The following is a 230,686-nucleotide window of genomic DNA, read 5'->3' as shown; positions in this document are numbered from 1 at the left end:
ACGCACATCGCAACCCGCAAAGTTGTCCAGTGCTTGATGTGCTCGAAGAAGGCATCTATGCAACCAAGCTTGCGGCAGACTCAGACATCCGAACCGATTTTCCACGTTATCGCATTTGGAAAGATGGCGAAATGGTCGATGAAGTGACTGATGCAAGCGAGATTTATAACGCTCATCCTACTTTGGTCACGTTCTTAATTGGTTGTAGTTTTTCGTTTGAAACGGCTTTGCAAGAAGCGGGTATTGAAGTTCGCCATATTCATGATGACACCAATGTACCGATGTATCTGAGCAATATTCAGTGCCAGCCAGCAGGCCGTATTTCAGGAAACATGGTGGTTTCAATGCGACCAATCCCATCTCATCAAATTAGTGAAGCTGTAAAAATTACCGCGCGTATGCCAAGTGTCCATGGTGCGCCTGTACATATTGGGCACCCTGAAAACTTAGGGATTCAGGATGTAAATAAACCTGACTTTGGTGATACTTCTCGCATTGAAGCGGGTGAAATTCCAGTGTTTTGGGCTTGTGGTGTAACACCGCAAGCGGCAGTCATGAACTCGAAAATTCCTTTTGCCATTAGCCATGCACCGGGCTACATGTTTATTACTGACATTCCTGACCGCGCTTGGATTGGCTAATTGGACTAAAGAAGAATTAAAAGGATAAGCAAATGCGTTTTTTATCGGTAAACACCGATTGTTTTCTGATTGAGCTTGCGAGCTTAGAGGAAACTTTGGCGTTATACAATAAATTGCAAAATACGCAATTGAATGGAATTAAAGATTTAGTCCCCGCTGCAAAAACAATTTTGGTTTTTTTTAACGAGATCGAAACCAATTTTAAAACGCTGGTTGCTTCAATTCAGAGCCTCAAGATTGATTCAGCGTTTGAGCGTAGCGGACAAGAAGTGATTGTGCCGATTCGTTACGATGGCGAAGACCTTGCTCAGGTTGCAGAGTTACAAGGATTATCTGTTGCCGATGTGATTAGAAAACATCACGAAAGCGTGTGGAATGTCGCTTTTATTGGTTTTGCGCCGGGCTTCGCTTATATGAGCAGTCCCGATCAGCCTTTTAGCGATATTCCACGTTTAACGGTTCCGCGTAAAAAAATACCCTCAGGCTCTTTGGGTTTGGCTGGAAAATACTCTGGTATTTACCCAAAAGACAGTCCGGGTGGTTGGCAGCTTATTGGCACAACATCGGAAAAAATGTGGGATTTAGAGCGTAAAAACCCTGCACTGTTGTTACCGGGCATGACCGTACATTTTGAAGATGTTACGCATCGCCCAACGACCGTAAATGTACCGCAGCAGATTACTCGTACGGTTGAGCCTAAACAATCTACGCCACTGTTTACGGTGACGGCACCGAGTTTACAGATGCTCATTCAAGACGAAGGACGCTTAAACCAGACCAATATTGGCGTTGGTGTTGCAGGTGCAATGGATTTGTCGGCCATGCACAGTGCTAACCGTGTTGTTGGTAACCCAATCGAAATACCCGTAATTGAAGTTTTAAATGGCGGCCTAAAAGCCAAAATGCAGCATGCGGGCGTTATTGCGGTTGCAGGTGCCATTTCAACCATTCGTGTGAAATTTGCTGATGGTCAAACCTCAGATTTTGCAAGCTATCAACCAATTGATTTGGATGAAGGCGATGAATTTCAAATTCAGCCACCGACAGCAGGGCTTCGAAATTATTTAGCAGTTCGAGGTGGTATAGACGTTGAACCAGTTCTGAATAGTGCCTCATTTGACAGCTTGGCAGTGTTGGGGCCAGAGCCTTTAAAGCTTGGAGATACGATTTATCTAGGACAGGTGAAGGCAGTCAACATTAGTGTAAATGAAGTAGGCAAGTTCGATTTGCCAAAAGCTGGCGAAGTGGTTGAGCTAGATATTGTGATGGGACCACGCACAGATTGGTTCGAACTAGACAGTATTGAACTGCTGTGTCAGCAAGAGTGGCTTGTGACCAATGAAAGCAACCGCGTTGGGTTAAGACTTTCAGGTGAGCAGCCTTTAACTCGCAAAATTACCCATGAACTGGAAAGTGAAGGCACATGCATTGGTGCTTTACAGATTCCACCGAGCGGTCAGCCAGTTTTGTTTATGAATGATCACCCTTTAACGGGCGGATATCCGGTCATTGGCGCTGTTGCTAAACACCATTGGGATTTTGTGGCGCAGATACCAGCAGGTTGCCGCATCAAATTTAAAAAAATTGCCGAATTTACAGATTTTGAGAATGAATGATGAATACAGAAAAATTATTGATTGCTAACCGTGGTGAAATTGCCGTTCGTATTATTCATGCTTGCCGTGATATGGGAATTTCATCAGTCGCGTTATATGCAGATGATGACATTGGCAGCATGCATGTCGAACTTGCAGACGAAGCATGGGGCTTGGCTGGTGCTACCGCAAGCGAAACCTATTTAAATATTCCTGCCATTATCGAAGTTGCCAAAAAATCGAAAGCGACCATGGTACATCCGGGGTATGGCTTTTTATCTGAACGTGCCGAATTTGCCCAAGCCGTGATTGATGCAGGCTTAAAATGGGTAGGGCCATCACCAAGTGCGATTGAAAAACTGGGCGATAAAATCGAAGCGCGTAAAATTGCCGCTTCGGTAGGTGCGCCATTGGTTCAGGGTACTCAAGACCCACTCAACAATGCAGATGAAGCTTTAGAGTTTGCCAAACAATTTGGTTTGCCGATTGCCATTAAAGCTGCGTTTGGTGGTGGTGGCCGTGGCTTAAAAGTCGCTTGGAAACTCGAAGAAGTGAAAGAACTTTATGAGTCGGCAGTACGAGAGGCAAAAGCTGCCTTTGGCCGTGGTGAATGTTTTGTCGAGCAATATTTAGATAAACCGCGTCATGTAGAAGCACAAGTGATTGCCGACCAACATGGCAACATTGTGGTACTAGGCACACGTGATTGCTCGTTGCAACGCCGCAACCAAAAATTAGTCGAAGAAGCACCAGCGCCATTTATTAACGACGAGATTTACCAGCAAATTTTAACCTCGGCAAAAGACATTTGTCAGGCAGCAAATTATGTGGGTGCAGGTACAGTTGAATACTTACTAAGCCGCGATGGCAAGCTTTCATTTTTAGAAGTAAATACGCGTTTGCAAGTTGAGCACCCAGTGACCGAAGAAACCTCAAAAGTCGATTTGGTGGTTGAGCAAATTCGTGTTGCGCAAGGCCAAGCACTTTCCATTAAAGAAACACCAAAAGCCCAAGGCCATGCGATTGAGTTTCGTATTAATGCCGAAGATCCAGCTCGCGGATTTATTCCGGCGTTTGGTGTACTGAGTTTATTTGAAGCGCCATTTGGTAACGGTGTGCGAGTCGACACAGGCGTTCGCACTGGTTCATTAGTATCAAGTCATTTTGACTCACTCATGGCAAAACTGATTGTGACTGGTCCAACTCGTGAAGTTGCAATTGCTCGTGCTAAACGTGCTTTAAAGCAATTTAAAATTGAAGGTGTAGCTTCGGTTTTAGACTTTCATCGTGCGGTACTCAATGAACCTGACTTTACCGATGAGTTTAATGTACACACCCGTTGGATCGAAAATGACTTTAAACAAGAGTTAAAGCCAACCAAACGTGGTATTCCAAACCATCAACAACCGATGTTGCTCAGCTACATTGAAATTGATGGCAAGTTACACCGCTTAGGTTTACCAGCGGGCATGTTTGCACAAGGCCCTGCAACCGCAGTTCAAGCACAAACAGCCGAGCCAGAAGTGAGTGCAGAGCATTTACTTGCCCCAATTAATGGGGTGATTAGCGCTTGGAAAGTTGAAAATGGTGAGCAAGTGACAGAAGGGCAAGTGGTTGCCATTATGGAAGCCATGAAAATGGAAGTGCAGGTACTTGCACATCGCAGCGGCGTTATTCAGATTGAGGCAGAGAAGGGCGCGACCTGCCATGCAGAAACCATTATTGGTAGTATTAATTAAGATTTGAACATGTGATTTGACCTGATTGGGCTTTGGTTCAATCAGCTCATTTTATTTGGATTATCTAAGCGCTGTATCCATAACTATCAAACTGATTGATATTATATTCATACTACTAAAATTATTATAACTAAGAGTATGTCAGTTGATTGAATACCAGTATAAGCACTTTATTTTATGTTTGAGAATTTATGCTAAAATTCATTCAATATATTTCTCATCACAACCAATTTAATATTTATTATGTTTTTTATTTTAAGAAAAAAACTTCAAAAAATCGGCATTATTTTCGTAGCAATCAACTTATTAGCTTGTAGCCATCAACTAGATTTTAAAGATATTTCGCGTTTAGCAGAAAGAGGTGATGCAGGAGCTCAAGCAAAACTTGGTGAATTATATGTAGAGGGAGAAGTTGTTCCTCAAGATTATAAAAAGGCCTTTGAATGGTATAGCAAAGCTGCTAATCAAGGAAATGCAGAAGCACAGAATAATTTAGGAGCAATGTATGCTCTTGGACAAGGGGTAGAGCAAAATTATAAAAAAGCATTTGACTGGTATAGTAAAGCTGCTGAACAAGGGGAAGTAAAAGCACAGAGTAATTTAGGTGCATATTATGCAAATGGTGATGGTGGAGTTAAAAACTATAAGAAAGCCTTTGAGTGGTTTAGCAAAGCTGCTGCACAAGATAATGCCGAAGCTAAATACTCTTTGGGCATACTTTATGAAGAAGGCTATGGAATAACCCAAGATTATAAAAAAGCATTTGATTGGTATAGCAAAGCTGCTGCACAAAATTATGCCGATGCGCAAAATAATCTTGCAGCACTTTATGCACAAGGTAAGGGTGTAGAGCTAAGTGATAAAAAAGCCTTTGAGTTGTATTGCAAAGCTGCTGAGCAAGGAAATGAAAAAGCACAAAATAACTTGGGGGCGGTATATGCTTTTGGGAAAGGTGTAAATCAAGATTATAAAAAAGCGTTTGAATGGTATAGCAAAGCTGCTCAACAGGAAAATGACGAAGCACAATTTACTGTAGGGATGATGTACTATAAAGGTGAAGGCGTACAACAAAATAATGAATTAGCCGAAAAGTGGCTAAGAAAAGCAGCAGAAAATGGCAATAAAGATGCTTTATCACTATTTGAAGAATAGTTATTTAAAATTTAATAGATGCTAATGCGTAAATTAAAAACCATTTTATTTTGATAAAAATAGGCTGCATTTTTGTAGGTCATATTTTGTTGGAATATTGGTAGGTCTTTTATTGCTTATGTTAGGTAGTTAAAATAAGTTTTAAGTAATTGATAAACTATTCTATCTGTATCTGGTGATTGAAATGAAAATAATAAAAAAAATATTAAAAATACTTAAATGGCTTATTGTCCTATTTCTAATTTTTGTTATCTTGCTCGGTGTAATCGAGTTTATCGCAAATAAATTCTTTGATAATGCTGCCAAGAAGGATGCATGTGCTGACTCTGGAGGTGCATGGGATTATCAAAAAGATACCTGCCAATTTGGTCCTAGTGACCCTCGAATTAAAAAATAATTAGGAATATAAATGGAAAAGCAATTTGCCGATGAGAAAATGCAGAAATACTTGCGATTAATGCGTTTACGTAGAAACTTTGTACTCTCAGTATTATTAATTCCATCAGTTGTTATTGTTGTATTGATGCTAGCAAGAGTAGATGAAAAGTACTTATCTATTTATTTTCCGATAACCATGATTCCTATCATATTATTTTTGATGTTTAAGCTGCTAGCTAACGATATATGTCCTTGGTGTAAACATGATTTTTTTATAAATGATCTAGGTTCTTTTAGTAATGGGCTAAGTTTAATCTTCAGAAAACAATGCTCTCATTGCGGGCAGCCAAACAAATTATCAAAAAATGAAGATGTACATGATTCTTAAAACTATAGAATTATATCTTTACTGTAAATTGCGGGTTGTATCGCCGTAAAAAGTTGATGGATTAGTGCGGGGGTTATAACAAAAGGCCTGATTGGATTTTTCTTCAATTAGGTGATCTTTAATTTTTTATAAATGGTATGATTTTACAAAAACTTTTCTAAAATCATACCATGGACTGCAATTACGCCATTTTAATTGAACGTATTCTATTCCCATATTGTGAGTAAGATCCACTATATTCTGTATATCTGCTTCTGAACAGCTCGCCCCGAAAACGATACCTTTTAGAGAATGTTCATATGGAAATAAGAGTTGCTCATTTTTATATCCTTGAAGAATTAACCTATACTCATTTTCATTTTTCCAATCTTCTAATTTTTCAAAAAAAAGCCTATTTTTATAAGTTTCCGCATGGGCCAAAGCATAGTCTTCTAAACCCAATTTTTCTAAATAATCAACATTAACAATATAAGCAGAATCCCTTTCCCCAATAAAACGATCTATATATTTTACATCTTGCGCAAAATATGTATAACTATTAAACGTTGCAATGAATGATTTTTCTAAAAGTTTTTTCTCAAAGATTAAACATATTCCCGTATGGTTTGCTGCATATTGTGCCCACATCCTTGAATGGCCATATCCTCTTTTAGTTATATCTTGAATATGATCACCTGTTAATTCCTTATCTTTGGTGAAACAAAGCATATAAGTCGAAGACTTAATAATAAAATCTACCTTTGATGAAGTGTCAAACAGATCATATTTATCTAAATCAGCATTTTCATTGGTACCTAATTCAAAAAGCCAATTTTTTGATTCCTTTGGATCATTTGTGTTAAGCATACTTCCTAGTTGTAAGTTTTTGTTTTTTAAAATGTAATCTATCGCTGTGGATGCTTTAGTATAATGGTATAAATATATGTCAGATTCATCTTCAAAAATTAACATTAAATTCCCTCAATATCTAAAATTTCTATGTCTAAAGTGTTCTAGTTAGATAAAACTATTTTATGAAGAACTTCTATAAAATAGTTTTATATATCATATTAAGAAAAGAATAAATAATCATGTTTATTATTTGCAATATTTCATAATCCAAACCGTAATAGCTTTTTATTACCCAACCGCTCGAACTTAATACAAACTATATTTTCTGCGCTTGACGACAACAAAAGCGAATACTATCCTTTGCGGGCTGGCCTACATTGCTAGCGGGTTTTAGCAGACCCTATTTAACAAAGACGATATTCGAAACCTAGTTTTGTGTATCGTGATCTCGTTCGCCCCCTTTTTCTCTACGGTAGGGCGGAAGGGGGACACCTTCGGGTGTGCTGGTTTCTTTGTTGCCAGTCTGCTAACCCTCTTTCGTCCTGCCACCATCATTTAGCAGTGATCGGTAGGATTTCTTTTGTTAACAAAGGAGTCCGCTATGCGTACTAATTCTTCTCAATTTTTGGCCTTTGCCAAACTCTCTCTATTCATACCGCTTGAACAGTCTTTAAAACGGTTTAACCGACTCTAGGTTTTTACGGCCTTAGATCGTTACGACTAAAAAATCATAGCAACAATAAATCCGAGATAGTTTAGGGCACAGTTTTGTGCTGCTTATTCATGCCTGTTTTTTAACACTCATTTTAAGAGTGACGGCATTTCTATCTCTTTTAGATACAACAAAAAATTATTTTAAGCGGTATACATGAAAAATTTAGAATCTTCATTTAGAGCGCTGCGCGTGCTTCACGCAGCAAAAGATTTATTTAATCAGGATGGCTTTCATAAGGTCGGTGTTGACCGAATTATTGCGGAAGCCAAAATTCCCAAAGCTACTTTCTATAATGACTTTCACTCAAAAGAACGGCTGATCGAGATGTGTCTGACTTTTCAAAAAGATGCGCTCAAAGTAAAAGTATTTTCCATTCTTAATTCATACAAAGAGCAAATGGTGCTTGATAAACTCAAGCAGATTTACCTTTTACATGCCGACTTAAATGGCTTTTATCATTTACCCTTTAAAGCAATTTTTGAAATTGAAAAGCTCTACCCAAAAGCCTATAGCGTGATGATTGAATATAGAACTTGGCTAATCAACGAAATTTATAAACTACTTTTAACTATCAAAACTACGGCTTCAATGAAAGACGCCCACATGTTCTTGTTTGTGATTGATGGGGCAATGGTTCAGCTTTTAAGTAAAAACAGTGTAGATGAGCGAGACAAGTTATTAGATTATTTTTTAATAATGCTCTCTTAGCTCTAAATCCACACACATTCTAAAAGTAAAAAGCCCGTCATTGGGCTTTTTATTTATTCGAGCTCTAGTTGATCGTCATCTTTTGTGACTTTGATTTTCATCTTTTTATATTTACGTTTATTTGGATCTAAAGCAGAGTTTGTTACTTCATCAGCAAATTTTGGATTCTGCATGAGTTTGGCATAGGCTCTGTAACCTATACGAATTCTGGTAGGTGGACAATCTGTTCTTTTGGAATAATATTCAATAAGCAAATTTAATTCCTTCAACAAACTCTGATGTTCCATTGTATTGCTTATTTTCTATTAATTAGTAAGTTATTTTCAGCATACTAAATTTTAGAAAATTTCTAAAGATATGGTTGATATACATCATTTTTAATAAATGTTAATTGAATTACATTTATTTTATTAAGAGTGAATTAATTTGCATTTTATTTGGTATTTCTGATTTCTTTTTAATCAAACAGTCATAACCAAGGTGTAAATTAATGTTAGAAAAAGAAAATAGATAGAAGATTGCCACGAACAATAACTATTTAAGCAATTTTCTCACACTGTGGTATTAAGCTGACTTTAACGCGTCAGCTTTTGTTTTTGTGGACAAATAAAAAGCCCTAGATCGGGCCTTTTACTTTTTAAGTTAGCGATTAAAACTTAAGTTTTTTAAGTCCGCGGCTTACGCCATTTTCTAAAGCTGCTTTAATGATAGGGCCAATAAAAGGCACTCGACCTTTAAAGCTAATGGTGTAATCCAATCGAGTACGGTTGTTTCCCAAATCAATAAACTTCATTACACCACGGTGACCTTTAATTGGGCTAATGCCGCTGGTAATGGCATATTCGATGAGTTCATTTTCTTTGTAGATTAAATTAGTTTCAACAAATGAAGGTGTAAATGGAATAGACATTTTACGAGCAGAGCCAACACCATTACGAGCGTCTTTTCCGTTACTAATACGAGTGACTTTAGCAGGAGCGAAAAGTTTGCTTAGGTTTTCATGCTCACTCAAGGTTGCAAAGACTTTGTCTACAGGTGCATCAAATTCTTGTACGATGTTGATTTTTTGAGTTTTTAACATCTTATTCCCTCTAAAAATAATTTTGACATGGGTGATTGTCAGAATTTGGATATTAGCACGCTTTGGGCAATGGGGGAATTCTAATCCGTCGGAGTTTTGAGTCTTTAGCAATCAGAGCCTGAATTTATCAATTGACCTAAATACTAAAACATCTGTTTTAACCTAACATGGTAATTAAAATTTAAACGCCTAATATCTATGCTTGGGATAAGAACGAGTACAACAAAAATGAATGCTGTTCAGCCAACAAAGCCCGCAGGTGTTATGCGGTATTTAATACGTAAACTGAGTGTAATAGGCCTCGTAGTCTGTGTCACAAGTGCATCTGCCGCTAAAGAAATAAAATCAGGAGATTCGGCAATGGGTTATCAAAATCAAGCTGCTTGGCAACAAATTGAACAATTTCTTCCTCAAGAATTTCATATTCCTAAAGACCAGTTACCAAAAGAAGAATGGTGGGCTTGGAATGGTAATAACGTCCATTTAGATACTTATAGAAATCCAAATGCAAAAATTAAAGTGATTTTATTTCATGGTGTAGGTACGAATGGTCGACAAATGTCGATGATTTTAGGTAAACCATTGGCTGATCGGGGATATGAAACAATTGCAGTCGATATGCCGGGCTATGGTGTCACTCAAGTTAGCAAAGGCAAGGTTATTAGCTATAACGATTGGGTGCAGGCTGGTAGTGATTTAATTGATATTGAAATAGCAAAAGATAGTCGTCCAATTGTGCTTTATGGTTTAAGCGCAGGTGGAATGCTGACGTATCACGTTGCGGCAAAGAATAAAAAAGTGAAAGCAATTGTAGGAATGACCTTTCTTGACACAAGTAGTCAGAAGGTTACAGACACTGTAGCAAGTAACTTATTTATGAGTCGAGTAGGGACACCAATTGCGCATTTGACTGCAAAAACACCTCTGGCCTCAATGCGGATTCCAATGAGCTGGGCAAGTAAAATGAGTACCTTGGTGAATAATAAAGATGCTTTAAAGGCTTTTATGAAAGATAAAACCTCGGCTGGTAACTCGGTTTCACTCACATTTTTAGACTCATATATACATTACAAACCTGAAGTGACGCCTGAAGAGTTTGATGTGTGCCCAGTCTTATTAACTCAACCGGAAAAAGACCGTTGGACCCCACTTGATTTAAGTACACCATTTCTTAGCCGTATTCAGAAGGTACCTGTAAAAACCGTAATATTGGAAAATGCAGGGCATTACCCATTAGAGCAACCGGGTTTATCTCAAATGGTTGATGCTATTGATAGCTTTTACAGTACTACGGTGAAATAACGAGTAATTGTGACTCGTTTTAATTCTGCTCGTTACGGTTTTTTATTTCGTAATTTTTTTGAGGAAAGGTTGAATCACAGACCAGTTGGTTGAAATCCAGCAAATAAATGAACCAGCCGTAACCATGGCTGTTCCTTGCCAAAAGCTTAAGGACAATTGAGTTTGTAAAACAAACATCGCCAAAATAGATGAAATAATAGGAGTGAAATAAGAGGCAACCACAAGCATGGTAATGTTTCCATGAATGATGCCAATGTTCCATGCCGCATAGCCAAAGCCAATTGCAGCAGATGCAACTAAAAGGGTGATTACTGTTGGAATATCCATTGAAGGAATGGCGAATTGCCCAGAGACAAGTAGCTTGAGCCATAGTGTGAGTGCAACACAAACAAAGAAAATAGAGATCGGGTTTTGCCCATTACTCATTTTTTTGGTGAGTACACAGTAAAAAGCCCAAATAATGGCACCTACAAATGCCAAAATATAGCTCAGTGGGTTGCTATGAAAATTATCAACAATGCTACTTAGACTAAAATCACCGTTTCCAGTTTGAATAAAAATAATGCCGGAAATTGAAATAAGTAAGCCGAGAATAATAAGAAAATTAAACTTTAATTCCTTAAAAATAACAAAAGCCAAAACCGTTAAACTCGGCCACAGATAGTTAACAATGCTGACTTCAATTGCTTGTTGAGGGCTTTGAGAGTAAGCAATCGCAAATGAAAAACACAGCTCGTAAGCAACGAACAGGACTGTACCCAATATTAAATATTTTTTAGAAATCTGCTTAAAGTCTGGAACTTTGAAAATGGCAAGCAACAGTAGCGCACTTAAAGAATAAATAAGCGTAACACCTAGCTCAGGTCCAATGGCGGCACTGACTTGTTTCATTAAGCCCACCATAGATGCCCACATGAGAATGGCGCTTAGACCAATCAATGTTGCTAGATTTTTTGACATAAAATTCAGTAAATAACGGTTAAAAAATGGTAAAAGATTGAGTTGTACTAATGAAAGGAATAAATTTTCAAGATAGGGAATATAGGACAAATTATATAAAATATAAACAATTAAATTTATTGATTGGTTGAATCTGCTATGTTTGTTTAAGCATAAAATTGGGTAAAGAAATTTCGAATAAAATAACATTGTGACGAGGAAAATATGGAAGTTATTAAAACGGTTGGTGTGGTAGGTGCAGGTGTAATTGGAGCAAGTTGGACCGCCTTATTTTTATATAAAGGATTTAAAGTTAAGGTTTATGACCCATATCCTATAGATGAAGCGATTTTTAAAAAAAGAATATATGCAAATTTAAATGATTTATTGGCTTTGGATGGAAACTCTGAGCATAGCCATTCTCTACAAGATGTATTACTTAATCTGGAAATTTCTAATCACTTAAAAGATGCAGTTTCAGAAGCTGATTTTATTCAAGAAAATGCCCCTGAACGTCTGGATTTAAAACAACAGTTATATCAAGAAATCACCTCATATTGCCCTCAACACACCATTATTGCTTCAAGTTCGTCGGGCTTAAAAGTGTCTGATTTTCAAAAAGAGGCCCAACATCCTGAACGTATTTTACTAGGCCATCCTTTTAATCCGCCTCATCTTTTACCTTTGGTCGAGATCGTTGGTGGTAATTTGACGTCTCCACAAGTTTTGAAACAAGCTTCTGAGTTCTATAAGCAATTAGGTAAGAACCCAATCGTTTTAAATAAAGAAATCAAAGGGCATGTGGCAAACCGCTTGCAGGCTGCGCTATGGCGAGAAGCCTTTTCACTGGTTGAACAAGGCGTGTGCTCTGCCGAAGATGTCGATGTGGCGATTACCAGTGGGCCGGGTTTAAGATGGGCGCTATTTGGCCCCTATATTAATATGCAGCTTGCAAACCAAAAGGGCTTTAAAGAGGCGATCCATCATTTAGGCCCACCAATGACAGAATGGTGGAATGATATGCACGCATTTCAACATTCAGACGAGACAACCGAGCTATTGGAAGCAGAAACCAACCAGCTGTTAACACAATATGAAGATATCGATTTATACCAAACCAGAGATAAAGGATTGGTGGATATTTTAAAGCTCAGACAGCAACTCAAGTTAGATTAAGCCTAATCTTTACGACAGAGCCAATCATTTTATTGCTGAGATGATTGGCTTTTTGTTAGATCAATAAGAAAAACATTCCTAATTAAAATTGCTGTGCATTCATTAATTATTACTCAAATCTCTATAGAGGCAATTACTGCGGCATTGATGCTTTGAAATGCACAATTTTTAGTGCAGCTTTTTACTTTGTATTTTAAATCGCACTCAAATTGCCCAAGTTTAGTATTACTTTTAACCAAAAACGTAATACTAAGCTGGCATGTCCTTTGCATAGTCATAAACAATCAAAAGTGATCTAGGGTTCCGATACTTACAGTATGACTGGACCGAGAGTTCACGGTTCCTAGCGAACTACACGGAGGGATAAAAGCCCGGGAGGAAGTCTAAAACTATCCGACAGGAGTAGCTATGAACACTGCAAATTATCATAACAATCAGGCGATTTGGACCGAACTTTTACCCGGAGGACATCACTGGTCGGGTCGTATTCAAAAGGGAACTATTCTTAGGTTTAAATCACTTGGCGCGCAAGCAAACGTTTCTTTGTTTTGTGTAAATGCTGCCGATGTGCTTGAACGTTTTAACATGCCCGACAGTTTAAAAGGGCAACATACTGCCTATTTAAAAGCTTCAAATGTGCTCTATTCAGACCTTGGCCGTGTCATGGCTTCAATTGTTCATGATGATCATGGTTGGAACGATGCACTCTGTGGCCCAAGCCGACCCGAACAGATTGAAAAGCAATTCGGTACTTGTACATTTCAAGATGCCCGCAATGATATGTACCAAAATGGCTTAGACAGCTTACTCATTGAAATGTGCAAATACGGACTTGCAAGCCAAGATCTGAATGCCGCCGTTAATCTATTTTCTAAAGTTGCGGCAGATGAAAGCGGCGCTTTGTCATATGTTAGTTCTGACAACACCGATCAAACCATTGAGCTGCGTTTTGAAATGGACTGCCTGCTATTTTTATCTGCTGCACCGCATGGTTTAGACACCAGCTCAAGCTATCAACCTGCCGATATTCAACTCAGTTTATTTAAAGCCAATTCCTTAACAGATAGCGATATTTGTCGTGATGCATGTTCGCAAAATCAGCGTGCGTTTCAAAACACAGCCCGCTACTACGCACTTAGCAATATTTAAATCAGGAGAAGCATCATGACAGTTTTACAATCATTTGAAAAAGCAGTTTTAAATGAAGTTTGTCCTGCGGGTGAAGCGTGGATGTGTGAGGTTAAAAAGGGCCAATATTTTCGAATTATTGATCTTGAGGGAAACCAAGCGGTCGATACTTTGTTTATGAGTGCCGAAAACCCAACTGAGCGTTATAGCGCAATGGATACTTTGGCGATCAACCAACACATTTATTTAGAAAAGGGCACTAAGCTCTACAGTAACTTTGGCCGTCCAATTGCGGTTATTCATGATGATAACTGTGGTCGCCATGACACGATTGGTGGTGCCTGTTCATGTGAAAGTAATACAGTTCGCTATGCACATGAAACGTACCCAATGCATAGTTGCCGTAATAATTTTATGTATGCCTTGGCAAAACACCCAATTGCAAAAAAGCATGGCTTAAATGTCCGTCATATTGGTCCAAACATTAACTTTTTTATGAATGTGCCTGTTACGCCAGACGGTCAGCTTAAATTTGATGATGGAATTTCAGGACCGGGTAAATATGTCGAAGTTCGGGCAGAAATCGATTTGATTGTTTTAATTTCCAATTGTCCGCAGCTGAACAACCCATGTAATGCCTATAACCCAACCAAAATTCAACTGGTTGTCCGTGAAGCGGAAGGGGTGTAAGCATGTTTAAAAAAGTTCTGATTGCCAACCGTGGTGCAATTGCCTGTCGCGTAATTCGTACCCTTAAAAAACTCGGTATTGCTTCAGTTGCGGTTTACTCTGAAGCCGACCGTGATTCGTTACATGTTACTTTAGCCGATGAAGCCTTTTTAATTGGCGCTGCACCTGCCCATCAAAGCTATTTAAATATTGAAAAAATCCTTGAGGTTGCAAAACAGTCGGGGGCAGAAGCCATTCATCCCGGTTATGGTTTTTTGTCTGAAAATGCTGAGTTTTGTGATCTGTGTGAAAGCCAAGGCATTGCGTTTATTGGGCCAACTTCAAGCCAAATGCTCGATTTTGGTTTAAAACATACTGCACGTGAGCTGGCTATTAAAAGCAAAGTGCCTTTACTTCCGGGCAGTTCACTACTTGCCGATGAAGCGGAAGCTTTGACCGAAGCGGCCCGTATTGGTTATCCAGTCATGCTGAAAAGTACCGCGGGTGGCGGTGGTATTGGCATGCGTTTGGTCTGGAATGAAACAGAATTAAAAGATGCCTATCAAACTGTGTCTTATTTAGCGCAGGTCAATTTTAAAGATGCGGGTTTGTACTTAGAGAAATTTGTACAACATGCACGCCACATCGAAGTGCAAATTTTTGGTGATGGGAAAGGGCAAGTTTTAGCCTTGGGTGAGCGTGATTGTTCGGTGCAACGCCGTAATCAGAAGGTGATTGAAGAAACACCTGCACCACACTTAAATGAACAGCAACGTGACTACCTGCAAAAAGTTGCGATTCAACTCATGCAGTCGGTGAACTATCGCTCGGCAGGCACAGTTGAGTTTGTAATGGACACTGAAACCCAAGAGTTTTATTTCTTAGAGGTCAACACGCGTTTGCAAGTCGAGCACGGCGTGACCGAACAGGTCTTTGGTGTCGACTTGGTCGAGTGGATGGTTACTTTGGCAAGCGGTGACTGGTCAGCACCGACTGAAAAGTTAGAGCCAACAGGACACTCCATTCAAGTTCGTCTTTATGCCGAAGACCCAATTAAACAGTTCCAACCCAGTGCGGGCTTACTCACGCATGTTAAATTTGACCCACAAGCACGAGTCGAAACATGGGTAGAAACAGGTTCAACGGTGTCGTCTTTTTATGACCCGATGATTGCCAAAATTATTGTGACTGCTGCAACCCGAGAGCAAGCCATACAGGCAATGAGTGCTAGTCTTGCCAACACGCAAGTGGCTGGCATCGAAACCAATCTGGAATATTTACAAAACATTATTGCTTGCGATGTGTTTGCGTTAGGTACTCAAACCACCCGATTTTTAAATACATTTGAATGGAAAACTCAAAAAATTGAGGTGTTGCAGTCTGGTATTCAAACTGCCATTCAAGACGTAACAGGGCGACTAGGTTATTGGGATGTCGGGGTGCCGCCATCAGGTGCTATCGATCCACTCAGTTTAACGGTGGCAAACCATCTTCTAGCCAATGAACCAAATACGGCAGGGCTTGAATGCACCTTACAAGGGCCGACCTTAAAGTTTCACTGCGACAGCCAAATTGTGATTACGGGCGGTGATATGCCTTCAAAACTTGATGGTGAAGTTGTGCCGATGTGGCAAACCATCAATGTAAAAAAAGGCCAGATTTTAAAATGTGGCCTCATTCGTTCAGGTTGCCGCAGCTATATTGGCATTAAAGGTGGTTTCGATGTTCCTGACTATTTAGGGTCACAGGCGACTTTTACTTTGGGGCAATTTGGTGGGCACGCAGGCCGTAATTTATTAATTGGCGATATGCTACCGATTACTGAATATTCTGTTCAATCGACCACTGCATTGGCTCAAGCGCAAATTCCTAGCTTTACCCAAAACTGGGAAATTGCAGTGATGTATGGGCCACATGGCTCGCCAGATTTTTTCACCAAACAAGATATTGATACCTTCTTTGCCAACGAGTTTGAAATTCACTATAACTCAAGCCGTACAGGCATTCGTTTAATTGGCCCAAAACCTGAGTGGGCACGTGAAGACGGCGGTGAGGCAGGCTTACATCCATCCAATATTCACGACAATGCTTATGCCATTGGGGCAATTGATTTTACGGGAGATATGCCAATTATTTTGGGTCCGGATGGTCCGAGCTTAGGCGGCTTTGTATGTCCCGCGGTAGTCATTCATTCCGAACTTTGGAAAATCGGGCAACTTAAAGCAGGCGATAAAGTCAAATTTGTGCCTGTGAGTTATGCGCAAGCGAAAGCACTTGATCAACAATATCATCAAAGCTTAATCTCGACTAATATAACTCACATTGATTTTAATCCAGCCATTCAAGCAGAACCCGATACTCTAAAAGATGCAGTTTTAGCAACTTTAGAGGGTGAAGCCGACTTACCAAGTGTGACCTATCGACCAGCTGGAAATAGCTATTTGTTGGTGGAATATGGCGAGTTGGTACTCGATCTGAATTTACGCTTCCGTATTCATGCACTCATGCAATGGGTCAAAGATCAAAACATTCAGGGCATTATTGACCTAACACCGGGCATTCGTTCACTACAAATTCATTTTGATTCAATCCAGCTCGATCAACTTGAGCTTTTACAGAAACTTCAACAAGCAGAAGCCGAGTTACCCGACATTCAAAATATGCAGGTTTCTTCACGGACTGTCTATTTGCCTTTAGCTTGGGAAGATTCGCAGACTCAACTTGCAACTGAGCGCTATACGCAAATTGTTCGGCCAGATGCACCGTGGTGCCCAGATAACGTCGACTTTATTCGCCGTATTAATGGTTTAGCTTCCAAGCAAGCAGTTAAAGATGTGGTCTATAGCGCAAACTATTTAGTGATGGGTTTAGGCGATGTGTATTTGGGCGCGCCAGTTGCGACACCACTCGACCCACGCCAACGGTTAGTCACTACAAAATATAACCCTGCGCGAACTTGGACACCTGAAAATGCCGTGGGTATCGGTGGTGCCTATATGTGTGTGTATGGTATGGAAGGGCCGGGTGGCTACCAGTTTGTTGGCCGTACTACCCAAATGTGGAGCCGTTACCGTAAAAATGCCGACTTCGAAGATGGCAAACCGTGGCTACTGCGTTTTTTTGACCAAGTTAAGTTTTATGAAGTTTCTGAGACTGAACTTCTGCAAATGCGTGAAGACTTTAAGGCAGGCCGTCTGCAACTTCGCATTGAAGATGGCGTGCTCAATTTAAAAGAGTACAACGAGTTTTTAAAAACACATCAAGACAGCATTCAAGCCTTTAAAGATACGCAACAAGCCAATTTTGAGGCTGAACGACGCCGTTGGCACGAAGCGGGTTTGCAAGAATATATCTCTGAAAGCCTAGATGCTGTTGATGAAGGTGAAACCGTAGTTATTCCTGAAGGGGGCTGTGCAGTTGAGTCGCATATGCCGGGATCAATCTGGAAAATTGAATGTGCATCGGGAGATATTGTTGAAGAAGGTGAAACCCTTGCGGTGATTGAGGCAATGAAAATTGAAATTCCAATTATTGCACCCGAACGCATGAAGGTAGAAACCATTACCATTGAAAAAGGGCAAACCGTAAAAACGGGGCAAGTGCTATTTACCTTGGCACCTGTCGCTTAAACCAAAAGAGAGCATCTATATCGATGCTCTCTTTAAACCTTATGCTTCGGTCAAATGCTTTAATACTTTATGACCATGTTCAACCGCTTCTAATTTAATTTTCGACTCTGGATTGCCTGATAAAGGTGATACGTCATAAAGCAAGTAAGTGGCGCTTAACTGCATTTGCGTATATTGAATTGAATATTGAACCGCTTTTAAAAAGCTATCGGCTAAGTTTTCTCGGTCGTTCACCATATCGGCTTCTTTTTGCCCGACCGTCATACTAATAATGACTTTTTTGTCTTTTAATTTGTCGCCTTGAGAACCATACGCAAACTGATAAGTAAAAACTTCATCAAACCATAATTTCAAAATTGCCGGCATATTAAACCAGAACATTGGATATTGCAGAATGATCGTGTCGTGACGTAACAAGGCTTCTTGTTCAGCACTGACATCAATTTGATAGTCCGGATAGAGCTGGAAAATATCTCGTACTTCGAGGTCAGGATAGGTTTTAACAAGCTCCTCTACAATTGCTTTATTTGCAATTGATTGAGCGTAGTAGGGATGAGCCAAAATAAGTAAAGCCATGAGAGTGCCTTTAAACTATAAAAATAATAGCCACTATAATTTTTATAGTATTGGCGTACAATAACTATCAAAGTTGATAGGTAGCGTTTAAAAATGGCAAATACTGAAAATACATGTGAAGTCACGGTAAATGGAAAAACTTATCCATGTCATATCAGTATGGCTATGGACTTGGTTGGTGGAAAATGGAAATGCGTGATTTTGTATTATTTAAAAGATAAGCCGAAACGCTTTAATGAAATCAAGCAACTCATTCCTACAATTACTGAAATGACATTAAGTCTTCAACTCAAGCAATTAGAACAGAGTGGCTTAATATCTCGAACTGTTTATGGTGAAAAAGCACCGATCAAAGTTGTCTATGAAATGACAGAGTTTGGAAAGACGTTTAGGCCTGTTTTAGATTCGTTATATGTATGGGCGCATAGTTTGATTAATCTATCTGAAGAGTCAAAATCAAAGCTCAACTTATTGTGATTTACTTAATATCAAAGTTTTTTTATTACTCACACAAATTAGCCCCATCCCTGTGCATGGGGCTTTTTTTGCCCAAAAATCACTCATAAATACCCGCCCAATCCATCAAAACCACGTTTAAAAACTGGCACATTTTCTGCATCTCTTATCAGTAATACAAAAACTGAATTTGGTAATACCAAGCTAGAGGTGCGATATGAACGATGTAAAACCCGTGGCTCAACCAAAGCAAACTTTAAAAGCCTTTTTAGTCGAATTGCTCAGCGTACGTGCAGGCGTATATATCAAACAAAACAATTATCCGACTAAAACAAAAGGATAAGACTGTGGCAAAACAAAAGTTAGCTCGAATCAGTATTACCGTGCCTGAAACGACACTTAACGCACTCGACCAAAAAATTGTCGAGCAGAACTATGAAAGTCGCTCGCAAGCCATTGTTGACATGATTAATAAACACCTAATTGCAGAGCAGGCGCAGGCCAATGAAGTCATGGTAGGCACGTTGACGCTACTTTATGACGCTAGCCAAATGACCCTACGGAATCAGTTGGTTGATTTACAACAACAGTTTTTAGCCCAAGTGATTAGTTCACTTCATATTCAACTTGACCAACAAAAGATATTGCAAGTCATGTTAATGCAGGGCGCGAGTTCTGAGCTCAGACAAATTAGCCAGCAATTTATTGTGCTTAAAGGGGTGATCAAAGGGCATTTAGAACTGATGGATGCCGTCATGCCGCCTATACAGCAAAATGACTAAATGAGGAGTAGCGTGTTGAAAAATTTATGGACCATCCAAGACTGGAAAACAGCATATCAAAACGGGCAAATCCATCTTAAAGATTTGATTACCTATGTTGCAGAAATTAAAAATGATGACCATGCGTGGATTGAAGTTGCTTCGAATAACCAGATTCAGGCACAAATTGATGTTTTAAAAGACCAGAATATTGCTGACCTACCTCTATACGGTGTGCCATTTGCAGTTAAAGATAATATTGATGTCGCTGGCTTTCACACCACTGCTGCCTGTAAAGAGGTTCAATATTTAGCTAAGCAAGATGCCACTGTAGTTGCCAAGTTGAAAAAAGCAGGGGCGATTGTGGTGGGCAAAACCAACTTAGATCAGTTTGCGACTGGACTGGTTGGCGTTCGTTCTCCCTACGGTGCAGTAAAAAATAGTTTTAAGCCCGAATATATTAGCGGCGGTTCAAGCTCAGGTTCATCGGTAGTAGTTGCTAACGGTATTGTGCCTTTTAGTTTGGGTACCGACACGGCAGGGTCAGGCCGTGTACCTGCGGGCCATAATAATATTGTTGGCCTGAAGCCCACGAAGGGCTGGTTTTCTACTACAGGTTTAATTCCTGCATGTCGGACCATTGATGTCATTTCTATTTTTGCACTGCATATTGATGACGCTTGGACAGTTGCCAGTTTAATGCAGGGCTATGATGAAACAGATGAATATTCACGAATACATCCAGCCAATGTACCAACTCAGTTTTCTAAACGAAAAATTGCCATTCCTGCTCAGCTTGAATTTTATGGTGATCTTGAATCTGAAAAAGCCTTTTTAGTTGCAATTGAGCGCGTAAAAAAACTGGGCTATGAAGTTGAGAGTATAGATTTCAGCGTGTTTAATGAGCTTGCTGCTGCACTTTATAATGATGCATGGGTAGCGGAAAGAACAGTCGCCGTTGAACGCATGACAACACGTGACAAAGCCCATCCAGTTATTGCCCAGATTATTTCTCAGGCAGATAAATTCAAGGCAACTGATGCACTACAAGCGGAGTATAACCGCGCGGTACTAGCGCGAAAAATTAATTTGGCATTACAGCCTTTTGATGCCTTGATGGTCCCAACAGCACCAACCATTTACACCATTGCAGAAGTTGAAGCCGATCCGTTAACTAAAAATGCGCACATGGGGGCCTATACCAACTTTGTTAATTTTGCAGATCTTTCTGCTTCAGCCTTACCAAATGTACTGCGTGAAGACGGCCTACCAAGTGGGGTAACTTTTATTGCACCAGCTTGGCACGATCAGGCACTCGCCAATTTTGCACAACTCTGGCAAACCGAAACACCGCTGAGTTTAGGTAAATCAACTCAACATTATCAAAAAGGTATAGACATCCAATCGAATCATTCAGTGCAGCTTGCTGTCGTCGGAGCTCACTTAACAGGTATGCCACTTAATTTTCAGCTCACTCGTCGCAATGCCACTTTGCTCAAGAAAACCCAGACTGCAGATACTTATAAGCTCTTTGCTTTAAAAAATACCACGCCACCAAAACCGGGGCTGCAATGTGATGCGACAGGTACTTCTATTGAAGTTGAAGTTTGGGATGTTCCATTAGCAAATTTTGGGGCCATTGTGGCTGAAGTGCCTGCACCGCTTGGTATTGGCAACCTCAAATTAAAAGATGGAACATGGGTCAAAGGCTTTATTTGTGAAGCTTATGCCATTCAAGATGCAACCGATATTAGCCATTTTGGAGGCTGGCGAACCTATATACAGTCACTCAATCAAACCGCTCAAAGTGTTGTTAGTAAAAATGTTGGGGAAGTTTCTATATGATTAAAAAAGCGTTTTTATCCGTATCTATTTTATCGGCAGTTGTATTGGGGGGGTGTGACAATACGGCTAAAGTGCCCGAGGCCAAACAAGACTCTCAGGCGGCTACAAATACAAAACCAATTACCATTGGCTATAGTGATTGGCCGGGCTGGGTAGCTTGGCAAGTGGCTATTGAAAAAGGCTGGTTTAAAGAAGCAGGGCTAAATGTAGAATTTAAATGGTTTGATTATTCGGCTTCGCTTTCAGCTTTTTCGGCAAATCAGCTTGATGGCGTTTTGGTCACCAATGGCGATAACTTGGTAACCGCTTCGGGTGGTACTCAAGGCATGATGATCATGGCAACAGATTATTCTGCGGGTAATGATGTCATTATTGCTAAAGAGGATATTAATACCATTCAAGACTTAAAAGGAAAATCAATCGGCGTTGAAAAAGGCTTGGTTGACCATCTTTTACTAGCAACAGCTTTAACTGACCATAACATTAAAGCGAATGAGGTGAAGCTGGTAAATTCAGCGACGAACCAATTACCTCAAGTGTTCAATAGCCCAGATATTTCTGCGATTGCTGTTTGGCAACCTGTTGCGGGTCAGGCATTAAAAGCAGTGGCAGGTTCTAAAATTATCTATACCTCTAAGGATAAGCCGGGTTTAATTTATGACACCCTGACTGTCAATATGAGCCATTTAACTGCTCATCAAGAAGAATGGAAAAAAATCATTCAGGTGTGGGACAAAACGGTTAAATATATTAATGATCCTGCAACCCATGCCGATGCGGTTAAAATCATGGCCAATCGTTCAGGGGTTGACCCGAAACAATATGAGTTGATGGTCAGCGGGACGCATCTATTAGATATCAATGCTAATAAAAAAGTATTTGTTAAATCTGAAGGCTTTGACTCAATTTATGGCTCTACTTATCACGTCAATAAATTCAACGTTGAAAATGGTATTTATAAAACCGAACAAAATGTAGATGGGCTGATTTACCCAACACTGGTAGAACAACTCAAATAAACCAAATCAATTAAAAAGCCCAAGTTCAACTTGGGCTTTTTAATGTCTTTCTTATTTTTCCGTACTGACCTGAGTCATACGCGGTATTTTTGGTAAATCTTGTAAAGCTGGGTCAAGTTCATCTTCGTCAGCGTGAACTAAATAATCAACCCGTGAACGGAGCTGTTTAAACTCAGGTGTACTCATTAAGTCCAGTGAGCGTGGACGAGGTAAATTAACTTCAATAATTTCCTTAATTTCACCGGGATTGGCTTTGAGTGCCACAATTCGGTCTGCCAGTAAAATGGCTTCATCCATGTCATGGGTCACAAAAATAATGGTGATATCAATGTTTTGCCATAAATCCATTAAATGCTTTTGCATTTTTTGACGTGTGTGCGGGTCGAGCGCACCAAAAGGTTCATCCATCAGTAAAATTTTAGGTTGATTAACCAGTGCTCTAGCAATCGCAACGCGTTGTTTCATGCCACCAGAAAGTTGATGTGGATACTGATTCTCATATTTTTCTAAACCAATAATATTGATCCATTCACGGGCTTGCGCCTCTGCTGTCATTTGACTAGCGCCGCGCATTTGCGGACCAAACATCACGTTTTCTTTTACAGTTTTCCATGGGAACAGGGTATAACCCTGAAACACCATGCCGCGTTCAGGACATGGGCCTGTAATGCATTCGTCGTCTACTAAAATTTCTCCGCTATGGTATGGGTCTAAACCCGCAATGACACGGCTCAGTGTCGATTTACCGCAGCCAGAAGGACCAATCACACAAATAAATTCTCTTTTGTGAATTTTCAAATTGAGTTTATTTAAAACCGTACGTTCAGTTTGACCATGTTTAAAGACTTGGCTGAGCTGTTTAGCTTCTAAAATAACAGGGCGTTCATAAATCTTTTGAAAGTATTCATGCGCGTTAAATGTTGAATCATTCATTACTTTGCTCCTACTTTCCAAGAGAACATCCGCTCACCTAACTTCATTAATACCCAATCACACACCAGACCAATCACCCCAATAATCAGAATGGCTGCATATACATTGTCAAAATTTTGATAGCGCGCCTGTTGAGTAATAAACCACGTAATACCCGAGGTTGTACCAATCAACTCTGAAACAATTAAATAGGTCCAAGCCCAGCCCAATAGCACACGTAAGTCACGGTAAATATCAGGTAAGGCAGCAGGAATCACTACATGGAATAAACTTTTGAGCTTATTGGTGCCAAGGGTATAGCCAGCTTCAATTAAGCTTCGATCTACCATTCGGGTGGTATTGCCAATAATGAGAATTTGCTGAAAGAGGGTACCAATCACAATAATTGCGATTTTAGGCGCATCATTAATTCCTAAAATTGCCACTGCAAGTGCACCAAACGCTGGTGCAGGCAAGTAACGGAAAAACTCGACAAAAGGCTCTGTTAACAATGATATGCGCTTAGAAAAACCACACAAAATACCCAGTGGAATCCCGATAAGTGAAGAGATAAAAAAGGCTGAAAATACCAGTTTGATACTGTGCCATAAACTCTGATGAAACCAAGGCGAGTCGGGTTGTTCTGGTGGGGTAGTAAATGCAGTGACTAAAGCCTGAGCGACTGCATGAGGAGCGGGTAAATAAATCGGATTGACTAAAATACCTTGTGGTGGTGCAGAATCTCGATTGACTGCATTTTGTGCTTCGAGATAGAACACATTTTTATCAATGCGACTTCCTACTTGTAAGTAAGAAACACTTCCCGAACTCGTGATTTGTACTTGAGGATGCCAAACAAAAGGTAAGTAACTGATTGCGCACCAAAGACATATTGGAATAACGAAAGAACAAATACTGAGAATCAGCTTGTTCTTTCGCGTAAATTCCTTTGCAACATAACCCATATCGAGAGCTCCCCATTTTGATCAGTATTACGATTTTCATAAAACGTAATATTGTTAAGCAAAATAAGTGCCATCTTTAAGGTGAGTGATATGACTTAGTTTTTAGTTTTGGAGTGGAACTAAAGTTTCATGCAAATAAGTCCAATAACATTTTCCGCCTTCTACTTTAATGCAGGCTGTAGAAGTCCGTACTGTCTCGGTTTCACTCGTTTGCTGATGTTCCTGATATTGCACCCAACAATAATTTTCAAATTCGTATAAAGCTGTGCTTTTAAGAATATTGATTTTTAAAGAAGGCTTTTTTCCAACATTTTGGCTAAATAAACTATTCACTTCGGCGAAACTAATACTGTGTCCTTGAACCGTGACCATCTTAAAATTCTGATCAAAACTATCTAAAAGCGGTTTAAGACGCTGTTCTGCATTTTGGCCTGTAAATACATTTTCGATCAAAATGTGTAGGTCAATCACGCTTTGAATGGCTTGATCCATTTGGTTAGACATAGTTTTTCTCCTTTAAAATGGGAATGAGTGAAAGTAAGCAGAGGAATGCTGCAATTAAAAAAGTATGTTGATAGCGAAGCAGATCACTTGAGCCAGACATAAGGTTATATATTGAAATGAGAACAACAGTACCGACACTAAATGAAACTTGTCGATTAATATTCCAGAGCACACTTCCTTGTAATAAATCCTGGCCTGAAAAATCAATCAGTGAGCTAATTTGGGCAGTATTGGCGCTTAAGCCGCCTCCCATACCCATCACTAAATAGGCGAATACTAAAAAGCTGATGGGGCTAGTGTTTGAAATAAAAAATAAGAAAAAGATTCCAAGGCTATGAAGGGTAATGCCAATAATAAGTAAATATTTCTTTCCTAACCGTTGATAGAGTAGGCCACCGCTGATCATTGCCACCAGTGCACCTGCTGCATAGAGCAACATAAATAAACCAGTTTGTTTTGCATTAAAGCCGAAATTAAGCTGTAAATTAAAAATATTGAGTAAATTAACGCCTGTAAAAATACCCGGAACGGCGTAATAGACAATAAATGCATTGCGTAAATTTTTATTTTTTAATAACTGAAGATTAAGAACAGGATGGGAAATTTTTTTCGCATGTCGAATATAAAAAATAAGCATTCCGACTGAAATTAGAAAACTCATTATAGCGAATAAGGCGTTATGGTAATCACTATAAAATGAAAAGGAGAGTAATAAACATAACAGGCTGATATTAAAAATAACCAAGCCTTTTATGTCTGGTTTCTCACTCGATACATTCTCTGTTTTTTTAATCCATAACCATGCCAGAACTGCTGCCAGCAATGAAAAAGGAAGGTTAGATAAGAATACCCATCGCCAACTCAATGAATCAATAATCACACCACCAAGGGCAGGTGAAAATGCGGGTGCAATTAAGGCAATTGCCATAATCATTGTAGAAATGCGTTGGCGTTCTTGATTGGGAAATAAGGCATATACGAGTGCTTGGCCTACGGGAATTAATAAACCTCCAGCGATACCTTGAATAAAACGCCAAAAAATTAAGCTATAAATCGATTCACTAAAGCCAATAAAGCAAATGCTTATAGAAAATAACAGCATTGAATAACATAATAACTTTTGGTTTCCTAACTTGGTGGCTAACCATAAACTCATGGGCATGATTAAAATCAAGCCGAGAATATACGCATTTGTTACCCATGCGACTATGGATTGGCTAACTGAAAATGATGATGCAATATTAGGTAAAGCAATTGCTGACATAAAAATGTTAATGCAATCAATAAAGAACCCAAGTAAAAACACCGTTGCTATTTTATATCGATAAGACATACCTACCTCCGTGCAGGCAGGGTAAGATTCGGCTCTTTTATTGTCGATGCAGCCAAAGTAAAATCATTGTTTAATAATTTCAAACAATCGGCTGAATTGTGCAAAAAAATCTCAAGCAAATTACTAGTTTTTTACAAGTTGTCGATTCTGGATCTTTTACTAAGGCTGCTGAAATTTTGGGACTGAGCCGATCAATGGTCAGTATTGATATAAAACAATTAGAAAAGCAGTTAAATACAAGCCTCTTAATTCGAAACACCCGTAATATTGCATTAACTGAAATAGGTCAGCATTTTTATCAAGATTTTAAACAAATCCAACTTCAGATTGATGAGGCTTTTGAGCGAAGCCAACATTTAGGCACAAGCATTACAGGCACTTTACGTTTTTCATCAACCAATGAATTTGGTCAACGTTTTATTCTGCCTTTAATTCCTGAGTTTTGTCGGCTTTATCCACATTTACGCATACAGTATTCGTTTAATTCATCTCTCGATGATTTTGTCACTGAAAAATTAGACCTTGTTATACGGCTAGGAAATTTAAAGAATTCATCTCTAAAAACTCGAAAAATCGGAGAATATCCAATTTACATTGTTGCTACTCCGCAATTTATACAAAACCATCCTGTAGAAAATATATCTGATTTGGCAGATGTTCCGTGGATTGGTCACACCTTATTAAATTGGCAAGATTCGCAATATATTTTGCAAAATAGTTTAGGGGAGCAATATTCATTACCTTTTATTCGAAGTCAGTATGAGTCAAATTCGGTAACAGCAATTCATCAAATGGCTCTTTCATCATTAGGTATTGCGATTTGTCCTGCATGGTTAGTTGATGAAGATATTCAACAAAACCGCTTAATTCGGTTATTTCCTGATTTCTCATTACCGTTACAAAATATTCAATTACTTTACCCTAGTACTTCTTTACCGGCCAAAACTCGGGCATTTATAGATTTTTTGGTGGCCCGTCTTTCTTTTAGATAAACTAAAAAATATGTAAGTTATGAACGATAAGCTATTTTATATAAATAGACAATTCTGTCTGTTTTTTATAAAATAGCGCTGATTATGACTCAGTTTTATAATAATGATGTCCAATAAAATATTTCAAATTTTAGATAGTTTAGGTTTGGTTGCACAGAATCGTGTACTTCATGTGCAATTTTCCAACCCATTATTAAACAATCAAGTCTTCTTGCAACGCATTGAAGGCGAACATACGCTCAATCAGGGCAGCGTTGCTGAGCTACTGTGTCTATCGACGAACGCACATATTGCATTAAAACAATTTATTGGCTGTCAGGTTGCTATTGATCAAGTCACTGACATGGGCCAGTTCTTTAGAACCACAGGCATTATTACCGAAGCGAGCCAAGGGCAAAGCGACGGCTCACTTACTATTTATAACCTGACCTTAAAAGACCCAACTGCACTCTGGCATAAACGTCGCAACAGCCGTGTGTTTATGAATAAAAGCGTACGGGATATTAGCGAAATTCTGTTTAAAGAATGGCAGGGTAAAAGTCCGCTATTTGCTTCAAGCTTAACGCTCGATACTGCAGGCTTAACTAAAGACTACGATGTGCGTCCATTTGTGATGCAGTCAAACGAAAGCGATTATGACTTTTTAACTCGTCTGTGGCGTAGTGAAGGCATTAACTGGTTAGTCGATGAGTCGCAGCTTTTGGTCGCTGACCCGAATGCTGCCATCCAGCCACAAGTATTACGTTTAATTGACGATAACCAAAATTATCAGGCCCTTGAACGCCGTAGCCTCCGCTACCAGCGTAGTAGTGCTACAGAACAGTTCGATACCATTACCCAAGTTAAAGCTGAGCGCCGCTTACAACCAACTTCGGTTCATGTGCAACGCTGGCAAGCCGATGCCCTACAACAAGAAGAAGGTAGCGGTAGCGTACAGGGCACGCAAAAGCACAGCGAACACTATGACAATGCCAGCCTGAATCTTGAAGATGCATGGCAGGTCAGCCCCGCTTGGATGCAAGACTTAAACGGTGAAGACCAAGCTACAGCATCAGGTAATAGTCAGATTGAACAGCTTAACCAGCACATCAATGCTTACCATCACCTGAGTTCTAAACAATTTACCGTTTCAGGTAACGTCCGTGATGCACAGGTGGGTTACTGGTTTGAACTGAATGACCACCCTGAACTTGAACGACACGACAGTGCTGATAAAGAGTTCTTAATCTTAAGCAAGCACTACTACAACCAGAATAACTTACCGAAAGAATTACAACAGCAACTTGAGCACCTATTACCAAAAGACAAGCTTAAAGCTGCCCAACTCGACACGCAAAACCCTGAGCAGCGCCACTTTGCTGAACTCAATGTCGTTCGACGTAACATAAAAGCTGTGCCTGAGTATAGCCCGCTAGAACACCGACCAGCTGCTTACCCGCAGCGCGCTAGAGTGGTGGGATTAGAGGGTGAAAGCATTCATGTCGACCAGTGGGGACGCATTAAGGTTCGTTTCCTGTTTACCCGAACTGATGACCATAACCATGACGGTGGTGCCGGAAGTAACAATAATGACACCGATTCGGCTTGGGTAGATGTACTCACCCCGTGGGCAGGTGCAGGTTATGGTGCCCGTTTCTTGCCACGCGTGGGCGAGATCGTGGTGATCGACTTTTTTGACGGCAACATTGACCGACCTTTTGTGGTGGGGCGTATTCACGAAGCTGAACGTCACCCAACCCAATTCGACCAAAAAGGCCAGTTACCTGACACTAAAAAACTGAGCGGCATCCGCTCAGAAGAAGTCGATGGTAAAGGCTTTAACCAACTACGTTTTGATGACACTACAGGACAAATCAGTGCCCAGCTACAAAGCAGCCATGCAGCTAGTCAGCTTAACCTCGGTAACTTAAGTCATCCAAAAGATAAAGCCGAAAGTGACGGTCGTGGAGAAGGCTTTGAGCTGAGAACTGACCAGTGGGGTGCGGTAAGAGCTGGAAGTGGTTTACTCATCAGCACCCACAAACAAGACCAAGCTCAAGGCGTACATCTTGATGCAAATGAGGCCAAACAACAAATCGAAGGCGGCCTCAACAATGCCAAGGCACTCAGTGAAGTTGCCAAAAATCAACAAACTGATCCATTAGAAGTTCTTGAGAACTTAAAAACCTTCATAGAGCAAATTGAAGAAAAAGATCAAGACAAAGCTGCTGCTTTTAAACAAGCCTTGATGATATTAACTGCACCTAACAGTATTGCTCTAGCCAGTAATGAAGACATTCACCTCAGCGCAGATGCTCAGTTAAGCCAAACTGCTGGAGACAGCATTAGCCTGTCTACACAAAAGAACCTGATTGCGCATGCCCAAAATAAAATCAGCCTTTTCGCAGCGCAAGAAGGGGCAAGGCTGTACGCAGGCAAAGGCAAAGTTGAGATACAAGCACAAGGCGATGGAGCAGATTTAATTGCCCGTAAAGCTGTTCAGATTATTTCAACAGAAGACAAAATTGAAATTAGTGCTTCTAAAGAAATCGTTATCACGGCGGGTGGATCTCAACTCAAGATTAATGGCTCGGGAATTTTCCCTGTCACTGGTGGTAAGTTTGAGGTGAAAGCTGGACAGCATTTGTTTATGGGGGGAGGAAGTGCGAATTTTAGTTCTTCACTACCACCTCCGCCTAAACGTGGGCAGGGTGTGCTCGAGCTTTTACATGACTATTCACATGGTGAGTTTGTTAAAGGTGGAAGTTATACAGTTGTCGACAACTTAGGAAAAGAAGTCACTGGCAAGTTGGATGATAAAGGATTCGCAAGAGTTTCCGGCTTAGCGACAGGTGCAGTGAAAGTCTTCTTTGAGCCAGACCACCGTGATCCTTGGGATACAGCAAGTGATTTTAAACGCCCAGTTGAGTGGCCAAATAAGAATGATGTGGATAATGAGCAATCAGATTCATTAATTGCGCAAATGAGTAAAACAGCCCAGTCCAAACTTGGTGAATTATCTAAACAATTAACCAATCCTGCGAATATTATGAAAAATATTCAAACTGCACAAAGCATAAAATCTGAAGGGGCAAAGGCTTTAATGCCAATGTTAAAAACAGAGGCGAAGGGATTAGTGACTGATCAAGTGAAAAGCTTTTTACCCATTTCAGAAGTAGGCCAAAAAATAGGGAACAATATTGATCTTGCATCAATTCAAAAAATAAATGACTTCAGCAAATTAAGTTCTGTTGATAGCGGTAGTTTGGTTACTAACGCGCTTCCTCAATATTTGCAAAGCCCTTTTAAAAAGAATTCGTAGAGAAATTAAATGTCTGGAAAAACAGAAGTTGTTAAGCCGTTATCAGAAGTTGCTATTAAAGATGTTAGCCATTCAAAACAAAAAATAGATAATTGGTTAAAAAGTCATACGCATCAAATTGTGACATTAGACTTGGTCGCAAGTGTAATGGGGACAATTCCAATTATTGGAAACGTGATGGCTGCCATCGATGTGGTTTCCGACATTTGCTATATCTATGATAAAGGTTTTCAAAATGCCGATATTATGGATTGGACCACAATGGGTATCGACCTTATTGGGGTTGCGCCTATTCCGGGAACAACAGCAATCCGTACTTCTGCTCGTCCAGCCCTGTTTCTAGTTCGTCAAGAAGTTAAACGTGTGGGTAAAGCTGCTTTAGGTGAAGCAGTTATTGTGGTGATCTCTAACCATTTAAACGATCAGGTTGCAGGGGACATAGAAAAATTCTGCAAAACTGGGTTAAACAAACTAAATTCAATTTTAGCCACTTGTGGTGGAACTGTCCAAAATGCAACGACACAAATTAATGGCGGAATTGTTCGAGTTGTAACAAAAGGCCAAGTATTTACAAATGCAGGCTCAAATACAAACCGCGCTCAACAGCAAGCTGCCGGTGTTATTAAAGGAATAAAAAGTGGCGACTTAACGCGAGCTGGAAAAAATTTAGTTTACATGACCGAAAACTGGGGGAAGGCTCTTATTAAAACAGGAGCAAACTCCAATGCTAAAGTTGTTACTGCTTTAGTTCCAGCACATTTAAAGCAGCCGATATTAAATGTAGGCGCAACGATTAATAAAATTGGTATCACTGCCAATACTAAAATTAAAGGCTTGGGAAATGCAGCGCAGCCGCAAACAATTGGGTGGCTATTTGATGTATTGAGAATGAGTGCTTCTAAATTCAGGAAAAAGAAACCAGCTCAAGTTAAGCCAACTCAAACTACACAAGTCAAACATGATAAGAAAAATAATAAATTAGAAAAGGCGAATACAGAACATACTGCGACTCATAATGCGAATGCATGTAAAAACTGTAAAGGTGGTGCGACTAAACGATCGATTACCTTTGCCATGGGTACTGAGTTTTTAAACCATACCGATGCACAAATTCACCCGTTACTAATAGAGCAATTTTCGAGAACGTACGTATCGAACTTATATCAGTATGATCAATCGATTTTCGGAGCGCGGTGGATTACACCTTTTACAACCAAGATTGCTCGTTGTTCTAGTTACAACATTAATGAACCTAAAGAACCGATTGAGCAAGAGGGCTGGGAATATATTGGTAGCGATGGCCGTCCTGTTTGTTTACCAGAGCTAAAAGTTGGGCAGAGTTACTATGATGAAGTGGAAACTTTTACTTATACAGTTGTCTCACCTGAAATTAGAGCAGTTTCATATGGTGTTTCAGAAACTCGCTTCTATCAAAAATATAAAAATGAGTTTCGTTTAGTCTCCATAGAACGTCAACATGGATTTAGTATTGGACTACGTTATGACTATGAATTAGAAAATGGTGATAGCTATCTATCCGACATTATATTTAAACAGCAACAACAAACTTTGGCGCATGTAGCATTACAAATTAATGATGTGCAAAAAGTTGTTGCAGCTTGGTTGGTTGAAGATGGTCAACTTCTGAGACAACTATCAGCATATCAATATAACGAGCAAGGCGATTTAATTAAGGCAACCAATGAGTTTGCTGCTTCTTATGATTATCAATACCAAGCTCACTTATTGACTCGTTATACTGATCTTACTCAAAGAGGAATGAACTTAAAGTGGGATGGGGTTTTACCTAGCTCAAAAGCGATTGAAGAATGGGCCGATGACTATAGTTCCGCTACTAAATTAGAATGGGATGAAAACGTTCGAGTAACTTCAGTCATGGATATCGATGGTAACGTGACTGAATACTATTATGGTATTACGGGTTATACCTATCGAATTATTTATCCAGATAATTTGCAAGAATGGTTCTTTAGAGACCAAGCAAAAAATATAACATCGCATATTGCCACAGATGGAACAGAAACATCATATACCTATGACGAACGTGGCAATGTTTTAAGTATGGTTCAGGCCGATGGCTCAACCTTCTATTATGAATACGACGAAAAAGATAATCTGACCGGTTTTGTTGATGCTGAACAGGGGCGTTGGTTTAAAGAGTACGATGTTTCGGGAAATATAATTAAAGAGATTGATCCGCTGAAGCGTGAAACAGTCTATGCCTATAATGCAATGGGTTTGGTAACTTCCATTAAAGATGCGAAAGGCGGTAAGAAGACACTTAAATATGATGATCAAGGCAACTTGGTTACGTATACGGATTGTTCGGGTAAAGAAACTCACTGGCACTATGATGATCGCGGGCGCGTCAAATTTATTGAAAATGCTTTAAAGCAAAAAGTTGAATATTTCTATACGGAATTAATTGCTGAACCAAGACAGCCTATAGCAAAAGGGTTACCGCTGAATGCTTTTGGACAGCTCGAAAAAATTAAACATGCTGATGGGGCTGAAGAGCATTTTATTCATGACGAAGAAGGTCGTTTATTAGTTCATATTGACCCTAAAGGGCAACAGACTCGTTATGAATATGATGCAGCTGGTTTAATTACTAAGCGTATTGACCCATTAAATCAAACTTTAAAATATCAATGGGACCGTTTAAGTCGCTTAAAACGTTTAATTAATGAAAATGGCGCAAGTTATGAGTTTGTCTATGATGCTGCGGGGCGATTAGTAAAAGAAATTGATTTTGATGGCAAAGAAACTGCTTATACGTACGATGAATATAATGGTCGTTTAACTAGTAGCATTGAGGTCGCTTCTGCCTATGGTCAAGATTTCAAAGATCGTGCTGCGCCTAAAGACCGTATTCAGCAATTTATTTTTGACAGCATGGGACGTTTAGAACAACGTACAGTAGGATATGGCTATCAAGGGCAAGAGCTTGAAGAAAAACAAACAGAAGAATTTTCTTATGATGGCTTAGGTAATCTAGTTCAGGCTAAAAATGCTGAAACTAACTTACAGTGGATTTATGATGCCGCAGGCAATTTAATAAAAGAGCATCATCAAGACGTTGTGACACAGAAAACTGCTGTGTGGAAACATGTCTATGATGAATTAAATAATCGAACCAAAACCATCCGACCAGATGGACAGAAAATAGATTGGCTCACTTATGGAAGTGGACATGTCTATGGTATGGCTTTAAATGGGGAAGATGTCGTTAGTTTTGAGCGTGATGATTTACATAGAGAGACATTACGACACTATGCAAATGGTCTTAGCCAGCAACAACGTTATGATGAAGTCGGACGTTTAACTCAGCAGTTAATGTTGAATGGGCATGACAAAGGTTACCAGGCCCAAACTCAAAATAATGCCATCCAGCATACCAATCAATTGATTGAACGCTTATATCATTACGATAAAACAGGTGAGTTAACGCTCATTAAGGATACTCGTCGTGGAGCCATTCACTATAAATATGATCCTGTTGGGCGTTTATTAGAGGCAACTAGTAAACTTGGGAAAGAGACTTTTAATTTTGACCCAGCAAGTAATATTTTAGATCGATATAACACTACCAAAGAGCAATCCTCACAGCATACTGCCACTGAAAAAGGTCTTGGCTATAACCGCTTAGTTAATAATGTCGTGCAGGAATATCTTGACCAACAATATCAATATGATGCTTTTGGACAACTGATTCGACAAAAGTCATCACAAGGTGATTTAAATCTTGAGTGGGATGTGTTGGGACGTCTTGTTCGTAGTCGAAACAATCAATACACGGCAGAATATCGCTACGATGCTTTAGGCCGACGTATTCAAAAAAGAAGTAAGCATCACCATACAGGGCAAGAGCAGAACATTATTTATGGTTGGGATGGTGATACTTTAGCTTATGAATCTAGCGCTGATATAACTAAACACTATTTCTACGAAAAAGATAGTTTTGTGCCTTTGTTGCAAGCGGCTTATCGTCACTCAATTGAGCTACATCACACGCAAGATTGGACGGAAAAATCGTATAGCATTTATAAAGACCCATTGTGGAATACAGTAAAACAAAGCCAAGGTTTTGATGATGTATGGTTCTATCACTGCGATCATTTAGGCACACCACAAGAAATGAGTAACCAAACAGGTGCCATCGTCTGGAAAGCTCAATATAAAGCTTGGGGTGAGTGTAAGGTAGAACAAGCTAAGTTGGATTTCTTTGAAAATTCAGAAATTATTAGCAATAACATCCGTTTCCAAGGTCAGTATTTTGATGGTGAAACAGGGCTTCATTACAACCGTTATCGTTATTATTCGCCGTATGTAGGGCGGTTTATTAGTAAAGACCCGATTGGTTTGTTGGGGGGATCTAATATTTATGCTTATGCACCGAATCCCGTCGTTTGGGTTGATCCTTTGGGATTAGAACGAATAAAATCACCTAAGACAATTCGATATAGCCAAAATGGCTATAGCCCATGTTTTGGAGATGGAGGTAATGTGAATGGTCTGGCCCATAGATTGGCAGCAGATCCCTCTTATGCTGCCAAAGTCGAACCGATTAGATTGGTGAGGTTTAAAGATCTTCCACAGAATGTCCAAGCAAAGTTATTGGAACAAGGTGCCAAAAGCAATATGGTATATTCACTCGACAATAGACGGTTAGCCGCTGCAAAACAGTCAAAAACTGGCGTAAATACACGATGGGCTACTCCTGAAGAAATACAGCAAGAAGCCACTTTACGTCGATTCTCTACAAATGATGCAGGAAAAACTATATGTCACAATTAAATTTTTTACCAATTCACACAAAGTTTGGGATTCTTTCATCTCGCACTGATTTTTGGTTAAATGGGTTTAAATTTAACCCACAGGGCAATAATTTGGAAGTTGATTTAACATTTAGTCAAATTAAGAAAGATGAAAAGGGTAAAAGTTTTAAAACGTCTGAGTTGTTATCAGTTGTTTTTACAAATGTTAATAATTTTAAAATGTTTCAATATGATGATTTTGAGCATATTTATTCTCATAAATCCAATTCAAATTTAGACTATACAAATTATGACCAGAATGGCTTGAATCTCTATCTTTTATGGACATATGATCACTGCTTTGAAATATATGCAAAAGGTTATTCTTTTTTACCAACAATAAATGACAGGAGCGTAAGTTAATTAGAAATAGGTTATATAGATTATTATTTAAATATATGAATTTATTGGAAATAATTGAAAATAGTGATGATTCAAAGTTATTGGATTTGAGTTGTGATCAAGATGAAATTACGTTGACTATAGCTCATGATTATCTTGATAAAATTATTCGTATCACTTTTCCTTTTCAAAACTTTTTTAGTAGTTTTTCGAGTAAAAGTGATGGTATATGCTTTTTATCTATTGAAAATATAAAAGACACACTAAATGTAAAAAATGGAGTTTATATTCCTTCTATAGATTTTGGTGATTTTATGTATGACGTGAGAGAAGGTAATAGCAGTGGATATGGTTTGAGAGAAAGTAAATTTAAAATTTTTTTTAAAGTTATAGGAAGTTTTAAAGTAGTCATTCCCGTTGAAAATTTTGAAAAAATCAAAATTGAATTTTTAAGTAATTAATAGATAAAGTTTTAAAAGTATTAGTCTGGCTAATGCTTTTAGAACTTAAATAATTCTTAGGTGTATTTTAATATATAGTTGAAATATTCATAACTTTTTTAACTAACTTGTAGGTTTTGTGAGCTTTTATACAATTTATCCATCTGAGTATATTGATAGAGATTTTTCTTTTGATTTGAAAGGAAAGCAAGAAATTATCGTTGATTATTTTAAATTTGATTTAAGTGATAATTTTTTAAAAAATCCTAGAATAAATTTAGATTATGATAATATTTTTTCTGATCAATTAAATGAGATATTAGAGACTGATTTTTATTATTCATCTTCTGGAATTTTACTATTTTCAAAAAGATTTTTTAATGAAATGAAAGAAATTCTTGAAGATGAGAGTGATTTCTATAATTGCTATATGAAGAGTGAAGAGGTAGATATTTATGCTATGTATATTAAGAGAAAAAACAATTTATTAGATGAAGATGACTTCATAAAAAAAGATCTTGTAACAGATGACTTTTTTATTGCTAGAGATACGGATAAACCTTATATCTATGTAGTAAGTCAAAAATTTGTGGATACTATTAATAAATTTAAATTAAAAATGAATTTCTTAGAATACTAAAATATTAACAACTTTTAAAAGTGAACTAATAGCGTAAGTTGTTAATTCACTTTTTTATATTTATCACGAATAGCATTCTCATTCATTCGTGTATTCATATGGTTAAGTTTTTCTTTACAAAATAGACAGATGTTTCTGTATTTTATAAAATAATGCCAATCCTGACAAAATTTTCATAAAAAGATGTTATCTCATATACATAGAATTCTAGAAGATTTGGGTATCAGCTCGCAAAAACGCGTGCTTCACGTTCAGTTTTCTAATCCATCGTTGAATACTCAAGTCTTTTTACAAAGTATTGAAGGGCAGCATCAGCTAAATGAAGGACTGACCGCCGATTTATTTTGTCTTTCTACCAATGCGCATATTTCATTAAAACAATTTATTGGTTGTCAGGTTGCAGTCGATCAAGTAACTGATCAGGGGCAGCTATTTAGAACTACAGGAATTATTACAGAAGCCAGTCAGGGGCAGAGTGATGGTTCATTAACATTGTATAAATTGAAACTACAAGACCCGACCGCGCTATGGCATAAACGCCGAAATAGCCGTGTATTTATGAATAAAAGTGTACGGGACATTACTGAAATTCTATTTACTGAGTGGCAGAACAAAAGCCCGTTGTTTACGTCTAGCTTAACTTTGGATTTAAAAAACCTAAGCCAAGACTACGATGTTAGACCTTTTGTCATGCAAAGTAACGAAACGGATTATGAGTTTTTAACCCGACTTTGGCGTAGTGAAGGTATTAACTGGTTAATTGATGAAGCTCAGTTGTTTGCCACTAATAGCTCGGATGAGATTCAATCACAAAAGTTACGTTTAATTGATAATAATGAATCATATTTAGCATTAGACCGAAGAAATATCCGTTATCACCGTAGTAGCGCTGTTGAACAACAAGACAGTATGACAAGCCTTGTGCCAACTCGAAGCTTGCAATCTACAGCCGTGCATGTACAACGCTGGCAGGCTGATGCCTTAAGTCAAGAAGAAGGCATGGGCAGTGTTCAGTCAAAGCATAGTCATAGTGCTAATCAGGATAATGCGAGTTTAAGTCTAGAACATGCATGGCATGTCAGTCCTGCTTGGATGCAAGACTTAAATGGGGAAGACCAAGCCACCGCATCGGGTCACCAGCAGCTAGAAAAACTCAATCAAAATCTATCTGATTATTATGCGTCTCAATCGAAATATTTCCGTGCACAAACTACGGTACGTGATACGCAAGTTGGCTATTGGCTTGAATTGAATGAACATCCAGAAATAGATATACATAGTGGCTCAGACAAAGAATTTCTGATTATTGGTAAAAGCTTCTATTTACAAAATAATTTGCCTAAAGATTTACAACAGCAAATCAGCCAACTTTTTAGTCAAAGCCAATGGCAAAACAATCATTCAGGGCTAAACGACCAGACTGAGCGTCAAGGTAATGAACTCATTTTGTCCCGTAGAAATATTAAAACTGTTCCTGAATATCATCCGTTAGAACACCGACCTGCGGCTTATCCACAGCGCGCTAGAGTGGTAGGCTTGGAAGGCGAAAGCATCCATGTTGACCAGTGGGGGCGCATTAAAGTCCGTTTCTTATTTACCCGTGGTGACGACCATAACCATGATGGCGGAGCAGGAAGCAACAATAATGACACTGACTCGGCTTGGGTGGATGTACTAACCCCATGGGCTGGCGTTGGTTACGGTGCACGCTTCTTACCACGTGTGGGTGAGATCGTGGTGATCGACTTCTTTGACGGCAATATTGACCGTCCATTTGTGGTGGGCCGTATTCACGAAGCCGAACGGCATCCAACGAAATTCGATCAGAAAGGTCAGCTACCCGATACCAAGAAACTCAGTGGTATCCGTTCCGAAGAGGTCGATGGTAAAGGTTTTAACCAGCTACGTTTTGATGACACCACAGGGCAAATCAGTACCCAGCTGCAAAGCAGCCATGTCGCAAGTCAACTAAACTTGGGTAACTTAAGCCATCCAAAAGACAGCGCGACAAGCGATGGTCGTGGTGAAGGCTTTGAGCTAAGAACAGATCAGTGGGGTGCGGTAAGAGCAGGCAGTGGTTTACTCATCAGTACCTATAAACAGGACCAGGCTCAAGGCGTACATCTTGATGCAAATGAGGCCAAACAACAAATCGAAGGTGGCTTCAATAATGCCAAAGCACTCAGTGAAGTTGCTAAAAATCAGCAAACTGATCCACTAGATGTGCTTGAAAATATTCAGTCCTTTATTGAAGTTCTCCAACAAGAAGACTCTAAAAAGGCTGCTGAGTTTCAATCAGCGGTAATGGTGTTGGCATCTCCAAAAAGTATTGCTGTAAGTAGTAATGAGGATATACACCTCAGTGCAAATGGTCAGCTCACTCAAAGTGCTGGAGATAGCATTAATATCAGTACACAAAAGAATATAGTGAGCCATGCGAGTCAAAAAATTAGTCTATTTGCAGCCCAAGAAGGAGCTCGACTTTTTGCTGGTCAAGGCAAAGTAGAAATTCAGGCCCAAGGTGATGGCTTAGATGTCATTGCTCGAAAAGGTGTGCAAATTACTTCAACTGAAGATACGGTTTATATTACTAGCCCAACTGAAATTAATCTGACCGCAAATGGATCTCAAGTTAAGTTGAATGGTTCAGGCATTTTCCCTGTTACAGGCGGTAAGCTTGAGGTGAAAGCTGGTCAGCATTTGTTTATGGGGGGAGAACAAGTTACTCCTCCTAAAAAGCAGGAAAATAAACCTTATTATTTGACTTTTGAAATTACTGATTTAGATGGAAAGCCAGCGAAAAATGTAGAGTATATTGCTTTTAGAATGGATGGTAGCCGGCAAAAGGGGCGAACTAATGCCCAAGGTTTAACTCAAAGATTTGAAACTGATGGCTCAGAACAAATTTCTATTCATATTAGTGATGAAAATGCTTCTAAATATAAACTAGCGGCAAAAGGTTAGAGATATAATGAATCCTTATACTACTTTTGAATATACAATAGTTTTCTATAATCAAAGAAATAAAGAATTACCAAATGTAAAATACAGCATAATCTTTTTCTGTGAAGATGGGACGAAAGAGACTTATAAGGGTGCTACAAACCCAAAAGGACAAACAAAACCAATTTCATTAAATCAAAATGGAAAATTGCATATTTTTGTTGAGGGGCATGAAACTATTTTCAGCCCTAAGAAGACTATAAAGCCTATTTTGGCTGAAGGAAGCAATATAGTTGAAGTAAATGCCATAAGCCTTAATCAAAATGCTTTTTTCTTAACAAAAGCTCAGTATGAACTCAAGCAGAGAAAAGCAAATAAAGATTTGGAAGAGCTAAGAAAAAATGCTAAATCAGTTAAACAAAAAAACTTTTTTAACTTGTCAAAAATACAACCAACTTTTCCTTTGGATTTAGCAGAAGAATTAAATGAAAGAATTAATATGTCTTATGAGGAATATAAAAAAAAGAATACTCATGTCGTAAAAAAAACAAAATATCTTAAGTTTAAAAACTATGCTTTATATAGATTTATTGATAGTGCAGGAAATGGGATTCCAATTGTAGATTATCAAATTTTTGCTCAAGATCAGAGTAAACCCTTAGTTAATTTGAAGCCTGGCCCACCTGATAGAAAAGGGTATACTCAATTAGCTTATACGTATTTGAATAGTAGAGTTACATATACTTTAGGAACCACAAAAAAAAATAGTGAATGGTATGAGCCAATAACTTGTGTAGATAAACAAGTTATTTATCAAATTATTTTTCCTACTTCAACAGCGGTAACTCAGCCTGATATTAATCATAAGGAAAATATGGGTGCAAGACAAAAACCACCTATTGTGATTAACCCTTGCACGAATGAAGTGCTTGTTTTACCGCCCGCAGTCTATGCTGAATTTGATAAAAAAACCAAGATATTATCTGATGCAGTGAAGGAAGTTCATAAATCTAATAAGGATCTAACACAAGCAATCCAAAGTCGTGATTTAGAAGAAATTAAAGAATTGGAAAAGCGTTTAAATATAAATCAGGAAAAAGCAATTGAAAAGATTAATGGTGAATTTAAGCAAAGAGCTGATTTAAGAGAAGTCTGGGTAGTTGAGAGCACGGGTAAAACAAACGAACAAGCATCTAAATATAATTTAAAACGACGTTATTTAAAAGTTACTGAATATGAGGAGTTAAAAGCAAAGCGTAGGAACCCTCAGACAAGTGTAGATGTAACCGCGAATCAATATACAGTACAACAACCTGCACAAATCCGTAGTAGTTTCGAAAAACTTTCGCAGCAACTTTTGACAGCAAAAGGGAGTGTTGGAAGTGATGAGAAAGCTGTTTATAACCTAATAGGAGGTTTGGGTGGGGAAATTGCAGAAGAATACAAAAATAGTAGAGATATTACAGTTACCCAAGAAGCACAATGGATGCGCATGGTCGCAGGGGCAAGTGGTGAAGGTTCAATAAGTGCTGCGCCGAAAGGTGTAAGTATTAAGGCTTCTGGAGATATGTCGACTAAATGGACATTATTTGAAGGAGTGAAAGAGTGGCGTAAATTTTATCCTTGTGAAACAGGCTGGAAACTTGAATATGATAACTATGATTTAGGAACAATCCGTTTTTTAATTGGGGCTGAGATATCTGGTTTTTCAGGAGCAAATTTAGGGATCGCTGGTAATCTATCCGTTGATATTTCTTATCAAGGCACAACTCAGGTCATAAAGGCTGCGGTAAGACCAACAGAAAGATCAATGAGTCAGATGGTAGATCGTAATAAAAAGCCTATGTTTCAACCTGCGCAAGGAAGTTTGAAAATAATTGGTGATAATCAGGAAAATGCACAGAATCAGGGAAATATTGGTATTAATGCATTTGCTGGAGCTCAAATACAAGGTTTACTTAAAGGGGCTATAGAGTGGTTTAAGCCTAAAGGTGATGGTAGTGGTGAGGGTGAGTTTGTGGCAATCGCTTCAGCTGCAGCTGGGGGGGGAGTTAGTATGGGAGCAGGTGCGCAAGGCCAATTTCAAATTGGTTATGACCCACGGTCAGGTAATTTTAAAATATTGGTAGCAGCTCATTTATGTTGGGGCGTGGGAGCAAAAGGGGTTGCTTCATTTGTTGTAGGAACAGAGCATTTTTTAAGTTATCTTGGTTTTGTTAAGTCACAAGTTGCTCATGCCGGCTTTAAAACACTTCTATATATAAATGAAACGGCTTTTTTGTTAGCTTCTCGCATCCTTGCATTGTGTATTGGAGATAATCATGCCTTAACAAAAAGTGTAAAAGAATTATCTCTAATTTATAACCAATGGATTAATAGAATTGATATTGATCAAGGTCGTTTAAATACTGCTAAAAATCTTAACTCGAGTGCTGGAAAAAAAGAATTACTTTATGCCACTCCTGAAACTAAAGGAATTCTCCTGTACGCAGTATCACATTGGACTGATCTAACCACTCCTATTTTTGATCTTAATATTGCTTTCATGGATATGAAAGTTGAGTTTTTTCCAACGCGAAAAACAGCAGTGATTAATATCTTAAAGACATGTATTTCTACTGAAGAATGGGAGAATACGATTCAACATATCCATCCACAAGGTAAAAAACTTACAGAAAGTCAGTTAGGTAAGGTAGAGGGAGATATTATTCGCTTTCTTAATTATGGGAGTGATGAAAAGTATGCAGAAGATGTAATACGGTGTTTAAATTCTGGTATCGAATATCAAGGTACCCAAATTAATGCATGGCTTCAGGATTATTTAAAATATCGTAAAGGAGCAAAAAAAATAGCAGGTTCTTTGAATTATATGTTGGTAAAAAATCAGGATGATAGTCGATTTAAACAACTAGAAATACAGCAAGGTGTATGGGAAGATGCAGAGGATATAACACTAATAGCAAGTAATTTAGATGTTTTATCACCTTTTGATCAAGATAATACGGATAAGTATGAAACATATAATGTATAATTGTATTATATGTTTCATAATAAATAAGTTTAATTAACTGCGCATCTGACAGAATTATTTTGATTTAAGTCAAGATGATGTTTTTTGGTTAATTCATCTTGAGCAGTTTTAGGGTCTTCTACAGGATGAATAGCATGTCTGCTGAAAGTGAAGCCTCCAAACATTTGTAGAGTCTCTCCCTCAGAAGGAATTGAACTACGTACAACTTTGAGAGTACCTTTTGTAGGACCTTGAGGGTTTTTTTCAGGAGATTTACTGTAATACTGTGGATCATACCAGTCTAGCATCCACTCATAATTATCAGTAATCATGTCATGAAGACCTAAAGAAGTTGCAGGAAACTTTAATAACTCAGGAATATTTCTAAACGCATTTAATTTATTTTGTTGATTTTGACGTTGTTCGAAACTCCAAACATTTCTACCGATATCAATTTTACCATTGTCTGTAGGATAAAGAATATATTGTCCGCGATTTCGTGCAGCATATTCCCATTGAGCCTCAGTGGGTAAATCCATTTTTAAATTAAGTTGTTTCCCTAACCATTGGCAATAATTTCGGGCTTGCTGCCAATTTACTCCTATTGCTGAATTAGGAATTCGATCTTGAATTGATAACTCATCAAATTTCTCAACTTTTTCCTGCCCAGTAACTTCAGTATATACATCAAAATCGGCATAAGTTGCTTTTGTTGCGCTTAATGCATAATTGTCTAAAGTAACTTTGTGTAAAGGCTTACTATCTGCGTCACTATCGTAGGGTAATTTGTCTGGGCTTTTTTGCTCACCAAAATCCCCCATCATAAAAGTACCACCTTTAATCTCTACAAGATTCTTTTTCGTTTTATCAAGTAGTTGTTGCAGCTTCTTTTGTTGCTCTGATGAGAGATTTTGTTTAGTCGTAAATGTTTGTGGTTGCTCTGTATTATTTGTTGATTTTGCACAGGCAGTTAACGTAATGCTCGAAAGTAGAATGATGGCTAAATTTTGTTTAATCATCTTATTTAAAAATCATGTAGTTGAGTGGTGATGTGATTATTTTAGTGAGAGACATAAGAGATATAAATAGAGGGTTTGTTATTTAGGCATAGAAATAATATAACTTCTTTAAAGAGTAATCATTTCAAGACGTGTCTGTAATAAATTTTTCTTATTTTCCCTATTTTACTATTTTCAGACAACTTTAGATAAAAGCAATGAGGAGTGATTCAGAAGAGGTTACTCTAATGATGAGTAACCTGAATATTTTGGCGCCTTTTGATGAAGATAAGGAAATAGTGGATAAGCAAATATATAAAGTTTAATTATATATTTGCTTGATCAAATTGCTAATAATTAACCGCACATCGAACAGAATTAAATCGATTTAAGTCTATGTTATATTTTTTAATATCAGGATCATTTGATAATTTGGGATCTTCTACAGGATGGATGGCATGGCGACTAAAGGTAAATCCACCAAACATTTGTAAATTCTGTCCATCAGATGGTTCTGCACTTCGTACAACTTTAAGAGCTCCTTTTGCAGGCCCTTTCGGGTTTTTTTCAGGAGATTTACTATAATACTGTGGGTCATACCAATCAAGCATCCACTCATAATTATCGGTAATCATGTCATATAGTCCTAAAGGGGTAGCTGGAAATTGTTGCAATTCTGGTATTTTCTCATCAGCTTTATATTTTGTTATTAGTTCTTGTCTTTGTTTGAAACTCCAAACATTTCTACCAATATCAATTTTACCGTTGTTTGTAGGGTAAAGAATGTATTGTCCACGATTTCTTGCTGCATATTCCCATTGTGCTTCAGTAGGTAAATCCATTTTTAAATTAAGTTGTTTTCCTAGCCATTGGCAATAATTTTGGGCTTGTTGCCAATTGATACCAGCTGCCGCAGTGGGAACCCGCTCACTTATTGAGAACTTATCAAACTTTCCAATTTTTTGCTGTCCAGTAACATCGGTATATATATCGAAATCAGCATACGTCGCTTTTGTTGCACTTAATGCATAAGTATCTAAAGTGACTTTGTGTAAAGGTTTGCTATGTGCATCACTATCATATGGTAATTTATCTGGGCTTTTTTGCTCACCAAAATCCCCCATCATAAAAGTACCACCTTTAATCTCTACAAGATTCTTTTTTGTTTTATCGAGTAGTTGTTGCAACTTCTTTTGTTGTTCTGATGAGAGATTTTGGTTGGTCGTTGGGGTTTTTATTTGCTGTGTATTATTTGTTGATTTAGCACACGCGCTTAAAGCAAGGCTTGAAAATAAAACAACAGCTATATTCTGTTTCATCATTTTGTTGGAAATCATTAGGTTGAATATTGATAAAACTATTTTAGTAAGAGATGTAAAAGATATAAATAGCGGTTTTGTTATTCAAATCAGTGAATAATCATTATGGTTTATAAAAAATTAAAAAGAACTAAGATATTTTATAATTGAAGTATAGATTGAACACCTTTTTGATAGTCAAAAGGGGAATTTATAATTCTTTACCTTATGTTTACAAAAACAAACTTAATTTTTTTCTTCTAGATTTTTGATGAAAATATATTGAAAAAGCATGCTAGGGGTGGGAGTGGTACTTTTTAACCTTTATCATGGAAACTAAATTTATTTAAAAAAGTATAATAGATAGACAGATTAGTCTTGACAAGTTTTATGGTTTTTTGTAGTGAACTTTTTTACTATAAGTTTTGATGGTTTGTTCGTAACCAAATAGAAGCACCTTGTAGTTAATATAAACTTAAATATTGTTAAGCAAATGTTTCAAAAAAACTAAATGAATGATATTTAAATAAATTTTTCATTCAGTTTTTATTTTTATTTATTTTATGAAAATCAACACCTTATTTTTAATTACAAAAAATAACAATATTATATTTTTATAAGAATAACTTTATTAAGCTATATTTTATAACCATCTTAACTATTTACGTTTAGTTTAAGTTGATATGATTTTTATATAAAATATGTTCGTTTATATGATAAACTGCGCATAAATTTTTTGAATATAAGGTTTATAGTCTGATTTTTTAATGTTTTCTCAATATTAACTTTTCAGTAAAGCCTTGAATAAATAAGAAAACAGAGGAATGAAAGTTGTGTTGAAACGAAGTATTTTGATACTTTTTCTGACTGGAAACATTATCGGTCTATCAGGTGCTCAAGCAGCAGAACTAGAGCCTGTAAAACTTAAAAAAAGTTGTATTAAAAAGAATCCGTTAGCAGAAGGCCAAAATGATCCTGAGCTATTGAATATTTTTAAGCAAGTTTGTGATAGTGATAATACGACTCAAAAAAATGATTTATTAGCTAAAGCAGCCATGCGTTTTTATCAAACCAATCAACCAGTTAAGGCTTTGAATTTGGCTAGTCAACTGCAAAGTCAAAATATACGCGGTTCATTAATAACAGATGTTTTATTTTTATCTGGTGTAAGCATTGCAAATAACTCATTGCAGCAAATGCGAAGTCAGGAAATGCGTTATTTAAGCAATGATGTAACGTACCCACCCGCTAAACAGTTAATTGAAAATATTCATACTTCAATGCCTGCGCCTGATACTTCAAATGTTAAGGCTGCAACAGAAGGTGGTTCAGTTGATAACGAACGAAGAAGTTATAAAAAACAAACTGTAACACGTAACAGAGTTACTACTTCCAGAACAGCAACTAAACGAGTAGCAACTCCAGCAAAAGCAACTGCGGTTAAACAAAAAACTGCCCCTGTAGCCAATGTTAATAAATCAAAAAGTTCGCCTTTTGACCCTTTAATTAAATAATCAGGAATAGAATCTTATGGCTAAGAGAGAAAGCGTACAAAAGAAGCTTCAGCGAATTCGACCTCCACGTGTTCAGCTTACATATGATGTTGAAATTGGTGATGCAAAAGAAGCGAAGGAACTACCATTTGTTGTTGGTGTGATGGGTGATTTTTCGGCAGCATCTGAGCTTGAACGTACAAAATTAAAAGATAAAAAATTCATCAATGTCGACTTAGATAATATTGATGAAGTTATGGAGTCATTGTCTCCAAGAGCAGCTTTTCAGGTAGATAATACGCTGACTGAAGAGGGCGGGAGAATTGCAGTTGATTTAACATTTAAGTCAATGGAAGATTTTCGCCCAGAAAATGTTGTTCAACAAGTTGATCCATTAAAGAAACTGGTTGAAGCACGTGAGCGTTTAACTGATTTGAGAAATAAGATTTCGAACAGTGAGCGTTTAGAAGACTTACTTGATGAAGTGCTTAAGAGTACTGATCAGATCCGTAAATTAAGTGCGGAGGCTGATCATGAATAATACTCAATCCGCAGCAATGTCACTTGTTGAAAATGAACAAGTTAATCTTTTAGACTCGATTGTTGAAGAAAGCCGTATTGCCCGAAATGAAGAAGAACATTCGCGTGCGAAAAGCTTAATCGGCGAACTTGCCAAAGAAGTAATGGCAGGAACAATTACAGTCTCTGAAAATATGACTTTATCAATTGATAAGCGTATTGCCGAAATTGATGCACTGATTTCAAATCAATTAAGTCAGATCATGCACAATGAGCAATTCCAAAAGATTGAGTCAACTTGGCGTGGTCTTTACTACTTCTGTCAAGAAACACCATCTAATCCGCTCATTAAAATTCGTATGTTAAATACGACTAAAAAAGAGTTGGTAAAAGATTTTCAAGGTGCTACAGACTTTGATCAAAGCACTTTATTCAAAAAAATCTATGAAGAAGAGTATGGGTCTTTTGGTGGTGCGCCATATTCAGCACTCATTGGCGATTTTGAGTTTGACCGTACGCCTTCTGATATGTATTTGCTTGAGCAAATCTCTCATGTAGCAGCAGCAGCTCACGCACCATTTGTTTCAGCTGCGAGCCCAAGCATTTTGGGTCTTGAGTCATTTACAGATATTGATCGCCCTAGAGATGTTTCAAAAATCTTCGAAACGGCTGAATATGTTCAATGGCGTTCATTCCGTGACAGTGAAGACTCTCGTTATGTCGCATTAACATTGCCGCATGTGCTTGGTCGTCTTCCTTACCATCCAAAAGAAGGAACAGCTACAGAAGGGTTTAACTTTGCTGAAGATGTTTCAGGTGCAAACCACAACGAATATTTGTGGATGAATGCTGCTTATGCTTTTGGTACGCGTTTAACAAATGCATTTGATATGCATGGTTGGTGTGCTGCAATTCGTGGTGTTGAGGGTGGTGGTTTAGTAGAAGGCTTGCCAGTTCATACGTTTAAAACACAAGATGGCGAAGTGGTATTCAAGTGCCCTACAGAAATTGCGATTACTGACCGCCGCGAAAAAGAACTAAGCGATTTGGGCTTTATTCCTTTAGTACATTGTAAAAATACCGATTACGCTGCTTTCTTTGGCGCGCAATCAACTCAAAAACCTAAAAAATATGACAATGATACGGCAAATGCAAACTCTGCTTTATCAAGTCAAATTCAGTACATCATGGCCGTTTCACGTATTGCTCATTATTTAAAAGCAATGATGCGAGATAAAGTGGGTAGTTTTGCTTCTGCTGGAAATGTTGAAGCATTTTTAAATGAGTGGTTGTCACAGTATGTATTGCTTGACGACGGTGCTTCCCAAGAAGCGAAAGCTCAATACCCTCTACGTGAAGCGTCTGTAAAAGTTGTAGAAGATCCTGCTCAACCAGGTCACTACAAATCTGTGGTTTTCTTACGACCACATTTCCAGCTGGATGAGTTGTCAGTTTCTTTACGACTTGTTACTGAGTTACCTCAGTCCTCAAATTAATAAAGGTCAGCGAAAGAATAACTTTAAATTAAAAATAGGAAAGTTCTAAATGAAAGATATATACGTTGAGTTTCGCGGTAAGTATAAAGTTGATGGCGAGTCTCGTGATTCTGAGCACAAAGGCTGGTTAGAAGTTAACTCTTGGTCTCACAACATTCGTCAACCTAAATCTGCTACTTCAAGTAGTGTTGGTGGTCATACTGCTGAACGTGTTGAACATTCAGATATGCTTTTTATTAAAGACCTAGATGCAACTAGCCCGAAATTATGGGAAGCATGTTCAGCTGGTTATACATTTGATGAAGTACAAATTGATTTTTATCGTGCGAATGGCGACAAACGCATCAAGTACTTACAAATTAAATTGAAGCATGTTCTTGTTTCTAGTGTAACTCCAACAGTTAACGAAGAAGGTGTTCCAACTGAAGCGTTTGGTTTGAAATACGCAGCTGTTGAGTGGACATATAACCAACAAGATATTAACGGTACTGCTAAAGGTGCTGTTACTAAGAAATGGTCACTTTCTAATAATACTGCTTCTTACGCAGCATAATTATTTAAGTGAATATTTGGTGGAGGTTGACATAAAGTTAGCCTCTGCTGTCTTTAAGCATGCTTGTTGTGAACTCGAATGAATTTAGATCGGCTTTATCCATACGGATTTCGTTCAACTCTGTTTGATCGTTTAATTCCTGAAAGTGAAGATTATGCAAAAGGTCTTTCTATTCAGCAATTAAGAGAATCGGTAGCGAAAGATTTAGAAGACTTGCTAAATAGTCGGGTCGCTAAATTGGACCACGTGGTCGATGATTATCCGCTAGTTAAAAAATCTATACTTCAGTTCGGGATTATTGATTTTGTGGGGCTTTCTACAGCCAATCCGCTAGATCGAGACAAGATTTGCCAATCAATTGAACAATCAATTGCAGCTCATGAGCCCAGATTAAGACAAATAAGGGTAGAAATGTTGTTGGATGGGCATAATATGGGGGCTTTGTGTTTAAGTATTCAAGCATATCTAAATATTCATCCACTGTATGAACCTGTCGTTTTTGATGCATTGCTAAAACCGACAACGCAACAATATGTAATTTCGGCGAGAACCTAAGCGTAGTGGGTGTGTTGTGATAGAAGAGCTTTTACCGTTTTACGAAAAACAACTACAAGAATTTGGTCAGCAATCTCGAGAATTTGCCCAAAAATATCCGAAAATTGCTCAGCGGTTATCGTTAAATCAAGAGCAGATTGATGATCCGCATATTGAGCGTCTCATACAGGCGTTTTCATTAATTGCTGCTCGCATTGATAAAAAACTTGCTGATAGTTATGAAGTATTTACACGTTCTTTATTTGAGGTGATGTTTCCTCAATACTTACGTCACTTTCCTGCTTGTTCGGTGGTAAGTTTCGAAGATATAAATAAAATCAAACAGCTCACAGAAGCACATATTGTTCCTGCACACACAGTCTTGAAGTCTCGCAGTTTTAAAGGTGTTCAGTGTGAGTTTAATACCACGCAAGAAATCAAATTACTCCCGATAAGTTTGCAAGCGCTAGAGTTTAAAAGTACACCTAGTGCACATATGCATTTAAGTCAAAATGCGACTTTAAGTTTTAAGTTTGAAATTTTTAATCATGCTCATTTATGTTTAGTAAATGAAAAACTTCCTATTTATTTAGATGCAATTTCTAATTTTCCGCTTCAAGTACTGGACAGTATTTTTAAGAAGGGAACAACTTTTGCCATCAGAATAGGGCAGAAAGTTGTAGCGCTGGATAAAAATCCATTTGAGCTAACTGGTTTTTTAGAACAAGAAAGTTTATTACCACTCGATCAGCATACTCATCATGCGTATCGTTTGCTCATGGAGTATTTCTGTTTTCCTGAAAAATTCAATTATCTTAAGCTAGATTTAGACTTTTTAAAGAATCTATCTCTAGAAGAGAGTGATTTTGAACTGCTTATCCATTTTAAATTAAATTTAAATGATCAAGCCGTAGTTCGAAATTATTCTGAATTAAATGTCGCTAATTTTAAATTGTTTACTACACCAGTCATTAATTTATTTGAAAAATATGCTGAACCTCAAAAAATCGTACACAAGCAATTAGAATATCCATTAATTACAGATGCACATCATCCTGAGTTTTATCAAGTCTATTCAATTACTGAAATGAATATGGTGCGTGAAAAAACCAGTCACGAAGAAAGCTATGTTCCGGTGCTGCCTTTTTTTGCGATGAGCCACTACCATGCGGACAAGGCCCGCTTTTTCTATTCAGTAAACTATCAAAAGTTACAGCCCAATTTCGTCGAAATGGGATATTCAATTATTTCTAAAAATTTAAATCCTTCTTCAACACGTTCAGATTTTATTAGTACAAAATTATTATGTTCAAATCGTGACTTACCACATGAAGCATTAGGGCAGTCTAATAATATATTGAACTTAAATGATAGTAGTCTGGCCAGACGTGCCATTGTTTTAAAAAGACCGACTAAACCTTATCAATTTGGACAAAGCCAGAGTGAGCAGTGGCGAGTCATTTCACACCTTTCATTAAATAGTTTGGCTTTAATGAAAGGTGATGCCGTATCTCATATTAAAGAGTTACTTGCTTTATATAACTTACCGTTATCAAAAGAAAATTATCTAATTATTGAATCAATTAAACATCTTGAATTTTCACTTACTCACAAACTGGTAGATGGTAAACCATTCCCAATGTTTGTAAGGGGCGTGAAGGCCGAGTTGCAAATTGATTCATCTGTATTCAGAGGGCATAGCCTATACATTTTTAGCCAATTGTTAAGTCGTGTTTTTAATTTAAAGGTTCAAATTAATAGTTTTGTTGATTTGGTTGTTAAGGATTATTCATCTCAGCAGGAGTTATACCAATGCAGTCAGAACGTTGGTGGCAAGACTCTTCTATAACAGCTGAGCTGTTTAACAAGCCAAAGTCTTTTGAATTTATTCAAGCAACACGTCTATTAAGGCACGATTCAAGTCGTGCGGTTGGTTCATCTTGGAGTGATCATTTCAAGTTTGAGACATCCTTTAATTTAAATTTCCCTGCTACTGAAATTGAAAATTTAGAATTATCGGATGAAAGGGTTTATATCACGAATTTAATCGTTGGTCTTACTGGCATACAAGGTGCTTTACCTTATACATATACGAATAAGATTAAACAGGCCCCACGTCAGCAAAGAGCTGAAACTAAAGAGTTTCTGAGCTTATTTAACCATAAGCTTACTGCTCAATATGTAGAGTCCAGCATTACATATAATTTACCGATTCGATATGAGACTGAGTATAAAAACGATTATTTAGATATTCTGCATGCGTTGAATGGCTATGTGCGCTCCCAACATCAGCAAACAGAGCTTGATGACTATTTTGCAGAGTTTTCTGGATTAATGCAGGGCCAGAATAATACAGTTCATGCATTAAAAACGATGCTGTCCTGTATTTTTAAGCATGAAATTACGATTAAAGAGTTTATACAAGAATCTTTTAAGTTAGCGAGTGATCAATTAACGACTTTAGGTGGAAGTCAGCCGAGCTTACTTGGTATTAATACGTTTTGTGGGGAAACCATTCAGCAAATTGATGGAAAAATTGAAATTCAGATCGGGCCACTAAAGCGTCAGCAATATTTAAATTTCCTCCCAAATCAAGAGTTGAGTTTAAAATTAAAAAAAATTGTAGAAACTTGGTGTAGTCCAACTTTATCGATAGATCTTCGACTCGTATTGGATGAGTCAGAAATACAACCTATTTGTCTAACTAAGAATAACCAGAATGGTTTAGGGCAGGGTTCTTTTCTCATATCACGACAACCAAAAGTACATAGTCATGAAACTTGCTATAGCCTTATTGGAGAGAGAATATGATTAAAAAAATATTACTCTCATTTATTGCTATTTTTTCAGTGGTTAGTGGAATTATTATTTTCTACTGGCGTGACGTTCAATATAACCCTGATAAAGGTGACTTTTTCCTTTATTTCTTATTATTGCCAGCAATTATTACATTGGTGATCTTATCGCCTTGGTTAATTTATAGTGCCTATAAAACTTACAAAGATAAAAAAGAACAATCTATAAATCAAAATAAAGATGATGCTAATCAAAAACAAACCACTGTAATTGACGCACCACTCGAACAGTTAGATTTTAATATTTACTCTGCTTTTGCAGTACATGCATTAGGTGAGAATGAATCAATTATTGAGCAGCTACAAAACTTCAAAAGCCCAGAGTTAGATGATCAACTGTTAAATTCTTACGGGTTGCCTCTATTATCTTATCGTATTAAAGACTTGGATGAAGACAATCATGAGGAGAGTGATTACTCATCTCCACGACAAGTTCGTATGATGTCATTAATAAAACAGCAACTAGAACAAAATATAGAAAATTTATATCTTCTTGCAGAGCATTTAAAACGTTCGACTTTATTTTATGAGTCGCAACAATCTCGTGAATATCATATGCATCCGGCATGGGTTGATCCCGAGTCTGAATATGATGATGTTGAAATGCCTGTAGTCGAAGTTTACCGTTTAAATCGTTTAAATTTACATATCCTTCTTTCGGAGGATTTACTACATATCTGGAATGATGATCAAAGTAATGAATTAATTTTAGAGTTCTTTGCTGAGATTGGTATTGCTCCGCAAAAGGTTCATATTGAATATCATTTTTTTGGAGAGCAATTAGCTTATCAAGAGTTGATACACCTATTAAAAGGTATTCATAAAAGAGAGCATGAGATGTTCTTTTTAGTCGTCGCCGATTCAGAAGTTGATCAAGATCTAGTCGATGAAAAATCTTGGATGATTAAAGATTATATTCCTGCTGAATTTGCAGCAAGTTGTTTACTCGCAGATCCTTTAGTAAAAATTCAAGAATTAGAGCCTACTAAAGCACTGAAAGTGGTTGTGGGCCAACAAGATACAGCGAAGCTTTTTAATAATTTTGAATTTAATGATTTACCTCAGCATGAGGGTGAGGAACCTTATGTTCTGATATTGTCAGATCAGACGGATATAAAAGTTTCGAAGAAATTGCAGCAACACTTTCTTAAAACACCTGTAGAACCGCATCACTATATTTATGTGAAATCTTCATTAGGGCATACCCAACATTTAGCTGATATTTATGGCTTTATGCTGAGTATGCATTTTCCTGAACATATCATTCCTTTCGTCTTTGGTGAAAATACGGTGTCAGCACATACGTTTGTGCAGCATGTCACCGAAAATTCAGAAGATGATGTGATGGTGTTGAATAACTAATTTAAACTTTGGACTTAGAACGAGAATAGAATGCATACAATTTTAGGCTACTTGTGGCAGTACATCACGAATCCTAAAGCAATTATCGCCTTGTCATTGTTCGTGGCATTGATGTCTTCATATACTTCAATTCCCCGTCATATATTCTGGGCTTTAGCGACTGCCTATGCTTTGGGTCTTATTGTTTATGGTATCTATTGGCTTATTCAACGAAGAAAACATGCGGCTCAAGGTGAAGAGTTAGCTGAAGCGATTGAAAAAGATAATCAAGCTGAGTACGGGAAAAATAAAGATAAAGAAGAGCTTCAGCTTGTTAATCAACAAATGAAAGAATCAATTCAACTGATTCGTAAATCTAAGTTGGGTGATAAAAAAGGGAATGCTGCACTCTATGAGCTTCCTTGGTATATGGTTATTGGTAACCCCGCTGCAGGTAAAAGTTCAGCTATTTATAACTCTGGTTTAAAGTTTCCTTTTGAAGAAACGCATCAAAAAATGGTATCAGCTGGGTTAAGCGGTACTCGAAATTGTGACTGGTTTTTCTCTACAGAAGGTATTTTACTTGATACAGCTGGTCGTTATTCTGTTTATAGCGAAGATCATTCTGAGTGGCTAGGTTTCTTAAATATTTTAAAAAAGAACCGTTCTAAAGCTCCGGTCAATGGTTTAATTCTGATTGTTAGTATTGCTGAGCTGATTAGTCAAAGTCCTGAAAACTCTTTAAAGCTTGCTAAAAATCTACGTGCTCGTATTCAAGATTTAACTGAGCGTTTAGAAGTCGTTGTTCCTGTCTATTTAGTCTTTTCGAAGATGGATTTGATTGCGGGTTTTACAGAATTTTTTGAGTTTTATGAAGCTCAGGAATATAACCAAGCTTGGGGCGCGACTCTTCCTTATGAACAGAGTTCTTCGCACAATGCCGTAGATTTGTTCGAGAAACATTACAATATTCTTTACGATGGTTTAAAAGGGGTAAGTTCGACTCATTTAAGTCGCCGCCATTCGCAGAATATCTCTCCAAGTGTAATGACTTTCCCATTAGAATTTAAAACATTAAAACCAGCTTTAAAGAGCTTTATTGCGACACTTTTTGAAGATAATCCATATCAATTTCAACCTGTTTTCCGTGGGTTCTACTTCACTAGTGCTTTGCAGGAAGGTGTCATTGAAAGTCCAATGACTGAGCAAATTGCACAAGAATTCCAGCTTACTCAAATTGCTCAAAGTGATTTAAAAGATCATTCAAAAATTACGCCTAACCACGGTTATTTCTTAAATGGTCTATTTTCAGATGTTATTTTAAAAGATAAAGATCTTGTTAAGCAGCATGTAAATGCTGGCAGAAAACGTCAGCGTTACATTGCATTTATTGGCGCTTTAGCAGGTGTTTCAATTATTCTTGGTGTCTGGGTTTGGTCATATCGCAATAACCAGCAATTGATTGGTGAAGTTCAAGCAGATTTAAATAAGGTTGTTCAATTAGAAAAATCTTCAGGCCAGCAATTATCAACCCAGTTAGAAGCTTTACTTATTCTTCAAAGACGTCTACAGCAGTTAGATGAGTTTGATGAAAATAGACCACTTAAGTTTAGTTTTGGTTTATATCAGGGCAACGAACTTCGTGAAAAACTAAAAGCGGAATATTTAAAAGGCGTTAAGCAAATTGTCTTAACACCGACACAGCAAAATATTGCTCAATATTTGCAACGCGTAAAAAATAATGAAGCAACATTAAAAGCCAATCATACGAATGTTGAGATTAAACAAACCGTTCAGTCTCAACAATATTTGGAACCTTCAGACACAAATCCTCAAGATGCTTACAATGCATTAAAAGCATATTTAATGATGAGTAATCCACAATACATGGATGCAAGTCATTTAAGCGATCAGGTTACGCGTTTCTGGCGTTCTTGGTTAGATGCAAATAAGGGCCAAATGCCACGTGCAGATATGATTCAGGAAGCTGAACAGATCTTGTCATATGCAATGACTTTGGCAAATGACAAACAATTCCCAATTTTAGATGCAGATTCGCAAATTGTTGATCAAACACGTCAAGTGTTGCTTTCAGTTGTAAGAGGAATGCCTGCGCGTGATCGGGTTTATAACGAAATAAAAATGCGTGCTGCGGTACGTTTCCCTGCGCTGACTGTCAGTCAAATTGTGGGTGAGGCAAATAAAAATGTTGTATTGGGTAGTTATGCATTGCCTGGTGTATTTACCCAAAAAGCATGGAATGACTATGTAGAAAAGGCGATTGAAGAAGCGGCAGATAAGCCAACAGATAGTAAAGATTGGGTGCTAAATAGCCGTCAATCTGATGATTTAACTTTCTCAGGCAGCCCTGAACAAATTAGAAAGCAACTGACGGCACTCTATAAGCAAGAATATATTGCGGAATGGAGAAAATTCCTAAGTGGTATTCATTATGCTAAAGCTGGCCAATTTGCTCAGCAAGTAAAAAATATTGATGTTTTAGGTGAGCCGCAGAACTCTCCAATTCGTACTTTAATTGAAAGAGTGGCAATCGAAACAAACTGGGATAATCCAGTTGTGCAAGCAGAGCTCGCGGCTCCACAAAAAGGATTTGTTGCGTGGTTTAAACGTAAAGTTTTAAATCATGATGATAAGGTTGCCAATCAAGTGGCAACTAATGCTCAGGGTGCTATTTCTCAAGAATATCAAATGTTCTATCAGTTGGTTCGCAAACGCGATGATCAACAAGGTAAATCATTGCTTGATGAATATATGACAAATTTAGCTCTAGTTCGTAGCAAGTTTAACGAGCTTAAGAATGCAGGTGAAGTTGGGCCTAATGCGATGACATTAGTCAAGCAAACCCTTAATGAGCAAACTTCTGTATTTAACCAGACGCAAAAAATTGTAGATGAAAAAATGGCGGTTGGTTTCAATGAAATTGATCAGCGATTACTACAAAAATTGGTAGTTAGTCCACTTACGCAGGCTTTTGAAAGTTTAATTACACCGACACAAGACGAAATTAATAAATTGTGGGTAATGCAAGCTTATCAACCATTTACAGCAAATCTTGCTAAGAAATATCCATTTAACTCATCAGCTTCTTTGCAGGCGACAAGTAGTGAAATTGGTCAAATCTTGGGTGAGAACGGTAGTATTTCACGTTTTGTAAAAGAAAGTCTTGATCCATTTGTGATCCGTCGTGGTTATACGTTAACGTCTAAAACATGGAAAGATTTAGGAATTAGTTTAAATCCTCAATTCGTCATGAATTTCCAAAGATACGTTACTCCAGCGAATGGTATGGCAACAGGTGAGTTGAATGCTCAAGCTCCAGCAGCACCAGCAACCAACCAATCGAACTTCCAGTTCTACCCAATTCCAAATCCACAATTGCTTTCATATACCGTTGATATTGATGGTCAGCGTATGACTTATGAAAATGGTGTGCAGCAGTGGGTTAACTTTATTTGGCCAAATCAAGGCAGTATTCCAGGTGCTCGTATTACTGCAGTAGATTTACAAGGTCAAACGCACACGATTTTTGATGAGCCAGGTGAATATGGTATTAACCGTTTAATTGATAGTGCTCAACGTAAAGAACAAAATGGTGGATTTGAAATGCTTTGGCGTAGTAAGACAGACCCATCAATATTTGTAAAAATGAATTTCCGTCTAATCAGCAGTAATTCAGGCAGCATTGGTTCAAGCCGTGGTTATGCAGGTATGCAACTGGTTGATAAAGTCACTGCCGATAAAGCAGCTCGAGTGGTGTCTGCTCAGCAGGCGCCAGCTCAAGTGGCTCCAGTAAAAACAGAAAATCCTGTTGCAGCACTCGCTCAGCCTTCTGCGGGAGTTAAACCATGACATGGAAAATAACCTCTATGCGAAAGGAGGAGCAATAATGCAAACATTAAAAACAACTCCTTTGTATTACGGCAAAAGTCCTGCACGAGGCGACTTTTTAAAAACAAAAGGTCAGAATGCTCTAATACAGTTGCTTGATCAGTGGATTACTGAAGCATTGGAATATGCGATGCAATCGGGCAGCTTTAAAGAAGCTTATAGCACCTTGCCTTCACTGGATTTCTTCATTGCCAACCCGAAAGAAAATATGTTTTTGGTTGCGAACTTACTCGCAAGTGAAGATAGTTCAGGTCGATCTTTTCCAATGGTGCTGAGCCATTTATTAGAAATTGATTTGCCGTATGATAATTTGTTATATGCACCATATAGCTATAAACATGTGCTTGTTGATTTATTTCAAAACAATCGCGCTTTAAAAGGCATTAAAGATTCAGATTTGTTACTTGGAAAATTAGGTCACTTACAAAATCAAATTCAGGTTTTAACTGAACGAGAATGTGTAGGCTTTTATGAAAATCATACGATGCACTCATTTGCTCAGTTAATGAAGTTAAGTATTTATGAATTAGCGCAAAGTATGATTGGGCTGGGATTATTACTACAGCCAATTTTACAAAATGGAACTAGTCGGTTAAATAAAGTCCTGATTTTGCCTATTAATAATCCTGCTTATAGTTATGAAATAGCTGCTTTTTGGGTCAGTATTATTTGTCGCTTTTTAAAGGAGCATAATACTGAGGTACTCATCGGCTTGTTACATCGAGAGCAGCCCGTATTATTCTTTGGTTTTCAGGGTGCTGATATTTTAGCCCTTAGCGATATTTTTACTCAGAATATGGATAGTAAACACTGGGTTTCTTTAATAGAAGCTCAGTGGATTGATACTTATTTGGAGCAGAATGCTGGTTTAGCTACGCTAGAACAATCATTATGCCAACGCCAATTAAGTTTAAATCAAGGCTTAAAACTATTTAGACAGACTTTTTTGGGTGAATAATAATGAATCAACAATATCAAACTAAACTTTCACAGCTCATAAAAGGCTGTCTTATCTATGCCGTAGCTAATTATGCTTTGGCTCAGCCCATTGTTGTAGAAGGTGTAGTTCCTAATGAAGCCAGTAAGCAGGCTATCTTATTAAAAATGCAGTCTGTTTATGGCGCAGATCAGGTTGTAGATAAAATACAAGTTAGACCCGTAGCTGCTCCAAATGGATGGAGTGATTCTGTTACACGAGTCATTACGCCGGATCTTAAAAAAGTCTCACAAGGGAAATTAAGCGTAAATGGTACTCGGTTTGAGTTGAGTGGAAAAATGCTGAATCCAGCAGATATTCAACCTACCATTCAGTCATTTCAAGGGTTAGTTCAGCCTCCTTATCAACTGTATTCACAGTTATCAGTCAATCAAGCTGAACAGAAAATTATTGATGATGCACTTAAAAATCGAATTATTGAGTTTGAATCTGGCAGTGCAGTGTTAACTGATGCCGGTCAAAAAATTCTAGATGAGATGGCTGTTGCTTTAAATAAAGTAGGCGGTAAAAAAGTCAAAATCGTAGGACATACAGATAGTTCTGGCGATGCGACTAAAAACTTAAAACTTAGCCAAGATCGAGCATTGGCAGTGAAAAATTATTTGATTAGTAAGAGTATTCCGGCAGACCATTTATCTGCGGAAGGTTTAGGTTCTTCTAAACCAGTCGCAGATAATACTTCTCCAGAAGGAAGAAAGAAAAACCGTCGAATTGAGTTTACTGTTCTATAAATATAAGGAGAAGAACATGGCTAGCCCTTACATTACAATTGGATGCCCAACAACTGGTGGAGGGCAAGTCATTTCTGGTAATAGTACGTTTTTAATTGATGGAATTGCAATTGCGTGTGTAGGAGACAAGGCAACTTGTCCGTTACACAAAACGGTTTCTACGATTGTATCGGGTGATCCGAATATGCTTGTTATGGGAAAATCTGGAGCGCGCGTAAATGATTCATTATCATGCGGTTGTAAATTATTACCAAAACAGAGTTTGGTTAATCAAGGATAAAGGTAGAGATATTTTTATATAGATATAAATATCTACTAGAACATATTAACGCTTGAAATGATGAGTAGTTTGTCTGATAAAGCTGAATTTTGTTAATATACAGACATTATGATTTTAAGCATTAAATTATTTAAAAATATTGAGAGTAATGATGAGTAATTTAAAAATTTTAATTACAAAACTTTCTACAGTTGCGCGTACTGCTTTAGAAAAATCGGCTAATGCTTGTGTTATTCAACAAAATTACGAAATTGAAATTGAACATTTATTTTTAGAGCTACTTAATCAATCTTTAGAGAATGATTTAAAAATTTTATTAAAGAAATATAAAATTTCACCTGAAGCTTTAGCTGATGATTTAAAAGAGACAATATCTCAATTACCGAAAGGTAATAATCGAACTCCTATTTTTGCTAAATCAATCGTTCGTTTGTTCGAACAAGCTTGGTTATTGGCTTCGGCTGAGCAAAATCCAGTCATGCGTAGTGGTCATTTATTAGTTGCATTATTAACTGCACCTGATTTATATCAAATTGCCACTCGAGCTTCGAGTTTATTTGATCTTTTACCAATTGATTCAATGAAACATAAGTTTCTTGAAATTTGTGAGAAGAGTGTTGAACAACAAGATGAAACAAAAACACTTTCGGGTGAAGCTGAGCCAACAGAAGCCACTGTAGCAAATACCAAAGTCGCTAAAACTCCTGCGCTTGATCAATATACGATTAATCTAACTGAAAAAGCTAAACAAGGCGGTATAGACCCAGTTATTGGTCGTGAATATGAAATTCGATTAATGCTCGATATTTTAATGCGTAGACGCCAAAATAACCCGATCTTAACTGGAGAACCAGGGGTTGGTAAAACAGCGGTGGTCGAAGGTTTAGCCTTAAAGATTGCTCAAGGTTTAGTGCCTAACGCCCTAAAAAATGTCCATTTACATGTGCTGGATATGGGGCTGTTACAGGCTGGCGCAAGTGTTAAAGGCGAGTTTGAAAATCGTTTAAAACAAGTGATTCAAGAAGTTCAAGCTTCTGCTCATCCTATTATTTTATTTATTGATGAAGCGCATACCTTAATTGGTGCAGGTGGGCAAGCAGGGCAAAATGATGCTGCGAATCTTTTAAAACCGGCACTTGCACGTGGTGAGTTGCGCACGATTGCTGCAACAACATGGGCTGAATACAAACAATATTTTGAAAAAGATGCTGCATTGAGTCGACGTTTTCAGGTGGTAAAAGTAGAAGAGCCAACTGAAGATGTTGCGGTAGATATGTTACGGGCAATGATTCCTGTTATGCAGCAGCACTTTAATCTACAAATTGATGATGAGGCGATTGTTACGGCGGTTCATTCTTCACATCGATATATTAGTGGTCGTCAACTTCCGGATAAAGCAGTGAGTGTGCTTGATACAGCAGCAGCACGTGTGGCTTTGACTCAAAATGCACAACCGGTAAAGCTTGACCAGTTAAAGGCTCAAGAGCATAACTTAAAGCTTGAACAGCAAATTTTAGAAAATGAGCATCGTCAGATTCCAATTCATCATGAACGATTGGAAATTTTAAAAGTCAATTTAGAATCTTTGCAAAAAGAGATTCATGAAACCCAAGAGCAGTGGCAAAAAGAATTAGAACTTGTTCATAAAATTCAGGAATTAGAAACACAGAATCATTCTAATGAATCTGAAGCTTATGACCAGATCAATCTACTGCGTAAAGATCTTGCTGATATTCAAGGCCAGCAACCATTAGTATTTGAAAGAGTAAATTCTCAAATCATTAATGAAATTATTTCTGATTGGACCGGTATTCCTGTTGGAAAAATGGTTAATGATGAAATTAAACAAATATTAACGCTTGAAGATAAATTGGGCGAACGTGTAATGGGGCAAGATTATGCACTTACACAATTAGTTCAGGGCATTAAAACTTCAAAAGCAAGACTTGAAGATCCGAATAAGCCACAAGGTGTATTTCTTTTGGTTGGGCCAAGTGGTGTAGGTAAAACTGAAACTGCACTAACTTTGGCAAATGAATTATATGGTGGTGAGCAGCATTTAATCACCATTAATATGTCGGAATACCAAGAGGCACACACTGTATCTTCACTTAAAGGTGCACCTCCTGGATATGTGGGATATGGTCAAGGCGGTGTTTTAACAGAAGCTGTTCGCCGTAACCCTTACAGTGTTGTGTTGCTTGATGAAATTGAAAAAGCACATAGTGATGTTCAGGAACTGTTCTATCAAGTATTCGATAAAGGTACGTTAGAAGATGGTGAAGGGCGAGTAATTGACTTTAAAAACACCACTATTTTGTTGACTTCAAATGCTGGCTCAAGCGCGATTATGCAAGCGTGCTTAAATACGCCTGTAGAAGAATGGCCTACAGCTGAAGAGTTGATTGACCATTTAAAACCAAGTTTATACAAGCAATTCAAGCCTGCATTTTTAGGTCGCATGAGAGTGGTGCCATATTTCCCATTGCATGATGATTTACTCGTACGAATCATTAAACATAAGCTAGGCAAGATCACAGCAAGAATTGAGAAACAATATGGTACACAAGTCCAATATTCTGATGATTTGGTAGAGTTGCTCTTAAGCCGCTGTACAGAAGTCGATAGTGGTGCACGTAATGTCGATAATATTTTAAATTCTACGGTGTTACCTGCATTAGCCACAGAAATTTTGGTGGCTTTGGCAGAGCAAAAATTGCCAAAAATTATCATGATTGATGCTAAAGATGACGAAATTCAATATTTACTAGATCCAGTTGCAAAAGCTGCTAAAAAAAGGACGAGTAAAAAGTTGAAGTCAGAAGTTTAAAATTGAATAGAGCTAAAATTAGATGAATATTGATATTTCTGAACTACTTGAACCCATTAGTGATAGTTTGCCTTGTGGTGACGACTTTTCGTTTTCTAATGAATTTCATGAAATAAAAAAAGCGAAGACACAAGATGATCTATTGCTAGATCAAGGTGATTGGGTTGCTGAGCGTAAACAAGCCGATTGGGACTTTGTATCAAATAAAACGAGCGTTTTGCTAAAAGAGAATACAAAAGATATTCGTCTATTAACTTGGCTCTTAGAAGCTTGGACTCATCTTTATGGTTTTGATGGTATGGCTAAAGGTTTAACTTTAAGTCATACCATGTTGAATCAATACTGGCAGGAAATTCACCCTGTTATTGAAGATGATGATTTAGATCAGCGCATTGGTTTATTACAGGGTTTAATTAATCAACTTCCGATGTTGTTAAAGAAAGTTTCTTTAACCAATACAGCTCCTTATTATAATTTGCTTGATTACGATAATTTTCTTTATCACGAAAATGTTCGCCGTAAACAAACTGAAGATTACGATAGTCAGTCGGGACCATCGGAGTTAGAACAATTCGATCAAGCTATTTTTAATACGTCTAAAACTTTTCAATATTCTAATTATCAAGATTTTAGTTCAGTCTTAACTGAATGGGATGTTTTAAAGCAAACCCTTGATCATTTAATGGGACTAGATTCGCCGAGTTTTGGTGCAATTGATTCAGCATTTGAAACCATTCACAGCACATTACGCAAGATTTATAAAGCAGAAGCTTTTGGTACTGGGCTTGCGCCAACCCAAGAGCAGGCGACAGTCATCACGAGCTCATCTATGGAAAATCAAGTGCCTGTACAAGTTGTTTCAGATCAGCTTGCTTTTCAGCCTCAAGCTCAAACACACTTGGCGAATCGTGAGCAAGCAATGAAAGTGCTGCAAGAAATCGCGGATTACTTTCAAGCAAATGAGCCTCATAGCCCTGTGAGTTATATGCTTCAAAAAACCATTAAATGGAGTCAAATGCCGTTACATGAATGGCTAGCACAAGTCATTAAAGATGAGCATCCATTGCAAATGGTTCAGGAAATGTTAGGTGTGCAGCCTAAAAATGAATACGAATAAATATTGGTAAAGACATATGTTTAAAGCTGAAAAAGTCCTGTGGGGCGAAGGTTTATTTTTAAGACCTCAACATTTCCAAATTCAAGATACCTACCATGAACAACGGTTGAATCATACGGTTCGAGCGGTTGTACCTTTTTCATATGGTATTCAGAAATTAAATTTCGATGAGGCTCAATTGAGCACACATATTCTTGCTCTTGAGTCTGTAGAGATGATCTGGCAAGACGGAGAAATTTATCAGGCACCGGCATATGATCTATTACCTGAACCAATTTTATTAGATGATCTTAATTTACGTGGTGAGATGCTAATCTATTTAGCATTGCCGCTTTTACAAGCAAATAAGCAAAATCTAATTGATCAAAACCAAGCGCAAAAGGGCAGATATCAATCTCACCTTGTTGAAACACATGATCTATTCACTAATGCAACCGAAGCAGATATTAGTTTGTTACGCCGTCGTGCTGTTTTTAAACTATTAGATGTACATAGTAATCCTGACCATAATTTAGATGGTTTCTTATATCTGCCTATTGGAAAAATTAAGCGTCAAAGCTCAGGTGCTTTCGAAATTGATCGAAAGTTTATTCCACCAATTTTGCATGTGGATGCATCTGAAACACTCATTTCAAATTTAAAAAGAACACTGAACGTTATTAAGGCAAAAATTAAGACGATTCAAACGAATAACAGAGAAAATGAACAGAAGTTAATTGAATTCCGTTCAGGTGATATTGTTTCGTTCTGGTTAGTGAATGCATTAAATACAGCTCATGCTGGTCTTAATCATTTTGTGCAATATCCACAAATTCATCCAGAGCGTTTGTTCTTTGAATTATTGCGTTTAGCAGGTTCATTATTAACTTTCTCGACGGCCTATGATGTCGATCAATTACCTGCCTATAAACACCATAATTTACAAGAAAGTTTTTCGCAGTTAGATACGATTTTACGTGATTTACTTGATACGATTATTTCGAGTCGTTACATCAGCATTGCACTTAAAGAAATTCGTCCTTCATATTGGGTGGGAAGTCTTGAGACCGATAAGATTACTCGAGACACTCGACTTTATATTGCAGTATCAAGTAGCGCAATGCAGACACATGAGTTGATCCAGATCGTACCTTTACGATTCAAGATTGGTAGCACTTTAGATGTCGAGCAACGTGTGGTTGCTGCATTGCCTGCAATTCCATTGCATCACTTAATTCAAGTTCCAACTGCTATCCCTGTGCGCTCTGGTGTGAGCTATTTTGAAATTGAACCACATCACGAGCTATACCAACGCATGTTAGATTCAGAGACGATTTGTATTTATGTTCCGGCTGGTTTCCAAGATATCAGTATTGAACTGATTGCGGTCATGAACGCTTAACGATAAAGGAGAGAAAAATGTCACAATCCACAGGTGCTCCTTCTTTATTTGATGATGGGCAAATTGGAACAGGCGGGAGCAATAATAGCCAGTCTCAAGCAAAACTACAGGCAATCAATCTTATTGATTTATTGCATGATGGGTTTTATTTGGTTTTTTTGATTCGAAATCAGTATGTGCCGGCAGATGCACAGCGGTTTCGTGAAAAAATCTTAAATTTACTTAATCAATTTGAGCAACAAGCCAAAAAGTTGCAATTTTCAGCTGATGATATTCATGATGCTAAATATGCATTTTGTGCTTTGATTGATGAAACTATCGTAACGCAACAAGACGCGAGTTATTTTAATTTGCAAAATGCTTGGTTAATTAGTCCATTGCAATTGAGCTTGTTTGGTTCTCAATTAGCTGGTTATCGCTTCTTTGAAATATTGGAGCAATTACGTAGCCGTGGAAAAGAACGTCTAGCTGCTTTAGAAGTATTTCATTACTGCCTGTTATTAGGTTTTCAGGGCAAGTACCGAATTGAGTCAACAGAAAGTCTCAACCATTTAGTATCACGAGTGGGTGATGAAATTGACTATTTGAAGGGGAAAAAGCTCGCATTTTCGCCGTTCTCGGCAATTCCTGATCAGATCCGAAATATTATTCATCGTGAAGTACCGTTCTTCTGGATTTTGATCTTTTTATTGATTTTTGCATTACTTACCTTTGCAGGACTAAGATTTATGTTGAACAATCAAAATGATAAAGCATTATCTAATTATCAAAATGTGATTTCTGCTCCTCAAGAGCAAGCACATATTACAATTTATTTACCTTGATGATGGTACGAAATGGCTCAGGAAAAACCAACTTCTATTCGAGTTTTACAGTCGAATAAAAAAAAGCCGAAATCACCAATACTTTATATTGTCATTGGTGTTATTGCCGGGGTGTTTGTAAGCATCTCGCTATTCCTGTTCTTGTCTCAACCGCATTCGTCAGAATCAGCAGCAATTGAGAGTAAATCAACAGAAGAACAGACTTTAAATCAAGAAACGGTTCACTCTTCTGATGAACAAAATCAGGTTGCTGTAAGTCAAGACAATGAAACAGATTCAATGAGCCGTGATGGCTTTGAACAACCTAAAGATAATGAATTAAGTAGTATCTTTAAACCTGTTCCGCATAAGCCTGCTACTGTCAATCAACAGCGAGTTTCTCCATTTGACGAACAGCTCACTGGTGAAAAGAAAGTTCAGGTTTTGCCTCAACTACAAACAGGTACGGTATCTAAAGTGACCCAACCGAAAGTTCAGCCTGCTCAACAAAAAACAGTGAGTAAACCGCAACAAGTAGCGCAGACTAAACCCGTTGTTGAGAATAAAGCTCCAGCCGAACCAGAAGCTGAGGTTGAACCACCTAAGGCATCGGTAGATATTAAAATTACACGAAGTCCATTTGCCGTGAATTAATGAACTGATGATGATTTTTCTCATTTTCTTTTGCTTTACATGCTTGGCAATTGGTTTAGCGTTTTTAATGTCTTATGAGCTAAGGAGTAGAAGCAAAGATTTTGTTTTGTCATTACTGCCGCAAGGTCGTAAACAGCTTAATCAAGTTAGACAATTTGCTCAAACAATGAATCAGGCAGCTGCGCCTGAAAAGCTACAATCCCATTGGCATTTACAACAGTGGTGGATTGTCATTGCAGGCTTTTTCTTGTTTGCCAGTATTTTAGTATTTGCTTTTACTCGGCCTATTAGCTCAACTCGAATTGAAGCTGAATATCTCAAAAAAACAGATCCTCAAATTTATGCACTTTTGAATGGTGAAATCCTATCGCCACCACCAGAAGTGGATGAAAGCTTAATTGAAGCTGCGATTGTAGAGGCCACCCAATTAGAGCAACAATATTCCTCTCAAAATAGTGGCGCTATTAATTCTTCACCTATTGATAATGCGAGTTTCGATGGGCGAGCTATTTTAGATACCAGTCTAGTGGATCGTAAATGGAACAAAATGAACCCACGCTATAAGCAGCGTTTACTTATGGTTTTTAAAATCATGAAAGAACAATATGGCTATGAGTTGGTTTTATTAGAGGGATATCGTAGTCCTACTCGTCAGAATATGCTGGCAGGTAATCCGAATACGACCAGAGCAAAAGGGTATCAGAGTTACCATCAATTTGGTTTGGCGGCAGATGTAGCCTTTAAACGAAATGGAAAAGTGGTTATTTCTGAAAGAGACCCGTGGGCTATGCAAGGTTATCGTTTATATGGACAAGTTGCTGAATCGGTTGGTCTCACGTGGGGCGGACGTTGGAAATCTATCCAAGATTATGGACATACTGAATTCCGTATGCCGGGCTTAAGAAAGACACAGGAAATGGCAGAAAAACTGATTGCTGAAAGTTTGAATGATGTAAGTTAAACACTTATTGATGATTGAAAACGTTCTTGTAGAACTGTTGTCATCTTGTCTACAAGCTGCGAAATGATCCCAGCTTTTTCCCATGTATAAATTGAAACGACCATAGGGGGGACAGTCCCTAATGAATCATATCGACGTACTTGACGTCCACGGGTTGTCGCCACAGGCAATAAAGATAATCCTAAGCCAGTTTCAACACTGACTAACACGCTTTCTAGACTACTACCCGTAAAGGCAATATACCAACGACGCCGTTCACGCTCTAACGTTGCGAACATCTCATCTCGATAAAGTCCGCCTTGAGGAAAGGTCACTAAACTCATCGGATCAGACCATGTAGTTGTTGAATTCTGACTTTCAAACCATGCCATTTCTTCTGGGAATGTAGCGTGGTGATCAGCACTGGCCGCAGGTTCTTTGACAATAATAATATCGAATTCACCATTCCGATAACGTTCTGTTAAGTTGCGACTCAAGCCAGAGGTTACGTCTAAACGAATGGAACGATGCTCTTTGGCAAATATACCAAAAACTTCAGCCATTGCGGGACTCATCATATCTTCTGGTAAACCAATGCGGATAGGAATGCTTCCTGCTGGATCTTTAAGTAGCGCTTCAGCTTCCTGTTGAAGGGTCAAAATTCTTTGCGCATAACCAATGAGATATTCTCCAGACACCGTCAATTTAAAAGGCCGTGTTGTTCGATCTATAAGCGCATGACCGACAGATTCCTCAAGACGAGCTAACTGCTGACTAATTGTTGATTGAGTCAGGTGTAATTGATCGGCAGCTGCTGTAAAACTGCCAGTTTGAAAAATAGTGACGAAAGCACGTAAAAGGCGAGGATCAAACATTATTAGGTACTGCCACGCTTAAAAGTTGATGAAATAAGTATTCATAATCTTAATAGTATCGATTAAATAATTTAATTTCCAAATACTTTTGGTGAAGCTTATTCTAATTGCAAAATGTTTTGCCATAATTTTTTATTGGGAGGCCACCATGCGTAAGTCACTGTTATGGATGAATCTGATCGTCGCGCTGGGGACTTTGGGTTTTACAAATATGACAAATGCAATGGGTGAGTATCCTTTACATCTAGCAGCTATAAATAATGACACTCAATCTATTAAGCAGATTTTATCTCAAAAAGCTTTAATTGATGAGCGAGATGAAACTGGTTCAACTGCTTTGATGGTCGCAACAAGAGCAAATAATGTACATGCTGCTCATGTGCTGATAGAGGCTGGCGCTGATGTAAATGCAAAAGATAATATTCAAGACAGTCCATATTTATATGCTGGTGCACAGGGATATTTAAAAATTCTAAGAATGACCCTCATGCATGGTGCCGATTTAAAAAGTATTAACCGTTACGGTGGGACTGCACTCATTCCAGCAGCGGAACGAGGCCATGTTGAAACAGTTCGTACATTAATTGCCGCTGGTGTAGATGTTAATCATATCAATAATTTGGGGTGGACGGCATTGCTTGAGGCCATCATTTTGGGAAATGGAGAACCCAAATATCAACACATTGTAGAGCTTTTATTAAAAGCAGGTGCTGATCCGAACTTGGCAGATAAAGACAGGATTACACCTACACCCTTACAACATGCGCGTTCACGAGGATACCGAGAAATTGAAAAAAGACTTCTGGCAGCTGATGCAAAATAGAAAGTGAGAGTATGTGATGGAAAAAGGTGAACAGTTTTTACGTAAAGCGATTGAGCTTGCCTATAACAATATTGAAAAAGGTGGCAGACCATTTGGCGCTGTGATTGTAAAGAATGGAGAAATTATTGCTTCAGGCGTAAATCAGATTCTGACAACGAATGATCCAACAGCACATGCTGAATTACTGGCGATTCGTGCAGCCAGTCAAGTTTTAGGATCTGCCAACCTAGAAGGCTGTTCTGTGTATGCAAGTGGACATCCATGCCCAATGTGTATGGCTGCAATGCGTTTAGCCGGTATAAAGTCGGTTAGCTATGCTTATTCTAATCAAGACGGGACATCATTTGGTCTGTCTACAGCTGAAATATATATTGAGCTTGCGAAACCGTTTGCTGAGCAATCAATGAAAATCCAATATATACCGATCAGAGTTGAAAACCGCACTGATCTTTATGCGTATTGGAAGAATTATCAAGCCAATCATTCAGGCTCAGAATAATGAAGCAGTCTGGCGTTTTTTTGACCCGTCCCATCCTCATTGTGACAGTGGCTTTGGTTGGCCTTAATTTAAGACCTTTTATAACAAGTATTGGGCCATTGATTGCCAATATTCGAACAGCCACTGGCTTAAGCTTACAAGGGGTAGCACTACTCACTTTACTACCGATGATGTTTATGGGAATCGTTGCATTTGTTGGGCCAATATTGCAAAACTTTATCGGCGAACGAAGCGCTATTCTTGGTGCATTGCTGACCATTTGTGCGGGATGTGCTTTCCGATTTTTCTTTCCTACTGCCGAAGGATTAATTCTTAGTGCCATAGTAATTGGATTTGGAGTCGCGATGATACAAGCGGCATTTCCCGGCATGATTAAACGAGAATTTAGCCAACATATTGGTCCGATGATGGGTCTTTACTCAGCCATGCTTATGGGAGGCGGAGCATTAGGTGCATGGTTAGCGCCTGTAGTTTCAAATATAACGGGTTTATGGTCTGTTGGACTTGCTTTTTTTGCAATTCCAGCTTTATTTGCATTTATATTAGCGCTGGCTTTTTTACCTACAAAAGTTAGCTTATCCATTCATCGTGTGCCTGTAAGAAAGTTGTTAAATCAACCTCGAACATGGTTATTAATGATGTGCTTCGGACTTGTAAATGGTGGCTACTCATCAGTCGTAGCTTGGTTAGCGCCTTCTTTTCAAGATCAGGGCTGGAGCGCAGCACAAAGTGGAAAATTACTTGCTTTTCTGGCCTTGAGCCAAGCAGCTTCAGCGCTCATTTTGCCTATTTTAGCTAGGAAATATAAAGACCGACGTCCATGGCTATGGTTTACGTTAGCGATGCAAATGATCGGCTTTTCAGGAATTGCTTTTATGCCTGAGTTTGCCTCTATTCTTTGGGTAATTTGTTTAGGCGTTGGCTTGGGAGGATGCTTTGCATTAATGCTTATAGTCGCATTGGACTATTTTGATGAACCAATTCATGCAGGTGCTTTATCTGCACTGATGCAAGGTGGTGGTTTTTTACTGGCTGCAATCCCGCCATGGATTATTGCAATTTTGCATGATCTTACGGGAGCTTACAAAGCAGGATGGCTTTTTCATTTAGCCAGTGTGATATTGGTTGTTATTTTAGTGATTAGATTGGCACCTAAAAGTTATTTTAAGGCGAGTTTGTAAAATGTTGAGTTGGCCGAGATTCTTTTATAAAGAATTACTGATGCTAAATCACAAGTAAATTATAAAATAGTGATAGGATAAAACTGAAATTTTTCCGCTTCTAAATGAATACAACAATATTTGATTTCTATGACTTCATCTTTAAAACGTTTGGCTCTATTTAATCAAGGCTTAGGAAAGATTAGCCCGTTTGCAAAAGGTGTGGATGGGACTTTACAGGTTATTGAGCATTTGGGTTATGTGCAGATTGATACCATATCAGTCGTTGAGCGAGCTCATCACCATATATTGTGGAGTCGAGTGCCTGATTATGATTTAAGTCATTTAAATAATTTGGTTCGAGAGCGTCAGATTTTTGAATATTGGTATCATGCGGCGTCTTATCTTCCTATGAAAGACTACCGTTATGCACTGCCTGCCATGATGTCGGTCAGGCAAGGGGAAAGCCGTTATTTCAATAGAGGTGATCAACATCTCATGAATGAGATCTTAGCCCGCGTTCGTGCAGAAGGTAGAATTCGACTACGCGATATTGATAAGAATAATAAAAAGAGTTTGGGAAATTGGTGGAATACAGGTCCAGGTCGCCGTGCTTTTGAGCAGTTATATATGCAGGGGGATCTGATGATCTGTGAGCGTAATGGAATGGAAAAATTCTATGATTTGACCGAACGCTGCTTACCTGAAAATATTGATTTAAGTATGCCTACGCTTCATGAATATGCGCAGTATTTATTTAATACTACGCTTCGAGCACATGGTGCATTTACATGGAAGCAATTGGTTCATTTAAAGGGAAAAGACTTAAAAGAAACGATGAGTGTCGTGCTGAAGGAGCAGATCGACGCAGGTGTAGTATCAGCAATTAAACTTGACGATGGGCAAACTCTATATGTCGATGTAACTGCAATAGAACAAAACGTGAATACTGATTTTGGATTAAAAATACTTTCGCCTTTTGATAACTCGCTGATTCATCGTGACCGCTTAACCTCTTTATTTGAATTTGATTATCGGATCGAATGCTATGTGCCAGCGGCCAAACGGGTATTTGGTTATTTTTGCTTACCTATTCTTTATCAAGATGAGCTAGTGGGCCGCATAGATTGCAAAGCACATCGGACAGTAAAAGAGTTAGAAGTTATTAGTCTACATCTAGAAAAAACAATCAAGGATAAAGAGCTTTTCTTTTTTGAATTAGAGCAAGAGATCAAGCGCTTTGCAGAGTTTAATCAATGCACCATCATTAATGACAAAGTCATCAAGCTCATTCGCTAAGGTGTAAGCAGGGAGCTATGTTGGTCTTAAATAAAGTTTATTTAAGATAAAACACCAAAAGAATTACTACAGCTTTTGGTGTTTTCAATTGATTTACATTAAAGGCATACGATATTCAATTATTCCTGGTTTTTGTGCAATCCAGTCATAAAGTTTTTGAGCTGTGTGATTGATTTCTTGAGTGTGCCAATATAAACGGTCACAGTTATGCTCAATTGCCTGCTTTTGTACATATTCAATGAGTTGCTTACCAATGTGTTGGCCACGGACTTCAGGTGAAACAAACAGGTCTTCTAAATAACAATAATTATTCTCTGCCCATGTTGAACGATGAATAACATAATGCACAATTCCTAAAACTTGCTCGCCTTGTTTGGCAACAGCACAATAAACGGGTTCATTTTCATCGAAAAAGCGCTCCCAAGTCACTTTAGTAACATGAAGGGGTAAATTTACCTGATAGAAATTTTGATAAGCAAGCCAATATTTTTCCCATTGCGAATAGTCCTGCTGCTGAATAGGGACAATCTGAATATCTTGATTTTGCATAATAATTACACTCTGTTTTAAAGTTCTAGAAAGTCGAAAACAAGAGTGTAGTTTTGATAGTGGTATTTTTATAAGATACACTTTTGATATTTTCTACAGTACCAGTTTGTTATGGCAACTTCGATTTCTGCATCTTTTCCACATTTGATTTTGCCAAAGGGCCAGATTAAAGATGGACTATATTCTGCTTTGCGTGATGCTATTTTAGATGGAAGACTTAGTGCTGGAACAAAATTACCCTCAAGTCGTGCTTTAGCAGAGATGATGTCGATTTCACGAAACTCTGTGTTAGCTGCTCTTGAACGGTTACTTGATGAGGGCTATTTATTTACTAAGCCAAGTTCAGGTACCTACGTTGCCGAAGTGATTCCAGATCAATTAATTGGTATTCAGCAAGACCTAAATTCATGTGTTGAAAAAAAGCCCCAATCCTTAAATATTAATCCGAATTTTGAAGGTTTATTAACTTCATGGCGAGAACAGTCATGGTCAAGTCAAAAGAAAAAAATGTTCCATGTGGGAGTGGGCTGTATTGATTTATTTCCTCATCAGCTTTGGGGGAAATTATTAACAAAAGCTTGGCGACAATCTTATTATCAACTGGGTCAATTTCACGACTCGCGGGGCTATTTACCATTGCGTCAGGCAATCTGTGAGTATGTCCGTTCCACCCGAGGTCTGAACTGCAATGAACAGCAAATCATTATTGTAAATGGGACGCAGCAGGCAATTCATTTAGCTGGCTACGCTTTACTTCAAGTAAATGATGAGGTGTGCCTAGATGAACCAGGCTACGACGCAGCTTTTAATATTTTTAGAAGTTTTGGTGCGAAAGTAAATTTGATCGAGAGTGATGAAGAGGGAATGCGAATCTCTGACATTACAGATCATTATTCAAAAAGCAAACTTGTTTATACCGCACCCTCACATCAGTTTCCTGTAGGTGGAACTTTAAGTTTAGCTCGCCGTTTTGCGTTACTCGATTGGGCATGCCAACAAGGGAAATGGATTTTTGAAGATGATTATAATAGTGAGTTTCGCTATGGCACACACCCCATTCAAGCTTTACAAGGCTTAGATCAGCAGCAAAGAGTTATTTACTCTGGCACTTTTACCAAAATGATGTTTCCTGAGTTTCGGTTAGGATTCATGGTTGTACCTGAAGCATTGATCGAAACGTTTAGTGCGGCCAAATATTATACGGATGTTCGAAGTTCTTATTTAGAGCAGGTGGCTTTGTCTCTATTTATACAAAAAGGCCTCTATGCTCGGCACGTGCGTAAAGTTAGAAAAGCATGCCATGAGCGTCAACAAGCATTGATTAAAGCTATTGATGAGCATCTTTCCGATGTGCTCGATGTTCAACCAACCGATTCAGGTATTCATGCAGTGTGCTGGTTAAAAGGTGCGTGGACAGAGCAAGAATTTATTGATCAGTGCTCAGCTCTAAACTTAGCTGTTCAGCCGTTATCAAGATATTGTCAGATGCCAAACAAGAAGGCCGCTGTACTTATTGGCTATGCAGCCCACACACCTAATGAAATTATTGAAAACATTCAAAAAATTGCACAATATTTAAAAGCTAAATAATAGCCTAAGTTATGCTATTTACATAAATTTAATCATTATTCAAATACTTGAATGCAAATTTTTATGACGATCAATTGGTTATATGAAAATAGGAATGCTATTAAAATTTTTAAAAATTAATTTTAATTAATATTATTTTAAGCTAGCACAATTAATCTAACTACATCAAAGCTTATTTAGTACACCTTTTAGCCACATTCTCCAGATGTGGCTCTTTTTTTATAAAAAATAAATATAGCTAAGAACAAATTAATTAATTTTTTAAGAGAAGTAAAAATTAATCTTCTTCCATGGCATTACTGTAAAACTTAACACCTAGTTTAATACGATCACGCCCATTACCCATACGCCAGCGGTTAGTATCTCGTAAAGAATATACACAGCCACAATATTCTTGCTGATAAAATTCTTCTCGTTTACTGATTTCAATCATACGGCTTGAGCCACCATTTTTACGCCAGTTATAGTCCCAGTACTGAATTTCAGGATAGTGAGCAGCAGCGCGAATTCCGCAGTCATTGATTTGCGCCATATTTTTCCAACGAGAAATTCCTAACGAACTACTGATGAGACTAAAGCCGTGTTCATGTGCGTAAAGGGCAGTTCGTTCAAATCTCATATCAAAACACATGGTACAACGAATGCCACGTTCAGGTTCATCTTCCATCCCTTTTGCTCGGGCAAACCAGTTGTCAGTGTCATAGTCTGCATCGATAAATGGAATATTATGCTTTTCTGCAAAACGAATATTTTCTTCTTTGCGGATTAAATATTCTTTTACTGGATGAATATTAGGATTATAAAAAAATATTGAAAATTTAATTTCTGAGTCGATTAATGCTTCCATAACTTCTCCTGAACAAGGAGCACAACAAGAGTGAAGTAATAGTTGATCGTGTCCAGAAGGGAGTTCTAATTTTAAACGTTGAGTTGACATAATAAAAAAATTAAATTGTAATGCCATTAATTATATATTTATTATTTGTATAATGTGAAATGAATTATTTTCAATTTTACTGTGAAATTAATTTAATATTTTAAAAAAATCTATTGTTATATTTAAGGTTAAATTGAATGTAAATAATTAAATAAATGTCATGTTATATATTGAGGCTAGATTTATAATTAAATTTAAAGTTATTGCTAAATATACTATATAATTAAATAAATTATGGATGGGTTTTATATATTTAAAAATAATAAACCTTAAATATTTTTGATAAGTGATTGATGTATCTGAATATAATTTGAATTTTTTATTGTGATATGTGTCACAAATAAACCTTATTTTTTCAATTAAAATATTTTTTTAGATTTATATCTTTAATAAATCTATACTATAAAATTCAGTGTGTTTTTTTAATTTAAGCGTGTGATAATTTGAGATATGGAAGATTGGCAATGTAAGTATTGTAATGGTTACATTATGGTTAATCATTCAAAGATCGGTGTAGGAGAAAAAGTTTACTTTTTGGTATATAAATTTGACGCAAAGAATGAAAGGAAAAAATTATATAAAAAGGGAGTTGTGGTTGCCCGTTACGATAATATATTACACATTGAGTCACGTAAAAAAACTTATAAGATCGAGCAGATAAAAGTCTATCCATTAGGTGCACCCATGCCTTTCGTTTACAACATGTTTTGGATTTGTGGATGTTCGTTTACTCTACAAAACTAATGTCTTAAATTTAAATGACAGCAAGTTATTTTATAGATTGAATTAATTATCAGATCCATTTTGTCATCAGCTTTTACAGATAAGACCTATACCTTGGGGGGTAGCTCATAGTGTATAAGAAAATCTATGTTATTTATTTGACAAAATAAAAGCGCTCTCTTATAAACCTCAAGTAAAGTTAAGGTCAATCATGATGAGTGAAAATAAAAAAGCTGACTCTAGTCGAGTTTTGACTGTGGGTGAAGTTGCAAAAAGGAGTGGAGTTCCTGTTTCGACCCTACATTTTTATGAAGCGAAAGGGCTTATAAAAAGTATAAGAACAAATGGTAATCAACGTCGGTATCCCTTAATTATTTTAAGATATATTGCGATTATTAAAGTCGCTCAAAGAGTGGGTATTCCTTTAAATGAAATTAAAGAGGCTTTAAGTCAGTATCCTGTAGGTAGTAAATTAACAGCCAAGCAATGGAAGGATCTATCGAGTCATTGGCGAGGAAATCTGGATGATCGAATTCAAAAATTAACTCGCTTAAGAGATGAAATGGACTGGTGCATTGGCTGCGGCTGTTTATCATTAGAGCAATGTCCATTAAGAAATCCTGAAGATATTTTAGGACAAGAAGGATCGGGGCCACGAATTTTAGAAAGACCTGAATAGAATATTTCAAAAATTGCTTTTAATTGGGAATATCTTAATTTCCAATAAATTAAATTTATTTTGTTAGAACATTCAAGTGAGTTTTTTATTGTAAAGAAGTGACATGGAATATGAAATTTTTTGATATCTTTAGTTTTTTTAGTAAGAAGCAAAAAATTATGAAAAAAATTCTCTTTCTTGGCTTGGCACTTGTTTCATTAACGGCTTGCTCGTCTGTACAACATAAAGATCCGACTCCACCAAAAATTGGTTCACCAAATCCAGCTAGCCAATATTGTGTTGAACAAGGTGGAAAATTAGAAATTAGAAATGAAGCAAATGGTCAGGTCGGCTATTGTCATTTACCAAATGGCCAAGTTGTAGAAGAATGGAAATTATTCCGTGACAATCAAGCGAACTGTGTAGCAGAAGAAGCTCAAAAATTAGTGGGGCAATCTGGCCTTACTGATGATCAAATTAAACAAAAGACTCAATCAGAAATTGTGCGTAAAGTTGCTCCGGGTCAACCGATGACTATGGATTATCGTACTAACCGAGTTACAGTCACCATTGATCCAGCTTCTAAAAAAATTACGAATGCAACATGTGGCTAACTTTTTAATTAAAAGCTAATAGACCGAATTTTGAAATAAAAAAGCCTGCTGAAATGCGGGCTTTTTTACGACTTTAATTTTGGGAATAGTGAATGACTGGATATTCTTTTTGTTGAGGTAGTTGTTGTAAAGCCTTGTTAATGTTGATTAGAAAAATATCAACTTTATCTTGGCTTGAATTGTTGGTGTTGTATGAAGCTCTTTCTTGATAGTTAATTCCGCATCCAATAATTTTCATATTTGCTGGGTTAAAACTCCAGTCATTTTTATTTTTGATAGAGATATCTAAATCACTATCACATTCTTTCCAGAGTTTTAAAAATTGATTGGAATATACGGCAGGAACTTCTTGGGCTCGGTAGGCGGTAAATCCCTGCATTTCCGAATTAGCAAATTGAAGCAGATGATTGGTGGGCATTCCTCCCCAAAGAATAGCAGTATCTTTTGGTAGTTTTATCGAGGTTATATTTTCTTCTTTAAGTGGAGCAGTTTGTTCATTTTTCTGTTTTGACTTTTGAGATTTATAAACCAGTTTTGTTCCAACTGGAACAGTTACACCTTTGGCTTGAGTTATTTGGGTCGTATAGAAATAAGGCGAATCATCACGGTTACAACCTGTTGGGTTATAACAACCAATACAGCCACTCAAGAATAAAACCGGAAAACTTAGAATACTTAATTTTAAAATTCGACTCATTTTTCTTCTCTTTCATTATTTCTATAAATTTAATATATCAGGCTTTAAATCAATAATAAAAAAAGCCTCTAGCGGACTAGAGGCTGAAAAACATCAGATGCGGTAACAGGTGAATTATGCATCTGAGTTAAGTAGGTTGTATCAAACCATGTAAAACACTTTACCAGCAAAAATGAATAAAAATAGAGAGGTGCGACTAATGGCTAATATTTGTGGTTTTTTATTTATACAAATTGGCGTGCTTATTTAAAGACTATTTCTAGAATATCTATTAGGGGATAAAAGCTCCACAATTTATATTTTTGATTAAACCGATCGATGTTGATTGTTCAAACGTTGTCTTTTTGCGCTGCTAACCAATAGTTATTCGTGATTTGTACTCGGCTTAATGATAATTTTAGAGTTATCCGAAAGGACACAATAATGACGAACATACGAATAATAATGAATTGAAGGTAGGATCCCTGTGTTTATAAGTGTATTTGATCTTTTTAAAATTGGTGTAGGCCCATCTAGCTCCCATACGGTTGGGCCAATGCGAGCAGCTTGTAGTTTTGTGGATGATTTAGTTAAGCAAAATGATCTACAAACGACGTTTCGAGTTCAGATTAAGTTATACGGTTCGCTTGCAGCAACTGGTGTTGGTCATGCGACAGATAAAGCTATTCTTTTAGGATTAATGGGTTTTGATCCTGAACATATCGATACTCAAGTAAGTACAAGTTTGATTGAAGATGTTCTTGAAAATAAAACGATCCAGCTCGATAAGCAAAAGAGTATTTCTTTTAACTATAAGGGTGATTTGCTTTTTTTAGATGAATCTTTGCCTCATCACCCAAATGCAATGGAACTGATTGCTTATAACGAGGCGGAAGAAATTTTATATGCTGAAACGTATTACTCGATTGGTGGTGGTTTTATTGTTACTCAAAAGCAATTAACACAAACCCAGTCTGAGACTGGTGAAATTAAGGTTCCATATCCATTTCATAGTGCAGCAGAACTTTTAAAATTGTGTAAAACGCATCATTTATCGATAAGTGAGTTAATGCTTGAAAACGAGAAAAGCTGGCGCAGTGAAAGTGAGATTCGCGCCAAGATTATGGATATATGGAAAGTGATGCAGCAGTGCATTCATAATGGATTAATTAATGAAGGAATATTACCGGGTGGATTAAACGTAAAACGTCGGGCCAAAAAAATTCACGATAAATTATTGAATAAGAAAAATTCAAACCTGATTGTAACGACTTTTCATGCCATGGAATGGGTCAATTTATTTGCATTAGCCGTAAATGAAGAAAATGCTGCTGGTGGTCGAGTGGTGACAGCTCCCACAAATGGTGCGGCAGGAATTATTCCGGCAGTTTTATATTATTATGTGACTTTTTCTAAAGACTTTTCAGAAGACAAAGTGGTTCGTTTTTTTCTAAGTGCGGCGGCAGTTGGGATTTTATGTAAACTCAATGCGTCTATTTCTGGTGCAGAAGTGGGATGTCAGGGCGAAGTCGGCTCGGCGTGTGCGATGGCTTCGGCAGGTTTAGCCGAGATTTTAGGTGCTTCACCTGAACAAGTAGAGCATGCAGCTGAAATCGGGCTTGAACATAACTTAGGTTTAACGTGTGACCCGATTGGTGGTTTGGTTCAGGTTCCTTGCATTGAACGAAATGCAATTGCAGCAGTAAAAGCCATTAATGCAGCACAAATGGCACTTCATGATGAGGGCGAGCATTTTGTGACGCTCGATAAAGTTATCCAGACCATGAAGGAAACTGGCAGAGATATGTCTGAGAAATATAAAGAGACTTCAAAAGGTGGCCTCGCTGTTAATGCAATTGAGTGCTAAAAAAGTGAGATGGGGACGAGGTGACCCCATCTCATTTTAAACATTAAGCAGGGCGAGCCTGAATTAAACTTGCGCAGCGATGTTTAAATTCAATGCAAGAAGTTCAGCTTTTAACATTAGAAATAGAAGACCGCCTTAGCTATAAGGACTTTAGTTCTTCAAACTATCAGATTAAACAAGATAGTGTTTAATGGCTATTTTCACGAATCTTAATAATCTATAAGGGGTAAGTTGGATCTTGTTTGTTTTTTAGATTTTAATGTGGTGGTTTTTTAGTTAATTTAATTAGTCTTTTGGAATTTAAAATTTTTAATAGTTTTTTTATATTAATTTTTTTTAATTGTTTTAGTTTTATGGGTATATAATTTAAAAAAGAATAAAGATAAGGGGGCATAATGAGTATTTTATAATAAATATATGGAGTACATAGAAATGAATAAAAGTTTTGTGATAATTACGATTACTTGTTTATCAACACTGACTACAGCAAAAGACATGACCTGTGGTAATTCGTCTGGTTCTGGGCAACCTTGGAGTGTCGGTAGTGCTGTTCTATTCAAGTCAAGCGTATTGAATATCGATGCTGATGGTGCACCCAATTCTTATTTTGTAGATGGAAAAGGGCTATCTTATACATGTGATGGTGTAGTTGCTCTAGAGAATGGAAAAAGAATTACACCAAAATCAAATCCAAATAATTGGCAAGAAAAATGTAACGCTGCGTGGGCACGTGCGCAGAAAACCAATGATTATAGCCAAGTAGCTATATTTGGTTTTATGACTGATAAAAAAAATAAACCATTAATTCAAAAAGATGGTGATCCATTTCCTAAAAAAGCCTATATAAGCCAAACGTCGGTAACGATTCCTAATACACCAAAAGAAACTCAACGACGTTTTGTTGACGCTACAAAAATTCCTTATGTTGTACTTAATTCACAATTCGTTAAGAAATACAGTATAAAACCAGGAACAGTAGCTTTAGTTTATCGTGCGAAAACAAATAAATATGCATTCGGTGTATTTGGAGATGGAGGTGGATTAGGTGAAGCATCAATTAAGTTACATGAGGATTTAGGAAGTAACCCCATTAAAATACGCAATGACGTTAGTCGAGCTAAATCTCGTATTGATGACCCAGTGCTGACAGTTGTCTTTCCTCAGACTGTAGTGCCACCAATAGCTGAAACTCAGACTTGGTACAACAACATTCAACAAAAAGGTGCTGTTGTATTAAAAGAGTTTGGCGGTATTAATCAGCTTAAAAAGTGTTCTCAATAATTACAATTCTTTATTTAAGAGTTTGTAATAATTGACGTTATATAAGGATATTTCTTATGTATCAATTAAATACTTTAAATAGGAAATTATTTGGTGAGCTATTTTGCATTATCGCGATCGCTGCGACATCAGGCTGTACATCTTTTTGGGAACTTAAATATGGGCCTAATAAGCCATCTATAAGCTTTGTGTCATTAAATCCAGTGGAAAGCCAAAAGCAACCAGATAAAATTTACGCTTGGACAACTGACAGTAATGCTGCATATGTATTTAAAAATCCAGCAAATGGACTAGGAGTGCCATCCGCTTGTATTGTTAACGCAGATGTAGCGAAATCTCGTAGTGTAGAAAATGCTTTAACAGCCAAGCTTGGTGAACTGACAGGAAAGTTGAGTGGAGCGGAACTTACTCAAACATTAAAAACTATTGAAAGCCTTACCAAACTTAGTGGTCGTGATAATGTGAATACCTCTTTCTTGAATGTTGCTTTATTTCATATCTGCATGGAAGCAGGAGCAGGACATTTAGACCAAGGCGCTGTCAAAGAGTTAATGAGTGAAGCCATCAAGGCTGCTACTTCGCTAAATAGCCATAATCAAACAACACAACCATAATTATTTTAGAGTGGGCCATTAAAATCTAGTGGCCTATTTTTAATATGGCTCTATAAAATAGAGTCGAACCTTTAGTGTTGGATAAATTGCTATAAGATGTTAAATGTGATTCATGACTAATTAATAGCCATTGATCAGATTTATATATTAGTAAGCAGTATTTTTAATTTTAAAAATTCAAGAAATTTAAAATCACTCTAGATGGTTTTTTTGAAAAAAACTATTCTTTATATTAACGGAAAAGATAATTCATTTCGAATAATAGACGTTTAGCTTTATATAAATATTTTATAACCCCCACTTAACAATAACTCCTCCATTATTTAGCCTTACTTTTTTAATGATTTAATTTAAATCAAATGGCAGTTTGCGTGCTTGACTGCAATAAATGTGAAGCTTATCCTTTGCCTGCTGGCCACATTGCCAGTCGGTCGTCGCGGACCGATTTTTTCGACCACATCAGGATTATTTCTTCTGAGGAATAGTCTTATGTGAAAACTCCTCGTCTCCTCCCGTAGCGGTAGGACGGGAGAGGGACACCTTTGGGTGTGCTGGAGTCGAAACCAGTCCGCGAACCCTTTCTCGTTCTGCCACCATAATTTTAATGTCGGCAGAACTCCCAATAAAAAGGAGTTGGCTTTGCACATCCATTATTTCTTGGCTCTCGATGCCAAAAGCTATAACGACACAGCTTAAAAAATAAAGCAGCTTGATTGCCTTAAGGTTTTCAGGCTTTAAGTCTTTTTACTTAAAACTTAGCAATAACAAACTTGAGATGTGCCACGCACAGTCTTTACGGCTTTGCTATGCCTTTTTTTCTCCCAAAAAAGTATCTCATTTAGAAACAACAAGAATTTATAACGGTAAAACTATGCCAAATTTAGTGCTTTCCTCCCGTGCTATACAAGTCGTTAATACGTCTATTTATTTGTTTCACCATTACGGATTTCATACCGTTGGGGTCGATAAAATTCTGAAAGAGTGCAGAATTCCAAAAGGGACTTTTTATAACTACTTTCACTCTAAAGAGCGGTTTATTGAAATCTGCTTGATCGTGCAAAAAGAGCGCTTAAAAGAAAAAGTGGTTTCAATTGCTGAGTACGACCAAGGCACAAGCGTGAAGGACAAACTTAAAAAACTTTATTTCTTACATACCGATGTAGAGGGGCTTTACTACTTACTATTTAAAGCCATTTTTGAAACGAAACTGACCTATCCAAACGCTTATCAAGTTGCAATTAAATATAGAACATGGCTGCTTAATGAAATCTATAGTCAGCTTAGAGCACTTAAAACCGATGCGACTTTTCAAGATGCAAAGCTATTTTTATATATGATTGAAGGCGCAATTATTCAGCTTTTAAGTTCAGATGGGGCAATCGATCGGGAAAAGGTACTGGATTGTTTTTTGCGTAGTTTAGGTAGTTGATGTAATTTGAGGCCTCAGAATGCGCTAGACAGTCGATAAAATTAAAAGCCAATTTGTCACCATATCTACGGATGTGGTTTTTTTATGTTTTTAACACATTTACTTTATTACTTAATCAGACAAATGCCGGGCTGATAACAAAAAATATTAGACCGGTCGTCTATGAGTCTATATAGTGAGGCCTCACTTTGTTGACCTTCTAGTTTAAAAGAGAAAATTAATGTCTATTATTCTTCATCATTTAAATGCTTCACGCTCATTTCGCATTCTGTGGTTACTTGAAGAAATTAATCAACCTTATGAATTAAAAAGTTATTTTCGAGATAAAACTACAAATCTTGCACCTCAAGAATTAAAAAACATTCATCCTTTAGGAAAATCACCTGTGATAGAGCTCGATGGAAAAGTAATTGCTGAATCTGGTGCTATTGTAGAAATTTTGATTGAAAAGTTTGCTCCTCAACTTATGCCCGCGAAAGATTCAGACAGTTATCTTGATTATTTACAATGGATTCATTTTTCAGAAAGTTCGGCTATGGTTCCATATTTATTAAATATTTTTAATTCGATTGAGCTAAAAAGTGGCACTCAATTAAAGTTCTTGGATCAATATGCGCATGCTGAGTTTGATAAAGTATTCTCATATTTAGATCAACAATTAGTAGGCAAAAAATTCTTAGTAGACAATTGCTTAACGGGTGCAGATTTTATGATTGGTTTCGTAGTCTATGGACTAATTAATTCTTTAAATATTCGATCAAAATATCTTAATATTGAACAATATGTAAAAAGTCTAGAAAACTTAGAAAGCTGGAAAAAAGCCATGTCTATTGAACAAAATCTTCCTCGTCGAATCAATGCCTAAAATTGCTGTAAGTAATTTTTTCAATATTGTTTAGCTGCTCAATTGGCTCGTATTCGTTCTTTCATTAGTTCTGGCAGACTAGCGAGTTAAAGAATTCGCCATTTAAAATTATGAGTTGAAACTCTTGTACCTCTAATTGATGACAAGAGTTTCTATGTCTATTTAAATCACATTTCTGAGTTCATTTGCCGTGTTCCGCAGCAATGGCAAAATTTGCTGAACTAAATAATCTTCTTGTACACGGTTGGTTTGAGACATGCAGTTAAGCGCTGCCACCGCTTGACCTTGTGCATTAAAAACAGGCACTGCAATCGCAATCACACCAAGCTCATGTTCTTCTTTAGAAAGACAATAATCCGATAACGAAATGCCCTTAAGCACTTCAAAAAACTTTGACTCATCTACAATGGTAAAAGGGGTTAAGCGTTTTAAGCCATAGGTTTTTACCCATGTGTGCTGAGCTTCTTCAGACAATGCTGCAAGTAACACTTTACCTGTGGAAGTTGCATGGGCAGGGAGTCGATTTCCTAAATGCATGCCATAAGGGCTCACACGTAAATTATCTTGCTGCGGTAAATAACTACGGGCAATCGGCACAACTTCGTTATCGTCCAGCACCACAATCGAAAAAGTAAGAGATGTCTGCGCACACAAAAGATTTAAAAATGATTGAGCAACTTTGGGTAGGTGAGCAGAGCTTAAATAAGAACTTGAAAAGCGCAGCACACGATGAGTGAGCCAAAAGTAATGTTCATCTGTTTCTAAATAGCCTAAGTATTTTAAAGTTTTTAGATAACGTCTTGCCGCCGTGCGACTAATGCCAGTTCGCTCGGCCACTTGAGTCACATTGAGCCGTTGCCGATCTGTTCCAAAAGCTTCCAGTAAAGCTAAGCCTTTTGCTAACCCTGCAATGTAGTCTTCTTGACGAATTTTCTCATGCGAGTTCGGGTGTTCTAAAAAAGCATCGAGAGAAGGCATCCTTTCATTCCTGTTATTTGGGGTGTTTCTGTCCGCTATTCGGACAAACTAAATGATAAACGGTTATTTTCGTCTTGGATACATAGTGCACAAAACTTAAAGCCAGTACTTTAAAAGTCAGGATGAAACAAGGATGAAGTTATGGATATTTTAAAGACACAGGTTGCAATTATTGGTTCTGGACCAGCAGGGTTATTGCTTGGGCAACTTCTATATAAAGCTGGGATCGACCATATTATTGTTGAGCAACGTAGTGCTGAATATGTGGCTTCAAGGATCCGTGCAGGAATTTTAGAGCAAGTTTCGGTCGACTTACTTAAACAAGCAGGCGTTGACCAAAATTTAAAAGACAAAGGATTACCGCATTCAGGCATTGAAATCTTAACCAATGGTGTAAAACATCGGGTTGATTTGGCGGCACTAACAGGTGGAAAACAAGTGACCGTATATGGTCAAACCGAAGTGACTAAAGACCTGATGACTGCGCGTGAAGCAGAGAAACTGACTTCATTTTATGAAGCTCAAAATGTACAGGTTAAAGATTTCTACACTGCACCAAAAGTTGAGTTTGAGTACCAAGGTAAAGCTTTTCAAATTGAGTGTGACTTTATAGCAGGTTGTGATGGCTATCATGGTGTCTGTCGTGCCAGCGTACCCGAAGATAAAATTAAGACTTTTGAAAAAGTTTATCCGTTTGGCTGGTTAGGGGTGTTGGCAGATGTTCCACCTGTAGCCGATGAATTGATTTACGTACAGTCAGAACGTGGATTTGCTTTATGCAGTATGCGTTCTGAAACGCGTAGCCGTTATTATTTACAAGTCCCTTTAACCGATCATGTAGAAGACTGGTCGGATGAAAAGTTCTGGGATGAGTTAAAAAACCGCCTAGACCCTGAAAGCCGTGAAAAGCTAGTGACTGGGGCTTCTATTGAAAAAAGTATTGCGCCGTTACGTAGCTTTGTGACTGAGCCAATGCGTTTCGGAAAACTATTTTTAGCAGGTGATGCTGCACATATTGTTCCACCGACAGGAGCAAAAGGCCTAAATCTCGCGGCTTCCGATATTGCTTATTTATCAAGTGCGCTTGTTGAATATTATGTTGAGGGTTCTGAACAGGGTATTGATGAATACTCAGAGAAATGCCTACAACGTGTATGGAAAGCAGAGCGTTTTTCTTGGTGGATGACTCATTTATTACATCGCTTTGAAACTGAAAGTGAGTTTGATCATAAGATTAAACAAGCCGAACTAAGTTATGTACTTGGGTCGATTGCAGGTAGAACGACATTGGCTGAAAACTATGTCGGTTTACCGTATGAGATTAAGCAAATTGATAGTTTTAAGCATGCAAGTTGATTTTCTAGATAATGAAAGAACCTTCTTTTTAAGCTTAGCTCCCTTGGGAACTAAGCTTACCTAAAAAATTAAAATGAAGAGTAGATAAACTCTACATGTTTGGAAATAAGGAGCAACCTTGCGGAGTAGATTCCTTATTTCCTTCTAACGGTTTAAAACACATGTTTAGACCGTTAGAACCATCACCATATAGGCACATAACCTATGTGATAGATCTCTTTACGACTTTTGTGGGTCATATAATTTTTCTTTAATGAATAGAGCGGGGATCACACCACAAATCAGGTAGGCAGCTCCCATTACGACAAAACCTAAACCAATAGAACCACCAGACGCTAAGAAGCCAATTGTGGCAGGTGCAAGGGCTGCTCCAAGACGACCAACATTATAAGCGCCGCCAATTGCTGTACCGCGGATGGCTGTCGCAAAACTTTCAGTCATATAGGTTGCATTTACGCCGTAAGGAATACCGTATAGGAAACCGAAGGTAACGAGTAAATATAAAATATTGCTTGGAGAGTTATAAAAAACAATTAGAGGTAGGAAAATAGCAGTACCAATGGCACCAAAGGCATAGGTAAAACGACGACCTAGTTTGTCTGCCATCATGCCGGCAAGGACTTTACCTAAAATCATGGCGGTATAAGTACCGACCATATAGGCAGTCATTTCTTTAAACTTCATACCTAACTCACTTTCTAGGTAAGAAGGCATCCAGTTGTTTACCCCATAATAACCAAACTGTAAGAAACCTGCGGTTAATGCCCAAAGGATAAACATATTACGGTTCTGTTTATCTTGGAAAATAAGTTTAAATGCCGATGTTTTCGGAGTGTTTTGCGTTGTAACAGGTTGTTGAAGTCGTGACTTTTGCCATGCTTCTGGTTCAGGTACAAGAATATGCATGAGAACAGCAATAATGACCGGAATAATCGCAACATAAAATAGCATGCGCCAGCCATGATCTGGAATAATCCAACCTGCAAGTAATGTTGCAACAATATATCCAACTGTCCAACCCGCTTGTAAAGTTCCGAGTACTGTTGTGCGGTAACGTGTCGGGACATATTCAGCCATCAAGGTATTACACGCAATGTAGAGCGAGCCAAGTCCAAGTGAGGCAAAAAATCTTAAAATACCGAATTGAAGAAAGCTCTGAGTAAAACCTAAGCCACAGGTGAGGAGTGAGAAAATTAAAATAGAAATAACAACAATGCGGACGCGACCAAATTTATCGCATGCCCAACCGCCAAAAATTCCACCAACAGCCATACCTGCTAAAGTAAAACTGCCGAGCATGCCTGCTTGTACTGAACTTAATCCAAAATCTGCCTTAATACTATTTAAGCTATAAGACAGCAGCATCAAATCTGCACCATCAACCAATAGTGCCAGAAAGGCAAAAATAAATGCGATTTTCCACGTATGTGGTTGTATGCGTGAAAGACCTTCTTTGTAATTTGTAGCCATAATCCATTACCTACATTTGATTGAAAGCACTTCAAGTCGTTTGAAAGTGCTTAAAATTGATTAAGACGCAGCGCGAATCATGTTTCGGGCAATAATCATTTGTTGAATTTGGGTAGTTCCTTCATAGAGGCGGAACAAGCGAACATCTCGATAAAAACGTTCAATCGCATATTCACTGATGTAACCTGCACCGCCATGGATCTGTACGCAGCGATCTGCAACTCGACCACACATTTCGGTTGCAAACATTTTTGCGCATGAGGCCTCGGTACTTACGTTTTGTCCTGCATCACGTAGGCGTGCAGCGTCTAACACCATGCATTTGGCTGCATAAATCTCAGCTTTTGAATCGGCAAGCATGGCTTGAATGAGTTGGAATTCGGCAATGGGTTGCCCAAATTGCTTACGTTCGATGGCATACTTTAAAGAATCGTCTAGCATTCTTGTCGCGGCGCCAACACTCAATGCAGCGATATGCAAGCGGCCCCTGTCTAAAACTTTCATGGCAGTCTTAAAGCCAACGCCTTCAACTCCACCAATGAGTGCTGAAGCAGGAATACGACAATTTTCAAAAATCACATCACAAGTGTGAGCGCCTTTTTGCCCCATTTTTTTATCGCGTTTGCCAAGAGAAATACCCGGTGTTTGACTGTCGACAATAAAAGCAGAAATACCACCAGCACCCTTAATATCAGAGCTTGTGCGTGCCATGACTGTAAATACGCCAGCATGAGGAGCATTGGTAATAAAGCGTTTGGTGCCATTTAAAATATAAAAGTCGCCGTCTTTTACTGCACTCGTCTTTAAAGATGCAGCATCAGAACCCGCATCTGGTTCAGTTAAGCAAAAAGAACTGATTACTTCACCGCGAGCTAAACGTGGCAAGAAAAATGATTTTTGCGTTTCTGTACCGTCAATAATGAGACCACTTGAACCAATGCCATTATTGGTACCAATAAGCGAACGAAAAGCAGGAGAGGTCCGTCCTAATTCAAAAGCAACATAGACTTCTTCTTCCATTGTAAGTCCAAGGCCTTCGTACTCTTCAGGAATGGTTAAACCAAATAAGCCCAGCGCTTTCATTTGCTCAACGATATCTTGAGGAATTTCATCCGTTTCAGCGACTTCATTCTCATGAGGAATTAATACACCTTCAACAAATTGTCGAATCATATCAACAAGTTGATTTAAGGTTTCCTGATCTCGAATCATAGTCTCATCCTTTTACTACATGCTAAGAACATCAATGTGATGTTCGTAAAATCATCAATATTTGAAGCGATAGTAATCAAAGGATGGATGCAAAACAATATATTTTGAAAATTAATTTCGCAATGCGATATATTGTTATTGATTTATAATAAGCTAATTTATTGATTTATTTAAGCTATATTTTCTTATAAAAAATCATCATTTTTAGTGGAAAATTAAAGTTTGATTTTTAAAATGAGGTGTGTATATTAAAAATATATATCGCTATGCGAAATTTTAAGTGGATAAGTTTTCCTATAGGAAATGAGTCACCAGATAGAGTGGGATGAAGATGGGTGCTTTAAATGGAATTCGGGTGCTTGACTTAAGTCGGGTATTGGCTGGGCCTTGGTGTGGACAGACGCTGGCCGATTTAGGTGCAGAGGTCATCAAAATTGAAAGACCCAAAGTAGGTGACGATACCCGTTCTTGGGGACCACCTTGGATGAAAGATGACTCTGGACTTGATACTCAAGAAGCGGCTTATTATCAGTCTACAAACCGCAATAAACTATCAGTTGCCATCGATATTGCCAGCCCTGATGGTCAAGAATTGATTAAAGCTTTAATTCAAGACACAGATGTGGTGATTGAGAACTATAAAGCGGGTTCTTTGAAAAAATATGGCCTAGATTATGAGTCTTTATCTACAATTAACCCGAAATTGGTTTATTGCTCGATTACAGGTTTTGGTCAAAATGGCCCGAGAGCTGAAGAACCCGGTTATGACTTTATTATTCAGGGAATGGGCGGACTGATGTCGGTCACGGGTGAGCGCGATGATTTACCGGGTGGTGGTCCTCAAAAAGTAGGAGTGGCTTTTTCTGATTTAGCGACTGGACTTTATTCTACAATTGCCATACAAGCTGCTTTACTTAACCGTCATGTAACAGGTTTAGGTCAATACATTGATATGGCCTTACTTGATGTCCAAATTGCGACCATGGCAAATCAGGGAATGAATTATCTTTCATCGGGTAATATCCCTAAGCGTTATGGCAATGCGCACGCCAATATTGTGCCTTATCAAGTGTTCAAAGCTTCTGACCGTGATTTCATTATTGCATGTGGAAATGACACTCAGTTTATTCAGCTCTGTAGAAGTATTGGTTTACCCGATTTACCCAATGATGCGCGTTTTGCCCGAAATGCAGACCGAATTAAACACCGTGATGAAATTATCGAAATTTTATCAAACCATTTCTTAACTAAAACAGCAGATGAATGGGTAGATGCGATTTATGCTGCTAAAGTTCCGGTAGGTGTAATCAATAACTTGGAACAAGCTTTTCAAGAGCCACAAGTGATTGCCCGAGAAATGTTGGTCGAGATGAATCACCCGCAACGTGAAAAACTGAAGGTCATTGGTTCACCAATCAAACTTTCAAGAACACCTGTTGAGTACAAAACAGCTCCTCCTTTATTGGGTGAACATACGCAAGTGGTTTTAGGTCGAATCGTTTCTCTGGAAAAATTAGATGAGCTTAAGAAAAAAGGCGTGATTGCATAAGCTGGCCTGAAAGCGAAGGGTTAAAATTAGAAAATAAAATATTTAGCCTTTCGCTTGAATGGTTTAAATCAAGTTATATTTTAGATGCAGACTAGGACGTTTGCTTTTTTGCTATTTATAGAAAAAATAGATTATAATTTTCGCAGTGCGAAACAAAATGTGGATTGGTATAGATATGAATGATGCAGTAGATGCAGAGCAAACAGAAAAATTATTAGCGCCTTTAAGACATGAATTATTACATCCGATTCAAGACATGCAGGATGAAAATGATCGTCAATTTATTACTGCATTAGCCCGTGGTTTAGAGCTATTACGCTGTTTTACCCCAAAACATCAGCATTTAGGAAACCAAGAACTCGCACAAATGACGGGTTTACCTAAGCCAACCATTACTCGTCTAACGCACACTTTGTCTCGTTTGGGTTATATCAAACAAGTCCCCAATTCGAGCAAATTTCAACTTTCAGTTGGGGTTCTTGCCTTTGGTTACTCGATGCTTTCTAACGTATCGATTCGTTCTATTGCTCATCCATATATGAAAAATCTGGCAGACTATGCTGGCGCTGCGGTTGCAATGGCAACACGTGATCGACTCAATATGATTTATCTTGACGTAGTACAAGGTAAAGGCAATATGACCATGCGCCGTCAGGTCGGAACCTATTTACCGATTCATTTAAGTTCGATGGGACGTGCGTGTTTGGCAGCAATGCCTGAAGATGAAAGAGAGTTTTTGCTTGATGCCATTCGTGCCAAGCACAAAGAAGACTGGATCAAGATTAATCGTGATTTAGACAAAGCTTTTAAAGACTACCAAGATTTTGGATATTGTTTTTCAATTGGCGAATGGCATAAAGATGTAAACTCAGTTGCAGTTCCACTGATTCATGAACAACATGGTTTACTGGTGTTCAACTGTGGCGGTCCAAGCTTTATTATGAACCGAGAAAAACTTGAAGAAGATATTGCACCACGTCTCTTACATATGGTGAATAACATTCGTACTGAGATTAGTTGATTGTACTGAATTAAGAAATTAAAAAAGGCCAGCAAAGATATTGATTGCTGGCCCTTTTCATAAGTTGTATTTCAAATGACGTGCTTATGAAAATTCGGTTTTCTTTTTTCTTTGAAGGCGCTTAGGGCTTCTTTAAACTCGGAACCCTGTAAACAATGCGAGAAAATAGTCGACTCATGATCAATACGATTTAATAGATCATCGATTGGCATATCTCTTAGCAACTTTTTACTCAGTTGTAATGCTTGGCTTGGTTTGTGAGCTAATTTGATTGCCATATCTTGAACAAATTGATCAAGCTCGTTTGCTTCAAATATTTCATTCACTAAACCATAATTTTTTGCTTGGCCTGCCGAGAATTTTTCACCGAGTAAAATAATTTCAGAAGCCCGAGCGAAACCTAATAATCTTGGCAAGATGTAACTTGAACCCGCTTCAGGTACTAGCCCTAAATTCACAAATGGGAATTGGAAAATAGAGTTTTGACTTGCATACACGAGGTCACAATGTAAAAGCATTGTGCTGCCAATACCAATAGCCACACCATTTACTTTAGCAATAATTGGTTTTGGAAAAGTTGCCAAGCTTTTTAAGAAAACAATCGAAGAGGGTGGTTCGGTACTGGTTGTATTACGCGTTTCGAATGCATTTACATCATTGCCACTGGTAAATGCAGAGCCTTCGCCTGTGAGTATAACAACATGAACTTCTTCATTGATTGCTGCCTCATCTAATGCCTGACTGAGTGCAGAATACATTTCATAATTAATCGCATTCTTTTTGGTGGGATTGCTCATTGTTAGTGTGAGTATATTTTTATCTAAATGTTGCTTAATCACACCTACTGTCAATTTATTTTGACTCTTACCATCCTGCTGCATCATTCATTCCTTTTATTTAACTATTTGAAAAATATTTGCTTTATTGTTGATTCAAACCAAATATTCTTAGACAGATTTGAAGTTAAAACTTTAATTTAATAAGATGATCCTATCGAAAATAAATTCCGTTATCAATTAATTTGTTTTATATTGTGGTATGTAATTTTGTATTGTGAAATTTTAAACTTTGTAAGTTTAAAATATTTACAGGATTTATTGGTAATAAAGTACCTAGACATGCTAAGGAAATCAGAAGCTAGGTAGATAAAAAGTGAGTGGAAATAAGATGAAGACCAAAATTACAGAATTATTTGAAATCGAGCACCCGATTATTCAAGGTGGTATGCATTATGTCGGTTTTGCGGAGCTTGCCGCTGCGGTTTCAAATGCAGGTGGATTAGGCATTATTACTGGCCTGACGCAAAGAACGCCTGAAAATTTAGCAAAAGAAATTGCGCGCTGTCGAGAAATGACTGATAAACCTTTTGGCGTAAATTTAACTTTCTTGCCGACAGTAAATACACCTGATTATCCGGGTTTTGTAGAAGCAATTATTAAGGGCGGAGTAAAGGTTGTAGAAACAGCGGGTCGTAATCCGGAACAGGTCATGCCTTATTTAAAGGCTGCTGGCATTAAAGTTATTCATAAATGTACCTCTGTTCGACATAGCCTAAAAGCCCAGCAAATTGGATGTGATGCAGTTTCTGTAGATGGTTTTGAGTGTGGTGGGCACCCTGGTGAAGATGATGTACCGAATATGATTCTATTGCCTTTAGCAGCCGATGCCTTAGAAATTCCATTTGTTGCTTCAGGCGGGATGGCGGATGGACGCTCACTCGCGGCAGCTTTAGCCATGGGGGCAGATGGAATTAATATGGGAACACGTTTTATTGCAACTCAGGAAGCTCCTGTACATGCAAATGTGAAACAGGCAATTCTGAATGCAACTGAAAGAGATACCCGTTTAATTATGCGAGCTTTACGCAACACCGAGCGCGTGCTGAATAATGTGGCCGTCGAAAAAATTGTAGCGAAAGAAAAAGCGCTTGGCGACAACATTAAATTTGAAGATATTATTGAAGAGGTTGCAGGGGTTTATCCTAAAGTCATGATAGATGGCGATGTAAATGCTGGAGCATGGTCATGTGGGCTAGTTGCAAGTTTAATTCATGATATTCCGACCTGTGATGAATTGGTCAGCCGTATTGTCAAAGATGCAGAAGATATTATTCGTGGACGTTTATTAGGGCTTTTATAAAATTTAACTTTAGCTCATAACGTTTATTACGAAATTATTGAAAGTTATTCGTTTAAGATCAGCACAAGCTTACTAGTTGTGCTGATCTTTTGCATCAGCGATACAATAATAAAGACACAAGACGGCAAAAATTAAGCCTAAGATACAGACACCCGTCCAACCAAAATGTTTCCAAGCATAGCTTCCAGCTGTGGTGCCTAAAGCGCCGCCAGCAAAATAACCCGTCATATAAATCGCATTAAAACGCGAACGTAATTCTTGATTAAGCTTAAATACAATACTTTGATTGGTGACATGAACTGCGGAAAGTGAAGCGTATAGAATGAGTAAGGCAATAATATAAAAAATGAAATGGTAGGGTAAAAGTGAAAAAAGAATCCAGCTTAGAATAAGCCCTACGCCGCAATAAATTGAAATTTTGTGGATATACCCTTGGTCAATAAATTTGCCTGAAAAATTGGCAACGAAAGTTCCTAAAACGCCAACAAAACCGAAAAGACCAATCGTAAAGTCACTAAAAAAATAGGGAGCGGGCGCCAAAAGTAATGACATGGTGGTAAAGGTTAAGCTCACGCAAGCAAATGTAAAACCACCAATATAAGTTCTGGTTCTTAAACGTCGATTTTGGATAAAAATTTGTGGAAGTGAGCGGATGGTTTTTGCATAGTTTTCAGACTTGGTGGGTGGGAACAATCCAATACTACGGTGCAAAATAATGGCGATAACCAATAATAAAAAGCCACTGACCAGATAAATTACATTCCATGCAAAAAGCGTAGACATTAACCCTGATAGGGAGCGAGCGAGTAAAACTCCCATCATGAGACCACTCAGTAAAAAACCAACAACACGACCACTTTGTTGAATGGGAACCAGACTTGCAGCAAGGGGTAATAGAAGCTGGGCTGAACTGGAAAATAGACCAGTAATGATTGTACCTAATAAGAGCAGATAAATATTGTGTGAAAAACCACTAATAATTAATCCACTTGCAGCCAGTAACATAAAGATGAAGAGCAGTTTGCGCTTTTCTAAAATGTCGCCTAATGGCATTAAAAAGAGTAAGCCACAAGCATAGGTAATCTGGGCTAAAGTAGGCACCCATGCCGTGGTGGTTTCGGTTAAATTTAAGCTTAAACTAATCGAATGAATGAGTGGTTGGCTAAAATAATTTCCGCCAGTACAGATGCCTGCTGCAATAGCCATTAAAATAATGGTTGGGGTATAGAGTGCGTTTTTCATCATGCCTATTGTCATAATGAAAGAGGAACTTTAATCATCACAACCATTACTTTTCTAAGTACGGTTGTTAGTGCGTTTCATTCAAAGCATCTTGAATATTGTGCACCATATGGATTAAACGTGGTCCAATTTCACCTTCAAGTTTTTCCGGATTTAAATGGAAACTTGGCGCACCACAGTTAAAGACATAAAGACCGTGTTTAGAGCTGACTAATGGTACAGCGACCGAGTTCACTTCTTTATGCCATTCACCTAAAGACAAACAATATCCGTAATCTTGATAATCTCGGAAAGCTCGTTCTAAAGAGCGTTTGATGGCAGGCCAGTTTTCAGCGTTCTTTTGTTTAAGCGCATCAAGTAAAAAATTACGTTCACGTTCAGGAGTCGCCGCTAAGCATGCTCTTCCCATTGAACTACTATGAAGTGGCAAAGTTGAGCCAATTGGACGGCGCATATTTAATGCAGTTTCAATTTGTACCACATCGATATACACCATATTGAGTCGGTCACGTGTTGCCATTGCCACAGGCGCTTGCACATGTTGACTCATCTCTTCCATATATTGATGAGCAATAGTACGGATAGAAATATTCGACAATGCTGCATATCCTAAAGATAAAACACCAATGTCTAGGGTATATTTGGTCGAGTTAGGCAATTGTTTTAAATAACCTAATGACACAAGGGTATTGGTAATACGTGCAATAGTCGGTTTTGGTAAACCTGTCATTTTTGCCAGTTCTTGATTTCCAAGCACCTGATTATTTGCAGAAAAGCAGCGTAAAAGTTCTAAGCCACGCGCTAAGGAAGCGATAAATTGAGGGTTATTTTCCCGATGAATATGTGAAATAGGATCTAGGCGTATCTCATCAAAATTTATTGGTTGTTCAGTTTTTGAATTCTGAGACATTCGATCCTCAAATATAATAAAGCAAAGTTTTGCTATTATATTTCGCTCTGCAAAATAAATCCATTCATCACTGCGCTGTTGTGATGAATGGATATCTGGTTTGGTAATTATGAAACGTTTTCAATCACCATAGCGAGGCCTTGACCCACACCAATACATAGGCTTACGACAGCATATTTCTTTTTACGACGAATGAGTTCGCGTGCCACAGTTAAGGCAAGACGGGCACCAGAAGCACCAAGTGGATGACCAATAGCAATTGCACCGCCATTTGGATTTACGCGCGGATCATTAAAATCAACATTTAAGCCTTTTAAGCAAGACAACACTTGTGAGGCAAAAGCTTCATTAATTTCAATAATATCCATGTCATCTAAAGTCAGCCCTGCACGTGCAACTGCTTTTTTAATAGCTTCGATAGGGCCAGCCCCCATAATACGGGGTTCAATACCCGCTGCTGCTGCTGAAAATATTTTTGCCATAGGCTTTAAGCCATATTTTTGACCTGCGGCTTCTGAACCAATCAGGAGTGCCGCAGCGCCGTCATTAATACCTGAAGCGTTCCCAGCAGTCACTACACCACCTTCAAACAATGGTTTTAATTTCGTAAGTGCTTCAACAGTCGAGCTTGGGCGAGGGTGTTCATCTTCAGAAACCAGTTTTGGAGGTAGTTTTTTGCCTTGGAAAACCTCAATTGGGGTGATTTCACCCGCAAAGAAACCTTCTTCTTTGGCTTTTTGATATTTGGCTTGTGACTGAGCCGCAAATAAATCGGCTTGCTCTCGTGTAATACCAAAGTCGGCAGCAACATTATCGCCCGTTTCAGGCATTGAATGACCGCCGTACTGAGCAATAATTTTTTTATTTGGAAAACGAGAACCAATCGTAGTGTCATAGATTTTCGCATCACGGCTATAAGCGCTTTCAGCTTTACCCATCACAAAAGGTGCGCGAGACATACTTTCTACGCCACCTGCAATATATAACTCGCCTTCACCACAAGTAATAGCACGCGCAGAGTCAATCACAGCACCTAAACCACTGGCACATAAACGGTTTACAGTTTGGCCCGGTACAGTGACAGGTAAACCTGCAAGTAAAAGCGCGTTTCTCGCAACATTACGGCTATCTTCACCTGCTTGGTTGGTATCACCTAAAATTACATCTTCAATATCAGCACCCGGAACACCAGTTTTTTCAAGTAACTTTTGAATAACCGTTGCAGCTAAATCATCTGGACGAATTGAGGCAAGTTCACCTGCATGGCGACCAATTGGGCTACGTAAACCATCATAAATATAAGCATTTAACATTGAGAAGTTCCTTTTCAAGACTCATGAGTAAAAGTGAGAGATAAATTAAGCGCGACGCGACGTTGTAACCATGGGCTAGGGCGATAGCGCGGGTCATGGGTAAGTGCTGTTATACGGTTGAGAATGAGTAAGATTTTTTGACGACCGACGTGATCACCCCACTCAATTGGGCCAAATGGATAGCCTAGACCAAGACGTACTGCCGCATTAATATCATCTACTGTTGCAATATTTTGCTGGGCAATATCGCAGCCTAAATTAATGACCATGGCTAGAACACGCTGAGCAACGAACCCGATACTTTCAGCAATCATGCTGAGCGTATTTCCATCTAAATTGAAAATAGAGTGAGCTGCCTGACGGTAGTCAGCTTTGGTAACAAGTGAAGGCATTAATGTGCGATGTTTTGCAATGCCATATAACATGTCTATAGCAACTGCTTGCTCGGGATTAACACCTAGGCGTATAGCTGCTTGAGTTGTGTCTTCGCCGTAACAAGCGAGTAAACATAAACTATCTGATTGCGGTGCAGAGCCAGTATCTAAGGCAATATTTTGCTGAGTTAAATAATCTTCAAGCTGCTTTTTATCTTCAGAGAAATCTGCTGCTACCCAAACTTTTGGATATTGCGCTAAACGGTCTACAAACTTGGCAGGTTGTTCACCTGTTTTTGAACCAGTTTCATAATTATAAAAACCTTGATTAACCTTGCGTCCGAGTTGTTTTGCCTCCAACATTTGTTTGGTTAAAGGGTTAGGTTTGTAACGGGCTTCTTCATAATATTGATGGTAAATCGATTCCATGACAGGATGAGAGACGTCAAGCCCTGTTAAATCCATTAGCTCGAAGGGCCCCATTCTAAAACCAACGCCGTCACGTAGAATTCGGTCAATTTCACTAATGTCGCAGACATTTTCATTTAAAATTTTTAAAGCTTCAGTTCCGTAAGCTCGTCCAGCATGATTAATAATAAATCCTGGTGTGTCCTTAGCAACTACAGGGCGGTGGCCGAATGCACGAGACAAGCTATTTAAAGTGTCGATAATAAGTGGATCGGTTTTTAAGCCCCGAATGACCTCAACAACTTTCATGAGTGGAACAGGGTTAAAGAAATGGTAGCCCACCACGCGTTCAGGTTTTTTACAGTTTGCAGCAATTGCTGTGATAGAAAGAGAAGATGTGTTGGAAGCTAGGATGGTATTTTCAGAAACAACCTCTTCAAGTTGTTGCATCAAACTTTGTTTGATATCCAGACGTTCAACAATGGCTTCAATAATCAAGTCGCAATCTTTTAAATCTTCAATTTGTTGTGCAACAATTAAATGACTATTTGCCGATGCTGCTTGTTCAGCCGTAATTTTATTTTTGTCGACTAACTTTTGAAATGTAGCAGCAAGTTGTTCTTTTGCTTGTTCTGCTGCACCTACTTTAGCATCATATAAATAAGTGGTATGTCCTGATTGTGCAGCAATTTGAGCAATACCACTGCCCATAATACCTACACCAATCACAGCCATGCTTTTAATATCATAAGTCATGTCGATCATCCTGATTATTGATCTGTATTTGAAATTAAGCGGATAAATAAAGGTTGGTGATTTAGCTTAAGCATTGTTTATCACCATCAATTGGTAAGATCTGGCCTGAAATAGAACGCCCACTCTCTGAGGCTAAAAATAGGCATAAATCTGCGATATGTTTCGGATTTACAAAATATTTGAGTGACTGATTTTTAAGTGCATTTTGTGTGACTTGTTCAAGTGAGTTATGGGCTACATCGGCGCGGGCCTGTAAAACGCGCTGCACACGCTCACCATCAACAGCACCCGGAAGAATAGCGTTAACTCGAATATTATCTGCACCGAGTTCCATAGAAAGCGTTTTGGTAAAACCAATGAGACCCCATTTTGAGGTGGAATACGCCAAACGATATGGATAGCCTAAGCGACCTGCAATTGATGACATATTAATAATGACACCGGCGCCTGATTGCTTTAACAAGGGAATCGCTAATTGAGTAATTAAAAAAGTGCTATTCAGATTCAAATTAATAACCGTATTCCAGTCATCAAAACTTAGTTCATCTGCTGCAACGGTTGGGCCTGAAATGCCTGTGTTGTTCACTAAAACATCAATATAGCCAAGTTTTTTGATCGCTTCGGCAAACATCAGCTTAATTTGCTCAGGCTCTGCTAAATCACATGCATATATATGCAGCTTTGGAAAATCTTTCTGAAACTGTTCTAGACTTTGAGCATTGATATCACAAATGAAAACTTCATCATCATTGTTTAAAAATGCCTCAGCGATGTATCGTCCAATCCCTGAACCACCTGCACTAATAAATACTTTTTTAGCCATTTCCATTCCTTTGTTCTTATTGATTTAAATTATTTGCCTTGATAAGACGGTTTGCGTTTTTCAATAAAAGCTTGCACACCTTCATTTTTATCTTCGGTAGAGAACAGCAGTTGGAAGGCTTTTCGCTCTAGGGTTAAGCCAGCATTTAATGGAACATCTTCACTCATGAGTGCAACTTCTTTAATTTGCTGCAAGGCGATAGGTGGCATTTTTGCTAGGCTTTGCGCCATTTGAATAGCGGTGGGAATGGTTTGGTCGTCTTCTGTCACTTGTGAAACAAGCCCAATGATATAAGCTTCTTCAGCCTTCACCATGGCACCTGTCATAATCATACGCATAGCATGAAATTTACCGACGGCACGAAATAAACGTTGTGTGCCACCAGCACCTGGCATTAAACCAACTTTAATTTCTGGTTGTCCAAAAACTGCACTTTTACCGGCAATAATAATGTCGGCATGCATCGCCAATTCACAACCACCACCTAACGCATAGCCATTTACAGCCGCAATCACTGGTTTAGGACACTGGGCAATTGCATTCCAATAACGTTCAGTGTGACGTAATAGCATTTCTGTTGAAGTTGCTGTTGCCATTTCTTTTAAATCTGCACCTGCAGCAAAAACTTCATCTCCGCCAGTGAGTACAACGGCATTGATCTCATCGTTAAAACTTAATTCGGAAAAAATTTGAGCTAATTGCTTACGAACTTCACCGTTTAAGGCATTTTTAACTTCTGGGCGGTTAATTTTTACAATCGCTATTTTTTGAATGGTGTAATCAACTTTTACGAAATTATTCCCTATTTCTTTGCTCATTTTCGCATTCCTTGTTTCGCATATCAAAACTATATTCCTTTTATGATGCTTATTTTGGAATTTATTTCAAGTATTATTTAATCTAATAGAGCAATTGTGATCCCTTAAAGAACCTAAGTGATTGATATTGTGTATTGGTATGTTTTTAAATTTCGTTAAACGAAATTAATTTTCAAAAAAGCTTGAAATTTGTGTTTTCGTTCTCGTACTATGAAACAAATCCGCAGTAAACAAGATTTAAAACATGGTAGCCAGACAAGCTGGAATTGGCTGATGGGTACGATGAAAATACATAAGAAGGGAGATCACAGATGATCCGTGATGAAGGGATGTTGGAACAATTACTTTCAACAATTCGAGATTTTGTAAAAAATGAATTGATCCCTCGTGAAAACGAAGTGGTAGAGAAAGATAAAATTCCGGATGACATTGTGCAGCAAATGCGTGAGCTTGGTTTGTTCGGACTCACAATTCCAGAAGAATATGGTGGCTTAGGCATCACCATGGAAGAAGAGGTAAGAGTCGCATTTGAACTTGGGCAAACCTCACCAGCTTTCCGTTCTTTAATTGGTACCAATAATGGAATTGGCTCAAGCGCGATTTTGATTGATGGCACAGAAGAGCAAAAGCAAAAATATTTACCACGTTATGCAAGTGGCGAAATTATAGGTTCATTTTGTTTAACTGAACCTGAGTCAGGGTCGGATGCAGCCTCTTTAAAAACCAGTGCAGTAAAAGATGGTGATTTTTACGTTCTAAATGGTACTAAGCGTTTTATTACCAATGCACCGCATGCTGCAACTTTTACGGTAATGGCACGAACTAATCCTGAAATTAAAGGGTCGGGCGGTATTTCAGCTTTTTTAGTAGAAGCGAACACACCGGGCATTACTTTGGGAAAAATTGACCAAAAAATGGGGCAAAAAGGATCGCACACGTGTGATGTTATTTTTGAAAATTGCCGTGTACCTGCATCTGCACTTATTGGCGGTGTAGAAGGTGTTGGTTTTAAAACTGCCATGAAAGTTCTAGATAAAGGGCGTTTGCACATTGGTGCATATAGCGTGGGTGTTTCTGAGCGCATGTTAAATGACGCACTTCACTATGCAATTGAGCGCAAACAGTTCGGTCAACCTATTGCGAACTTCCAGCTTATTCAAGCCATGCTCGCCGACTCAAAAGCCGAGATTTACGCTGCTAAATGTATGGTTCTAGATGCAGCTCGCCGCCGTGACAATGGCGAAAACATTAGCACCGAAGCGTCTTGCGCAAAAATGTTTGCGACCGAAATGTGTGGTCGAGTGGCAGATCGCTGCGTACAAATTCACGGTGGGGCAGGTTATATCAGCGAATATGCCATTGAACGTTTTTATCGTGATGTGCGTTTGTTCCGTTTATATGAAGGAACCACGCAAGTTCAACAAATTATTATTGCCAAAAACATGATTAGGGAAGCTACAGCCTAATAAAAAATTAAATGCCATGAGGCATCGGATGCCTCATGTTCCTTCTGAGGATATGGACATGACAACAGAAACAATTACGCAGAATACGGCTAGCAGTGAAGCTATCCAGACACCAAAAAAGATTTGGATTACAGCATTTATATTCGCTTTTTTAACATTGTTATGTGATGGGGCCGATTTAGGTTTTTTGGCATTGAGCCTTACTAGTCTTAAAGCAGAGTTTCATTTAACGGGTGTGCAGGCAGGTACTTTAGGAAGTTTAACACTTTTAGGTTCAGCAATTGGTGGCCTGATTGGTGGTTGGGCATGTGACCGTTTTGGACGGGTTCGCATTATTGTGTTTTTTATTGCTTATTCTTCAGTTTTAACATGTGCGCTTGGTTTTACTGATTCTTATATGCAGTTTGCCATTGTACGTGTCTTTGGTTCGATGGGGCTGGGTGCATTATATATTGCCTGTAATATTTTAATGTCAGAAATGGTTCCGACTAAACATCGTACCACGGTATTGGCAACCTTGATGACGGGTTATACCTTAGGATCATTACTTGCGACCTTGTTAGCAGGTCATATTATTCCTGAACACGGCTGGCGTTTCCTGTACTGGATTGCAATTACCCCTGTGGTGTTGTCGATTTTGATGCACTTTTGTGTACCTGAACCTGAATCATGGAAAAAAGCTCGTCAATTAAAAGCTGTAGAAGTGGCTCAAAGTTCTCATCCTAAAAAACGTCAGAATCCTTATCTTGAAATTTTAAAAGATAAAAAACATGGCACCATGTTTGTTCTTTGGATTATTAGTACAGGCGCTTTACAGTTTGGTTATTACGGCGTAAGTAACTGGTTACCAGCTTATTTAGAGTCCGATCTTGGCATCAAGTTTAAAGAAATGGCGATGTATATGGTCGGTACTTTCCTGATTATGATGTTTGCCAAAGTGATTGCAGGGATTGTTGCGGATAAATTGGGTCGCCGTGCTGTGTTTGCATTTGGAACCATTGGTACAGCCTTATTTATTCCTGTCATTGTCTATTTAAATACACCCACTAATATTTTATGGATGATGCTGTTCTTCGGTTTCTTGTATGGCATTCCATACGCCATTAATGCCACCTATATGACTGAAAGCTTCCCGACTTCGATTCGTGGTTCTGCGGTTGGTGGTGCCTATAATATTGGCAAGGTTCTGTCGATTTTCTCTCCACTTACAATTGGTTATTTATCGCAAAGTGGTTCTATTGGTTTAGGGCTATTGGTGATGGCAGCTGCTTATTTTATCTGCGGTGTGATTCCATTGTTATTCATTAAAGACCGATTATTTAACCCGCAAAAGGCAGAGTGACAGATCAATCTGTCACCTTAAATTAAGGATGAAAAGGGACAAGTGAGATGATAAATAAAATCACCAGTGACATTGAACCAATCTTAAAAGCTATTCCTGATGGAGCAACCATCATGACAGGCGGGTTTGGTGTTACGGGGCAACCTGCTGAATTAATTGAAGCCTTAATTGATTTAGGAAAAAAAGAACTCACCATTGTAAATAACAATGCAGCTTCGGGTGATCGTGGTTTAACAAATCTGATTATTGCTGGTTGTGTTAAAAAAATGATTTGTTCATTTCCGAAATCTGCTGGATCAACTGTTTTTCAAGACTTATATCGTGCGGGAAAAATCGAGCTAGAGCTGGTTCCACAAGGGAATTTGGCATGCCGTATTCAAGCAGCAGGTGCAGGATTAGGAGCTGTTTTTACTCCAACTGGCTATGGCACCAAAGTTGCCGAGGGTAAAGAAACGCGAACTATTAATGGCAAAAATTATGTACTTGAATATCCACTTGAAGCTGATTTTGCTCTGATTTATGCAGATAAGGCGGACCGTTGGGGTAATTTAACTTATCGCAAAGCGGCCCGTAATTTTGGCCCCATTATGGCAAAAGCCGCAAAAAATACGATTGTTCAAGTTAATGACACCGTAGAGCTAGGAACACTTGACCCAGAGTGCATTATTACACCGGGAATTTTTGTTCAGCACGTTGTAAAAGTAGGAGATATCTAATGTCAGTTCAAAAACGTTCTCGTGAAGATATTGCCAAACTCATTGCTAATGACATTCCAGAAGGTTCGTACGTCAATTTAGGTATTGGCCTGCCTACTAACGTTGCCAAATTTTTGCCAAAAGACAAAGAAATCTTTTTACATTCGGAAAATGGTGTTTTGGCTTTTGGTCCACCGCCACAACCAGGCGAAGAAGACCAAGATTTAGTCAATGCTGGAAAAGAACTTGTCACTTTATTAGATGGTGGGTGCTTTATGCATCACGGTGACTCGTTTGACATTATGCGTGGTGGCCATTTAGATATTTGCGTGATTGGTGCATTTCAAGTTGCTGTAAATGGAGACTTGGCAAACTGGCATACCGGTAAAGCAGATGATGTACCGGCAGTTGGTGGTGCCATGGATTTGGCAGTTGGCGCTAAAACGATTTATGTCTATATGGAACATGTCACCAAAAAAGGTGAGTCCAAAATTGTAAAGGAACTTACATATCCAATGACTGGTGAGCAGTGTGTAAACCGTATTTATACCGATTTATGCATTATTGAACTCAAAGACCGAAAAGCCTATGTCAAGGAAATGGTGGAAGGCTTAACTTTCAATGAATTACAGGCAGTCACAGACTGTGAGTTGATAGATGCACGTGTAGCCTAATTTATACACATGGAAAAAAGCTTCTTTAAGGATTAAAAGATGAAAAAATTAATTTTAGCTGCTGCTTGCGCTGCGGCTTCAGGGACTATTTTTGCAAATTCTTCAGATACAACAGAACAGCGAATTAATTTGCTAGAAACTGAGCTACAAAAGTTAAAAGCAGAACTCGCAGCTCAAAAACAAACTCAAAATAATTTACAGGTCAAACAGGTAAAAATTGAAGAGAACATCGAAAAAAATAAACCAATTGAACCTGCTAAACCCATTGCTCCGTCATGGGTGACGTGGACTGATAATGTTAAGGTTTATGGTATTGCCCGTATTGATGCGGCGGTCGATTTTAAATCTTCACCTGATTCGGGGGGAAGAACAACCAGCAGTTTGTACCGAACACCTTTTGAGAGTGATAAACGTTCTAATCATGCCCGTTCTGATGCCATGATTAATGCAAGCAGGCTAGGTGTTTATTTTAATAGCCCAAATAAAGCAGTGACGGGAAATATTGAAGCCGATTTCTTTGATAGCTCTAACATGGGAACAGGGGACGGTAAATTCCGTATTCGCCATGCATTTTTCACTTATAAAGATTGGACCTTTGGTCAAACATGGTCACTCATGTCCAACATGGAAACACGTACAGAAGCCGTCGATTACACGCAATTTGTTGGAACCTCTTATACACGGACACCTCAAATTCGCTATGACTGGAAAATTGATGTCAATAATGATTTAAAAGTGGCTCTAGAATATACAGGTTCCAGAGTCTCGGCTTTTCCATCATTAACGGGACGCTATAGCTTTAAACAAGGGCCTTTAACTGCACTTGCTCAAGGTTTTATTAACGAGAAGTCAGCAGATGTAGCCACCGCAACAGTGAAGAAAGTAAGTTGGGGCGCAGGCGGCGGGTTAAAATACCAATTAACGCCACAGCAATCGGTACAGGCTAATTATCAATATATTGTTGGTGATCAAAAATTTATGCCGTATACCACGCAAAGCGGCTTGGCAAATTCAACAAGTTTAAATGCAGCGGGTGATTTCTCTTTAAATGAAGACAAAACAGATTTAGTTATGAATAAACTCAATAGCGTAAATATTGGTTATTCATATAAATTTAATGAACAATGGCGTGCAAACTTATCGGCTTCAGTGTTTGATTATGATGACGACACGGCTTATGCAAAACTTAATCCCGATGCCAATAAGCGTTTAACCGACTATGCTGCTAACGTCTTTTATTCACCTATTGAACAAATGGATATCGGCATGGAATACCATCAAGGTAAACGTGAAGTCTTTGATGGCAGAACAGCCGATGTGTCACGCGTAAACTTTGTGTCGATGTATAAATTTTAAAATAGGGCGTAATTAAAAATGGAAAAAATAGTTCGACCCGATGCAGAGAATATTTTGTCAAAAAGCTTTATTTTTATCATGGCGATGACATGCGGAATTTGTGCAGGCTCGAACTATTATAACCAGCCTTTAATTTATTCAATTGCCAAAGCCTTGCAGGCTAATGCCGAGCAAGTGGCTTTAACCATTGTGATTGGACAATTGTCTTATGCGGTTGGCCTGTTTCTATTGGTTCCACTCGGTGATTTCTTTGAAAAGCGTAGTTATATTTGTTTGCTCATGTGTTGTACGGGGCTTGCACAAGTGGGGCTTTCTTTTAGCCAAACTTTACCGGTCTTATATGGCTTTACCTTTTTAGCGACATTCTTTTCTATTGCAACTCAAGTTTTGGTTCCATTTGCTGCAGGTTTGGCAGGACCGAAAAAAAGCCCGCAAGTTGTTGGGACTCTCATGAGTGGTTTGTTTTTGGGAATTTTATTGGCACGCTCTATTGCGGGTTTACTTTCTACAGTTTGGTCTTGGCATGCCGTTTATTTAATTAGTGGAATCGTCATTCTGGTTTTTGCTTGGGTCATGTGGTCAAAATTACCGGTAGCACGTAAATCTCATCAACTCAATATTCTACAAATTTACAGTTCATTATTTTCATTAGCGGTAAATCAACCTCATCTGCTTCGCCGTGGTTTTGCTGGTGGAATTGGTTTTGGTATTTTGGCACTTATTTTTACAACCATGACATTCCTTTTAGCCAATGCTCCATATCATTTTAATGATTTCCAAATTGGTTTATTTGGAATTGTCGGGTTAGCAGGTGTGTTTGCCACACCATGGGCGGGGAAGAAAATTGCAGCGGGACTTGAGAATAAAGTTGCATTGGTTAGCATGGTCTTATTAATTACTGCATGGATACCACTATTTTTTGCACAGCAATCTTTAGTGGCCTATGCGGTTGGCGTGATTATGGCTTACTTCGGGCTATCGGCATTTCATGTACTCAACCAAAATCTGGTTTATCGAATTTCCGCGCAGGCTCGTTCCCGCATTAACTCAATTTATATGACGCTCTATTTTGGTGGAGCTGCCTTGGGTTCTTTTATTGCAGTTTATGCATGGAAACACTGGGGATGGGAAGCCTGTGTCACCTTAGGTATAAGTCTAGCCATTGTGAGTTTTATGATTGATCGCTTAGATTTTTATGAAATGAACAAAATCGAAAAACAAGAAAAAGCTCCAGAAGGAGGAGCTTAACACGACTTTTATTTTCGAATAATCATTAATGTGGCTGTGGCAAAAGCATATACTTTTCCATTTTCATCCACAATTTTACCTTCGGTGCTAATAATATTGCGCCCCGCATTAATCAACTCGGCCTTTGCGTAGTAAGACGTATCAACTTGCATAGGACGAATCATTTTTACATTCAAATCAATAGTCCCATAACCCACTCCATGTTCGAGCAGGGTATGCGCAGCACTTCCTGTAGCAGTATCTAAAGCTGTGGCACAAAAGCCGCCGTGTACACCGCCTTGTATGTTTCGATGTTCTTGTCTAGGTGTAACTTTATAAGTGGCTTTACCTTCGGAAACTTCTACTAATTGCATGGGGATGGTATGAGCCATAGGCGATGGAGAAACTTCGCCATTTCTTAAAGCTGTTAAAAATTCAAGACCTGTGTATTTCGGGCTATTCATAAATCGTCCTTGGATGATTAAGCAATGTAATCACAATACTATAAATTGATTTTTTACGGAATAATATTTTGCAGTACAAAATTAAAATAGAGGTCAGTTTTCTAATTTTATACCTATATATTTAATAAAAATATTTAAATACAACATATTAAATATTTAATGGATGTTTTTACATGTTAAATTTTATTAAAATAGTGAAAATTAGTTTTGCTATAAGAAATTTTTTGATATTTTGATAATGTTGAAATAATAAAAGTCTATTTAAGGAAAAAACTATATCTGCCTGCATGAAACGGGCAGTGAAGTGAAAGGGAAAAACTATGCCTTTATATAAAGCTCCATTACGTGATATGCAATTTGTTCTGCATGAAATGCTTCAAACTGAAGAGAACTACCAACGTTTAAGTAAATATCAGGAAAGCGTAAATCGAGAATTAATTGATCAATATTTAGAGGCAGCAGCAGATTTCTGTGAAAATGAATTGGCACCTATTAATCAAAATGGCGATCAAGAAGGGTGCCATTTAAATCAAGGCGTAGTGACTACACCGAAAGGTTTTAAAGAAGCCTACCAAAAATATGCCGAACTTGGGTTTACCTCTCTAACTGCCGACCCTGAATATGGTGGGCAGGGTTTACCAACTCTATTACGTATTGCGATTTCCGAAATGTTGTGTGGTTCTAACTGGGCTTGGGCAATGTATCAAGGGTTATCTCATGGTGCGATGAGAACAATTGAACACCACGGAACAGAACAGCAAAAGCAGCAGTTTTTAACCAAGTTAATTAGTGGAATCTGGACTGGAACCATGTGTTTAACCGAATCACATGCGGGCTCGGACCTCGGTTTAATTAGAACTAAGGCTGAACCAAATCCGGATGGTAGTTACTCAATTACTGGGGAAAAGATTTTTATATCGGCAGGTGAACACGATCTTTCTGAAAATATTATTCATATTGTTTTAGCTCGACTACCTCAGGCACCCGCAGGCACAAAAGGTATTTCTTTGTTTATCGTGCCTAAATTTAATGTAGATGATGAAGGTAATTTGCAAGATCGCAATCAGGTCGTCTGTAGTGCCATTGAACATAAAATGGGAATTCACGGAAATGCCACCTGTGTTCTTAATTTTGATGGTGCTCAAGGTTATTTGATTGGTCCGGAAAATCGTGGGCTTAATTGTATGTTTACCTTTATGAATACGGCACGTATTGGCACGGCAGTACAAGGGCTTGCTGCTTCAGAAATTTCATTTCAGGGTGCATTAAGTTATGCAAAAGAGCGGCTCGCAATGCGTTCATTATCTGGTCCAAAATATCCAGAAAAGAATGCCGATCCGATTATTGTGCATCCTGCCGTGCGCTCAATGTTAATGACACAAAAAGCATTTGCTGAAGGTGGACGTGCGCTGGCTTATTTTCTAGCTCAACATGTAGACATTGTTGAAAGTTCATCCGATCAAGAGCAGCAAAATCAGTCTGATAATCTACTGGCTTTTTTAACGCCTATTGCTAAAGCGTTTTTAACTGAGTCTGGTAATGAGTCTGCAAAACATGGTGTTCAGGTGTTTGGTGGGCATGGATTTATTGTTGAGCATGGAATGGAGCAAATTGTACGCGATGCACGCATTTCAACATTGTATGAGGGAACAACCGAAATCCAGTCTTTAGATTTGCTTGCACGTAAAGTTTTAAATTCAGAAGGCAAGCTCTTAAAGAATATGACGGATTTAATTGATCAATTCATTCTTCAACATCAAGCAAATGTTGCACTGAAACCTTATTTAGAAAAATTAGGTGAACTTAAGCAACAATGGTTATCGCTCACTAAAACAATTGCCGAAAAAGCGAAGCACAATCCAGAAGAAATTGGCGCGGCCTCTGTAGATTATCTTTATTTTTCTAGTTACGTCGTGTTTGCCTATCTTTGGGCTCGAATGGCTCAAGTTGCCCATGAAAAATTGGCATTAGGTACACAAGAGGAAGCTTTTTATAAAGCGAAGCTAAGCACAGCTAAGTTTTTCTATCAAAAACTTTTGCATCGTACACAAAGCTATGCAGCCGCAATTGAGTCAGGGGCTGAATCTGTCATGGAACTTGACCAAGAGGATTTTGCATTCTAGCAAATAGTAGTTTTTGAGAATCAATGGGTGAGATTTTTATGTGGAATTTTACCCATTGATTAAATTTGTAACTTTAGACTCATGAGTTTTTGGTAGGAAAAACCAATTTAGCCAAAGGAATAGATCACTAATATAAGCATTAAAACGTGAACTTTCATTAAATATTGATGTTCGATAAGGACTAAGGAAAGAAAATCATGAATGCTTATTATCAATTACTGAATAGAACAATTGGTCCTCAAGGTGAAGTCATTGCTCATTATTGCTCAACTGTTCATGCACAAGGTGCTTGGAACCCTCATGAACAGCATATGGCGCCTGCAAGTGGAGTTATCGCAGCGGAGTTAGAGCAGTTTTCACCACGACAAGATATGCGAATTGGTCGAATTAGTTTTGATATCTTCGGTCTTATTGCCTTTGGTGAATTTACAATTAAGACGCAAGTGATTCGTGCCGGAAAAACCATTGAGCTAATAGAAGCTGAAATGCAAGCACAAGGTAAAACCTGTATTGTTGCCAGAGCATGGCGAATGTGTACTCAAGACAGTTCTGCTATTGCTGGTCTTGAAGATCAGCCAGTTCATCATCCCCATACGTTTACACAGTGGAAGGGTATGAAAAGATGGCCGGGTGGTTTTATTCAGACTCTAGAGACGAAAACTGACAATCAGCATCGCGCGGGCAAAGGTATCGTTTGGTTAAATAATGATAAAGAAATGGTTGAAGGGCAGCCGACCACAGATTTTGCACATTTAATTGGAATGGTAGATACCGCAAACGGAATTGTACCAAGACAAGAAGGTGAGTTTACGTGGGGCTTTCCAAATCTTGATTTGCAAATTCACATGCATCGTTATCCGCAAGGTAAATGGTTAGGTTTGGAAACTGTTCAGCAATATGGATCGGATGGCATTGGCTTAACAAGCGCGGTTTTACATGATGCCTATGGCCCATTTGGACGAAGCGAGCAGATTTTGACTTTACGTAAGATGACCAAATAAATATTTGAACCCATAAAAAAGTCATCCCTGAGGATGACTTTTTATTTTGAGATTTAAAGTTTAAGCAATTTATTAGCTACGAACTTTAATCAGCGTTGGTGTAAGTTCATCCCAACGCACTTTTGCAGCGTCCATTGCTTTCATTTTGATATGTCCATAACCACGAACTTCTGCTGGTAATTTTGCAATTTGTTCAGCAACAGCCAAGTTATGATTTTCTGGCGCTTCAACCAGTGCTTCAACAAAAGCGATGTAACGGTCACGCCATGCTTGTTCGTGTTGACGCTCTTCTTGGCGCGCAAACGGGTCAAGGAAAGTTTCACGAAGCCATTGTAGGCGAGCAAGCATCATCATTGGGAAGCGCATCCAGTAACCAAATGCACGTTTACGAACATTTTGCAGACCACCCAGTAACGCTGGTGGAGCAAGATGGTAAGTTAAACGTAGGCCTTTACCGAACTGTGTTTCAACCGATTCTTTAAAGCTTTTGCCTGTTAACAGACGTGCAACTTCATATTCATCTTTATACGCCATGACTCTATAAAGCTGGGTTGCAATCGTACCAGTTAATTCTTCTGGTAACTTTTTAGCAGCCAGTTCTACCAGCGTACGGTATTTAGTTGCATAAGCGTCATTCCAATAGTCTGTCAGACGAGCAGAGCGGTCTTCAACAAGTTCAGCCAACGTTTGCGGCGTTTTAGTTTTTGGCATTGCTGCAAGTAAACGTGCAGCTAAAGTTGAGTCACTTGCAAGGTGACAACCCACGCGGAAAGCTTCGATGTTCTTTTCAACAGCAGTACCATTTAAGCGAATTGCTTTTTCAATGCTTTCACGTAAGAGCGGAATGCGGCCAGACTGCCATGCCATACCGAGTAATAACTGGTTGGTATAGATTGCATCGCCCAATAGTTGTGTTGCAATGCGAGCTGCTGGTAATGAAACCAATTGACCTTGACGAACATGACCACGAAGACGATCAATTAAATCAGTAATAGGTGCATACCAGTCACGAGATTTAATAAATTCAGAAGTCGGGGTGCTGTCTTCATTCACAATAACCAAAGCATCATCTCTTAAGCGAGAAAGTGCGGCACTACCACCAGCAACTACGGCATCGGCACCAATCAGTAATTCACATTGTCCTGCTGGAATTTTAGTAGAAGAAATTTGCTCATCACTTGCTGCAAGTTGTACGTATGAATAAACCGTACCACCTTTTTGTGCAAGTCCAGCCATGTCCATAACACGTGTCGCTTTGCCTTCTAGGTGAGCCGCCATACCAAGGAGTGCGCCAATAGTCACAACACCTGTACCACCAATACCACCGACCATAATACGACTTGGAACATCATATAACTGAGGAAGGATTGGTGATGTCGGCCAACCTGCGCCAATTCCTTCAAATTTCGCAGGACGTTTCATATCACGTGTATGAACAGTCACAAAACTTGGGCAGAACCCTTCAGCACAAGTGAAGTCTTTATTACAGCTACTTTGGTTAATTTGACGCTTAGTACCTAAAGCTGTCTCTACTGGCTCAATAGATAAACAGTTTGATTTTTTCGAACAGTCGCCACAGCCTTCGCAAATATCACTGTTAATGTATAAACGCTCAGCTGGGTCAGGGTAGGCATCACGTTTACGGCGACGGCGTTTTTCACTGGCACAGGTTTGTACATAAATTAAAGCGGTCACACCTGAAACTTCACGTAACTCACGTTGAACTGCGTCGAGTTCATTGCGGTGGCGAATTTCTACACCCGGTGCAATGCCGTCTTCTTCGTTTAATAGTTTAACTTCATCAGTGACAATAACTTGTTTTTTAATACCTTCGGCATCGAGCTGACGAGTTAATTGTGCAACGCTCAAATGTCCATCTACATGTTGACCACCTGTCATAGCGACCGCATCGTTGTAGAGGATTTTGTAGGTAATATTAGTTTTTGCAGCGATAGATTGACGAATTGCTAAGTAACCTGAGTGGAAGTAAGTTCCATCACCAAGGTTAGCAAAAATGTGTTTTTCATTGGTAAATGGTGATGCACCCACCCAACTTACACCTTCACCACCCATTTGAGAGAACGTTTCGGTACCGCGGTCCAGTGAAACAGCAATATAATGACAACCGATACCACCAAGAGCGCGGCTACCTTCTGGGACTACGGTTGATGAGTTATGCGGGCAACCACTACAGAAATACGGTTTACGTTCTGCAAGATCAATGACACGTTTTGATTCTTGTTCTGCTTTTAGCAGTAAGTCGATTCTGCTTTGGATTTGTACTTTTAAGCTTTCTGGAATATCTAGTTTTAAGAAGCGAGCAGCTAGCATTTTTGCAATAGGTTCAGGCTGGTACTCATAGTGACCAATGAGTGGTGCTTCCTCAATAGAAGTACTCCATTCACCTTTACCATCTGTGGCTTTACCAATCACATGTGGGCGTTTGCCATCAGGAAGTGAATACAGCTCATCTTTAATTTGTGCTTCAATAATTGGACGTTTTTCTTCAATAACGATCAGTTCTTGCAAACCTTCGGCAAATTCACGAACGCCTTGAGGTTCTAAAGGCCAAATGAGACCAACTTGATAAACACGTAGCCCAAGCTGTTGGGCAGTTTCATCTTCAATACCTAAAATGCGTAAGGCTTCAATCGTATCTAAATAACCTTTACCACTTGCTGCAATACCAACACGGGCATTCTCACAAGGCCATGTAACAGTGTTGATTTTATTCGCGCGTGCATAGGCCAAAACAGCAGGTAAGCGATATTTATAAAGACGTTCTTCTTGCTGGATGCCATGATCTGGCCAACGAATATTAACGCCGTCGGCAGGGAAATTGACATCTTCCGGTATAACCGGAGTAACTCGGTCTAGATCAACATGAACTGAAGCAGAAGTTTCTACAATTTCACTGACTAGCTTCATTGAAGACCATAGGCCAGAAAAACGTGAGACAGCAATGGCGTGAACACCAAAGTCTAAAATTTGTTGAACGGATGTTGGGTAGAAAATTGGAATACCACAACCAATCATGACATGTTCAGACTGGTGAGGAATTGTAGAAGATTTACATGAGTGGTCATCGCCAAATAAGGCAACCACACCACCACGTTCAGAGGTACCAGCTAAGTTAGCATGGCGGAGTACATCACCTGAACGGTCAACACCCGGACCTTTACCATACCACCATGAAGACACTCCATCATATTTGCCTTGGCCTGAAAGATTAACTTGTTGGGTACCCCAGATTGCGGTAGCAGCCAAGTCTTCGTTTACACCAGGTTGAAATACAACATTATGGGATTTAAGTAATCCTTGAACTTGCCAAAGGAAACTATCATAGTTACCAACAGGAGAACCGCGATAACCAGAAATAAAACCAGCAGTATGATAACCATTCATCGCGTCACGGCGAGTTTGTGCAAGAGGCAACCGAACGAGTGCCTGAATGCCGGTCATATATGCTGTACCGTTATCACTTATATATTTATCTTCAAGTGACACATCCTTTGTTGCAATAATATTTGGAGTGACTTTTGTAGCTATGTTCATTTATATCTCCTTAGAATTTTTAGTAGCTCGGACTACTTTCTTTTTTCAACATCCAGTTGAATATTTGGAGCAAGTGACATACGAAATAAAAAAAGATCGGTTCCTCTTCTTAAAAAGAATTAGTGCCAATGTATGTACATTTAGTCATTGTGGTTGATCTAAACTGGTGCAACAATCCGTAATTTAGGAAAACATATTTACGTTATGCGCAAAAATCTCGATGGTGGACTATTGCATGCGATGCATGCATTCCTGAAAGTGATTGATAGCGGGAGTTTCACAGCAGCAGCTGAGCAGATGGATCTGACCACAGCACAGGTTTCACGTCTTATCAGCGAGCTAGAAACACGCTTAGGTACAAAATTAATACAACGCTCAACGCGCCAGCAGGCTCTGACCGATATTGGTGCGACTTATGCAGAGCGCTGTCGCCAAGTCATTTCAATAGTGGATGAAGCAGAATCAGAAGTAACAGGAACGGCATCTAAACCGAAAGGGCGTTTACGTGTATTAAGCATGGGAAGCTTTGGGCATCACTATGTTTTTCCAGTCATGGCCGAGTTTTGCAAAAATTATCCCGAGTTAACGGTGGAATATACGACATCGCAGTACGTTCCGGACCTGTTGGCGAAAGGGGTAGATGTCAGTCTCTATCTCACTGAGTCTTTAACAGATTCCCGCTTTGTTGCTCGCCGAATTGGCACTATTTTTTCTGTTTTATGTGCTTCACCTGCGTACCTAGAAAAACATGGAAAACCTGAGTCACCAGAAGATTTAAAAAATCATGCTTGTTTACGCTTAGTAAACCCGTCTATTACGCCAGATTGGCACTTGTTAAATGCAAAGGGTGAGTCTTACCAAATTGATATTGGTGGGCAACTCATTGCAGATAACCCAGAGTTATTATTAGATGTGGTGCAACAAGATATGGGCGTGGCGTTATTGCCAATGTTTTCGGCTTTAGATGCAGTTCAGAATGGAAGATTATGTCATATTTTGCCAGAGTGGCGTTCGCCCGATATTGGGGTATATACCTTATTGCCTTCACGCCATTTTATTGATGCCAAAACACGTGCATGGTTGGATTGGGTGGAAGAATATATTTCGCCAAGAATTGAAATGGATGCATCTTATTTTTATAAATAATGACATAAATTTTTTAAGGACTAAGATAAAAAAAGGATGAACAATAATACGGATTAGAATAAAAATAGGGTAGAGAATGCTTCTGTTGAGAGAGGCATTTAATACATAGATGAATGATAGATTTTAAATAAATTGCATGAGGGATTTAGTCCCAATTCCTGATCAGAATGAGATAAAGACTAGACGCAATGATCTGGTACTCAGCCTAATAGATTAAGCCTTATACCAGATGCTGAGTTATTTTATTTATTACTACGCACACTTTGTCTGCCAATAGGCATTTGCATAATTCGACAAGCTTTTTCGGTTTAATACATTGCTAATATTTTGGCTGGCTTGCATTAACTTTTCTAAGTCAATCCCAGTTTCAAATCCCATGTGTGACAGCAAATAAAACAGGTCTTCGGTCGATACATTACCAGAGGCACCTTTGGCGTATGGGCAGCCGCCAAGTCCAGCAAGGGACGAGTCAAAAACACGAATGCCTTGCTGTAGGGACTGATAAATATTGGCAATTGCCATGCCATAGGTGTTGTGGAAATGCCCAGCTAAAACTTTACTGTCGAGTTCAGCAAGGCAGGCTTGCCAAACCTTTTGAACGCGATCTGGTGTTGCGGTACCAATAGTTTCACCTAAAGACACCTCATAGCAGCCCATGTCATAGAGCCGTTTCACAACTTTCACCACTTGCTCAGGTGCAATTGCGCCTTCATAAGGGCAATCGACAATACAAGAGACATAGCCGCGCACACGTATGTTATGTGCTTTCGCTGCGCTCATGACATCGCTAAATTTTTCAAAGCTTTCATCGATAGAGCAGTTAATATTTTTACGGGTAAAGCTTTCAGAAGCTGCGGTAAACACCGCAACCTCTTTGCATCCCACTGATTGGGCAGTTTCAAAACCTTTGATATTGGGAGTGAGCAGGCTAAATTGTACATCTGTGGTCTGGGGTAACAGCTTAAACAGCTCATCACTTTGAGCCATTTGCGGCACCCATTTTGCCGAAACGCATGACCCCACTTCAATCGATTTTAGGCCCGCATTTATTAAGTCATTAATAAAGTTTAAGCGTTGTTCGACTATTAAAGCCTGCTTTTCATTTTGGAGGCCATCTCTGGGGCCGACCTCTACGATTTTGACAAACTCACTCATGCAACTTCCTCCTGAGCAGGCTGAAATTCCACAAGCTCATCGCCAGCTTTAACTTGATCACCGACTTGGAAATAGGAGTCTACAATCACGCCGTCTTTAGGAGCACGAATGGTGTATTCCATTTTCATTGCTTCAAGCGTCATTAAAATATCGTCTTTTTTCACGCTATGATTTGCACTCACCAGCACTTGGGTAACTACACCTGGCATTGGGGCTTTTAAGTGACCTTCATCGGCTTGGTGATCTACCTGATTAAAGTCTTGGCGAATATAAGCAAACTTATAGCTTTGCCCATTTTGGAACAAGGTAATGCCTTGCTGATTTTGGTTGAAAGACAGCTTTTGCTTAGTCCCACCAATTTGAACAGAGGCTGTATGTGCATCAATTAATTGACCTGAAATCGGGTAGCTTTGTCCGTTATATTCTGCGGTGAAACCATGCTCAGATGATGCAAATTTGATCTGAATATTTTGGTTTAAATAGTTCAGTTTAATGCTGTGCTGATAGGCAATATTTAAACGCCAAAGTGGCTGAGCCTGCCAAAGCTGTTTTTGGCTTGAGCGATTGTTTTCGAGTTTACTTAAAAACTCAATAAATGCTGCTGCTACCACAAGTTCTGGCTTGATATCTTCGGGACTAAACAAGAAGTTTTGTTCGCGTTGAATCAGGTTGGTATCAAGTTTGGCTTGTTTGAACGAGTCGCTGCGAACAATCTTTTCAAGAAAGGCAATGTTATTGCCTAAGCCATCGACATGGAATTGGCTTAACGCATGTTGCATTTGAATGAGTGCAGCTTCACGGTTTTTACCCCATACGATCAGTTTAGCTATCATCGGGTCGTAATAGGTTGTGATTTCATCGCCTTCAACAATACCGCTGTCTACACGTACATATTGGTTTTGAGTTGGGTAGTGTAGATAGTCAATTTTACCAATGGCAGGTAAAAAGCCTTTTTCTGGTTCTTCGGCGTAAATACGTGCTTCGAGCGCGTGGCCGTGAATTTGCAATTCGTTTTGTAGTTTAGGTAATGGTTCGCCATAAGCTACACGAAGTTGCCATTCAACCAAGTCTTCACCTGTAATCATTTCGGTAACAGGGTGTTCGACTTGTAGACGGGTATTCATTTCCATGAAATACGCCGTACCGTCTTGTTCCACAATAAACTCAACGGTTCCAGCACCGACATAGTCTACTGCACGTGCAGCATCAATAGCAGCTTGGCGCATCGCATCGAGCTTCTCACTTGGCATTTGTGGAGCAGGGGCTTCTTCTAGCACTTTTTGGTGGCGGCGTTGTACCGAACAATCGCGTTCAAACAAGTGCACATAGTTGCCATGTGTATCGCCAAACACTTGTACTTCGATGTGACGCGGTTGAATCACATAGCGTTCAATCAAGACATCATCGTTACCAAAACTTGATTTAGCTTCGCGCTTACATGAGGCTAAGGCATGTAGAAAATCTTCACTGCGCTCAACCAGACTCATGCCTTTACCACCGCCGCCGGCACTTGCTTTGATTAAAACTGGATAGCCAATTTGGTCTGCCTGTTGTTTTAAAAAGTCGGCATCTTGGTTGGTTCCGTGATAACCCGGTGTTAAAGGGACGCCTGCTTTTTCCATTAAAGCTTTAGACGTGGCTTTTAAACCCATAGCTAAAATGGCATCGACTGGCGGGCCAATAAAGCAAATATTGTGTTGTTGGCAAGCAAGTGCAAACTGGTCATTTTCTGATAAAAAGCCGTAGCCTGGATGGATCGCTTGGCTACCTGTATCAAGGGCAGCTTGAATAATGCGGTCAGCTTGTAAATAACTTTGAGTCGCAGGCGACTGACCAATATAAACCGCTTCATCTGCAAGTTTGACATGTTGTGCATTTGCGTCTGCGTCTGAATAAACAGCAACTGTTGCGATACCTAATTTTTTGGCAGTACGAATTACGCGGCAGGCAATTTCACCACGGTTCGCAATTAAAATCTTTTCAAACATGATGATCGTCCTTAATTGTTGTTATTCGAGTTAGAAACCCAAGCAGGCTGTTGTTTATTTAAAAAGGCACTCAGACCTTCTTTTGCCTCGCTACTTTGGCGAACTTGAGCAATATGATGCGCCGTCTGTTGTAGCAAGTCATTGCTCATGGTCTGGTTGCTCACCATTTGAATGAGTTGTTTTGATGCAGCCTGAGCGTGGGGGCCACCAAGTAATAGAGCATCAATAATTTCTTGAACTTTTCTGTCTAAGTCTTCCGCATCTGCGACTTCATGTGCCAAGCCAATTTGTTTGGCGTCACGTGCTGAAATACGTTCAGCAGTTAAGAAGTAACGAGAGGCTTGTCTTGCACCAATCGCACGAATCACATAGGGACTAATGGTAGAGGGCGCAAGGCCTAAACGCACTTCAGAAGTTGCAAACTTGGCATCAGTGCTGGCAATGCAAATGTCACAAGCCGATGCCAAGCCCATACCACCACCAAAGGCAATGCCATGAACGCGGGCGATAGTCGGTTGTCTCAATGTTGCAAGTGCATCTAACATTTGTGCGAGTTTTAGAGCATCCGCTTCATTTTCTGCTGAAGATGCCTGACCTGCCTGTTTCATCCAATTTAGGTCAGCACCGGCCGAAAAGCTTTTGCCACGGCCAGCTAAAACTACAACACGAATATCGTCACGTGTATTAATTTGCTTAAAGCAAGCATGTAGTTCTTCAATCACTGTGGTATTAAAAGCATTGTGCAATTCAGGGCGGTTCAACCAAACATAGGCAACCTGACCTTGTTGTTCGAGTTGTAAAAATTGATAGCTCATATACACCTCTTACATGCGGAACACGCCAAATTTGGTTGGCTGGATTGGAGCATTCATGGCAGCAGCAAGGCTTAAACCAAGTACTTGACGTGTTTGAGCTGGGTCAATTACACCGTCATCCCAAAGGCGGGCAGAAGCATAGTACGGATGGCCTTGGCGTTCGTATTGTTCACGAATGGGTTGTTTAAACTCATCTTCTTGTTGAGCTGACCACTCGGCACCTTTTTGCTCAATCTGATCACGTTTCAAAGTTGAAAGTACGCTGGCTGCTTGTTCGCCGCCCATCACTGAAATACGGGAGTTCGGCCAAGTCCATAAAAAGCGTGGTGAATAAGCGCGTCCGCACATACCGTAGTTACCCGCACCAAACGAACCACCAATAATCAAGGTGAGTTTTGGTACATTTGCGGTTGCAACTGCCATGACCAGTTTGGCACCATTTTTTGCAATCCCTTCATTTTCATACTGGCGACCGACCATAAAGCCCGTAATGTTTTGCAAAAATAACAATGGAATATTGCGCTGTGTGCATAACTCAATAAAGTGCGCACCTTTTTGTGCCGACTCTGAAAATAAAATCCCGTTATTGGCAATAATCCCGACTGGCATACCATAAAGCGAAGCAAAACCAGTAATGAGTGTTGAGCCGAAACGTGCTTTAAACTCATCAAAACGAGAACCATCTGCAATGCGTGCAATCACTTCACGAATATCAAAAGGCTTACGTGCATCACTTGGTACTACACCATAGAGTTCCGATGCATCAAACAATGGTTCATCAACTTGTTTATTTAAATCATTTGGCTTTTTATTGAGGTTGGCAACAATGTTACGCGCTATGGCAATCGCATGTTCATCATTTTCGGCTAAATGGTCAGCTACACCTGAAAGACGTGTGTGTACATCACCACCACCTAAGTCTTCACTGCTCACCACTTCACCAGTTGCAGCTTTTACAAGAGGAGGACCGCCTAAGAAAATCGTACCTTGATTACGTACAATAATCGTTTCATCAGACATGGCAGGTACATAGGCACCACCTGCGGTACAGCTACCCATCACGACAGCAATTTGGGCAATACCTAGGCTCGACATACGTGCCTGATTATAGAAAATACGCCCGAAGTGATCGCGATCTGGGAAAACTTCATCTTGCATTGGTAAATAAGCACCGCCTGAGTCCACCAAATAAATACAAGGCAAGTGATTTTGTTCGGCAATTTCTTGGGCGCGTAAATGTTTTTTAACCGTAAGTGGATAATACGTTCCACCTTTAACCGTTGCATCGTTGGCAACGATCATGCAAGTCACACCATTGACCTGACCAATACCTGCAATTACACCCGCAGCTGGAACATCATCTTCATAAACGTTGTACGCTGCCAATTGACCAATTTCTAAAAATGCCGTTCCGACATCAACCAGTTGATCAATACGTTCACGGGGTAAAAGTTTACCTCGAGCCAAATGTTTTTGACGGGCATTTTCACCACCACCTAAAGCAATACGTTGGGCAACTTGTTTTAGATCTGTGACCAATGTTTGCATGGCTTGCTGGTTTGTTTTGAAGTCTTCACTTCGAACATTAATCTTGCTTTGTAATTGGTTCATAAGATGCGTCCTTATTTATAATTATTATTTGGTTTCATTGAAGAGTTCGCGACCAATGAGCATACGGCGAATTTCAGAAGTTCCGGCACCAATTTCATAAAGTTTTGCATCACGCCATAAACGACCAGCAGGGAATTCATTGATGTAACCATTACCGCCTAGAGTTTGGATTGCTTCGCCTGCCATCCATGTTGCTTTTTCAGCGGAATATAAAATGGCACTTGCCGCATCTTTACGTAGGCTGCGGTCATGGTCGGCTTTGTCACAGGCAGCGCCAACCGCATAAACTAATGCTTTACATGCCAACCAAGTTGAATACATATCGGCAAGTTTGCCTTGCATAAGCTGGAACTCACCTAAGGCTTGACCAAACTGTTCACGTTGATGTAAGTAAGGAATCACCACATCTAAACAAGCATCCATAATTCCTAAAGGTCCGGCACTTAAAACTGCACGTTCATAGTCCAAACCACTCATAAGTACTTTTGTACCATTACCCACGCCACCAAGTATGTTTTCAGCAGGCACTTCCACATTGTCAAAAAACAGTGGGTAAGTGTTAGAGCCACGCATACCAAGTTTGTCTAAGTGGTTGCCGTGACTGAAGCCTTTCATGCCTTTTTCAACTAAAAAAGCAGTCATGCCTTTCGCACCAGCTTTAGGGTCAGTTTTTGCATAGACCACGAGTACATCTGCATCACCGCCGTTGGTGATCCACATTTTTGAACCATTTAAAACGAAATGATCGCCTTTTTGTTCTGCACGTAATTTCATGCTGACCACATCAGAACCGGCATTTGGTTCAGACATGGCGAGGGCACCTACATATTCACCAGAAATCAGTTTGGGTAAATATTTCTGCTTTTGCTGCTCGTTACCGTTTCGATTAATTTGGTTTACACATAAATTAGAATGAGCACCATAAGATAGGCCAATAGCTGCCGAAGCACGAGAAATTTCTTGCATGGCAATAATATGAGCTAAATAACCCATATTGGCACCGCCATATTCTTCAGAGACGGTCATACCTAAAAGGCCCATATCTCCGAATTTTTTCCAGAGATGTGCAGGGAATTTATTGTCTTGATCAACTTGTTGGGCAATTGGTGCAATTTCCTTTGCACAAAATGCGGCCACTGAATCTTGAAGCGCAATTAAAGTTTCATCTAGACCGAAATTCAAGCTGCGGAGGTTCATGATATTTTCATCCTATTGGTTATATTTGTTGTCCATAAAATATTTTGTGGGTATTTGATAAGTACCATACAATGATTTTTTAAAAAAGTGAATACGAATTCATAAAATGATTTACAATTCATTTTATTTGTTAGAGAATAAATTATGAGCTATAAACGATCATCTTTAATGCAAGAGCGGATGGAGCAAAATCGTAAGTCGATTTTGAGTTCAGCCAGAAAATTAATTTCAGAGGGAGGGTTTAAAGACGCACAAATACAAACAATTGCAGAGCAAGCGGGTGTATCAAGTGGTCTGGTTTATCGCTACTTCGATAATAAAAGCCAAGTGCTGATTGAGGTTTTATCTGAGGCCATTAATACAGAACTATTGGTGATTGATTCGATTACCGAAAGTGACTTATCGGCAAAACAGAAATTACATAAGGCTGTGGCAACCTTTGTAAAACGGGCACTCAATAGTCCCCAGCTTGCATATTCACTCATGTTTGAACCCGTCGATTCAACGGTTGAACATGAGCGTTTTCGTGTGAAGCAATTGATTAAACAAAGTATTAAAAAAATACTTGCGGATGGAAATGCAAGTGGTGAGTTTGTCTTGGATGATTTAAACACAGCAGCACTTTGTGTTGTCGGCGCTATGACCTATGTGGTGGTTGAACCCCTAGACCCAGCTCAAAATACAAATTTTGATCATGCGCACAAAGACTATTTTTCAAAACAGATTGCTGACTTTTGTGTAGATGCTGTGCAGAAGAAATAGGGCATATAAAGGATAAACATTACAAAGTAGGCGGTTTGGAAAAGTAGTTGCAGTAACAACAATTAGATCAGGTAAGAAGAGAATTAAAAGAATCAAGGAGAATGATTCAATGCAACAAGAACGGTTAAGCTACGCCTCGGGACCAAGCACACAGCCCTTATTGGGTATGACCATTGGTGAACAATTTGATCAGGCCTGTCGGCAATATGCAGAAAAGGAAGCAATTGTCAGTTTTCATCAAAACAGACGGTTAACCTATAAAGCTTTACAGGATGAAGTAAATGCTTTTGCTTGTAGCCTTTTAAAATTGGGATTAAAAAAAGGAGATCGGTTAGCCATCTGGTCGCCTAACTGTGTGGAATGGACGGTTACCCAATTTGCAGCTTTTAAAGCAGGGATTATTTTAGTTAATCTAAATACAGCTTATAAAAGCCATGAACTTGAATATGTGTTGAATAAAGTCTCATGCAAAGGATTGATTATAGCTTCTCAATTCAAAACGACTGATTACCAAGAGTTGCTGACTAAAATTGCCCCTGAGTTAACCAACAGTCCAGGTAAAGTGCTCAGTTCAGAACGACTGCCACATTTAAAATTCGTGATTAAAATTGATGATCAGCAACATACGGGTATTCATCGTTTTAGTGATTTAGTTACAACACCAAACTCCGAGCAGCTTGAACAATTAAAACAGTTAACCAAGCAGCATCAGTTTGATGAAACCATTAATATCCAATTTACCTCAGGTACAACGGGTAACCCAAAAGGGACCATGTTGACCCACCATAATATTTTAAATAATGGCTATTTTGTTGGCGAAGGCATTCGTTTAACGCCTCAAGATAAAGTATGTATTTCTGTGCCGTTGTTTCATTGTTTTGGCATGGTGATGGGGAATTTAGCATGTGTTACACATGGAGCAACGATGGTCTATCCATCGGCCGTATTTAATCCTTTAGAAACTTTAAAAGCCATTCATCAAGAACGTTGTACGGCAGCATATGGCGTACCAACCATGTTTATTGCAACTTTAGAACATGAACAATTTAATGAGTTTGATCTGTCGAGCTTAAGAACGGGCATCATGGCTGGTAGTCCTTGTCCACGTGAAATTATGCAACGGGTTATAGACCGGATGCATATGTCTGAAATCACGATTTGTTATGGCATGACTGAAACCTCGCCAGTCAGTGTACAAAGCTCGGTAAACGATTCAATTGATAAACGAGTAAGTACAGTTGGCCATGTTCATCCGCATGTTGAAATTAAAATTGTCGATTTAGAAGGTCAGATTGTTCAGCAAGGGACTTTAGGCGAGCTATGTGTTCGTGGTTATTCAGTGATGGCTGGCTATTGGGGCGAAGAAGAAAAGACCCGTGAAGTGATTGATTCGGCTGGCTGGATGCATACGGGTGATATTGCAGAAATGGACCAAGATGGTTTTATTAAAATTAAAGGTCGTATTAAAGATGTCGTGATTCGTGGTGGGGAAAATCTCTTTCCAAAAGAAATTGAAGACTTTCTATACACCCATCCCGATGTGAGCGATGTACAGGTAATAGGCCTGCCAGATGCGAGATATGGCGAAGAACTCTGTGCTTGTATTATTTTGCATGAACATCATCAAATTGATGAAAATAGCATCCGTCAATTCTGTAAAGAGCATATTTCCCATAATAAAGTGCCGCGCTATGTTCGATTCTTTAATGAATTTCCAATGACTGCTTCTGGGAAAGCCCAAAAGTTTAAGTTACAAGAAATTATGCGTGCTGAGCTTAATTTAACAGGAAATGTCTTTGACTAAAGAAGCCAAAAGCCCAGTCAAAGTGCAGCAAACTATAAATTGAAAGGCAGTTTAAATAGAGGATAAAACAAAATGGCAAAAGACTTTAATAGCCCAAAAGTAGTCGATGGTTATGATGAACATATCCGTAAATTAATTCCGGGTTATGAAGTGATCCATCAACAGGTGGATGCCATTTTGCAATCAGTGTTGAAACCAAACTCTCACATATTAATTGTGGGATGTGGCACGGGTTATGAACTTGAATATTTACTTAAAAGACATCCGAACTGGAAATTTACAGCAGTTGATCCATCTTTAACGATGCTTCAAAAAGCCCAAGAACAGGTTGAACTTTTAGGTAAATCTTCACAAGTCACCTTTGTACATGGGGAGACTTCAGCTTTGCCTCTTGAAAATTGCTTTGATGCTGCACTGTCTATTCTTGTGGCGCATTTTATTGCTGATGATATAAAACCTGCGTTCTTTAAAGGTATTTATGATCGCTTAAAAGAAAATGCTGTCTTGCTCACCTACGATTTAATGACGTGTATAAATCCTCAGCAGCTTCAAGCATTACGTTATTTATGTTTGGCTCAAGGCTTAACTGAGGAGCAATGCCAAAAAATGTTAGAGCGTATGGCTCAAGACTTTTTTAGCCTGACCACAGAAGGTTATATAAAACTTTTGCAAAAGAGTGGCTTTGAAAGCGTGCAGTCTTATGCACAGGTTCTGACTTATCAGGGTTTTATTGCAAAAAAATAATGCCAGTAGAGACATAGGAATGTTGTCTTAACACCTAAATATTCTCAATGAGGAAGAGAATATGAAAACTGAAAAAAAATAGAAGAACTCGCTTTACTTAAAACAAATTAAAAAGTGGCCCTAATGCCGCTTTAGGGAGGTTTTGTCTAAAAAATATGATGGAAGGTCTTTCTTGAGAAAGAAAGTCAAATTTTCAAGGACCTATCTAAATAGGTACATAACAAAAAGGATGTCGAGATCTTTAAGCCTATTTAAAGATCAAAAAAGGAAAGTTTTATGATAAATGCTTTAAATACAACGGTTCAAAAAAGCCTATTGGCGGTTTCTGTGACCCTGTTTGTGTCTTCTGCCTTTGCAGCTCAAACAACAGATCCTGAAATAGAACAACTTCGACAAGAGGTGAAAGAGCTGCGGGCTATGCTACAAGCTCAAAAATCTTTATCGCAAGGACGAGTTGAACTAGCAACTTCTGCAACTCCTCAAGCTGCGCAGCCAATACAGCAAGGGTTAACTAAGTCTGGTGCAGAATTTAACCTCTATGGATATATACGGGCAGATGCTTCTTATCAAATGAAGGGCGCATCTACCATGTATAACAATATTAGCGGTGTTCCACTCGAAAATACGCCAGAAGAATCTGCTCAAAAAGATCAGTTGCACAGCACAGTTAATGTGACACGCTTTGGGTTGAATTTTAAAACTCCAACAGCCGTGGGTGATGTGGGCGGAAAACTGGAAATGGACTTCTTTGGAGCAGCCACTCGTGATCAGTTCCGTATACGCCATGCTTATTTAACTTTTGATAAATGGCTTATCGGTCAAACGTGGTCGACATTTATTGCACCTGAATATTATCCAGAAACAATTGATGCAGGTACATTTGTTGGGAGCGCCTTATTAAGATCTCCGCTAGTTCGCTATAGCGACAACTTAAGTGCAAATACGAGTTTTGCAATATCGGTTGAAGACCCGAAATATACGGCTACATCAGACCCTGATAACAAAATGCGTTTACCAGCCTTGGTAGGGCGCTTAAATCATAAATTCGCCAATGGCTCGATGCTATCAGGTCGTAGTTTTGTGGCTGAAAAGAGAACCAACAATGATGAAGAAGTGGCTTGGGGTGTAGGCCTAGGGGGGAAATATCAGATTACGCCAGATACATTACTCAAAGCCGATTATTACCATGTCAAGGGAGATGGACGTTTCCTACTATGGAGTAACAGCGGCTATGCAATAGATGATCAAAACAATATGCATAGCAATGAATTTGACACAGTTTCATTAGGTATAACCCATCAGTTTACGCCACAAATTCGTTCAACCTTAGCTTATGGCTATATGAAAGCCAAAGATGATAACCGTTTTGCCCAATTACAACGCAATAACACAACTCAAAACAAAGAGCTTTGGCAGGGCTGGGTAAATGCACTTTATAACCCTTATAAACCAATTACTTTGGGCGTCGAATATGTTTATGGCGAACGAGAAACTTTTGATGGGCGTAACGGGACGGATAACCGCTTCAACATGATGGCGAGTTACGATTTTTAATTAATTCAATAAGACCTTGAATAATCTGTTTTTTCTTTAGGGTGCAATATGTCGTTTTAAAAAATTGAATATGAATTTATCTCACAGAGGAGGTGGGTAAATGACAACATCTAAATTAAATGTAAATGAAATTATTGATCAGGCCAAATTTAGACCTTATCACTGGAGTATTTTACTTTGGTGTTTATTAATTATTATCTTTGATGGGTATGATCTGGTTATTTATGGTGTAGTGCTGCCTTTGCTGATGCAAGAGTGGTCATTGACGGCTGTACAGGCGGGAATGTTAGCAAGTACAGCACTATGCGGAATGATGTTTGGGGCAATGTTCTTTGGAACTTTGGCAGACAAAATAGGCCGTAAAAATGTGATTTTAATTTGTGTCGCTCTTTTTAGTGGTTTTACTTTTTTAGGTGCTTTCGCATCAAGTCCACTTGAGTTTGGGGTGCTTCGATTCTTAGCGGGACTAGGCATTGGTGGGGTAATGCCAAATTTAGTTGCACTCACATCAGAATATGCACCTAAACGTATACGCAGCACCTTAGTAGGTACCATGTTTAGTGGATATGCGATTGGGGGGATTCTTTCAGCATTAATTGGTAGTTATTTGGTTGAAAGTCAGGGGTGGCAAATTATGTTCCTGATTGCAGGCATTCCTTTATTTTTGTTGCCTGTTATATGGAAGTTTTTACCGGAGTCTTTAACTTTTTTGGTTAAAACTGGTAAAACTGAACAAGCACAGCGCATTATTCAAAAAATTTCACCTCAACAAAGCCTAACGATCAATACGCAGTTAGTGCTTAATGACGATAATGTTCCAACAGGCAGTTCTGTAAAAGGATTATTTCAACAAGGCCGCGCATTCAATACACTCATGTTCTGGTTAGTGTTCTTTATGTGCTTACTCATGGTGTATGCCTTAAGCAGCTGGTTACCAAAACTCATGCTTGCCGCAGGCTATTCACTCGGAAAGAGTATTTTATTCTTGTTTGCTCTAAATGTCGGCGCAATGATCGGTTCAATCGGTGGTGGTATTCTTTCTGATAGATTCCATTTAAAACCTGTAATTATGGGAATGCTGCTGGCGGGTGTTCTAGCATTAATCGGTTTAGGCTTTAACTCACCAGCCTATGTTTTATATGGTTTGGTGACTGTGGCAGGAGCAGCAACGATTGGTACCTCAATTCTTCTTTATAGTTACGTTGCTCAATATTATCCATTAAGTGTGCGTTCTACTGGAATTGGCTGTGCTTCCGGTGTTGGTCGAATTGGAGCAATTGTGGGACCAATCTTAACTGGCATGTTATTAGGCCTCCAGTTACCACATAAAATGAATTTCGTGATGATCGCAATTCCTGCAATTCTTGCTTTTTTAGCAGTCATGATGCTGAGACGACATGCAGTTGAAAAACAAACTATTACGCCAAAACTTACTGCTGAATTAGAAGGTAACTAATCGATATTGATACAGGTAGGGAAATCATTCCTACCTGTATCTGTAAATTTTATTTCTTCAGTAACTGGTTTAAATGAACCAGATTTGCCATTTGTTGATTACCTTTATCATTTGGATGTAAGTGATCACCTGAGTCATAAATCGGGTTTAATCGATCGGGATGTTTTGAATCTTTTAAACCTTGATCAAGATCAAGTACTCCATCAAATGTCTGACTGGTTCTTATCCAAGCATTAATTTTTTTCCGTAATTGATCTTTGTTCGGTTGGTAGTAGTTATCTAAAGGGGTATTGGGTAAAGCACCCGAAAATGGAGGTAAGGTTGCCCCAATTACTTGAATGCCTTGTTTATGTGCTTCATCTACGACACGTTGATACCCTTGAGTTAATGCTTCAAAAGACGGTATTTCTTGTTTAGGAGCAAAAGCAGTACCCGGCCATGAAATATCATTAATACCCACCAGAACAATTAACGTTTTCACCCCAGAATATTGAAACACTTCTTTTTTCAAGCGCTCTAAAGCACTGTCGCCCATACCGTCTGTGAGTAGTCTATTTCCTGAAATTCCGCTATTAATCACAGCTACTTGATGTGGTGATAAACGCTTAGCTAAAAAGTCGGTCCATCTCGTGTTTGCATCTAGAGTTGCAGTGGCACCATCGGTAATTGAGTCTCCAATGACCGCAACAACATGAGCTTTATGCTTTGGTTTTACCTCTATCGCAGAGAGTAATAATCTTGCAGTGGTTGTTTTAGCATCGGTAGGAGTATTTAAATTTGCTGTCTGGTTACCCGTAATCAGCCAACTGGTTTGTTTAGCATCCCAATGAAAAGTTTTAAATGTCGTTGGCTTTTGAATAAAACTATTTACTATTAATTGTGCATGATTAGGAACAGAGAGATGAATTGGATCACTAATCAATTGTTTACCCGGTAAAATTTGTGCTTTGAGCTTGCCTGAGAAGTAAACTGGATAAGCACTCGTAGATTTTAGACTTTTTGAATTAACTAAACCTACGGTGGTTTTATCAATGTAAAGCGGCTGTTCACCATATTGGTTGGTGAAAACCAGTCTAACTGCTTCACCACCCAAACTAATTTGACTAACTTGTCTGATCGTTTGATTGGATATTTGCTCGGGAATATGTGTTGGGAAAACAAAATCTTTATTCCAGACCTTTTGTGGGCTCGCTGACCAACTGGTAATCCATTGGCTTTTTTGTACTTCTGCTTGCGCTACGGTAGACAATAAAACTAAAGAGAAAAGGGTAGATTTATAAAGTTTCATCTCATGAATCCTTAAAACGAATTAGAGTCATCTTGAAACAAATTATTGGCTTGTTATAGCGGTCTAAGCGGAATAAGATTTGTGAATCAGATTCATAAATAGATTTCGTTATGTCATATTTTGATATTAATCGATCTGGCGAGCTGGCAATTTTTATTCGGGTGGTCGAATTAGGAAGCTTTTCAGCAGTAGCGAGAGCATGCGACATGACGCCGTCTGCTGTCAGTAAATTAATTGCTCGGCTCGAAAAACGACTTGGAGTTCGATTACTGAATCGTTCAACACGCCAGTTTCAGCTCACAAGTGAAGGCTGTCAGTTCTATGAACAAGGTCTTCAAATACTCAGTGAGCTAGATGAGCTTGAACAATCTGTTACTGCAAATCACACACCTAAAGGACGAATAAGAATACATACCAGTCTTTCATATTGGACCCATTTTTTGTTGCCGTGCATTTCTTTATTTAATCAGCGCTATCCACAAATTGAATTAGAGGCTCACTTAAGTGATGAAGTCATTAATTTAGTTGAGCAAAGAATTGATGTCGCGATTCGGACAGGACCTTTAAAAAGCTCAAATTTGGTGGCTCGCTCATTGGGGAGCACTCATAAACATTATGTATGTTCACCTAGATATATTACACAGTGTGGTTGTCCACAGCATCCAGAAGAACTCTATGAACATCAGCTTTTAGACGTAAGTTATCAGCGCCAGAATAAGACATGGTTATTTAAAAAAGAGAATCAAGAAATCACGCTCGTACCTACTCAGGTTTTAAGAGTAAATCATGGAGAAGCGATTTTGCAGTTAGCACTTGCCGATGCAGGCATTGCACAACTCAATGAATTTCAAGTTCGAAAAGCGCTAGAACAAAAGCAGTTAATTAAAATTCTTGAAGACTGGAATGTTAATGCTTCTGAAGAATTTCATGCTGTCTGGATCGGGCATGATAAATATGTTCCTAAACGTGTAAGGGTCTTTCTAGATTTCTTGGTGGAACATGCAAATATCAGTTAATTGAGTTCTTTCTGGCACTTAACTGACACTGGTGAATTGTTTCATTCATTGTTTCCACAAAGTTCATGTTCGCATCAATATTTTGTAAGCTTACTTTTTCTAGATCTTCTACAAATTGTGGCGAATAATGTTCTTCTAAAGCGTTATAAATACAATTGCATTGTGAGAGCGCATGACCTGACCACACACAATGAGTATTGAATTCGTTTTTACTGATAGGTCTGCACCCTAATAAACTTATAGCAATTATTAATAGAGTGCACACTAAAACAATACGATATGAAAAAAACATCATTATTGCTCTTCGTTGGTTGTTGTTATCGTTAAGTTGTGCTTATAGATGCGCTCATCTTTAACTGGCGTTAAATATTGAGATCTTTTCCCTAAAAAGATAAAAGTAGGGATAGGTAAAAAGATGGGAAGAATTCTTTAAACGTGTTTTAAGCTGAACAATAAGATAATGAAGAGTAATAAAAATAAAATGATATAAAATAATAGTCATTAGAGACTCCTTGATAAAAGAAGTTGTGCCCAATCACTGCTATTAATTATGGTGGTGAAACGAAAGAGGGTTAGCAGACTGATACCTAAGAAACCAGCACACCCGAAGGTGTCCCACTCCCGTTCCTCCGTCAAAGGCACGAGGGGCTCCACACCAAAAACATGTTTTTAGTGCACTTAGGTAGACGATCTGCTAAAACCGACTGACAAAATAGGTCAGCCGGAGCATCATAAGCTGAGCCTTAAAGCGGGTCAATTGCAAAAATAAAAGATTGGTTTATATAAACAAATATTAATATTTTTAAATTTTCATTAATAAAATAACAAGTTATTTAGAATTTAAACAATTGAATAATTATTAAACCTAATTTCTACAATGGAGTTTTAATGTTTATATATCAAAGATTTATTAATTGTTTATTTATATATTGTTTGTAATCATTGGCTTAATAAGGCACAAACTCAGAAAGGATGAGCAATTTTATTTTTATGAATATGGCAATCTTAAATAATTAGCTAGTGCCAAAATTTAATTAAAATATCAATTGCAAGAATGGTATTTTTTAATCATTTATTTAATTTTGATTTTACAAAAGCTTGCATAACCTACAAAAGTTAAGAGAACCACAGCGGTAGGTCAACAGAAGATAATGTTATTTATAAGCCGACATCTTAAAATTCATAAGGGTGACTTCAATGTTAAGAATTTTTTGTGCAGTGAGTATGGTCGTTGCAATTGCAATGGGCATGAGCGCTTGCCAAGATAGAAATTCAAGAGATGATGAAAATCATGGTGCTAATGACCCAACCACCGCTCACCAAATTGATAAAAATTCATAACTATTTTTTCTAAGAAAGCTCACTTTTAGGTGAGTTTTCTTATCGTTATTTTCTATAAAATATGTAACATAATAAAAAAGATAATTATATGAAAATACAAAATTAATCAGTAAATTAGTAGGTTATTATCTTTCTTCGAATTTGTTGTTACTGAAGTGTTTCTATAATGAGTTATAGTTTCAAAAAATTAATAAAATAAACACAATAAATTACTTATATTCATCCTAAATTCATTGTAGTCATGGCAGTTTTATAAAGGTAAGGATATGCCCCAGTACTTAAGAATAGCTGAGAAAATATATCAAAATGTTAAAGAAAAAAAAGGTTTTACAGATGACCATATGGAAGATCTTAACAATTTGATGATTGAACTCAGACATGAGCTTAAGGGGACAAAGCTTAAGCTTTTATACAATTATATTGATTTTGCTGAATTACTTATTAAACCTCTACAGGAATCTAAAATTAAATTGGATTTAAGTATTATTCCGCAGAGTAAGAATACTCAAGAGTTTGTATTGTGGCTTGCGAGTTTTATTGAGCGGATTACAACGGGCGGACAAGAAAAATTACCGCCAATCCGAGCTAAGGTTACTTTATCTTCATATGATTACGAAGATAATTACTCATCAATGCAAAATCCAGTAAATAACGGGGAAGAAATTATTGAATATTTTAAGAAAAAAGATAGTTAAATAAGATGCTATAAAAAGAGCTTATTTCCGAGGGCCAATAGGAAATAAGCTCATATTTTTAAATTAATAAATAGAAGATACTACACTACAAATACTATCTATCGTTCCATGCATCTTTAATTGCCTGTTTAGCATGTTCCCATTTTAAGCGGGATTCAGCTTTCAGCTCTTCCCATTTTTGTTGAAGGTTACCTTCGACATCTTCAAATTGAGCACCTTCTTTAGATTCGGTACGGGCACGATGACCTAATTCATAGGCTGTCGAGAAATCTCGATCATAATCTAGATCTGGAGTAGTAAGTTGAGCTTCTTGATAATAAGGACGAGTAACATAACTTTCGCGCCAATAGGTATCAGAATAGTTATGGTCGCCGGCTGGCAGTCGTGCGTGATCGCTATTTTGATCTGTCATCAGTTTTTCCTCATCTATTATTAAATTTTATGCTTATGTTGAATTTAGGAAGGTGAAGGCACCTTCCTAAATAAAATGAATGACCGCATCAAATGACAATTAAATCGGCAATGAATTAACGTTGCTGATTATTGTTATTTGGGTTTTGTTGACTTGGATCTTTTTGATTAGAGCCTTGTTGTGGGCGGCGGTTATCATTTTGCTGTTGTTGCTGATTGTTTTGTTGCTGTTGATCTTTTTGCTGTTGGTTGCCATTTGGCTGCTGTTGGTTATTGCGCGAATCGTTTTGCTGCTGTTGTTGCTGTTGATTATCGCGTTGATTGCTTTGATTATTAGTAGTGCTCATCTTTAATTACCTCATATCATTTATGATGTGTGTTTTATCTGAGAGCTTCAGATAGGTTTATTTAAACATGAAAATTTTAAATGTGTAGCCTAAGGGTGTTACCCTATATTTAACTGTAACTTTAGAAATTAATTAAAACCTTGATTTTTATATAATGAAGTTTTTATCAATAAACATAATTAATATGAAGATCGATAAAATTACATTTAAGTACATTGGTGTTAAAGAAACACTATGATCATTTCTAAATATGTATTTGTTATTTTTTATTGGTGAGATTCTATTTTTTATTATCTAATATTATGAATTCTATATCTTGAGTAATGTAATAAACAAGTTGTCTAAGTTTAAAGTAAGGAAGGCCCTTAAATATACGACGGAAATTATAAAAATTATTTTTATAATAAATAGAATAAAAGAAGGTACCTACAGGTTTTTCTTTTGTTTCTGATCCCCCTTTTTTTAATAATCCTGTGCAAGCAACATAAAGATCTGCCTTTATAAGTTCTTTGCCTTTTGTGATCATCTCTATGGTGACCGGCATGGACTCAGGTGTATGTTTTTCAATAAGTTCAGAAGAAATATGAAGTGTATTTTCTTTAACACGTAAGTCATAACTGACTAAGCTTCCAATAAAAATATCGCCGGAATAGGGGCTTAAAGAAAAGCGATAAGCTAAATAGCCCGCAGAGGCACTTTCAAAAAATGCAATTTTAATTTTTTCTTCTGCTAATAATTTGCAACATGAGTTAAACATTTTTCTATCCTTAGCTATGTTTTTAAGTTATTTATAGAATTATTTTAAATTATTTTTTGTTAACTTTTTAATCTTTATAATTTTAAAGGTAACTCAAATGTAATCAAAATTTAAAATTTATATATTTTTTATAAAAACAGACAGTTAAGTTATTCTAAAGATGAGAATGTAACTTTGTGTTATAGGTTATGTGCCTGAATTTAAAAAGTTTATAAAAAAACAATTGTTTTTAATAACGCAATATAACAAAGAGAAGCTGGGATTATAGGATGAGTAAAGTATGGTATTTTATATCTCACAAAAGGAGAATAGAAATGCCTGTTGTAGTGAAAGAAAGATTATTAGACCTATTGCAAGATAATCAACAGAACTATTACGAATTATTTGTTTTTTTCCTTGATCCTGATATTTCTAGTTTTGAAAAAGAAAAGAAAGCAAGAGATTTTCTAACTAAAGAAATAGATAAAATAGATCAAAATGAAATTGATTTCCCTTCAAATATAAATATGGTTAAAGCATGGTGTGAGAACAATAATAAAGAAAATTGTGAGGTATTTCAGTCTTATTTAAACCGCAGACAAAGCGGAGGTGAGAGAGAGTACTTTAATAATGTCGGTCAGGCGTTTGAATTTTTAATTAAAGTTTCTCCAACCAAAAAAGTAGATGGTGCATGGCTATATAGTTGTGTTCACTATTGGAATGACCCAGTTTTCCACGATCTTATTATTACCTATTTGGAAGAGCTTGGGTTAGGTGAGCCTAAGGCAAATCATGTATGTATATATGATGACTTGCTACGTAGTTTGGGACTCGATAGCTTTGAGCTGCTTTTAGCAGATGAATATTACCATAATGCTGTGATTCAGTTGGCGCTTGGTTATGCTCCACCTGAGTTTATTCCAGAGATTGTGGGCTTTAATTTAGGCTATGAGCAACTGCCACTTCATCTACTTATTAGCAATTATGAGCTTGCAGAGCTTGGCATCGATTCTAAGTACTTCAATCTCCACATTACCATTGATAACATTGATAATGGACATGCAAATAAAGCGATTAAAGTTATAGAAAATATTTATGATAAATATAGAGATAAAGAACTTTTTCTAAGTAAATTAAAACGTGGTTTTGCGCTAAACAATCATGGCGTAGGCTCTTCTAGTATTATAAAAAATTTAAATCTTGAAGATTTTGTTCTTAAAATTTTAAAGAGAAAGGCATTGGTTGGGCAGTTAATTCATAACGAAACTAGAGATTTCGGGTGCAAAACGATTAATCAATGGTTATCTAACCCAGACGATGTTGAGGGGCTGGTATCTCATTTAATTGAAAATAAGTGGATTAAATTTAATGCTGACCCTGAACAGAGTGTTTTCTGGAGATTAATTAATGATGAGAATGGAAAAATGTATGGGGTATTTAACCCTGTAGAGCGTCAGATCATTCATGACTGGATTGCGGGCAATGATCATTCTTCTAATTTCTTGGCATATAGCAGAGCATTAAATACTAGCCAGCGTATTCAAGATTATTTATTTAGCTATATCTCTGATGGCGAGCTTGATGCATTACAAGACCGTGTGCAGAAATCACATGATCTTGCCATAAAAATATGCAAACTGACTCCGTTTTTGGGGCCAGATTCACATCATAAAAGTATTGGGCTTTGGAGCACACGCAAATATGTTGAGCTGCTTTTCCCATATTTAAGTTCTTTTAATAAAAACTAGTTCTTTAAGTTTTTTACTTCACCCCACGTTTAACTTTAAAACATAGGTAATGAACATGACTGATAATGGTAAATTAACAAATAAAACAAGTGAAATGGCTGGCGCTGATGAGCCAAATAAGGCCAATACTACTCAAAAAACTGAACAGTTAGACACAGTCAGAGATGATGCTACAAATCAGGCTTTAACCACGAATCAGGGGGTTAAAATTGCTGATAACCAAAATAGTCTAAAAGCAGGAACGCGCGGATCAACACTATTAGAAGATTTTATCTTACGAGAAAAGATCACCCATTTTGACCATGAACGAATTCCAGAGCGTATTGTGCATGCTCGTGGCGTAGGAGCTCACGGTTATTTTCAGGCATATGAAGGCAACGAACGCTTAACAAAAGCAGGTTTTTTGACGGACCCAAGCATTCAAACGCCAGTTTTTGTACGTTTCTCGACTGTACAAGGGCCACGTGGTTCAGCTGACACCGTTCGTGATATTCGTGGATTTGCTATTAAATTTTATACGCAAGAAGGTAACTTCGATTTGGTCGGCAACAATGCTCCGGTTTTCTTTGTACAAGATGGTATTAAGTTCCCTGACTTTGTACATGCCGTAAAACCTGAACCAGATACTGAAATGCCTACTGGAGGGAGCGCCCATGATACATTTTGGGACTTTGTGTCTTTAGTACCAGAGTCAGCACATGCTGTGATTTGGGCCATGTCTGATCGTGCTATTCCTCGTAATTTACGTTCAATTCAAGGCTTTGGTGTGCACACCTTCCGTTTAATTAATGCTGAAGGTAAAGCTCATTTTGTTAAGTTTCACTGGACCCCGAAACAAGGCTTAAGCGCTCTGGTTTGGGATGAGGCACAAAAACTTGCAGGTAAAGATCCTGATTTCCATCGTCGTGATCTTTACGAAGCCATTGAGCAAGGCGTATATCCTGAATGGGAATTAGGGGTGCAAATTGTCGCAGAAGAAGATGAAATGAAGTTCGATTTCGACTTACTTGACCCAACAAAAATTATTCCTGAAGAATTAGTTCCTGTCACACCTATTGGCCGATTTGTTTTAAATCGAAATGTTGATAATTTCTTTGCTGAAACAGAGCAGGTTGCTTTCTGTCCAGGGCATATTGTGCCAGGTATTGATTTTACGAATGATCCACTATTACAGGCACGACTATTTTCATATACCGATACACAGTTAAGTCGTTTAGGCGGACCGAATTTCCATCAAATACCAATTAATAAACCTGTATGCCCATTCCATAACAATCAACGCGATGGTATCCATCAACATACAATTCATAAAGGGCAAGCTTCTTATCAACCAAATTCAATTGATGGGAACTGGCCGGTTGAGACACCTCCAGCGGCAGAAAATGGTGGATTTGAAAGTTACTATGAGAGAGTGAGTGGTCAAAAGATTCGTGAAAGAAGTGAATCTTTTTCCGATCATTTTTCTCAGCCTCGTCTTTATTACAAGAGCCTTGCACCTCATGAGCAAAAACATGTGGTCGATGCGTATACCTTTGAACTCAGTAAGGTAAAAAGAAAATATATTCGTGAACGTCAGGTCCAACAAATTTTGGCGAATATCGACCTCGATTTAGCACGTCAAGTGGGTGAAAATTTAGGTATAGAAGTACCTGATCTTAGCCTCGATTTTAAGCCTCAAGCCGTTGAAAAATCGGCTAAGTTATCCATGCTTGCTTTCCCGCCAGCCGATATTAAAGGCCGAAAAATAGCTGTACTCATCCATAATTTGGTGAAGTCTGATGCATTAGAAACCATTAAAAACTGGGCAATTAAGGAAGGGGCTATTGTTCATTTATTGGCACCGAATCTAGCACCAGTTAAAGATCATCAAGACAAAGTTATTGCAGCTGATGGCATGCAAATGGCAGAACCATCCATTGCTTATGATGCAGTGATTATTCCAGATGGCGATAATTTAAATGCCGTGATACAAGATGGTGTAACTCGTCATTACATACTAGAAGCCTATAAGCATTTAAAACCAATCGTATTTTTAGGTAATAAATCTGACCTACTTGAACCGTTAGGTCTAGTGGCAGACGAAGGTACTTTAATTGAAGATAACTTCAAACATGTATCAGAGAAACTTAAAAACTTGCTTAAAGCCCACCGTGTTTGGTCTCGAGAGCAAATAGCTCAGCACGTTCCTGCTTAAAGTAAAAGCCTTGAAGGTTAAAGCTTTCAGGGCTTTTTTATATCGTGGCCGCAGTCGTGACGATGATTATAATGTCCGTGGTCAAAACTCTCGTAATCAAAAGCGCGATGCCTCTGGACGGATTACCTCTTAAGCATCGCGCTTTAAAAACAAAGGAGGCTTTTGCCTCCTTTGTTCTTTAATTTATATTTACTTTACTGTGGGAGCAGTTGTAGTCCTTTTACAATATCAATGTACTCAGAACCGTTTAACCAAAAAGATTTTTTTAAAAATAACGTCGTCATAATACTTTCAGCTGCTTCACTTTCCGGATTTTCACAGAAAATTCCATAGCTTTCGCCTAATACCGCATCATTTTCAATCAGGCGAATATAGTAGGCATGTTGCTCATTTGCATAACCTAAAACTGCATCACGTTGATTTTTCATTTCGCATGTCTCCATACCAAAAACTGAATTAACCAGAATGTTAAGTGCTCAGAATCTCATTTGATAAAAATCAGAAAACAGTCAGTGATAAAGACTATTTCGCAACAGGTTGTGATTTTCTTCAAATTGCCATTTTAGTTTAAACATCCCTGTTAAAAGCAAAATGGATTAAAATCTGATCATGGGATTTATTGTTATGCAAAAAAAAAGTTTCGTCAACTTGAAAATGTAACTTTTTCAAGTTACATTGTCTGCATAGGATTTGAACGGTGAAATGGGGGCGATATGTCAAAGAAAAAAGAATTTGAGCATGGCGGCGTCCGAGAAAATGCCGGTCGTAAAGCACAGTTCAATGAACCCACAAAAGTGATTCGTGTTCCAGAATCTCAAGTGAACTTTATCAAAAATTGGTTACTGAATAATGTCAAAACCGACAACCGGACAGATTTTAGCTCAAAATTGAAGGTTCAACAGGTCCATGCAAATAACGATAAAATTTACCATATTCCTTTAGCTACTGAACGTGTTGCTGCGGGTTTTCCGTCGCCAGCGCAAGATGATATTGAGCAAGCACTCGATTTAAATGAATATTTAATTAGAAATGAAAATGCCACGTTTATTGTCAAAGCAAATTCTTTGTCAATGCTAGACGCTGGAATTGATATTGATGATCCGCTTATTGTGGACCGTAGTCTTCCAGCTAAATCTGGGGATATCGTAATTGCACTCATCGACAATGATTTCACTGTTAAGCGCTTAATGATTGATAATAATTACCACCCACCTAAAATTTGGCTAAAAGCAGAAAACTCCGATTATCAAAATATTTATATTGAAGAAGGGCAAGAACTGGTCATTTGGGGAGTCGTGACTTATAACCTCAAACGAATGAGATAAGGCGTTGCTTTCATATTTTATGGTTTTAGTTACTGATCCGAAATAGGGACCAGTAACTCTAAGCTAAGTAATATTTTTAAATTTGCTCAATCAATAAACATGTGGCGATGATTACCATAAGACCACCTGAAAAACGGCCTACTAAACGTGCTGCTTGTGGTCTGGTTTTAAGAATAGCTTGTGAACCATAACCTACCATTAAGTAAATAATGGCGCAGCTAATCATGTGGACAACACCAAAAGCAACAATTTGCGTCGTCACTGACCATGAGGCAGTGGTGTCAATAAATTGAGGAAGCAAAGCTAAAAAGAGTAAAAAAACTTTCGGGTTTAAGCCACTCACATAAACGCCTTTTGTTGCCCAGCTCAACCATGATTGCGCTTTTTCAGACTCAGACTGATTTGGAGTAGGAGGGGTAAGTAATAAATTTATTCCCATCCATAATAAATAAGCAGAACCCGCAACAGTAAGAATCATCAGAGCCGTCGGGTTATTTGCTACAAGCAGACCAACACCAGCCGCGACCAATAAAATCGTAATAAAGTGCCCAAATAGCATACCTGCAACAGCGGGTACGACGACTTTGCCTTTAATTCCTGCCGAGATGGCATACGCCCAGTCTGCCCCTGGGGTAATAATAAAAAGAATGGAGACACTCCAAAATGCGATAAAAATGTTAAAAGCCATATGCTTATCTCGGCAAACTATTTTCCAAAGGTTTCGCTCGGTGTTTTAGAAAAAATTCCTATTCATTCGAACTTGTTGAAAATAATATGCTCATGTATTTAGAATGTGCTTTTAAATGTTTGCTCATATCACACTCATTTGGGGTAAATTTTTCTAAATGGATCGCACAGATAAAAAGATTCTTGCTGAATTGCAGTTAAATGGCCGATTATCTATTACTGAATTGGCAGAAAAAGTAGGCTTAAGCATTTCACCATGTCATAGGCGAGTGAAGGCTTTAGAAGAGTCAGGAGCCATCAAAGGCTATCGGGCAGAACTCGACCCGAATTTAGTGGGATTTGAGTTTTCAGCGATTGTTTTTATTACGCTTAAAGAAGGTGATAAGCAGGCAGTTGAGAAGTTTGAAAATGCCGTGATTGATATTCCGCAAATCATTCAGGCCCAGCGCTTATTTGGTGAGCCAGACTATTTGCTGCATGTGGTTGCAAAAGATTTACCCGCTTTTCAACGGCTATATGATGAAAAGTTATCGGCTATTCCGAGCGTACAGCGGCTCATCTCAACCATTGTGATGAAAGATGTCGTGCCTGAACGTTTATTTCCGATTGGCTAAAATCTTTAGGGATAAAAAAAGAAGCTTTAAAAAGCTTCTTTTTTAGTCTTCAGGATATTTAGGTATCTAGTGTTTTACACAAAGAGCAGATCGTACCGTTATGTTTATGAGAGAACATAATATCTGGACGCTCGTAACCTTCTTCACATACACGGCAGTGGTAAACTGTTGCAACTGGTGTACCTTCAGCGTCAAAACGTGGTTCTTTAATGCCGTCATCATGTGACTTGATGTAGTATTTTCCTTTGGTTAATAAACCCATGATTGGTGTTAATACAAAGGCAAGTACAAGCGCGATAAGCGGTGAGTAAGGAGCCAAGAAGCTACCAAGTAATCCGAAGAATGCGGCAATCGATAGTCCTGCTGATACAAGGAATGCAACCATACCGACAGGGTTTACGTTGTAGAGCATGTCGTGACGATATTCTGGTTCTTTTGGTGAAAGCTTTAAAACATATTTGTTGATTGAAATGTCTGTTGCAACGACCACAACCCATGCAATCGCAAAGTTTGAATAGAACCCTAAGATTTTACCCAGTACTGCAAACATGTTGCCTTCCATTAATGCAAGGGCAATTGCCAAGTTCACCATCACAAAGACAATACGACCCGGATAATGCTTGCTAATACGAGTATAGGCACTTGTCCAAGCAAGGGAGCCAGAGTAAGCATTGGTCACGTTAATTTTAATTTGAGAAATGACCACCAAAATAACCGCAAGTGTTAGAGCAGCCCAGCCCGGAAGCATGTCATGAAACGCTGCATTAAATTGTTGAACAGGCTCAGTACTGTTTACACCTGGTAATTTTGTTAATAAGTAGAAACCTAAAAATGCTCCAATAATTTGTTTGATTGCCCCTAAAATTACCCAACCTGGACCTGCTGAAATTACGGCTGCCCACCATGCTTTGCTATTTTCTTTTGTTTTAGCTGGCATGAAGCGTAAATAGTCAATTTGCTCACCAATTTGCATAATCAAAGATAGGCATATACCAGCACCTAACATGATGGCTGCCATATCTACAGTCGCAAAACCTTCTTTACCTGTAAAAGTAGCAAACTGGCTGACTAAGGTGGGTTCTTGGTAAATCAAATAGGCCACAGGACCAATCATGAGAATGAGCCAAAGCGGAGTTGTCCATACTTGTAATTTACTCAAGGCTTTCATGCCGTAAATCACCAGCGGAATCACCATAACGGTTGAGATGAGGTAGCCTGCCCAAAGCGGAATACCTAAACCGAGTAATAAGCCTTGCGCCATGATTGAACCTTCAAGGGCAAAGAAAATAAATGTGAAACTGGCGAAAATGATACTGGTGAGGACTGATCCGATGTAACCGAAACCTGCGCCACGGGTAATCAAGTCGAGGTCGATGTTATAGCGTGCCGCGTAGTAGGCAAGAGGAATACCAGTTAAGAAGATAATAATTGCTGCAAATAAAATGGAGAAAACCGCATTGGTTGTTCCATAAGACATACCAATACTGGCGCCAATAGAAAAGTCAGCAAGATAGGCAATACCACCAAGTGCAGTAATAGCAACAACTTTGGGACTCCAGCGCCGAAAGCTATGAGGAGCATAACGTAAAGTATAATCTTCTAAGGTTTCATTCACTGCTTTTTGTGAATCTGTACCTTGCACAGTGTCCAGATTTGGATGTTCAGATACACTCATAACATCAATCTCCCAATCATTTTCGGTCAATCAACACAAATATTGATCATTGTTTTTTGATGAATTTGAGTGTGTGATTTTTGATGAAAATTGGAAATACGTTATTTTGCGTATATGTGCGTATTCGAGAAAATCGCCATGATAAATGACTTTTGGCATAAGGATTGCTGGGTTTAATACCAGCCACATGCCAAACATGAGTGTTATGCCAGATTCTTCACGCCCCCAACAAGCGCCACAACGTGTGATCAAAACGCGCCGTGAATATAATATTTGGGTGGCAGATGAAAGTATCGAAGATTATGCGCTCCGTTATGCGCCCACCTCAGTACGTAAATGGTCGCCTTGGACCGTTACAAATACCGCAATTTCGACAGTTAGCTTCTTGGCTATGGAAGCCATTGGGGCGACCATGCTTTGGCAGTATGGCTTTAGCAACGCGTTGTGGGCGGCAATAGTCGTATGTACCATCATATTTTTAACCAGTTGGCCGATTAGTTACTACGCTGCAAAATATAATGTAGATGTCGATTTGCTCACCCGTGGTGCAGGTTTTGGCTATATTGGCTCGACCATTACTTCTCTGATTTATGCCAGCTTTACCTTTATTTTACTTGCATTTGAAGCCGCAATTATGGCGATGGCACTTGAGCTTGCCCTTGGCATTCCACAAGTTGTTGGTTACTTAATTTCTGCATTGGTGATTTTGCCTTTAGTGGTCAAAGGTATTGGTTTTATTAATAAAGTTCAGGCAATCACTCAGCCAATCTGGCTCTTGTTGCTGTTGTTACCGTGGTTTTTTGTACTTTGGAAACAGCCACAAATTTTAAGTAGTAGTCTGCATTTTGTTGGTGCGGTTTCAAACTCGACCGATTTTAATCTGTATTACTTTGGTGCGGCGTGCACCCTTATTTTTTCATTTGTGATCCAAATTGGTGAGCAAGCTGACTATTTACGCTTTTTACCGCAACAAGAAAAAAATAGAACCGCGTGGCGTTTTGCTGTTTTTTTAGGTGGTCCATCTTGGATTATTTTTGGATTTCTAAAAGTTTTGATGGGCATGCTGCTGATGGTTTTAGCCTTTCAGCTGTTAATTCCTGTCTCTGAACTAGACAATCCGACGTATCTGTATTGGATTGCCTATCAACAATTTATTCCAAATCCTCAGCTTGCTTTAATCCTGACTTTAGCACTGGTTTGCTTGGCACAAATTAAAATTAATATGACCAATGCCTATGCGGGCTCATTGGCATGGTCAAACTTTTTTGCCCGTTTGACTCATAGCCATCCGGGGCGAATTGTCTGGCTTCTTTTTAACGTTTTCATTGCCATTGTTTTGATGGAAATGGGCATTAGCCATGCGGTCGAGCGCATTTTGGGGCTATATAGCAATATCGCTTTGGCATGGATTGGCGCTGTTGTTGCTGATTTAATTATTTGTAAACCTTTGGGTTTAAGTCCGAAAGGAATTGAATTTCGCCGTGCTTATTTATATGACATTAACCCTGTAGGTGTGGGTGCCTTACTGATTGCTTCAGTGCTATCGATGCTTAGCTATTTGGGCTTTTTCGGATTAATGGCGAAAGGCTTGGCGAGTTTTATTGCGCTGGGAAGTGCGATGTTATGTGTTCCTATCATTGCTTACTTAACCAAAGGCAAATATTACATTGCACGCCAGCCTGAAAAAATTCAAGCAGCTTCAGTTGCAAACTGTGTGGTGTGCGAGAGGGACTATGAACTGGCTGATATGGCGGGTTGCCCAGCCTATAATGGTACGATTTGTTCTTTATGTTGTTCACTCGAAGCACGCTGTCACGATTTGTGTAAACCCGATGCGCGTTGGTCGGTGCAACTTAAAAAAGCCATCTGGCACTATCTACCAGAACGCTGGGCCAGTCGTCTAAACAGTCGGGTCAGTTTATATTTATTACTGACTTTAGGGCTGTCTATTGTTTTGGCGGTGAGTTTGAGTCTAGTTTATATCCAAGAAAAAACCTATTTAGAAACAATTAATGCAGCAGCTGTTCCTCAGCTATTTACGCTGTTTGTCAAAATTTACACCATCTTATTTTTATTGATGAGCGTTGCGGCATGGTGGTTAGTGCTAAACGATGAAAGCCGCCGTAATGCTGAAATTGAAACACATCAACAAACGGCATTATTGATTGATGAAATTGCAGCGCATGAAGTCACTTCAAAAGACTTGCAAGATGCCAGAATTTCAGCAGAACGGGCAAATGATGCAAAAAGCCGTTATGTCATTGGCATTAGCCACGAGTTACGAACACCTTTAAATAGTATTTTGGGCTATAGCCAATTACTTCAAAAACAAGAGCAGCTTTCGGAACAGGGGAAAATGGCGCTTGGGGTAATTAGCCGTAGTGGGCAGCATTTAACTTCACTGATTGACGGTTTACTGGATTTAGCACGAATTGAGACAGGCAAAATTTCTTTAAATGTAGTGGATGTCAATTTCCCCAATTTTATAGAACAGATTATTCAAATGTTTCAGCCACAGTTTGAACAGAAGAATTTACAGTTTATTTATGAAATTGGAGATAACCTGCCGCACTATGTCCGTACCGACAAAAAGCGCTTAGAGCAAGTGCTCATTAACTTGCTGGGCAATGCTTTAAAGTTTACGACGAGCGGCACAATTACTTTGAAAGTCGAGTACCGTTTTCAAACGGCATATTTTGAAATTAGAGATACGGGCTGCGGCATTGCCGAAGCGGATTTAGAGCGAATATTTAATCCGTTTGAACGAGGCAGCAATGTGGTTCAGGGTGGCTTTACTGGAACAGGTCTGGGTCTGCCGATTGTAAAATTATTGGTAGATTTACTTGGCGGGCAGCTATCTGTGAGTAGCCAGCTCAATGAGGGTTCACAGTTTAAAATTAAGTTTTATTTACCTTCAAAAGAAGTGGTTCATCCAATTTCTAATGTCTATTCCAATCAGATTACGGGCTATCAAGGCGAGCGAAAACGAATTTTGGTTGTCGATAATGAAGCGGTTGACCGCGGCTTAGTCGCCAATTTTCTAAAACCTTTAGGATTTATGATTGAAGAAGCCGAGTCGGGCATTGACTGTTTAAGGCGCGTACCTATTTTTCAGCCTAACCTGATTTTAATGGATTTGAATATGCCCTTGATGGGCGGCTGGGAAACTGCACGGTTATTACGTCAAAATAATATTACCAATGTGCCGATCTTAATTATTTCAGCCAATGCAGGTGAGCGTGAAGTCAATCCACAAGATGCAGTGTTAAGTGAAGACTTTATGCTAAAACCAATCGACCTCAATTTGTTGCTGAGTAAAATTGGAGATAAGTTAGGGCTGGTGTGGGCTGATTCTAGGTCAACATTAACCGAAGAAAATAATGAGGTTCAAGCACTTCATATAAAGACGTATAAGCAAGAAAAAGTCACTGTTTATACACCAACAAGACAACTAGAAAATAATGGCCCACAAGATTTAACTCAAGCCTTGCAGCAGTTAAATGATTTGATTGGACAAGGCTATATTCGAGGCATTCAACATGCTTTAACGCATTGTCGTCAAGATTTTCCGGAGCATGACGAGTTATGGGAACAGCTTGAGCAAGCTATTCAAAAGTTTGATTTAAAACATGCCCAACGATTAATTCAGGATAAGCAATGAGTACGCAACATGTTTCTTTTCAGCAGGCTTCAACAACTGAGCAGGCTGTTATTCTGATTGTGGATGATGTGCCGGAAAATCTGGGCTTGCTACATGAAAGTCTGGATCAGGCAGGGTATCGTGTGCTTGTTACGACAGATGGATTAAGCGCAATTGAAATCGCACATCGATGCTTACCAGATATGATTTTGCTCGATGGCAATATGCCACATATGGACGGTTTTGAAAGTTGTATACAGCTTAAAGCGAGTCCAATTACCCAGTTTATTCCCGTCATTTTTATGACAGGTTTGTCGGAGACAGAGCATATTGTGCGTGGTTTTCAGGTCGGTGGGGTGGACTATGTAACAAAGCCACTGAATATTGAAGAAGTACTGGCAAGGGTAAAAACACATTTGGCACATGCCAAACTATTGCAGCAACAAAAACAAGTGATTGATGCAACTGAAACTGCCATTCTTGCTCTAGATGTTCAAGGTAAAATTGTTTGGAAAACCCAAAAAGCCAGTGATTTGTTGAATCAATATTTGCCTGAACTAGAGGGCTTTGAGGCAGGTTTAAAAGCTTGGTTTTCAGACTTGGAACATGAAAAAGACCCAAAAAAATTAACAAGCTGTTCTTATTCAACGCCATCTCAGCAATTACAACTTTTATTACTCACGCCATGGCAATCCGGTACCAGTGTGGCGAAAAATTATCTTATACAGATCAAGACTTCTACGCCTGCATTAGACGTCGCTGATATCTTAAAATATTGCCCACAGTTGACTCAGCGTGAAGCAGAAGTCATGCACTGGTTATTGTTAGGTAAAACCAATAAAGATATTGCGGAAATTTTGGAGCTGAGCCCGCGGACGGTAAACAAACATTTAGAACATGTTTTTGAAAAGCTTTGCGTTGAAAATCGAACTGCGGCTGTGGCGCATATTAATAGTCTGGTGCAAGAGTTTCATTAAATAAATAGAGGCCCGTGTTGAGCCTCTATCATGCCTCTTATTTCAAGTTTTGTTTAAAGAAACTAGTTAATTTATCAAATGGAATGAGATCGACACGATCGTATAAATCAACATGTCCCGCACCTTTAACATAGTAAAGTTCTTTAGGTTGGCCTGCGAGTTTATAAGCTTCTTCACTAAACTCTTTTGAATGAGCCTGATCACCTGTAATAAATAGCATTGGGCGTGGTGAGATGGTTTCGATATCGTTAAATGGATAGAAGTTTAAAAATTTGACATTACTTGTGAGCGTTGGGTGGGTTGTAAGCTCTTTTGATGAACTTTTTGGCGTATATTCTCCGCGTGGGGTGCGATAAAAGTCATAAAATTCACGTTGAAGAGGATGTGTATCTGCCGTTAACTCATGCGTAGTCCCGCTGGTATATTTTATTTCACCGCCTGTGAACTCGACATAACGTTGCGCAGCCGCTTCAGCAATAATTTGCTTTCTTTGCTCTAAGGTTTGTGAGTGACGTAAGCCATTACGGTTTGCAGCTCCCATATCATACATGCTGACAGTGGCAATGGCCTTCATACGAGGGTCAATTTTTGCTGCGCTAATAACGAAACTTCCACTTCCGCAAATGCCGAGTACGCCAATACGTTCACGGTTAATAAAGGATTGTGTTCCTAAATAATCTACAGCCGCACTAAATGCTTCTGCGTAAATGTCAGGTGCAACTACATTTCTGGGTTGGCCCGCGCTTTCACCCCAAAATGATTGATCAATTGCCAATGTTATAAAACCTTGTTCAGCCAATTTCTGTGCATAAAGCATAGAGCTTTGTTCTTTCACGGCTCCCATTGGGTGACCAATTACAATAGCGGGGGCTTTTAGTTTTTTATTTAAGTTCTTGGGAATAACCAGATTACTGACTATATCCATGTTGTATTGATTTTTAAAAGTGACTTTCTGAATAGTCACTTGCTGACTTTGATAAAAGTTATTTGCGCCGTTAGTCATGTCTGCTGCCATACCTGAGGTTGAGGAGAATAAACCAATTGTTGCAGCGCAAATCGCAGCCGCCGTATGGGTTTTAAGCTTTTTAAACAAGGGAGATGTAGTCATGGATGCCTCAATTTAAATAATTTGAATGGGTGAATTTGCTCATGCTTATTTCATTTGGGAAATTGAAATTTTGATGGGTTGTTTTTGCTTGAACTCTTGGAGAATAGCCTCAATTTTCCCAAGCAAAATAAGACCATTTGCGTACCCAACAGTTGAGTCTTTATAGAAAAAAGCCAGATTACCCCAAGGGGCGTAATAGGTAAGATCACCAGCTTTTCCTGCATAGCCATTGGGTGCATTTTGTATAGTTAGCTTGGTGGGTAGGTCGGCTATTTTTTCAGTAGAGTCATAATCTTTAAGGTTTAATGTCAACGGAAGCTGCTTGGCAAAATCTTGAACAGTCGGTGTCATGGGTAATGTTGCAAATAGCGATTGCTTTGATCCCTCAATATCAATACGGATTTTCATCATCGATAACCTTTGTTGATTGTTGCCCGTAGGCCTTGTTGCATAAGAGATAGATATGGCTGAAAATGAGAAAAAGATGCTGAGTAAAGCGAGAAAAAACTTCTGAGTAGCCATATCGAAGAACCTCATTTCTTTAAGAGAAAGCACTTAAATGCAGTGAAGTTATTCAATTTCTAGCGTAAAGGTATGAGCTGAATTTATTAATTTTTGACAATAATAAAATCAGGTACTTTTTATGCTTGAGCTCATCTAAATCTTGATGATCACTGCTTGATATAGAGTTTAATAAATCCTCTTTATAATGATTAGCCTAAAAAACAAACATGGACTTATGAGCAATATTCATAAATAGTTTTATCATTTATAATTAAATTAAACCGTGAAAAGAGACAAAAGCAGATGATAAACAAAGAAAACTATAATGATCTTTATGCTTTTTTAATGGTGGCTCGAGAAGGGAGTTTTACGAAGGCCGCAGGAAAAATGGGAATTTCGCAGTCCGCGCTAAGCCATACCATTCGCGGTTTAGAAGAACGTTTAGGGATGCTACTTCTGACCCGAACCACACGAAGCGTTTCACCGACAGCCGCGGGTGAAAGATTAAAGCAAACCATTAGCGCCAGCTTTGACCAGATTGATAATGAATTATCACTTTTAACATCATTTCGGGATCAGCCCGCTGGTACGGTTCGTATTAATGCCAGTAGCCATGCGATACGGGAAGTGCTGATTCCAAAACTTGAAAAGATTGCTGGTGATTATCCTGATGTACAAGTTGAGCTAGCTGCCAATAGCGGTATGGTGGATATTGTTGCGGAACGATTTGATGCAGGAGTTCGCTTTGGAAGTCGTGTAGCAGATGGCATGATTGCGGTACGTATTAGCGCAGATGTCAAAATGGCGGTGATTGCAACGCCACAATATTTTGAGAAATATGGAATTCCCACAACCCCCAAAGATTTAATCAATCATCAATGTATTGGCTTTCGTTTAACAACCCAAGGCAGTGTGTATGCATGGGAATTTTTGAAGGATGGGCAAGAAACAAAAATCAAAATCCAAGGACAATGGATATTTAATGAAAGCTACGATATTGTCGAGGCGGTTAGAGCTGGATTTGGATTGGCTTACATTCCGCAAGAACTGATCCAGCAAGATCTCGATCAAGGCAAACTTGTTCAGGTATTGGAAGAGTACAGTATCCAGTTTCCCGGATACCACCTGTACTATCCACATCGTAGACAGCTTTCGCCTGCGTTAAGGTTGGTTATTGATGTGTTGCGTGAATAGCACTTCGCCAAGTAATAAAAGCAGTAATAGCACCGAATAACAGCACAATGGCGCTCATATAAAACGTAGCACTATAGCCTTGTGAGTCATATAACAAGCCGCCTAAAGTTGCACCTAAAGTAATCGCAAACTGAATAATTGCGACCATCAAACCGCCACCAACCTCAGTATCTTGATGTAGTGTTTGGGCAAGCCATGTGTTCCATGCGACAGGTGCCGAAGTTCCAACGAATCCCCATAATCCCATTAATATTGCGACCAACCACAAATGCTGACCACCAAGTACGAAGGCATAAGCAATGCTTGCCATCATTAAAGGAATAAGGATGAGGTAGCGATAGACATGTTGATGAAGAATAAAACTAATCACGAATGTGCCAACTAAACCCGCGATACCTAATATGAGTAATAAAATGGATAACATGGCCGCATCGACATGACTGACGGTTTCTAGAAATGGGCGTAAGTAGGTAAATAGCGCAAATTGCCCCATAAATAACAATAAAATCCCTGTCATGCCATAAAACACGATCGGACGTTTCAGTAGTCCAAAGGGATTTTTTGACTTTTCAGCAGACATAACTGCTGGAAGAGCGGGCATACTTTTAAATTGCCATACAAGCGCAATTATCGCGATAGGAACGATACAGAAAAAAGCGCCACGCCAGCCAATGATTGAACCTAAAAAGCTGCCTAAAGGTGCGGCTATTGTGGTTGCTAGAGCATTGCCGCCATTTAATAGACCAAGTGCTTTGGATACAGCTAAAGGAGGTACAAGTCTCATCACAATCGAAGTCGACATGGCCCAAAAACCACCAATCACTACACCTAAAATTGCACGACCCACCATGAATAAAGCAGCAGAGTGAGCAAATGTAATCAGCATGCCAGAAACGATCATGAGTAAGGTAAGTAACAGCATGATATGACGGCGATCCCATGTCTTAAATACACGGCTAATAGTTAAGCTGGTTACCACAGCAAAAATGCCTGAAATTGCGATCGCCTGACCGACTTGGCCTTCACTCATATTTAAATCTGAAGATATTGGTGTGAGTAAACTTACGGGCATGAACTCTGAGGCAATTAATACTGCACAGCATAGTGACATTACAAATACAGCACCCCATGCAGGTGTGCTATTCTCATGTGTATCTTGCTCAATTTGATGAAAAGAAGACATAAAAGTTCCGACTTTAAAACCGTTAAATGTTCATAAAAGAAATGAACAAATCTGGTTGCAGAGCTTATCAGCAAGGGTTTGAAAGGATTAGGCCTAGAATTACGAATAGAATTATGAGTTTTATGCATGAATTGTCTTTAAAAAGCATACAGACTCGCTGCTAAAAACAGGCTATTTTTTAACACTTAGATTTGTTCTTATAGTTCAAGATATACAAAGTCATTTTTAAATAAATATGAGTCGTAAGAAGAGGAATTTATTGTGAATATTCAACAAAAAGATGATACAAAACACGGTAGCTTTAGTTTACTTGATGGTGAAACCGTGGCAGGTGAAATGACTTATACATGGGCAGGCGAAAATATGCTGATTATTGATGCCACAGATGTGAATGAAAATTATCGGGGACAAGGCGTAGGTCGACAATTACTTGATGCTTTAGTTGCTTTTGTTCGCGAGAAAGATGTGAAAGTGATTCCGCTTTGCCCTTATGCAAAATCAGTATTTGATAAAGATCCAAGCATTGGTGATGTCCTTAGAAAATAAGCAATAGACTGAAAGTTGTTTCATGAAAATCGGGCGTTGATGTCCGATTTTTTTATTGGTTTTTATTAGATATGGACTGTGATGAACATGTTTTAAGCGGTTGTAATCAACTAATTTGAATGCTTTCGATTGCCAAATCGAATTTATCAAACTTATAGAAAAGCTTATCTAATAAAAATAGTTTTAGACCAATTGGGAAAAAAATAAACTCGGTACACAAATATTTAATGGCTGATTAAAGCTAAATATTTATAACGTTTTAATATTATTTTTGGAATTTTCCTTGAACTGGCAGTATATCCATAGTGTGTTGCCGCAATTTTTCTCTGCAACTTTGACCACGCTGAAAATTTCAATCATCAGCATTATTTTGGCCATTATTGTAGGACTGATTTGCAGCATTTTAATCACATATCGCGTGCGGGTACTAAATAGAATTGCCCAGTTCTATATTGAGTTATCTCGAAATACCCCTTTATTAATTCAACTATTCTTTTTGTATTACGGTTTGCCCAAACTTGGCATCAAAATCGATGGTTTTGCTTGTGGTGTGATTGGACTCACATTTTTAGGCGGAAGCTATATGGCAGAAGCTTTTCGAGCGGGGCTACAGTCTGTTGCAAAAGGCCAGATTGATTCTGCAAAAAGTATCGGTCTGCAACCGATTCAAATTTTTAGATATGTCATTTTTCCTCAAGCACTTGCTATTTCAATTCCAGCAATTGGAGCAAATTGTCTATTTTTAATTAAAGAAAGTTCGGTCGTAAGTGCCATTGCTGTCGTTGAACTGCTTTTTGTCACCAAAGACTTAATTGGCATGGATTATAAAACAACAGAAGCTTTGTTCTTATTAATCATGGCTTATCTGATTATTTTATTGCCTGTGTCTATTTTAACCAGTTATCTGGAATACAGAAGTCGGAAGGTGAGCCATGGAACTTGATTATTTATTTCAGGCAAGTCATCTCGAACGTTTAATGTGGGGACTGTGGGCAACCGTAAAAATTGCGTTTATTTCGGTATTTTTTTCTGCAATTTTAGGCACCGTTTTAGGTGTCATTATGACTTCTAAAAACATAGCGGTTAAAGCGTTGTGCCGCCTGTATTTAGAAGCGATTCGAATCATTCCAATTTTAGTTTTGCTGTTTGTTTTTTATTTCGGCTTTGCGACATGGTTTAACTGGCAGTTTTCTGCGATGTGGGTGTGTGTTGTCGTGTTTGTTTTATGGGGTACGGCTGAAATGGGCGATTTGGTTCGGGCGGCAGTTACCTCGATCGATCAACATCAACGCGATTCGGCCTATGCGTTGGGACTGACTCATGTTCAAGCATTGGTCTACGTTATTTTTCCGCAAAGTCTAAAACGAGTAACACCAGGCGCAATTAATTTATTTACCCGAATGGTGAAAACCAGCTCTTTGGCAGTTCTGATTGGTGTGGTTGAGGTCATTAAGGTGGGCCAGCAAATTATTGAAAATTCGCTTCTGACTGTGCCGAGCGCCTCGCTTTGGATTTATGGCTTTATTTTTATTTTGTATTTTCTGATTTGCTATCCCTTATCTCGTTTGGCGGCACATCTAGAAAAGGTCTGGGAGTAATTATGCCTTTGTTATCGATACAACAATTACAGAAATCATTTGCACAAAGTCATATTTTACAGGGCATTGATCTAGATGTAGAACAAGGAGAAGTGGTTGTAATTTTAGGCCCATCGGGCTGCGGTAAAAGTACCTTACTGCGCTGTATTAATGGATTAGAACCGATTCAAGGTGGTGAAATCCGTTTAACTGGTTCAGGTGTTTTGGGTAAAGATGTGGACTGGACTAATGCCCGTCAAAAAATTGGCATGGTTTTTCAAAACTATGAGCTGTTTGGGCATATGAATGTGATTGACAATATTTTGCTCGGACCACTCAAAGTGCAAAAACGCCGCCGTGATGAAGCTGAACAAGTTGCAGATGAGTTGTTAAAGCGAGTAGGACTCTTTGAGCGAAAACTCGATTATCCACGACAACTTTCTGGTGGACAAAAACAGCGTATCGCCATTGTTCGTTCACTGGTGATGCAACCTAAAGTCATTTTGCTCGATGAAATTACAGCTGCGCTTGATCCGGAAATGGTCAGGGAAGTGCTGGATGTTGTTTTAAAACTAGCCAATGAGGGGATGACCATGTTGATTGTGACTCATGAAATGTCCTTTGCACGTAAGGTTGCCGACCGCATTATTTTTATGGATAAGGGCAAAATTATTGAACAGGCGCCACCTGAAGAATTTTTTGAACAGCCGAAAACAGAACGAGCTAAAACCTTTTTAAATATCTTGTCGTATTAAGTCTTTTATTATTTGAATCATGAGGAAGTGAATGTTTAAACGTAATTCAATAAAAATATTAAGCAGCATTGCTGTTGCTGGGGTGTTATTAACGGCATGTAGTAAAACGCCATCAACTGAGCAAGCAAGTAATAGTCAAGAAGACCAGTCTTTAGAGCAAGTCAAAAAAAATGGGGTGTTGCGAGTTGCCGTTTTTGCTGATGATCCGCCGTTTGGTTATGTAGACAGTGCTGGCAATAATCAGGGCTTTGATGTGGCCTTAGCAAAACGAGTTACTAAAGATCTGCTCGGTGATGAAAAGCAAGTTGAGTTTATTGTGACTGAGGCTTCAAATCGGGTGGAGTTTTTAAAATCAAATCGTGCCGATGTTGTGTTTGCGACATTTACAGTAACGCCTGAACGTAAGGAGGTTGTAGATTTTGCCGAGCCTTATTTAAAAGGTGCTTTCGGTATTGTCTCTCCTAAAGCCAAACCAATTACTGACATTGCTCAATTGGAAGGTAAAACGTTAATTGTAAATAAAGGCACCAGTTCAGATACCTATTTTACTAAGCACTATCCGAAAGTGAATTTACTGAAGTTTGAAAGAAATTCGGATGCGTTCAAAGCCTTGACTGATGGTCGTGGTGACGCAATTTCACAAGATAGTACTTATGCTTTGGCGTGGGCTGCGAAGAATCCAAGTTATGTGGCGGGTATCCAGTCTATTGGTGATCAAGAGTTTATTGCACCAGCAGTGAAAAAGGGCAATACCCAATTATTGAATTGGCTCAATACTGAAATCAAGCAGCTAAGAACAAGCGGTGAAATTAAGAAAATTTATGATGAAACCTTAAAACCAATTTATGGTGAATCGGTTAATCCTAATGTGTTTTTAGATGTAGGCCAATAATTTTCGATATCGCTAGAGCAGTGTCTAAAAGTAGGCACTGTGATTTTAAATAAGACTTTTACAAGAACGATAGGGTGAAATAATGACAACACTAACTTTACAAAATATAAAGCATGTCCTCGCTGCATCTTTGCTGAGTTTAGGTTTGGTTGCATGTGATAAAGGCACGCAATCTAATGAAAAAACAGCTGACAGTACTCAAACTGTGTCGAGTATTGAGCAGATTAAAAAGAATGGTGTCGTGCGCATTGGTGTATTTAGCGATAAACCGCCGTTTGGATATTTAGATGCTCAAGGTAAAAATCAGGGCTTCGATGTAGAGATTGCCAAGCATGTTGCTAAAGACTTGTTGGGTGATGAAAACAAAGTAGAGTTTGTTTTAACTGAAGCTGCAAACCGTGTCGAATATTTAAAAGCCAATAAAGTAGATATTATTTTTGCAAACTTTACAGTTACACCAGAACGTAAAGAAGTAGTCGATTTTGCTAAGCCTTATTTAAAAGTTGCTTTGGGTGTGGTGTCTCCTAAAACTCATCCAATTACAGATATTGCTCAACTTAAAGATAAAACTTTGTTGGTGAACAAAGGCACGACGGCTGATTCATTCTTCACTAAGACTCATCCTGAAATTAAACTGCAAAAGTATGAACAGAACACTGAAACCTTTGATGCTTTAAAAGATGGCCGCGGTGCTGCTTTAGCACATGATAACTTGCTGGTTTTAGCTTGGGCTAAAGGAAATCCAAATTACACTGTTGGCATTACCAATTTAGGTGAGCAAGACTTAATTGCACCAGCAGTGAAAAAAGGCGATAAAGAGTTATTGGACTGGTTGAACCAAGATTTAGAGAAATTGGCAAAAGAAGGCGTAATTCATCAAGCTTATGAAAAGACTTTGAAACCAGTCTATGGCGATACGATTAATCCAAAAGATTTATTGGTTGAGTAGTCGTAATCACAGCCTCTAATGACTAGGACTCTAGATAGTATTTGCTTGAGCTAGGATTCATCTACAGCCTGCCCATAATTTATAAAGATAATTTTTTGCAATATTTTTTATAGATGCAAACAGTGGTCAGGTTCTGTAGATGACAAAGTTTTTTGGTTACTTTTTTCAAAAAAGTAACAGAATTAGCTGATTGCTTTAGAGATAGAAAGGCAGGATTCCATCGTGTTAATTCCTTGATTCTATATTATTTGAACTTAAATAAAGTCGGCTCGGCTGCCAATTTATCTGCCAAATATTGAATAAACACACTTAATTTCGGTGGTACATGGCGTGTTGGCGGATAGAGTAACCACAAGCCTCCACTGTAATAGGTCTTAAAATCCCAGTCGGGTAAAACTTGAACCAAAGTCTGTTGTTGTAAAGCATGGCGCGCAACAAAGTAGGGTAAGCTGGCTACTCCTAAATGCTGTAGGGCTGCGCTTAAACGTACACCTGTATGATTTGCAGCATAGCGGCCCCGCACAGCAACATTAATCGATTTATTCCCTTGTTGAAATTTCCATTTTGAATCACTGATTTGTTCACCCAAATAGATACATTCATGCTGCTTTAAATCATGAGGATGGGTTGGTATGCCATGTTTTTCCAAATATTCAGGTGTAGCACAAATCAAGTGATCGATATCAATGAGTTTTCGTCCCATCAGGCCGCCAGAGGGTTGCTCCGTAATTCGAAGCGCTAAATCAACTTCATCATCAATTAAGTCAACATAACGGTCTTCTAAAAGCATTTGAATATCAATTTTGGGATAGCGTTCTAAAAACTCAGGTAAATGTGGATGAATCATAAAATGTCCAACGGCTTTTGGAACACTCAGGCGAATGATTCCTTGCGGTTCGACATGAAATTGGCCTGAACTTTCCATCACTGCCTGTGCCGCATTGACCATATCTAAACAACGTTGATAGACCTGTTGACCACTTTCACTCAAACGAAGCTTTCGTGTGGTTCGATAAAGTAAGCGTGTTCCCAAAGCACGTTCTAAGCGAGCAATCGCACGGCTTATCGCAGAGGGTGTAGTACCGAGTTGTCGAGCCGTTTCAGAAAAACTCCCTGACTCGACCACTTTCACGAAAGTCGCCATTTCATTTAACAGAACTAAACTTTGATTTGTGCTCATGAGGCAAAAGTTATTTGGATTTAGAGTGGATTATCGCGTTTAAGAAATCGCAATACAATCTTTTTCATCTTAAAGTAGATGTAGAAAAATATGACGCAAGCATTGTATTTAACAGGTGCTCTTGCCGCTGAGGTTGAAGTTCTAGCGTGTAATCCTTGTGAAGATGGGCGTTTTGCCGTGCATTTATCGGCAACCCCATTTCATCCTCAAGGTGGCGGTCAACCGAGTGATACGGGCAAAATCGCAGAAGTTGATGTAGCGCATGTGGCGATTGAACAAGGGGAAATTATTCATTACTGCACACAACCTGTTGAGTTGGGAGTGGCTTTTGCACAAGTGGATGAAGCAGGACGTCGTTATCATAGCCGTTTACATTCAGCGGGACATTTGCTTGGACATGTAATGCAGCTATTTGGCTGGCAAGCTGTAAAAGCACAACACTGGCCACATGATGCACGAGTTCAGTTCATTGCTTTGGACACAGCTCAGCAGTTAGATGCTCAAATGCTTGAACAGCATTGTTTACAATATATTCAGGCTAATTTACCAGCCAATCTTCAGCAACACGCAGATGGTTTTCGTGAAATCGGTTTTGGTGAGTTTTCTGCATTTCCCTGTGGCGGGACTCATGTTGCAGCGTTGGGGGATATTGGTTTTATAGAAATTCAGTCCTATCAGATTAAGAAAGGAAAGCTTAGTGTTAGCTATAGCGTTGCCAAGGAGGCTGAATAAATGTGGCAGTTGTATGGGCATGAGTTTTTAACACTGGCACTCATTCACTTTATGGCAGTCATTTTACCGGGACCAGATTTTGTGATTACGGTAAGACAAAGTGTACGTTATGGCTACTTAATAGGGTGTATGACCGCGATTGGTATTGGTGTTGGAATTTCGGTTCATGTGTTTTATACGCTTGTTGGCATTGGCTTTTTAATTCAACAAAGCGAATGGCTGATGTCACTCATCCGAACAGCGGGAGCAGCTTATTTGCTTTATTTAGGATGGCAGTGTTTGCGTAGTCAGCCGAATACTAATATTGAGATTAATGACCAAGCAGATTCAGTTGCTCCGAGCTTATTTAAATCTTTTTCCATGGGCTTTTTAACTAATGCGCTTAACCCGAAAGCCACCATCTTTTTTCTGGCGATTTTCACTACGATTGTGAGTGTAACAACCCCCATGAAAGTTCAGATCTTTTATGGCGTATGGATGTGTATGGTTAATGCGATCTGGTTTATGGTCGTGAGTGTAATGTTTGCTCATCCAATAGTACGTAAACGATTTTTGGAGTTTGGTGTTTATTTTGAGAGGGTGATGGGGCTGTTGTTAATTGGAATTGCATTGAGATTGATTTGGGGATTGTTTGTTTAAGTTAGTTTGCTTTATAAGTGGATGGACTGTCGCGACGGAGTCTTACCGTTTATACATCAGAAGAACGTAGCTAATTCTGTTACTTTTTTTGGAAAAAGTAACCAAAAAACTTTGTCATCTACAGAACCTGTTCACTGTTTTCATCTATCAGGAAATGTTGCAAAAACATTATTTTTATAAATTATGGGCAGGCTGTAGATGACTCTTAGCTCGAGCCGAAGGCTAACCTAGAAATCGAATTTCAAATAATAAGACTCCGCCCTGATAACCACTAATGACTTTTAGTTCAACTTAAAGCTATTCACAAGCTCTTAGATAGCACGACAGAGTTTTATCGTTTAAAGCTTTAATTTCTTCAATAGCCTTCGGCTGGATTTACTAATACTGGCAAGTTATTTATAAAAAAGACCGCTCAAAAGCAGTCTTTTCTTTTCTAATCTAGAAATAGATTTAATTACTACGCCTATTACGCGTCAGTTGATGTAATACCGATACCAATAAATCAATTTCTTCAGTCGTGTTATAAAAAGCCAAAGACGGACGCACGGTTTGTTCCACACCAAAACGACGTAAAATTGGTTGTGCACAGTGATGACCAGAACGTACGGCAATACCATGTTGGTTTAAAGCCTTACCGACCTGTTCAGTTGAATAGCCTTGTAAGGTAAAGGACATCACACTGGCTTTATTGTGAGCAGTTCCGATGAGGCGTAAACCTGACACACTGCTGAGCGCATTTTGACCATATTCAAGCAAATCATGTTCATAGCGAGCAATGTTATGAATACCTAGACTTTCTACATATTCAAGTGCTGCACCTAAACCGACTGCATCGGCAATGTTTCCAGTTCCAGCTTCAAACTTGTTGGGTGCAGGTTGGTAAACTACCTGTTCGAAGGTAACGTCCTGAATCATGTTGCCGCCACCTTCCCAAACTGGCATGGTGTCTAGCAGTTCTGGTTTCGCATAGACTGCACCAATGCCTGTTGGACCAAACACTTTATGCCCAGAGAACACAAAAAAGTCTGCATCGAGGGCTTGAACATCGGTTGGTATATGCGAAACAGATTGAGCGCCATCAACCAATACACGTACACCTTTGGCATGAGCAATTTTAATCACTTCAGCAACAGGGGTAACTGTTCCCAACGCATTAGACACTTGAGTAATAGACAGCAGTTTAGTGCGTTCATTAATCAGTTTTGGCAGCTCTTCTAAAATAATTTGACCTGTGTCATCAACAGGAATGACTCGTAATTTTGCTCCAGTTTTTTTAGTGAGTTGATACCACGGTACAATATTGGCATGGTGCTCCAAGTGAGAAACAATAATTTCATCACCTTCACCAATATTTTGTTCGCCCCATGTTTTTGCAATTAGGTTAATGCCTTCAGTGGTTCCTCGAACAAAAATAATTTCTTTGGAAGAGGGCGCACCAATAAATCGGGCAACTACATTTCGCGCATGTTCATAGGCATCGGTCGCACGAGCTGCTAACTCATGTGCAGCACGGTGAATGTTTGAATTTTCATGCTGATAAAAATAAGCAATTCGATCAATCACGCGCTGTGGTTTTTGCGTAGTAGCGGCATTGTCAAGCCAGACTAGCGGGCGACCATTGACGCGTTCCTGCAAGATTGGAAAATCACGACGAATGGCATGTACATCAAGTGGCTGAGCACTACTTGCTACAAAGGTAGGTTGAGATGGTTGATAGTGACTATAACTTTGCCCGCTTTTTGGTAAGTCTAAGAAATAAAATCCAGAGCTTGGTGAGGTTTTTGCTGGTGTATCAGCTGCAAAACGATCTTCAATGAGTAAAGACTTTAGCTGGTCGCCATGCGGCAACTGAAAAGACTGCGCAATTGAATAGTTATCTTCAACACCAGTAACAGAAGGTTCTGCTGCATTTGGAGCAGAAAAATCATTTAAAAAATAATAAGGTGATTCACCAGCACCTGTCGGTAAGTTTGGTTCAATACGTGGCACATTCGGCTCACTATGAACAGCTTGTGGCAAATGTGGCTCAAATGGTGGACGAGGTAAATTTGCACCACCAACCACAGGCGCAGAAGAGACAATCCGACGTTCAGGATAGTCTGGTAAGTTAGGAATATGCTCAGGATATTCCGGATTAAGACTTTTCTGAAAGGCGATATTCGGTGCACGACCACTAAGAGCAGAAAATGGTTCACCCGGTTGTGGTGGATGTGGAGGTGTACCTACAGGTAAATCCAAGTTAAGGCCCGATGGAGAAGCTGAACTGCTTGAACTTGGCAATGCTGAAAAAAACTCATTAGCAAGACGAGCAATGGTGGACTCATCAGGGAAGTTGGCTGGTGGTGGGTTAACACCAGTCACTTCCGACCCTTTTGGACTACCTTGCAGATTACTTGTAGTTAACTGGGTAGTCATGATATTTGTCCACCTCCACATCATCTAATACTGCCAACGCATCATCAGTCAGTACTGCTAGCGAGCAATATAACGAGATGAGATAAGATGCAATCGCGTTACGGTTAATGCCCATAAAACGCACTGAAAGCCCCGGCGATTGTTCACCTGCAAGCCCCGGTTGGAATAAGCCGACAATACCTTGACGTTTTTCACCGACACGAAGCAGTAAGATTTTAGTTTTACCATCTTCTACCGGAATTTTATTAGATGGAATGAGGGGAATTCCGCGCCATGTAATAAATTGCGAACCGAATAAACTCACTGTTGGAGGCGGTACACCACGACGTGTACATTCACGGCCAAATGCTGCAATTGCATCTGGATGTGCTAGGAAAAACCCTGGTTCTTTCCAGACTTTACGTAATAAATCATCTAAATCATCTGGAGTTGGTGGGCCATTTAAAGTCGAGATACGTTGATCATCTGTCACACTCGCCAATAAGCCATATTCAGGGTTATTGATGAGCTCACTTTCTTGACGTTCTTTAATGGTTTCAATGGTTAAACGGAGCTGTTCTTTAATTTGGTCATGTGGACTACTGTAAAGGTCAGCAACACGTGTATGTACATCCAGAACAGTCGATACACCATTCAAAAAGTATTCGCGTGGCTGTGGATCATAATCAACAAAAGTTTGGGGTAAAGTTGCTTCATCACGTTGTGTGCAAGCCACTTGAATATCATCGGTATTATTTACACGGTTTAGGCGATAAATACCTGCTTCAACAGGAAGCCATTGAAGTAAGTGAGTCAGCCATCGGGGAGTAATCGTAGAAAGTTGAGGAGCTGTCTTGGTTGCATTGGCCAGTTGGCGGGCCGCATGGTCCCCAAGCGCAAGTTGGGCTTTATCAGTATTTTTCGCCATGAATCATTTTTCCTTATTACAGTGGCTTGGTAAAATCAAAAAATAAAAACTCTAGTGTTGCTATAAACTAGAATTAGTTCTGGTTTTAAAAAAATAAAAAAGGTTTTATAAACTTTGAATAGGTGGCTTATTAATTAAAAATCTATCTTTAAAATAAAAATATATTTAAATGAGAAATAAGCATTAAAGTAATTTAATTCAGCTCTTACTATTTATTTGTCTCCTTATCTATTTATTTCACATCTATATTTTTAACCGGGAATATGATTTTTTTGATAAGACTCATTTGGTGACTGTAAAATCTGGCTACCTGCAGCAATACTATGTGTCAGCCAGACATTTCCCCCAATAATGGACCCTCGACCAATGGTGATACGGCCTAAAATAGTGGCACCTGCATAGATCACAACGTCATCTTCAACAATTGGATGGCGTGTATAATCTTTTTTCAAAGCACCATCATCATTGGTTTCAAAGCGTTTTGCCCCAAGTGTCACGGCCTGATAAATACGGACACGCTCCCCAATGACACTGGTTTCACCAATCACTACGCCAGTACCATGATCTATAAAAAATCCTTTACCGATTTGTGCACCCGGATGAATATCAATTCCCGTTGCAGAGTGGGCTAACTCAGAAATAATGCGAGACAGCAGAGGCACTTGGGCATATAACTGATGTGCAATTCGGTGATGAATAATCGCAAATATGCCTGGATAGCAGAGTAATACCTCATCCACACTATGTGCTGCTGGATCACCTTCGTAGGCCGCACGCACATCGCCATCTAAAAGACGACGTATAGAAGGCAAGGTATTAGCAAAATCTTGAACAATATTTTGGGCAAGCTCTTGTGGCTGTTGGGCTGTGCTTGAATGACCCAAATGACGCTTTGCTTCATAATTTAAAGCCAGTTGTACTTGAGCATGTAAGGCTGTGAGTACCCGATTTAAAGTATAGGCAATATAAGAATCTTCAGTTTCCTGACGTAAGTCGGCAGGGCCTAAACGCATTGGAAATAAAATCCCGCAGAGATCATCTAAAATAGCTTTCAAAGCTTCTTTAGATGGAAGTTCACGGCCCCCAAATTCTTTGATTCTGTGCTGTTGCTGACGCCAGTCATGCCTTGCTTGTTGTAAACCCTGTACAACAGCATTAATGTTCCATTGAGTCACAAGCTTTCCTTGATTCACTGAAAATGTGTTGAAGTTTTAGTCTTGTTGCCAAGGGAGTTGATGAATACGCCAGCCATTTTTTTGATTACGCTGCTGTTTGTCATCTAAGTCACCTTCAAAGCCTTCAAGAACGTTATAAATGTGCTCAAAACCCGCATTAAATGCAGCTTCGGCTGCTAATGCGGAGCGGTTTCCGCTACGACATAACAAAAGAATGGTTTTATCTTTACCCGTCTTGGTTTCGAGTTCTTTTAAAAAACGTGGATTACGATTGAAAGAGGTGCCAGTTGCCCATGCAACATGAATACTTTCAGGAACATATCCTACAAATTTGCGCTCTTCGTTAGTACGTACATCAACTAAAACTGCTTGTCCTTGTTGTACGAGATGCCATGCATCAGTGGGTGATAAACTTCCACTAAAATTAAGCTCATGGTCTTGGGCATATTGTTTTGCTTTAGAAAGAATCTCTTCGTTTGACAAGGATGTATTTGAACCCGATGAAATAAAACCAGAATGGTTTTCTGTATTTAATTTGGCATTCATTAAAAATATCCTTTATCTTCTATCTAGATTGTTATTGTTGAATTTACGCTGATTTGAATATAAGCAAAAATAAGGAATATCTATTTATATATATTTTTTTGATAAATAAGAAAGGTAGATATTTTTTATAAATCAGTATTAATTAATCTTATAAAGTATTTTAAATAAAATTGATGGAATAATATTTTTAATAGTTAGTAAAAACCATGTGAATTAAAATAATCCACACGGTTTTAAAAATTAAGCAAATCCACCATTTACTCGAATGACTTGTGAATTTACCCAACGTCCATCTGGGCCAGCTAGCATGGCAACTACACTGGCAATTTCTTCAGGTGTCCCGATTCTTTCCAATGGGGAGAGTTTTGCAATAGCCGAAACCTGCTCGTCAGTTTTTCCATTGTAAAAAAGGTCAGTACCTGTCGGGCCAGGTGCAACTGCATTTACAGTAATATTTCGGCCGCGTAACTCATTTGCTAACACATGTACCAAGCCTTCTACCCCCGCTTTGGATGCAATATAGGGGCCATATGAAGGAAAAGATTTAGCAATCACACTGGTTGAAAGCGTAATAATTCGGCCACCATCCGGCACTGTTTCGGCTGCATGAGCCAATATTAAAAATGCACCACGTAAATTGGTATGAATCACTTTGTCAAAATCTGGCAGGCTTTCAGGTGTAATTTTTGCCATAGGCATAATACCTGCGCTATGAACGACTACGTTTAATTGACCATTAATGGCTTTTGCCTCCTGAAATAAAAGACTCACCTCATGTTCATTTGCAACATCCGCTTGAATGGCAGACGCTTGACCACCTTGCTGAATAATATGGTCTACAGTTGCTTGGGCATGCGTCGCATTGCCAGCATAATTAATCACGACATAAAAACCATCTTGAGCCAAACGTTCAGCAATAGCACGACCAATACCACGTGATGCACCAGTGACAAGAGCTGTTTTTTTGGAAATATTCATTTTTAAGTAGCCTGTTCGAGTAAGTATGGCTTAGTTTAATAATGTAGAAATATGGGATAAAGTCCCATTATTGGATAAGATAATTCCATATACATTAATAATAAGTTTGGCCAAAAGAGAGCACGATGGATAAATTTGATACTTTGCAACTTTTTACCCGCATAGTAGAGCTGGGGAGTTTTAGTCAGGCAGCCGATCAACTGAATATTCCACGTGCTACAGCTAGCAATGCCATTAAAGAGTTAGAAAATAATTTACAGTGCCGTTTACTAGAGCGGACTACACGGCATGTCAGGCCATCACTCGATGGACAGGCATTTTATGAACGTTGTACACAAATATTATCTGAGCTCGATGATGCCGAATCTTCTTTGCGCAATGTCGTTGCACAGCCACGTGGCTTATTACGTATTGATTTATCTGGTGCACATGCGACTAAAATTGTTTTACCGCATATTGATCAATTTCATGAGCAGTACCCTGATATTGAATTAGTCGTGAGTACTGGTGATCGCTTAGTTGATCTTATTAGAGAAGGGATAGACTGTGTGGTGCGAGCAGGGCGTTTGGATGATTCGACTTTAATTGTTCGACATTTGGCAGATATGCCACAAGTGATTTGTGCGAGCCCTGACTATTTAAATAAATATGGAAGGCCTCAGCAATCAGAGGATTTGTTATCACATTATTGCGTTAATTTCTTCTCGACATCAGGAGGGCGAAACTATCCATTTGAATTGATGGTGAATGGCAAAAAACAAGATTATTTTTTGAAAAGCTGGATAGCAGTAAATGATGCCGAAAACTATGTATTATGTGCTTTACGTGGAGCTGGTTTAATTCAGGTACCGCGTTACCATGTAGCTGATGAATTAAAAGATGGGCGACTGATCGAGGTTTTACCTGAAGGGAAAAGCCCAACCATGTCAGTTTCTGCTTTATACCCACAGCATCGGCAGCTATCACCACGCGTGCGAGCATTTGTTGCTTGGTTAAGTGAGTTATATACAGGCTATTTTCAAGTGAATAATAGCGTAAATAGATAGGCAGAATGCTCTTAGCACATATAAAATTTTGGTGAATATGTGATTGAATTACCAAATGCAAATGATTGGATTGTTAGAAATTCTGACCCTAATAGCCTAGAACGAATTGAAGCCTTTTTTACCGATCATGCTTACGAATCGCATCGCCATGATACATTTGCAATTGGTCGAACATTAACTGGTGTTCAAAGTTTTCATTATCGTGGCGAGATGAAACATAGCTTGCCAGGAATGACCATGGTTTTACATCCTGATGAAAAACATGATGGAGAGTCCGGTACGCGAGATGGTTTTAGATATCGGATGGTGTACGTAGAGCCTGCAACCCTACAGGAAATTATGAAGGGTAAGCCTCTACCATTTTTTGAAAATGGCTTAAGTCGGGACCCCCGTTTATTTAAGGCAACAGATGTTTTATTGCAAGGGATAGACCAGCATATCGATCCTTTAGAAAAGCAAGATGCTTTATATGATTTAGCCACGACTCTTTACGAAATTTCTGATAAAAAACAGCGAACTTCTCACTCTTATGACTATGTCGCAGCGGAACGTGCCAGAGAGTTTATACATGCATCTTTATTTGAAAATATTTCTTTAGATGATATTGAAAAAAATATTGGGCGTGACCGTTGGAGTCTTTCACGCGACTTTCGACTGCTATTTGGTACAAGTCCACATCGATATATGACCATGCGTAGGTTAGAGGTTGTGAAGTCTTGTCTAATATATGGAGAGTCATTGACTCAAGCTTCCTTAATTGCAGGATTTTTTGATCAGAGTCACATGACTCGTCATTTTCTAAAAGCATTTGGATTGACTCCAGCCAGATGGCGGATGATCAATAAGTTATCTTCCTAAACCGGTTATTTAAAAGTCAGCCTGTTTAGACTGACATAGACTTTATCTTAAATTAGATTCATGCCTTTCAAGAAATCGTAAAGCATAAATATGCCAGAAATGATTAGCATCATTGCCATAGTTTTATTTAAGCGATTAAACCAAATTTTATTTTTAATTTTTTTGCCTAACACTGCACCAGCCCACGAATAAAGACAGGGTGCACCTGCTGCACCAATCGAAATGAGCAACGATACTAAGAAGATTTGAACACCAATGATATGTGCTGTTGGATACATAATTGTTGTAACAGGCAAAATAACCAAAATCCCTTTTGGATTTAATGTTTGTATCCAAAAGCCATTCCAGAAAGAAAGTGTCTGAATTTCAGTGGCTTCATCATTAATATCGATATCCGCCTTTAGCATCTGAAACGCAAGATAGAATGTATAACATGCGCCGAGCAAGGCAATATAGTGCAGGGCTTTTTGTGGAATAATTGCGGCGCCTGCGTATCCAAAAATCATGAATAACATCAGCATCGCACAGCCGACACCCATAAAAAAATAAATGGTTTTTTTGAACTGTCCTGTAAGTCCCGCATTCAAACCCATGAAATTTACTGGGCCGGGGCTATACATCACACTTAAGGTATAAAGAAAGATTTCCATAACGCATCTACTGAATCAAAAACAACCCAGCATACTGACTCGTAAATTTAGGGTCTTGTACGTTTGTGATTGCGCTTGCACAAACGTACAAGACGAGAAAAATCTGGATTAGGCATGATGACTAACTTGAGATAAATGATTCAGGATAGAGGTTTATGTTCGACACAAAAATTGCGTTGATTGTCCGTAATGATCTTGCGACTTGGCAAAGGCTAAATGTTGTGGCTTTTTTGGCAACGGGGATTGCCTCGGCTGTACCTGAAATGTTGGGTAAACCTTATATCGATGCAAATGGTTATGAGTACGGCAATATGCTAGGGCAACCGATGTTGGTATTTGAGGGTAATTTATCAGGACTACAAAAAGCGCATCGTAAAGCAATTGAGCAAGATCTAACGATTATTCCATATGTACACGCCATGTTTTCTACAGGAAATGATGAGGATAATCGAGCGGCTTTTTTGGCCGACGATGCAAATCAATTAAATTTGGTCGGGGTAGCGTTAAGAGGACCTAAAAAAGCAGTTGATAAGGCAATTAAGGGACTTTCATTACATCAATAGGTTAAATAATTTTTTAATATTGAAGACTAATAAAACCCACTGTTTAAGCAAAAGTGGGTTTTATTGTAAAAATAACGATTAAAGTTTATCTTGCGTTTTAGTCTCAAAATCACTTGCATCATGACGTTCATGTAACTGCGTAGCTAAATCGCCAAAAGTTCGGTTGACCATTCGTCCACGCTGAACAGCAGGGCGCGCCAGAATTGCATCTGCCCAGCGTTGAACATTTTTATATTCATCAACACCTAAAAACTCCGCACCGTTATAGACCCAGTTTTTAACAAGACCACCATACCAAGGGAATGCGGCAATGTCGGCGATGGTATATTCAGAACCTGCCATATATTCATGCTTTGCTAAATGCTGATCTAACACATCAAGTAAACGTTTCGTTTCCATCGCAAAGCGGTTAATCGCATATTCAATTTTAACGGGCGCATAGGCATAAAAATGTCCAAAACCACCCCCTAAATAAGGCGCGCTACCCATTTGCCAGAATAACCAATTGAGACATTCAGTGCGTGCAGCAATATGGGTCGGAATGAAAGCTTTAAATTTTTCAGCCAAGTAAAGCAAAATTGAGCCAGACTCGAAAACTCTTAATGGAGGATTTTGACTATGGTCAACCAATGCCGGAATTTTAGAGTTAGGGTTAGCTTCTACAAAGCCACTGCCAAATTGTTGTCCTTCACCAATTTTAATGAGCCAAGCATCGTATTCAGCATCTTGATGCCCTAATTCTAAAAGCTCTTCAAGCAAAATAGTGACTTTTTGCCCATTAGGAGTTGCTAAAGAATAGAGTTGGAGCGGGTGTTTCCCAACAGGGAGTGTGTGTTCGTATCGAGCGCCTGAAGTGGGCTGGTTTAAATCGGTTTTTTCTCCAGTCCATTGCCAAACTTGTGGAGGAATATAGTTTGAATCACTCATTTTTTTATCTCATGTTTGGTGTAAATATAAGGGATTAGTTATGTCGCAAGGCAAGCCATTTTTGTACGCTCGGACGTTGCCATTGCTGTAATGCATAGGTTTTTAAACGCTGTGGTACGCCATCACCATTTTGAATAAGGCGTTGCAACATAAGAGCAAATTCAGCATCCACAATGCTCCATGAACCAAAAAGAAATTCGGCATGAGGCGCTAGAAGTTTTTCTGCAACAAAAAACAGTTTCTCGGCTGCCTTTTGACCTTCTTCTGAAAGTGGGGTAGATGTGGGTTCAATAAAAATAACATCAGTTGGACGTTCAGTTCTTAATGCCACTAAGTCTGATCTGAGCCATGCCTGAATTTGTCGAGCTCTTGCACGTGCCTGAATATCTGTTGGATAAATTGGTGTATTTGGATAGAGCTCTTCTAGATATTCTAAAATGGAAGAAGATTCTGATAAGGCAAAATCATTATGCTCAAGTACAGGGACTTTGGCTGTTAATGACTTTGCTACAAAAGATTTCTCAAACTGGTCTTGTTGGCCTAAGTTGATGGTCGCTATTTCAAATGGAATTTGTTTTTCATGTAGCCCGACAAAAACTGTAAAGGCATAGGGACTTAGAAATTGTGAATCTGTGTACAGTTTAAAATGTTCATTATTCATTGTTATTGTCCATGTCATAAAACGGATGGGATCTAGTCTAAGTGAGCTTATCAAACATTGGGTAACTTTTTTGTGGAAAAGCTTTATCAGTTTTGAATCATGCTATTTCAGTATTTAAAGTTAGGGCTTAATGTGCTGAAAATGTTGGCGGACAATGCTAAGCCAAGCTTGTACGGCAGGCGAGACGGGATGGTTCTTCTTCCAAGCCATGACTAAGTGCCATTGAATATTTGGTTTTTCTAGTGGTACTGCTGCAAATAAAGTCGGGTCCAGCATGTCGGTATAGTATTGAGGGAGAAGCGCAATTCCCATACGTTGTAAAACCATATCTGCCAAGAGGTGCCATTGACTGGTACGGCAAGCGATAGAGGGATAAAACCCTCGCTGTTTACAAGCATCGAGAATAATACTATTTAGAGAGAAGTTTTCTGGAAACATTAAAAACGACTGATGTTGTAGTTCTTCTAGATTTATTTTTTTGCGTGTTGCCCAAGTCGCATCGCGACGTAAAAGTACCATTAAAGGATAATTGCATAATTCAATGCTATTGAAAATTTGCTCATCAAAGGGCTGTAATAAAACGCCAACGTCTAGTTCGTTGTTGAGTAAAGCTTGTTCAATACCGCGCGAACCAACCTCCATAAAAGCCAATTCAATATCTGGCCATTGCTGATGATAATCAAACAGTGCAGTCGTTAGGAGCTGCGAACCTAAAGGCGGTACGCCAAGTTTTAAAGTCCCTGTTTTTAATTGTTGATAGTTTTCAATTTCAAGAAAGATGTTTTGTTCTGCCTGAAGAAGTTCAAGAGCATGTTGATAAATACGCTCTCCAATTGTAGTTAATTCAATTTGTCTTTTGCGTCCATGATCCGGTTTAACTAAAAGCTGTACCTGAAGCTGCTCTTCGAGCTGTTGTAAGATTTTACTAATCGTCGGTTGAGTCAAATACAACTCTTCAGCAGTACGGGTAAAGCTTTTTGTTTTTACCAAGGTAACGAAACACTGTAATGATTTTAAAGAAAGCATAATAAAGAATAGATTATTCCATTTTGGAATAATATTAACATGAATAATTCATATTTAGCAGATTTAACCAAGGTAGCATAATGGTGTAGTTAACCATTTAATTTCGTAAAATGAGTACTGAATTTGCTTCTGGAACACCCACACCACATTCACTTTTATCTTTAGTTAAACAAATTCTGATTTTGGCTGGATTTTGGTGGGTGGGATATCTTTTACATCAAAAACTCGGTGTACCTGTTTCGGCAGGCATTTTAGGTATGTTTTTATTGCTTTTATGCCTGTTCTTTAAAATTATCAAAATGGATCAGGTGGCAATGGGAGCAACTGTTGTTCTAGGTGAGCTGTTACTGTTTTTTGTGCCTGTTGTGGTTGCCATTGTTCAGTATAAAACTCTGTTTATGACCGAAGGGTGGCAAATTGTCTTGAGCATTGCAGTTGGGACTATTTCAGTCATGCTAAGTACGTGTTTGACCATTCATTTTTACAATCGTTTGAAGGCTTATTTACAGGCTCGGAAACGTCTTCAACATAAGCATATCTAAGAGCACGACGACATGAATATCTGGTCAATTCTTTGCCTCATCTGGACTTTGGTAGCCTATGTTGTGGCAAAGAAAATCTATCAAAAGCATCCAAAACTTTGGTTGTCACCCGCAATTAGTGTGCCTGTACTTACTATTATATTGATGACGATTTTTGGAATTTCATACCAAACTTATTCAGAAGATACGCAGTGGATTGTTAATTTATTAGGGCCAGCTACGGTCGCATTTGCTGTACCTATTTATCGTTATCGGGAAACAATCCGTAAAAACTTAGGTGTTTTATCTATCGCGATTATTGTGGGAATGAGTGTGGGCGTGATGTCTGCCTATGAAATGGCACAGTGGTTCCATTTTAGTCCTGAAGTCACCAACAGTTTGATGGCACGTTCGATTTCAACACCATTTGCCATGATTTTAGCTGAAGATATTCACGGTTCGGCGGCTTTGGTTTCATTATTCACCGTCATTACCGGTTTGGTTGGAATGATTTGTGGCGATGCAATTTTAGCGATTACTAAAATTCGTTCTAATGTGGCAAATGGAGCAGCCTTTGGGAATGCAGCCCATGGTTTTGGTACAGTCCGAGCTCAGCAGCGCAATAGTGAAGAGGGCGTAATTGCAAGTTTAACCATGGTGATTGCGGGTATTTTAATGGTGCTGATTGGCCCGTTTGCTATTCATCTATGGTTGCTATTGTAGATTTTGTCTAAGTGGGCTTGTCATGTTTTTTAATGATTTTTGATAGTTTTTTTATGGCTTGTTCCATAAGTTCGAGTTCAAAGTCACCCAAGCCAACAATTAAACCTGAACGTTGCTGTTCTTTTGAAAATGTCGGTGAAATTGCTTTAATGGCAATGCCTGCATTGACTGCCGTGCTTGCAACTTCAACGTCATTAATGTGTTGAGCAAGCCATAACACCATATGCATGCCTTGATCGCCCGGTTGTAACCAAGCCAGTTCTTGAGGTATGTATTTTTCAATCAAACTAATAATGTGCTCTCGAACTTCTGAGTAAACATTCCGAATACGTCGAATATGCCGCTCCAAATAGCCTTCTTGAATAAAAGCAGCCAAAACATGTTGGTCGGCTGTAGGCGGGTGTCTATCAATTAACACCCTGAGTCCACAAAAAGGTGCCACCAGTTCTTTAGGCAACACTGCATAGCCAAGTCTAAGAGATGGAAATAGAACCTTGCTAAACGTTCCGAGATAAATCACCTGATCTGGTGCCATGCCTTGTAAAGATGGAAATGGCTGACCGTTATAGCGGAGTTCACTGTCATAGTCATCTTCAATGATCCATGCATTTTGCTGCTTTGCCCACGCTAATAATGCAGTACGTCTTGCCAAGCTCATAGGCATGCCAAGTGGATATTGATGAGAAGGGGTTACAAAAGCTGCACGGGCATTCGGAGACAGTTTAATTCCAGCTTCAACCTGAATACCTTCTTCATCGACTGGAACACGCACCATACCAATGTTTTGTACGGTATGCTCAAAAATGGCCGTGGTCCCACGATAAGCTGGATCTTCAATCCATACCTCATCTTTGGCTTCAAATAAAATCTGGCTGCAAATATAAAGTGCTTGTTGAATGCCGGGCGTAATCACGATTTGTTCAGGATCGCAGTGTACAGAGCGTGAACGACGCACGTAGTCTGCTATAGCAATTCTTAGTGATAACACACCTTGCGGCTCGCCATATCCTGAAGGAACTCCTGCTCCCCGCGATCTATATTTATTACCAAATTTGCGCCAGATATCACTTGGTTGGGTCCGACCGACGGGGACAGACACCGCAAATGGAACATGGGGAAGTGGTTTAAACTCTTTAAGTACTTGGGCATAAGAACGTGCCGACTTAGTCAAAGGGATTGAGCTAGGTAGGGTTTCTTTTTGAGAATGTTGCAGTAGAGTTTTTTTAGTTAAAGCATGAGACACATAGGTGCCCGTTCGTGCTTCAGAGTCAAAAACACCTTCAGCTAAAAGCTGATCGTAAGCTTCGATAATCGTTCCGCGAGCGACCCCAAGTGTTTGAGCCAGTTCACGTGAAGAAGGCAACGGATCGCCTGGTTGTAAATCACCACTTTGTACAGCTTCGCGTAAAGCTTGGGTCAGCTGAGCACTAATCTTTCCTTGGCTTTTATCAATCTTTGCAATAGACGGAAGTTCCACAACTTTTGCCATTCTTGCCATAATTCTGGTCTACTTAAAAAAACACAAAGTGGTTCTTTTTAATAAACCACATAAACCAGAAAATTTAAACACAAAATATAAATAACCCTGATATTTACAATGAGGTTCTTAGCCATGTATATCCCTGATGATTTTGTAGAAAACCGTTTGGACGTATTGCATTCTCTTATTTTGGAGCATCCGTTTGGTGTGCTTTTTAGTCATGGGAGCAATGGTTTAGATGCAAATCACCTTCCGTTTGAGTTACAGACAAATGAAGGGAACTTTGGGATATTGCATGCGCATGTATCTAGAATTAATCCTGTCTGGCAGGACATTAAAAATGGAGATGAAGTGCTGGTCGTGTTTCAGGCGGGGGATGCTTATATTTCCCCCAATTGGTATCCATCCAAACATGAACAGCATAAACAAGTGCCAACATGGAACTATAGAGTTGTACATGCTTACGGTAAAGTGACGATTCGAGATGATGAGCGTTATGTTCGAGGTGTTGTGGCTCGTTTAACCCGTACACATGAAGCATCTCAACCTGAACCATGGAAAATGTCTGATGCACCAAAAGACTATCTAGAACCCATGCTAAAAGCCATTGTGGGTATAGAAATTGAAATTACCAAGCTTCAAGGAAAATCAAAACTTGGGCAAAACAAAGATCGTCGAGATATTTTAGGTGCGGCGGATGGTCTAGCGAAATCTGGTCATAAAACTATAGCGGATGCTATGTACAGTGTGGCTGAGTTAAACAAATAGTTTTGAAAATATAAAATTTTAGTATTCATTAAGGAGAAAAACATGTCTTGGACTACACCTGTTGAGTTGGTAGGCGAACACGTTATTTTAAAGCCGCTAGATGTAACTCAAGCTGAATCTCTAGCAGAAGCAGTTTGCGATGGTGAGCTCTACAATCTTTGGTATACCCGTGTTCCAAGACCTGAACAGATGACTGCTGAAATTGAAAGACGTCTTGGTTTACAACAATCAGGAAGCATGTTGCCATTTTATATTGAAGACCGAAAAACCGGGCAAGCGGTGGGTATGACGACCTTAATGCATATTGAAGCTGCACATCGCCGTGCGGAGATTGGTTCGACTTGGTATCGTAAATCTGCACAGCGCACGCCTGTAAATACTGAGTGTAAAAAGCTATTGTTGGCTCATGCATTTGAGTCTTTAGACTGTATTGCGGTTGAGTTACGCACATCTTCTTTAAACGTTCAAAGCCAAGCTGCAATTGTACGTTTAGGTGCAAAGCTCGATGGGGTACTCAGAAGCCATCAAATTGTGAAAGATGATATTTTGCGGGACACTCATGTTTATAGCATTTTAAAACATGAATGGCCTGCAGTTCGTCAAAACTTGGAATGGCTGTTAAGCAAACCGCGTTAGAAATAAGTCTTAGGTTAAAAGTCCGAAAACTCGTTCATCAATAGCTGTTCTTTATTTCAACCATTAACCTCAGGTTAATGACTACCGATGTAGGTTGATTGATCAAAATTCCATAAAGCGTTTTTATAGATTCAGAACAAAACTGCGATCTATAGGTAAGCATACATGGAAGGCTCAGTTCAGAATAAAGAACGGTTATGGACAAAACGGCGTCATGCCAAACAACTAAAACTGGAGATGGCAAGCCAATATACCGACGGAGTTGTCATTCCAACTCAAGACATTATTAAAGTCTTAGAAACCCTGATTACACCGGGTGACAGAGTCGTACTCGAAGGGAATAACCAAAAGCAAGCAGATTTCTTATCTCGATCTTTGGCACAAACCAATCCAGATGTTTTGCATGATTTACATATGATCATGCCAAGCGTTGGACGCTCAGAACATCTTGATCTGTTTGAAAAAGGTATTGCACGCAAGCTAGATTTCTCTTTTGCTGGCCCGCAAAGTTTGCGTATTAGCCAGTTGATTGAAGATGGATTATTAGAAATTGGTGCTATCCATACCTATATTGAATTGTATTCACGCCTTGTAGTCGATCTTATTCCAAATGTGGTGCTTTCTGCCGGTTTTATGGCAGACCGCCAAGGGAATATCTATACAGGTCCAAGTACCGAAGATTCTCCTGCACTCATTGAACCTGCGGCTTTTAGTGACGGCATTGTGATTGTGCAAGTGAATGAACTGGTCGATGACGTCTCTGATTTACCACGTGTCGATATTCCTGCCTCTTGGGTTGATTTTGTGGTTGTGGCAGACCAGCCTTTTTATATTGAACCGTTATTTACCCGTGACCCAAAACACATCAAGCCTGTGCATGTGCTTATGGCCATGATGGCAATTCGCGGAATTTATGAAAAGCATAATGTGCAATCGTTAAACCATGGCATTGGTTTTAATACTGCGGCAATTGAACTGATTTTACCGACCTATGGCGAGTCTTTAGGTTTAAAAGGAAAAATTTGCCGAAACTGGACTCTTAACCCGCATCCAACCTTAATTCCAGCCATTGAGACAGGTTGGGTAGAAAGCGTGCATTGCTTTGGTACCGAACTCGGCATGGAAAAATATGTTGCAGCTCGTCCTGATGTTTTCTTTACAGGACGTGATGGGGCGCTGCGTTCTAACCGCATGATGTGTCAGCTTGCAGGTCAGTACGCCGTTGATCTATTTATTGGTGCAACTTTGCAAGTTGATGGAATGGGGCATTCTTCGACTGTTACCAAAGGCCGTTTAGCTGGTTTCGGTGGTGCACCGAACATGGGGCATGATCCGCGCGGACGCCGCCACGACACACCTGCATGGCTAGATATGCGCTTGCAAGGTGCCAATGAAACAGAAACCTATTTGGCCCGCGGTAAAAAGCTAGTTGTGCAAATGGTGGAAACCTTTCAAGAAGGTGGTAAGCCGACTTTTGTGGATCGTCTTGATGCGATTGATGTTGCTAAAACGGCTGGTCTGCCTTTAGCACCAATTATGATTTATGGCGATGATGTGACCCATTTACTTACCGAAGAAGGCATTGCTTATCTATATAAAGCAAGCAGTCAAGAAGAGCGTCAAGCGATGATTGCTGCCGTGGCAGGAGTGACCAGTATTGGTTTAAGCCAAGATCCTAAAACCACAGCACGTTTAAGACGTGAAGGTTTAGTGGTGTTCCCTGAAGATTTAGGCATTCGCCGTACCGATGCAACACGTGAACTTTTAGCTGCAAAAAATATTGCCGACTTGGTGACATGGTCAGATGGGTTATATCAACCACCTGCAAAATTCAGGAGTTGGTAATGATGGCTCAAGTTAAATATCAAACACTTAGCCATAGTCAGCTTTTGGCAAACATGGCGGTCGAGGCTTTAATTGATGAAGTTAATCTGACACCAAAGCCAGCCTTGGTTGATCGCCGTGGTAGCGGTGCACATGATGACCTGACTTTGGAATTAATGGAGCGTTCTGCGAAAAGTCTACGCCCAATGTTTGAAGCGATGGCGCAAGCAGCAATCCAGCACGGAACAGTGTGTCAGGCCTTACGTGAAGACATTGGTGAAATTGGCCGACAAGGTGAAAAGGTCATGATGTTGGCAACAAATGGTGTCAATACACACCGAGGTGCAATTTGGGCCTTGGGTTTAATGGTCACGGCAGCGGCACTTGCACGCACAAATCAACAGTACTTATCGGCTGTTGAGTTGTGTCAGCTGGCAGGTCAAATTGCCCAGCTTGAAGACCGTTTTATTCTCAAACAGGCTTTGAGTCATGGTCAGCAAGTACAGAAAAAATTAGGTGTCTTAGGTGCTAAAGAACAGGCTCAACAAGGTTTTCCAACCATTGTGAATTTTGGTTTAAAGCAACTTTATCAAAGTCGTAGTAAACCGATGAAAGAAGAGTTTGCTCGCTTAGATGCGTTACTTGCCATGATGACTAACTTGACAGATACCTGTGTGCTCTATCGCTCTGGAATATCTGGTTTGAAGCGTATGCAACAAGGAGCCCAGCAAGTGCTCGATTTGGGCGGTAGTTCAAGCCTAGAAGGCCGCCGTGCTTTGCATTTGTTAGAGATTGACCTACTTAGGATGAAGGCATCCGCTGGCGGAGCAGCCGATTTGTTGGCAGCAACATTGTTTATAGATCGTGTTGAGCAGTCATCTTTAAAAAATAAAGAAGGATTTTGATTATGGAAACACTTCATTTTGAGTTTTTGGCGACAGAGCCACCTGTAAAAAAAGCATTAGTCGGATGTGTGGGTTCAGGTGATTTAGAAATTTTGATGGAACCTGGTGAGGCGGGAAAAACCACTATTCAGGTGGTGACTTCGGTGGATGGTAGTGTTGCACGTTGGAAAAATCTTTTTGAACGGATTTTTACAGCGCAGATGCCACCAGCCGTCAATATTGATATTCATGACTTTGGTGCAACCCCCGGTGTTGTTCGCTTACGTCTGGAACAAGCCTTGGAGGAGATTGCTCATGACTGATATCGAGAGCTTGTTAAATAAACAAGATTTTATTGAGCTGAGTGCAAGAGAGCGTGCTAAAGCATTATTAGATGAAGGGACTTTTCGCGAGTTACTCGATCCATTTGCACGTGTAATGTCACCTTGGTTGCTTAAGCAAAATATTGTGCCGCAAGCAGATGATGGCGTGGTGATTACAAAAGGATCTATTCAGGGACGACCAGTAGTTTTGATTTCCATTGAAGGCTTATTTCAGGGTGGAAGCTTAGGCGAGGTTGGTGGTGCCAAAATTGCCGGTGCATTAGAGCTTGCGGTTGAAGACAATCTTAAAGGTATTCCAACGGCTGCAATCTTATTACTAGAAACTGGTGGGGTTCGCTTGCAAGAAGCAAATCTGGGTTTGGCTGCAATCGCGGAAATTCAGGCTGCAATTGTGAACTTACGACAGTATCAACCCGTGATTGCAGTAGTTGCAGGCAGTGTAGGGTGCTTTGGTGGCATGTCGATTGCTGCTGGACTATGTAGCTATATTGTAATGACACAAGAAGGACGTTTAGGCTTAAATGGTCCGCAAGTGATTGAACAAGAAGCTGGCGTACAAGAATATAACGCCAAAGATCGCCCATTTATTTGGAGCATAACTGGTGGCAACCAGCGCTTCGCTAGTGGTTTGGCAGATGCTTATGTAGACGATGATCGCCAGAAAATTCGTCAGCAAGTGGTCGACTATTTAGCCCAAGGCGTGCCCAATCAGCATCGTAGTTCAAATCACTCATTCTACTTAGCGCAGCTACAACACGTTGATACTACCGAGCAGATTGCTCCAGCACAGGTTCAGGCTTTGTATCAAGGAGAACAAGTATGAACATCGCAGTTGATACATTAAAAGCATCTACGCGAGGTGCACAGTGGTTTAAAGCATTCACACAGGGTTTTAAGACAGTTGAAGGTTTTCCAGCTTCAGTTTGGGTGGCTGATGGTCAGATTGATCAGCAAGCAGTACGTGTGATTGCCGTTGTTCAAGACAGCAATAATTTGTTCCCGCGAGCGAGACAAGGTGAAGTTGGCCTTTTGGAAGGTTGGAGCTTGGCAAAGGCTGTAGATGACGTGATTCAAGCTGATGCGCATGCTGAGACTAAACGCGGCATTTTATGTCTGGTTGATGTACCTAGTCAGGCCTATGGTCGCCGTGAAGAATTATTAGGTATTCATCAAGCTTTAGCTGGTGCAGTAGACAGCTATGCCAGAGCTAGATTGGCAGGCCATCCTATTGTCAGTTTACTAGTCGGTAAGTCGATGTCAGGCGCTTTTTTAGCACATGGTTACCAAGCCAATCGTATTATTGCCTTAAAAGATTCAGGTGTTATGGTGCATGCAATGGGTAAAGAATCTGCTGCACGTGTGACCCAACGGTCGGTTGATGAGTTAGAGCAATTGGCTGCAAGCATTCCTCCAATGGCTTATGACATCGAAAGTTATGCAACGCTTGGATTGTTGTCGGAACTGTTATCTGTTGAAAACCCTGAACAACCTACAAGTGCTGATCTGTTGTTAGCGAAACAGGTGGTTGCTCGAGCATTTAAAGAAATTAATGCTGAGCAGTCTAGAGGACTGGAACAAAGACTTCACGGCCAAAACCGTCAGATGTCTAAAAAGGTCCGTGAATTATTGCGTGAGCAATGGTCATGAAACTTGATCTCGAAGCCCATGATTTGCTGTGGGGCATGACAGCCGACTGCTTGGCTGATGATGCTCCGTTTTGGGTGAAAGAGGTGTTACTACGAGGCGATCCTGTTGTGGTTCGGCGGGAAATCACTCCTCTAGATCAGGTTGCTGTGGGTGTAAGAGGAAAATTGCGCCATCAACGATATGCCACGCAAATGCCAAGATCTGCTATTAGCAGACAACTTAAGCCAGAAGCACTGACTCACGTTAATACACAGCAGTTTGAGCATTTGGCAGAACGTTTGCAGAGCATTTCTAACATCATGAAAAACTTTTCAGGGTGTTGGGGCTATACAGGAAGTTTTGGGTTTGAGTTGGCAACTAGTATTAAAACAGTCACTCAGCAAAGTGACATAGATTTGTTGATTCGAGCTGAACAGCCTTTTGCCAAAAAGCAAGCAGTCGAGCTACTCGAAACTTTTCAGCAAGCGGGGCTGAATGTGGATATACAGCTACAACTGCCACAGGGTGGTTTGGCTTTAAAAGAATGGGCTAGGAATAGCGGAAAAGTTCTGCTGAAACGTGCAGATGGTGCTGTTTTAGTAGAAAACCCATGGAATTAGGGAATAGATATCATGGCTTCAATTTGGGTATATCCGGGACAAGGTGTGCAACGAAGCAATATGTTGCACGACCTACCACAAAGCGCTCTGGTCAAAGAACATCTTGAGCGTGCATCGGATGCACTCAAAGAAGATGTCTTGATGCTGGATAGTTCGGACGCATTGCAATCGACACGTTCAGTACAGCTTTGTTTACTCATTTCAGGGGTATTAAGTTCAGCTTTATTAGCTGCTGAAGACTTAAAACCTGATTATGTCGCGGGTCTATCGATTGGCGCATGGTCGGCAGCAGTTGTCGCAGGGGTCTTAGCCTATGAAGATGCTATTCGCTTAGTTGCCTATCGAGGGGAACTCATGCAAAACGCCTATCCAATTGGCTATGGCATGACTGCGTTGATTGGTACAGATCGAGCACCTGTAGAAGCATGGGTAAAACAAATTTATGAAATAACGCCTGAGGTGTTTGTCGCAAATATTAATGCACATAACCAAATCGTTATTTCAGGAAGTTTTGAAGCTATGAACCAAGTTGTTGTTTTGGCAAAGCAACAAGGCGTGGTGGCAAAAAAATTAGATGTATCGGTGCCATCGCACTGTGAATTATTAAGTCAGCAAGCAGAGCAACTTGCAGCGTCTATGGAGGGACTCACTTTAAAGCAGCCTAAAATTCGATATTTAAGTGGTACAACGGCTCGCACTTTAGGCAAGGCTGAACAGATTAGGGATGACTTGGCTTTTAATATGAGCCGAACTGTAGATTGGGAAAGTACCGTTCAAGCTGCATGGGAGCGAGGTGTTAGGTTGCAGATCGAAGCGTTGCCGGGAACGGTGCTTACTACACTTGCACGTCGAACATTTAAAGAAGGAACCGTGTTGTCTTTTCAAGGAACACGCATAGACAGCATTCAGATGGCAATGCAAAAAGAACAGGACAATAGTTTTTCTTTTTGAATCTGATTTTACAAAAGCATAAATGATCCAAGGATATGAGGGATTGTCATGATTATATATGGAGTTGGTTTACTCGCACTTTGCACCTTGGTGGGTGTTATTGTCGGTGATCTGTTGGGCATTTTATTGGGCGTGAAGTCCAATGTAGGTGGCGTGGGTATCGCCATGATTTTACTCATTTGCATACGGTTATGGATGGAAAAACGTGGTGTTATGACAGTTGAAACCGAAAAAGGCGTTTCATTCTGGGGCACCATGTATATTCCTGTTGTTGTTGCTATGGCAGCACAGCAAAACGTGGTTTCAGCTTTATCTAGTGGACATATGGCACTCTTTGCCGCTGTGGTTTCAGTTATCGTTTGTACGCTCACGATTGCGGGTTTAAGTCGTTATAACAAAGCAACCCCTTTACCGAAGGAAGAAGACACCACATTAAACAGCATTGGAGGCAAAGTTCATGGTTGAATTATTATTAAAAGACTTAACCCATTTAGGTTTAATTACAGCTTTCGCCTTAATTGCTTTAATTATGTGGTTGTCGACCAAGTTATCTAAATATTTAACCAATGGACGAGTGCATGCTTCAGCAATTGCAATTGTGATTGGTTTAATCTTGGCGTGGTTTGGCGGAAAAATGACGGGTGGTGAAAAAGGTATAACCGATCTTGCACTCTTCACCGGTGTAGGGCTCATGGGCGGTGCAATGCTACGTGACTTTACAATTGTAGCAACGGCATTTGAAGTACAAGCGACTGAAGCGAAAAAAGCTGGGTTTATTGGTGCCTTCTCTTTATTTCTCGGAACCATTTTGCCATTTATTGTCGGTTGTATGTTTGCGTGGATTTTTGGCTATCGCGATGCAGTGAGTATTACCACAATCGGTGCGGGTGCGGTGACTTATATTGTGGGACCAGTTACGGGTGCTGCGATTGGTGCAAGCTCAGAAGTAATGGCTTTATCGATTGCAACCGGTTTAGTTAAAGCAATTTGTGTGATGGTCTCAACACCGCTCACTGCTAAATTTATGGGACTCGATAATCCACGCTCTGCCATGATTTTTGGTGGCTTGGCTGGAACTGTCAGTGGTGTATCAGCAGGCTTGGCCGCGACAGATCGCCGTTTAGTACCTTATGGTGCACTGACAGCAACGTTCCATACGGGACTTGGCTGTTTAATGGGACCAACAGTTTTATTCTTTGCGGTTAAAGCATTGGTTGGTGGCTAAGCATCCACGGCTTAAATAAAAAGGGCTGTTGTTATACAAAACAACGGCCCTTATTTTTATCTTTTAAAATTAGAAGCAAACATACGACACTCAGCAATCAGTGCGAGTAAGTTTGGATCTCGTTCTTTACTTTTTAAGAAAACCAAACCAATTTCTTGTTGCATATGATATTGCTGTTTTAGGGGAATAAGCTTAACTGAGCTTTCATAAACCGCAGAAATACGACCCGGTAAAAGGGCAAAACCAACGCCTGAACTGACCATACTAATTAAGGTAAAAATATCGTTCACTTGCAAAGCAACTTTAGGAGAAAAACCTGCTTTTTTAAAAATAATATCGCTATCGTTATGGGTCGCAAAGCCTTTGGTTAATGTCAGAAAAGTCTCTTCTTTTAATAAACTTAAATCAATGTCTTTAAATTCTGCATATTTAGAATCTTTGTTTACCGCCAGAAAAATATCATCTGAAAACATAGGTAAAATTTCAAAGTCATCATCTTGAGTGGTTTCATTTAAAGCCACAATAATCGCATCAAGTTCCGTTGCTTTAAGCTTTTTAACTAAATCTTGATTTGAGCTGAGTAACAGTTGAATATCTAGCTCACTACGTCTTAATTTAAGACCACTAATCACATTTGGAATTGTTTTGACAGTCAAAGAATAAAGAGAACCTAAATGTAAAACTTTTGCCGCAAATCCAGCAGCTTCTCTCGTTTTATTAACGGTTATAAAAATGTCCTGTACGATTTTTTGCGCCCGTTCTTCAAATACATAGGCACTTTTTAACGGAATTAGATTACGTCCTTCATTTTTAAAAAGTGGGCAACGCAAAGCACTTTCTAAAGAGTGCAATGCTTTGTGAACACTGACATTACTAAGCTCCATTTCTATCGCTGTTTTAGATAAATTGCCGCAGCGCATAAATGCTAAAAAAATCTGTATCTTTTTAAGGGTGAGTTCTTCATCAATTTCCATATTAATCCCTTGAAACTGTTTCCTTTAAAAATATAGATTTAAGCTATAAAGTTACCACAAAACCACCACTATAAAATTGTGCTTAGGTCGAAGTAGTTTATTTAAGAAACAGCTTCAACTCTTTGTTGAATTGTCTTAATGATTTGTTCTAATGCACTTTGAATTTTAGGTGTCGATTCAAAAGAGCAGTTGATTCTTAAATAATGCTGCTGCGCGGGTAAAACACTAAACAATGGGCTTGGAGCTACCCCAATGTTTTGTTGAATTAACTCTTCATAAATTTGCATACTATCTAAACTATTCGGCAGCTTAACCCAAAGAAAATAACCACTTGGATAGTAGTAAACCTCACAAGATGGTGGCAGATGTTGCTTTAAATAATGATAAAACTGCTTTTTATAACGCTCAAGTGAAAGCCTGAGAGTACGTAAGTGCTTTTCATAGTGATGATGAGACAAAAACTCGACCAAGGCATTTTGAATGAGTGCATTCACTGAAATGGTACTCATGAGCTGTAAATGCTGAATATGATCGGAAAATTTACCAGCATAAACCCAACCCACCCGAAAACCTGCACCTAGAGTTTTAGAAAACGAAGAGCAGTGAAGCACTAGATTTTGCTGATCAAAATACTTCATTGAAAGAGGCTTTTGTCCACCATAAAACAGCTCTTCGTAGACATCATCTTCAATTAAATAAATCTGGTGCTCATGAAGCAATTTGGCAATTTTATATTTAATCTCATCGCTGACTGTAAACCCAATTGGATTATGGCTATTGAGCATGAGCCAACATACTTTAATTGGATAATTGTTAATGACCTGTTCAAAAGCTTCTAGATCAAAACCATGTTGAGGATGTTCAGGAATGGTAATAACTTTTAACCCTAAACGTTCTGCTGCCTGCCAAGCTCCATAAAATACATTTTGCTGTAATAAAATATAGTCGCCAGGCTGAGCAACTGCTTGTAAAGAAAGATTGAGTGCATCCAATCCTCCCGATGTAATGACAATGTCATCTGGGTCGGTTTGAATCCCTTGCATGCAGTAGCGTTGAGCAATAAGTTTTCGTAAAGCTAAATTACCCGGAGGTAGGCTTGTAGTTTGGTCATAACTTTGTTTCTGGCGGGCAAGCTGCCCCATAATCTGAATGAGTTTAGGTGCATATAAAAGCTGACTATCGGGAAAGGCCGAACCAAAAGGGATGACAGACTCATGTTGAATCGATTTAAGATATTTAAAAACTAAAGAGTTAATTTCAATTTTAGAATTGAGTGAAACAACAGAATATTGTTCTAAAGGTTTAAGCGTAATTTGTTCGGCAACGAAGTATCCCGATTTTTCTTTGGAATAGATTAAACCTTGAGATTCAAGCTCTTGGTAAGCATTCATTACCGTCATTAAACTAAAACCAGAGCGTTGCACCTGATCTCTTAAAGAAGGTAACTTCTCGTGTGCATTTAAAGTGCCGCTCTCAATGAGTTGGCGAATGCTATGGGCAAGTTGTTCTGATTTATACATGTATTGGCTGCACGAAATGACAAAATGAAAGATGCACTGAATCAATAATAAATGCCGTTTGTAGAATCTACAAACGGCATTTGCTTATAAAAATAAGTTTACTTTAGGTAAGGGGCTGCATAAATCAATATCACTTTAAACAAACCTGCAATCACAGCTAATGCTAAAAAACCACCTAGCCATAGCAAAATAAACCATTGGGTTTGAGACAGTTTAGAAGATAAATTTTTCATAAAACCCTCCTAACTTTAATGATAGCCTTCATCACCTACACGTACTTTGTCACGGAATACCCAGTAAGACACAATAGTGTAAGCAATAATGATTGGAATCAGAATGAGCGCACCGACTAAAGCAAACAGTTGGCTTGAATGTGGAGCTGCGGCTTGCCAGATGGTGACTGATGGCGGAATAATATAAGGCCACAAACTAATCACAAAACCTGTAAAAGCAAGGAAAACGAGGGCTAGCGTATATATAAATGGTTTAAGGTCATGTTGCTGCTTTTTACACGCCGATAAAATCAGGCCAACAAACAATAAGACCAAAATAGGTACAGGGCTAAAATAGAACAGATTCGGTAAAGAGAACCAGCGATCTGCGATTTCAGGATGAGTTAATGGTGTATATAGACTTACTCCACCAAAAATAATGAGCAATGCAATAATCAGCTTTGGCATAAGCTCATACATACGTTGCTGTAAGCCTTTTTCGGTTTTTAAAATAAGCCATCCACATCCTAAAGTGGCATACATGGCAACTACACCAATACCAGTAAAGAAGGTAAATGGTGTCAACCAATCAAGTGATCCGCCAGAAAAAATACCATTGGTGGTTTTAATGCCTTGAATATAGGCACCCAAGATGATGCCTTGAAGGAAGCTAGTTAACACTGAACCCCAAATAAAAGCTAAGTCCCAAAGATATTTGGTGCGATGAGCTTTAAAGCGGAATTCAAATGCGACTCCACGGAAAATCAGGGCAATCACCATAAAAATAATAGGTAAATACAGTGCCGATAAAACCGTTGAGTAAACTAGTGGAAATGCAGCATATAGACCAGCTCCACCCAGTACCATCCATGTTTCGTTGCCATCCCAGACAGGGGCTACGGTATTCATCATCACGTCACGTTCTTGGCTGTTCTTAATGAAAGGGAACATGATCCCGATTCCTAAGTCAAAGCCATCCATGACGACATAAATCATGACACCTAAACCGATAATACCGACCCATATTAAAGAAAGATCAATCATGACGGTTCTCCCCAGAATTTTGTTTACTGTCAATGTTTTCATCGACAGCACTGAGTGGGCGCATTGGTGTTTTAAAGTGTCCAACACCGCCTGCTTCCATATTTGGCGTATCGATAAATGTAGGGCCTTTATTAATCAATTTTAAGGTGTAGTAGATACCGCTGCCAAAAACGATGGTGTATACCACTACAAAAATAAAGAGGCTGAGGCCGACTTGTTCCGCCGACACAGTATGAGATAAACCATCTTTAGTTCGTAGGATGCCATATACCACCCATGGTTGACGGCCGACTTCAGTAGTCACCCAACCTGCAAGCATGGCGATATAACCAGATGGCCCCATCACTAAAGCAAACTTATGGAACCATGAAGTTTCATAAAGTTTTCCACGCTTACGTAACCAAAGAGCAATTAAAGACAGCGTGACCATAAGTACGCCAAGCCCGACCATCACACGGAAGCTCCAGAAAACGATGGTCGAATTTGGTCGATCTCCAGGGGCGAAATCTTTTAAACCTGTAACTTGACCATCTAAACTGTGAGTTAAAATTAAACTACCTAAATATGGAACACCCACTTCAAAATGGTTTCGTTCTTCTTTCATATCTGGAATTGCAAAGAGTAACAGTGGCATAGGTTCATTGTGATTCGTTTCCCAATGACCTTCCATCGCTGCTAGTTTGGCAGGTTGATGCTCACGGGTATTTAAACCATGGTTATCGCCAATAACCACTTGCAAACATGAAGTCACAAGCACCATCCATAGACCCATCGAGAACGATTTTTTTACCAATTCATCACGACGACCTTTCACTAAGTGCCATGCAGAAGTTCCTACGACTAATAAAGAAGAAACTAAAAAGGCTGCTGCACCCATATGGGCAAAGCGGTAAGGGAAGGATGGGTTAAAGACAATTGCAAACCAGTCTTTTGGCACAATAATGCCATTTTCTATAGCGAAGCCTTGAGGGGTCTGCATCCAGCTATTGGACGATAAAATCCAGAACATGGAAATACAGGTACCTATCGCAACCATAAGTGTGGCAAAGAAATGTGCTCTGGGTCCGACACGTCCCCAACCAAATAACATAATGCCTAAGAAACCAGCTTCTAAAAAGAAGGCACTCAAGACCTCATAGGTAAGTAAAGGACCGGTAATACTTCCTGCAATACGAGAAAACTCACTCCAGTTGGTACCGAACTGATAACTCATGACCACGCCCGAGACTACACCCATACCAAAGGCAACGGCAAAGATTTTGATCCAGTATTTAAACAGATCTTTATAAATCGGGTTTTGGGTTCTTAACCACTTCCACTCTAAAACTGCTAAAAAGCAGGCAAGACCAATGGAGGTGGCTGGAAAAATAATATGAAAGGATACTGTGAACGCAAATTGTATTCGTGCTAATTCTAAAGCGGTTAGACCGAGGCTCATATATATTCCCCCTGTGAACTAGCTGATGATGATTGATTGTGTTAAATACTTATTTTCAGGCAATAAAGTATTCTGACGATTGAACTTACTTCTGTGATAAATATTCTTAGCAAGTAAAATGCCAGAAGGGCGAAGTAATATAATTGCTTGATATTTAAATAGAATAGACCGATTGATTGTTCTCAATCTGTTAACAAAGCTCATGCTTGATGTTGCATTTGTAAAAATACATGTTGCATTGAAACATTGATGAAATATGTGACGATGAACCATAGATCGTTTCATGAAAACTACCTACCTTAAGAAGTTTTCTTAATCATGCACTCACTCATTTTGTATATGTAGATACAGAAATTTTTTATAAAACTATAACAGTCCGAAGTCATTATTATGGGTGCTATAGTTTTTTTTCAATTATCTGTAGCTATATATCCCTTCATCTAAAGTCCAAAATAAAAATGAACAAGATTTATGGCTAACCAAAATCAATCTTCAAAAACAGCATGAATGCGACTTTGGGGTTACATATGAGCACAGGATAAATTTCTTCTTGTCTATTCCCTTGTTGTTTTGTATGAGGTCTGGTTGTTACGTAGGTTATTAAAGACCTTGGTTTAAGTGTAGCTCTTCTAAAATAGCTTGGATGTTAAAAAATGTTTATTACTTCTCAACTCAATATCCTAAATAAAATTATTAAAAATCAGGCTATTCCAGCACCTATAATGGCTCAATTAGAGCAAGCTTATGTTAATCTTGAAGCAACTTTATTAAGAGCAAAAGTCTTAAGAGACTTTTCTAATTCTCAAACTGTTTATTTAATTCAATCACATATTCATCCGCAGCAAAGCAGTTTGGCTTATCTATTTTCACCTTTTGTTTTTGCTAACCTCAATAAGCCTGCTATTTATACAACACCAGCGACAAAGCCCGTTCTTGCTATTCTCAATAAATATTATCAAGCCGAAAAGAAAGTTTTGTTTAAAGTAGATGAAGTTCTAGAGAGTCTAAAAATATATTTAGATTTAGAATTATCCGAGCTGACTGAAGTAGGGTTTATTTATTTAAGCTTAATCAAAGCGCTGTGCCGAAGTGATATCTCCACCATTTTTTTAATTACAAATTTAGATATAGACCTAGAGCATTTAGAAGAGCTTGCGTTGTTTTTAAAAGTCAAAATTTATTGGATTAATCCCCAACAAAATACTGATTTAAACGATCTAAATGATTTAGATATGCGTCAATTATTATTTAAAAATAAAGATGAAACCTATGTGAAATTGTGTGCCCAATTTGCCCAGCTAAATGCGCAGCTTGTAGGCTTATGCGATACTTTCACCGCCTCTCAAATGACCCATTTAATTGATGATATGTTTTATTCAGAACATATTTTTGAGAAATTATCTGTCTATTCAGAATATATGCAAACCTTATTGCAAAGTCAGCATAGTCTTCAAAAGAAAGAAATTGCTTAATGTTGGTAGGCATTTTCTGGCGTTATATGAAGAATGAATACTGTTATAAAAAAATAATCGTTTTCATGTGAAATAAATATTTTATGGTAAAAGCAAAGCAATATTGGTTTTACATAAATGACAAATCTAAATTTTGAGCATCATCTCGGTTCACTAACTCACGCTGCACTTAGTCAGGCCTCAATCATTTCTCGGGTATGGGGTGAAGGGCCTTCTGAACGTTATGATGAATTAGCAAAAAATTTCAGACCGACTTTTGCCCGTATTAAAGAAGGGGCTTTAATCCGTGAGCAACAGCATATTTTGCCGTATGAACAACTTCAGTGGCTCAAAGATATTGGTTTTACAAGATTACGACTTCCTAAAGCACATGGTGGTTTTGAGGCAACTATTCCTGAACTATTTGCATTGTTAATTGAACTTGCAGAGGCAGACTCAAATTTACCGCAAGCGTTGCGTGTGCACTTCGGTTTTACTGAAGATGTGTTGGTCAGCAAAAATAAAGAATTTCAACAGCGCTGGCTCAGCCGAATTGCACAAGGGGAAACGGTTGGTAGTGCTTGGTCTGAAGGTGGGAAAGAGTCAATCGATCAGTTTGATACTCATTTATATCGGGATGCTGACGGAAAAATTCGAGTTAAAGGTCAAAAATACTACACCACAGGTAGCCTATATGCGGACTGGGTTGACGTTGGTGTAACAGATTTAAATGGAGAGTCTGGCTCAGTTGTTGTCCGCCGTGAAGATGAAGGCGTTGAAATTGTAGATGACTGGAATGGCTTTGGTCAGCAACTCACTGCAAGTGGTACGGCATATTTCCATGACGTATTGGTTAATGAAACCGAAATCTTACCTGATGATGATCGTTTTAAATATTCGGCTGCCTATTATCAACTTGTGCAACTGGCAATCATTACTGGTTTAGGGCGTGCTGCGACATATGAGGTTTCACAAGCGGTGGCTAAACGTACCCGAAACTATACTCATGCGAATGCCCAATTTGTAAAACAGGACCCACAAATTTTACAAGTAGTGGGACAAATCCGTGGCGCAGCTTACAGTGCAGGGGCGATTGTTGAAAAAGTTGCACGCAGCTTACAGCGTGCTTACTTGGCAGCGTTTCAAAATAATGAACAGCTTGAAGAAGAGCAAAATGCACTTGCCGAGCTTGAAAGTGCGCAGTCTCAAACAGTTATTACCGATTTAATCTTAAATGCATCTACCATTCTATTTGATGCATTAGGTGCTTCAGCAACAGACAAAGATTTAGGCCTAGATCGATACTGGCGAAATGTACGAACCTTATCTTCACATAATCCAAGAGTGTTTAAAAATCGGATTGTGGGTGATTTTAGTGTGAATGGAACATTACCGCCTTATCAGTGGCGAATTGGTAACGTTGCTAAACAATAATTTTAAATTTTAGATATTAAGCTGCTAGTTTTAGCGGCTTAATATCTTTCTTGTTTTTAAAATAAATTATAAAAATCTATTAGAATAAAATCATATTTTGTTTGGGGTTTATATTATAAAGAATAGATGAAAATTGCTTTAGTATAAAAGTAATTAAAATGTTGGTTGATATTTTATGACTAAGAAGATTAGTTTTAATGCTTTTGAAATGAATTGTATTGCACATCAATCTCCGGGATTATGGCGACATCCTCAAGATCGCTCTGTTGAATATAAAGATTTAGAATATTGGACAGATTTAGCACAAATTTTGGAACGTGGTTTTTTTGACGGTATTTTTATTGCAGATGTATTGGGGATTTATGACGTTTACCATCAGGGTGCTGAACATGCCTTAACAGGCGCAGTACAAGTTCCAGTCAATGATCCTTTGCAGATTGTACCAGCGATGGCGGCAGTCACAAAGCACTTGGGCTTTGGTGTAACGACTTCTATTTCCTTTGAGCATCCTTATCCTTTTGCCAGACGTATTAGTACGTTAGACCACTTAACCAAAGGGCGAGTTGGATGGAATATCGTGACGTCTTATTTGGAAAGTGGTTCGAAAAATTTGGGACTAAAAACTCAGGTCAATCATGACAATCGATATGATATTGCTGATGAATACTTAGAAGTCCTTTACAAACTTTGGGAAGGTTCTTGGGAAGAAGGTTCGGTACTTCGTGATCGTGAAAGCGGGATCTTTGCTGATCATAAAAAAGTGCATCCAATTCAGCATGAAGGTAAATACTTTACTGTACCAGGCATCCATATTTGTGAGCCATCACCACAGCGAACGCCAGTACTTTACCAAGCGGGAGCATCGTCACGCGGGCAGAAGTTTGCCAGCCAAAATGCCGAATGTGTATTCATTGCAGCGCCGTCTAAAATTGCCACTAAAAAAGTCGTGCAAGGCATTCGCCAAAAACTAGCTCAAGAAGGCCGCGACCCGTACTCAGTTAAAATTTATGCACTTTTGTCGATTGTCACTGATGAAACCGATGCAAAAGCTCAGGCTAAGTTTAAAGAATATCAAAGCTATGGAAGCTATGATGGTGCTTTAACATTGCTGTCTGGCTGGTCTGGTGTGGACTTCTCACAATATCAACCGACAGATAAAGTTGAATATATTCAAACCAATGCGATTCAATCTTTATTAGATTCTTATGTAAATGCAGATCCAGATCGTGTTTGGACCATTGAAGAAATTGCAAATTGGAACAGCTTAGGTGGTAATGGACCTGTGTTAGTGGGTTCAGCAGAAACAGTTTCAGATGCTTTACAGCAATGGGTTGAAGATACCGATATCGATGGCTTTAACTTGGCTTACATTTTGGCTCATCAAACCTTTGCCGATGTTGTAGAGTTTATTGTTCCAGAGTTACAAAAACGAGGGGTATATCAAACTTCGTACGCGCAAGGGACATTAAGAGAAAAATTATTTGGTGCAGGTCCTTATTTACCTGAAAATCACCGCGGTGCTAAATATCGCAATCTAAAAGAATTAAAACTTGCTGAGGCGAGTTAATATTTTAAATAGTATTTAAATAAAGGCTGGTTAAATACCAGCTTTTATTTTGTCTTTTATATCGATTTTATTGCTGAGTTAATAATGAAAAAATAATTCTATAATTTAGATTAAAACATCAGATTAATTTGTTTTTGTATTATGTGAATAATCATTATTTTGTTTCTGTTATTAAAATTCAGGAATTATTAAGTGAGCACACAAGAACTCGATCATAACCAGCGTTATGAAATTAAATCTCCCGATGATGTTTCACAATTAATTTCCAAATTTGCAGGGAAGGGTAAGTCGAATAAAGTCATTTGGTTGGCACTGATTGGGGTATTTATTGATGCTTATGATTTAACAACACTCTCATTCGGTATTGAGCAGGTTATATCAGAGTTTTCTTTAAGCCCTGTCATGACGGGTGTGGTTGCTTCGGCAATTGTCTGCGGAACCATTGTTGGTAATTTAATTGGCGGTTGGCTAACGGATAAAATTGGCCGTTATCGGGTATTTATGGCGGACATGGTGCTGTTCGTCATTGCTGCAATTGTCGCAGGCTTTGCACCAAATGTTTGGGTTTTAATTTTAGCCAGATTTATTATGGGAATTAGTGTGGGGATCGATTTACCCGTCGCAATGTCCTACTTATCTGAATTTTCCAAATTTAACGGAAGTAGCAATAAAGCTGCCCGTTTAGCGGCATGGTGCCCAATGTGGTATGCGGCTTCTTCTGTCTGCTTTGGTCTGGTTCTGGCACTTTACTTTCTTTTACCGCCTGAACATAGCAACTGGTTATGGCGAGCATCTTTAATTTTTGGAGCAGTGCCTGCGTTACTCATTATTTTTATTCGCGGTAAATATTTAACCGAGTCACCAATTTGGCTTGCAAACCAAGGCGATTTAAAAGGGGCAGCTAAAGTTCTACAAGAGTCCTATGCAATTAATGCAGTCGCCACAGTCGAAAAAGTAGAAAGAACTGCTGAAAAGAAAAAGCGTGAGGGTTTTGCGGTTTTATTTAATAAAACTTATTTGCCAAGAACGATTGTGGCAATTGTGATTCATATTTCGGTGGCATTTCAGTACACCACCATTGCCTTCTTTTTACCTTCGATTTTGACGCGTTTCTTTCACACAGATGTTTTGACGACCATTACTACAACGCTCGGACTAAATTTATTGTTTGCATTTACGGGTGGGCTATTAGGCGTATTTGTTGCGAGCAGATTTAAATCTCGTCATGTGCTACTTACAGGTTTTTTACTTCAGTTTATTGCCCTCATTGCATTGGCATTGATTGGTGAACCGGGTAATAGCTTTTTACTCTACACCGCCATTGGCATGTTAGGTTTATGGCTCTTTGCGGAAGGTTTTGGACCGGGTGCGCAAATGATGGTCTATCCAACCATGGCTTATCCGGCTTCGATTCGTGGGGTTGGCGTTGGGTTTAACCGTGCAGTAACAGGTGTCGCTCAAGCAATTGCTTTGTTTGTGTTGCCAATTTGGATGGCGGGTTATAAAACGGATGTTTATCTGATTATTTCTATCTTTGCTTTTATTCCTTTAATTGTGATTGGACTACTGATTAAGTTTGAGCCTACCGCTCAAGATGTCGATGTCATCGATGAAGATAAAACAGAACTTCCTCTCAATAATTCACCGGTAATTGATTAGAGTGAAAATAGATATCTATATAAAAACAAAGGCCAACATCTGTTGGCCTTTGTTTTGTGGGTTAGAAATAATAAGCAAAAATCACAAACGCTTTTTTATTCCATTTATCATTGGTTCCACCAGCCGCAAGGCCTTCACTATCTCCTAAGTATGGGTCATGTTTGCCCATTAGCAACTCGGCTTGTACTGTCAATTTTTGATAGTTAAACGCAATGCCGGGTATAAAACGGGTTGAGTCTTTAAAGCCATCTTGTTCTTTTCGATAAGAACTATAGTTTAGATAAGGGCGAACTGAGGTAATCGGGCCAAACTGCTGAGGAAATAAATAGCTCAGTTCGGCTGAATAAATCTGACCTTTAGTTGCCGAGTTAAATGAATAATCGAAACCGCCCAAAGTCAGATGATCTTTATATTCAGTGTCGGCATTATCAATGTCTTGATAACCAGCCAAAAGCTGCAAATTCCATTGGTTATAATTGGTATTGCTAAAAACCGAATAGACTTGGCGATCGCCATCTTGTCCTGAACGTTTGTTTTCAATGGTGGAATACCATGCAGAGGCACCAAGTTGGGTAGAGAAATTTTCTTGGCCTAGAACATTTTTAAAGGTGTGGGCACCGCGAACAACAATCGAGTTCTTTTCTTTGGTATTAGTGCCTTGCGGTACAGAGTCATCCGCATTGACAGGGTTGATACTAAATCGACTCGAGTCTTTGCTTTTACCTCTATAGGTGCCACCATCGGTAGGATAAAAGGCGAGTTGTGCTTCATTGATTCCATCATTGAAATCATATTTTACCCCAAGGTTATGTACGTCTTCCCAACCTGCACTATTGGCAATGCCTAAATAATAAGTATTTCCCCAAAAGCGACCCAAGCCAAAAGGAACAGGGTTTAAGCCAGCAATAATTTTACTGTTGTCATTAATTTTATAACCCAACCACGCATCGGTAAGCCAATTGGCATCACCTAAACGTCCATAATACTCATAGATCCGATAATCTAAACGGCCAATCCATTTGGGTGAGTTGTAGTCTAACCATAATACTGCGTCGTTAAAGGAAAATTTACTCGTAGAGGGTTCAGAGTCAAAATCATAAACATATTTAGCCCGAACAGTACCACTCACTTTAAGTTGGCCTTCTTCAGCATTACCAAAGGTAAGGGCTGCATGACTTGAAAGGCTGAATGTAATTAAAGTCGTTGCGATAAATATTTTTTTGAAAATTGTGGGATGTTTAAACAAGAGATTCTTTCTCCTTTTAAAAATAAAAATTAAATTTGCGTCATGTATAAACCAGAAAAAGATTTGGCCAAATCTTAATATTTGCAGAGGTTTCAAGATAAAAAGATAATAAAATCTGATCGTTATATAAAAGAATGAAAATTAATTAGATGCAAAACTCTGGATGCAAGAAGCAAAAATAAAAATGATGAAATGAGTAGGATAAAATAATTAGAGGGTGTGTGTCAGGTGTTCATCATCATGTATTTTTTGAATATCGTTTTTAATTATTGATATATAAGTATTTTAATTTTACCTCTAACCTGTAAGTTTGTTTGATATTTACTTTTTACCAAAAGATAAAAACTTATAAGGAAAAGTTATTTATAAAAACCTGATAAGCAACTCATATTTTTTTATTTTTCATTATAAGGCCAGCTGCATACCATGAGCTTATATTATTGAAAGATCATGAAATTATGAGCACAAAGACCAAACCGTTGATTATCACGGCAATTGTGGTTGTAGCAATTGTTGCATTTATCGTATGGCAAAATAAGAAAGACAATAATACAAGTGCATCAGTTCGTGACAGCAAACCTGTTGTTATTGCTTATCAAACAGGGGTTGACCCAAGCAAAGTTGCGCAGGCCAATGGAGACTATGAAAAACACAGCCAGCGGACTATCCAATGGAAAAAATTTGATGCGGGTTCAGACGTTGTAAATGCACTCGCTTCAGGTGATGTTGTGCTTGGTAATATCGGATCAAGCCCGCTTGCTGCTGCTGCAAGCCGTGATTTACCGATTGAAGTATTTTTAATTACTTCAAAACTTGGTGCATCTGAAGCATTGGTAGTAAGCAATAAATCGGGCATTAAAACCCCTCAAGATTTAATTGGCAAAACCATTGCTGTACCTTTTGTTTCGACCACGCATTACAGCCTATTGTCTGCGCTTAAACATTGGAACATTCCAGAAGACAAAGTAAAAATTGTTAACTTGCGTCCACCAGAAATTTCAGCTGCTTGGGAACGTGGTGATATTGATGCAGCATATGTGTGGGAACCTGCTTTAAGTAAAGCCAAAGCATCTGGTACGGTTTTAACCGACTCAAAACAAGTGGGTGAATGGGGTGCTCCAACTTATGACTTATGGGTTGTGCGTAAAGATTTTGCAGAGAAAAATCCTGATTTCTTAAAAGCTTTTGTTAAAACTACACTTGAGCAGCTTGAAAAATATAATCAAGATCCAGCCGCTTACGTTAAAGATGCCGATAACGTGCAAAAAATTGCGCAGCTCACAGGTTCTGATGCAAAAGATATCCCGCTTTTATTAAGTGGAAACACCTACCTTGACCACGCTCAGCAGAAACAAACCTTAGATGGCGACTTTGCGCAAAATATTTTTGATACTGCGAAATTCTTAAAAGGTCAGGGTAAAGTCGACCAACTTAAAGCCGATTATAAAGGCAATGTGAACTCTTCATTTTTGCAGCCTTAAGGAGTTGTCATGAGTGTATTAGAAGCCAAACATATTCATCTGACTTTTCCGAAACAGCAAAAGCCAGTTCTACAAGACATTAACCTTAAAATTGAAGAAGGCTCTTTAACCGTCATTTTAGGAGAGTCAGGTTGTGGCAAAACAACTTTGCTTAATATCTTGGCGGGTTTTCAAAAGCCGAGTTCAGGCGATGTGCTTGTAAATCATGAAGTCGTAAATGGGCCAGATGTAACACGTGCTGTGGTGTTTCAGGATCATGCCTTACTTCCTTGGTTGAACGTTGCAGATAATGTTGGCTTCGCTTTGCAGTTAAAAGGTTTAAAGCGCGCAGATATCGAAGCACAAGTCACCGCAATTTTAAAAATTGTGGGTTTAAGCCACGTTGAAAAAGCCAATATCTGGGAACTCTCGGGTGGTATGAAACAACGTGTTGGCATTGCCAGAGCTTTGATCAGCCACGCGCCGTTTATTTTGTTAGATGAACCTTTTGCCGCATTAGATGCTTTTACCCGTGAAAACATGCAGCAGTTAGTGCTCGATTTATGGATTCAGCAAAATAAAAGCTTCTTTTTAATTACTCATGACATTGAAGAAGCATTGTTGCTGAGCAATCAGTTAGTTCTGATGACAGCTCATCCAGGCAAAATTGTAGAAACTCTACATCTCGATTTTGCTAAGAGATATCGTGAGGGCGAGTCTATTCGCTCGATTAAATCGGATCCTCAATTTATTCAGCTTAGAGAACAGTTATTTGAAAGTTTAAGAGCACAAAAGCAAACCGATAAGGAGGCGTTACCTACATGAGTATTAAAGATAACGTCTATGAATATGACAAAGCAGCAATAAAACCCGAGCCAGATGTGCCAACAGAAAATGCTTCATTTTTATCGACATTTTTTGAAAAGCATCGAACTTTAGCAGTGAGCTTTATTAGTGTGGGAAGCGTGGTTGCGCTCTGGTTTCTCATTACGGCCTTGCATGTTGTACCTGAACTGTTTTTACCTAGCCCACAGGCAGTATGGCAAAAATTTATATCGGTAAGCCAAGAAGGCTTTATGAAAGCAACTTTGTGGCAACACTTGGCAGCCAGTATCTCGCGTGTTTTTTTAGCTTTGATTGCTGCCGTAGTGATTGGTGTTCCGCTGGGTTTATGGATGGGACTAAATAAATGGGTTCGTGCTGTTCTAGATCCGTTAGTTGAGTTATTACGTCCAATCCCACCATTAGCTTATTTGCCGTTACTCGTGATTTGGTTCGGTATTGGTGAAACGACTAAAGTACTTTTGATTTTCTTATCAATATTAGCACCCGTCATTATTAGTAGTGCGCATGGTGTGTTAAGTCATCAGCTTAATCGTGAACGTGCTGCATTGTCGCTCGGGGCAAGTCAGTCACAAGTATTTTGGCATGTCATTTTACCAACGGCTTTACCTCATATTATTACCGGTATTCGTATTGGTCTTGGGGTAGGTTGGTCAACATTGGTTGCAGCGGAGTTGGTTGCAGCGGATCGCGGTATTGGGTTTATGGTGCAGTCGGCCGCGCAGTTCTTAATTACCGATACGGTGATTCTAGGCATTATTGTGATCGCGATTGTCGCAGTTAGTTTTGAGCTGTTTTTACGCTGGTTACAAAAACAGTTTTCTCCTTGGTATGGTCAGCAGTTGTAGTAAAGAAGATGAATACAGTAGTAGCAAACTTAAATATTGAAGTGATCAAGCCTACCATTGGCGCAATTATTCACGATATTGATTTGAATGCGTTAAATGAACAGACGACGCAACAAATCCAGCAGGCTTTGCTTGATCATCAGGTTATTTTTTTTCGAAAGCAACAATTGGCACCGCAAGCACAAGCAGACTTGGCACGTAGTTTTGGCAGCTTACATGTGCACCCGATTTATCCTTCTATTGAAGATGTACCTGAAGTTATGGTGCTCGATAGCTGGAAACAAGACCTGCGTGACAATGAACTTTGGCACACAGATGTCACCTTTAGCAAAAATCCGCCATTAGGGTGTGTGTTGCAAGCCATTAAAATTCCAACTGTAGGCGGAGATACATTATGGTCGAGCAATATTGCAGCTTTCAAAGGACTTCCGCTTGAGTTACAGCAAAAATTACGTGGCTTAACTGCGACGCATGATATTCGTAAATCTTTTCCACTTGAACGTTTTGCTCATAACGAAGAAGAACGTGAAAAGCTTTTGCAAACCTTTAAACGTAACCCACCAGTGGTTCATCCCGTTGTGCGTACCCATCCGGTCACAGGTGAGCCTTTGTTGTTTGTTAGTGAAGGCTTTACCACTCGAATTAATGAGTTAGCAGAAGACGGAAGTGAGCAGTTACTTAATTTCTTGTTTGAACATGCGACCCAAGAGCAATTTCATTTGCGTTGGAAGTGGCAAGATGGTGATATCGCGATTTGGGATAACCGTTGCACACAACATAAAGCATTATTTGATTATGGTGATGCACACCGCATTATGCACCGCGCAACCATTAACGGTGATGTGCCGTTTTATAAAGAAGAACAACAGCCAGAGTTAGCCGAGGTTTAATTCTTTTAATTATTCTTTGTTTCAATTCCAATGCAGTGTTTTGAGTTGGAATTGAAACAATAACTCATCTCTAGTGTGTTCCAAAAACTGACAATATGCCTGTGTAGTTCTTTGCAGGAGGTGGGGCCCAATCACCAACTTTGCTAGTTTTTAAATTTAACTGAACCAACATTTCTGCTTGTTTAACGGCTGCTGCGACGCCGTCAATAACCATTACACCTAATTCGTTTTGTAGCTTTAGACATAAATCACTCATACCTGCACAGCCCAAAACAATTGCATCACTTTTATCTTCAGCTAGTGCTTTTTTGCACTCGTCTCGTACAATTCGATAAGCGTTTGAGTCAGGAAGCTCCAACTCTTCAACTGCGATGTCACAAGCTCGAACGTTTTTACAAAATGGTGTAGCGCCATAGCGATGAGCCAGATGCCAGCTCATATTTACTGTGCGTTGTAAGGTTGTGACTACGCTAAACCCAGTACTGACATAACTCGCAGTTCGCATGGCTGCTTCAGCAATCCCAATTACAGGTGCTGAAGTAATTTCACGGGCAGCATAAAGCGCAGGATCACCAAAACAGGCAATAATATAGGCATCTACATTTAGCTGTTCACCTTGTCGGATTTCCTCCAGAACACCTACTGCACTTAATGCTTCATCATAATAACTTTCAATCGTTGCAGGACCCATTTGAGGACTGACTGCAATAATTTGAGTATCAGCCCCCGCGACTATCTTTGCAGAAGCAGCAATTTTATCTGTCATGCTTTGAGTGGTATTGGGGTTAATAATTTTAATTTTCATCGTACTTATACCTCAGTCATTACAGATTTTGCATGGGCAAGTGGTTGGTTAAGAAATCGGTAAATGGCGAAACCAAATCCCATACCAATAAACCAAGTGAAATTAGCCAGCGCAGACAATTGCGGTAAAAGCACGCATAAAACAGGAATTAATGAAGCTGGAATTAAGGCATAAAAAGCAGAACGGTTATAACCATTTTTGTACCAATACAAACCCTTAGTGTCTAAGGTATATAAATCATCTACTACGATTTTTTGTTTTTTAACGAGATAAAAATCGGCAAGCAATACGCCAAAAAGTGGACCGATAAATGCACCTAAAATATCAATGGTGTAGTGAATCACTTGAGGGTTATTGAACAGATTCCATGGGGTGATGAAAATTGAACCTACTGCTGCAATCATTCCACCCATACGCCAGCTAATTTTGCTCGGTGAAACATTAGAAAAATCAAAGGCAGGCGAAACAAAGTTAGCGACAATATTAATCCCAATGGTCGCAATCATTAAGGTCAAGCTGCCTAAAATGACTACAAAAGTGTTATCCAATTTGCCAACCATTTCGACTGGGTCGGTAATGAGTTTGCCGTAAACAGGCAGCGTTGCTGCAATACAAACCACGGTAAGTAAAGAAAAGCCTAGAAAGTTAATGGGTAAACCAAGAAAGTTGCCCATTTTAATGGCACTAAAACTTTTGCCGTAACGAGCGAAGTCGCCAAAGTTCAACATAGGTCCTGAAAAATATGAAACAACAAGAGCAATAGCACCAATCATGACAGGTACAACCGCGAAACCGTCGTATTGAACACCACTCAAGTTTAAATCAATATTTTGCCATCCAGCTTTCCAGATGAGCCATACTGCCATGGCAAACATCACAACGTAGACCGCGGGACCAGCCCAGTCTATGAATTTGCGAATGCTGTCCATGCCAGACCAAAAAACAATCGCTTGCAGTAGCCAAAGCAGCATGAAGCCAACCCATCCTAAAAAGGACAGTCCAAGAAAGCCATAAGTTGAAACATCGGCATAGACTGTCCATTCGGGAAAGAACTTTAAAATGACCAATAAGAATGCACTTGAGGCCAAATAGGTTTGAATGCCATACCATGCGACAGCAATAAGACCACGAATAACGGCAGGAATATTTGCACCAAGCACACCAAAAGTTGCACGACAAATAACAGGATAGGGAGTACCAGTTTGTTGGCTAGACTTGGCAATCAGATTTGTAAAAAACTGAACAATTGCAATACCGATAAGTAAAGATAAAAGTACCTGCCAGCTATTTAGCCCAAGTGCAAAAAGGCTTCCGGCCATAACATAACCACCGACACTATGAACGTCAGACATCCAGAAGGCAAAAATATTGTAAGCACCCCATGTTTGCTTTTTTAAAGGGGCTAAATCTTGATTTGTCAGTTTTGCATCATAAGAAGGTTTAATTATTGCTTCGCTATTATTCATCTTGAACGCTCACTTCCCTAAGATGGTAGGTACTTTCAGCAGCTTTGAACTTCTGTCTAAAAGAATGAAATTAAGATTGTGTGCAATTTGATATATAGATTGTGCACAATCTTAACTGAGCAAAAGTTATGCCAAATTCCGAAATCAAAGCTTGTGAGTTTTTCATTCAACTCATAGTTTGGGTATTTAGAGGTAAATGAATGAAAGTTGGTTTGCTTAATCTGTTATAAAAAATGAGTAAATTTAAAGGAATGGAACAATCTTATAATGTTAAATCTTGAATAGATCTTCCAGCATAGATATTGTTCTTATGAGAGAAATATTTCCAAATGGTTAAGTTGGACATACACTGTTCAAATTAAATAATGTTTTAAAAAAGAGAGGGCGTTAATAAAAATGGAGAAATCAATGCCATCGAATGCACCAAAAAAAGCCGTAGAAATGAGCAATGATGAAATTGATGACCATATATATAACGCTATTGTAGATGCCATTTTAAATAGGCAACTTACACCTGGAGCACGCTTGGTTGAAGCGCCATTATGTGAAGCATTTGGTGTGACACGGGGAGTCTTAAGACGCGTTTTTATTAAACTTGCGCACGATAAGGTCATCGAAATACAGCCAAATCGTGGGGCACTCATAGCAGAACATAGCCTTGATGAAACAAAAGAGGTCTTTGAAGCACGCAGCATGCTTGAAATCGCCACGGTAAAAAAACTTGCACAAAAGTCTCATCACTTAGATTTTAGTGAGCTTAGAGCTTTAGTCGATCAAGAATCTCATGAGCGTTTAGCTGGAAATTGGGCTGAGTGGATTAAGCTATCAGGTAAATTTCACCTAAAGCTTGTTGAAGCAAATCAGAATACGATTATGACCAGTTATTTGCAGACACTTATTGCGAGAACATCATTGTTAATTGGTTTGTATGAAATTCCAAAACATAATAATTGTTCGGCAGATGAACATCGTGCAATTTTAGATGCTATTGAGCAAGGCGATGAAAAACGAGCCACACAACTGATGGAAGAGCATTTAGAACACTACGCGACGACATTTATTGAAGAAAAAAGCACAGCGGCAGCAGAGCAAAATTTATTAAATTTATTTAAAAATAAGAAGATTGAAGCTACTCAAACCAACTAAAAAAAGTGGGCCAATTCTTATGGAAAAGGCCCAGACCACTTATTTTATAGGAGCGATTTGATGCGTTAAAAAATCAATAAATAGTTTTACTTTCTTAGATAAAATTTTACGGTTTGGCCATGTCACATATAAGTGAAGTGGCTGACTGGTGTAGTCCTCCAAACATTTCTGTAATTTACCTTCTTTGTAGTAAGGCTCTGCAATAAACTCTGGAAGAAAGACAATACCGTGATCTTTTAGGCACATATCTAATAATAATTCGCCATTATTACAGGTCATCACAGGGAAACAATTAAAGGACACTTCTTTTTGATCTTTTTGGAAAATCAATTTCTTATGACGGCTATCTTGATAATAAATTAAAAATTTATGATCTTTGAGTTCTTCTAAAGAGGCGGGTAATCCATGCTGATTAAAATACTCAGGCGTTGCGTATAAGTAACGTTGATAGGTATTTAATATTTTACTATTTGCCAAATTTGGAGGAGAACCATCTACACGAATTGTTAAATCAAATTTATTATTATTCATGTCTAATAACTGATCTGTCATGAACAAATCAATTTTGATGCTGGGATATTTCTCTATAAAGTCTGAAATTATATTTTGAAGAAAAATATTGCTAAAAGACATGGGGGTATTGAGCTTGAGTTCTCCTTCAGGGTACTGCTGATTGTAGCTAATTTCATAGGCAGCCCATTCAAACTCACTTAAAATGACTTTGCTATGTTGATAAAACTTTTCTCCACAAGAGGTGAGGTTCATCTGTCTTGTGGTTCTGGTTAATAGTGTGGTTTTTAGGTCATTTTCGAGGTAGCAAACGCGTTTGGCAACCAAGTCACGAGAAATATCGAGTGCTCTGGCTGCACTACTAAAATTACCATGTTCTACGACACTTACAAAAGTGGAAATACAGTCTAATCGATCCATGGATAAGCGAAAGTTAAAAAATATATATCAATGATTAAACTATAAAAATTAAAAAGCAATCATTGTTTTTATTGTATTCGTGCAGGATACAGATTCGTGCTGATTTGCTGTCTATGCTTTTACATTTTTATCTGTTTTGATAGTGACCAGTAAGCAATTTCAATGCATTACTCATAAGGAATAATGGAGTTTACCCATGAATAAATCACTTTTAGAACAACTATCACCAACGAATTGTCAGGTTATTTTTATTGATCACCAGCCACAAATGGCTTTTGGGGTACAGTCAATAGACCGCCAAGTATTGAAAAATAATACGGTGGGTCTTGCTAAGGCAGCTAAAACTTTCAATATTCCTGTCACCATTACCACGGTTGAAACTGAAAGCTTCTCTGGTCATACCTATCCTGAGCTTTTAGATGTATTTCCTGATGCTCCATTATTAGAACGTACATCAATGAATTCATGGGATGACCAAAAAGTACGTGATTCACTTGCAAAAAATAATCGTAAGAAAGTGATTGTTTCAGGTTTATGGACTGAAGTGTGCAATAACACTTTTGCTTTTGGTGCCATGCTTGAAGGCGATTATGAAATTTATATGGTTGCGGATGCTTCTGGTGGCACATCGAAAGAAGCACATGACTATGCCATGCAACGTATGATTCAAGCAGGTGTCGTTCCTGTAACTTGGCAACAAGTATTACTTGAATGGCAACGTGATTGGGCACACCGTGATACGTATGATGCAGTCATGGCAATTGTACGTGAGCATTCTGGTGCTTATGGTATGGGCGTTGATTATGCTTATACGATGGTTCATAAGGCACCTGAACGTACCACATCAAAACACGAAGTACTTGCGCCAGTTCCTGCAAAATAAAATAGTACTTATTTAGGTAAAGGCATGTCTAGTATTCAATATTGAAGTGATATTAATACGGATATGCCTTTATTTTTTAGAACGATAATTCATAAGAATGGAGTTCAGAATGACCGAAATAAACCTCATACTCAAAAACGGTAAAATCACCACACTAGATCCTAAAAATCCAGAAGTACAAGCAATTGCCATAGCAGATGGTAAAGTCGTACGCACGGGCACAAATGATGAGATCATGAAGCTGGCAGCAGCGACGAGCAAAGTTGTAGATTTAAATGGTCGTCGCGTTATACCGGGTCTAAATGACAGTCATCTGCATATTATTCGTGGTGGCCTGAACTACAATATGGAACTGCGTTGGGAAGGTGTGCCATCTGTAGCGGATGCACTACGCTTACTCAAAGAACAAGCCGATAATACCCCAGCTCCACAATGGGTACGTGTGGTTGGTGGTTGGACTGAATTCCAGTTTGCCGAAAAGCGTTTACCAACTTTAGAAGAAATCAATAAAGCTGCACCAGATACACCGGTCTTCGTTTTACATTTATACGCCAGTGCTTTGCTGAACCGAGCGGCACTTGATGTCTTGGGCTTTAACAAAGACACACCAGACCCGCCCGGTGGCAAGATTGTACGAGATGAAAAAGGTGAACCAACGGGTCTGTTGCTCGCAACTCCATCCGCTATGATTTTATATTCGACCTTAGGTAAAGCACCGAAATTGCCAGTTGAAGATCAAGTCAATTCAACTCGTCATTTCATGCGTGAACTCAATCGATTAGGTATTACTTCAGCGATTGATGCTGGTGGCGGTGGGCAAAACTATCCTGAAGATTATGATGTGATTAAGCAATTGCATGACCAAAATCAAATGACGGTGCGAATTGCTTACAACTTATTTGCTCAAAAGGCTGGTCAAGAACTTGATGATTATCGTCGCTGGACAGAAATGACATTCCCAGGCGATGGTGATGAACTATTTAGAATGAATGGAGCGGGTGAGAACCTGACTTGGTCGGCGGGCGACTTCGAAGATTTCTATGAGCCACGTCCGGATTTACCAGGAAAAATGGAAGGCGAACTCGAAGCCATTGTAGAGCATTTATCTGAAAAGAAATGGCCATTCCGTATTCATGCAACCTATGATGAAAGTATTAATCGTTTGCTCAATGTATTTGAAAAAGTAAATTCAAAACAGCCATTTGCAACCCGATTCATTATTGACCATGCCGAAACCGTATCTGAACGTAATATTGAGCGTATTGGTGCGTTGGGCGGTGGTATCGCCATTCAACACCGTATGGCATATCAAGGTGAGATTTTCGTAAAACGCTATGGAGCTGAAGCTGCTCAAGCAACGCCACCAGTTAAGAAAATGTTAGAGCTCGGTGTTCCTGTAGGTGCGGGAACAGATGCAACACGTGTTGCTTCTTATAACCCTTGGGTGTGTTTATATTGGTTGAGCACAGGTAAAACTGTTGGTGGTTTACCTTTGTATGATGAAAAAAATCTATTAGATCGCCAAACAGCACTTATGCTCTGGACCAAAGGTTCCGCATGGTTTTCAGGTGAAAAAGATGTCAAAGGCTCACTAACAGCAGGCGAACTTGCCGATCTGGTTGTATTGTCTGATGACTACTTCAAAGTTGAGGCAGATGATATTCAGTGGATTGAGTCTGTGCTCACTGTTTTAGGTGGCAAAGTGGTATATGCCGGAGCAGAGTTTAAGCAGGATGATCCTCCATTACCACCAGCATCACCAACATGGTCGCCAGTAAAACGCTTTGGTGGGCAATGGCGTTTATCTGAAAACCGTAACGCACCTTCAAATCAGTCTTTACAGTCAGAAAGCGCGCTATGTGCATGTACGAGCAGTTGTGGCATGCATGGACATAGCCACTCATGGATGCTTGATGTTCCTGTAAATGGTAAAGATAAAAAATCTTTCTGGGGCGCACTAGGGTGTTCTTGTTTCGCATTTTAAATAAAACAGTATGGGAACCTGCCGCTTTAACTGGCTTGGTTCTCTAAGGTATGTACCATGAAAATGTACTTATTATCTTTGGCTGTAGGGTTGCTCGTTGGTGTCTTATATTACGTTTTAAATGTGAAGTCGCCAGCTCCACCTCTTGTTGCATTAGTTGGTTTATTAGGCATGGTGATAGGAGAACAACTCCTTCCTTTTATTAAGTCCTACTTTTAACCGTTTTCATTTAACAAAAAAGCTAAATGGTATTGCGCCATTTAGCTTTTTATATTGATGAGAATCTTAAATTATTTTATTCGTTGACCTTGTTCATTAATGATCACTTCACCATCTTCTTTTGCAAAATAACCTAAGTTTTCTGAATCTAAAATATCAAGGACAATTTCAGAAGGGCGGCACAGGCGTGTACCTTTTGAAGTCACCACAAACGGACGATTAATTAAAATTGGGTACTGAACCATAAAATCAATTAACTGTTCATCTGTCCAGTTGTCTTGTTCCAAATCTAAATCTTTATATGGATCAACATTTTTACGAATTGCATCACGAACAGTTAATCCAGCTTGTGAAATGAGTTGAGTAAGCTCATCTTTACTAGGAGGTGTCTGTAAATATTCAATAACACTGGGTTCAATCCCAGCGTGACGAATAAGTGCCAGCGTATTACGTGAGGTTCCGCAAGCAGGGTTATGGTAAATCTTCACTATCTCAGTCATGGTAAATTCAGGGTCGAATTAAGATATTGCATTTATATATGGATATCCGTATATTTGCAATAACGAATATGAATTGTTGCTGACATGATCACTCAAGTCGATTTTTTTAAATGTCTTTCAGACCCTACTCGGTTAAGCATTCTTAAATTGGTTTTAAGTAAACAAAACATATGTGTTTGTGAACTGACTGAGCAACTTGATTTAAGCCAACCAAAAATTTCCCGACATTTAGCGCTATTACGTACTCATGGCATTTTACTTGACTCAAGACAAGGGCAATGGGTGTATTACAGCGTCAACCCAAATTTACCAAGTTGGGCCGTTGAAGTTTTGAAAATTATAGGAAACCAAGATGAAAGTTTAGTGAATCAATCATCTTCACAGTTTTCTTCTATTTCAACTTATTGTGAGTAAGACCATGAAATTCTTATTTTTGTGTACAGGAAACAGTTGTCGTAGCATTTTGTCGGAAGTTTTATTTAATAGCCGTGCACCAGAAAGTTGGAAAGCGTATAGCGCAGGTAGTAAACCCTCAGGACAGGTGCATCCATTAACCATTGAAACTCTTAAAAACTTAGGTCTTTCAACAGATGGGCTATGGAGCAAAACCATTGATGACTACGAGCAGTATCAACCAGATGTCGTGATTACAGTCTGTGATTCTGCTGCACAAGAAGCATGCCCACTTTATTTAGGCGGTGCAATCAAAGCACACTGGGGCTTAAGTGATCCATCTCATTTGGACTTGCCAAAAGAAGAAAAATTAAAAGCTTTCCAAGGGACTGTAGATCATATCAACCGTCGTTTAGATGCATTGTTTGCATTAGATGTTGCGAACTTAAACCGTTCACATTTGATTGCTGAGATTAATAAAATCTCTCATATTGAGTAAGAGAGCCGAGATGACTAAGCAAAAGCTATCTTTTTTAGACCGGAATCTGACGCTATGGATTTTTATTGCCATGGGTTTAGGGGTGGCAATAGGTGTTTTCTTTCCTCAAGCCTCGGTTTCTTTGAATCAACTCAGTGTAGATAATGTCAATATTCCGATTGCAATTGGTTTAATTTTAATGATGTATCCACCTTTGGCAAAGGTAGATTACGCAGCTTTACCAGAAGTATTTAAAGATAAAAAAACGTTGGCTTTGTCTTTAGTACAAAACTGGTTAATTGCGCCAATTTTGATGTTTGCTTTAGCGATTATTTTTCTGCATAACTATCCGGAATATATGACAGGTCTAATCTTGATAGGCTTGGCACGATGTATTGCAATGGTATTGGTCTGGAACGGTTTGGCATGTGGGGATAACCAATATGTTGCTGCTTTAGTTGCATTTAACAGTATTTTTCAAATTTTATTCTTTAGTACTTATGCATGGCTTTTCTTAACTTTCTTGCCGCCATATTTTGGTGTGGCGGGTCAAGTCATTGATGTGAATTTCTGGACCATTACCCATGCTGTATTGGTGTATTTAGGTATTCCATTTTTAATGGGTTTCCTCACGCGGCTCATTTTAGTGAAAGTAAAAGGATTAGATTGGTATCAAACTAAATTCTTGCCAAAAATTAGTCCAATTAGTTTGCTCGCATTACTATTTACCATTGTGGCTATGTTCAGCTTAAAAGGTGGTGATGTGGTGAGCTTACCTTTAGATGTACTGCGAATTGCGATTCCACTGACGATTTACTTTGTGGTGATGTTCTTCATTAGTTTCTTTATGAGTAAACGTATGGGGAATAACTACCCACGTACCACCGCCATTTCATTTACCGCAGCTGGTAACAATTTTGAACTCGCTTTAGCCGTGGCCATTGCAACATTCGGTTTAGCGTCACCTGTAGCATTTACCACAGTCATAGGACCATTGGTTGAAGTTCCAGTTTTAATTTCACTCGTTTCAGTTTCTCTTTGGCTCAAGAAAAAGTATTTCTCCCATGAACAGTCTTAACAATGATTTATCCAATGTAGCGTTAAATCTTTTAGATAAGCCTACCTTTACACAAGTGCAAGCACAGCAACTTGAACATCCACCACGCATTCTATTGCTATATGGTTCTAATCGTGAGCGTTCTTATAGCCGTTTTGCTGTGTTGACAGCAGGTAGAATTCTTGAATATTTAGGTGCCGAGGTCAAAATCTTTCATCCTAAAGGTTTACCTTTACCAGAAGATGCAGAAACAGATCATCCAAAAGTTCAAGAATTACATGAGCTTTTGGCTTGGGCAGAACGTATGGTTTGGTGTTCACCAGAACGTCATGGTGCAATGAGTTCGATTTTAAAAGCTCAGATTGATTGGATTCCCTTAGCTGGCGGAGCAATTCGTGTAACACAAGGTAAAACCTTAGCAGTTATGCAGGTTAGTGGAGGTTCTCAATCTTTCAATGCTGTGAATCAAATGCGTATTTTAGGGCGCTGGATGCGTATGATTACGATCCCGAATCAGTCTTCAGTTGCTAAAGCTTTTTTAGAGTTTGAAGAAGATGGAAGTATGAAACCATCTTCTTACTATGACCGAATTGTCGATGTAATGGAGGAACTCTATAAGTTCACTTTATTAACACGTGGACAAAAACAATATCTGACAGATCGCTATTCGGAACGTAAAGAATCGGCAGAAGAGTTATCAAAACGAGTGAACCAAAAATAGACTGTTTTACTCAATAAAAAGTGCTCCGATAGGGGCACTTTTTATTGAGTAATTTTTTGCTTACGTAATTGTTGGTAATAATTTTTGTAATAAATCAATAAAGTTTGAAACTTTGGCTGAATTTTCATTTTCTCTTGTAATCAAGTAAAGAGGAGCATTCAGTTTTATTGAACTATCAAATTCGCGATAAACAATTTCATGGTCCCAGAAGTTATGCATTGAGGCTGGTACAATAGTGATGCCAATTCCAGCAGCAACTAAATTTAATGTTGCGGTAGGTCGAGGCGCTTCCTGAATAATACGTGGGCTAAAACCCGCTTGATAACAACTGTATAAAATATTGTCATATAAACCCTGCCCTGAAGAGCGACGGTATAAAACAAAATTTTCATTTGATAAGTCACTTGAACTAATTTTTTCTTTTTGTGTAAGTGGATGTCCTGTAGGTAATGCCACCATCATTGGCTCATCTAATATATGAAGATGTTTTAACCCAATATCACGACTAATCGGGGCTCTTAAAAAGGCGATATCAAGTTTTTCCGAGATTAACCGATCTAATTGCTTTTGGCTGCCTGCTTCTTCAAGTTTGGTTTGTACCTTTGGATATATCTCTCGATATGAGCGCAATACTAATGAAATCAGTGGATGTAATCCTGCAGAACTTGTAAAACCAATATTGAGTTGTCCTGTTTTACCTTGGCTGACATCTTGAACTAATTTAGGAATATGTTTGGCATGCTCTAATAAAATTTGTGCTTCTTTAAATAATGCCAAACCTGCTTCGGTCGGTTCAATCCCTCGTGGTTGACGAACAAGCAATTGTGTACCGAGTTCTTCTTCCAGTTTTTTGAGTAAACGTGTTAATGGCGGCTGTTGAATAAATAATCGGTTTGCCGCGTGGGTAATATTTCTTTCTTCAACAACCACAACAAAGGCATGAAGCTTGTGTAAATCTAGCATAGGAATACCTTTAAGGTATGGTTAAAGAAAATAAAAGCATTTGTAGATATGTCATAAAAGTATCATTCTATCTTGGTCAGATAAAGTGAAAAGTAACGAAAATGAACCATGTTGAGATTGCCGTGCAGAAGGAGAATGTACCGAGCTGCACAGAACTATTTTTAGGTTTTTTAACATTAGGTTTAATTGGATTTGGCGGCGTGTTGCCTTTAGCACGAAAAGTCGTTGTAGAGCAGAGACAGTGGCTAAGTCCTGAAAAATTCACTGAGTTACTTGGTCTGTGTCAATTTTTACCGGGTGGCAATATTATTAATTTATCTGTTGCGATTGGCATGGAGTTTCGTGGCATTCGCGGTGCAGTAAGCTCACTGATTGGCTTAATCTTTGCACCGACGGTAATTGTTGTACTTTTACATTATGTCTATGAGCAGTTCCAAGACAACCTCATGGTCAAGCATCTTTTTGAAGGACTAGCGGCAGCTGCTGCTGGGCTACTGGTTGCAACAGGGTTGAAAATGCTCAAGCCTTTATTACGTAATCCATTAGCTATTTGTGTAGTTGTAGTGGCAATTGTCAGTATCGCTTTTCTTAAAATCTCCTTGCTTTTGACCATGCTGGTTTTGTTGTCATTTTATTCAGCTGTTATTTGGAGACGTGTGTAATGGGCGCCGTTCTACTTACTTTAGCCATCATTTTTACTCAATTATCTCTTATTGCATTTGGTGGCGGAAATACAATTTTGCCCGAAATGCAACGTCAAGTGGTTGATATTCATCACTGGATGACTGCACAAGAATTTAGTGCCTTATTCGCAATAGCCCAAGCTGCCCCTGGTCCAAACATGATGATTGTGCCGCTCGTTGGTTGGCATGTAGCAGGGTTATCAGGTTTACTTGTGACATCAACTGCCAAATTTCTACCTTCATCTATTATTACTGTATTTGTAATGAGAGGTTGGTCAAAATTTAAAGATAAAAAATGGCGCCGTGTTTTACAGCTTGCTTTACAACCCGTCACTGTTGGAACGGTACTTGCCAGTGCGTGGATTATTTCTGAGGCGGCTGCAATCAACACTTTACTTATCATTATGGTAATCATTGCAACTTTATTATCTCTAATTAAGAAAGTTCATCCATTACATGTTTTGATCGCAGGGGCTGTATTTGGTGTGGTCTTACTCTAGTTTAACCAGTTTGCCGACCTGCGCTGGATGAGTTCAGGTTGGCTTTTTTTGATTGAAGTGAATAACAATTAAATCTAAAAAACCGATTAAATCTATAAAAACATACTGTTTCACCTATTTTGTGTTTTAACGTACTATGCATCTATTGAAAGAATTTGGATGCATTGGAGTAAAAACAGATGTTAGATCAAAACATTAAAACTCAATTAAAAGCTTACTTAGAACGTTTAGAAAGTCCAATCGAATTAGTTGCTGCTTTGAATGAATCAGATAAAGCTGCTCAAATTAAAGAGCTGGTTACCGAAATTGCTGAACTTTCTGACAAGGTGACTGCCCGTTTTGATGGCAATAATACACGTCGTCCAAGCTTTGGTGTGGCTAAAGCAGGTGAACAACCTCGTGTGTTCTTTGCCGGCTTACCGATGGGCCATGAGTTTACATCTTTGATCTTGGCACTGTTACAGGTGTCTGGCTATGCTCCTAAAGTGTCTGATGAAGTACTTAACCAGATTAAAGGTTTAAACCTCAAAGCTGACTTTGATGTGTTTGTATCGCTAAGCTGTCATAACTGTCCGGACGTGGTACAGGCGCTTAACCTGATTGCGATTTATAACCCGAACACAACGGCAACCATGATTGATGGTTCATTCTTCCAAGACGAAGTAGAACAACGCAAAATCATGGCGGTTCCAATGGTGTTCCAAGACAATGAGCATATTGGTCAAGGTCGTATGACACTTGAAGAAATCGTAGCAAAACTCGATACCAACTCTGCTGAAAAAGATGCAGCAGTGCTTAATGCCAAAGATGCTTTTGATGTGTTAGTAATTGGTGGTGGTCCTGCAGGTGCAACAGCTGCCATCTATGCGGCACGTAAAGGCATCAACACGGGTATCGTGGCTGAACGTTTTGGTGGTCAGGTCATGGATACCATGGATATTGAAAACTTCACATCTGTACAAAAAACTCAAGGTCCTAAGTTTGCTGCCGAAATGGAAGCGCATGTTCGTGAATACGATGTCGATATCATGAACTTGCAACGTGTCAGCAAAATCGTTGGTGCAGATCAAACCGCAAATGGTCTTGTTGAAGTTGAACTCGAAAACGGTGCAAAGCTTGAATCGAAAACAGTGATCCTTTCAACAGGTGCACGTTGGAGAGAAATGAATGTACCAGGTGAACAAGAATACCGTACCCGTGGTGTCGCGTACTGCCCACACTGTGATGGCCCGTTGTTCAAAGGCAAACGTGTTGCCGTGATTGGTGGTGGTAACTCTGGCGTAGAAGCTGCAATTGACCTTGCAGGAATTGTTGAGCATGTAACTTTGGTAGAGTTCGATACCAAACTACGTGCTGACCAAGTCTTGCAAAACAAATTGCATAGCTTGCCAAACACCACTGTGATTATGAATGCTTTAAGTACTGAAGTATTAGGTGATGGTTCACAAGTGACAGGTCTTAAATATAAAGACCGTGCGACTGATCAAGAGCATGTTGTAGAGCTTGCAGGGATCTTTGTCCAGATTGGTTTATTGCCAAACACTGACTTTTTGAAAGACAGTGAACTTGAGTTAACCAACCGTGGCGAGATCATTGTAAATGACCGTAATGAGACCAATGTGAAAGGCGTGTTTGCTGCGGGTGACTGTACCACTGTGCCTTACAAACAAATCATTATTGCCACAGGTGAAGGCGCTAAAGCATCACTCTCTGCATTTGATTACATCATCCGTTCTGGGCAATAAGATTTAGATCCAGAAACAAAAGAGCCAAAGGTTATCCTTTGGCTCTTTTTATTTTTTATGGTTTATATAAACCATGTTCGACTAAATGCTCTCGTAAAATACGACGCAGTTCTAAAACGGCTTGCGGTGTTAACTGAATTGAATGTCCACCTGGAAGAACTTTCTCAGATTTGGCACCCTCTAAGTGAGCACTTTTATAAGGGACAATACCATCTGTAATTACGTTTGGATCATCGCTCTTGGTGATATTTCCCATAATTGAATGAAAAACCAAGCCCTTATGAGGGTTAATATTTTCTGTGAGCTCCATAAATTTGGATTGATGACTCAAATCACTCGGTCCATTTTGAATTAAACCACTATCAATATTACTCAAGAAATCTTTAACATCTAAATTTTCGGTTGTGAGTGAAGTTGCTACAGCTGATAAAAAAGCACCAGGTAGGCGAATAACTTTACGCGCTGCTAACGTAAACCAGCGATCTGCATAATCTGTACCTCGATGAGGGGAAGCCAAGAAAATTGCACGATCAAAATTATTGATTGAATGCATTTGCAATCGTTCAGTAACCATTGGATGTTTCTTAAAGCGGTTTTGCTGACGTGTTGTCATTAGCTCTAAAGCAGGCTTGGTAATATCGCCATCACTTACCAGTAAACGGCTAATAATACCTCCCATACTATGTCCAACAAGTACAGCATCATGTGCAGCAGGATCATTAGAGTTCAAGGAACCAAAAGCTTGCTTAAGAAGGGCATAAGTTTGGAAACGGCTTTCCAGAATCGGCATATTAGTCGAATAGAAAACTTGCCAAACTTGATAATTATCTCTTAAAACCGTGTCACCCATAACATCATTAGTCAAAGCAATCCATGCCTCAGGACTACTCGCGAGCCCATGGACTAATACAATAATTTTTTTATTTGGGTTGTATGGTTCAAGCATATATAGGTGTGGCATGGTCAAGTGCTGATCACGATCAATCAGACTTAAATAAGCCGCGACACCTAAATTATTTTCAGCTAACCATAGGCCGTAAGGCGCGGAAAAGTTGGCCGCTAGAGGATATTGTTTTCCTGCTACACTAATATTGTCGGTCCGGTATGGATCGTAAACCCGAATCACGAATTCAGGATTATTAATAATTTCTTCAACAGTGGTCGCATGTTTTGGTTCAGCTACAATCGTTGCAGCCAAATAACGTGCATGATGAATATTCGGGTTAACACCATTTTTATAATTGTATTTAAGCGGGTCTAAAATATACTCATTAATATCCTCTTTTCCTGAACTCGGAAAAACTGCTACAAATTCAGATCCAAAACCATCACGACGGTTAATAGTTCTTAACCCTGAAAAATTTAAATTATAACTAGAAATTAACTTTTCTAATTTTTGCCCAGCAAGCTGCTGATGAAATTCGAAATCAATCGAATAGACACTTTTACCAATATGTATTTGAGGTTCAACACCATTTTTTTTAGGGTAGCGTAAATCATAAACACTCACCATTTTTGCGATGGCTTGATTATAAAAGTCCCGAATTTGAACTTGTCTATTATCAAAAATACGGTCAGTAGGCTGGCGCTTTGTGGAAAACAAATAGGCGTAACTATAACGAATACTTTTATCCAGTAAATTTAATTGCTGGTCTAAACAATCATCATATTTACTTTGAATATTCGTTTGTTCTTCTTCAGACTTATGTTTAGTAAATCTACTAATTTTACAATTAGATGAATCTGACAAAGCCATTGCTTTTGCCAGATACATTTCACTTGCAGCAGATAAGAACTGTTCATCTAAAATTTGAGGAAGTTTTTTGAGTTGATTTACACAGTTATCAGGTGTGTCAGTACAAACTTTAGCTTCCTGACCAGACATTGATAAAACATTCAGACTTGCTTCGCTGAGTTTATCTTGCGTAAGAATACTATTACGTTCATTTGCAATAGTTACATTCAAAGCTTGCTGTTTAACATTAACGACCTGACAACCACTCAGAATTGAACCGAGTAGTATGACCGTCAATACTGTTTTGCTTCTTTTTATTGAAAACATTATGGTCAAAATTTAGTGGCTCAATGGTAGGTAGATCATACAAATTTTAAAATATTTTTCAAATGATCAAATAAAAAAAAGGGCTGTCAAAACAGCCCTTTTTTATCTAATTAGGCTTATTTTTTAGGTGTTGTGCTAGGGGTAGTGGCAGACATTGCAGGGTTAGTTAAAACTTGCCATACATTCCAACGACCTTGTTTTTCAATTTCTTGAATTAAACGATCAGCAATCTCCGACTCATCTGGATATTTAACTTTATAATTCTTAAGCGTTTGGATCGCATTTTTCTTTTGCTCCATCGCAATATAGTTATTTGCAGCAGCTAAATATGCTTCTTGAACATTACCTTTAATTGCTTTATCTAAATATGGAATCGCTTCGCGTTGACCACCACCTTCAGATAAACCAAAACCGAACCAGAAGTTTGCTTCCGCGTCATCTGGATTAATTTTTAAAAGTCTTTGAGCATATTCTAAAGATCTAGTGGTATGAACAGTACCTAAATCAAGGTTACGTGCAAGAACACTTGCTTTAAAAGCGCGAAGTAAAATATCAAATGATGCATTTGGGTTTGCAGCAAGTGTATCGAGTTGCTGTGTTACTTCTTTAAGTTTACTTTCGAAGCCTTTACGTTCTTGGCGGTCAGTAAAGCGAGGTGGGTAGTGACGAGCTTTACCTTCCACTAACTGTAAGAAGTCATCAATGCTTGTAACGTCAATTTCATTCTCGCCAGCTAAAACTGCATATTTCATTGAACGCTGTGTGTTATTTACAGTCGGAACAATCAGTTTATTGGTGTCGAGAGTAAGCTGTTTGGTTGGGTCATCTTGACGATTAACCACCATTTTCGTTACCGGCTGTGCAGCAGCTTCTTTTAACGCAACTTCAAATGCTGGCGGTTGATCATAGTTAAAAGGATTTAGTGCATAAAAAGGAGGAGTAAGCTCTGGTTCCTTGAAAACAAAAGGCTCAATTTTTTGTTGTTTTACAGGTGCCATTGTACAAGCTGTTAAACTTGAGGTCGCAAGGATGATATATGCCAAAGGCTTAAAATTCATAGGATCTTCCGTTCATTTTAGTAAAGTCAGATTTGGTAGTGGTAAGTCTAGGAAAAGCTAAACCGACATGCAAGAGTAAGCGTGTTACATTATGAATCAAGAATATTACGTTTTTGATATCTTGTTTTGTGCGCCACACTCACGACGCACTTCTTCAAGAATTTTTAGCTCTTCATCACTAAAAGGTTGTTCATCTTGGCTTTCTTTTTTGAAGCTAGGGTCTAGCTCGGATAAACGCTGGCATAAATTATTCATACGCGTTTCATTGTTCTGAATACGATCAAGCAAAACGCGCATACCTTCTAAAATAGGGTCTGACTGATCAGCAGTTGTCGCATATGGGGCAAAACCAATACTTTGTGCATAATCACGGCGACGTTCTTCATCTTTATCTTGGTTTTTGTCGGTATCTTTATAGATATAGCGAGCAGGGTTTCCAACAGCAGTTACACCAGCAGGAACAGCTTTAGTCACTACAGCATTTGAACCGACTTTAGCACCTTTACCTACCGTAAATGGGCCCAAAATTTTCGCGCCAGCACCAACGACAACACCATCTTCTAAAGTTGGGTGACGTTTGCCTGTCTTCCATGTTGTACCGCCTAAGGTAACACCATGATAAAGCGTAACATCATCGCCAATTTCAGCAGTTTCACCAATCACAACACCCATACCATGATCAATAAAAAAACGCTTACCGATTTTAGCACCCGGATGAATTTCGATTCCTGTTGCAAAACGGCTAAATGAAGAAAGTAGGCGCGCTGCACCCTTACAATCTTTTTGCCATAATTCATGCGCAACCCGATGCATCATAATTGCATGAATGCCAGGATAAGTCGTAAGAACTTCGAGTGTATTGCGGGCAGCAGGATCTCGCGCAAATACAGCCTTTATATCTTCTTTAAGCTGCTTAAGCATTGGGTTGATCCTCCTTGTCAGATAATGCTTTTTTCCATTTACCACTGGTTAGAGCTTGCACACGACTAAAAATACCGCGAAGTAAATGATATTCCATACGATCTAATTGTATACGACCAAACAGACGACGCAAGCGTAAAGGCAATAAACGTGGATTCTCTGGATCTAAAAATTCAATTTCAGTCAGCATTTTTTCTAGGTGAGGATAAAACTCTTCCATTTGTTGCTGAGTAACCAAAGGTTCATCCCATTGCATGCTTTGGCCTTGCACTAATGGCATTTCATCTACATTCTGATCGACTTTGTCTTGTTCCAGAGCAGACATGCGAAGCTCATAACATACGACTTGAATCGCTTGCGCAACATTTAATACGCCATAGTCCGGATTTACAGGAATCGTTAAATGGTAATTTGCTAGCGCTAATTCTTCGTTAGTTAAACCACGGTCTTCGCGACCAAAAACAATCGCAATTTGTTGTCCTTGAGTGGTTGCCTTAATAGCTTCTTTAGCCGCAGGTCGCACATCAAGTAAAGGCCAAGGAATAGTGCGACTACGTGCACTTGTTCCAAAAACCAAATGGCAATCTTTAATCGCATCTTCTAATGTGTCTACAATCTCAAGGTGCTCAAATAAATCTTGGGCACCAGCAGCAAGTGCTTGTATATCTGGATGAGGATATGTTTTGGGTGCTACGAGAACTAATTTAATTAGTTCCATTGTTTTCATGGCACGTAAAGCACTGCCAATATTAGCAGGCAAAGTAGTATTTACCATGACAATACGCACTTGTGCTAATTGTTTTGACACGGTGGTGTGGTCAAACGAACTCATAAGATTTCCAGAAATTACGAATATTGAGAAACTTCGCTTTGGTATAAATCCAATGCATCGTCCATAGACATACCCGCAGGAGAGGCAACAGCATGTGGACGAACAGGGTCTGCTGCTTTAGCCGCTTTCGACTTTACTTGATATTCAATATAAATATTATCTTTACCAAAATAATCTCTGAGCTTAGCAAGTAATTCATCTAGAGGTGCGACTTTCCATTGCGGACCAAACAGAAGCTCGGCTTGGGCATAGGGTTGATCAATCTGTAACTGTAGAGCGATATGTTGATGCATATCTACATTGCAAAATGGCAAGATCATGTTTTGCAGATCTTTTGCCAATGTTGGTTGCATGAACTCTTCTGTTAATTTGATTTGAATACTGTTAGCGCGTTTTTGTCTTATTTCATTTAAGGTGAAAGCTTTGGTTAAACGTCCCATTGGACGATCAAAGCCTTCACGCTCATAGATTTCACCTTCGAAAACTACAACACGTTCCACTTGAACAATATCTTTAAAACGTTGGAAGCGCTCATGATTACAGCTGACTTCAATACGTGCCGTACCATCATCAAGTACAATAACAACTCGGTTCGGAAAGTTTGCGACATCAATGACCAAACCTGCATAAACCGTAGTAACGCCACGACGCGTAGCTGTAATTTCATTTAGTTTTACAGGAATAAATGCTTTGAGTTCTTGTCGATAAACATCAATTGGATGGCCCGTTAAATATAAACCAAGCGTATCTTTTTCGCCTTTTAGACGAACTTCATCACTCCACGGTTTAACAGGCTTAGCTGGTTTACGTTGAACTTCTTCAACTTCACCAAATAAATCCATAATACCGCTTTCACGGTTACTTCGAGCTTGTTCAGCAGCTTGAACAGCTTCAGGCAATTGAGCCATTAAGCTTGCACGCTCAATTCCTAAGCAGTCGAGTGCACCTGCACGAATTAAGGCTTCAAGAGTACGCTTATTGATTTTCTTTAAATCAATACGATGGCAAAAATCGAATAGATCTGTATAAGGGCCATATTGTCGACGAGAGTCAATAACTGACTGCATTGCTTGTTCGCCGACACCTTTAATTGCACCTAAACCATAAACAATCGTTTTATCATTACTCGCATGGAAGTGATAAGTCGACATGTTGACCGATGGTGGTAAAACATCAAGATTATTATTTCGACAGTCATCAATCAAGAATACAACACTGTCTGTGTTTTGCATTTCCGATGTCATGACGGCTGCCATAAACTCAGCAGGGTAATGAGCTTTCAACCATGCTGTATGGTAGGCAACGAGTGCATAAGCAGCGGCGTGAGATTTGTTAAAACCATAGCCTGCAAACTTTTCCATATAGTCAAAGATATGGTTGGCTGTGCTTTCATCAATACCTTTTTCAGCAGCACCTTCTAGGAAAATTTGGCGTTGCTTAACCATTTCCTCAGGTTTCTTTTTACCCATTGCACGGCGTAATAAGTCTGCGCCGCCTAACGTGTAACCTGCACAGATCTGTGCAGCCTGCATAACTTGTTCCTGATAAACCATAATCCCGTATGTTGGTTCTAATACACCTTCAAGAAGGGGATGGAGATATTCAAAATCTCCACCATGCATACGGTGAATAAAGTCAGGAATCAGGTCCATTGGACCTGGACGATACAATGATACGAACGCAATAATTTCTTCGAATTTGCTTGGGCGTGCTTCTTTAAGCATCCGTTTCATGCCGACGGATTCAAACTGGAATACCGCTGTCGTATTTGCATCGGCAAAGACAGAATATGCTTTAGCGTCGTCTAGAGGAACATGCAAGATATTGAGCTGATCATTACTGTCGCGGTTTTTATTAATATTTTGGATCGCGTCTTCGATAACCGTTAAGTTACGTAAGCCCAAGAAGTCGAATTTGACCAGACCTGCTGCTTCTACATCGTCTTTATCATATTGAGCAACGCGGTTCGTTCCATCTGCATCACAAAGTACAGCCGAGAAATCAGTAATTTTACCTGGTGCAATGACTACACCTCCGGCATGTTTACCAGTATTTCGGGTTACACCTTCTAATTTTAATGCCATTTCCCAGATTTCGCTTGCATCGTCGTTATCTGGGTTAGATGGGTTGGTTACAATATCTTTAAGCTGAGGTTCCATATCAATAGCGGTGGCTAAGTCCACACCAAGCGGTTTGGTAGGCACCATTTTTGAAATACGGTCAGCTAAACCGTAAGATTTACCTAATACACGTGCAACGTCACGGATTGCACCTTTTGCTGCCATGGTTCCGAAAGTTGCAATTTGTGAAACGGCTTCGCGACCATAAGTACGCGATACATAATCAATGACGCGGTCACGTCCAGCAATACAGAAATCGACGTCAAAGTCAGGCATCGATACACGTTCTGGGTTTAAGAAACGTTCGAAGAGTAGATCGTAACGAAGTGGATCAAGGTCAGTAATTTTTAAGCTATATGCAACTAATGAACCTGCACCTGAACCACGACCTGGCCCTACAGGAACACCATTATTTTTTGCCCATTGAATAAAGTCCATGACGATGAGGAAGTATCCTGGGAAACCCATTTTCAGGATAATACCGACTTCATAATCAATTCGTTCATCGTAAGGCTTACGAATCTCTGCCCAGTCCTCGCCACGTTTTTCAACAGGGTAAAGATAATTTAAGCGTTCTTCCAAACCTACTTTTGATAAATGTTCAAAATAAGTGTCGATGGTAAAACCATCTGGAATTGGATAGTCAGGTAAAAAGTAAGTACCGAGTTGTAGTTTAACGTTGCAGCGTTTGGCAATATGATAGGTGTTCTCGATAGCACTAGGAATGTCGGAAAACAATTCGATCATTTCATCTGAGGTTTTAAAGTGCTGCTCAGGGCTATACGTCCGTGGACGGCGATTATCTGCTAATACATAACCATCAGCGATACAAACACGTGCTTCGTGTGCCTCGAAATCTTCTTTTTCTACAAAGTGCACATCATTATGTGCAACTACACCAATATTATATTGTGCAGCAAGCTTAGCTGCTTCTTGAATAAAGTCTTCTTCACCTGGACGGTCAGTACGTGTTAAAGCCAGATAAACACGGTTACCAAACTTTTCGAGCCATGCTTCTAAAAGGGGAGCAGCTTTTTGAGGGTTAGATGAGCAAAGCATCTGACCAACATCACTATGCTGGCCAAGTAAAACGATAATATCTTGATGCTGTTCAAGTACCCATTCTTTTTGTACACATGGAATACTGAGCTGTTGTCCTTCAATAAAGCCGCGTGAAACGATTTCGGTGAGACTTTTCCACCCAACATCACTCATTGCAAGTAAGGTGACACGATGTTGAGCATCATCAAGGCGAATTGTGCTACCTAAAAGCGGCTTAATTCCTTTTTTTAAACAAGAATTATAAAATTTTACCGCCGCATGGAGGTTAGAGAGATCAGTTAATGCCAACGCAGGCATTTGGTCTTTAACCGCAGCATTGACCAAGTCAGGTATGCGAACTATCGACTCTGTAATCGAAAATTCTGTATAAATACCTAGATGAACAAACTGCATAAACCAATCCTTAATGCGACCACAGCATAGTTTAACACGCAAAGTTAAAAGGAAATGGTTAATATTTTGGCAAACTGTTAAGGATTTTATTATTTAAGAAGAATGAGTTGAACAACTATTGTACAAATTTAATATAAAAGACATTATTTTTATAAAATATGACCAGCTCAAACATTTAGGTTTGAGCTGGTTGAAAAACTTAGTACTGCCAGAACATGCGTTGAATTTCTTTAGCATCGGTAGTCTTGGTAAGAGCTAATGCTGCAAGAAGACGCGCTTTCTGAGGATTTAAATCATGTGCAGCTACCCAGCCATATTTAGAGTCAGGTTGTTCTGCATCACGCACTACAAAACCTTGTGGAACACGTGATGAGCGGATAATTTGAATACCGTTCTTGTCGTGAAGATTTTGTAAAGTTGGTACGATATAGTTCGCAACTGAACCGTTACCAGTACCTGCATGGATAATCGCTTTAGCGCCAGCTTTTGCATATGCTTCATAAGCATCTGGAAGCATAGAGTCTGAGCCATAAACGATCTGTACCATTGGAAGTGCATCACCTTTAATATTTTCAATATTAAATTCTGAAGCATTTGTAAAACGTTTTACAGACTGTCTGAACCAGTATGGCTTGCCTTCAACTAATGTACCTAAAGCGCCCCATTGGCTAACAAAAGCATTTGTATGAATGTTAATGCCTTTAGTTACATCACGCGCAGCAAAAATAGAGTCGTTCATAAGAACCATAACGCCTTTATTTTTTGCATCATCAGAAGCTGCTAAAGCAACTGCACTATAAAGGTTAAGTGGGCCGTCTGCTGAAAGAGCAGTTGAAGGGCGCATTGAACCAACAATAACAATCGGTTTATCAGTGTGAACAACCAGATTTAAGAAAAATGCTGTTTCTTCTAAAGTATCTGTACCGTGAGTAATCACAACACCATTAACAGATGGTTTTTTTACCAGCTCATTTACTTGACGAGCAATTTGTAATAATTCCTTGTCAGTAATACTTTCAGAAGCGACCTGTAATGCCTGAATACCAGTTACATTCGCCAAATCTTTGATTTGTGGAACTGCATTAATTAAGGCATCAACTGGAACTTTCGCAGCAGTGTAAGTTGCGCTGTTCGTTGAATTTGCGCCAGCACCTGCGATAGTACCGCCAGTGGCAACAACAACTACATTGTTTTTTGCGTAAAGTGGGAGAGAGCAGGCTAATAAGCCCATCGCTAAACCTAAAGATTTAACAGTTTTAGTCAACATCGAAAATATCCTTATGAAGTGACGAAAGTAAAAAAAGTTTGTCGAATATGTCTGCTTTTCCTAAGCAAAATACATACCATGTAAAACATATTCGTAACTTGCTGAATAAGAAGCATCCCTGAATAGCATTTTGTTTCACCAACAATTACTTAGTCATTGCTTTTATTCAGCGTTAATAAATATCATGAATAAAATAAAAAATCTATTAAGTTTTTCTAATTTATCTCGATTTGTTTGCTTTTTAATATAAAGAAAGCAAATGATTTTTTTATCTTTATAAAATTAAAAAATAATGGGTGTGGTGGGGGATTTATTTACCATTTGGTACTTATATGGTGTTGATTACAAAGTTTATTATTTATAAATAAAATTATATAAATCTTTTAGTAGGGAAACTAAATAACAATTACAATAGTTTAATATAATTAAGTTGTAATAAAATGAATTAAAATTTAATCACTTGATGCTTATTTTTAAGAATATAAATTCTGTTTGGGTGATTTTTATTCTCTTTTTAAGGTTTACTTTAAAAAATTTAATAGGAGTTAAAAGCTATTATTTGGTTCATTATTTAATATGAAAATATAGATAAATTTTTATTGTTTAATTTTAGAATAAAAAGAAGAGCAATTTTATAAGGTCATATAAAATTGCTCTTAAGTTGGGAGAGTGGGAGAAAAGAGAAACTTAAGCGGTCGTTTGTTCTTGAGTTGATTTAATTAATACAGGCTCTGGCAGCTCTTCAGTGTCAGCTACTTTATCACCTTCAAGTTTAGCAACTACGGCAGTAGCAATACTGTTACCTACTACGTTTGTTGCAGTACGACCCATATCAAGGAACTGATCTATACCAAGCAATAAGAGAATGCCTGCTTCAGGTAAATGGAACATGGTAAGTGTTGCTGAAATAACGACGATAGAAGCTCGTGATACACCCGCAATACCTTTACTTGTCACCATAAGCGTTAACAGAATTAAGATTTGTTGAGTGAAGCTAAGATCGATGTTGTAAGCTTGAGCAATAAACAGTACTGCAAACGTGGTGTACATCATTGAACCATCTAAGTTAAATGAATAACCCAGCGGTAATACAAAGCTAGTCACTTTTTTAGGTACACCAAATTTATTTAGTGCATCCATTACTTTAGGGTAGGCAGATTCACTTGAAGCGGTAGCAAAAGCAAGCGTTACAGGTTCACGAATTAATTTGCCTAAGCGGAAAATATCTTTTTTAAGTACGATTGCACCAACAGAGAACAAAATAATCCAAAGCAACAGAAGACCGAAATAGAACTCTGCGATTAAAATACCGTAGTCAACAATCAAACCTAAACCTTGTACCGTAATTGCTGAAGCGATTGCAGCAAATACTGCAAAAGGTGCGAACATCATGACGTAATCGGTAATGCGGAACATGATCTTGCTAAGTTCTTCAGTCAAACGGATAATGACAGAGTCTTTTTCTTTACCTTGATTTACAAAAGCAAGAGCTGAACCAAAGAAGATTGAGAAAACAAGTACTTGTAGGATGTCATTGTTGGCCATTGCTTCTGCAATGCTGCGTGGAAATACATGACTTATAAATGATTGTAGTGTAAAGCCAGTGGTCGCTGGGAGAGAAGCGCCACTAAGTTGTTGAGCTGTTGGTAGTGCTAAGTCTAAAGCTGCACCAGGTTGGAAGAAGTTAGCTAATCCCATACCGATTGCAAGCGATACAAACGAAGCAGTAATAAACCAAGTCATTGACTTAAGTGTAATACTTCCAATTGATGTAGATTTCCCCATTGATACAATGCCTGAAACAATTGTGGCAAATACCAATGGAGCAATAATCATTTTGATTAAGCGTAAAAAGATGTCTGAAATAATGCTGAAATAAGAAGCGATTTGCTTCAGTTGCTCACCTTCATTGAAAAAGTGGTGACAAATCCAACCTGTCAGTATGCCGAGTAAAATAGCAATAACAATATACTTGAGCAATTTCTTTTGCTTCATATGAACCTCTATCCATTTGATTCAATCATTCTTTGATGGGATTTGAATGATTGAAAGCTTTCCTTGTTAGTTCAGTCCGGTCGTTCTACCGATTTTATCTTCCTAGATATCTGTATCTGTTTAACCGAATCGAATATGGTGATGTTGTTATGGAAGGGGATTGTTGCTCGATTTTGAAGCAGTGTGAAATGCAAAAATATATTGATCCATGCATTTTTTGCATAATAAAGATTGAGGAAAATGCGAAATTACATACAAATTTAAACGTATGGTAAAAAATATATAAATGAATTTTTAAACTGAATTTATAGATTAAAAGAATTAAATTTCTAATGAAAAGTATTTAATTTCAAATCATTATTTTTGAATTGGTGGGAAAGTGAGAACGTTTTTTGATAATTCTTTTTTTTAAGTAATAAAATAGAATTATCAAAAAAGGCATCCAATTTAAGATGCCTTTTTTGATATGCATTTTTTTAACGACGGTTGGCTAAGAAACGACCTAAGCGAGTAATTGCTTCTCGTAATTCATTTTCAGCAGGTAAGAAAACCACGCGGAAATGATCTGGAGTTGGCCAATTAAAGCCCGTACCTTGCACCAATAACACTTTTTCTGCACGTAACAAATCAAGCATTAACTTTTCGTCATCTTCAATTGGATAGATGTTCGGATCGAGGCGAGGGAAACAGTACATTGCTCCCTCTGGTTTCACGCAGCTTACCCCTGGAATTTCATTTAGCATTTCCCAAGCAATATTACGCTGTTCGTATAAACGGCCACCCGGACGAATCAAGTCATTAATTGATTGATATCCTCCGAGGGCGGTTTGAATCGCATATTGAGCTTGAACGTTTGCACATAGGCGCATAGATGCCAACATATCTAAACCTTCGATATAGTCAGCAGCACGGCTTTTGTCACCAGTAATTGCCATCCATCCTGAACGGAAACCTGCAATACGATAAGCTTTTGACAAGCCATTAAAAGATACGCATAGCTGGTCACCCGCTAATGACGCCACCGAAACATGTTCAATGCCGTCATAAATAATTTTGTCGTAAATTTCGTCAGCAAATAAAATTAAGTCATGTTTCTTTGCAACTGCGACAATTTGTTCAAGCACATGACGTGGATAGACGGAACCAGTCGGGTTGTTCGGATTAATAATAACAATACCGCGTGTGTTCGGCGTAATTTTACTTTCAATATCAGTAATATCTGGATACCAGCTATTTTCTTCATCACATTTATAGTGGATTGCTGTACCACCTGAAAGATTAACCGCTGCTGTCCAAAGTGGATAATCTGGCATTGGAATCAACATTTCATCGCCATCATCTAATAGGCCTTGCATAGCCATGACAATAAGTTCAGATACGCCATTACCGATATACACGTCATTCACGTGCATATTTAGAATGCCTTTTTGTTGGTAATACTGGCAGATAGCTTTACGTGCTGGAAAGATACCTTTTGAGTCAACATAACCAATTGCATTTGGTAGGTTTAAAGCAACGTCATTAATAATTTCTTGTGGGGCTTCAAAACCAAATGGAGCAGGGTTGCCGATATTTAGCTTGATGATTTTATGTCCTTGCTCTTCCATTTCATTGGCGGCTCGTAATACTGGTCCGCGAATGTCATAACAAACATGCTCAAGCTTCGATGATTTCTTTATTTCTCGAGAAGTTGGCATGGATTGGAGGGTAGCAGTATTTTTAGACATAGCTGGATTCACTTTTGCATATCGGTATAAATAACTTTTAAATGTTTTAACTGTTACCAAATTCAGATCGTGTTGATCTTTTAGTAATTCAACAATTTTTTCATGGGTAAAGCCCGATTGCTGATACTGTTTGATAACTGGTAATAGTTGCTGGAAAAGCACACTTTTTTTCTGAGACATGTTTTGTCCTATACAACCGTGCCAAACAAGAATAGCACCATCTTTGCTTCCTTGGAAGAAAATAAAGCATAATTTTGCTTACTTTTTGATTTTGAATTTTGCTTACTTTTTGCTTTCCATTACTTAGATGATTAAATTCCAACAAATTTTACGTTCAGAGACTAGTGTTTTTGTGATGAATGGCGTAAATATAAAAACTCAATCATCAGAAATGTTTACATCAGAATAAAGGTGCATGTCATGGGAAAAGTCAATAAAACAGACCGGGAATGGCAAAGAGAGTTATCACCAGAAGAGTATCGGATTACACGACAAAAGGGCACTGAGCCTGCATTTACGGGGCAATACTGGAATACTAAGCAACATGGTACCTATGTCTGCCGTTGCTGCGGCGCAGAATTGTTCTCATCAGATACTAAATATGACAGTGGTTGTGGTTGGCCTAGCTTCTTTAAACCGATTGAGGCAACCGCAATTGAAGAACATGACGATTTATCGCATGGTATGGTCAGAACAGAAATTGTTTGTCATGATTGCGAAGCCCATTTAGGGCATGTTTTTGAAGATGGACCACAGCCGACTGGTTTGCGCTATTGTGTAAACTCGGCATCATTACAACTGAAATCACAAGAAAAAAATGATGAGGAAACCTATCCATGAGTAATATTTATCAGTTTGAAGCTGAACTGTTAGAGGGTGAAGTTAAGCAATTAGCTGATTACAAAGGTAAAGTTTTACTAATTGTAAATACTGCAAGTAAATGTGGTTTTACACCACAATTTGCTGGCCTTGAAAAACTTTATGAGAAATATAAAGATCAAGGTTTGGAAGTTTTAGGTTTTCCCTGCAACCAGTTTGGGGGGCAAGATCCAGGCAACAATAAAGAAATCGGTACTTTTTGTCAGCGCAACTATGGGGTGAAATTCCCGATGTTTGCAAAAGTTGATGTAAAAGGACCAGAAGCTCATGTGATTTTTAGATATTTAACACGTGAAGCTAAAGGTATTTTGGGTAGTAGTACGATTAAATGGAACTTTACCAAATTTTTAGTGGGAAGAGATGGCGCAGTGTTAAACCGCTATGCCCCTACGACTAAACCAGAAGCTTTAGAAGCTGATATTGAAAAAGCATTAGCAAGTTAATGAATTCAATGAACGCTATTCCCCAAGCTTTTGAGTTTTGGCAAGATGGGCGAATGCCTTATGTTGAAACCAGAAGGTCTTGTTTTAGCCGAACATGTTATAAGTCTCATAGTCATCCAACATTTTCAATTGGAGCTATAGACGAAGGGAATAGCGTTTTTCAAAGCTCATTTGGTACAGCACAAAAGATTTCTGCCAGCACATTAGTCATTGTGCCTGCCCACATTGAACATTCTTGTAACCCGCTGCCTGATCAGGCTTGGAGTTACCAGATGTTGCATCTGGATATATCTTGGCTTAATCAATGGTATGCCGAGTTTCAAAAAGAGAGCTTTGATTTAAATTTGCCCCAGCATAGACCTCTCATTATTAAAGATGAAAATTTATATCAGGCTTTTTCTGATATGAATGAAACTTTATTTGATTCTCAAAAATTAATTCTCGAAAAAGAACAGTCGCTTATCTATTGCCTTACACAGTTGTTATTACCTCATTTTATATTAGAAGAAATACAGAAAACTCAATATTTGTATGAAAGCTTTTTGGACTTAATTCATATTATTAAATCATCCGAACGATTTATTTCTTTAGAAGAGCTTGCCCAACAGGTGGGCCTTAGTCGATATGCAATCATTCGTCTATTTAAAGCCAATGTGGGCTTAACCCCGCATGCATTTCAAATTAATTTAAAGATTAATCAGGCCAGAGCACAATTAAAACAAGGCATTCCACTCGCAGAGCTGGCTGTAAATTTAGGCTTTAGTGATCAGAGCCATTTTCATAAAGCTTTCAAAGCCCATACAGGAGTCACTCCTCGTCAGTTCCAACTCGTTGCCGCGCAATAATTTACAAGAAATTATTTTTCTCTATTTTTAAGCTATTCCATACTGTTTTACCGATGAAGCCGTTATGGAAGTTTTTTTAGTTATTGCCTTTACCCATTTTTTAGCTTTGTTATCCCCCGGGCCTGACTTCTTTCTGATTCTCACCAGTCTTTTGCAAAAGGGTTCGCGCTATACATATGGTGTCATTGTGGGAATTACTTTTGGTAATGCCTTGATTTTGATGGCGTGTATGTTTGGATTTATGGTGCTTGGAAATTTGAGTACGAACATTCTTTTAGTACTTAAATGGCTTGGGGCGGGGTATTTGGTTTATTTGAGCTACCTTTGTTTTAGTGCTGCTCGGTCTGGCACCTTAACTTTTGCTGTTGAAAAAAATGGTTTGATGGATCAAGAGCATCAACAGCAGGATAAATTTAAGAGCTTAGTGTTAGGAATACAATCTAGTCTTCTTAATCCGAAAAATATTATGTTTTATAGTAGCTTAATGTTGCTCATTCAGCATGACTTTAGTCTGTTTCAAAAATTACTGATGAGTACGTGGATGACTGGAGTGGTGCTTGCTTGGAACTTATTATTGGTTCGCTTATTGCTTCAAAATCGGGTTCTAGAACAGATTAAACGTTCTGCTAAGGGCCCATATTATTGCTCTAGTTTGGCTTTCATATTTTTCGCAGTACTGCTGGTTATTTATAGTTAATGTAGTGTACAGCCTTTAATATTACTAAAGGCTGTACAATTTACTTATGCTTAGAGAATTGCTTTTAAACGCTTAACCACTTCTTCACATTGTGCTAAATCGGCAACTAAAGCCATACGCACATGATTTTCCCCAGGGTTACCTTGATCTGTGTCACGAGATAAATAACGGCCAGGTAAAACCTTAATATGTGCTTTTTCCATTAACATCTTGGCAAAAGTTTCATCATTATCAACTTTTAACCAATAATAAAAACCAGCATCTGGCTTTTGCAGAGGTAATAAGTGACCTAGTTCGGTTTGGAATAAATCAAATTTTGCACGATATTGCTTACGATTTTCTTCAACATGGTTCTCATCATTCCATGCTGCAATTGATGCAAGCTGATGTTGAACAGGCATTGCTGCACCATGATAAGTACGATACTGCAAATATGGTTTTAATAATTCTGCATCACCAGCTACAAAACCTGAGCGTAAACCCGGTAAGTTTGAACGTTTAGAAAGTGAGTGGAATACGACACAGTTTTTATAGTCATCACGACCAAGTTCTGCACAAACTTCTAGTAAACCTGTAGGTGCTTGATCGAACCAAAGCTCTGAATAGCATTCGTCAGAAGCAATAACGAAATTATATTGATCAGATAAGGCAATTAACTTTTTGAATTGCTCTTTAGAAAGCACAGTACCTGTTGGGTTACCTGGTGTACATACAAAAAGAAGGGCTGTTTTTTCCCATACTTCTGCTGGTACAGCATCAAAATCACCTAAATAGCCATTTTCTTCGGTGCAATTGATGAAATAAGGTTTTGCACCAGCCAATAGAGCTGCGCCTTCATAAATTTGATAAAACGGATTCGGCATTACTACATACGGCGCGTCTTCACGGTTAATGAGCGCCTGAACAAATGAGAAAATCCCTTCACGAGTACCTGATACGGGTAAAATATGATTTTCTGCACTAATGCTATTCAGGTTGAAGCGTTTGGTTAACCACTCTGCAATACTTTGGCGAAGCTCTGGCAAACCCTTACTATTCGGATAAGTTGATAGATGGTTAAAGTTATCAATGATTGCCTGTTTAACAAACTCTGGTGCTGGGTGCTTAGGTTCACCAATTGATAGTGGAATCAATGGAAGATTAGCAGGAGTGATATCCTTAAAAAGCTGGTTTAACTTTTCAAATGGATACGGGTGCAATAACGACAAGCTAGAGTTCATTAAACAGTTACCAATTAGTTGAGTTTCAGTGCTGACAAATTTGATTAGATGCTTCATCTAATGCAGCTTTAAGCTTTTCCGAGAAGAGTTTGACCTCTTCGTTATTTAACGGTTTTCCATCTTTTTTCGTGACAAAGAAAATATCTTCGGCGCGTTCAC

The 230,686-nt window shown here is 38.9% G+C and carries 206 protein-coding genes, 2 pseudogenes and 1 riboswitch (2 of these 209 cut by a window edge); of the genes and pseudogenes, 132 read left to right on the top strand and 76 right to left on the bottom strand.

Annotation, left to right across the window (positions count from 1 at the left end; genetic code table 11):
* The 6 genes from AC07M3_RS03995 to AC07M3_RS03970 form a co-directional block, all read left to right on the top strand.
* Positions 1-641 carry the 3' portion of a putative hydro-lyase gene (locus tag AC07M3_RS03995; RefSeq protein ID WP_494566585.1) on the top strand. Its footprint begins 175 nt before the window's first position, so the window shows 641 of its 816 coding nt (coding positions 176-816); its start codon lies beyond the left edge, outside the window; the stop codon is at positions 639-641.
* Between the two features lie 32 nt (positions 642-673).
* A complete protein-coding gene (locus AC07M3_RS03990; RefSeq protein WP_494566584.1) occupies positions 674-2,257 on the top strand; it encodes a 5-oxoprolinase subunit B/C family protein in 1,584 nt (527 codons plus the stop codon).
* Positions 2,257-3,975 carry an acetyl/propionyl/methylcrotonyl-CoA carboxylase subunit alpha gene (locus AC07M3_RS03985; RefSeq protein WP_494566911.1) on the top strand — a complete coding sequence of 573 codons (1,719 nt, stop codon included), beginning with the start codon at positions 2,257-2,259 and terminating at the stop codon, positions 3,973-3,975. Before AC07M3_RS03990 ends, AC07M3_RS03985 begins: the two co-directional genes overlap by 1 nt.
* Before the next feature lie 243 nt (positions 3,976-4,218).
* On the top strand, positions 4,219-5,127 hold the full coding sequence (locus tag AC07M3_RS03980) for an SEL1-like repeat protein (RefSeq protein WP_494566583.1): 909 nt from the start codon (positions 4,219-4,221) through the stop codon (positions 5,125-5,127).
* A gap of 184 nt (positions 5,128-5,311) precedes the next feature.
* The gene (locus AC07M3_RS03975; RefSeq protein WP_494566582.1) at positions 5,312-5,524 is read left to right on the top strand and encodes a hypothetical protein; all 213 of its coding nucleotides are present in this window, start codon (positions 5,312-5,314) and stop codon (positions 5,522-5,524) included.
* A 12-nt stretch (positions 5,525-5,536) separates the two neighbouring features.
* A complete protein-coding gene (locus AC07M3_RS03970) occupies positions 5,537-5,893 on the top strand; it encodes a hypothetical protein (protein WP_494566581.1) in 357 nt (118 codons plus the stop codon).
* A 126-nt stretch (positions 5,894-6,019) separates the two neighbouring features.
* Here the strand turns inward: AC07M3_RS03970 and AC07M3_RS03965 are convergent, their stop codons facing one another.
* Positions 6,020-6,844: a DUF2971 domain-containing protein gene (locus AC07M3_RS03965; RefSeq protein WP_494566580.1), complete on the bottom strand. Its 825-nt coding sequence runs from the start codon at positions 6,842-6,844 to the stop codon at positions 6,020-6,022.
* A 748-nt stretch (positions 6,845-7,592) separates the two neighbouring features.
* Between AC07M3_RS03965 and AC07M3_RS03960 the strand changes: the two genes are divergently transcribed.
* Positions 7,593-8,147, top strand: a complete 555-nt coding sequence (locus AC07M3_RS03960; RefSeq protein ID WP_494566579.1) for a TetR/AcrR family transcriptional regulator — start codon at positions 7,593-7,595, stop codon at positions 8,145-8,147.
* A gap of 53 nt (positions 8,148-8,200) precedes the next feature.
* Here the strand turns inward: AC07M3_RS03960 and AC07M3_RS03955 are convergent, their stop codons facing one another.
* Entirely contained in the window at positions 8,201-8,434 is a 234-nt protein-coding gene (locus AC07M3_RS03955) for a hypothetical protein (RefSeq protein ID WP_494566578.1), read from the bottom strand.
* Between the two features lie 362 nt (positions 8,435-8,796).
* Positions 8,797-9,228 (bottom strand): SRPBCC family protein, encoded by a 432-nt coding sequence (locus tag AC07M3_RS03950; RefSeq protein ID WP_092705400.1) that lies wholly within the window; start codon positions 9,226-9,228, stop codon positions 8,797-8,799.
* 228 nt (positions 9,229-9,456) lie between these two features.
* Here AC07M3_RS03950 and AC07M3_RS03945 point away from each other — a divergent pair, with 228 nt between their 5' ends.
* On the top strand, positions 9,457-10,530 hold the full coding sequence (locus tag AC07M3_RS03945) for an alpha/beta hydrolase (protein WP_494566577.1): 1,074 nt from the start codon (positions 9,457-9,459) through the stop codon (positions 10,528-10,530).
* A 42-nt stretch (positions 10,531-10,572) separates the two neighbouring features.
* Here AC07M3_RS03945 and yddG read toward each other — a convergent pair whose 3' ends face one another.
* The gene (yddG, locus tag AC07M3_RS03940) at positions 10,573-11,490 is read right to left on the bottom strand and encodes an aromatic amino acid DMT transporter YddG (RefSeq protein ID WP_494566576.1); all 918 of its coding nucleotides are present in this window, start codon (positions 11,488-11,490) and stop codon (positions 10,573-10,575) included.
* Positions 11,491-11,694: 204 nt separating this feature from the next.
* Here yddG and AC07M3_RS03935 point away from each other — a divergent pair, with 204 nt between their 5' ends.
* From AC07M3_RS03935 to uca, 4 genes are all read left to right on the top strand, one after another.
* Positions 11,695-12,645: a 3-hydroxyacyl-CoA dehydrogenase NAD-binding domain-containing protein gene (locus AC07M3_RS03935; protein ID WP_494566575.1), complete on the top strand. Its 951-nt coding sequence runs from the start codon at positions 11,695-11,697 to the stop codon at positions 12,643-12,645.
* Positions 12,646-12,929: 284 nt separating this feature from the next.
* Positions 12,930-13,025: riboswitch (guanidine-I (ykkC/yxkD leader) on the top strand.
* 28 nt (positions 13,026-13,053) lie between these two features.
* A complete protein-coding gene (locus tag AC07M3_RS03930; RefSeq protein ID WP_494566574.1) occupies positions 13,054-13,794 on the top strand; it encodes an urea amidolyase associated protein UAAP1 in 741 nt (246 codons plus the stop codon).
* Between the two features lie 15 nt (positions 13,795-13,809).
* Complete coding sequence (locus AC07M3_RS03925; protein ID WP_494566573.1) at positions 13,810-14,463, top strand: urea amidolyase associated protein UAAP2; 654 nt, start codon at positions 13,810-13,812, stop codon at positions 14,461-14,463.
* 2 nt (positions 14,464-14,465) lie between these two features.
* Positions 14,466-18,071: an urea carboxylase gene (gene uca / locus AC07M3_RS03920; RefSeq protein ID WP_494566572.1), complete on the top strand. Its 3,606-nt coding sequence runs from the start codon at positions 14,466-14,468 to the stop codon at positions 18,069-18,071.
* Positions 18,072-18,110: 39 nt separating this feature from the next.
* Here the strand turns inward: uca and AC07M3_RS03915 are convergent, their stop codons facing one another.
* Positions 18,111-18,647, bottom strand: a complete 537-nt coding sequence (locus tag AC07M3_RS03915) for an NAD(P)H-dependent oxidoreductase (protein WP_045125275.1) — start codon at positions 18,645-18,647, stop codon at positions 18,111-18,113.
* A 93-nt stretch (positions 18,648-18,740) separates the two neighbouring features.
* Here AC07M3_RS03915 and AC07M3_RS03910 point away from each other — a divergent pair, with 93 nt between their 5' ends.
* From AC07M3_RS03910 to AC07M3_RS03890, 5 genes are all read left to right on the top strand, one after another.
* Positions 18,741-19,124, top strand: a complete 384-nt coding sequence (locus AC07M3_RS03910) for a winged helix-turn-helix transcriptional regulator (protein WP_494566571.1) — start codon at positions 18,741-18,743, stop codon at positions 19,122-19,124.
* A gap of 196 nt (positions 19,125-19,320) precedes the next feature.
* Positions 19,321-19,446 carry a hypothetical protein gene (locus AC07M3_RS03905; RefSeq protein WP_017390353.1) on the top strand — a complete coding sequence of 42 codons (126 nt, stop codon included), beginning with the start codon at positions 19,321-19,323 and terminating at the stop codon, positions 19,444-19,446.
* A 4-nt stretch (positions 19,447-19,450) separates the two neighbouring features.
* The gene (locus AC07M3_RS03900) at positions 19,451-19,885 is read left to right on the top strand and encodes a CopG family ribbon-helix-helix protein (RefSeq protein WP_001118705.1); all 435 of its coding nucleotides are present in this window, start codon (positions 19,451-19,453) and stop codon (positions 19,883-19,885) included.
* A gap of 12 nt (positions 19,886-19,897) precedes the next feature.
* Positions 19,898-21,709 carry an allophanate hydrolase gene (atzF, locus tag AC07M3_RS03895; RefSeq protein ID WP_494566570.1) on the top strand — a complete coding sequence of 604 codons (1,812 nt, stop codon included), beginning with the start codon at positions 19,898-19,900 and terminating at the stop codon, positions 21,707-21,709.
* Positions 21,706-22,728 (top strand): ABC transporter substrate-binding protein, encoded by a 1,023-nt coding sequence (locus tag AC07M3_RS03890; RefSeq protein WP_494566569.1) that lies wholly within the window; start codon positions 21,706-21,708, stop codon positions 22,726-22,728. The genes atzF and AC07M3_RS03890 overlap by 4 nt, the downstream gene beginning before the upstream one ends.
* A gap of 51 nt (positions 22,729-22,779) precedes the next feature.
* On the opposite strand, the gene AC07M3_RS03885 is transcribed toward AC07M3_RS03890, so the two are convergent.
* From AC07M3_RS03885 to AC07M3_RS03870, 4 genes are all read right to left on the bottom strand, one after another.
* Positions 22,780-23,661 (bottom strand): ABC transporter ATP-binding protein, encoded by an 882-nt coding sequence (locus tag AC07M3_RS03885; RefSeq protein ID WP_494566568.1) that lies wholly within the window; start codon positions 23,659-23,661, stop codon positions 22,780-22,782.
* A complete protein-coding gene (locus AC07M3_RS03880) occupies positions 23,661-24,605 on the bottom strand; it encodes an ABC transporter permease (protein WP_494566567.1) in 945 nt (314 codons plus the stop codon). Before AC07M3_RS03880 ends, AC07M3_RS03885 begins: the two co-directional genes overlap by 1 nt.
* A 102-nt stretch (positions 24,606-24,707) precedes the next feature.
* The gene (locus AC07M3_RS03875; protein WP_494566566.1) at positions 24,708-25,109 is read right to left on the bottom strand and encodes a hypothetical protein; all 402 of its coding nucleotides are present in this window, start codon (positions 25,107-25,109) and stop codon (positions 24,708-24,710) included.
* A complete protein-coding gene (locus tag AC07M3_RS03870; RefSeq protein WP_494566565.1) occupies positions 25,102-26,442 on the bottom strand; it encodes an MFS transporter in 1,341 nt (446 codons plus the stop codon). The genes AC07M3_RS03875 and AC07M3_RS03870 overlap by 8 nt, the downstream gene beginning before the upstream one ends.
* Positions 26,443-26,540: 98 nt before the next feature.
* Between AC07M3_RS03870 and AC07M3_RS03865 the strand changes: the two genes are divergently transcribed.
* The 8 genes and pseudogenes from AC07M3_RS03865 (at position 26,541) to AC07M3_RS03830 (ending at position 42,969) form a co-directional block, all read left to right on the top strand.
* Positions 26,541-27,434, top strand: coding sequence for a LysR family transcriptional regulator (locus tag AC07M3_RS03865; RefSeq protein WP_494566564.1), 894 nt, complete (start codon positions 26,541-26,543; stop codon positions 27,432-27,434).
* A gap of 103 nt (positions 27,435-27,537) precedes the next feature.
* Positions 27,538-30,735 (top strand): type VI secretion system Vgr family protein, encoded by a 3,198-nt coding sequence (locus AC07M3_RS03860; RefSeq protein ID WP_494566563.1) that lies wholly within the window; start codon positions 27,538-27,540, stop codon positions 30,733-30,735.
* 9 nt (positions 30,736-30,744) lie between these two features.
* The gene (locus AC07M3_RS03855) at positions 30,745-35,553 is read left to right on the top strand and encodes an RHS repeat-associated core domain-containing protein (RefSeq protein ID WP_494566562.1); all 4,809 of its coding nucleotides are present in this window, start codon (positions 30,745-30,747) and stop codon (positions 35,551-35,553) included.
* The gene (locus AC07M3_RS03850; protein ID WP_199990829.1) at positions 35,541-35,936 is read left to right on the top strand and encodes a hypothetical protein; all 396 of its coding nucleotides are present in this window, start codon (positions 35,541-35,543) and stop codon (positions 35,934-35,936) included. Before AC07M3_RS03855 ends, AC07M3_RS03850 begins: the two co-directional genes overlap by 13 nt.
* Positions 35,937-35,971: 35 nt before the next feature.
* The gene (locus AC07M3_RS03845; protein ID WP_199990828.1) at positions 35,972-36,376 is read left to right on the top strand and encodes a hypothetical protein; all 405 of its coding nucleotides are present in this window, start codon (positions 35,972-35,974) and stop codon (positions 36,374-36,376) included.
* Between the two features lie 118 nt (positions 36,377-36,494).
* Positions 36,495-36,833, top strand: a pseudogene (locus AC07M3_RS03840) (hypothetical protein); the annotation flags it as partial.
* 345 nt (positions 36,834-37,178) lie between these two features.
* Entirely contained in the window at positions 37,179-39,959 is a 2,781-nt protein-coding gene (locus tag AC07M3_RS03835; RefSeq protein ID WP_494566561.1) for a DUF2345 domain-containing protein, read from the top strand.
* 7 nt (positions 39,960-39,966) lie between these two features.
* On the top strand, positions 39,967-42,969 hold the full coding sequence (locus tag AC07M3_RS03830; protein WP_494566560.1) for a hypothetical protein: 3,003 nt from the start codon (positions 39,967-39,969) through the stop codon (positions 42,967-42,969).
* Between the two features lie 29 nt (positions 42,970-42,998).
* Here AC07M3_RS03830 and AC07M3_RS03825 read toward each other — a convergent pair whose 3' ends face one another.
* Complete coding sequence (locus AC07M3_RS03825; protein WP_307010377.1) at positions 42,999-43,967, bottom strand: formylglycine-generating enzyme family protein; 969 nt, start codon at positions 43,965-43,967, stop codon at positions 42,999-43,001.
* Between the two features lie 329 nt (positions 43,968-44,296).
* Positions 44,297-45,268 carry a formylglycine-generating enzyme family protein gene (locus AC07M3_RS03820; RefSeq protein ID WP_494566559.1) on the bottom strand — a complete coding sequence of 324 codons (972 nt, stop codon included), beginning with the start codon at positions 45,266-45,268 and terminating at the stop codon, positions 44,297-44,299.
* 800 nt (positions 45,269-46,068) lie between these two features.
* Between AC07M3_RS03820 and AC07M3_RS03815 the strand changes: the two genes are divergently transcribed.
* The 18 genes from AC07M3_RS03815 to AC07M3_RS03730 all read left to right on the top strand — a co-directional run bounded on the left by AC07M3_RS03815 (position 46,069) and on the right by AC07M3_RS03730 (position 67,698).
* Positions 46,069-46,758, top strand: a complete 690-nt coding sequence (locus AC07M3_RS03815) for a hypothetical protein (protein ID WP_003651048.1) — start codon at positions 46,069-46,071, stop codon at positions 46,756-46,758.
* A 16-nt stretch (positions 46,759-46,774) separates the two neighbouring features.
* Complete coding sequence (tssB, locus tag AC07M3_RS03810) at positions 46,775-47,278, top strand: type VI secretion system contractile sheath small subunit (protein WP_003651049.1); 504 nt, start codon at positions 46,775-46,777, stop codon at positions 47,276-47,278.
* Positions 47,271-48,752, top strand: a complete 1,482-nt coding sequence (gene tssC / locus AC07M3_RS03805) for a type VI secretion system contractile sheath large subunit (RefSeq protein ID WP_017389328.1) — start codon at positions 47,271-47,273, stop codon at positions 48,750-48,752. Before tssB ends, tssC begins: the two co-directional genes overlap by 8 nt.
* A gap of 49 nt (positions 48,753-48,801) precedes the next feature.
* Positions 48,802-49,305, top strand: coding sequence for an Hcp family type VI secretion system effector (locus AC07M3_RS03800; RefSeq protein ID WP_003651052.1), 504 nt, complete (start codon positions 48,802-48,804; stop codon positions 49,303-49,305).
* A gap of 78 nt (positions 49,306-49,383) precedes the next feature.
* The gene (tssE, locus tag AC07M3_RS03795) at positions 49,384-49,860 is read left to right on the top strand and encodes a type VI secretion system baseplate subunit TssE (protein WP_002048404.1); all 477 of its coding nucleotides are present in this window, start codon (positions 49,384-49,386) and stop codon (positions 49,858-49,860) included.
* Positions 49,861-49,876: 16 nt separating this feature from the next.
* Complete coding sequence (gene tssF / locus AC07M3_RS03790; RefSeq protein WP_494566558.1) at positions 49,877-51,688, top strand: type VI secretion system baseplate subunit TssF; 1,812 nt, start codon at positions 49,877-49,879, stop codon at positions 51,686-51,688.
* Positions 51,652-52,650, top strand: a complete 999-nt coding sequence (gene tssG / locus AC07M3_RS03785) for a type VI secretion system baseplate subunit TssG (protein WP_494566557.1) — start codon at positions 51,652-51,654, stop codon at positions 52,648-52,650. Before tssF ends, tssG begins: the two co-directional genes overlap by 37 nt.
* Positions 52,647-54,056: a hypothetical protein gene (locus tag AC07M3_RS03780; protein WP_307010365.1), complete on the top strand. Its 1,410-nt coding sequence runs from the start codon at positions 52,647-52,649 to the stop codon at positions 54,054-54,056. The genes tssG and AC07M3_RS03780 overlap by 4 nt, the downstream gene beginning before the upstream one ends.
* A 30-nt stretch (positions 54,057-54,086) precedes the next feature.
* Complete coding sequence (gene tssM / locus AC07M3_RS03775; RefSeq protein ID WP_494566556.1) at positions 54,087-57,905, top strand: type VI secretion system membrane subunit TssM; 3,819 nt, start codon at positions 54,087-54,089, stop codon at positions 57,903-57,905.
* A 37-nt stretch (positions 57,906-57,942) separates the two neighbouring features.
* Positions 57,943-58,902, top strand: coding sequence for a type VI secretion system-associated protein TagF (gene tagF / locus AC07M3_RS03770; RefSeq protein WP_005047747.1), 960 nt, complete (start codon positions 57,943-57,945; stop codon positions 58,900-58,902).
* Between the two features lie 2 nt (positions 58,903-58,904).
* Positions 58,905-59,672 (top strand): OmpA family protein, encoded by a 768-nt coding sequence (locus tag AC07M3_RS03765; RefSeq protein ID WP_494566555.1) that lies wholly within the window; start codon positions 58,905-58,907, stop codon positions 59,670-59,672.
* A gap of 16 nt (positions 59,673-59,688) precedes the next feature.
* Complete coding sequence (locus AC07M3_RS03760; RefSeq protein ID WP_003651066.1) at positions 59,689-59,952, top strand: PAAR domain-containing protein; 264 nt, start codon at positions 59,689-59,691, stop codon at positions 59,950-59,952.
* A gap of 148 nt (positions 59,953-60,100) precedes the next feature.
* The gene (tssH, locus tag AC07M3_RS03755) at positions 60,101-62,782 is read left to right on the top strand and encodes a type VI secretion system ATPase TssH (protein ID WP_494566554.1); all 2,682 of its coding nucleotides are present in this window, start codon (positions 60,101-60,103) and stop codon (positions 62,780-62,782) included.
* A gap of 22 nt (positions 62,783-62,804) precedes the next feature.
* Positions 62,805-63,899 carry a type VI secretion system protein TssA gene (tssA, locus tag AC07M3_RS03750; RefSeq protein WP_494566553.1) on the top strand — a complete coding sequence of 365 codons (1,095 nt, stop codon included), beginning with the start codon at positions 62,805-62,807 and terminating at the stop codon, positions 63,897-63,899.
* A gap of 16 nt (positions 63,900-63,915) precedes the next feature.
* Entirely contained in the window at positions 63,916-65,280 is a 1,365-nt protein-coding gene (gene tssK, locus AC07M3_RS03745) for a type VI secretion system baseplate subunit TssK (protein WP_005041639.1), read from the top strand.
* 17 nt (positions 65,281-65,297) lie between these two features.
* Entirely contained in the window at positions 65,298-66,104 is an 807-nt protein-coding gene (gene icmH / locus AC07M3_RS03740; RefSeq protein WP_017390380.1) for a type IVB secretion system protein IcmH/DotU, read from the top strand.
* 12 nt (positions 66,105-66,116) lie between these two features.
* Complete coding sequence (locus tag AC07M3_RS03735; protein WP_494566552.1) at positions 66,117-66,737, top strand: hypothetical protein; 621 nt, start codon at positions 66,117-66,119, stop codon at positions 66,735-66,737.
* Between the two features lie 7 nt (positions 66,738-66,744).
* Positions 66,745-67,698, top strand: coding sequence for a M15 family metallopeptidase (locus tag AC07M3_RS03730; protein ID WP_494566551.1), 954 nt, complete (start codon positions 66,745-66,747; stop codon positions 67,696-67,698).
* On the opposite strand, the gene AC07M3_RS03725 is transcribed toward AC07M3_RS03730, so the two are convergent.
* Positions 67,695-68,552: a LysR family transcriptional regulator gene (locus AC07M3_RS03725; RefSeq protein ID WP_494566550.1), complete on the bottom strand. Its 858-nt coding sequence runs from the start codon at positions 68,550-68,552 to the stop codon at positions 67,695-67,697. The two genes, AC07M3_RS03730 and AC07M3_RS03725, sit on opposite strands and share 4 nt — an antisense overlap.
* A gap of 148 nt (positions 68,553-68,700) precedes the next feature.
* Between AC07M3_RS03725 and AC07M3_RS03720 the strand changes: the two genes are divergently transcribed.
* The 4 genes from AC07M3_RS03720 (at position 68,701) to AC07M3_RS03705 (ending at position 72,333) form a co-directional block, all read left to right on the top strand.
* Complete coding sequence (locus AC07M3_RS03720) at positions 68,701-69,375, top strand: ankyrin repeat domain-containing protein (protein ID WP_494566549.1); 675 nt, start codon at positions 68,701-68,703, stop codon at positions 69,373-69,375.
* 16 nt (positions 69,376-69,391) lie between these two features.
* The gene (locus tag AC07M3_RS03715; protein WP_494566548.1) at positions 69,392-69,874 is read left to right on the top strand and encodes a nucleoside deaminase; all 483 of its coding nucleotides are present in this window, start codon (positions 69,392-69,394) and stop codon (positions 69,872-69,874) included.
* Positions 69,874-71,055, top strand: coding sequence for a cyanate transporter (locus tag AC07M3_RS03710; RefSeq protein WP_494566547.1), 1,182 nt, complete (start codon positions 69,874-69,876; stop codon positions 71,053-71,055). Before AC07M3_RS03715 ends, AC07M3_RS03710 begins: the two co-directional genes overlap by 1 nt.
* 129 nt (positions 71,056-71,184) lie before the next feature.
* Positions 71,185-72,333: a winged helix-turn-helix domain-containing protein gene (locus tag AC07M3_RS03705; protein WP_494566546.1), complete on the top strand. Its 1,149-nt coding sequence runs from the start codon at positions 71,185-71,187 to the stop codon at positions 72,331-72,333.
* Between the two features lie 93 nt (positions 72,334-72,426).
* Here AC07M3_RS03705 and AC07M3_RS03700 read toward each other — a convergent pair whose 3' ends face one another.
* Positions 72,427-72,882, bottom strand: a complete 456-nt coding sequence (locus AC07M3_RS03700; RefSeq protein ID WP_307010349.1) for a GNAT family N-acetyltransferase — start codon at positions 72,880-72,882, stop codon at positions 72,427-72,429.
* A gap of 111 nt (positions 72,883-72,993) precedes the next feature.
* Between AC07M3_RS03700 and pdxR (AC07M3_RS03695) the strand changes: the two genes are divergently transcribed.
* Positions 72,994-74,472, top strand: a complete 1,479-nt coding sequence (gene pdxR / locus AC07M3_RS03695; RefSeq protein WP_307010348.1) for a MocR-like pyridoxine biosynthesis transcription factor PdxR — start codon at positions 72,994-72,996, stop codon at positions 74,470-74,472.
* A gap of 277 nt (positions 74,473-74,749) precedes the next feature.
* On the opposite strand, the gene AC07M3_RS03690 is transcribed toward pdxR (AC07M3_RS03695), so the two are convergent.
* Positions 74,750-75,409, bottom strand: a complete 660-nt coding sequence (locus AC07M3_RS03690; RefSeq protein WP_003651086.1) for an epoxyqueuosine reductase QueH — start codon at positions 75,407-75,409, stop codon at positions 74,750-74,752.
* Positions 75,410-75,859: 450 nt separating this feature from the next.
* Here AC07M3_RS03690 and AC07M3_RS03685 point away from each other — a divergent pair, with 450 nt between their 5' ends.
* The 3 genes from AC07M3_RS03685 to AC07M3_RS03675 all read left to right on the top strand — a co-directional run bounded on the left by AC07M3_RS03685 (position 75,860) and on the right by AC07M3_RS03675 (position 77,404).
* Entirely contained in the window at positions 75,860-76,153 is a 294-nt protein-coding gene (locus AC07M3_RS03685) for a hypothetical protein (protein WP_307010347.1), read from the top strand.
* 190 nt (positions 76,154-76,343) lie between these two features.
* Positions 76,344-76,811 carry a redox-sensitive transcriptional activator SoxR gene (gene soxR, locus AC07M3_RS03680; RefSeq protein ID WP_307010346.1) on the top strand — a complete coding sequence of 156 codons (468 nt, stop codon included), beginning with the start codon at positions 76,344-76,346 and terminating at the stop codon, positions 76,809-76,811.
* Between the two features lie 158 nt (positions 76,812-76,969).
* On the top strand, positions 76,970-77,404 hold the full coding sequence (locus tag AC07M3_RS03675; RefSeq protein WP_003651098.1) for an I78 family peptidase inhibitor: 435 nt from the start codon (positions 76,970-76,972) through the stop codon (positions 77,402-77,404).
* 73 nt (positions 77,405-77,477) lie between these two features.
* Here AC07M3_RS03675 and AC07M3_RS03670 read toward each other — a convergent pair whose 3' ends face one another.
* Complete coding sequence (locus tag AC07M3_RS03670; protein WP_494566545.1) at positions 77,478-78,101, bottom strand: hypothetical protein; 624 nt, start codon at positions 78,099-78,101, stop codon at positions 77,478-77,480.
* A gap of 466 nt (positions 78,102-78,567) precedes the next feature.
* Between AC07M3_RS03670 and AC07M3_RS03665 the strand changes: the two genes are divergently transcribed.
* The 6 genes and pseudogenes from AC07M3_RS03665 (at position 78,568) to AC07M3_RS03640 (ending at position 84,136) form a co-directional block, all read left to right on the top strand.
* Positions 78,568-79,947, top strand: a complete 1,380-nt coding sequence (locus AC07M3_RS03665) for an L-serine ammonia-lyase (protein WP_494566544.1) — start codon at positions 78,568-78,570, stop codon at positions 79,945-79,947.
* Between the two features lie 62 nt (positions 79,948-80,009).
* Positions 80,010-80,138, top strand: a pseudogene (locus AC07M3_RS03660) (gamma carbonic anhydrase family protein); the annotation flags it as partial.
* A gap of 256 nt (positions 80,139-80,394) precedes the next feature.
* Positions 80,395-81,228 carry a hypothetical protein gene (locus tag AC07M3_RS03655; RefSeq protein WP_494566543.1) on the top strand — a complete coding sequence of 278 codons (834 nt, stop codon included), beginning with the start codon at positions 80,395-80,397 and terminating at the stop codon, positions 81,226-81,228.
* Positions 81,229-81,284: 56 nt separating this feature from the next.
* A complete protein-coding gene (locus tag AC07M3_RS03650) occupies positions 81,285-81,842 on the top strand; it encodes a hypothetical protein (protein ID WP_199991158.1) in 558 nt (185 codons plus the stop codon).
* An 871-nt stretch (positions 81,843-82,713) separates the two neighbouring features.
* Positions 82,714-83,271 carry a TetR/AcrR family transcriptional regulator gene (locus AC07M3_RS03645; RefSeq protein WP_494566542.1) on the top strand — a complete coding sequence of 186 codons (558 nt, stop codon included), beginning with the start codon at positions 82,714-82,716 and terminating at the stop codon, positions 83,269-83,271.
* A 220-nt stretch (positions 83,272-83,491) separates the two neighbouring features.
* Complete coding sequence (locus tag AC07M3_RS03640; protein WP_494566541.1) at positions 83,492-84,136, top strand: glutathione S-transferase family protein; 645 nt, start codon at positions 83,492-83,494, stop codon at positions 84,134-84,136.
* Between the two features lie 162 nt (positions 84,137-84,298).
* Here the strand turns inward: AC07M3_RS03640 and pobR are convergent, their stop codons facing one another.
* Positions 84,299-85,114 (bottom strand): IclR family transcriptional regulator PobR, encoded by an 816-nt coding sequence (gene pobR / locus AC07M3_RS03635; protein ID WP_092705446.1) that lies wholly within the window; start codon positions 85,112-85,114, stop codon positions 84,299-84,301.
* Positions 85,115-85,255: 141 nt separating this feature from the next.
* Between pobR and pobA the strand changes: the two genes are divergently transcribed.
* Positions 85,256-86,470, top strand: a complete 1,215-nt coding sequence (pobA, locus tag AC07M3_RS03630; RefSeq protein ID WP_045436142.1) for a 4-hydroxybenzoate 3-monooxygenase — start codon at positions 85,256-85,258, stop codon at positions 86,468-86,470.
* A gap of 219 nt (positions 86,471-86,689) precedes the next feature.
* Here the strand turns inward: pobA and AC07M3_RS03625 are convergent, their stop codons facing one another.
* On the bottom strand, positions 86,690-87,940 hold the full coding sequence (locus AC07M3_RS03625; RefSeq protein WP_494566540.1) for an MFS transporter: 1,251 nt from the start codon (positions 87,938-87,940) through the stop codon (positions 86,690-86,692).
* 60 nt (positions 87,941-88,000) lie between these two features.
* Positions 88,001-89,152, bottom strand: coding sequence for an acyl-CoA dehydrogenase family protein (locus tag AC07M3_RS03620; protein WP_494566539.1), 1,152 nt, complete (start codon positions 89,150-89,152; stop codon positions 88,001-88,003).
* A gap of 331 nt (positions 89,153-89,483) precedes the next feature.
* Here AC07M3_RS03620 and AC07M3_RS03615 point away from each other — a divergent pair, with 331 nt between their 5' ends.
* Positions 89,484-90,701 (top strand): CaiB/BaiF CoA transferase family protein, encoded by a 1,218-nt coding sequence (locus tag AC07M3_RS03615; protein ID WP_494566538.1) that lies wholly within the window; start codon positions 89,484-89,486, stop codon positions 90,699-90,701.
* A gap of 175 nt (positions 90,702-90,876) precedes the next feature.
* Positions 90,877-91,722: an IclR family transcriptional regulator gene (locus tag AC07M3_RS03610; protein WP_209734245.1), complete on the top strand. Its 846-nt coding sequence runs from the start codon at positions 90,877-90,879 to the stop codon at positions 91,720-91,722.
* Between the two features lie 71 nt (positions 91,723-91,793).
* Here AC07M3_RS03610 and AC07M3_RS03605 read toward each other — a convergent pair whose 3' ends face one another.
* Positions 91,794-92,603: an enoyl-CoA hydratase gene (locus AC07M3_RS03605; RefSeq protein ID WP_494566910.1), complete on the bottom strand. Its 810-nt coding sequence runs from the start codon at positions 92,601-92,603 to the stop codon at positions 91,794-91,796.
* A 286-nt stretch (positions 92,604-92,889) separates the two neighbouring features.
* On the opposite strand from AC07M3_RS03605, the gene AC07M3_RS03600 reads away from it, so the two are divergent.
* Positions 92,890-93,861 (top strand): NAD(P)H-dependent flavin oxidoreductase, encoded by a 972-nt coding sequence (locus AC07M3_RS03600; RefSeq protein ID WP_004642382.1) that lies wholly within the window; start codon positions 92,890-92,892, stop codon positions 93,859-93,861.
* 72 nt (positions 93,862-93,933) lie between these two features.
* Here the strand turns inward: AC07M3_RS03600 and AC07M3_RS03595 are convergent, their stop codons facing one another.
* The 6 genes from AC07M3_RS03595 to AC07M3_RS03570 all read right to left on the bottom strand — a co-directional run bounded on the left by AC07M3_RS03595 (position 93,934) and on the right by AC07M3_RS03570 (position 100,505).
* Positions 93,934-95,106: an MFS transporter gene (locus AC07M3_RS03595; protein WP_133746310.1), complete on the bottom strand. Its 1,173-nt coding sequence runs from the start codon at positions 95,104-95,106 to the stop codon at positions 93,934-93,936.
* A gap of 64 nt (positions 95,107-95,170) precedes the next feature.
* Positions 95,171-96,013: an IclR family transcriptional regulator gene (locus AC07M3_RS03590; protein WP_004642385.1), complete on the bottom strand. Its 843-nt coding sequence runs from the start codon at positions 96,011-96,013 to the stop codon at positions 95,171-95,173.
* A gap of 107 nt (positions 96,014-96,120) precedes the next feature.
* Entirely contained in the window at positions 96,121-97,326 is a 1,206-nt protein-coding gene (locus tag AC07M3_RS03585; protein ID WP_494566537.1) for a 3-oxoadipyl-CoA thiolase, read from the bottom strand.
* Positions 97,327-97,340: 14 nt separating this feature from the next.
* Positions 97,341-98,864 (bottom strand): 3-hydroxyacyl-CoA dehydrogenase, encoded by a 1,524-nt coding sequence (locus tag AC07M3_RS03580; protein ID WP_494566536.1) that lies wholly within the window; start codon positions 98,862-98,864, stop codon positions 97,341-97,343.
* Between the two features lie 61 nt (positions 98,865-98,925).
* Positions 98,926-99,687, bottom strand: coding sequence for an SDR family oxidoreductase (locus tag AC07M3_RS03575; RefSeq protein ID WP_494566535.1), 762 nt, complete (start codon positions 99,685-99,687; stop codon positions 98,926-98,928).
* Between the two features lie 29 nt (positions 99,688-99,716).
* On the bottom strand, positions 99,717-100,505 hold the full coding sequence (locus AC07M3_RS03570; RefSeq protein ID WP_494566534.1) for an enoyl-CoA hydratase: 789 nt from the start codon (positions 100,503-100,505) through the stop codon (positions 99,717-99,719).
* 311 nt (positions 100,506-100,816) lie between these two features.
* Here AC07M3_RS03570 and AC07M3_RS03565 point away from each other — a divergent pair, with 311 nt between their 5' ends.
* Genes AC07M3_RS03565 through AC07M3_RS03540 form a run of 6 tightly spaced genes read left to right on the top strand, consistent with a single transcriptional unit; the run spans position 100,817 to position 107,286 of the window.
* Complete coding sequence (locus AC07M3_RS03565; RefSeq protein WP_133746304.1) at positions 100,817-101,971, top strand: acyl-CoA dehydrogenase family protein; 1,155 nt, start codon at positions 100,817-100,819, stop codon at positions 101,969-101,971.
* A 58-nt stretch (positions 101,972-102,029) separates the two neighbouring features.
* Entirely contained in the window at positions 102,030-103,313 is a 1,284-nt protein-coding gene (locus AC07M3_RS03560) for an MFS transporter (protein WP_209733309.1), read from the top strand.
* A 47-nt stretch (positions 103,314-103,360) separates the two neighbouring features.
* Positions 103,361-104,029, top strand: a complete 669-nt coding sequence (locus AC07M3_RS03555) for a 3-oxoacid CoA-transferase subunit A (protein WP_133746303.1) — start codon at positions 103,361-103,363, stop codon at positions 104,027-104,029.
* Positions 104,029-104,682 carry a 3-oxoacid CoA-transferase subunit B gene (locus tag AC07M3_RS03550; RefSeq protein WP_262438256.1) on the top strand — a complete coding sequence of 218 codons (654 nt, stop codon included), beginning with the start codon at positions 104,029-104,031 and terminating at the stop codon, positions 104,680-104,682. The genes AC07M3_RS03555 and AC07M3_RS03550 overlap by 1 nt, the downstream gene beginning before the upstream one ends.
* A 39-nt stretch (positions 104,683-104,721) precedes the next feature.
* The gene (dcaP, locus tag AC07M3_RS03545; protein WP_494566533.1) at positions 104,722-106,038 is read left to right on the top strand and encodes an outer membrane trimeric porin-like protein DcaP; all 1,317 of its coding nucleotides are present in this window, start codon (positions 104,722-104,724) and stop codon (positions 106,036-106,038) included.
* Between the two features lie 18 nt (positions 106,039-106,056).
* Entirely contained in the window at positions 106,057-107,286 is a 1,230-nt protein-coding gene (locus tag AC07M3_RS03540; protein WP_494566532.1) for an MFS transporter, read from the top strand.
* An 8-nt stretch (positions 107,287-107,294) separates the two neighbouring features.
* Here AC07M3_RS03540 and AC07M3_RS03535 read toward each other — a convergent pair whose 3' ends face one another.
* A complete protein-coding gene (locus tag AC07M3_RS03535) occupies positions 107,295-107,744 on the bottom strand; it encodes a PaaI family thioesterase (RefSeq protein WP_494566909.1) in 450 nt (149 codons plus the stop codon).
* A 305-nt stretch (positions 107,745-108,049) separates the two neighbouring features.
* On the opposite strand from AC07M3_RS03535, the gene AC07M3_RS03530 reads away from it, so the two are divergent.
* Together AC07M3_RS03530 and AC07M3_RS03525 are read left to right on the top strand one after the other, a co-directional pair.
* Positions 108,050-109,852 carry an acyl-CoA dehydrogenase C-terminal domain-containing protein gene (locus AC07M3_RS03530; protein WP_494566531.1) on the top strand — a complete coding sequence of 601 codons (1,803 nt, stop codon included), beginning with the start codon at positions 108,050-108,052 and terminating at the stop codon, positions 109,850-109,852.
* A gap of 197 nt (positions 109,853-110,049) precedes the next feature.
* A complete protein-coding gene (locus AC07M3_RS03525; RefSeq protein ID WP_494566530.1) occupies positions 110,050-110,853 on the top strand; it encodes a thioesterase family protein in 804 nt (267 codons plus the stop codon).
* A gap of 72 nt (positions 110,854-110,925) precedes the next feature.
* Here the strand turns inward: AC07M3_RS03525 and AC07M3_RS03520 are convergent, their stop codons facing one another.
* Entirely contained in the window at positions 110,926-114,408 is a 3,483-nt protein-coding gene (locus tag AC07M3_RS03520) for an indolepyruvate ferredoxin oxidoreductase family protein (RefSeq protein WP_494566529.1), read from the bottom strand.
* 204 nt (positions 114,409-114,612) lie between these two features.
* Here AC07M3_RS03520 and AC07M3_RS03515 point away from each other — a divergent pair, with 204 nt between their 5' ends.
* A complete protein-coding gene (locus AC07M3_RS03515; RefSeq protein WP_494566528.1) occupies positions 114,613-115,554 on the top strand; it encodes a LysR family transcriptional regulator in 942 nt (313 codons plus the stop codon).
* A 252-nt stretch (positions 115,555-115,806) separates the two neighbouring features.
* Here AC07M3_RS03515 and AC07M3_RS03510 read toward each other — a convergent pair whose 3' ends face one another.
* Genes AC07M3_RS03510 through AC07M3_RS03490 form a run of 5 tightly spaced genes read right to left on the bottom strand, consistent with a single transcriptional unit; the run spans position 115,807 to position 122,320 of the window.
* Positions 115,807-116,709, bottom strand: coding sequence for a hydroxymethylglutaryl-CoA lyase (locus AC07M3_RS03510; RefSeq protein ID WP_494566527.1), 903 nt, complete (start codon positions 116,707-116,709; stop codon positions 115,807-115,809).
* Positions 116,706-118,697 (bottom strand): acetyl/propionyl/methylcrotonyl-CoA carboxylase subunit alpha, encoded by a 1,992-nt coding sequence (locus tag AC07M3_RS03505; protein WP_494566526.1) that lies wholly within the window; start codon positions 118,695-118,697, stop codon positions 116,706-116,708. The genes AC07M3_RS03510 and AC07M3_RS03505 overlap by 4 nt, the downstream gene beginning before the upstream one ends.
* Positions 118,698-118,708: 11 nt before the next feature.
* Entirely contained in the window at positions 118,709-119,512 is an 804-nt protein-coding gene (locus AC07M3_RS03500) for an enoyl-CoA hydratase/isomerase family protein (RefSeq protein ID WP_494566525.1), read from the bottom strand.
* 9 nt (positions 119,513-119,521) lie between these two features.
* On the bottom strand, positions 119,522-121,123 hold the full coding sequence (locus AC07M3_RS03495) for a carboxyl transferase domain-containing protein (RefSeq protein ID WP_494566524.1): 1,602 nt from the start codon (positions 121,121-121,123) through the stop codon (positions 119,522-119,524).
* Between the two features lie 24 nt (positions 121,124-121,147).
* Positions 121,148-122,320, bottom strand: coding sequence for an isovaleryl-CoA dehydrogenase (locus tag AC07M3_RS03490; RefSeq protein ID WP_375038704.1), 1,173 nt, complete (start codon positions 122,318-122,320; stop codon positions 121,148-121,150).
* 144 nt (positions 122,321-122,464) lie between these two features.
* Between AC07M3_RS03490 and AC07M3_RS03485 the strand changes: the two genes are divergently transcribed.
* The 5 genes from AC07M3_RS03485 (at position 122,465) to AC07M3_RS03465 (ending at position 128,640) form a co-directional block, all read left to right on the top strand.
* Positions 122,465-123,082, top strand: coding sequence for a TetR/AcrR family transcriptional regulator (locus tag AC07M3_RS03485; RefSeq protein WP_494566523.1), 618 nt, complete (start codon positions 122,465-122,467; stop codon positions 123,080-123,082).
* Positions 123,083-123,191: 109 nt separating this feature from the next.
* Positions 123,192-124,886 (top strand): AMP-binding protein, encoded by a 1,695-nt coding sequence (locus AC07M3_RS03480; RefSeq protein ID WP_494566522.1) that lies wholly within the window; start codon positions 123,192-123,194, stop codon positions 124,884-124,886.
* 72 nt (positions 124,887-124,958) lie between these two features.
* The gene (locus AC07M3_RS03475; protein ID WP_494566521.1) at positions 124,959-125,630 is read left to right on the top strand and encodes an SAM-dependent methyltransferase; all 672 of its coding nucleotides are present in this window, start codon (positions 124,959-124,961) and stop codon (positions 125,628-125,630) included.
* Between the two features lie 279 nt (positions 125,631-125,909).
* Positions 125,910-127,184 (top strand): DcaP family trimeric outer membrane transporter, encoded by a 1,275-nt coding sequence (locus AC07M3_RS03470; protein WP_494566908.1) that lies wholly within the window; start codon positions 125,910-125,912, stop codon positions 127,182-127,184.
* Positions 127,185-127,284: 100 nt separating this feature from the next.
* A complete protein-coding gene (locus tag AC07M3_RS03465; protein ID WP_494566520.1) occupies positions 127,285-128,640 on the top strand; it encodes an MFS transporter in 1,356 nt (451 codons plus the stop codon).
* A gap of 49 nt (positions 128,641-128,689) precedes the next feature.
* Here the strand turns inward: AC07M3_RS03465 and AC07M3_RS03460 are convergent, their stop codons facing one another.
* A complete protein-coding gene (locus AC07M3_RS03460) occupies positions 128,690-129,928 on the bottom strand; it encodes an SGNH/GDSL hydrolase family protein (RefSeq protein WP_494566519.1) in 1,239 nt (412 codons plus the stop codon).
* Positions 129,929-130,038: 110 nt separating this feature from the next.
* On the opposite strand from AC07M3_RS03460, the gene AC07M3_RS03455 reads away from it, so the two are divergent.
* Positions 130,039-130,944, top strand: coding sequence for a LysR family transcriptional regulator (locus AC07M3_RS03455; RefSeq protein WP_494566518.1), 906 nt, complete (start codon positions 130,039-130,041; stop codon positions 130,942-130,944).
* On the opposite strand, the gene AC07M3_RS03450 is transcribed toward AC07M3_RS03455, so the two are convergent.
* A complete protein-coding gene (locus AC07M3_RS03450; RefSeq protein ID WP_494566517.1) occupies positions 130,937-131,239 on the bottom strand; it encodes a hypothetical protein in 303 nt (100 codons plus the stop codon). The two genes, AC07M3_RS03455 and AC07M3_RS03450, sit on opposite strands and share 8 nt — an antisense overlap.
* A gap of 902 nt (positions 131,240-132,141) precedes the next feature.
* Here AC07M3_RS03450 and AC07M3_RS03445 point away from each other — a divergent pair.
* Together AC07M3_RS03445 and AC07M3_RS03440 are read left to right on the top strand one after the other, a co-directional pair.
* Positions 132,142-132,285: a hypothetical protein gene (locus AC07M3_RS03445; protein WP_209830557.1), complete on the top strand. Its 144-nt coding sequence runs from the start codon at positions 132,142-132,144 to the stop codon at positions 132,283-132,285.
* A gap of 266 nt (positions 132,286-132,551) precedes the next feature.
* A complete protein-coding gene (locus AC07M3_RS03440) occupies positions 132,552-132,980 on the top strand; it encodes a hypothetical protein (RefSeq protein WP_209733332.1) in 429 nt (142 codons plus the stop codon).
* Positions 132,981-133,074: 94 nt separating this feature from the next.
* Here the strand turns inward: AC07M3_RS03440 and AC07M3_RS03435 are convergent, their stop codons facing one another.
* The 3 genes from AC07M3_RS03435 to AC07M3_RS03425 form a co-directional block, all read right to left on the bottom strand.
* Entirely contained in the window at positions 133,075-133,392 is a 318-nt protein-coding gene (locus AC07M3_RS03435) for a hypothetical protein (RefSeq protein ID WP_494566516.1), read from the bottom strand.
* A 115-nt stretch (positions 133,393-133,507) separates the two neighbouring features.
* Entirely contained in the window at positions 133,508-133,738 is a 231-nt protein-coding gene (locus tag AC07M3_RS03430) for a hypothetical protein (RefSeq protein ID WP_375038698.1), read from the bottom strand.
* A gap of 280 nt (positions 133,739-134,018) precedes the next feature.
* Complete coding sequence (locus AC07M3_RS03425) at positions 134,019-134,495, bottom strand: CinA family protein (RefSeq protein WP_307010281.1); 477 nt, start codon at positions 134,493-134,495, stop codon at positions 134,019-134,021.
* Between the two features lie 314 nt (positions 134,496-134,809).
* Here AC07M3_RS03425 and AC07M3_RS03420 point away from each other — a divergent pair, with 314 nt between their 5' ends.
* A complete protein-coding gene (locus AC07M3_RS03420) occupies positions 134,810-136,222 on the top strand; it encodes an iron-containing redox enzyme family protein (RefSeq protein ID WP_494566515.1) in 1,413 nt (470 codons plus the stop codon).
* Positions 136,223-136,271: 49 nt separating this feature from the next.
* The gene (gene katE / locus AC07M3_RS03415) at positions 136,272-138,416 is read left to right on the top strand and encodes a catalase HPII (RefSeq protein ID WP_494566514.1); all 2,145 of its coding nucleotides are present in this window, start codon (positions 136,272-136,274) and stop codon (positions 138,414-138,416) included.
* 194 nt (positions 138,417-138,610) lie between these two features.
* On the opposite strand, the gene AC07M3_RS03410 is transcribed toward katE, so the two are convergent.
* Entirely contained in the window at positions 138,611-138,844 is a 234-nt protein-coding gene (locus AC07M3_RS03410) for a hypothetical protein (RefSeq protein ID WP_092705480.1), read from the bottom strand.
* A gap of 285 nt (positions 138,845-139,129) precedes the next feature.
* On the opposite strand from AC07M3_RS03410, the gene AC07M3_RS03405 reads away from it, so the two are divergent.
* Positions 139,130-139,741 carry a LexA family protein gene (locus tag AC07M3_RS03405; protein WP_133746278.1) on the top strand — a complete coding sequence of 204 codons (612 nt, stop codon included), beginning with the start codon at positions 139,130-139,132 and terminating at the stop codon, positions 139,739-139,741.
* 76 nt (positions 139,742-139,817) lie between these two features.
* On the opposite strand, the gene AC07M3_RS03400 is transcribed toward AC07M3_RS03405, so the two are convergent.
* Positions 139,818-140,429: a LysE family translocator gene (locus AC07M3_RS03400; RefSeq protein ID WP_494566513.1), complete on the bottom strand. Its 612-nt coding sequence runs from the start codon at positions 140,427-140,429 to the stop codon at positions 139,818-139,820.
* Between the two features lie 157 nt (positions 140,430-140,586).
* On the opposite strand from AC07M3_RS03400, the gene AC07M3_RS03395 reads away from it, so the two are divergent.
* Positions 140,587-141,042 carry an Lrp/AsnC family transcriptional regulator gene (locus tag AC07M3_RS03395; RefSeq protein WP_000376211.1) on the top strand — a complete coding sequence of 152 codons (456 nt, stop codon included), beginning with the start codon at positions 140,587-140,589 and terminating at the stop codon, positions 141,040-141,042.
* Positions 141,043-141,100: 58 nt separating this feature from the next.
* On the opposite strand, the gene AC07M3_RS03390 is transcribed toward AC07M3_RS03395, so the two are convergent.
* On the bottom strand, positions 141,101-142,717 hold the full coding sequence (locus tag AC07M3_RS03390) for a purine-cytosine permease family protein (RefSeq protein ID WP_494566512.1): 1,617 nt from the start codon (positions 142,715-142,717) through the stop codon (positions 141,101-141,103).
* Positions 142,718-142,913: 196 nt separating this feature from the next.
* Here AC07M3_RS03390 and AC07M3_RS03385 point away from each other — a divergent pair, with 196 nt between their 5' ends.
* Positions 142,914-146,378, top strand: coding sequence for a hybrid sensor histidine kinase/response regulator (locus tag AC07M3_RS03385; RefSeq protein ID WP_494566907.1), 3,465 nt, complete (start codon positions 142,914-142,916; stop codon positions 146,376-146,378).
* Positions 146,375-147,334 carry a response regulator transcription factor gene (locus tag AC07M3_RS03380; RefSeq protein WP_045125319.1) on the top strand — a complete coding sequence of 320 codons (960 nt, stop codon included), beginning with the start codon at positions 146,375-146,377 and terminating at the stop codon, positions 147,332-147,334. The genes AC07M3_RS03385 and AC07M3_RS03380 overlap by 4 nt, the downstream gene beginning before the upstream one ends.
* A gap of 37 nt (positions 147,335-147,371) precedes the next feature.
* On the opposite strand, the gene AC07M3_RS03375 is transcribed toward AC07M3_RS03380, so the two are convergent.
* Together AC07M3_RS03375 and AC07M3_RS03370 are read right to left on the bottom strand one after the other, a co-directional pair.
* Entirely contained in the window at positions 147,372-148,442 is a 1,071-nt protein-coding gene (locus tag AC07M3_RS03375) for an alpha/beta hydrolase (RefSeq protein WP_494566511.1), read from the bottom strand.
* Positions 148,443-148,487: 45 nt separating this feature from the next.
* Entirely contained in the window at positions 148,488-148,964 is a 477-nt protein-coding gene (locus AC07M3_RS03370; RefSeq protein WP_494566510.1) for a cyclophilin-like fold protein, read from the bottom strand.
* 285 nt (positions 148,965-149,249) lie between these two features.
* Here AC07M3_RS03370 and AC07M3_RS03365 point away from each other — a divergent pair, with 285 nt between their 5' ends.
* Positions 149,250-150,140, top strand: coding sequence for a LysR family transcriptional regulator (locus tag AC07M3_RS03365; RefSeq protein ID WP_472892995.1), 891 nt, complete (start codon positions 149,250-149,252; stop codon positions 150,138-150,140).
* Here the strand turns inward: AC07M3_RS03365 and AC07M3_RS03360 are convergent.
* Positions 150,118-151,323: an MFS transporter gene (locus AC07M3_RS03360; protein WP_494566509.1), complete on the bottom strand. Its 1,206-nt coding sequence runs from the start codon at positions 151,321-151,323 to the stop codon at positions 150,118-150,120. The genes AC07M3_RS03365 and AC07M3_RS03360 overlap by 23 nt on opposite strands.
* A 261-nt stretch (positions 151,324-151,584) precedes the next feature.
* On the opposite strand from AC07M3_RS03360, the gene AC07M3_RS03355 reads away from it, so the two are divergent.
* The gene (locus AC07M3_RS03355) at positions 151,585-151,869 is read left to right on the top strand and encodes a GNAT family N-acetyltransferase (protein WP_133746270.1); all 285 of its coding nucleotides are present in this window, start codon (positions 151,585-151,587) and stop codon (positions 151,867-151,869) included.
* Positions 151,870-151,975: 106 nt separating this feature from the next.
* Here AC07M3_RS03355 and AC07M3_RS03350 read toward each other — a convergent pair whose 3' ends face one another.
* Positions 151,976-152,089 (bottom strand): hypothetical protein, encoded by a 114-nt coding sequence (locus AC07M3_RS03350; RefSeq protein WP_080547582.1) that lies wholly within the window; start codon positions 152,087-152,089, stop codon positions 151,976-151,978.
* A gap of 63 nt (positions 152,090-152,152) precedes the next feature.
* On the opposite strand from AC07M3_RS03350, the gene AC07M3_RS03345 reads away from it, so the two are divergent.
* The 5 genes from AC07M3_RS03345 (at position 152,153) to AC07M3_RS03325 (ending at position 156,042) form a co-directional block, all read left to right on the top strand.
* The gene (locus AC07M3_RS03345) at positions 152,153-152,812 is read left to right on the top strand and encodes an amino acid ABC transporter permease (RefSeq protein WP_017386114.1); all 660 of its coding nucleotides are present in this window, start codon (positions 152,153-152,155) and stop codon (positions 152,810-152,812) included.
* A complete protein-coding gene (locus tag AC07M3_RS03340) occupies positions 152,802-153,467 on the top strand; it encodes an amino acid ABC transporter permease (RefSeq protein WP_494566508.1) in 666 nt (221 codons plus the stop codon). Before AC07M3_RS03345 ends, AC07M3_RS03340 begins: the two co-directional genes overlap by 11 nt.
* Positions 153,468-153,469: 2 nt before the next feature.
* Entirely contained in the window at positions 153,470-154,201 is a 732-nt protein-coding gene (locus AC07M3_RS03335) for an amino acid ABC transporter ATP-binding protein (RefSeq protein WP_004642454.1), read from the top strand.
* A 31-nt stretch (positions 154,202-154,232) separates the two neighbouring features.
* Positions 154,233-155,093: a transporter substrate-binding domain-containing protein gene (locus AC07M3_RS03330; RefSeq protein WP_494566507.1), complete on the top strand. Its 861-nt coding sequence runs from the start codon at positions 154,233-154,235 to the stop codon at positions 155,091-155,093.
* 82 nt (positions 155,094-155,175) lie between these two features.
* Positions 155,176-156,042, top strand: coding sequence for a cysteine ABC transporter substrate-binding protein (locus tag AC07M3_RS03325; RefSeq protein ID WP_494566506.1), 867 nt, complete (start codon positions 155,176-155,178; stop codon positions 156,040-156,042).
* Between the two features lie 244 nt (positions 156,043-156,286).
* Here the strand turns inward: AC07M3_RS03325 and AC07M3_RS03320 are convergent, their stop codons facing one another.
* Positions 156,287-157,222: a LysR family transcriptional regulator gene (locus tag AC07M3_RS03320; RefSeq protein WP_133746267.1), complete on the bottom strand. Its 936-nt coding sequence runs from the start codon at positions 157,220-157,222 to the stop codon at positions 156,287-156,289.
* A 90-nt stretch (positions 157,223-157,312) separates the two neighbouring features.
* On the opposite strand from AC07M3_RS03320, the gene AC07M3_RS03315 reads away from it, so the two are divergent.
* Positions 157,313-157,954 carry an alanyl-tRNA editing protein gene (locus AC07M3_RS03315; protein WP_494566505.1) on the top strand — a complete coding sequence of 214 codons (642 nt, stop codon included), beginning with the start codon at positions 157,313-157,315 and terminating at the stop codon, positions 157,952-157,954.
* Complete coding sequence (locus AC07M3_RS03310) at positions 157,955-158,593, top strand: LysE family translocator (protein ID WP_494566504.1); 639 nt, start codon at positions 157,955-157,957, stop codon at positions 158,591-158,593. It begins immediately after the preceding gene.
* A gap of 450 nt (positions 158,594-159,043) precedes the next feature.
* Here AC07M3_RS03310 and AC07M3_RS03305 read toward each other — a convergent pair whose 3' ends face one another.
* The 5 genes from AC07M3_RS03305 to AC07M3_RS03285 form a co-directional block, all read right to left on the bottom strand.
* A complete protein-coding gene (locus tag AC07M3_RS03305) occupies positions 159,044-161,008 on the bottom strand; it encodes a family 2A encapsulin nanocompartment cargo protein cysteine desulfurase (RefSeq protein WP_494566503.1) in 1,965 nt (654 codons plus the stop codon).
* Positions 160,983-161,915, bottom strand: coding sequence for a family 2A encapsulin nanocompartment shell protein (locus tag AC07M3_RS03300; RefSeq protein ID WP_231763611.1), 933 nt, complete (start codon positions 161,913-161,915; stop codon positions 160,983-160,985). Before AC07M3_RS03300 ends, AC07M3_RS03305 begins: the two co-directional genes overlap by 26 nt.
* A gap of 251 nt (positions 161,916-162,166) precedes the next feature.
* Positions 162,167-163,108, bottom strand: a complete 942-nt coding sequence (gene epsC, locus AC07M3_RS03295) for a serine O-acetyltransferase EpsC (RefSeq protein ID WP_080026793.1) — start codon at positions 163,106-163,108, stop codon at positions 162,167-162,169.
* Between the two features lie 18 nt (positions 163,109-163,126).
* Complete coding sequence (locus tag AC07M3_RS03290; protein WP_494566502.1) at positions 163,127-163,636, bottom strand: rhodanese-like domain-containing protein; 510 nt, start codon at positions 163,634-163,636, stop codon at positions 163,127-163,129.
* 240 nt (positions 163,637-163,876) lie between these two features.
* Positions 163,877-164,614 (bottom strand): SDR family oxidoreductase, encoded by a 738-nt coding sequence (locus AC07M3_RS03285; RefSeq protein WP_494566501.1) that lies wholly within the window; start codon positions 164,612-164,614, stop codon positions 163,877-163,879.
* Between the two features lie 125 nt (positions 164,615-164,739).
* Between AC07M3_RS03285 and AC07M3_RS03280 the strand changes: the two genes are divergently transcribed.
* Positions 164,740-165,660, top strand: coding sequence for a LysR family transcriptional regulator (locus AC07M3_RS03280; protein WP_494566500.1), 921 nt, complete (start codon positions 164,740-164,742; stop codon positions 165,658-165,660).
* A gap of 39 nt (positions 165,661-165,699) precedes the next feature.
* Entirely contained in the window at positions 165,700-166,518 is an 819-nt protein-coding gene (locus AC07M3_RS03275) for an AraC family transcriptional regulator (protein ID WP_494566499.1), read from the top strand.
* 47 nt (positions 166,519-166,565) lie between these two features.
* On the opposite strand, the gene AC07M3_RS03270 is transcribed toward AC07M3_RS03275, so the two are convergent.
* A complete protein-coding gene (locus AC07M3_RS03270) occupies positions 166,566-167,168 on the bottom strand; it encodes a LysE family translocator (RefSeq protein ID WP_348887978.1) in 603 nt (200 codons plus the stop codon).
* Between the two features lie 155 nt (positions 167,169-167,323).
* Between AC07M3_RS03270 and AC07M3_RS03265 the strand changes: the two genes are divergently transcribed.
* Positions 167,324-167,731, top strand: a complete 408-nt coding sequence (locus AC07M3_RS03265) for a DUF2000 family protein (RefSeq protein ID WP_424608193.1) — start codon at positions 167,324-167,326, stop codon at positions 167,729-167,731.
* Positions 167,732-167,809: 78 nt separating this feature from the next.
* Here AC07M3_RS03265 and yghU read toward each other — a convergent pair whose 3' ends face one another.
* From yghU to AC07M3_RS03250, 3 genes are all read right to left on the bottom strand, one after another.
* Complete coding sequence (gene yghU / locus AC07M3_RS03260; RefSeq protein WP_494566498.1) at positions 167,810-168,658, bottom strand: glutathione-dependent disulfide-bond oxidoreductase; 849 nt, start codon at positions 168,656-168,658, stop codon at positions 167,810-167,812.
* Positions 168,659-168,692: 34 nt separating this feature from the next.
* On the bottom strand, positions 168,693-169,319 hold the full coding sequence (gene yfcF / locus AC07M3_RS03255) for a glutathione transferase (protein ID WP_494566497.1): 627 nt from the start codon (positions 169,317-169,319) through the stop codon (positions 168,693-168,695).
* A 120-nt stretch (positions 169,320-169,439) separates the two neighbouring features.
* A complete protein-coding gene (locus tag AC07M3_RS03250) occupies positions 169,440-170,345 on the bottom strand; it encodes a LysR family transcriptional regulator (RefSeq protein WP_494566496.1) in 906 nt (301 codons plus the stop codon).
* A gap of 110 nt (positions 170,346-170,455) precedes the next feature.
* Here AC07M3_RS03250 and AC07M3_RS03245 point away from each other — a divergent pair, with 110 nt between their 5' ends.
* Together AC07M3_RS03245 and AC07M3_RS03240 are read left to right on the top strand one after the other, a co-directional pair.
* Positions 170,456-170,887 (top strand): CidA/LrgA family protein, encoded by a 432-nt coding sequence (locus tag AC07M3_RS03245; protein WP_494566495.1) that lies wholly within the window; start codon positions 170,456-170,458, stop codon positions 170,885-170,887.
* A 12-nt stretch (positions 170,888-170,899) separates the two neighbouring features.
* The gene (locus AC07M3_RS03240) at positions 170,900-171,589 is read left to right on the top strand and encodes an LrgB family protein (RefSeq protein ID WP_130172798.1); all 690 of its coding nucleotides are present in this window, start codon (positions 170,900-170,902) and stop codon (positions 171,587-171,589) included.
* A gap of 7 nt (positions 171,590-171,596) precedes the next feature.
* Here AC07M3_RS03240 and pdxR (AC07M3_RS03235) read toward each other — a convergent pair whose 3' ends face one another.
* Positions 171,597-173,087, bottom strand: coding sequence for a MocR-like pyridoxine biosynthesis transcription factor PdxR (pdxR, locus tag AC07M3_RS03235; protein ID WP_494566494.1), 1,491 nt, complete (start codon positions 173,085-173,087; stop codon positions 171,597-171,599).
* A 114-nt stretch (positions 173,088-173,201) separates the two neighbouring features.
* On the opposite strand from pdxR (AC07M3_RS03235), the gene AC07M3_RS03230 reads away from it, so the two are divergent.
* The 11 genes from AC07M3_RS03230 to madM all read left to right on the top strand — a co-directional run bounded on the left by AC07M3_RS03230 (position 173,202) and on the right by madM (position 181,947).
* A complete protein-coding gene (locus AC07M3_RS03230) occupies positions 173,202-173,837 on the top strand; it encodes an FMN-binding negative transcriptional regulator (RefSeq protein WP_494566493.1) in 636 nt (211 codons plus the stop codon).
* 42 nt (positions 173,838-173,879) lie between these two features.
* Complete coding sequence (locus AC07M3_RS03225; protein ID WP_005047594.1) at positions 173,880-174,473, top strand: GNAT family N-acetyltransferase; 594 nt, start codon at positions 173,880-173,882, stop codon at positions 174,471-174,473.
* Between the two features lie 165 nt (positions 174,474-174,638).
* The gene (gene mdcA, locus AC07M3_RS03220) at positions 174,639-176,318 is read left to right on the top strand and encodes a malonate decarboxylase subunit alpha (RefSeq protein ID WP_494566492.1); all 1,680 of its coding nucleotides are present in this window, start codon (positions 174,639-174,641) and stop codon (positions 176,316-176,318) included.
* Positions 176,318-177,202: a triphosphoribosyl-dephospho-CoA synthase gene (locus AC07M3_RS03215; RefSeq protein ID WP_494566491.1), complete on the top strand. Its 885-nt coding sequence runs from the start codon at positions 176,318-176,320 to the stop codon at positions 177,200-177,202. The genes mdcA and AC07M3_RS03215 overlap by 1 nt, the downstream gene beginning before the upstream one ends.
* A 2-nt stretch (positions 177,203-177,204) precedes the next feature.
* Positions 177,205-177,504 carry a malonate decarboxylase subunit delta gene (locus tag AC07M3_RS03210; RefSeq protein ID WP_056479380.1) on the top strand — a complete coding sequence of 100 codons (300 nt, stop codon included), beginning with the start codon at positions 177,205-177,207 and terminating at the stop codon, positions 177,502-177,504.
* Positions 177,497-178,348, top strand: a complete 852-nt coding sequence (locus tag AC07M3_RS03205) for a biotin-independent malonate decarboxylase subunit beta (protein ID WP_494566490.1) — start codon at positions 177,497-177,499, stop codon at positions 178,346-178,348. Before AC07M3_RS03210 ends, AC07M3_RS03205 begins: the two co-directional genes overlap by 8 nt.
* Entirely contained in the window at positions 178,345-179,172 is an 828-nt protein-coding gene (gene mdcE, locus AC07M3_RS03200; RefSeq protein ID WP_494566489.1) for a biotin-independent malonate decarboxylase subunit gamma, read from the top strand. Before AC07M3_RS03205 ends, mdcE begins: the two co-directional genes overlap by 4 nt.
* Entirely contained in the window at positions 179,163-179,771 is a 609-nt protein-coding gene (locus tag AC07M3_RS03195; protein ID WP_494566488.1) for a malonate decarboxylase holo-ACP synthase, read from the top strand. Before mdcE ends, AC07M3_RS03195 begins: the two co-directional genes overlap by 10 nt.
* Before the next feature lie 12 nt (positions 179,772-179,783).
* Positions 179,784-180,722 carry a malonate decarboxylase subunit epsilon gene (mdcH, locus tag AC07M3_RS03190; protein WP_494566487.1) on the top strand — a complete coding sequence of 313 codons (939 nt, stop codon included), beginning with the start codon at positions 179,784-179,786 and terminating at the stop codon, positions 180,720-180,722.
* 48 nt (positions 180,723-180,770) lie between these two features.
* Positions 180,771-181,187 carry a malonate transporter subunit MadL gene (gene madL, locus AC07M3_RS03185; RefSeq protein WP_307010204.1) on the top strand — a complete coding sequence of 139 codons (417 nt, stop codon included), beginning with the start codon at positions 180,771-180,773 and terminating at the stop codon, positions 181,185-181,187.
* Positions 181,180-181,947, top strand: a complete 768-nt coding sequence (madM, locus tag AC07M3_RS03180) for a malonate transporter subunit MadM (protein ID WP_005041341.1) — start codon at positions 181,180-181,182, stop codon at positions 181,945-181,947. Before madL ends, madM begins: the two co-directional genes overlap by 8 nt.
* Positions 181,948-182,003: 56 nt before the next feature.
* On the opposite strand, the gene AC07M3_RS03175 is transcribed toward madM, so the two are convergent.
* The 5 genes from AC07M3_RS03175 to AC07M3_RS03155 form a co-directional block, all read right to left on the bottom strand.
* Positions 182,004-182,921 carry a LysR family transcriptional regulator gene (locus tag AC07M3_RS03175; RefSeq protein WP_494566486.1) on the bottom strand — a complete coding sequence of 306 codons (918 nt, stop codon included), beginning with the start codon at positions 182,919-182,921 and terminating at the stop codon, positions 182,004-182,006.
* Positions 182,922-183,022: 101 nt separating this feature from the next.
* Positions 183,023-184,441, bottom strand: a complete 1,419-nt coding sequence (locus AC07M3_RS03170) for an aminotransferase-like domain-containing protein (protein WP_035357515.1) — start codon at positions 184,439-184,441, stop codon at positions 183,023-183,025.
* Positions 184,442-184,539: 98 nt separating this feature from the next.
* Entirely contained in the window at positions 184,540-184,674 is a 135-nt protein-coding gene (locus AC07M3_RS03165) for a hypothetical protein (protein ID WP_003651253.1), read from the bottom strand.
* A gap of 15 nt (positions 184,675-184,689) precedes the next feature.
* Positions 184,690-185,697 carry a cytochrome d ubiquinol oxidase subunit II gene (cydB, locus tag AC07M3_RS03160; protein ID WP_003651254.1) on the bottom strand — a complete coding sequence of 336 codons (1,008 nt, stop codon included), beginning with the start codon at positions 185,695-185,697 and terminating at the stop codon, positions 184,690-184,692.
* Entirely contained in the window at positions 185,690-187,135 is a 1,446-nt protein-coding gene (locus tag AC07M3_RS03155) for a cytochrome ubiquinol oxidase subunit I (RefSeq protein ID WP_494566485.1), read from the bottom strand. The genes cydB and AC07M3_RS03155 overlap by 8 nt, the downstream gene beginning before the upstream one ends.
* Positions 187,136-187,788: 653 nt before the next feature.
* Here AC07M3_RS03155 and AC07M3_RS03150 point away from each other — a divergent pair.
* From AC07M3_RS03150 to AC07M3_RS03135, 4 genes are all read left to right on the top strand, one after another.
* The gene (locus tag AC07M3_RS03150) at positions 187,789-188,607 is read left to right on the top strand and encodes a hypothetical protein (RefSeq protein WP_494566484.1); all 819 of its coding nucleotides are present in this window, start codon (positions 187,789-187,791) and stop codon (positions 188,605-188,607) included.
* A gap of 117 nt (positions 188,608-188,724) precedes the next feature.
* Positions 188,725-190,020 (top strand): acyl-CoA dehydrogenase family protein, encoded by a 1,296-nt coding sequence (locus AC07M3_RS03145; protein WP_494566483.1) that lies wholly within the window; start codon positions 188,725-188,727, stop codon positions 190,018-190,020.
* 175 nt (positions 190,021-190,195) lie between these two features.
* Complete coding sequence (locus tag AC07M3_RS03140; protein ID WP_494566482.1) at positions 190,196-191,587, top strand: LLM class flavin-dependent oxidoreductase; 1,392 nt, start codon at positions 190,196-190,198, stop codon at positions 191,585-191,587.
* Between the two features lie 192 nt (positions 191,588-191,779).
* Positions 191,780-193,246 carry an MFS transporter gene (locus AC07M3_RS03135; RefSeq protein ID WP_231761337.1) on the top strand — a complete coding sequence of 489 codons (1,467 nt, stop codon included), beginning with the start codon at positions 191,780-191,782 and terminating at the stop codon, positions 193,244-193,246.
* Between the two features lie 61 nt (positions 193,247-193,307).
* Here the strand turns inward: AC07M3_RS03135 and AC07M3_RS03130 are convergent, their stop codons facing one another.
* Positions 193,308-194,492: a hypothetical protein gene (locus AC07M3_RS03130; RefSeq protein WP_494566481.1), complete on the bottom strand. Its 1,185-nt coding sequence runs from the start codon at positions 194,490-194,492 to the stop codon at positions 193,308-193,310.
* A gap of 440 nt (positions 194,493-194,932) precedes the next feature.
* On the opposite strand from AC07M3_RS03130, the gene tauA reads away from it, so the two are divergent.
* Genes tauA through tauD form a run of 4 tightly spaced genes read left to right on the top strand, consistent with a single transcriptional unit; the run spans position 194,933 to position 198,533 of the window.
* Complete coding sequence (gene tauA / locus AC07M3_RS03125) at positions 194,933-195,973, top strand: taurine ABC transporter substrate-binding protein (protein ID WP_494566480.1); 1,041 nt, start codon at positions 194,933-194,935, stop codon at positions 195,971-195,973.
* Positions 195,974-195,982: 9 nt separating this feature from the next.
* Positions 195,983-196,777, top strand: a complete 795-nt coding sequence (locus AC07M3_RS03120; protein WP_494566479.1) for a taurine ABC transporter ATP-binding protein — start codon at positions 195,983-195,985, stop codon at positions 196,775-196,777.
* A complete protein-coding gene (gene tauC, locus AC07M3_RS03115) occupies positions 196,774-197,643 on the top strand; it encodes a taurine ABC transporter permease TauC (RefSeq protein ID WP_494566478.1) in 870 nt (289 codons plus the stop codon). The genes AC07M3_RS03120 and tauC overlap by 4 nt, the downstream gene beginning before the upstream one ends.
* A gap of 8 nt (positions 197,644-197,651) precedes the next feature.
* Entirely contained in the window at positions 197,652-198,533 is an 882-nt protein-coding gene (gene tauD / locus AC07M3_RS03110) for a taurine dioxygenase (RefSeq protein ID WP_494566477.1), read from the top strand.
* A 70-nt stretch (positions 198,534-198,603) separates the two neighbouring features.
* Here tauD and AC07M3_RS03105 read toward each other — a convergent pair whose 3' ends face one another.
* Together AC07M3_RS03105 and AC07M3_RS03100 are read right to left on the bottom strand one after the other, a co-directional pair.
* Positions 198,604-199,338: an aspartate/glutamate racemase family protein gene (locus AC07M3_RS03105; RefSeq protein WP_494566476.1), complete on the bottom strand. Its 735-nt coding sequence runs from the start codon at positions 199,336-199,338 to the stop codon at positions 198,604-198,606.
* A gap of 5 nt (positions 199,339-199,343) precedes the next feature.
* Positions 199,344-200,804, bottom strand: a complete 1,461-nt coding sequence (locus tag AC07M3_RS03100) for an NCS1 family nucleobase:cation symporter-1 (RefSeq protein ID WP_494566475.1) — start codon at positions 200,802-200,804, stop codon at positions 199,344-199,346.
* A gap of 396 nt (positions 200,805-201,200) precedes the next feature.
* Here AC07M3_RS03100 and AC07M3_RS03095 point away from each other — a divergent pair, with 396 nt between their 5' ends.
* Complete coding sequence (locus tag AC07M3_RS03095; protein ID WP_494566474.1) at positions 201,201-201,950, top strand: GntR family transcriptional regulator; 750 nt, start codon at positions 201,201-201,203, stop codon at positions 201,948-201,950.
* Positions 201,951-201,989: 39 nt separating this feature from the next.
* On the opposite strand, the gene AC07M3_RS03090 is transcribed toward AC07M3_RS03095, so the two are convergent.
* Positions 201,990-202,880: a LysR family transcriptional regulator gene (locus tag AC07M3_RS03090; protein WP_003651276.1), complete on the bottom strand. Its 891-nt coding sequence runs from the start codon at positions 202,878-202,880 to the stop codon at positions 201,990-201,992.
* 196 nt (positions 202,881-203,076) lie between these two features.
* On the opposite strand from AC07M3_RS03090, the gene AC07M3_RS03085 reads away from it, so the two are divergent.
* The 3 genes from AC07M3_RS03085 to AC07M3_RS03075 all read left to right on the top strand — a co-directional run bounded on the left by AC07M3_RS03085 (position 203,077) and on the right by AC07M3_RS03075 (position 205,966).
* Positions 203,077-203,763, top strand: coding sequence for a hydrolase (locus AC07M3_RS03085; RefSeq protein WP_001043290.1), 687 nt, complete (start codon positions 203,077-203,079; stop codon positions 203,761-203,763).
* 109 nt (positions 203,764-203,872) lie between these two features.
* Positions 203,873-205,747 (top strand): amidohydrolase, encoded by a 1,875-nt coding sequence (locus AC07M3_RS03080; RefSeq protein WP_494566473.1) that lies wholly within the window; start codon positions 203,873-203,875, stop codon positions 205,745-205,747.
* A gap of 57 nt (positions 205,748-205,804) precedes the next feature.
* A complete protein-coding gene (locus AC07M3_RS03075) occupies positions 205,805-205,966 on the top strand; it encodes a DUF1427 family protein (RefSeq protein WP_000784879.1) in 162 nt (53 codons plus the stop codon).
* 71 nt (positions 205,967-206,037) lie between these two features.
* On the opposite strand, the gene arsC is transcribed toward AC07M3_RS03075, so the two are convergent.
* The gene (arsC, locus tag AC07M3_RS03070) at positions 206,038-206,466 is read right to left on the bottom strand and encodes an arsenate reductase (glutaredoxin) (RefSeq protein ID WP_494566472.1); all 429 of its coding nucleotides are present in this window, start codon (positions 206,464-206,466) and stop codon (positions 206,038-206,040) included.
* An 84-nt stretch (positions 206,467-206,550) separates the two neighbouring features.
* Here arsC and AC07M3_RS03065 point away from each other — a divergent pair, with 84 nt between their 5' ends.
* The 4 genes from AC07M3_RS03065 to arsH are packed head-to-tail and all read left to right on the top strand — an operon-like array spanning position 206,551 to position 209,115.
* Entirely contained in the window at positions 206,551-206,880 is a 330-nt protein-coding gene (locus AC07M3_RS03065) for a metalloregulator ArsR/SmtB family transcription factor (RefSeq protein ID WP_004642518.1), read from the top strand.
* A gap of 4 nt (positions 206,881-206,884) precedes the next feature.
* Positions 206,885-207,358, top strand: coding sequence for an arsenate reductase ArsC (locus tag AC07M3_RS03060; protein ID WP_494566471.1), 474 nt, complete (start codon positions 206,885-206,887; stop codon positions 207,356-207,358).
* Between the two features lie 10 nt (positions 207,359-207,368).
* Entirely contained in the window at positions 207,369-208,415 is a 1,047-nt protein-coding gene (arsB, locus tag AC07M3_RS03055) for an ACR3 family arsenite efflux transporter (RefSeq protein WP_494566470.1), read from the top strand.
* On the top strand, positions 208,402-209,115 hold the full coding sequence (gene arsH, locus AC07M3_RS03050) for an arsenical resistance protein ArsH (RefSeq protein WP_494566469.1): 714 nt from the start codon (positions 208,402-208,404) through the stop codon (positions 209,113-209,115). Before arsB ends, arsH begins: the two co-directional genes overlap by 14 nt.
* A gap of 60 nt (positions 209,116-209,175) precedes the next feature.
* Here the strand turns inward: arsH and AC07M3_RS03045 are convergent, their stop codons facing one another.
* On the bottom strand, positions 209,176-210,078 hold the full coding sequence (locus tag AC07M3_RS03045; RefSeq protein ID WP_209733387.1) for a LysR family transcriptional regulator: 903 nt from the start codon (positions 210,076-210,078) through the stop codon (positions 209,176-209,178).
* Between the two features lie 101 nt (positions 210,079-210,179).
* Here AC07M3_RS03045 and AC07M3_RS03040 point away from each other — a divergent pair, with 101 nt between their 5' ends.
* From AC07M3_RS03040 to ahpF, 3 genes are all read left to right on the top strand, one after another.
* Positions 210,180-210,740 (top strand): chromate transporter, encoded by a 561-nt coding sequence (locus tag AC07M3_RS03040; RefSeq protein ID WP_494566468.1) that lies wholly within the window; start codon positions 210,180-210,182, stop codon positions 210,738-210,740.
* A complete protein-coding gene (locus AC07M3_RS03035) occupies positions 210,740-211,261 on the top strand; it encodes a chromate transporter (RefSeq protein WP_494566467.1) in 522 nt (173 codons plus the stop codon). Before AC07M3_RS03040 ends, AC07M3_RS03035 begins: the two co-directional genes overlap by 1 nt.
* Positions 211,262-211,440: 179 nt before the next feature.
* Positions 211,441-213,006 carry an alkyl hydroperoxide reductase subunit F gene (gene ahpF, locus AC07M3_RS03030; protein WP_494566466.1) on the top strand — a complete coding sequence of 522 codons (1,566 nt, stop codon included), beginning with the start codon at positions 211,441-211,443 and terminating at the stop codon, positions 213,004-213,006.
* A gap of 55 nt (positions 213,007-213,061) precedes the next feature.
* On the opposite strand, the gene AC07M3_RS03025 is transcribed toward ahpF, so the two are convergent.
* From AC07M3_RS03025 to AC07M3_RS02990, 8 genes are all read right to left on the bottom strand, one after another.
* Positions 213,062-215,068: an esterase/lipase family protein gene (locus AC07M3_RS03025; protein WP_494566465.1), complete on the bottom strand. Its 2,007-nt coding sequence runs from the start codon at positions 215,066-215,068 to the stop codon at positions 213,062-213,064.
* Between the two features lie 116 nt (positions 215,069-215,184).
* Positions 215,185-216,126 carry an ABUW_2363 family tetratricopeptide repeat lipoprotein gene (locus AC07M3_RS03020; protein WP_213074567.1) on the bottom strand — a complete coding sequence of 314 codons (942 nt, stop codon included), beginning with the start codon at positions 216,124-216,126 and terminating at the stop codon, positions 215,185-215,187.
* Between the two features lie 105 nt (positions 216,127-216,231).
* Positions 216,232-217,047, bottom strand: a complete 816-nt coding sequence (cysE, locus tag AC07M3_RS03015; RefSeq protein WP_092705534.1) for a serine O-acetyltransferase — start codon at positions 217,045-217,047, stop codon at positions 216,232-216,234.
* A complete protein-coding gene (locus tag AC07M3_RS03010; RefSeq protein WP_494566464.1) occupies positions 217,040-217,879 on the bottom strand; it encodes an RNA methyltransferase in 840 nt (279 codons plus the stop codon). The genes cysE and AC07M3_RS03010 overlap by 8 nt, the downstream gene beginning before the upstream one ends.
* A gap of 14 nt (positions 217,880-217,893) precedes the next feature.
* Positions 217,894-221,454, bottom strand: a complete 3,561-nt coding sequence (gene dnaE / locus AC07M3_RS03005; RefSeq protein WP_494566463.1) for a DNA polymerase III subunit alpha — start codon at positions 221,452-221,454, stop codon at positions 217,894-217,896.
* 199 nt (positions 221,455-221,653) lie between these two features.
* Positions 221,654-222,721 (bottom strand): type II asparaginase, encoded by a 1,068-nt coding sequence (locus AC07M3_RS03000; protein WP_045432880.1) that lies wholly within the window; start codon positions 222,719-222,721, stop codon positions 221,654-221,656.
* Between the two features lie 687 nt (positions 222,722-223,408).
* A complete protein-coding gene (locus AC07M3_RS02995) occupies positions 223,409-224,716 on the bottom strand; it encodes a dicarboxylate/amino acid:cation symporter (protein WP_494566462.1) in 1,308 nt (435 codons plus the stop codon).
* Between the two features lie 476 nt (positions 224,717-225,192).
* Positions 225,193-226,623, bottom strand: coding sequence for a pyridoxal phosphate-dependent aminotransferase (locus AC07M3_RS02990; RefSeq protein WP_133746222.1), 1,431 nt, complete (start codon positions 226,621-226,623; stop codon positions 225,193-225,195).
* Between the two features lie 240 nt (positions 226,624-226,863).
* Between AC07M3_RS02990 and msrB the strand changes: the two genes are divergently transcribed.
* The 4 genes from msrB (at position 226,864) to AC07M3_RS02970 (ending at position 229,307) form a co-directional block, all read left to right on the top strand.
* Positions 226,864-227,283 carry a peptide-methionine (R)-S-oxide reductase MsrB gene (gene msrB, locus AC07M3_RS02985; RefSeq protein WP_005041267.1) on the top strand — a complete coding sequence of 140 codons (420 nt, stop codon included), beginning with the start codon at positions 226,864-226,866 and terminating at the stop codon, positions 227,281-227,283.
* Entirely contained in the window at positions 227,280-227,765 is a 486-nt protein-coding gene (locus AC07M3_RS02980; RefSeq protein WP_003651303.1) for a glutathione peroxidase, read from the top strand. The genes msrB and AC07M3_RS02980 overlap by 4 nt, the downstream gene beginning before the upstream one ends.
* Positions 227,765-228,610: an AraC family transcriptional regulator gene (locus AC07M3_RS02975; RefSeq protein ID WP_494566461.1), complete on the top strand. Its 846-nt coding sequence runs from the start codon at positions 227,765-227,767 to the stop codon at positions 228,608-228,610. Before AC07M3_RS02980 ends, AC07M3_RS02975 begins: the two co-directional genes overlap by 1 nt.
* Before the next feature lie 64 nt (positions 228,611-228,674).
* The gene (locus AC07M3_RS02970; RefSeq protein ID WP_494566460.1) at positions 228,675-229,307 is read left to right on the top strand and encodes a LysE family translocator; all 633 of its coding nucleotides are present in this window, start codon (positions 228,675-228,677) and stop codon (positions 229,305-229,307) included.
* 50 nt (positions 229,308-229,357) lie between these two features.
* Here the strand turns inward: AC07M3_RS02970 and dapC are convergent, their stop codons facing one another.
* Together dapC and glnD are read right to left on the bottom strand one after the other, a co-directional pair.
* On the bottom strand, positions 229,358-230,527 hold the full coding sequence (gene dapC, locus AC07M3_RS02965; protein ID WP_494566906.1) for a succinyldiaminopimelate transaminase: 1,170 nt from the start codon (positions 230,525-230,527) through the stop codon (positions 229,358-229,360).
* Positions 230,528-230,552: 25 nt separating this feature from the next.
* Positions 230,553-230,686: the 3' end of a [protein-PII] uridylyltransferase gene (gene glnD / locus AC07M3_RS02960; protein ID WP_133746220.1), read on the bottom strand. The gene runs 2,530 nt beyond the window's last position; the window shows 134 of its 2,664 coding nt (coding positions 2,531-2,664); its start codon lies off the right edge, out of view; it ends in the stop codon at positions 230,553-230,555.

The organism is Acinetobacter sp. GW821-FHT09D10 (assembly GCF_059416285.1).
The sequence above is the reverse complement of the archived record's forward strand: the minus strand, read 5'-3'. Positions and strand labels throughout refer to the sequence as shown.

Coding starts and splice junctions, on each gene's coding strand:
- msrB (WP_005041267.1), top strand. CDS start 226,864: ATGGGAAAAGTCAATAAAACAGACCGGGAATGGCAAAGAGAGTTATCA.
- AC07M3_RS03700 (WP_307010349.1), bottom strand. CDS start 72,882: ATGCAAAATCAAGATATTCAGATTGTCCCTATTCAGCAGCAGGACTAT.
- AC07M3_RS03365 (WP_472892995.1), top strand. CDS start 149,250: ATGATAAACAAAGAAAACTATAATGATCTTTATGCTTTTTTAATGGTG.
- AC07M3_RS03500 (WP_494566525.1), bottom strand. CDS start 119,512: ATGAGCTATCAATTTTTACAACTCGAACAACAAGGTCAGGTTGCCTAT.
- AC07M3_RS03400 (WP_494566513.1), bottom strand. CDS start 140,429: ATGGCTTTTAACATTTTTATCGCATTTTGGAGTGTCTCCATTCTTTTT.
- AC07M3_RS03120 (WP_494566479.1), top strand. CDS start 195,983: ATGAGTGTATTAGAAGCCAAACATATTCATCTGACTTTTCCGAAACAG.
- cydB (WP_003651254.1), bottom strand. CDS start 185,697: ATGATTGATCTTTCTTTAATATGGGTCGGTATTATCGGTTTAGGTGTC.
- tagF (WP_005047747.1), top strand. CDS start 57,943: ATGCAAACATTAAAAACAACTCCTTTGTATTACGGCAAAAGTCCTGCA.
- AC07M3_RS03970 (WP_494566581.1), top strand. CDS start 5,537: ATGGAAAAGCAATTTGCCGATGAGAAAATGCAGAAATACTTGCGATTA.
- AC07M3_RS03445 (WP_209830557.1), top strand. CDS start 132,142: ATGTTAAGAATTTTTTGTGCAGTGAGTATGGTCGTTGCAATTGCAATG.
- uca (WP_494566572.1), top strand. CDS start 14,466: ATGTTTAAAAAAGTTCTGATTGCCAACCGTGGTGCAATTGCCTGTCGC.
- AC07M3_RS03975 (WP_494566582.1), top strand. CDS start 5,312: ATGAAAATAATAAAAAAAATATTAAAAATACTTAAATGGCTTATTGTC.
- AC07M3_RS03640 (WP_494566541.1), top strand. CDS start 83,492: ATGTCTATTATTCTTCATCATTTAAATGCTTCACGCTCATTTCGCATT.
- AC07M3_RS03875 (WP_494566566.1), bottom strand. CDS start 25,109: ATGTCTAACCAAATGGATCAAGCCATTCAAAGCGTGATTGACCTACAC.
- icmH (WP_017390380.1), top strand. CDS start 65,298: ATGTCACAATCCACAGGTGCTCCTTCTTTATTTGATGATGGGCAAATT.
- AC07M3_RS03705 (WP_494566546.1), top strand. CDS start 71,185: ATGACTTCATCTTTAAAACGTTTGGCTCTATTTAATCAAGGCTTAGGA.
- arsB (WP_494566470.1), top strand. CDS start 207,369: ATGACTAAGCAAAAGCTATCTTTTTTAGACCGGAATCTGACGCTATGG.
- AC07M3_RS03590 (WP_004642385.1), bottom strand. CDS start 96,013: ATGTCTCAGAATTCAAAAACTGAACAACCAATAAATTTTGATGAGATA.
- AC07M3_RS03280 (WP_494566500.1), top strand. CDS start 164,740: ATGGATAAATTTGATACTTTGCAACTTTTTACCCGCATAGTAGAGCTG.
- AC07M3_RS03690 (WP_003651086.1), bottom strand. CDS start 75,409: ATGTCAACTCAACGTTTAAAATTAGAACTCCCTTCTGGACACGATCAA.
- AC07M3_RS02975 (WP_494566461.1), top strand. CDS start 227,765: ATGAATTCAATGAACGCTATTCCCCAAGCTTTTGAGTTTTGGCAAGAT.
- pdxR (WP_494566494.1), bottom strand. CDS start 173,087: ATGGCAAGAATGGCAAAAGTTGTGGAACTTCCGTCTATTGCAAAGATT.
- AC07M3_RS03555 (WP_133746303.1), top strand. CDS start 103,361: ATGATAAATAAAATCACCAGTGACATTGAACCAATCTTAAAAGCTATT.
- AC07M3_RS03460 (WP_494566519.1), bottom strand. CDS start 129,928: ATGAAACTTTATAAATCTACCCTTTTCTCTTTAGTTTTATTGTCTACC.
- AC07M3_RS03085 (WP_001043290.1), top strand. CDS start 203,077: ATGAATAAATCACTTTTAGAACAACTATCACCAACGAATTGTCAGGTT.
- AC07M3_RS03375 (WP_494566511.1), bottom strand. CDS start 148,442: ATGACTACATCTCCCTTGTTTAAAAAGCTTAAAACCCATACGGCGGCT.
- AC07M3_RS03610 (WP_209734245.1), top strand. CDS start 90,877: ATGAATGATGCAGTAGATGCAGAGCAAACAGAAAAATTATTAGCGCCT.
- yfcF (WP_494566497.1), bottom strand. CDS start 169,319: ATGAATAATGAACATTTTAAACTGTACACAGATTCACAATTTCTAAGT.
- AC07M3_RS03670 (WP_494566545.1), bottom strand. CDS start 78,101: ATGAGTCGAATTTTAAAATTAAGTATTCTAAGTTTTCCGGTTTTATTC.
- AC07M3_RS03645 (WP_494566542.1), top strand. CDS start 82,714: ATGCCAAATTTAGTGCTTTCCTCCCGTGCTATACAAGTCGTTAATACG.
- AC07M3_RS03155 (WP_494566485.1), bottom strand. CDS start 187,135: ATGAGCCTCGGTCTAACCGCTTTAGAATTAGCACGAATACAATTTGCG.
- AC07M3_RS03990 (WP_494566584.1), top strand. CDS start 674: ATGCGTTTTTTATCGGTAAACACCGATTGTTTTCTGATTGAGCTTGCG.
- AC07M3_RS03710 (WP_494566547.1), top strand. CDS start 69,874: ATGAAGCAGTCTGGCGTTTTTTTGACCCGTCCCATCCTCATTGTGACA.
- AC07M3_RS03935 (WP_494566575.1), top strand. CDS start 11,695: ATGGAAGTTATTAAAACGGTTGGTGTGGTAGGTGCAGGTGTAATTGGA.
- AC07M3_RS03955 (WP_494566578.1), bottom strand. CDS start 8,434: ATGGAACATCAGAGTTTGTTGAAGGAATTAAATTTGCTTATTGAATAT.
- dcaP (WP_494566533.1), top strand. CDS start 104,722: ATGAAAAAATTAATTTTAGCTGCTGCTTGCGCTGCGGCTTCAGGGACT.
- AC07M3_RS03650 (WP_199991158.1), top strand. CDS start 81,285: ATGTATCAATTAAATACTTTAAATAGGAAATTATTTGGTGAGCTATTT.
- AC07M3_RS03090 (WP_003651276.1), bottom strand. CDS start 202,880: ATGGATCGATTAGACTGTATTTCCACTTTTGTAAGTGTCGTAGAACAT.
- AC07M3_RS03685 (WP_307010347.1), top strand. CDS start 75,860: ATGGAAGATTGGCAATGTAAGTATTGTAATGGTTACATTATGGTTAAT.
- pdxR (WP_307010348.1), top strand. CDS start 72,994: ATGGCAACTTCGATTTCTGCATCTTTTCCACATTTGATTTTGCCAAAG.
- AC07M3_RS03405 (WP_133746278.1), top strand. CDS start 139,130: ATGTCAAAGAAAAAAGAATTTGAGCATGGCGGCGTCCGAGAAAATGCC.
- AC07M3_RS03065 (WP_004642518.1), top strand. CDS start 206,551: ATGATCACTCAAGTCGATTTTTTTAAATGTCTTTCAGACCCTACTCGG.
- AC07M3_RS03860 (WP_494566563.1), top strand. CDS start 27,538: ATGATGTCCAATAAAATATTTCAAATTTTAGATAGTTTAGGTTTGGTT.
- AC07M3_RS02990 (WP_133746222.1), bottom strand. CDS start 226,623: ATGTCTCAGAAAAAAAGTGTGCTTTTCCAGCAACTATTACCAGTTATC.
- AC07M3_RS03240 (WP_130172798.1), top strand. CDS start 170,900: ATGAATATCTGGTCAATTCTTTGCCTCATCTGGACTTTGGTAGCCTAT.
- AC07M3_RS03095 (WP_494566474.1), top strand. CDS start 201,201: ATGGAGAAATCAATGCCATCGAATGCACCAAAAAAAGCCGTAGAAATG.
- AC07M3_RS03595 (WP_133746310.1), bottom strand. CDS start 95,106: ATGATGAAAAACGCACTCTATACCCCAACCATTATTTTAATGGCTATT.
- dnaE (WP_494566463.1), bottom strand. CDS start 221,454: ATGCAGTTTGTTCATCTAGGTATTTATACAGAATTTTCGATTACAGAG.
- AC07M3_RS03425 (WP_307010281.1), bottom strand. CDS start 134,495: ATGTTTAACTCATGTTGCAAATTATTAGCAGAAGAAAAAATTAAAATT.
- tauC (WP_494566478.1), top strand. CDS start 196,774: ATGAGTATTAAAGATAACGTCTATGAATATGACAAAGCAGCAATAAAA.
- AC07M3_RS03905 (WP_017390353.1), top strand. CDS start 19,321: ATGAACGATGTAAAACCCGTGGCTCAACCAAAGCAAACTTTAAAAGCC.
- AC07M3_RS03915 (WP_045125275.1), bottom strand. CDS start 18,647: ATGGCTTTACTTATTTTGGCTCATCCCTACTACGCTCAATCAATTGCA.
- AC07M3_RS03080 (WP_494566473.1), top strand. CDS start 203,873: ATGACCGAAATAAACCTCATACTCAAAAACGGTAAAATCACCACACTA.
- AC07M3_RS03575 (WP_494566535.1), bottom strand. CDS start 99,687: ATGGCTAAAAAAGTATTTATTAGTGCAGGTGGTTCAGGGATTGGACGA.
- AC07M3_RS03440 (WP_209733332.1), top strand. CDS start 132,552: ATGCCCCAGTACTTAAGAATAGCTGAGAAAATATATCAAAATGTTAAA.
- yddG (WP_494566576.1), bottom strand. CDS start 11,490: ATGTCAAAAAATCTAGCAACATTGATTGGTCTAAGCGCCATTCTCATG.
- tssC (WP_017389328.1), top strand. CDS start 47,271: ATGAATAATACTCAATCCGCAGCAATGTCACTTGTTGAAAATGAACAA.
- AC07M3_RS03105 (WP_494566476.1), bottom strand. CDS start 199,338: ATGAAAATTAAAATTATTAACCCCAATACCACTCAAAGCATGACAGAT.
- AC07M3_RS03475 (WP_494566521.1), top strand. CDS start 124,959: ATGGCAAAAGACTTTAATAGCCCAAAAGTAGTCGATGGTTATGATGAA.
- tssH (WP_494566554.1), top strand. CDS start 60,101: ATGATGAGTAATTTAAAAATTTTAATTACAAAACTTTCTACAGTTGCG.
- AC07M3_RS03720 (WP_494566549.1), top strand. CDS start 68,701: ATGCGTAAGTCACTGTTATGGATGAATCTGATCGTCGCGCTGGGGACT.
- tssA (WP_494566553.1), top strand. CDS start 62,805: ATGAATATTGATATTTCTGAACTACTTGAACCCATTAGTGATAGTTTG.
- AC07M3_RS03250 (WP_494566496.1), bottom strand. CDS start 170,345: ATGCTTTCTTTAAAATCATTACAGTGTTTCGTTACCTTGGTAAAAACA.
- arsH (WP_494566469.1), top strand. CDS start 208,402: ATGAACAGTCTTAACAATGATTTATCCAATGTAGCGTTAAATCTTTTA.
- AC07M3_RS03075 (WP_000784879.1), top strand. CDS start 205,805: ATGAAAATGTACTTATTATCTTTGGCTGTAGGGTTGCTCGTTGGTGTC.
- AC07M3_RS03045 (WP_209733387.1), bottom strand. CDS start 210,078: ATGCTAGATTTACACAAGCTTCATGCCTTTGTTGTGGTTGTTGAAGAA.
- AC07M3_RS03140 (WP_494566482.1), top strand. CDS start 190,196: ATGACTAAGAAGATTAGTTTTAATGCTTTTGAAATGAATTGTATTGCA.
- AC07M3_RS03515 (WP_494566528.1), top strand. CDS start 114,613: ATGCGCAAAAATCTCGATGGTGGACTATTGCATGCGATGCATGCATTC.
- mdcE (WP_494566489.1), top strand. CDS start 178,345: ATGAACATCGCAGTTGATACATTAAAAGCATCTACGCGAGGTGCACAG.
- AC07M3_RS03270 (WP_348887978.1), bottom strand. CDS start 167,168: ATGGAAATCTTTCTTTATACCTTAAGTGTGATGTATAGCCCCGGCCCA.
- AC07M3_RS03290 (WP_494566502.1), bottom strand. CDS start 163,636: ATGAATGCCAAATTAAATACAGAAAACCATTCTGGTTTTATTTCATCG.
- AC07M3_RS03585 (WP_494566537.1), bottom strand. CDS start 97,326: ATGTTAAATGCTTATATTTATGATGGTTTACGTAGCCCAATTGGTCGC.
- AC07M3_RS03765 (WP_494566555.1), top strand. CDS start 58,905: ATGAATCAACAATATCAAACTAAACTTTCACAGCTCATAAAAGGCTGT.
- AC07M3_RS03305 (WP_494566503.1), bottom strand. CDS start 161,008: ATGACTACCCAGTTAACTACAAGTAATCTGCAAGGTAGTCCAAAAGGG.
- AC07M3_RS03340 (WP_494566508.1), top strand. CDS start 152,802: ATGGAACTTGATTATTTATTTCAGGCAAGTCATCTCGAACGTTTAATG.
- pobR (WP_092705446.1), bottom strand. CDS start 85,114: ATGCCTTCTCTCGATGCTTTTTTAGAACACCCGAACTCGCATGAGAAA.
- tssB (WP_003651049.1), top strand. CDS start 46,775: ATGGCTAAGAGAGAAAGCGTACAAAAGAAGCTTCAGCGAATTCGACCT.
- AC07M3_RS03170 (WP_035357515.1), bottom strand. CDS start 184,441: ATGTATAAATCAGAACAACTTGCCCATAGCATTCGCCAACTCATTGAG.
- AC07M3_RS03560 (WP_209733309.1), top strand. CDS start 102,030: ATGACAACAGAAACAATTACGCAGAATACGGCTAGCAGTGAAGCTATC.
- AC07M3_RS03890 (WP_494566569.1), top strand. CDS start 21,706: ATGATTAAAAAAGCGTTTTTATCCGTATCTATTTTATCGGCAGTTGTA.
- AC07M3_RS03930 (WP_494566574.1), top strand. CDS start 13,054: ATGAACACTGCAAATTATCATAACAATCAGGCGATTTGGACCGAACTT.
- AC07M3_RS03195 (WP_494566488.1), top strand. CDS start 179,163: ATGGTCATGAAACTTGATCTCGAAGCCCATGATTTGCTGTGGGGCATG.
- tssE (WP_002048404.1), top strand. CDS start 49,384: ATGAATTTAGATCGGCTTTATCCATACGGATTTCGTTCAACTCTGTTT.
- AC07M3_RS03735 (WP_494566552.1), top strand. CDS start 66,117: ATGGCTCAGGAAAAACCAACTTCTATTCGAGTTTTACAGTCGAATAAA.
- AC07M3_RS03760 (WP_003651066.1), top strand. CDS start 59,689: ATGGCTAGCCCTTACATTACAATTGGATGCCCAACAACTGGTGGAGGG.
- AC07M3_RS03715 (WP_494566548.1), top strand. CDS start 69,392: ATGGAAAAAGGTGAACAGTTTTTACGTAAAGCGATTGAGCTTGCCTAT.
- AC07M3_RS03960 (WP_494566579.1), top strand. CDS start 7,593: ATGAAAAATTTAGAATCTTCATTTAGAGCGCTGCGCGTGCTTCACGCA.
- AC07M3_RS03540 (WP_494566532.1), top strand. CDS start 106,057: ATGGAAAAAATAGTTCGACCCGATGCAGAGAATATTTTGTCAAAAAGC.
- AC07M3_RS03325 (WP_494566506.1), top strand. CDS start 155,176: ATGACAACACTAACTTTACAAAATATAAAGCATGTCCTCGCTGCATCT.
- AC07M3_RS03815 (WP_003651048.1), top strand. CDS start 46,069: ATGAAAGTTGTGTTGAAACGAAGTATTTTGATACTTTTTCTGACTGGA.
- AC07M3_RS03565 (WP_133746304.1), top strand. CDS start 100,817: ATGATCCGTGATGAAGGGATGTTGGAACAATTACTTTCAACAATTCGA.
- tauD (WP_494566477.1), top strand. CDS start 197,652: ATGAATACAGTAGTAGCAAACTTAAATATTGAAGTGATCAAGCCTACC.
- AC07M3_RS03550 (WP_262438256.1), top strand. CDS start 104,029: ATGTCAGTTCAAAAACGTTCTCGTGAAGATATTGCCAAACTCATTGCT.
- AC07M3_RS03060 (WP_494566471.1), top strand. CDS start 206,885: ATGAAATTCTTATTTTTGTGTACAGGAAACAGTTGTCGTAGCATTTTG.
- AC07M3_RS03780 (WP_307010365.1), top strand. CDS start 52,647: ATGATTAAAAAAATATTACTCTCATTTATTGCTATTTTTTCAGTGGTT.
- AC07M3_RS03570 (WP_494566534.1), bottom strand. CDS start 100,505: ATGAGCAAAGAAATAGGGAATAATTTCGTAAAAGTTGATTACACCATT.
- cysE (WP_092705534.1), bottom strand. CDS start 217,047: ATGCTTAAGCAGCTTAAAGAAGATATAAAGGCTGTATTTGCGCGAGAT.
- AC07M3_RS03580 (WP_494566536.1), bottom strand. CDS start 98,864: ATGACTTATGATATTAAAAGCATGGCTGTGATTGGTGTAGGTATTATG.
- AC07M3_RS03010 (WP_494566464.1), bottom strand. CDS start 217,879: ATGAGTTCGTTTGACCACACCACCGTGTCAAAACAATTAGCACAAGTG.
- AC07M3_RS03985 (WP_494566911.1), top strand. CDS start 2,257: ATGAATACAGAAAAATTATTGATTGCTAACCGTGGTGAAATTGCCGTT.
- yghU (WP_494566498.1), bottom strand. CDS start 168,658: ATGAGTGATTCAAACTATATTCCTCCACAAGTTTGGCAATGGACTGGA.
- mdcH (WP_494566487.1), top strand. CDS start 179,784: ATGGCTTCAATTTGGGTATATCCGGGACAAGGTGTGCAACGAAGCAAT.
- AC07M3_RS03980 (WP_494566583.1), top strand. CDS start 4,219: ATGTTTTTTATTTTAAGAAAAAAACTTCAAAAAATCGGCATTATTTTC.
- AC07M3_RS03315 (WP_494566505.1), top strand. CDS start 157,313: ATGACGCAAGCATTGTATTTAACAGGTGCTCTTGCCGCTGAGGTTGAA.
- mdcA (WP_494566492.1), top strand. CDS start 174,639: ATGGAAGGCTCAGTTCAGAATAAAGAACGGTTATGGACAAAACGGCGT.
- AC07M3_RS03175 (WP_494566486.1), bottom strand. CDS start 182,921: ATGGAAATTGATGAAGAACTCACCCTTAAAAAGATACAGATTTTTTTA.
- arsC (WP_494566472.1), bottom strand. CDS start 206,466: ATGACTGAGATAGTGAAGATTTACCATAACCCTGCTTGCGGAACCTCA.
- AC07M3_RS02995 (WP_494566462.1), bottom strand. CDS start 224,716: ATGAAGCAAAAGAAATTGCTCAAGTATATTGTTATTGCTATTTTACTC.
- AC07M3_RS03880 (WP_494566567.1), bottom strand. CDS start 24,605: ATGGGTTATGTTGCAAAGGAATTTACGCGAAAGAACAAGCTGATTCTC.
- AC07M3_RS03225 (WP_005047594.1), top strand. CDS start 173,880: ATGTCTTGGACTACACCTGTTGAGTTGGTAGGCGAACACGTTATTTTA.
- ahpF (WP_494566466.1), top strand. CDS start 211,441: ATGTTAGATCAAAACATTAAAACTCAATTAAAAGCTTACTTAGAACGT.
- AC07M3_RS03825 (WP_307010377.1), bottom strand. CDS start 43,967: ATGATTAAACAAAATTTAGCCATCATTCTACTTTCGAGCATTACGTTA.
- AC07M3_RS03820 (WP_494566559.1), bottom strand. CDS start 45,268: ATGATGAAACAGAATATAGCTGTTGTTTTATTTTCAAGCCTTGCTTTA.
- AC07M3_RS03605 (WP_494566910.1), bottom strand. CDS start 92,603: ATGCAGCAGGATGGTAAGAGTCAAAATAAATTGACAGTAGGTGTGATT.
- AC07M3_RS03510 (WP_494566527.1), bottom strand. CDS start 116,709: ATGAGTGAGTTTGTCAAAATCGTAGAGGTCGGCCCCAGAGATGGCCTC.
- AC07M3_RS03870 (WP_494566565.1), bottom strand. CDS start 26,442: ATGTCTTATCGATATAAAATAGCAACGGTGTTTTTACTTGGGTTCTTT.
- AC07M3_RS03495 (WP_494566524.1), bottom strand. CDS start 121,123: ATGAACCAATTACAAAGCAAGATTAATGTTCGAAGTGAAGACTTCAAA.
- AC07M3_RS03245 (WP_494566495.1), top strand. CDS start 170,456: ATGAGTACTGAATTTGCTTCTGGAACACCCACACCACATTCACTTTTA.
- AC07M3_RS03835 (WP_494566561.1), top strand. CDS start 37,179: ATGTTATCTCATATACATAGAATTCTAGAAGATTTGGGTATCAGCTCG.
- AC07M3_RS03020 (WP_213074567.1), bottom strand. CDS start 216,126: ATGAATTTTAAGCCTTTGGCATATATCATCCTTGCGACCTCAAGTTTA.
- AC07M3_RS03910 (WP_494566571.1), top strand. CDS start 18,741: ATGGCAAATACTGAAAATACATGTGAAGTCACGGTAAATGGAAAAACT.
- AC07M3_RS03265 (WP_424608193.1), top strand. CDS start 167,324: ATGTTCGACACAAAAATTGCGTTGATTGTCCGTAATGATCTTGCGACT.
- tssK (WP_005041639.1), top strand. CDS start 63,916: ATGTTTAAAGCTGAAAAAGTCCTGTGGGGCGAAGGTTTATTTTTAAGA.
- AC07M3_RS03455 (WP_494566518.1), top strand. CDS start 130,039: ATGTCATATTTTGATATTAATCGATCTGGCGAGCTGGCAATTTTTATT.
- AC07M3_RS03430 (WP_375038698.1), bottom strand. CDS start 133,738: ATGAGCACTACTAATAATCAAAGCAATCAACGCGATAATCAACAGCAA.
- AC07M3_RS03230 (WP_494566493.1), top strand. CDS start 173,202: ATGTATATCCCTGATGATTTTGTAGAAAACCGTTTGGACGTATTGCAT.
- AC07M3_RS03035 (WP_494566467.1), top strand. CDS start 210,740: ATGGGCGCCGTTCTACTTACTTTAGCCATCATTTTTACTCAATTATCT.
- AC07M3_RS03310 (WP_494566504.1), top strand. CDS start 157,955: ATGTGGCAGTTGTATGGGCATGAGTTTTTAACACTGGCACTCATTCAC.
- AC07M3_RS02980 (WP_003651303.1), top strand. CDS start 227,280: ATGAGTAATATTTATCAGTTTGAAGCTGAACTGTTAGAGGGTGAAGTT.
- AC07M3_RS03285 (WP_494566501.1), bottom strand. CDS start 164,614: ATGAATATTTCCAAAAAAACAGCTCTTGTCACTGGTGCATCACGTGGT.
- AC07M3_RS03480 (WP_494566522.1), top strand. CDS start 123,192: ATGCAACAAGAACGGTTAAGCTACGCCTCGGGACCAAGCACACAGCCC.
- AC07M3_RS03485 (WP_494566523.1), top strand. CDS start 122,465: ATGAGCTATAAACGATCATCTTTAATGCAAGAGCGGATGGAGCAAAAT.
- AC07M3_RS03205 (WP_494566490.1), top strand. CDS start 177,497: ATGACTGATATCGAGAGCTTGTTAAATAAACAAGATTTTATTGAGCTG.
- AC07M3_RS03850 (WP_199990829.1), top strand. CDS start 35,541: ATGTCACAATTAAATTTTTTACCAATTCACACAAAGTTTGGGATTCTT.
- AC07M3_RS03215 (WP_494566491.1), top strand. CDS start 176,318: ATGATGGCTCAAGTTAAATATCAAACACTTAGCCATAGTCAGCTTTTG.
- AC07M3_RS03335 (WP_004642454.1), top strand. CDS start 153,470: ATGCCTTTGTTATCGATACAACAATTACAGAAATCATTTGCACAAAGT.
- AC07M3_RS03830 (WP_494566560.1), top strand. CDS start 39,967: ATGAATCCTTATACTACTTTTGAATATACAATAGTTTTCTATAATCAA.
- AC07M3_RS03855 (WP_494566562.1), top strand. CDS start 30,745: ATGTCTGGAAAAACAGAAGTTGTTAAGCCGTTATCAGAAGTTGCTATT.
- madM (WP_005041341.1), top strand. CDS start 181,180: ATGGTTGAATTATTATTAAAAGACTTAACCCATTTAGGTTTAATTACA.
- AC07M3_RS03330 (WP_494566507.1), top strand. CDS start 154,233: ATGTTTAAACGTAATTCAATAAAAATATTAAGCAGCATTGCTGTTGCT.
- AC07M3_RS03410 (WP_092705480.1), bottom strand. CDS start 138,844: ATGAAAAATCAACGTGATGCAGTTTTAGGTTATGCAAATGAGCAACAT.
- dapC (WP_494566906.1), bottom strand. CDS start 230,527: ATGAACTCTAGCTTGTCGTTATTGCACCCGTATCCATTTGAAAAGTTA.
- AC07M3_RS03040 (WP_494566468.1), top strand. CDS start 210,180: ATGAACCATGTTGAGATTGCCGTGCAGAAGGAGAATGTACCGAGCTGC.
- AC07M3_RS03505 (WP_494566526.1), bottom strand. CDS start 118,697: ATGTTTGAAAAGATTTTAATTGCGAACCGTGGTGAAATTGCCTGCCGC.
- AC07M3_RS03925 (WP_494566573.1), top strand. CDS start 13,810: ATGACAGTTTTACAATCATTTGAAAAAGCAGTTTTAAATGAAGTTTGT.
- AC07M3_RS03800 (WP_003651052.1), top strand. CDS start 48,802: ATGAAAGATATATACGTTGAGTTTCGCGGTAAGTATAAAGTTGATGGC.
- AC07M3_RS03490 (WP_375038704.1), bottom strand. CDS start 122,320: ATGAACCTCCGCAGCTTGAATTTCGGTCTAGATGAAACTTTAATTGCG.
- tssG (WP_494566557.1), top strand. CDS start 51,652: ATGCAGTCAGAACGTTGGTGGCAAGACTCTTCTATAACAGCTGAGCTG.
- AC07M3_RS03150 (WP_494566484.1), top strand. CDS start 187,789: ATGTTTATTACTTCTCAACTCAATATCCTAAATAAAATTATTAAAAAT.
- AC07M3_RS03390 (WP_494566512.1), bottom strand. CDS start 142,717: ATGAGTGTATCTGAACATCCAAATCTGGACACTGTGCAAGGTACAGAT.
- AC07M3_RS03725 (WP_494566550.1), bottom strand. CDS start 68,552: ATGTTTGATCCTCGCCTTTTACGTGCTTTCGTCACTATTTTTCAAACT.
- AC07M3_RS03210 (WP_056479380.1), top strand. CDS start 177,205: ATGGAAACACTTCATTTTGAGTTTTTGGCGACAGAGCCACCTGTAAAA.
- AC07M3_RS03845 (WP_199990828.1), top strand. CDS start 35,972: ATGAATTTATTGGAAATAATTGAAAATAGTGATGATTCAAAGTTATTG.
- AC07M3_RS03450 (WP_494566517.1), bottom strand. CDS start 131,239: ATGATGTTTTTTTCATATCGTATTGTTTTAGTGTGCACTCTATTAATA.
- katE (WP_494566514.1), top strand. CDS start 136,272: ATGAACATGACTGATAATGGTAAATTAACAAATAAAACAAGTGAAATG.
- AC07M3_RS03025 (WP_494566465.1), bottom strand. CDS start 215,068: ATGTTTTCAATAAAAAGAAGCAAAACAGTATTGACGGTCATACTACTC.
- AC07M3_RS03370 (WP_494566510.1), bottom strand. CDS start 148,964: ATGGCTACTCAGAAGTTTTTTCTCGCTTTACTCAGCATCTTTTTCTCA.
- AC07M3_RS03530 (WP_494566531.1), top strand. CDS start 108,050: ATGCCTTTATATAAAGCTCCATTACGTGATATGCAATTTGTTCTGCAT.
- AC07M3_RS03885 (WP_494566568.1), bottom strand. CDS start 23,661: ATGAATGATTCAACATTTAACGCGCATGAATACTTTCAAAAGATTTAT.
- AC07M3_RS03675 (WP_003651098.1), top strand. CDS start 76,970: ATGAAAAAAATTCTCTTTCTTGGCTTGGCACTTGTTTCATTAACGGCT.
- AC07M3_RS03600 (WP_004642382.1), top strand. CDS start 92,890: ATGAAGACCAAAATTACAGAATTATTTGAAATCGAGCACCCGATTATT.
- AC07M3_RS03965 (WP_494566580.1), bottom strand. CDS start 6,844: ATGTTAATTTTTGAAGATGAATCTGACATATATTTATACCATTATACT.
- AC07M3_RS03145 (WP_494566483.1), top strand. CDS start 188,725: ATGACAAATCTAAATTTTGAGCATCATCTCGGTTCACTAACTCACGCT.
- AC07M3_RS03620 (WP_494566539.1), bottom strand. CDS start 89,152: ATGATTCGAGATCAGGAAACCTTAAATCAACTTGTTGATATGATTCGA.
- pobA (WP_045436142.1), top strand. CDS start 85,256: ATGGATATTTTAAAGACACAGGTTGCAATTATTGGTTCTGGACCAGCA.
- AC07M3_RS03730 (WP_494566551.1), top strand. CDS start 66,745: ATGATGATTTTTCTCATTTTCTTTTGCTTTACATGCTTGGCAATTGGT.
- AC07M3_RS03525 (WP_494566530.1), top strand. CDS start 110,050: ATGAATGCTTATTATCAATTACTGAATAGAACAATTGGTCCTCAAGGT.
- AC07M3_RS03165 (WP_003651253.1), bottom strand. CDS start 184,674: ATGAAAAATTTATCTTCTAAACTGTCTCAAACCCAATGGTTTATTTTG.
- AC07M3_RS03945 (WP_494566577.1), top strand. CDS start 9,457: ATGAATGCTGTTCAGCCAACAAAGCCCGCAGGTGTTATGCGGTATTTA.
- AC07M3_RS03465 (WP_494566520.1), top strand. CDS start 127,285: ATGACAACATCTAAATTAAATGTAAATGAAATTATTGATCAGGCCAAA.
- AC07M3_RS03420 (WP_494566515.1), top strand. CDS start 134,810: ATGCCTGTTGTAGTGAAAGAAAGATTATTAGACCTATTGCAAGATAAT.
- AC07M3_RS03300 (WP_231763611.1), bottom strand. CDS start 161,915: ATGGCGAAAAATACTGATAAAGCCCAACTTGCGCTTGGGGACCATGCG.
- AC07M3_RS03100 (WP_494566475.1), bottom strand. CDS start 200,804: ATGAATAATAGCGAAGCAATAATTAAACCTTCTTATGATGCAAAACTG.
- AC07M3_RS03385 (WP_494566907.1), top strand. CDS start 142,914: ATGAGTGTTATGCCAGATTCTTCACGCCCCCAACAAGCGCCACAACGT.
- AC07M3_RS03950 (WP_092705400.1), bottom strand. CDS start 9,228: ATGTTAAAAACTCAAAAAATCAACATCGTACAAGAATTTGATGCACCT.
- AC07M3_RS03360 (WP_494566509.1), bottom strand. CDS start 151,323: ATGTCTTCTTTTCATCAAATTGAGCAAGATACACATGAGAATAGCACA.
- soxR (WP_307010346.1), top strand. CDS start 76,344: ATGATGAGTGAAAATAAAAAAGCTGACTCTAGTCGAGTTTTGACTGTG.
- AC07M3_RS02970 (WP_494566460.1), top strand. CDS start 228,675: ATGGAAGTTTTTTTAGTTATTGCCTTTACCCATTTTTTAGCTTTGTTA.
- madL (WP_307010204.1), top strand. CDS start 180,771: ATGATTATATATGGAGTTGGTTTACTCGCACTTTGCACCTTGGTGGGT.
- AC07M3_RS03395 (WP_000376211.1), top strand. CDS start 140,587: ATGGATCGCACAGATAAAAAGATTCTTGCTGAATTGCAGTTAAATGGC.
- AC07M3_RS03380 (WP_045125319.1), top strand. CDS start 146,375: ATGAGTACGCAACATGTTTCTTTTCAGCAGGCTTCAACAACTGAGCAG.
- tssM (WP_494566556.1), top strand. CDS start 54,087: ATGCATACAATTTTAGGCTACTTGTGGCAGTACATCACGAATCCTAAA.
- AC07M3_RS03435 (WP_494566516.1), bottom strand. CDS start 133,392: ATGACAGATCAAAATAGCGATCACGCACGACTGCCAGCCGGCGACCAT.
- AC07M3_RS03520 (WP_494566529.1), bottom strand. CDS start 114,408: ATGAACATAGCTACAAAAGTCACTCCAAATATTATTGCAACAAAGGAT.
- AC07M3_RS03625 (WP_494566540.1), bottom strand. CDS start 87,940: ATGGCTACAAATTACAAAGAAGGTCTTTCACGCATACAACCACATACG.
- AC07M3_RS03000 (WP_045432880.1), bottom strand. CDS start 222,721: ATGTTGACTAAAACTGTTAAATCTTTAGGTTTAGCGATGGGCTTATTA.
- AC07M3_RS03615 (WP_494566538.1), top strand. CDS start 89,484: ATGGGTGCTTTAAATGGAATTCGGGTGCTTGACTTAAGTCGGGTATTG.
- AC07M3_RS03320 (WP_133746267.1), bottom strand. CDS start 157,222: ATGAGCACAAATCAAAGTTTAGTTCTGTTAAATGAAATGGCGACTTTC.